This is a genomic window from Aequorivita vladivostokensis (assembly GCF_000952855.1).
Taxonomy (GTDB): Bacteria; Bacteroidota; Bacteroidia; order Flavobacteriales; family Flavobacteriaceae; genus Aequorivita; species Aequorivita vladivostokensis.
In genome coordinates, this window is sequence record NZ_JSVU01000001.1 from 288,357 (window position 1) to 519,042 (window position 230,686).

At 40.2% G+C, this 230,686-nt stretch carries 210 protein-coding genes, 3 tRNA genes, 1 pseudogene and 1 riboswitch (2 of these 215 only partly in view); of the genes and pseudogenes, 145 read left to right on the forward strand and 69 right to left on the reverse strand.

Annotated features, from left to right (window positions below; all coding sequences use genetic code 11):
* Nucleotides 1-515 carry the 5' end (the start) of a glycosyltransferase 87 family protein gene (locus MB09_RS01270; RefSeq protein WP_045079044.1) on the reverse strand. 871 nt of this gene lie to the left of the window's left edge, so only the first 515 of its 1,386 coding nucleotides appear in the window; it begins with the start codon at nt 513-515; its stop codon lies off the left edge, out of view.
* 38 nt (nt 516-553) lie between these two features.
* Nucleotides 554-1,681, reverse strand: a complete 1,128-nt coding sequence (locus tag MB09_RS01275; RefSeq protein WP_045079045.1) for a TolB family protein — start codon at nt 1,679-1,681, stop codon at nt 554-556.
* Between the two features lie 31 nt (nt 1,682-1,712).
* Between MB09_RS01275 and MB09_RS01280 the strand changes: the two genes are divergently transcribed.
* A complete protein-coding gene (locus MB09_RS01280) occupies nt 1,713-2,942 on the forward strand; it encodes a M20/M25/M40 family metallo-hydrolase (RefSeq protein WP_045079046.1) in 1,230 nt (409 codons plus the stop codon).
* 148 nt (nt 2,943-3,090) lie between these two features.
* Here the strand turns inward: MB09_RS01280 and groL are convergent, their stop codons facing one another.
* Nucleotides 3,091-4,728, reverse strand: a complete 1,638-nt coding sequence (gene groL, locus MB09_RS01285; protein WP_045079047.1) for a chaperonin GroEL — start codon at nt 4,726-4,728, stop codon at nt 3,091-3,093.
* A gap of 142 nt (nt 4,729-4,870) precedes the next feature.
* On the reverse strand, nt 4,871-5,146 hold the full coding sequence (locus MB09_RS01290; protein ID WP_045079048.1) for a co-chaperone GroES: 276 nt from the start codon (nt 5,144-5,146) through the stop codon (nt 4,871-4,873).
* Between the two features lie 789 nt (nt 5,147-5,935).
* Between MB09_RS01290 and MB09_RS15370 the strand changes: the two genes are divergently transcribed.
* The 5 genes from MB09_RS15370 to MB09_RS01315 all read left to right on the forward strand — a co-directional run bounded on the left by MB09_RS15370 (nt 5,936) and on the right by MB09_RS01315 (nt 10,194).
* On the forward strand, nt 5,936-6,604 hold the full coding sequence (locus tag MB09_RS15370) for a T9SS type A sorting domain-containing protein (protein WP_084709005.1): 669 nt from the start codon (nt 5,936-5,938) through the stop codon (nt 6,602-6,604).
* Between the two features lie 17 nt (nt 6,605-6,621).
* Nucleotides 6,622-7,218 (forward strand): hypothetical protein, encoded by a 597-nt coding sequence (locus tag MB09_RS01300; protein WP_045079049.1) that lies wholly within the window; start codon nt 6,622-6,624, stop codon nt 7,216-7,218.
* 175 nt (nt 7,219-7,393) lie between these two features.
* Nucleotides 7,394-7,969 carry a hypothetical protein gene (locus tag MB09_RS01305; RefSeq protein WP_045079050.1) on the forward strand — a complete coding sequence of 192 codons (576 nt, stop codon included), beginning with the start codon at nt 7,394-7,396 and terminating at the stop codon, nt 7,967-7,969.
* 4 nt (nt 7,970-7,973) lie between these two features.
* Entirely contained in the window at nt 7,974-8,174 is a 201-nt protein-coding gene (locus tag MB09_RS01310) for a hypothetical protein (RefSeq protein ID WP_045079051.1), read from the forward strand.
* Between the two features lie 4 nt (nt 8,175-8,178).
* Nucleotides 8,179-10,194 (forward strand): T9SS type A sorting domain-containing protein, encoded by a 2,016-nt coding sequence (locus tag MB09_RS01315; protein WP_045079052.1) that lies wholly within the window; start codon nt 8,179-8,181, stop codon nt 10,192-10,194.
* Between the two features lie 58 nt (nt 10,195-10,252).
* Here the strand turns inward: MB09_RS01315 and secG are convergent, their stop codons facing one another.
* The 6 genes from secG to MB09_RS01345 form a co-directional block, all read right to left on the reverse strand.
* Nucleotides 10,253-10,585 carry a preprotein translocase subunit SecG gene (gene secG, locus MB09_RS01320; RefSeq protein WP_045079053.1) on the reverse strand — a complete coding sequence of 111 codons (333 nt, stop codon included), beginning with the start codon at nt 10,583-10,585 and terminating at the stop codon, nt 10,253-10,255.
* Entirely contained in the window at nt 10,582-11,487 is a 906-nt protein-coding gene (locus tag MB09_RS01325; protein ID WP_045079054.1) for a hypothetical protein, read from the reverse strand. Before MB09_RS01325 ends, secG begins: the two co-directional genes overlap by 4 nt.
* Nucleotides 11,488-11,534: 47 nt before the next feature.
* Entirely contained in the window at nt 11,535-12,047 is a 513-nt protein-coding gene (locus tag MB09_RS01330; protein ID WP_045079055.1) for an LptE family protein, read from the reverse strand.
* A gap of 67 nt (nt 12,048-12,114) precedes the next feature.
* The gene (locus MB09_RS01335; RefSeq protein WP_045079056.1) at nt 12,115-13,392 is read right to left on the reverse strand and encodes a sigma-54 interaction domain-containing protein; all 1,278 of its coding nucleotides are present in this window, start codon (nt 13,390-13,392) and stop codon (nt 12,115-12,117) included.
* Nucleotides 13,393-13,433: 41 nt separating this feature from the next.
* A complete protein-coding gene (miaB, locus tag MB09_RS01340; protein ID WP_045079057.1) occupies nt 13,434-14,879 on the reverse strand; it encodes a tRNA (N6-isopentenyl adenosine(37)-C2)-methylthiotransferase MiaB in 1,446 nt (481 codons plus the stop codon).
* Nucleotides 14,880-14,993: 114 nt separating this feature from the next.
* Nucleotides 14,994-15,497 (reverse strand): inorganic diphosphatase, encoded by a 504-nt coding sequence (locus tag MB09_RS01345; protein WP_240484791.1) that lies wholly within the window; start codon nt 15,495-15,497, stop codon nt 14,994-14,996.
* Nucleotides 15,498-15,770: 273 nt separating this feature from the next.
* Here MB09_RS01345 and topA point away from each other — a divergent pair, with 273 nt between their 5' ends.
* From topA to MB09_RS01380, 7 genes are all read left to right on the forward strand, one after another.
* Nucleotides 15,771-18,287, forward strand: a complete 2,517-nt coding sequence (gene topA / locus MB09_RS01350; protein ID WP_045079058.1) for a type I DNA topoisomerase — start codon at nt 15,771-15,773, stop codon at nt 18,285-18,287.
* Nucleotides 18,287-19,450, forward strand: coding sequence for a formimidoylglutamase (locus tag MB09_RS01355; RefSeq protein WP_045079059.1), 1,164 nt, complete (start codon nt 18,287-18,289; stop codon nt 19,448-19,450). The genes topA and MB09_RS01355 overlap by 1 nt, the downstream gene beginning before the upstream one ends.
* Before the next feature lie 113 nt (nt 19,451-19,563).
* Nucleotides 19,564-20,937: a T9SS ring complex lipoprotein PorK/GldK gene (gene porK, locus MB09_RS01360; RefSeq protein ID WP_045079060.1), complete on the forward strand. Its 1,374-nt coding sequence runs from the start codon at nt 19,564-19,566 to the stop codon at nt 20,935-20,937.
* Nucleotides 20,938-21,001: 64 nt separating this feature from the next.
* The gene (gene porL, locus MB09_RS01365; protein ID WP_045079061.1) at nt 21,002-21,652 is read left to right on the forward strand and encodes a type IX secretion system motor protein PorL/GldL; all 651 of its coding nucleotides are present in this window, start codon (nt 21,002-21,004) and stop codon (nt 21,650-21,652) included.
* Between the two features lie 44 nt (nt 21,653-21,696).
* On the forward strand, nt 21,697-23,259 hold the full coding sequence (porM, locus tag MB09_RS01370) for a type IX secretion system motor protein PorM/GldM (protein WP_045079062.1): 1,563 nt from the start codon (nt 21,697-21,699) through the stop codon (nt 23,257-23,259).
* Nucleotides 23,260-23,282: 23 nt separating this feature from the next.
* Entirely contained in the window at nt 23,283-24,182 is a 900-nt protein-coding gene (porN, locus tag MB09_RS01375) for a type IX secretion system ring subunit PorN/GldN (RefSeq protein WP_045079063.1), read from the forward strand.
* A 152-nt stretch (nt 24,183-24,334) separates the two neighbouring features.
* The gene (locus MB09_RS01380) at nt 24,335-25,381 is read left to right on the forward strand and encodes an NAD(P)/FAD-dependent oxidoreductase (protein WP_045079064.1); all 1,047 of its coding nucleotides are present in this window, start codon (nt 24,335-24,337) and stop codon (nt 25,379-25,381) included.
* A gap of 5 nt (nt 25,382-25,386) precedes the next feature.
* On the opposite strand, the gene MB09_RS01385 is transcribed toward MB09_RS01380, so the two are convergent.
* Nucleotides 25,387-25,773 (reverse strand): DUF983 domain-containing protein, encoded by a 387-nt coding sequence (locus MB09_RS01385; RefSeq protein WP_045079333.1) that lies wholly within the window; start codon nt 25,771-25,773, stop codon nt 25,387-25,389.
* Nucleotides 25,774-25,864: 91 nt separating this feature from the next.
* Between MB09_RS01385 and MB09_RS01390 the strand changes: the two genes are divergently transcribed.
* The 4 genes from MB09_RS01390 (at nt 25,865) to MB09_RS01405 (ending at nt 30,211) form a co-directional block, all read left to right on the forward strand.
* Nucleotides 25,865-27,775 carry an ABC-F family ATP-binding cassette domain-containing protein gene (locus MB09_RS01390; RefSeq protein WP_045079065.1) on the forward strand — a complete coding sequence of 637 codons (1,911 nt, stop codon included), beginning with the start codon at nt 25,865-25,867 and terminating at the stop codon, nt 27,773-27,775.
* Between the two features lie 83 nt (nt 27,776-27,858).
* Nucleotides 27,859-29,586, forward strand: coding sequence for a patatin-like phospholipase family protein (locus MB09_RS01395; RefSeq protein WP_045079066.1), 1,728 nt, complete (start codon nt 27,859-27,861; stop codon nt 29,584-29,586).
* Nucleotides 29,587-29,627: 41 nt separating this feature from the next.
* The gene (locus tag MB09_RS01400; protein WP_045079067.1) at nt 29,628-29,810 is read left to right on the forward strand and encodes a CPXCG motif-containing cysteine-rich protein; all 183 of its coding nucleotides are present in this window, start codon (nt 29,628-29,630) and stop codon (nt 29,808-29,810) included.
* A gap of 47 nt (nt 29,811-29,857) precedes the next feature.
* The gene (locus MB09_RS01405; protein WP_045079068.1) at nt 29,858-30,211 is read left to right on the forward strand and encodes a SpoIIAA family protein; all 354 of its coding nucleotides are present in this window, start codon (nt 29,858-29,860) and stop codon (nt 30,209-30,211) included.
* 1 nt (nt 30,212) lies between these two features.
* On the opposite strand, the gene MB09_RS01410 is transcribed toward MB09_RS01405, so the two are convergent.
* Nucleotides 30,213-31,757 carry an AsmA family protein gene (locus MB09_RS01410; protein ID WP_045079069.1) on the reverse strand — a complete coding sequence of 515 codons (1,545 nt, stop codon included), beginning with the start codon at nt 31,755-31,757 and terminating at the stop codon, nt 30,213-30,215.
* 114 nt (nt 31,758-31,871) lie between these two features.
* Between MB09_RS01410 and MB09_RS01415 the strand changes: the two genes are divergently transcribed.
* Nucleotides 31,872-31,944 (forward strand) — tRNA-Met (locus tag MB09_RS01415).
* A 78-nt stretch (nt 31,945-32,022) separates the two neighbouring features.
* Here the strand turns inward: MB09_RS01415 and MB09_RS01420 are convergent.
* The 9 genes from MB09_RS01420 to MB09_RS01460 all read right to left on the reverse strand — a co-directional run bounded on the left by MB09_RS01420 (nt 32,023) and on the right by MB09_RS01460 (nt 41,051).
* A complete protein-coding gene (locus MB09_RS01420) occupies nt 32,023-32,532 on the reverse strand; it encodes a hypothetical protein (RefSeq protein ID WP_045079070.1) in 510 nt (169 codons plus the stop codon).
* Nucleotides 32,522-32,899: a helix-turn-helix domain-containing protein gene (locus tag MB09_RS01425; RefSeq protein WP_045079071.1), complete on the reverse strand. Its 378-nt coding sequence runs from the start codon at nt 32,897-32,899 to the stop codon at nt 32,522-32,524. Before MB09_RS01425 ends, MB09_RS01420 begins: the two co-directional genes overlap by 11 nt.
* A 201-nt stretch (nt 32,900-33,100) precedes the next feature.
* Nucleotides 33,101-33,607 carry a replication protein gene (locus MB09_RS01430; protein WP_045079072.1) on the reverse strand — a complete coding sequence of 169 codons (507 nt, stop codon included), beginning with the start codon at nt 33,605-33,607 and terminating at the stop codon, nt 33,101-33,103.
* 27 nt (nt 33,608-33,634) lie between these two features.
* Nucleotides 33,635-34,561 carry a tyrosine-type recombinase/integrase gene (locus MB09_RS01435; protein ID WP_045079073.1) on the reverse strand — a complete coding sequence of 309 codons (927 nt, stop codon included), beginning with the start codon at nt 34,559-34,561 and terminating at the stop codon, nt 33,635-33,637.
* 372 nt (nt 34,562-34,933) lie between these two features.
* Nucleotides 34,934-35,809 carry a tyrosine-type recombinase/integrase gene (locus MB09_RS01440; RefSeq protein WP_131459791.1) on the reverse strand — a complete coding sequence of 292 codons (876 nt, stop codon included), beginning with the start codon at nt 35,807-35,809 and terminating at the stop codon, nt 34,934-34,936.
* A gap of 529 nt (nt 35,810-36,338) precedes the next feature.
* Nucleotides 36,339-37,001, reverse strand: a complete 663-nt coding sequence (locus MB09_RS01445) for a hypothetical protein (RefSeq protein WP_045079075.1) — start codon at nt 36,999-37,001, stop codon at nt 36,339-36,341.
* 122 nt (nt 37,002-37,123) lie between these two features.
* Nucleotides 37,124-37,768: a hypothetical protein gene (locus MB09_RS01450; RefSeq protein WP_045079076.1), complete on the reverse strand. Its 645-nt coding sequence runs from the start codon at nt 37,766-37,768 to the stop codon at nt 37,124-37,126.
* A 152-nt stretch (nt 37,769-37,920) separates the two neighbouring features.
* Nucleotides 37,921-38,658, reverse strand: coding sequence for a hypothetical protein (locus MB09_RS01455; RefSeq protein ID WP_131459793.1), 738 nt, complete (start codon nt 38,656-38,658; stop codon nt 37,921-37,923).
* 2 nt (nt 38,659-38,660) lie between these two features.
* The gene (locus tag MB09_RS01460; RefSeq protein WP_045079078.1) at nt 38,661-41,051 is read right to left on the reverse strand and encodes an AAA family ATPase; all 2,391 of its coding nucleotides are present in this window, start codon (nt 41,049-41,051) and stop codon (nt 38,661-38,663) included.
* A gap of 176 nt (nt 41,052-41,227) precedes the next feature.
* On the opposite strand from MB09_RS01460, the gene MB09_RS01465 reads away from it, so the two are divergent.
* The 3 genes from MB09_RS01465 (at nt 41,228) to MB09_RS01475 (ending at nt 43,336) form a co-directional block, all read left to right on the forward strand.
* Nucleotides 41,228-42,406 (forward strand): type IV secretory system conjugative DNA transfer family protein, encoded by a 1,179-nt coding sequence (locus MB09_RS01465; protein ID WP_045079079.1) that lies wholly within the window; start codon nt 41,228-41,230, stop codon nt 42,404-42,406.
* Nucleotides 42,407-42,478: 72 nt separating this feature from the next.
* The gene (locus tag MB09_RS01470) at nt 42,479-42,835 is read left to right on the forward strand and encodes a DUF7222 domain-containing protein (RefSeq protein ID WP_045079080.1); all 357 of its coding nucleotides are present in this window, start codon (nt 42,479-42,481) and stop codon (nt 42,833-42,835) included.
* 12 nt (nt 42,836-42,847) lie between these two features.
* Nucleotides 42,848-43,336, forward strand: coding sequence for a JAB domain-containing protein (locus MB09_RS01475; protein ID WP_045079081.1), 489 nt, complete (start codon nt 42,848-42,850; stop codon nt 43,334-43,336).
* An 11-nt stretch (nt 43,337-43,347) separates the two neighbouring features.
* Here the strand turns inward: MB09_RS01475 and MB09_RS01480 are convergent, their stop codons facing one another.
* From MB09_RS01480 to MB09_RS01500, 5 genes are read right to left on the reverse strand one after another with little or no spacing between them, the layout of a single operon-like run.
* Complete coding sequence (locus MB09_RS01480; RefSeq protein WP_045079082.1) at nt 43,348-44,037, reverse strand: M48 family metallopeptidase; 690 nt, start codon at nt 44,035-44,037, stop codon at nt 43,348-43,350.
* Nucleotides 44,024-47,278, reverse strand: a complete 3,255-nt coding sequence (locus MB09_RS01485) for a type I restriction endonuclease subunit R (protein WP_045079083.1) — start codon at nt 47,276-47,278, stop codon at nt 44,024-44,026. The genes MB09_RS01480 and MB09_RS01485 overlap by 14 nt, the downstream gene beginning before the upstream one ends.
* 5 nt (nt 47,279-47,283) lie before the next feature.
* Complete coding sequence (locus MB09_RS01490; protein WP_045079084.1) at nt 47,284-49,134, reverse strand: DUF262 domain-containing protein; 1,851 nt, start codon at nt 49,132-49,134, stop codon at nt 47,284-47,286.
* 4 nt (nt 49,135-49,138) lie between these two features.
* Nucleotides 49,139-50,371 carry a restriction endonuclease subunit S gene (locus tag MB09_RS01495; protein ID WP_045079085.1) on the reverse strand — a complete coding sequence of 411 codons (1,233 nt, stop codon included), beginning with the start codon at nt 50,369-50,371 and terminating at the stop codon, nt 49,139-49,141.
* On the reverse strand, nt 50,364-52,982 hold the full coding sequence (locus MB09_RS01500) for a type I restriction-modification system subunit M (protein ID WP_045079086.1): 2,619 nt from the start codon (nt 52,980-52,982) through the stop codon (nt 50,364-50,366). Before MB09_RS01500 ends, MB09_RS01495 begins: the two co-directional genes overlap by 8 nt.
* Before the next feature lie 254 nt (nt 52,983-53,236).
* On the opposite strand from MB09_RS01500, the gene MB09_RS01505 reads away from it, so the two are divergent.
* The 3 genes from MB09_RS01505 to MB09_RS16080 all read left to right on the forward strand — a co-directional run bounded on the left by MB09_RS01505 (nt 53,237) and on the right by MB09_RS16080 (nt 54,821).
* Nucleotides 53,237-53,443 (forward strand): hypothetical protein, encoded by a 207-nt coding sequence (locus MB09_RS01505; protein ID WP_045079087.1) that lies wholly within the window; start codon nt 53,237-53,239, stop codon nt 53,441-53,443.
* Nucleotides 53,425-54,048: a zeta toxin family protein gene (locus tag MB09_RS01510; protein ID WP_084709006.1), complete on the forward strand. Its 624-nt coding sequence runs from the start codon at nt 53,425-53,427 to the stop codon at nt 54,046-54,048. Before MB09_RS01505 ends, MB09_RS01510 begins: the two co-directional genes overlap by 19 nt.
* Before the next feature lie 596 nt (nt 54,049-54,644).
* The gene (locus MB09_RS16080) at nt 54,645-54,821 is read left to right on the forward strand and encodes a hypothetical protein (RefSeq protein WP_165586663.1); all 177 of its coding nucleotides are present in this window, start codon (nt 54,645-54,647) and stop codon (nt 54,819-54,821) included.
* A gap of 176 nt (nt 54,822-54,997) precedes the next feature.
* On the opposite strand, the gene MB09_RS01520 is transcribed toward MB09_RS16080, so the two are convergent.
* The 6 genes from MB09_RS01520 to MB09_RS01545 all read right to left on the reverse strand — a co-directional run bounded on the left by MB09_RS01520 (nt 54,998) and on the right by MB09_RS01545 (nt 60,238).
* Complete coding sequence (locus MB09_RS01520) at nt 54,998-55,900, reverse strand: relaxase/mobilization nuclease domain-containing protein (RefSeq protein WP_045079090.1); 903 nt, start codon at nt 55,898-55,900, stop codon at nt 54,998-55,000.
* Nucleotides 55,875-56,330 carry a hypothetical protein gene (locus MB09_RS01525; RefSeq protein ID WP_045079091.1) on the reverse strand — a complete coding sequence of 152 codons (456 nt, stop codon included), beginning with the start codon at nt 56,328-56,330 and terminating at the stop codon, nt 55,875-55,877. The genes MB09_RS01520 and MB09_RS01525 overlap by 26 nt, the downstream gene beginning before the upstream one ends.
* Complete coding sequence (locus tag MB09_RS01530; protein WP_045079092.1) at nt 56,305-57,750, reverse strand: type IV secretory system conjugative DNA transfer family protein; 1,446 nt, start codon at nt 57,748-57,750, stop codon at nt 56,305-56,307. The genes MB09_RS01525 and MB09_RS01530 overlap by 26 nt, the downstream gene beginning before the upstream one ends.
* A 138-nt stretch (nt 57,751-57,888) precedes the next feature.
* A complete protein-coding gene (locus tag MB09_RS01535; RefSeq protein WP_045079093.1) occupies nt 57,889-58,605 on the reverse strand; it encodes a hypothetical protein in 717 nt (238 codons plus the stop codon).
* A gap of 15 nt (nt 58,606-58,620) precedes the next feature.
* On the reverse strand, nt 58,621-59,697 hold the full coding sequence (locus tag MB09_RS01540; protein ID WP_045079094.1) for a hypothetical protein: 1,077 nt from the start codon (nt 59,695-59,697) through the stop codon (nt 58,621-58,623).
* Between the two features lie 55 nt (nt 59,698-59,752).
* On the reverse strand, nt 59,753-60,238 hold the full coding sequence (locus MB09_RS01545; protein WP_045079095.1) for a hypothetical protein: 486 nt from the start codon (nt 60,236-60,238) through the stop codon (nt 59,753-59,755).
* Between the two features lie 321 nt (nt 60,239-60,559).
* On the opposite strand from MB09_RS01545, the gene MB09_RS01550 reads away from it, so the two are divergent.
* Complete coding sequence (locus tag MB09_RS01550; protein ID WP_045079096.1) at nt 60,560-62,167, forward strand: hypothetical protein; 1,608 nt, start codon at nt 60,560-60,562, stop codon at nt 62,165-62,167.
* Nucleotides 62,168-62,396: 229 nt separating this feature from the next.
* Here the strand turns inward: MB09_RS01550 and MB09_RS01560 are convergent, their stop codons facing one another.
* Entirely contained in the window at nt 62,397-62,666 is a 270-nt protein-coding gene (locus MB09_RS01560; protein WP_045079098.1) for a helix-turn-helix domain-containing protein, read from the reverse strand.
* Nucleotides 62,667-62,695: 29 nt separating this feature from the next.
* The gene (locus MB09_RS01565; RefSeq protein ID WP_045079099.1) at nt 62,696-63,904 is read right to left on the reverse strand and encodes a site-specific integrase; all 1,209 of its coding nucleotides are present in this window, start codon (nt 63,902-63,904) and stop codon (nt 62,696-62,698) included.
* Between the two features lie 238 nt (nt 63,905-64,142).
* Between MB09_RS01565 and MB09_RS01570 the strand changes: the two genes are divergently transcribed.
* The 3 genes from MB09_RS01570 (at nt 64,143) to MB09_RS01580 (ending at nt 66,867) form a co-directional block, all read left to right on the forward strand.
* Nucleotides 64,143-64,397: a GIY-YIG nuclease family protein gene (locus tag MB09_RS01570; RefSeq protein WP_045079100.1), complete on the forward strand. Its 255-nt coding sequence runs from the start codon at nt 64,143-64,145 to the stop codon at nt 64,395-64,397.
* Between the two features lie 101 nt (nt 64,398-64,498).
* Nucleotides 64,499-64,666: a GIY-YIG nuclease family protein gene (locus tag MB09_RS01575; protein ID WP_240484792.1), complete on the forward strand. Its 168-nt coding sequence runs from the start codon at nt 64,499-64,501 to the stop codon at nt 64,664-64,666.
* A gap of 266 nt (nt 64,667-64,932) precedes the next feature.
* Complete coding sequence (locus MB09_RS01580) at nt 64,933-66,867, forward strand: M1 family metallopeptidase (RefSeq protein ID WP_045079101.1); 1,935 nt, start codon at nt 64,933-64,935, stop codon at nt 66,865-66,867.
* A 76-nt stretch (nt 66,868-66,943) separates the two neighbouring features.
* Here the strand turns inward: MB09_RS01580 and MB09_RS01585 are convergent, their stop codons facing one another.
* Together MB09_RS01585 and MB09_RS01590 are read right to left on the reverse strand one after the other, a co-directional pair.
* On the reverse strand, nt 66,944-68,779 hold the full coding sequence (locus tag MB09_RS01585) for a M56 family metallopeptidase (protein WP_045079102.1): 1,836 nt from the start codon (nt 68,777-68,779) through the stop codon (nt 66,944-66,946).
* 2 nt (nt 68,780-68,781) lie between these two features.
* Nucleotides 68,782-69,147, reverse strand: a complete 366-nt coding sequence (locus MB09_RS01590; protein ID WP_045079334.1) for a BlaI/MecI/CopY family transcriptional regulator — start codon at nt 69,145-69,147, stop codon at nt 68,782-68,784.
* A gap of 193 nt (nt 69,148-69,340) precedes the next feature.
* Between MB09_RS01590 and MB09_RS01595 the strand changes: the two genes are divergently transcribed.
* Entirely contained in the window at nt 69,341-69,916 is a 576-nt protein-coding gene (locus MB09_RS01595; protein WP_045079103.1) for a PhnA domain-containing protein, read from the forward strand.
* A 1-nt stretch (nt 69,917) separates the two neighbouring features.
* Here MB09_RS01595 and MB09_RS01600 read toward each other — a convergent pair whose 3' ends face one another.
* The 3 genes from MB09_RS01600 to MB09_RS01610 all read right to left on the reverse strand — a co-directional run bounded on the left by MB09_RS01600 (nt 69,918) and on the right by MB09_RS01610 (nt 74,968).
* The gene (locus tag MB09_RS01600; RefSeq protein WP_045079104.1) at nt 69,918-71,669 is read right to left on the reverse strand and encodes a tetratricopeptide repeat protein; all 1,752 of its coding nucleotides are present in this window, start codon (nt 71,667-71,669) and stop codon (nt 69,918-69,920) included.
* Nucleotides 71,669-73,447 carry a TPR end-of-group domain-containing protein gene (locus MB09_RS01605; protein ID WP_045079105.1) on the reverse strand — a complete coding sequence of 593 codons (1,779 nt, stop codon included), beginning with the start codon at nt 73,445-73,447 and terminating at the stop codon, nt 71,669-71,671. The genes MB09_RS01600 and MB09_RS01605 overlap by 1 nt, the downstream gene beginning before the upstream one ends.
* Before the next feature lie 132 nt (nt 73,448-73,579).
* Nucleotides 73,580-74,968 (reverse strand): dipeptidase, encoded by a 1,389-nt coding sequence (locus tag MB09_RS01610; protein ID WP_045079106.1) that lies wholly within the window; start codon nt 74,966-74,968, stop codon nt 73,580-73,582.
* A gap of 71 nt (nt 74,969-75,039) precedes the next feature.
* On the opposite strand from MB09_RS01610, the gene MB09_RS01615 reads away from it, so the two are divergent.
* From MB09_RS01615 to MB09_RS01625, 3 genes are all read left to right on the forward strand, one after another.
* Nucleotides 75,040-75,732 carry an aspartyl/asparaginyl beta-hydroxylase domain-containing protein gene (locus tag MB09_RS01615; protein ID WP_045079107.1) on the forward strand — a complete coding sequence of 231 codons (693 nt, stop codon included), beginning with the start codon at nt 75,040-75,042 and terminating at the stop codon, nt 75,730-75,732.
* On the forward strand, nt 75,732-76,226 hold the full coding sequence (locus MB09_RS01620) for a hypothetical protein (RefSeq protein ID WP_045079108.1): 495 nt from the start codon (nt 75,732-75,734) through the stop codon (nt 76,224-76,226). Before MB09_RS01615 ends, MB09_RS01620 begins: the two co-directional genes overlap by 1 nt.
* Nucleotides 76,227-76,331: 105 nt before the next feature.
* Nucleotides 76,332-76,413 (forward strand) — tRNA-Leu (locus MB09_RS01625).
* 35 nt (nt 76,414-76,448) lie between these two features.
* Here the strand turns inward: MB09_RS01625 and MB09_RS01630 are convergent.
* Complete coding sequence (locus MB09_RS01630; protein ID WP_084709007.1) at nt 76,449-77,489, reverse strand: endonuclease/exonuclease/phosphatase family protein; 1,041 nt, start codon at nt 77,487-77,489, stop codon at nt 76,449-76,451.
* 99 nt (nt 77,490-77,588) lie between these two features.
* Here MB09_RS01630 and MB09_RS01635 point away from each other — a divergent pair, with 99 nt between their 5' ends.
* The 6 genes from MB09_RS01635 (at nt 77,589) to MB09_RS01660 (ending at nt 83,077) form a co-directional block, all read left to right on the forward strand.
* The gene (locus tag MB09_RS01635; RefSeq protein WP_045079336.1) at nt 77,589-79,055 is read left to right on the forward strand and encodes a T9SS type A sorting domain-containing protein; all 1,467 of its coding nucleotides are present in this window, start codon (nt 77,589-77,591) and stop codon (nt 79,053-79,055) included.
* 279 nt (nt 79,056-79,334) lie between these two features.
* Nucleotides 79,335-80,729, forward strand: coding sequence for a pyridoxal phosphate-dependent decarboxylase family protein (locus MB09_RS01640; protein WP_045079337.1), 1,395 nt, complete (start codon nt 79,335-79,337; stop codon nt 80,727-80,729).
* On the forward strand, nt 80,726-81,991 hold the full coding sequence (locus tag MB09_RS01645) for a BaiN/RdsA family NAD(P)/FAD-dependent oxidoreductase (RefSeq protein ID WP_045079109.1): 1,266 nt from the start codon (nt 80,726-80,728) through the stop codon (nt 81,989-81,991). The genes MB09_RS01640 and MB09_RS01645 overlap by 4 nt, the downstream gene beginning before the upstream one ends.
* 58 nt (nt 81,992-82,049) lie before the next feature.
* Nucleotides 82,050-82,295, forward strand: coding sequence for a hypothetical protein (locus tag MB09_RS01650; protein ID WP_045079110.1), 246 nt, complete (start codon nt 82,050-82,052; stop codon nt 82,293-82,295).
* Entirely contained in the window at nt 82,285-82,554 is a 270-nt protein-coding gene (locus tag MB09_RS01655) for a type II toxin-antitoxin system RelE/ParE family toxin (protein WP_045079111.1), read from the forward strand. The genes MB09_RS01650 and MB09_RS01655 overlap by 11 nt, the downstream gene beginning before the upstream one ends.
* A gap of 1 nt (nt 82,555) precedes the next feature.
* Nucleotides 82,556-83,077: a DUF1697 domain-containing protein gene (locus MB09_RS01660; RefSeq protein WP_045079112.1), complete on the forward strand. Its 522-nt coding sequence runs from the start codon at nt 82,556-82,558 to the stop codon at nt 83,075-83,077.
* Nucleotides 83,078-83,086: 9 nt separating this feature from the next.
* Here MB09_RS01660 and MB09_RS01665 read toward each other — a convergent pair whose 3' ends face one another.
* Complete coding sequence (locus MB09_RS01665; protein WP_045079113.1) at nt 83,087-83,293, reverse strand: hypervirulence associated TUDOR domain-containing protein; 207 nt, start codon at nt 83,291-83,293, stop codon at nt 83,087-83,089.
* Between the two features lie 388 nt (nt 83,294-83,681).
* On the opposite strand from MB09_RS01665, the gene acnA reads away from it, so the two are divergent.
* From acnA to MB09_RS01690, 5 genes are all read left to right on the forward strand, one after another.
* Nucleotides 83,682-86,462, forward strand: coding sequence for an aconitate hydratase AcnA (gene acnA / locus MB09_RS01670; protein WP_045079114.1), 2,781 nt, complete (start codon nt 83,682-83,684; stop codon nt 86,460-86,462).
* 81 nt (nt 86,463-86,543) lie between these two features.
* On the forward strand, nt 86,544-86,870 hold the full coding sequence (locus MB09_RS01675; protein ID WP_045079338.1) for a hypothetical protein: 327 nt from the start codon (nt 86,544-86,546) through the stop codon (nt 86,868-86,870).
* A 72-nt stretch (nt 86,871-86,942) separates the two neighbouring features.
* Entirely contained in the window at nt 86,943-88,010 is a 1,068-nt protein-coding gene (locus tag MB09_RS01680) for an NADH:flavin oxidoreductase/NADH oxidase (protein ID WP_045079115.1), read from the forward strand.
* Between the two features lie 11 nt (nt 88,011-88,021).
* The gene (locus MB09_RS01685) at nt 88,022-89,023 is read left to right on the forward strand and encodes an LLM class flavin-dependent oxidoreductase (protein WP_045079339.1); all 1,002 of its coding nucleotides are present in this window, start codon (nt 88,022-88,024) and stop codon (nt 89,021-89,023) included.
* 37 nt (nt 89,024-89,060) lie between these two features.
* The gene (locus MB09_RS01690) at nt 89,061-89,705 is read left to right on the forward strand and encodes an HAD family hydrolase (protein WP_045079116.1); all 645 of its coding nucleotides are present in this window, start codon (nt 89,061-89,063) and stop codon (nt 89,703-89,705) included.
* Between the two features lie 222 nt (nt 89,706-89,927).
* Here MB09_RS01690 and MB09_RS01695 read toward each other — a convergent pair whose 3' ends face one another.
* Nucleotides 89,928-90,311: a transposase gene (locus MB09_RS01695; RefSeq protein ID WP_117624760.1), complete on the reverse strand. Its 384-nt coding sequence runs from the start codon at nt 90,309-90,311 to the stop codon at nt 89,928-89,930.
* A gap of 12 nt (nt 90,312-90,323) precedes the next feature.
* Nucleotides 90,324-91,769 (reverse strand): exonuclease domain-containing protein, encoded by a 1,446-nt coding sequence (locus MB09_RS01700; protein WP_045079340.1) that lies wholly within the window; start codon nt 91,767-91,769, stop codon nt 90,324-90,326.
* Between the two features lie 173 nt (nt 91,770-91,942).
* On the opposite strand from MB09_RS01700, the gene MB09_RS01705 reads away from it, so the two are divergent.
* The 11 genes from MB09_RS01705 (at nt 91,943) to MB09_RS01755 (ending at nt 104,508) form a co-directional block, all read left to right on the forward strand.
* Nucleotides 91,943-93,031: a sensor histidine kinase gene (locus MB09_RS01705; protein ID WP_045079117.1), complete on the forward strand. Its 1,089-nt coding sequence runs from the start codon at nt 91,943-91,945 to the stop codon at nt 93,029-93,031.
* 5 nt (nt 93,032-93,036) lie between these two features.
* Entirely contained in the window at nt 93,037-94,368 is a 1,332-nt protein-coding gene (locus MB09_RS01710) for a sigma-54-dependent transcriptional regulator (RefSeq protein WP_045079118.1), read from the forward strand.
* Between the two features lie 614 nt (nt 94,369-94,982).
* A complete protein-coding gene (locus MB09_RS01715; RefSeq protein WP_045079119.1) occupies nt 94,983-96,278 on the forward strand; it encodes a Glu/Leu/Phe/Val family dehydrogenase in 1,296 nt (431 codons plus the stop codon).
* 90 nt (nt 96,279-96,368) lie between these two features.
* Nucleotides 96,369-96,785: a GreA/GreB family elongation factor gene (locus tag MB09_RS01720; RefSeq protein ID WP_045079120.1), complete on the forward strand. Its 417-nt coding sequence runs from the start codon at nt 96,369-96,371 to the stop codon at nt 96,783-96,785.
* A 26-nt stretch (nt 96,786-96,811) separates the two neighbouring features.
* Nucleotides 96,812-97,192, forward strand: a complete 381-nt coding sequence (locus MB09_RS01725) for a hypothetical protein (RefSeq protein WP_045079121.1) — start codon at nt 96,812-96,814, stop codon at nt 97,190-97,192.
* A 30-nt stretch (nt 97,193-97,222) separates the two neighbouring features.
* Nucleotides 97,223-98,356, forward strand: a complete 1,134-nt coding sequence (locus MB09_RS01730) for an NAD(P) transhydrogenase subunit alpha (RefSeq protein WP_045079122.1) — start codon at nt 97,223-97,225, stop codon at nt 98,354-98,356.
* A gap of 3 nt (nt 98,357-98,359) precedes the next feature.
* Nucleotides 98,360-98,656: an NAD(P) transhydrogenase subunit alpha gene (locus MB09_RS01735; protein ID WP_045079123.1), complete on the forward strand. Its 297-nt coding sequence runs from the start codon at nt 98,360-98,362 to the stop codon at nt 98,654-98,656.
* Between the two features lie 131 nt (nt 98,657-98,787).
* The gene (locus tag MB09_RS01740; protein ID WP_045079124.1) at nt 98,788-100,176 is read left to right on the forward strand and encodes an NAD(P)(+) transhydrogenase (Re/Si-specific) subunit beta; all 1,389 of its coding nucleotides are present in this window, start codon (nt 98,788-98,790) and stop codon (nt 100,174-100,176) included.
* Between the two features lie 151 nt (nt 100,177-100,327).
* On the forward strand, nt 100,328-101,104 hold the full coding sequence (ku, locus tag MB09_RS01745) for a non-homologous end joining protein Ku (RefSeq protein ID WP_045079125.1): 777 nt from the start codon (nt 100,328-100,330) through the stop codon (nt 101,102-101,104).
* 2 nt (nt 101,105-101,106) lie between these two features.
* Entirely contained in the window at nt 101,107-103,530 is a 2,424-nt protein-coding gene (gene ligD, locus MB09_RS01750) for a DNA ligase D (RefSeq protein ID WP_045079126.1), read from the forward strand.
* Nucleotides 103,531-103,731: 201 nt separating this feature from the next.
* On the forward strand, nt 103,732-104,508 hold the full coding sequence (locus MB09_RS01755) for a DUF1206 domain-containing protein (protein WP_045079127.1): 777 nt from the start codon (nt 103,732-103,734) through the stop codon (nt 104,506-104,508).
* Nucleotides 104,509-104,596: 88 nt separating this feature from the next.
* Here MB09_RS01755 and MB09_RS01760 read toward each other — a convergent pair whose 3' ends face one another.
* Nucleotides 104,597-104,836 (reverse strand): Kazal-type serine protease inhibitor family protein, encoded by a 240-nt coding sequence (locus tag MB09_RS01760; protein ID WP_045079128.1) that lies wholly within the window; start codon nt 104,834-104,836, stop codon nt 104,597-104,599.
* 126 nt (nt 104,837-104,962) lie between these two features.
* Here MB09_RS01760 and MB09_RS01765 point away from each other — a divergent pair, with 126 nt between their 5' ends.
* The 4 genes from MB09_RS01765 (at nt 104,963) to MB09_RS01780 (ending at nt 110,505) form a co-directional block, all read left to right on the forward strand.
* A complete protein-coding gene (locus tag MB09_RS01765) occupies nt 104,963-105,475 on the forward strand; it encodes an inorganic diphosphatase (RefSeq protein WP_045079341.1) in 513 nt (170 codons plus the stop codon).
* A 187-nt stretch (nt 105,476-105,662) separates the two neighbouring features.
* On the forward strand, nt 105,663-108,155 hold the full coding sequence (locus MB09_RS01770; protein WP_045079129.1) for a sodium-translocating pyrophosphatase: 2,493 nt from the start codon (nt 105,663-105,665) through the stop codon (nt 108,153-108,155).
* A 76-nt stretch (nt 108,156-108,231) separates the two neighbouring features.
* Nucleotides 108,232-109,497 carry an MgtC/SapB family protein gene (locus MB09_RS01775; RefSeq protein WP_045079130.1) on the forward strand — a complete coding sequence of 422 codons (1,266 nt, stop codon included), beginning with the start codon at nt 108,232-108,234 and terminating at the stop codon, nt 109,495-109,497.
* A 6-nt stretch (nt 109,498-109,503) separates the two neighbouring features.
* Entirely contained in the window at nt 109,504-110,505 is a 1,002-nt protein-coding gene (locus MB09_RS01780) for an App1 family protein (protein ID WP_045079131.1), read from the forward strand.
* Here MB09_RS01780 and ppk1 read toward each other — a convergent pair.
* The 3 genes from ppk1 to MB09_RS01795 are packed head-to-tail and all read right to left on the reverse strand — an operon-like array spanning nt 110,495 to nt 114,010.
* On the reverse strand, nt 110,495-112,534 hold the full coding sequence (gene ppk1 / locus MB09_RS01785; protein ID WP_045079132.1) for a polyphosphate kinase 1: 2,040 nt from the start codon (nt 112,532-112,534) through the stop codon (nt 110,495-110,497). The genes MB09_RS01780 and ppk1 overlap by 11 nt on opposite strands.
* 58 nt (nt 112,535-112,592) lie before the next feature.
* Nucleotides 112,593-113,207 carry a deoxynucleoside kinase gene (locus MB09_RS01790; protein WP_045079133.1) on the reverse strand — a complete coding sequence of 205 codons (615 nt, stop codon included), beginning with the start codon at nt 113,205-113,207 and terminating at the stop codon, nt 112,593-112,595.
* A gap of 2 nt (nt 113,208-113,209) precedes the next feature.
* A complete protein-coding gene (locus MB09_RS01795) occupies nt 113,210-114,010 on the reverse strand; it encodes a hypothetical protein (RefSeq protein ID WP_052671266.1) in 801 nt (266 codons plus the stop codon).
* A 256-nt stretch (nt 114,011-114,266) separates the two neighbouring features.
* Here MB09_RS01795 and MB09_RS01800 point away from each other — a divergent pair, with 256 nt between their 5' ends.
* The 3 genes from MB09_RS01800 (at nt 114,267) to MB09_RS01810 (ending at nt 118,898) form a co-directional block, all read left to right on the forward strand.
* Nucleotides 114,267-115,142 (forward strand): GLPGLI family protein, encoded by an 876-nt coding sequence (locus tag MB09_RS01800; RefSeq protein ID WP_045079134.1) that lies wholly within the window; start codon nt 114,267-114,269, stop codon nt 115,140-115,142.
* Between the two features lie 96 nt (nt 115,143-115,238).
* Nucleotides 115,239-117,998, forward strand: a complete 2,760-nt coding sequence (locus tag MB09_RS01805; RefSeq protein ID WP_045079135.1) for a TonB-dependent receptor — start codon at nt 115,239-115,241, stop codon at nt 117,996-117,998.
* A gap of 285 nt (nt 117,999-118,283) precedes the next feature.
* Nucleotides 118,284-118,898 (forward strand): DUF4230 domain-containing protein, encoded by a 615-nt coding sequence (locus tag MB09_RS01810; protein WP_045079136.1) that lies wholly within the window; start codon nt 118,284-118,286, stop codon nt 118,896-118,898.
* Here MB09_RS01810 and MB09_RS01815 read toward each other — a convergent pair.
* The 3 genes from MB09_RS01815 to MB09_RS01825 form a co-directional block, all read right to left on the reverse strand.
* Nucleotides 118,893-119,219, reverse strand: a complete 327-nt coding sequence (locus MB09_RS01815) for a thermonuclease family protein (RefSeq protein ID WP_045079137.1) — start codon at nt 119,217-119,219, stop codon at nt 118,893-118,895. The genes MB09_RS01810 and MB09_RS01815 overlap by 6 nt on opposite strands.
* Nucleotides 119,220-119,324: 105 nt before the next feature.
* The gene (locus MB09_RS01820) at nt 119,325-119,630 is read right to left on the reverse strand and encodes a rhodanese-like domain-containing protein (RefSeq protein ID WP_045079138.1); all 306 of its coding nucleotides are present in this window, start codon (nt 119,628-119,630) and stop codon (nt 119,325-119,327) included.
* Between the two features lie 41 nt (nt 119,631-119,671).
* Nucleotides 119,672-121,441, reverse strand: coding sequence for an aromatic amino acid hydroxylase (locus tag MB09_RS01825; protein ID WP_045079139.1), 1,770 nt, complete (start codon nt 121,439-121,441; stop codon nt 119,672-119,674).
* 410 nt (nt 121,442-121,851) lie between these two features.
* On the opposite strand from MB09_RS01825, the gene MB09_RS01830 reads away from it, so the two are divergent.
* The 20 genes from MB09_RS01830 (at nt 121,852) to MB09_RS01925 (ending at nt 141,223) form a co-directional block, all read left to right on the forward strand.
* A complete protein-coding gene (locus tag MB09_RS01830; protein ID WP_045079140.1) occupies nt 121,852-122,421 on the forward strand; it encodes a TetR/AcrR family transcriptional regulator in 570 nt (189 codons plus the stop codon).
* 127 nt (nt 122,422-122,548) lie between these two features.
* A complete protein-coding gene (locus MB09_RS01835) occupies nt 122,549-123,622 on the forward strand; it encodes a 2Fe-2S iron-sulfur cluster-binding protein (RefSeq protein WP_045079141.1) in 1,074 nt (357 codons plus the stop codon).
* Between the two features lie 54 nt (nt 123,623-123,676).
* A complete protein-coding gene (gene paaA, locus MB09_RS01840; protein ID WP_045079142.1) occupies nt 123,677-124,633 on the forward strand; it encodes a 1,2-phenylacetyl-CoA epoxidase subunit PaaA in 957 nt (318 codons plus the stop codon).
* Nucleotides 124,634-124,710: 77 nt separating this feature from the next.
* A complete protein-coding gene (gene paaB / locus MB09_RS01845) occupies nt 124,711-125,001 on the forward strand; it encodes a 1,2-phenylacetyl-CoA epoxidase subunit PaaB (RefSeq protein ID WP_045079143.1) in 291 nt (96 codons plus the stop codon).
* A gap of 188 nt (nt 125,002-125,189) precedes the next feature.
* Nucleotides 125,190-125,465 carry a GIY-YIG nuclease family protein gene (locus tag MB09_RS01850; protein ID WP_084709009.1) on the forward strand — a complete coding sequence of 92 codons (276 nt, stop codon included), beginning with the start codon at nt 125,190-125,192 and terminating at the stop codon, nt 125,463-125,465.
* 117 nt (nt 125,466-125,582) lie between these two features.
* Nucleotides 125,583-126,353, forward strand: a complete 771-nt coding sequence (gene paaC / locus MB09_RS01855; RefSeq protein WP_045079144.1) for a 1,2-phenylacetyl-CoA epoxidase subunit PaaC — start codon at nt 125,583-125,585, stop codon at nt 126,351-126,353.
* Nucleotides 126,354-126,429: 76 nt separating this feature from the next.
* Nucleotides 126,430-126,933, forward strand: a complete 504-nt coding sequence (paaD, locus tag MB09_RS01860; protein ID WP_205618083.1) for a 1,2-phenylacetyl-CoA epoxidase subunit PaaD — start codon at nt 126,430-126,432, stop codon at nt 126,931-126,933.
* A gap of 2 nt (nt 126,934-126,935) precedes the next feature.
* The gene (locus MB09_RS01865; RefSeq protein WP_045079145.1) at nt 126,936-127,715 is read left to right on the forward strand and encodes an enoyl-CoA hydratase-related protein; all 780 of its coding nucleotides are present in this window, start codon (nt 126,936-126,938) and stop codon (nt 127,713-127,715) included.
* Between the two features lie 64 nt (nt 127,716-127,779).
* Complete coding sequence (locus MB09_RS01870) at nt 127,780-128,961, forward strand: 3-hydroxyacyl-CoA dehydrogenase NAD-binding domain-containing protein (RefSeq protein ID WP_045079146.1); 1,182 nt, start codon at nt 127,780-127,782, stop codon at nt 128,959-128,961.
* A gap of 30 nt (nt 128,962-128,991) precedes the next feature.
* Nucleotides 128,992-129,369 (forward strand): four helix bundle protein, encoded by a 378-nt coding sequence (locus tag MB09_RS01875; protein WP_045079345.1) that lies wholly within the window; start codon nt 128,992-128,994, stop codon nt 129,367-129,369.
* Nucleotides 129,370-129,374: 5 nt separating this feature from the next.
* Nucleotides 129,375-129,797, forward strand: a complete 423-nt coding sequence (locus MB09_RS01880) for a PaaI family thioesterase (protein ID WP_045079147.1) — start codon at nt 129,375-129,377, stop codon at nt 129,795-129,797.
* 38 nt (nt 129,798-129,835) lie between these two features.
* A complete protein-coding gene (gene ypfJ, locus MB09_RS01885; protein WP_045079148.1) occupies nt 129,836-130,693 on the forward strand; it encodes a KPN_02809 family neutral zinc metallopeptidase in 858 nt (285 codons plus the stop codon).
* Nucleotides 130,694-130,706: 13 nt separating this feature from the next.
* On the forward strand, nt 130,707-131,912 hold the full coding sequence (gene pcaF / locus MB09_RS01890; protein WP_045079149.1) for a 3-oxoadipyl-CoA thiolase: 1,206 nt from the start codon (nt 130,707-130,709) through the stop codon (nt 131,910-131,912).
* Between the two features lie 44 nt (nt 131,913-131,956).
* Nucleotides 131,957-134,455: a phenylacetic acid degradation bifunctional protein PaaZ gene (gene paaZ / locus MB09_RS01895; protein WP_045079150.1), complete on the forward strand. Its 2,499-nt coding sequence runs from the start codon at nt 131,957-131,959 to the stop codon at nt 134,453-134,455.
* Between the two features lie 12 nt (nt 134,456-134,467).
* A complete protein-coding gene (locus tag MB09_RS01900; RefSeq protein WP_045079151.1) occupies nt 134,468-135,223 on the forward strand; it encodes an enoyl-CoA hydratase/isomerase family protein in 756 nt (251 codons plus the stop codon).
* Between the two features lie 4 nt (nt 135,224-135,227).
* Nucleotides 135,228-135,569, forward strand: coding sequence for a hypothetical protein (locus MB09_RS01905; protein ID WP_045079152.1), 342 nt, complete (start codon nt 135,228-135,230; stop codon nt 135,567-135,569).
* Nucleotides 135,566-136,171 (forward strand): acyltransferase, encoded by a 606-nt coding sequence (locus MB09_RS01910; RefSeq protein ID WP_045079153.1) that lies wholly within the window; start codon nt 135,566-135,568, stop codon nt 136,169-136,171. The genes MB09_RS01905 and MB09_RS01910 overlap by 4 nt, the downstream gene beginning before the upstream one ends.
* Nucleotides 136,172-136,179: 8 nt before the next feature.
* On the forward strand, nt 136,180-137,466 hold the full coding sequence (locus MB09_RS01915) for a dihydrolipoamide acetyltransferase family protein (RefSeq protein WP_045079154.1): 1,287 nt from the start codon (nt 136,180-136,182) through the stop codon (nt 137,464-137,466).
* 105 nt (nt 137,467-137,571) lie between these two features.
* Entirely contained in the window at nt 137,572-139,572 is a 2,001-nt protein-coding gene (locus MB09_RS01920; protein WP_407637640.1) for an alpha-ketoacid dehydrogenase subunit alpha/beta, read from the forward strand.
* 40 nt (nt 139,573-139,612) lie between these two features.
* Nucleotides 139,613-141,223, forward strand: a complete 1,611-nt coding sequence (locus MB09_RS01925; RefSeq protein WP_084709010.1) for a T9SS type A sorting domain-containing protein — start codon at nt 139,613-139,615, stop codon at nt 141,221-141,223.
* A gap of 54 nt (nt 141,224-141,277) precedes the next feature.
* Here MB09_RS01925 and MB09_RS01930 read toward each other — a convergent pair whose 3' ends face one another.
* The 5 genes from MB09_RS01930 to MB09_RS16085 form a co-directional block, all read right to left on the reverse strand.
* Entirely contained in the window at nt 141,278-141,823 is a 546-nt protein-coding gene (locus MB09_RS01930) for a hypothetical protein (protein ID WP_045079157.1), read from the reverse strand.
* Nucleotides 141,824-141,878: 55 nt separating this feature from the next.
* Complete coding sequence (locus MB09_RS01935) at nt 141,879-142,790, reverse strand: porin family protein (RefSeq protein WP_045079158.1); 912 nt, start codon at nt 142,788-142,790, stop codon at nt 141,879-141,881.
* Between the two features lie 122 nt (nt 142,791-142,912).
* Nucleotides 142,913-143,452, reverse strand: coding sequence for a DUF4136 domain-containing protein (locus tag MB09_RS01940; RefSeq protein WP_045079159.1), 540 nt, complete (start codon nt 143,450-143,452; stop codon nt 142,913-142,915).
* A 97-nt stretch (nt 143,453-143,549) separates the two neighbouring features.
* Complete coding sequence (locus MB09_RS01945; protein WP_045079160.1) at nt 143,550-145,532, reverse strand: urocanate hydratase; 1,983 nt, start codon at nt 145,530-145,532, stop codon at nt 143,550-143,552.
* A 15-nt stretch (nt 145,533-145,547) separates the two neighbouring features.
* Nucleotides 145,548-145,718: a DUF5522 domain-containing protein gene (locus MB09_RS16085; protein WP_157881732.1), complete on the reverse strand. Its 171-nt coding sequence runs from the start codon at nt 145,716-145,718 to the stop codon at nt 145,548-145,550.
* A gap of 100 nt (nt 145,719-145,818) precedes the next feature.
* On the opposite strand from MB09_RS16085, the gene era reads away from it, so the two are divergent.
* A complete protein-coding gene (gene era / locus MB09_RS01950) occupies nt 145,819-146,706 on the forward strand; it encodes a GTPase Era (protein ID WP_045079161.1) in 888 nt (295 codons plus the stop codon).
* A 201-nt stretch (nt 146,707-146,907) separates the two neighbouring features.
* Here era and MB09_RS01955 read toward each other — a convergent pair whose 3' ends face one another.
* The gene (locus tag MB09_RS01955; RefSeq protein WP_045079162.1) at nt 146,908-147,405 is read right to left on the reverse strand and encodes a hypothetical protein; all 498 of its coding nucleotides are present in this window, start codon (nt 147,403-147,405) and stop codon (nt 146,908-146,910) included.
* Between the two features lie 81 nt (nt 147,406-147,486).
* On the opposite strand from MB09_RS01955, the gene der reads away from it, so the two are divergent.
* From der to MB09_RS01970, 3 genes are all read left to right on the forward strand, one after another.
* A complete protein-coding gene (gene der / locus MB09_RS01960; RefSeq protein ID WP_045079346.1) occupies nt 147,487-148,794 on the forward strand; it encodes a ribosome biogenesis GTPase Der in 1,308 nt (435 codons plus the stop codon).
* A gap of 95 nt (nt 148,795-148,889) precedes the next feature.
* A complete protein-coding gene (locus MB09_RS01965) occupies nt 148,890-151,661 on the forward strand; it encodes an outer membrane beta-barrel protein (RefSeq protein ID WP_045079163.1) in 2,772 nt (923 codons plus the stop codon).
* Between the two features lie 194 nt (nt 151,662-151,855).
* A complete protein-coding gene (locus MB09_RS01970; protein ID WP_045079164.1) occupies nt 151,856-152,815 on the forward strand; it encodes a YheT family hydrolase in 960 nt (319 codons plus the stop codon).
* A gap of 11 nt (nt 152,816-152,826) precedes the next feature.
* Here the strand turns inward: MB09_RS01970 and MB09_RS01975 are convergent, their stop codons facing one another.
* The 5 genes from MB09_RS01975 to MB09_RS01995 form a co-directional block, all read right to left on the reverse strand.
* Entirely contained in the window at nt 152,827-153,588 is a 762-nt protein-coding gene (locus tag MB09_RS01975; RefSeq protein ID WP_240484794.1) for a TPM domain-containing protein, read from the reverse strand.
* A gap of 111 nt (nt 153,589-153,699) precedes the next feature.
* Nucleotides 153,700-154,161 carry a TPM domain-containing protein gene (locus MB09_RS01980; protein ID WP_045079166.1) on the reverse strand — a complete coding sequence of 154 codons (462 nt, stop codon included), beginning with the start codon at nt 154,159-154,161 and terminating at the stop codon, nt 153,700-153,702.
* Between the two features lie 118 nt (nt 154,162-154,279).
* On the reverse strand, nt 154,280-154,888 hold the full coding sequence (locus tag MB09_RS01985) for a LemA family protein (RefSeq protein ID WP_045079167.1): 609 nt from the start codon (nt 154,886-154,888) through the stop codon (nt 154,280-154,282).
* 13 nt (nt 154,889-154,901) lie between these two features.
* A complete protein-coding gene (locus MB09_RS01990) occupies nt 154,902-155,231 on the reverse strand; it encodes a MerR family transcriptional regulator (RefSeq protein ID WP_045079168.1) in 330 nt (109 codons plus the stop codon).
* A 165-nt stretch (nt 155,232-155,396) separates the two neighbouring features.
* Nucleotides 155,397-156,374, reverse strand: a complete 978-nt coding sequence (locus MB09_RS01995; protein ID WP_045079169.1) for a M23 family metallopeptidase — start codon at nt 156,372-156,374, stop codon at nt 155,397-155,399.
* Nucleotides 156,375-156,497: 123 nt separating this feature from the next.
* On the opposite strand from MB09_RS01995, the gene alaS reads away from it, so the two are divergent.
* The 8 genes from alaS to MB09_RS02040 all read left to right on the forward strand — a co-directional run bounded on the left by alaS (nt 156,498) and on the right by MB09_RS02040 (nt 167,353).
* On the forward strand, nt 156,498-159,110 hold the full coding sequence (gene alaS, locus MB09_RS02000) for an alanine--tRNA ligase (protein ID WP_045079170.1): 2,613 nt from the start codon (nt 156,498-156,500) through the stop codon (nt 159,108-159,110).
* Between the two features lie 75 nt (nt 159,111-159,185).
* Nucleotides 159,186-160,205 (forward strand): GSCFA domain-containing protein, encoded by a 1,020-nt coding sequence (locus MB09_RS02005; RefSeq protein WP_045079171.1) that lies wholly within the window; start codon nt 159,186-159,188, stop codon nt 160,203-160,205.
* Between the two features lie 135 nt (nt 160,206-160,340).
* The gene (locus MB09_RS02010; RefSeq protein WP_131459795.1) at nt 160,341-160,868 is read left to right on the forward strand and encodes a DUF6252 family protein; all 528 of its coding nucleotides are present in this window, start codon (nt 160,341-160,343) and stop codon (nt 160,866-160,868) included.
* A 170-nt stretch (nt 160,869-161,038) separates the two neighbouring features.
* The gene (locus tag MB09_RS02020; RefSeq protein WP_084709012.1) at nt 161,039-162,535 is read left to right on the forward strand and encodes a T9SS type A sorting domain-containing protein; all 1,497 of its coding nucleotides are present in this window, start codon (nt 161,039-161,041) and stop codon (nt 162,533-162,535) included.
* Nucleotides 162,536-162,842: 307 nt separating this feature from the next.
* The gene (locus MB09_RS02025) at nt 162,843-163,085 is read left to right on the forward strand and encodes a hypothetical protein (RefSeq protein WP_045079175.1); all 243 of its coding nucleotides are present in this window, start codon (nt 162,843-162,845) and stop codon (nt 163,083-163,085) included.
* A 5-nt stretch (nt 163,086-163,090) separates the two neighbouring features.
* Nucleotides 163,091-164,890, forward strand: coding sequence for a tetratricopeptide repeat-containing sensor histidine kinase (locus tag MB09_RS16325; protein ID WP_052671268.1), 1,800 nt, complete (start codon nt 163,091-163,093; stop codon nt 164,888-164,890).
* 81 nt (nt 164,891-164,971) lie between these two features.
* Nucleotides 164,972-165,619 (forward strand): response regulator, encoded by a 648-nt coding sequence (locus MB09_RS02035; RefSeq protein ID WP_045079176.1) that lies wholly within the window; start codon nt 164,972-164,974, stop codon nt 165,617-165,619.
* A gap of 189 nt (nt 165,620-165,808) precedes the next feature.
* A complete protein-coding gene (locus MB09_RS02040) occupies nt 165,809-167,353 on the forward strand; it encodes a M20/M25/M40 family metallo-hydrolase (protein ID WP_045079177.1) in 1,545 nt (514 codons plus the stop codon).
* A 119-nt stretch (nt 167,354-167,472) separates the two neighbouring features.
* Here MB09_RS02040 and metK read toward each other — a convergent pair whose 3' ends face one another.
* On the reverse strand, nt 167,473-168,726 hold the full coding sequence (metK, locus tag MB09_RS02045; RefSeq protein ID WP_045079178.1) for a methionine adenosyltransferase: 1,254 nt from the start codon (nt 168,724-168,726) through the stop codon (nt 167,473-167,475).
* A gap of 3 nt (nt 168,727-168,729) precedes the next feature.
* On the opposite strand from metK, the gene MB09_RS02050 reads away from it, so the two are divergent.
* The 13 genes and pseudogenes from MB09_RS02050 to MB09_RS02110 all read left to right on the forward strand — a co-directional run bounded on the left by MB09_RS02050 (nt 168,730) and on the right by MB09_RS02110 (nt 182,871).
* The gene (locus MB09_RS02050; RefSeq protein WP_045079179.1) at nt 168,730-168,921 is read left to right on the forward strand and encodes a hypothetical protein; all 192 of its coding nucleotides are present in this window, start codon (nt 168,730-168,732) and stop codon (nt 168,919-168,921) included.
* 49 nt (nt 168,922-168,970) lie between these two features.
* A riboswitch (SAM riboswitch) is annotated at nt 168,971-169,110 on the forward strand.
* A 126-nt stretch (nt 169,111-169,236) separates the two neighbouring features.
* Entirely contained in the window at nt 169,237-170,532 is a 1,296-nt protein-coding gene (locus MB09_RS02055; protein WP_045079180.1) for an O-acetylhomoserine aminocarboxypropyltransferase/cysteine synthase family protein, read from the forward strand.
* Between the two features lie 36 nt (nt 170,533-170,568).
* Complete coding sequence (locus MB09_RS16545) at nt 170,569-171,576, forward strand: alpha/beta fold hydrolase (protein ID WP_045079181.1); 1,008 nt, start codon at nt 170,569-170,571, stop codon at nt 171,574-171,576.
* Nucleotides 171,577-171,616: 40 nt separating this feature from the next.
* A pseudogene (locus MB09_RS16550) lies at nt 171,617-172,696 on the forward strand (aspartate kinase); the annotation flags it as partial.
* Nucleotides 172,697-172,832: 136 nt separating this feature from the next.
* Nucleotides 172,833-173,267, forward strand: coding sequence for an OsmC family protein (locus MB09_RS02070; RefSeq protein WP_045079182.1), 435 nt, complete (start codon nt 172,833-172,835; stop codon nt 173,265-173,267).
* Between the two features lie 33 nt (nt 173,268-173,300).
* On the forward strand, nt 173,301-174,314 hold the full coding sequence (locus MB09_RS02075) for a homocysteine S-methyltransferase family protein (protein WP_045079183.1): 1,014 nt from the start codon (nt 173,301-173,303) through the stop codon (nt 174,312-174,314).
* Nucleotides 174,311-175,273: a pyridoxal-phosphate dependent enzyme gene (locus MB09_RS02080; protein WP_045079184.1), complete on the forward strand. Its 963-nt coding sequence runs from the start codon at nt 174,311-174,313 to the stop codon at nt 175,271-175,273. The genes MB09_RS02075 and MB09_RS02080 overlap by 4 nt, the downstream gene beginning before the upstream one ends.
* A 74-nt stretch (nt 175,274-175,347) precedes the next feature.
* Entirely contained in the window at nt 175,348-178,128 is a 2,781-nt protein-coding gene (gene metH / locus MB09_RS02085; RefSeq protein WP_084709013.1) for a methionine synthase, read from the forward strand.
* Nucleotides 178,129-179,085 (forward strand): methylenetetrahydrofolate reductase [NAD(P)H], encoded by a 957-nt coding sequence (gene metF / locus MB09_RS02090; RefSeq protein ID WP_045079185.1) that lies wholly within the window; start codon nt 178,129-178,131, stop codon nt 179,083-179,085.
* 20 nt (nt 179,086-179,105) lie between these two features.
* On the forward strand, nt 179,106-180,200 hold the full coding sequence (locus tag MB09_RS02095; RefSeq protein WP_045079186.1) for an acyloxyacyl hydrolase: 1,095 nt from the start codon (nt 179,106-179,108) through the stop codon (nt 180,198-180,200).
* Nucleotides 180,201-180,203: 3 nt separating this feature from the next.
* Entirely contained in the window at nt 180,204-180,956 is a 753-nt protein-coding gene (locus tag MB09_RS02100; protein WP_045079187.1) for a head GIN domain-containing protein, read from the forward strand.
* Nucleotides 180,957-180,983: 27 nt separating this feature from the next.
* A complete protein-coding gene (locus MB09_RS02105; protein WP_045079188.1) occupies nt 180,984-182,093 on the forward strand; it encodes an acyloxyacyl hydrolase in 1,110 nt (369 codons plus the stop codon).
* 28 nt (nt 182,094-182,121) lie between these two features.
* The gene (locus MB09_RS02110) at nt 182,122-182,871 is read left to right on the forward strand and encodes a head GIN domain-containing protein (RefSeq protein WP_045079189.1); all 750 of its coding nucleotides are present in this window, start codon (nt 182,122-182,124) and stop codon (nt 182,869-182,871) included.
* Here MB09_RS02110 and gldA read toward each other — a convergent pair.
* Complete coding sequence (gldA, locus tag MB09_RS02115) at nt 182,858-183,757, reverse strand: gliding motility-associated ABC transporter ATP-binding subunit GldA (protein WP_045079190.1); 900 nt, start codon at nt 183,755-183,757, stop codon at nt 182,858-182,860. The two genes, MB09_RS02110 and gldA, sit on opposite strands and share 14 nt — an antisense overlap.
* 251 nt (nt 183,758-184,008) lie before the next feature.
* On the opposite strand from gldA, the gene MB09_RS02120 reads away from it, so the two are divergent.
* The 11 genes from MB09_RS02120 to rlmN all read left to right on the forward strand — a co-directional run bounded on the left by MB09_RS02120 (nt 184,009) and on the right by rlmN (nt 196,512).
* Nucleotides 184,009-185,091 (forward strand): bifunctional 3-deoxy-7-phosphoheptulonate synthase/chorismate mutase type II, encoded by a 1,083-nt coding sequence (locus MB09_RS02120; protein ID WP_045079191.1) that lies wholly within the window; start codon nt 184,009-184,011, stop codon nt 185,089-185,091.
* 21 nt (nt 185,092-185,112) lie between these two features.
* Nucleotides 185,113-186,063 carry a ribosome small subunit-dependent GTPase A gene (rsgA, locus tag MB09_RS02125; RefSeq protein ID WP_045079192.1) on the forward strand — a complete coding sequence of 317 codons (951 nt, stop codon included), beginning with the start codon at nt 185,113-185,115 and terminating at the stop codon, nt 186,061-186,063.
* Between the two features lie 56 nt (nt 186,064-186,119).
* A complete protein-coding gene (gene dtd / locus MB09_RS02130; protein ID WP_045079193.1) occupies nt 186,120-186,572 on the forward strand; it encodes a D-aminoacyl-tRNA deacylase in 453 nt (150 codons plus the stop codon).
* 62 nt (nt 186,573-186,634) lie between these two features.
* Nucleotides 186,635-188,536 (forward strand): DUF3857 domain-containing protein, encoded by a 1,902-nt coding sequence (locus tag MB09_RS02135; RefSeq protein ID WP_045079194.1) that lies wholly within the window; start codon nt 186,635-186,637, stop codon nt 188,534-188,536.
* A 15-nt stretch (nt 188,537-188,551) separates the two neighbouring features.
* The gene (locus MB09_RS02140; RefSeq protein WP_045079195.1) at nt 188,552-190,570 is read left to right on the forward strand and encodes a transglutaminase domain-containing protein; all 2,019 of its coding nucleotides are present in this window, start codon (nt 188,552-188,554) and stop codon (nt 190,568-190,570) included.
* Nucleotides 190,570-190,896 (forward strand): nucleotide pyrophosphohydrolase, encoded by a 327-nt coding sequence (locus MB09_RS02145; protein ID WP_045079196.1) that lies wholly within the window; start codon nt 190,570-190,572, stop codon nt 190,894-190,896. Before MB09_RS02140 ends, MB09_RS02145 begins: the two co-directional genes overlap by 1 nt.
* Nucleotides 190,896-191,138 (forward strand): hypothetical protein, encoded by a 243-nt coding sequence (locus MB09_RS02150; protein ID WP_045079197.1) that lies wholly within the window; start codon nt 190,896-190,898, stop codon nt 191,136-191,138. The genes MB09_RS02145 and MB09_RS02150 overlap by 1 nt, the downstream gene beginning before the upstream one ends.
* The gene (locus MB09_RS02155; RefSeq protein WP_045079198.1) at nt 191,135-192,367 is read left to right on the forward strand and encodes a 3-phosphoshikimate 1-carboxyvinyltransferase; all 1,233 of its coding nucleotides are present in this window, start codon (nt 191,135-191,137) and stop codon (nt 192,365-192,367) included. The genes MB09_RS02150 and MB09_RS02155 overlap by 4 nt, the downstream gene beginning before the upstream one ends.
* 186 nt (nt 192,368-192,553) lie before the next feature.
* Complete coding sequence (queA, locus tag MB09_RS02160; protein WP_045079350.1) at nt 192,554-193,603, forward strand: tRNA preQ1(34) S-adenosylmethionine ribosyltransferase-isomerase QueA; 1,050 nt, start codon at nt 192,554-192,556, stop codon at nt 193,601-193,603.
* A gap of 130 nt (nt 193,604-193,733) precedes the next feature.
* A complete protein-coding gene (locus tag MB09_RS02165) occupies nt 193,734-195,392 on the forward strand; it encodes a T9SS type A sorting domain-containing protein (RefSeq protein WP_084709014.1) in 1,659 nt (552 codons plus the stop codon).
* Nucleotides 195,393-195,471: 79 nt separating this feature from the next.
* The gene (gene rlmN, locus MB09_RS02170) at nt 195,472-196,512 is read left to right on the forward strand and encodes a 23S rRNA (adenine(2503)-C(2))-methyltransferase RlmN (RefSeq protein ID WP_045079199.1); all 1,041 of its coding nucleotides are present in this window, start codon (nt 195,472-195,474) and stop codon (nt 196,510-196,512) included.
* Nucleotides 196,513-196,562: 50 nt separating this feature from the next.
* Here the strand turns inward: rlmN and MB09_RS02175 are convergent, their stop codons facing one another.
* Nucleotides 196,563-197,594: a T9SS-dependent choice-of-anchor J family protein gene (locus tag MB09_RS02175; RefSeq protein ID WP_165586664.1), complete on the reverse strand. Its 1,032-nt coding sequence runs from the start codon at nt 197,592-197,594 to the stop codon at nt 196,563-196,565.
* Nucleotides 197,595-197,767: 173 nt separating this feature from the next.
* Here MB09_RS02175 and MB09_RS02180 point away from each other — a divergent pair, with 173 nt between their 5' ends.
* From MB09_RS02180 to dnaG, 5 genes are all read left to right on the forward strand, one after another.
* Complete coding sequence (locus MB09_RS02180; protein WP_045079200.1) at nt 197,768-198,745, forward strand: polyprenyl synthetase family protein; 978 nt, start codon at nt 197,768-197,770, stop codon at nt 198,743-198,745.
* Nucleotides 198,746-198,892: 147 nt separating this feature from the next.
* A complete protein-coding gene (locus tag MB09_RS02185) occupies nt 198,893-199,459 on the forward strand; it encodes an RNA polymerase sigma factor (protein ID WP_045079201.1) in 567 nt (188 codons plus the stop codon).
* Nucleotides 199,446-200,237, forward strand: a complete 792-nt coding sequence (locus MB09_RS02190; protein ID WP_045079202.1) for a hypothetical protein — start codon at nt 199,446-199,448, stop codon at nt 200,235-200,237. The genes MB09_RS02185 and MB09_RS02190 overlap by 14 nt, the downstream gene beginning before the upstream one ends.
* Before the next feature lie 86 nt (nt 200,238-200,323).
* Nucleotides 200,324-201,385 (forward strand): hypothetical protein, encoded by a 1,062-nt coding sequence (locus MB09_RS02195; RefSeq protein WP_045079203.1) that lies wholly within the window; start codon nt 200,324-200,326, stop codon nt 201,383-201,385.
* A 161-nt stretch (nt 201,386-201,546) separates the two neighbouring features.
* Nucleotides 201,547-203,505 carry a DNA primase gene (gene dnaG / locus MB09_RS02200; RefSeq protein WP_045079204.1) on the forward strand — a complete coding sequence of 653 codons (1,959 nt, stop codon included), beginning with the start codon at nt 201,547-201,549 and terminating at the stop codon, nt 203,503-203,505.
* A 2-nt stretch (nt 203,506-203,507) separates the two neighbouring features.
* Here dnaG and MB09_RS02205 read toward each other — a convergent pair whose 3' ends face one another.
* Both MB09_RS02205 and nadE read right to left on the reverse strand, forming a co-directional pair.
* Nucleotides 203,508-204,140 carry a response regulator gene (locus tag MB09_RS02205; protein ID WP_045079205.1) on the reverse strand — a complete coding sequence of 211 codons (633 nt, stop codon included), beginning with the start codon at nt 204,138-204,140 and terminating at the stop codon, nt 203,508-203,510.
* Nucleotides 204,141-204,308: 168 nt separating this feature from the next.
* Nucleotides 204,309-205,097, reverse strand: a complete 789-nt coding sequence (gene nadE / locus MB09_RS02210; protein WP_045079353.1) for an NAD(+) synthase — start codon at nt 205,095-205,097, stop codon at nt 204,309-204,311.
* Nucleotides 205,098-205,315: 218 nt separating this feature from the next.
* On the opposite strand from nadE, the gene gldB reads away from it, so the two are divergent.
* Both gldB and gldC read left to right on the forward strand, forming a co-directional pair.
* Nucleotides 205,316-206,275 (forward strand): gliding motility lipoprotein GldB, encoded by a 960-nt coding sequence (gene gldB / locus MB09_RS02215; RefSeq protein WP_045079206.1) that lies wholly within the window; start codon nt 205,316-205,318, stop codon nt 206,273-206,275.
* Nucleotides 206,275-206,613, forward strand: a complete 339-nt coding sequence (gene gldC / locus MB09_RS02220; RefSeq protein WP_045079207.1) for a gliding motility protein GldC — start codon at nt 206,275-206,277, stop codon at nt 206,611-206,613. The genes gldB and gldC overlap by 1 nt, the downstream gene beginning before the upstream one ends.
* Nucleotides 206,614-206,635: 22 nt before the next feature.
* Here gldC and yihA read toward each other — a convergent pair whose 3' ends face one another.
* Nucleotides 206,636-207,241, reverse strand: a complete 606-nt coding sequence (gene yihA / locus MB09_RS02225; protein ID WP_045079208.1) for a ribosome biogenesis GTP-binding protein YihA/YsxC — start codon at nt 207,239-207,241, stop codon at nt 206,636-206,638.
* Nucleotides 207,242-207,374: 133 nt separating this feature from the next.
* Entirely contained in the window at nt 207,375-208,139 is a 765-nt protein-coding gene (locus tag MB09_RS02230) for an alpha/beta fold hydrolase (RefSeq protein WP_045079209.1), read from the reverse strand.
* Between the two features lie 205 nt (nt 208,140-208,344).
* Between MB09_RS02230 and mraZ the strand changes: the two genes are divergently transcribed.
* From mraZ to MB09_RS02310, 16 genes are all read left to right on the forward strand, one after another.
* A complete protein-coding gene (gene mraZ / locus MB09_RS02235; protein WP_045079354.1) occupies nt 208,345-208,818 on the forward strand; it encodes a division/cell wall cluster transcriptional repressor MraZ in 474 nt (157 codons plus the stop codon).
* Nucleotides 208,805-209,701 (forward strand): 16S rRNA (cytosine(1402)-N(4))-methyltransferase RsmH, encoded by an 897-nt coding sequence (gene rsmH / locus MB09_RS02240; protein WP_045079355.1) that lies wholly within the window; start codon nt 208,805-208,807, stop codon nt 209,699-209,701. Before mraZ ends, rsmH begins: the two co-directional genes overlap by 14 nt.
* 93 nt (nt 209,702-209,794) lie before the next feature.
* Nucleotides 209,795-210,121, forward strand: coding sequence for an FtsL-like putative cell division protein (locus tag MB09_RS02245; RefSeq protein ID WP_045079210.1), 327 nt, complete (start codon nt 209,795-209,797; stop codon nt 210,119-210,121).
* A 52-nt stretch (nt 210,122-210,173) separates the two neighbouring features.
* Entirely contained in the window at nt 210,174-212,174 is a 2,001-nt protein-coding gene (locus MB09_RS02250) for a penicillin-binding protein (protein WP_045079211.1), read from the forward strand.
* Nucleotides 212,171-213,634: a UDP-N-acetylmuramoyl-L-alanyl-D-glutamate--2,6-diaminopimelate ligase gene (locus MB09_RS02255; protein ID WP_045079212.1), complete on the forward strand. Its 1,464-nt coding sequence runs from the start codon at nt 212,171-212,173 to the stop codon at nt 213,632-213,634. The genes MB09_RS02250 and MB09_RS02255 overlap by 4 nt, the downstream gene beginning before the upstream one ends.
* A 3-nt stretch (nt 213,635-213,637) precedes the next feature.
* Complete coding sequence (gene mraY, locus MB09_RS02260; RefSeq protein WP_045079213.1) at nt 213,638-214,879, forward strand: phospho-N-acetylmuramoyl-pentapeptide-transferase; 1,242 nt, start codon at nt 213,638-213,640, stop codon at nt 214,877-214,879.
* A gap of 95 nt (nt 214,880-214,974) precedes the next feature.
* Nucleotides 214,975-216,312, forward strand: coding sequence for a UDP-N-acetylmuramoyl-L-alanine--D-glutamate ligase (gene murD / locus MB09_RS02265; RefSeq protein WP_045079214.1), 1,338 nt, complete (start codon nt 214,975-214,977; stop codon nt 216,310-216,312).
* A 54-nt stretch (nt 216,313-216,366) separates the two neighbouring features.
* On the forward strand, nt 216,367-217,557 hold the full coding sequence (locus MB09_RS02270) for an FtsW/RodA/SpoVE family cell cycle protein (RefSeq protein WP_045079215.1): 1,191 nt from the start codon (nt 216,367-216,369) through the stop codon (nt 217,555-217,557).
* A 58-nt stretch (nt 217,558-217,615) separates the two neighbouring features.
* Nucleotides 217,616-218,710 (forward strand): undecaprenyldiphospho-muramoylpentapeptide beta-N-acetylglucosaminyltransferase, encoded by a 1,095-nt coding sequence (gene murG, locus MB09_RS02275; protein WP_045079216.1) that lies wholly within the window; start codon nt 217,616-217,618, stop codon nt 218,708-218,710.
* A gap of 80 nt (nt 218,711-218,790) precedes the next feature.
* The gene (gene murC / locus MB09_RS02280; protein WP_045079217.1) at nt 218,791-220,146 is read left to right on the forward strand and encodes a UDP-N-acetylmuramate--L-alanine ligase; all 1,356 of its coding nucleotides are present in this window, start codon (nt 218,791-218,793) and stop codon (nt 220,144-220,146) included.
* Nucleotides 220,136-220,852 (forward strand): cell division protein FtsQ/DivIB, encoded by a 717-nt coding sequence (locus MB09_RS02285; protein WP_045079218.1) that lies wholly within the window; start codon nt 220,136-220,138, stop codon nt 220,850-220,852. Before murC ends, MB09_RS02285 begins: the two co-directional genes overlap by 11 nt.
* A 4-nt stretch (nt 220,853-220,856) precedes the next feature.
* A complete protein-coding gene (ftsA, locus tag MB09_RS02290) occupies nt 220,857-222,212 on the forward strand; it encodes a cell division protein FtsA (RefSeq protein WP_045079219.1) in 1,356 nt (451 codons plus the stop codon).
* A gap of 63 nt (nt 222,213-222,275) precedes the next feature.
* Nucleotides 222,276-224,249, forward strand: a complete 1,974-nt coding sequence (ftsZ, locus tag MB09_RS02295) for a cell division protein FtsZ (RefSeq protein WP_045079220.1) — start codon at nt 222,276-222,278, stop codon at nt 224,247-224,249.
* Between the two features lie 148 nt (nt 224,250-224,397).
* Nucleotides 224,398-224,847 (forward strand): GatB/YqeY domain-containing protein, encoded by a 450-nt coding sequence (locus tag MB09_RS02300; RefSeq protein ID WP_045079221.1) that lies wholly within the window; start codon nt 224,398-224,400, stop codon nt 224,845-224,847.
* A 79-nt stretch (nt 224,848-224,926) separates the two neighbouring features.
* A tRNA-Arg gene (locus MB09_RS02305) sits at nt 224,927-225,000 on the forward strand.
* A 310-nt stretch (nt 225,001-225,310) separates the two neighbouring features.
* Complete coding sequence (locus MB09_RS02310; protein ID WP_045079222.1) at nt 225,311-225,670, forward strand: SpoIIAA family protein; 360 nt, start codon at nt 225,311-225,313, stop codon at nt 225,668-225,670.
* Between the two features lie 23 nt (nt 225,671-225,693).
* Here MB09_RS02310 and MB09_RS02315 read toward each other — a convergent pair whose 3' ends face one another.
* Nucleotides 225,694-226,134, reverse strand: a complete 441-nt coding sequence (locus MB09_RS02315) for a DUF1569 domain-containing protein (RefSeq protein ID WP_045079223.1) — start codon at nt 226,132-226,134, stop codon at nt 225,694-225,696.
* A 128-nt stretch (nt 226,135-226,262) separates the two neighbouring features.
* Here MB09_RS02315 and radC point away from each other — a divergent pair, with 128 nt between their 5' ends.
* The 5 genes in view from radC to MB09_RS02340 are tightly spaced (at most 50 nt apart) and all read left to right on the forward strand, a layout consistent with a single transcriptional unit that may run on beyond the window.
* Nucleotides 226,263-226,958: a RadC family protein gene (radC, locus tag MB09_RS02320; protein WP_045079224.1), complete on the forward strand. Its 696-nt coding sequence runs from the start codon at nt 226,263-226,265 to the stop codon at nt 226,956-226,958.
* A 6-nt stretch (nt 226,959-226,964) separates the two neighbouring features.
* Complete coding sequence (locus MB09_RS02325) at nt 226,965-228,260, forward strand: DUF7033 domain-containing protein (RefSeq protein ID WP_045079225.1); 1,296 nt, start codon at nt 226,965-226,967, stop codon at nt 228,258-228,260.
* The gene (locus tag MB09_RS02330) at nt 228,250-228,939 is read left to right on the forward strand and encodes a YjjG family noncanonical pyrimidine nucleotidase (RefSeq protein WP_045079226.1); all 690 of its coding nucleotides are present in this window, start codon (nt 228,250-228,252) and stop codon (nt 228,937-228,939) included. The genes MB09_RS02325 and MB09_RS02330 overlap by 11 nt, the downstream gene beginning before the upstream one ends.
* 50 nt (nt 228,940-228,989) lie before the next feature.
* Nucleotides 228,990-229,535, forward strand: a complete 546-nt coding sequence (locus MB09_RS02335) for a hypothetical protein (protein ID WP_045079227.1) — start codon at nt 228,990-228,992, stop codon at nt 229,533-229,535.
* A 4-nt stretch (nt 229,536-229,539) separates the two neighbouring features.
* Nucleotides 229,540-230,686, forward strand: the 5' portion of a protein-coding gene (locus tag MB09_RS02340; protein ID WP_045079228.1) for a DUF5723 family protein. The gene runs 269 nt beyond the window's last position; the window shows 1,147 of its 1,416 coding nt (coding positions 1-1,147); the start codon lies at nt 229,540-229,542; its stop codon lies beyond the right edge, outside the window.

The window sequence follows — 230,686 nt, forward strand, 5'->3', positions numbered from 1 at the left end:
GCCAAAATAATCAGCACGCGCAGCACAATCACGGAGCCCATAATACTTTTCCCCGCAAACAGTGCGGCAACTGCAAAAAACAATTGGTTAATTGGTGGGTAATTGCTGAAGTGACTTGCATTTAGAGCACCCATTCCGTCAATTAATTGTTGGGATTGTTCAATTGTCACTCCGAGCGCAGGCGAGGAGCTGGGTGTGAACAAGTACGGACTAACCCCCTGAATCAATAACCGCCCATCCCACAGAAACCGATAGAAATCCTGTGAAAGATTCGGAATTGCAGGAATAAGAATTAATCTAAAAACAATTCCTAAACTGGCTAAAAACCAAAAATAGTCCCGAGACTTCGGGATAAATTTTTCAATAAAAAGATAGGTGATGATGAAAAGTGCACCGTAGAGTGAAATGAGTTTTGTAAAATCACTTCGCTCCAAATCATACCCAAAACTGATGTAAAACGCGACTGATAGTATCGCAAATAGAAGCGGGATCTTATATAATTTAATGAAATTCAAGTTTCTAATTTATAAGATTCCTGCCTTCGCAGGAATAATTAATCCTGCCATTCGGCAATAAAAAGATTGGTGTCGCGCCCGCCGCCATTATTTCTATTTGAAGAAAAAGCTAACTTTTTCCCGTCATTCGAAAAAACTGGAAAAGCATCAAAAGTCCTTCCGTGCGTAACGCGTTCCAGGTTTTTTCCATCAATATCAATTAAATACAGATTAAACGGGAATCCTCGTTCCGCTTCAAAATTACTGGAGAACAAAATCTTTTCGCCCGAAGGATGAAAGAACGGTGCCCAATTGGCGTTGCCCAAATGAGTCAATTGGCGAAGCTCGCTGCCATCGGCATTGCAGATAAACAGCTCCATTTCAGTGGGCTGCACCAAACCTTGGGCGAGCAAATCTTTATATTCCTTAATTTCTTTCTCAGTTTCGGGGCGCGATGCACGAAAAATCAATTTTGAACCATCCGGTGAAAAGAAGGCGCCGCCGTCGTAGCCCAATTCGTTAGTAATCTGTTTTACGTTTTTTCCATCGATATCCATAGTGTACAATTCCAAATCGCCACTGCGCATGGAAGTGAAAACAATTTTATCGCCTTTGGGCGAAACGGTTGCTTCGGCATCGTAACCCGGTTCGTTAGTGAGTTGGGCAGTTATATTTCCTTCCAAATCGGCAACAAAAATATCGAAGCTGTCATAAACTGGCCACACGTATTTGCCATCCCTTTTAAGTGGAACTTCTGGGCAATTTTCATCTTTTAAATGTGTGCTTCCGTAAACAATATGTTTTCCGTCCGGCAGAAAATAACTGCAAGTAGTTCGGCCTTTGCCGGTGCTTATCATTGGGGGTTGTTTGTCTTTAAAAGTTTCCTCAGCGTTCATCAAAAACATTTGGTCGCAGTTTACGCCCCAGTTTTTATAGTTGCTTTGGAAGATGAGCTTGCTGTCGTCAAAGCTCCAATACGCTTCGGCATTATCTCCACCAAAAGTAACTTGACGGATACTTTTGAAATGCTTTTCTTCGGGATAAATTAGCGTGTCATTTGTAGCGGGATCCAATACTACGGTCGTGGTTTTTTCAGCTGAACCGGCCGATTCATTTTCTGCTCTTTTCACTTCCTTTTTACAACTCGCAAATACTGAAACGATAAGCAGGGTATAGAATATTTTCATTTTTAATGTACTTTTGAGCAAAAGTAATGATATGCGTGCAATTTTAGTAATATTAATAGCAATAGTAGTTTTTTCCTGTAAAGAAACGCAGGTGAATTCCGTATCTATGAAAGAAGACGTTGCCATCTTGGCCAACGATAGTTTAAACGGAAGAAAAACTGGTTCTGATGGCGAAAGGAAGGCTGCAAATTACATAGCCAAGCGGTTTGAAGATTTAGGATTGCAACCCAAAGGTTCGGAAGGATTTTTTCAAAAATTCACTTATAAGGCCAGTAAAAATCCACATCAGGAAGCTGAATTTACTGCAGAAAATAACGATAGTACCGAGACGGGACAAAACGTGATTGCATATTTAGATAACAAAGCGGAAAATACCGTAGTAATCGGCGCCCATTACGACCATTTGGGAATGGGCGGCGAAGGTTCGTTGTATCGCGAGGGGGAAGCAATACACAACGGTGCGGACGATAACGCGAGTGGTGTTGCGATGATGCTGCATTTGGCAGATTCGCTTCAAAAGAAAGGTTCCCCGAAAAATAACAACTACCTTTTCATTGCTTTTTCTGGGGAAGAAGAGGGGTTATTGGGTTCAAATTATTTCGTTAAAAATCCAACTATTGATACTAAAAAAGTAACTTATATGCTGAATATGGATATGGTGGGAAGGCTTAATTCTGAAAATACTTTAGCAGTTTACGGCGTGGGAACTTCGCCTATTTTTAAACAAGCCGTAAATGCGAATGCCAGGGAATTAAAAATTGCCGAAAACGAAAGCGGTGTAGGTCCGAGCGACCACACTTCGTTTTATTTGGCAGATATTCCCGTGTTGCATTTTTTCACTGGGCAGCACGAAGACTACCATAAACCCAGCGATGACGCTGAAAAGGTGAATTTTGAGGGAATGAAAATAGTTTCAAATTACATTTTCAGCATAATAAAAGATTTGGATAACCAGCCCAAACTTCCTTTCAAAAAAACCAAAAATGAAAGCGAAGTGGTGCCAGAATTTAAAGTGACGTTGGGCGTGGTTCCCGATTATCTTTTCAGCGGAAAAGGGATGCGAATTGATGGTGTAAGTGAAGACAAACCAGCCCAAAAAGCAGGACTTCAAAAAGGCGACATTGTTGTAAAAATGGGCGATTTTGAAGTAACCGATATGATGAGCTATATGAAGAGTCTTTCAAAATTTGAAAAGGGGCAGACAGCAAAAATAACTATCGAAAGGGGTGGGGAATTGAAGGAGATTTCCGTTACATTTTAGGATTTCTTCAAATAAAAAAACCTAACAAGACTCTAAGTTCTGTTAGGTTTAATTTCGTACTGAGTACAGACAAGATCTGCCTTGTCACAGTACGGCCAAGGCATTCCTTAGGGCAGATAAAGCCAAGGCATGCCTTGGCTTATCGATGTTACATCATCCCAGGCATTCCACCGCCCATGCCGCCTGGCATTCCGCCGCCGGCATTTTCTTCTTTAATATCTACCAAAGCACATTCCGTAGTAAGAATCATTCCTGCTACCGAAGCCGCATTTTCTAACGCGATACGGGTTACTTTTTTAGGATCGATGATTCCCGCTTTTAGCATATCAACATAGGTTTCGCTTTTGGCATCGTAACCGAAGTTCTTTTTGCCCTCCAAAACTTTATTGATAACTACTGAACCTTCGCCACCAGCGTTTTCAACAATAGTGCGCAAAGGAGATTCAATTGCTTTAGCTACTATGTTAATTCCAGTTGCTTCGTCAAGCGTATCGGTTGTAAGCTTTTTAAGCACTTCAATAGCGCGAACTAAAGCTACGCCTCCTCCGGCAACAATACCTTCTTCAACAGCCGCACGGGTTGCGTGAAGTGCATCGTCAACACGATCTTTTTTCTCCTTCATCTCTACTTCTGAAGCAGCACCTACGTAAAGAACAGCAACACCACCGGCTAATTTAGCCAAACGCTCCTGCAATTTTTCCTTGTCGTAATCGCTAGTTGTAGATTCTATTTGAGATTTTATTTGGTTTACACGACCTTTAATATCGCTCTTGTTTCCAGCGCCATTTACAATTGTAGTGTTGTCTTTATCAATTGTGATTGTTTCCGCAGAACCCAACATATCGATTGTTGCGTTTTCCAAAGTGAAACCGCGTTCTTCAGCAATTACAGTTCCTCCAGTTAAAACTGCGATGTCTTCCAACATTGCCTTTCTTCTGTCACCAAAACCTGGCGCTTTTACAGCTGCAATTTTCAATGAACCGCGAAGTTTATTTACTACCAAAGTAGCCAAAGCCTCGCCATCAACATCTTCTGCAATAATCAATAAAGATTTTCCTTGTTGTGCCACTGGCTCAAGTATTGGAAGCAAATCTTTCATTGAAGAAATTTTCTTGTCGTAAAGCAAAATCATTGGGTTGTCCAATTCGGTTTGCATTTTTTCGGTATCGGTTACGAAGTAAGGGGAAAGATATCCCCGGTCAAACTGCATTCCTTCAACTACATCTACGTAGGTTTCGGTTCCTTTCGCTTCTTCAACGGTGATAACGCCTTCTTTTCCAACTTTTCCGAATGCTTTGGCAATCAAATCACCAATTACATCGTCGTTGTTTGCTGAAATGGAAGCAACCTGCTTAATCATTTCAGAAGAATTACCAACTTTGGTAGCTTGTTTTTCAAGGTTGCTAACGATGGCTTCCACAGCCTTGTCAATTCCACGTTTCAAATCCATTGGGTTAGCGCCGGCAGCAACGTTTTTCAAACCTTCCTTTACGATTGCCTGTGCAAGTACGGTAGCCGTAGTAGTTCCGTCACCAGCAAGGTCGTTGGTTTTAGAGGCTACTTCCTTAACCATCTGTGCGCCCATATTTTCAAGGGCGTCTTCCAATTCAATTTCTTTTGCAACAGTTACACCATCTTTGGTTACTTGCGGTGCACCAAAGGATTTGCTGATAATTACGTTACGACCCTTTGGGCCCAAGGTTACTTTTACTGCGTTTGCCAATGCGTCAACGCCGCGTTTTATGCTGTCGCGGGCTTCTACATCAAATTTTATATCTTTTGCCATAAATCTTAAATTTTTTCATTCCTGCGGAGGCAGGAATCTTTTGGTTAATACTTATAATTTCTAAATTTTTTGCTTTTGAAGAAATTCCAAAAATAAAATTCCAAATTCCAAAGTTTGGAATTTGGTGCTTGTATTTTGGAATTTAAATTATCGCGAGTATGTCGTCCTCGCGCATGATGAGATAGTCTTTGCCGTCAAATTTCAATTCGCTGCCGGAGTATTTTCCGTAAAGAACGGTATCGCCGACCTTCACGGTCATTTTGTGGTCTTCTTTGCCTTTGCCCACAGCTACTACTTTTCCTTGTTGTGGTTTTTCTTTTGCGGAATCTGGAATGTAAATACCAGATGCGGTTTTAGTTTCAGCCTCTTCTGGCTGAACCAATACGCGGTCTGCGAGTGGTTGAATTTTTAATGCCATTTCAATTTTATTTTTTAGTTGTTAAACTTAAGTTTAAATGTTTGCTTGCTAATTGGCAGAAATTGTGCCACTGCCCATAAACTGACATATTCCAAAATAAAAATGCCAGCTTGTCAGAAGCTGGCATTTTAAATCTAATAAAAATATTAGGGAGAAAATTAATATTAACAAAGAATATAGGCTTTTATTGGGCAATTGAGTTAAAGAAAAATTAACTTTTGATTTGAAAATTTTGGTTATTCGGCGTTTTTTTTTTTAACTTAAACGAAATATTGCGATTGTCACACGCAAATTAAGTATGATTTTATGTGTTGTTTACATCAATAAATGATAAAAACATCTCTTTATATTATTATCAAAAGCTGTGTCTTTCAATCTTAAAACCAAAGAATTAATCTTTCTAGAATTGCACAAAAACTAATTAAAATGAAAAACCTCTATTATACACTCCTTTTTACAATATGCTTTTCCTTTTTAGGGACCATGTAGCTTACGGCACAGATAGTCAACATACCGGATCCAAATTTTAAAGCGGCGCTTCTCGCTGACGGTAATATTAATACCAATGGCGATGGGGAAATACAGGTTAGCGAGGCAGAGGCTGCGGTTGATGTTAGTGTTGTTGGCAACAATATTAATGATTTAACAGGTATCGAAGCATTTATCAACATAACTTTTTTAGAATGTTCCAATAATAATTTAACATTCATTGATATTAGCAACAATCTTGAACTTGAAATTTTTGAATGTTATAATAATCAACTCACAAATATTGATATAAGCCAAAATATGGCACTATATCAATTTGAATGCAGGTTCAACCAACTTACGAGTCTGGATTTGAGCAATAACCCCAATATTGTGCTCTTATCAATGGGCAATAATAATATTTCAGAGTTGGATTTGGTTGATAACAATGCCTTGCTCATTTTGGAATGTGCCGACACACAATTGGAAAGTCTTGATTTGAGCCATAATACTGGTCTCACCTCTTTAATCTGTAATGATAACGATGCCTTGACATATATAAATCTTAAAAATGGTAACAATGAAAATTTGGTTTTTGATGGGCCTTTTCCGAGCAATTTTGAAAACCTACAGAGCTTAGAGACCATTTGTATAAATGATATTAATAATACAGCACTGATAGATGAAATTACTGCGCAAGTAGGCCATCAAGTAGATTTTACGGAAGATTGTACCCTAGGTATGGCAGATGCAGATTTCAATGAAATAAGAATATATCCAGTACCCATTGGAGATAAATTATATATAAGTGCCATAACACCAATCGTACAAATGAATGTTTATAATTTATTGGGGCAAAAGGTGCTTTCAATAGCTCAAAAGAATTCCATTGTGGAAGTAAGTGTTGAAAAGCTGCCTATAGGTGTATATGTAGTAATGCTACAAGACACTAACGGACGTGTTAGTGCCAAGAAAGTAGTAAGAAGATGAATTTAATTTAAGGAATTATGAAAAAAAATGTATTGATACTTTTGGCGGTGGTAACTTTTTTAGGCTGCTCAAAAAAAGATGATGGCCCAAAATTGCCCCCCATTACCCAAACGGGTGCAAATACTTTTGGATGTTATATAGATGGGAATCTCTTGGTGCCCCGTAGTGGAACAGGCACTTTTAACTCTCCTGATTATGGAATGGTATTGGAAGCAGGCCCAGGGCCGGGTGATAACGTTTTGTATCATGAACTTAAAGTATATGATTATAAAAGTGGAAATGGAGCGCGCTTTACCTTGCATATTTTAGGCCTCTTGGACAATGGCGTTGGTACTTACGCTATCAATGAAAGTAACTGTGAAGGAAACATTTTATCTAACCAAAATACTAATCTTTTTTGTCGGTGGTGGAATGAAAATACACAAACTTATAAATGGTATTGCTCCGTTGAGAACGGCGGTACTTTGGAGGTTTTGAGGAATGAAAACGGCATACTGTCTGGCACTTTTAATTCCAGAATGGTCAATCGCGATGATCCCACAGAGTTTATAGAAATAACAGAAGGTCGATTCGATATTAACGGCTATACTTTATTGGATAAATATTTTCCTTAAAAAAATGGGTGCCTTTGGCGAGTCGCCCAATATTGAAAAATAAAACAAAATAAACGCAATTCCATAGAGTAATATGATTCAAATCATAATCTGGGGAGTAATTTTAACCTAACTTAAGCACTATTGCAGATTTCATTTTAAAAATCAATTGAAGAACCCTTAAAGTATTGAAATTATGAAAGCAACAATTATAATTTTGGCCCTTATTTTAATGGCCCCGGCAAGCTGCTCAAAAAAAGGTGATGACGGTTTTAAGCCCACCCTGCCGCCCATTACCCAGACCGGGGAGAACACCTTTGGGTGCTATGCCAACGGAGTATTGATAACTCCACGGGATGGCTCTGGAACTTTTAACTCGCCTGATTATGGGCTGAGATTTGTCGCAGGTCCTTCTCCAGAAAATATTATATATAATGAAATATTAGTCCATGATTTTGCTAGTGAAAAAACAGCGAGCATCACAGTGCACATCATTGATATGGATTCCCTAGGAATTGGAGAATATATTGTAAACGAAAGCAATTGTTATGGAAATGTGGATAGCCCCAATACCAATAACGTATTTTGCAGAATATGGGTCGAGGAAGAAAATCTTTACAAAAGCTATTGCTCCCTCCCAAACTCGGGGGTTATTACCATAACAAGATATGATGATTGCATCATATCCGGAACTTTTAGCTGCAGGGCGGCAGCTTTTGAAGAACCTACCGCATCCCGAACAATCGGACGCAGAACATGTTTCCATCTATGAATTTATGACCTATAAAAATAATTTAGATCAAACCGTTTTTTTAGTCGATTCACTAAGAACAATTGGATACGACGTTGTTATCGTCAACCAACCCACCTATCCAGAAAACCTGGTTCAACAAAACCCACCAATAATAGACGGCGGTGCAGATTATATAGAGCGCAATGCCATGGCACATGTGGCCCTGTACCAAGCTTTGAAATGATACCTTGGCTCAAAACAATAGCACAGAGCAATTAGTTATAGTGGGTCCCAGCATGGGCGGACAGATTTCCCGTTATGCCTTGGCCTATATGAAAAAGCACAACATGCCCCACAACACCCGTCTGTGGGTAAGTGTGGACAGTCCGCATTTAGGCGCCAACATCCCCATGGGCGCACAATCGCTCCTCAATGTGCTGAACGATTTTGCTGACAGCGCAGAAGCACAGGACTTTGTGGAAAACCAATTGGGCTCCGCGGCCGCCAGACAGCAGCTCATCGAGCAACACAAAGTAGATTACATTCCGATACCTATACCACCTTTCTATTTGCCGTTCCATAGTTACATCCTTGACGGAAAGACAGAATCGCAGGGCTTTTCCCAAGACCAAGGCCATCCTTTTTTTATTCAATATTATGATGCCTTGTACAATAATGGTTTACCAAATAGCGAGGGCTATCCACAAAACTTACGGAAGATCGCTATTGTGAACGGTTCCTTGACAAATTCCATAGATTTTCAGAATCCATTTGTTTCTGGAGGCACAGATTTCAACAGCAATGGCCCAACGCCCAGTAGTTACCGATCGCACGGAGCACAGACCTTTAAAATAGAGGGAGATGCCAATGTTATAGGTCATATTGTCACGTTGGAAACATATAATTTGCCGTCTATGGGAAACAACCATAAACTGTCCTATTTTAAAAAAAAGAAATTTGGTGGTTGGACTTATTACGATCAATATATTACCAACAACAATTCCAGGGGCAATATGGACAATGTGCCGGGCGGGTGGTTTCCTACACAACGTGAGTTGGCCAAATCAATCGAGGATTCGACTCCTTGTGATTGGGTAGGTATAGAAGATCCCAATTGGGGCGGTTATATATGTGTTAACGATTGGTATGTTATAAATTTGGCCCACGTAAGTTCCTTTATACCGACTGTCAGTGCTTTGGGTTTTAAAGACCCCGATTTCAACTGGCATCAGGCATTCAAAAGAAACTTGGTCTGTCCCGGAAACAAAGAAATCCCCTTTGACACTTACTTTGGCCCACGCAACAACGAACAGCACACCTCGTTTACCGAAAAAAGCGTCAATTGGTTATTAGAAGAACTTGCAGGCAATCCTCAACCGCCCACAGTCCCTTTAGACCCTGAAGATATGAGCGGCCCGACGGTTATCTGTGGCACCGATACGGTTACTTACAGTTTCGACTTTTGCGAGAGCCTTCCCGTTATAGCATGGGAGGTTTCAAATAACCTAATAAAAACAACTCCTTTAACTAACTATAACCGTAGCATTATTGTACAACCCGTGCATGCATCAACCAATGGTTGGGCATACGTAAAAGCCATTTTCGCAAGCCCAAATGAGCCAGTGCAAAAAAATATTTGGATCGGTCCGCCCAAGGTAAATTTTGTTGAGGATGTGAACATAACGCAAATAAATCATACTATGCCTATTGTTCCTCCAGATAGTTGCGATGAGTTTGGGCTGAAACTGAATATTTCTCCTTCCTTTGGCAATGTGCAGCAAATGGAGTGGGAAAAAGTATCCACAAATTATCAATGGTCCCAAGATCCGCCAGGCTACAATGATCCTTATGTTATTATTGCGCCTTTGTGTGAAGATCCCGTTCAGTTCAAAGTCCGTATGCGTAATGAATGTGGCTGGTCCAATTGGCAACAAATAGAAGATACGAATTCCGAATGCCAGACGAATTGTGGAGGAGGCGGTGGTGGAAGCGGAACGATCACTAGTGATTATTTTATAATTTATCCCGTTCCCGTTGATACTACCCTCCACGTGAATATGATTGGCACAGATCCTACTGACCTTTTAATTGCAGGGGATACGCTTACTATCCAACTCTTTAACAGTTCGGGCACGATGGTTAAGAACATCAATACTATTGCCTGTCATAATTCCATTGATGTATCAACTCTTCCTGCTGGGCTCTATACGTTAAAAATTATTTATAACGGTACTCCCGAGAATCATCAAATTGTAATAAATTAGAATTGAACAAAAATGCCAGCTCGATAAAGCTGGCATTTTTAAATATTTTATAAAGTAATTATTCTGCTGGATCTGTTGTGGCAGGTGCAGGAGTTTCGGTAGTGGGAACCGCGGGAATGGCACTCTCGTCAAACGTTTTTGACTGTACGGTGTTGCCGCCCATGATAAAAACATTTGAAAATAAAATCAACGCCAGCATAATGGTTGCAAGGGTCCAAGTACTTTTATCAAGAAAGTCGCTGGTTTTCTGCACCCCGCCAATCTGTGCGCCGCCGCCACCGCCGAAAGACGATGAAAGTCCGCCCCCTTTTGGATTTTGAACCATTATTACTACGACCAACAAAAAGGCCACTATCATTATTAAAACTAGGAATATTGTAAACGTACTCATGATTGTTCTGAATTAATCAACTTTTCTATTGCCCGAATTTGGTCTGCAAAGAAACCACTTTTTTCGGGATTTTTCAAAATTAAAATTTTATATGCCTGAATTGCTTTTTTATAGTTCTTTTGTTGCAGGTACACTTTTGCCAAAGTCTCCGTCATTAGAGACTCGGGCGTTTGTGTGAATGGTGCGGCAAGGTTTTTTGGTTCCTCTTTTTTCTTGGCGGTTGAGCTTTCTTCTGAAGGAACTATTCTCGGGCGTTCCTGAATAAACTTGTCAATCAATTCAAATTTGCGTTCTTTCTCATCATCTTTTATTGAGCTTTCAGGTTCCTCTTTTGAAATTTCCTCTGAACGTTCAATCGGTTTTGCTTTTGTAAGTTTTAGCCACTCTGAAAAGGAGTGGGTGTCGTTTTTGGTAAATTCCAAAGGTTTATTCGGTTGCAGTATTTCTTCGATTTTTTCCTCTTTCTCTGCAATTAAATTGGAAACGGAAGCCACCTTTCTTTGAAACAGTTCGGGATTCAGAATATCTTCGGCCTTTTGCATTTCGGCTTTTAATTGCCTGTCTATTTCAAGGCTTATCTGTTCTGAAACATCTTCGACCACAACGGTTATTTCTTCCACCGAAGCATCGTGCTGCAAGATGGTTTGTGAAATTTCATTCTGGACAAATTTTTCAGAAGTAATGTATTCAAATAGAATGTCCCGATCTGTGGTGTGGGCTGCGGCGAGTTTTAGCGCATCATTGTATAGAAAACTATCCTGGTTTTTCAATCCCTTTAACTGTAGGGCACGGGCGCTTTGGAAATAAGGGTATTTTTGAATGATAATTTCCAATGAGGAAACGTCCTCAGCGGTTATTTTCTGGGGATTGGCCAATAAATATGTATAATTTTCAATATTCAAAGTGCAATTTTAAACTATAAATTTTTTTAAAATAACCGTAGTCCCGGTTACCAATTAGCAAGCGATTTATTAAAAATATCTTGGGTTATCCGCTCAAAAATAATCTCCACTGCGGCGTCTAGTTTTGCGCCCGTTAGCTGGGTTTGTCCCGGATAATCGTAATAAAAACTGAAAGGTTGCTCAAAATCCTTAAGCGGATCCTTTGTGTTAAAAAACCGTACGTTTACTGTGATCGTCAATCGGTTTTGGGCGGCAGTACTATTTGCCGTGGCGGTAATTGGCGCTATATAATATTGTGTTATTTCACCCTCGTAAACCAAATCGCCATTATTGTTCACTAGATCTAAACTGGTTTGGTTCAAAAGCAACTCTTGTAATTTTTGGGTAAAGTCCCTGGCAATTCCCGGCTCTACAATAGGCGCATTGTTCTGAAAATAATTAACCTGTACCGTTTTTGTAGTGCTGTAATTTATATCTGCTCCCGTAAAGGAATAAGGTCCGCACGCTTGCAATAGGATTGCTGAAATAAGAAGCAGTATTATTGAAAGTATTCTTGGCATTTACGTTGTTTTAATTTCTCTTTTGAAATTTGATGCACGAGATAAATCGTGGGCCGTTGACTTGATTTTACAAGTCGTATTGTTTAATTTTTCTGTAAAGCGTTCTCTCTGAAATTCCAAGTTCATCTGCCGCATCTTTGCGTTTTCCGTTGTATTTTTCGAGTGATTTTTTGATGAGTTCCAACTCCTTTTGCTGAAGGGAAAGATTTTCCTCTTCCTCGATATCCTCGGCATATTCGTACTTGTCCTTTCGTTGCTCTGAAGTGTGTTCGGGAATGCTGAAAACTTCAACGTCCGTTTGTGTGCCATTGGTCTCTTCATCAATTATGGAAGCCAGTTCCTCTTCAGCTTCATTTTCTCCGGAATAAATTTTATTGATGAGCGAGGACTGTTCTTCCTTAACCTTTGCCGCATTCCCGGTTTTCATCAATTCCAAGGTTAGCTTTTTAAGATCGTTTACGTCGCGCTTCATATCAAAAAGCACTTTGTAGAGAATCTCGCGCTCGCTGCTGAAGTCACTTTCAGCCTTTTTCGCATTTACGATCGCGGGCAGATTGCTCCCCATATCGGGTAAATAATGTTTAAGGGTTTCATCGGAAATTTCTCGGTTTTGCTCTAAAACTGAAATTTGTTCCGCAACGTTTCGCAACTGCCGAATGTTTCCGCTCCAGCGATATTTCAGCAATAAATCGGTTGCTTCGTCTGTCAATCTTATGGTAGGCATTTTATATTTCTGGGCAAAATCTGCCGCAAATTTTCTAAAAAGCAAATGGATATCCTCCTTCCGTTCGCGCAGTGGTGGCAGATTGATTTCCACTGTGCTCAATCTGTAGTAAAGATCCTCGCGAAATTTTCCTTTTTCAATGGCATCTACCATTTTTACATTCGTAGCGGCAACGATGCGAACGTCTGTTTTCTGAGCCGCGGAAGAGCCAACTTTTAAAAATTCGCCATTTTCCAAAACCCGCAATAAACGTACCTGGGTGGGAAGCGGTAATTCGCCAACTTCATCGAGGAAAATAGTGCCGCCATCAGCCACTTCAAAATACCCGCTTCGTGTAGCTGTTGCACCGGTAAAAGAACCTTTTTCATGCCCGAAAAGTTCGCTGTCGATGGTGCCCTCGGGAATAGCGCCACAGTTTACAGCAATGTATTTACCGTGTTTTCTGTGCGATAGCGAATGTATAATTTTCGGAATACTTTCCTTACCCACACCACTTTCGCCTGTTACCAATACCGAAATATCTGTAGGCGCAACTTGAATTGCTTTTTCCACAGCGCGGTTCAGTTTTGGGTCGTTGCCTATTATTCCGAAACGTTGTTTTGTTGCTTGTATGCTTTCCATAAGCCTATTTCCGCAAAGGCGGGAATCTCATTAATTTATTGTCAATTATTCTTGCTCAACCCCACTGCTTCGCCAATTAAAGTAGCAGTGGTACAATCGTTTACTTTTACTTTTACGAAATCTCCCAGTTTATAATTCTCCTTCGGAAAAACTGCAACATTATTGTGTTCCGTTCTGCCGCTCCATTCGTCTTTGTTTTTCTTCGACTCTTTTTCAATTAAAACAGTCACGGTTTTTCCTAAAAATTCCGCGGTGCGAATGGCGCTGTGTTTTTGCTGGAGGTCCACAATTTCGGTCAATCGGCGGCTTTTTGTTTCTTCGGGCACGTCGTCTTCCAGCTTTCGGGCGGCCATGGTGCCGGGCCTTTCGGAATATTTGTACATATAGCCAAAATCATATTTCACATATTCCATTAAACTCAAGGTTTCTTTATGGTCTTCCTCAGTTTCCGTGGGGAAACCAACAATCATATCCTGCGAAATGGCGCAGCCGGGAATGATTTCCCAAATTCTGTCAATCAATTTCATGTATTCCTCCCGAGTATGCTGGCGGTTCATGGCTTTCAGAATGCGCGTACTGCCGCTTTGAACGGGAAGGTGGATGTGGTTACAGATATTTTCGTGCTTCGCTACCACGTGCAGCAATTCTTCGTGCATATCCTGTGGATTGCTGGTTGAAAAACGGATGCGCATTTTTGGGTGTGCCATTGCTACCATATCCAATAATTGGGCAAAGTCTGTTGCCGTTGCCTGTTGCATTTCGGAAGCATTTTTGAAATCTTTTTTCAGGCCGCCACCGTACCATAAATAGCTGTCCACGTTTTGACCCAGCAGCGTGATTTCCTTATACCCCTTTTCGGCCAAATCATTCACTTCGCGCAAAATACTGTGTGGATCACGGCTTCGCTCTCGGCCTCTTGTAAATGGTACCACGCAAAAGGTGCACATATTATCGCACCCGCGGGTGATGCTCACAAAAGCGGTAATGCCGTTGCCCCCCAAACGCACGGGCGAAATATCGCCGTAGGTTTCTTCTTTGGAAAGGATTACGTTTACGGCATCGCGTCCTTCCTCAACTTCTTTTAATAAATTTGGAATGTCTTTATATGCATCCGGCCCAACAACCAAATCGACGATTTTTTCCTCTTCAAGAAATTTTTCCTTTAAACGTTCCGCCATACAGCCCAAAACGCCGACTTTCATTTTCGGGTTTATTCGTTTTACGGCGTTGTATTTTTCAAGTCGTTTTCTGACGGTTTGTTCGGCTTTATCACGAATGGAGCAGGTGTTTACTAAAACCAGATCGGCTTCTTCCAGTAAATTTGTTGTATTATATCCTTGGTCGGCAAGTATGGAAGCCACTATTTCGCTATCGCTAAAATTCATAGCACAGCCGTAGCTTTCCAAATATAATTTTTTGGAATTGGTGTCTCGCGCTTCCAGTGTAAGCGTGTTTCCCTGTGTTTTTTCGTCAATAATCTTATCCATAAAAATCTTTGTTCAATGCAAATTCAAAAGGGGTTTCACTGAACTTGCAAAGATACTATTAATTTGTCACGCTGTCAAAGTGGCAGATTTATTTTCGAAATATCACAAAACCACTTAATTTTTTAAAGGAATTGAAAGTTTTTGAATCTCTAATAGGGCTTCTTTCTCGTCGCTCCATCCTATGATTTTTACACGATCTGAAGGATTATAATTTATAAACCACATTTCAATAATTTCAATTGCGCTGGGATATTTTTCTGAAAATTCAGTAAATGTTTCCGCAGAAACTGTTTGCAGTTTTCTATCTGAGGGGATACAGATTACCTTAAAATCTTCTTCTCCATTGTCCAAAAGGCGGAGCATTGCAATGGGTTTTGTTTCTAATATAGTCCCAGTTTTTAAAGATTCGCAAAGCACCAAAACATCCAACGGGTCGCCATCGCCACCCTCATCGCGATTAGAATAAGTGGAAGCAATAAAGCCATAATTTCCGGGATAGGGCAGGTATTCTATTATGCGCTCTTTTCCATTGCGAACATCCACTGCAAATTTCTTTGAGGTTTTGTCCAACTCAATCTTTTTGCTCGTTCCCGCTGGAATTTCTATAATGCAATTCACATTTTTTTCTTTTGAAAAAGTTTCTGTTTTAAAAACTTTATAGGTGGGGTTACAATTTTGAAATAATATTAGGAAGAGAAACAAAACTATGTTTCGCACAAAAACCATTGTTTGTGGTGAATATAAATTCATAAAAATAATTTTTCTTTTTTCAGGCCTTCTAAAAATAGTATAATTTAAAGGTAGTACGATGTTAAGAGTTGACTAAATTTAGGTGTCAAAAATTGCGTATTAAAAAATTCATATACTTTTGTACGCATAACAAATAAGTATATGGCAAAGAATTTAGTGATAGTTGAGTCCCCGGCAAAAGCAAAAACCATTGAAAAATTTCTTGGAAAGGATTTCAAGGTTTCCTCCAGTTTTGGGCACATTGCAGATCTTCCGTCCAAGGAATTGGGCGTGGACGTGGAAGGGGATTTTACACCTAAATATATAGTGAGCAGCGACAAAAAGAAGCTGGTGGCAGAATTGAAGTCGCTGTCCAAAAAAGCTGATATGGTTTGGCTGGCAAGTGATGAAGACCGCGAGGGAGAAGCCATTGCGTGGCATCTTGCCGAGGAATTGAAGCTGGACAAAAACAAGACCAAGCGGATTGTTTTTCACGAAATTACCAAGTCTGCTATTTTAAAAGCGATTGAAAACCCGCGCCAGATTGATTATAATTTGGTAAACGCCCAACAGGCCCGACGTGTGTTGGACCGTTTGGTTGGGTATGAACTTTCACCCGTACTTTGGAAAAAAGTGAAAGGTGGACTTTCCGCAGGACGCGTTCAGTCGGTTGCCGTTCGGTTGATCGTGGAGCGCGAGCGCGAGATTGAAGCCTTTACGCCCGTAGGTTCCTATAGAATCGATGCCGAATTTACAACGCTTGAAGGCAGCAAGTTCAAGGCGAAACTTCCAAAGAATTTTGATACGGAAGAAGAAGCGCGCGAGTTTCTTCGGAAGAATTTGGGAGCTTCCTATAAAATTTCAGATTTAACAAAAAAGCCCGCCAGCAAAAGCCCGGCGGCACCTTTTACCACATCAACCTTACAACAGGAAGCAGCGCGAAAATTGTATTTTTCGGTTGGAAAAACGATGACCATTGCGCAACGCTTATACGAGGCTGGATTGATTACCTATATGCGTACCGACAGCGTAAACCTTAGCAACGACGCAAAAAATGCAGCACAAAAGGAAATTATTGCTTCCTATGGAAAGGAATACAGCAAACCCCGCGATTACAAGGGAAAAAGCAAGGGAGCGCAGGAGGCACACGAGGCCATCCGCCCCACTGATATGACCCAGCACAGTATTTCTGGCGACCACGACCAAGCGCGTTTGTACGATTTAATTTGGAAGCGAACCTTGGCTTCGCAAATGAGCGATGCGCAATTGGAGCGTACCAATGTGAAGATTGACGTGCTTTCCAAAGAAAAAGTTTCAGAAAATTTCACTGCAAATGGTGAAATGATAAAGTTTGACGGTTTTCTAAAAGTATATTTGGAAGGAACCGATTTTGAGGAAGAAGAGCAGGAAGGCATGTTGCCAAATATGAAAAATGGCGACTCACTTGAAAACAACTACATCACCGCTACCGAACGCTTTACGCGTCCGCCGTACCGATACACGGAGGCGTCGTTGGTAAAGCAATTGGAGGAACTCGGCATCGGCCGTCCGTCAACTTACGCACCGACTATTTCAACCATCATCAGCAGAAATTATGTTGAAAAGGGAACCGTGGAAGGCGTGGAGCGAAAGTATCTTCAGTTAACACTTCAAAAGGAAAACATAAAAGATAAAACCTTGACCGAAACTGTTGGATCCGACAAAGGGAAATTGGTTCCCACAGATATCGGGATGATCGTGAACGACTTTTTGGTGGAACATTTCGAAAATATTCTTGACTACAATTTCACCGCAAAAGTAGAACAGGATTTTGACGACATAGCCGAAGGCAAAGAGGAGTGGACCAAGATGATGAAGGATTTCTACGGAAAATTCCATCCACGGGTAGAGCACGTTGAAGAAAATGCAGACCGCGAAAGTGGCGAGCGCATTTTGGGCGAAGACCCCGAAACGGGCAAAACCGTTTTGGTACGCCTCGGAAAATACGGCCCCATGGCACAGATTGGCGCGCCGGAAGACGAGGAGAAAAAATTCGCCAGTCTCCGTCCAGACCAGCAATTGCATTTGGTTACTTTTGAGGAAGTGATGGACCTTTTCAAGCTTCCGAAGACTTTGGGCATTTATGAAAAAGAAGAGGTTGAGGTGAACAACGGTCGGTTCGGCCCGTATGTGCGCTTCGGAAAAACCTTTATTTCGCTTCCGAAGGGAATGGATCCTTTAGACGTGGATATGGCTTTTGCAAAGGAGCTGATTGAAGAAAAGAAAAAAGCCGATGCACCTATATATATGTATGAGGATCTGCCAGTTCAAAAAGGGGTTGGACGTTTTGGCCCTTTTATAAAATGGAACAATATGTTCATCAACGTGAACAAAAAGTATGATTTTGACAATCTCTCGGATGAAGATATAGAAGAATTGATAGAGGACAAAAAGCAGAAAGAAATTGACAAGCTCATCAACGAATGGCCAGATGAAAAAATACGGATTGAAAAAGCGCGATGGGGCCGTTTCAATATTATAAAAGGTAAGACAAAAGTTGAGCTGCCCAAAGGCACTGAGGCCGACAAGATAACTTTGGAAGAGGCCAAGGATTTGCTTGATAAAAAAAGCCCAAAGAAAAAAACCGCGGCCAAAAAGAAAACCGCAACTAAGAAAAAAGCTACAGCCAAGAAAAAATAATGATAGAATTTTTATCGCCAGTTTCAAAAAAAGTTTTGGCACATCGGGAAATCTTGCCTCTGGGAACTTTAGGAAAACAGATAGAAACCCACGCCAAAACAGGGGAACTTCCAGCTCTAAAGAATGTAAAGTTTGCTATTCTGGGCATTAAGGAAAATCGTGCCGACGAGAATTTTATGGGCGGGGACGTTTCTTTTGATTCGTATAGAAAAGCCTTTTACGCCCTATATCCCGGAAATTGGAATTACAATATAATAGACCTGGGAGACATAGAAAAAGGTGAAACGGCCGAAGATACCCGCTTTGCCGCCAGAGAGGTTATAGCAGCGCTTCTTAATAAGAATATTGTGCCATTGATATTGGGCGGCAGCCAGGATTTGGCATTTGCCCAATATCGGGCGTATGATGGGCTGGATGGAATGGTAAACGTAGTAAATATCGATAACCGTTTCGACCTTGGAAATGCCGAACTACCTATTTCCAACAAATCGTATGTAGGAAAGATGGTGGTTGAAAAGCCTTATAATCTTTTTAATTACAGCGTTTTGGGATATCAATCCTTTTTCAATGCCCCACAGGAAATAGCCTTGATGGAAAAATTGTATTTTGATGCCTATAGATTAGGGGAAGTGTGTGCAGACATTACTGTGGTAGAGCCCATTATGCGGGATGCCGATATGGTAACTTTAGATGTGACCGCAATAAAAAGTGCAGAATTAAGTTATAAGAACAATAACAGTCCCAACGGTTTTGATGGCCGTGAAGTTTGTGCCATTTCCCGATATGCCGGTATCAGCAATAAAGTGAAATCCTTTGGCGTTTATGAGTTAAGCGACTCTATTGAAAGTAAGAGCGGCGCAATGCTCGTGGCCCAAATAGTATGGTATTTTATTGAAGGATTTAATTTTCGGGTAGAAGACGGCGACTTCGAAAGCGAAAATCTCTTTACTACCTATAAAGTACCCGTGGATGATGAGATTTTAGAATTCAAAAAAAGCAATAAAACCGAAAGATGGTGGATTGTTTTGCCTTTTATTTCAAATGTTAATAATAAATTAAAAAGGCATACGTTATTACCTTGCACTTATGGCGAATATTTGGGTGCATGCAATCAGGAAATTCCTGAACGGTGGTTAAAAGCCCGCCACAAAAATGAAGTATAATCAAACAACACAAGTAAAAACGGGGATTAAGGGTTTTTCAAAAAAAAATTGTTTTTTTGGAATTTTATAGATAGGTTTACGCCCTTGAATCTCGAAATTTAACCTAAATACCTATGAAGAAGTTTATTGCATTAACTGCGATCGTTGCCTTTTTGTTCAGTTGTAACTCCGGAGACCGGGGAGAACTGGTGGGGGCAAAAGGTAAAAAATGGTATCCTCAAAAACCGTACGGAATGACCCTTGTGCCCGGTGGATCTTTCATCATGGGTAAAAGTGATGATGATTTTGTAGCCGTAAATGATGCGCCTACAAAAACCGTTACCGTGCGTTCCTTTTACATGGACGAAACTGAAATAACCAATGCTGAGTACCGTCAATTTGTAAATTGGGTTCGCGATTCCACGGTAAGATTGCGTCTTGCTATTATGGCCGACGAAGTGGGTGCAACCCCAGGCGACGGCGGTATTGGTGAATTTGCATTTGTTGATCAGGAAAACGAAGAAATGACTCCCTACCAGCAGTATATGTACGACAATTACTTTGGAATGGGTGAAGATTATTACGCAGGTAGAAAGTTGAATGATAGGGTAGATATAATCTGGGATACATCGGAGTATCCGGATGAATACTATTCTGAAGTAATGGATACCATGTACATTCCAACCGAAGAAGCGTATAACGGTCAGCGCACAATTGATGTGAGCAAATTAAATTTCCAATATACCTATATGGATATTGAAGCTGCCGCGCGGGACAAAACCAAACGACGTAAAGATTTCATTAAAAAGGAAGAATTGAATATCTATCCCGATACTACGGTTTGGATCAAAGATTTCAACTATTCCTATAATGAGCCGATGCACAATGATTACTTTTGGCACGAGGCTTATGGCGATTATCCTGTGGTGGGTGTTACCTGGAAACAGGCCAAAGCCTTCTGCGCTTGGAGAACGCTGTATAAGAATTCCTATCAAAAATCTAGAAAGAAGAACTTCGTAAACTCTTTCCGTCTTCCCGGTGAAGCAGAGTGGGAGTACGCTGCTCGCGGTGGTCTGGAGTCGGCAACCTATCCTTGGGGTGGGCCGTATGCTAAAAATGACCGAGGTTGTTTTATGGCAAACTTTAAGCCTTTACGTGGCGATTACGCTGCAGACCAGGCGCTATATACTGTAGAGGCGAAATCTTATGAGCCAAACGATTTCAACCTATACAATATGGCTGGAAACGTATCGGAATGGGTGGCTTCTTCTTATGATCCCGCTTCGTATGACTACACTTCTACTATGAATCCAAATGTTAACGATCCAAACAATATGCGAAAAGTGGTTCGTGGCGGTTCGTGGAAGGATGTGGCATATTTTCTACAAGTAAGTACCCGTGATTATGAATATGCAGATTCTGCGAGAAGCTATATAGGCTTCAGGACTGTACAGGATTACATGGGCACCGATGTCGTGTTAAACCAAAACTTTGGCGACGCTCGCTAATACCCCTTTTTTACTAAACTAAAATAACCTTAATCAAAAACTCTCAACTAAAAATTTAAGTATTATGGCACAATCAAGATCATCAAAAAAATTATTTAATATGGCCTATGGCCTTGGCGCATCTATTGTAATTTTGGGCGCACTTTTTAAAATCCTTCACTGGGAATTGGGTCCCCTAAACGGAGGTCTTCTTTTGGCCATTGGTCTTATTACTGAAGCTATCATTTTCGCCATTTCCGCTTTTGAACCGGTAGATGACGATTTGGATTGGTCTTTGGTTTACCCAGAATTGGCAGGAGGTGCCGCTACTAACAGAAAAGCTATTAAAGAGCCAGAGGATTCACAAGGTCTTCTTTCCAAAAAATTGGATGAAATGCTTAAGGAAGCACGTATCGATTCAGAATTGATGAATAGCCTTAGCACCAGCATCCGTTCTTTTGAAGGAGCTGCCAAAGGTATGGCCCCAACTGCAGAGGCAATGAACTCTACAAAGAAATATAGTGAGGAAATGGCTCTTGCCGCCGCACAAATGGATTCCTTGAACAGTCTTTACAAAGTACAGATTGAGTCAACCAGCCGTCAAGCAGAGGCAAATCAGGCCGTTGCTGAAAACGCGGAACAATTAAAGCAACAGATGCAGCACTTGGCTACCAACCTTTCTTCCTTGAACGGGGTTTATGGAGGTATGCTTTCTGCAATGACTAATAGAAACTAAGATAGGTTTTCACCTTAATTATTAATCTTTAAAAAAGAATAAAAATGGCAGGAGGAAAACTATCCCCAAGGCAGAAGATGATTAACCTGATGTATCTGGTTTTCATCGCGATGCTTGCACTTAATATGTCCAAAGAAGTATTATCTGCTTTTGGACTACTTAACGAACGATTAACAGAATCCAATAACGCTTCCGAAGCAAGAAATACCGCTTTTATGGAAAGCCTTGCTACCAAAGCTTCAGAACAACCTGAGCAATATGGGGCAGTAAAAGAGAAAGCTGACAGAATCAGCGCAATCTCTAACGAGTTTGATGCCTATATTGAAGGTATTAAAAACGATATGATGAGTACCGTTAAACCTGAAGATGCGCAGGATTATGAGGTTCAAGACAAACCGGACCATCTAGATCAAAAGTTTTTCCAAGGCGATAAACTTTCGCCAGCTGGTCAAGAGTTTGTAGCACAGATAGACAAATATCGCGAAGGCGTATTAGGTGTAATTGGCGATGACCCGAGATACCAGAGTATAGCGGCAGATGTTGCCAAAAAATTTGAAACCCAACCGGTAAAACGTCGTGATGGAGTTGAAGTGCCGTGGTTAAACTATCATTTTGAAGGATTTCCACTAGTTGCTTCAAGAACAAAAATGACGCAATTACAAAATGATGTTAAAACTACCGAGAATGAAATTCTTTCAAATATGTTGGCAGGACAGCAAGCAGCTGCTCTATCTTTCACACAGTATAATACATTGTTAGAAACTTCTAAATCGGCATATTATGCAGGTGAAGAGTTCGATGGCGGAATTGTTCTGGGACGTAAGGATCCAAATACAAGACCGAATCGTGTAGAACTTACGTTGGATGGAAGACCTCTATCAGAAGGTCAGTATGCAATTGAGAATGGTAAGGTAATGTTGAAAATAAGTGCCGGTTCTCCTGGCGATCACAAAATTGAAGGAAATCTTATCTTCCTTGAAAATGGTGAAGAAAAGGAAATTCCAGTAAATGTTGGTTTCTCAACTATATCTAAACCAAACTCCGCCGTAATCGCCGCAGATAAAATGAACGTGGTGTATCGTGGGGTGGACAACCCAATGACGGTTTCCATTCCTGGTATTCCTGACAACAAGGTGAATGCATCTGCTCCTGGGCTTTCTAAGGTTTCCGGAAGTAAATATGTTATGCGCCCGGGTGCTGGTAGAACTGTAACTATAACGGCTAGCGGAACCTTGCCCGACGGTACAGGGGTTAGAACTCCAGCTGAATTCCGTATAAAGGATATCCCTGCTCCAGTAGGTGCTATCCGTGGAGAGACTGGAATTGTGAGAATGGAGCGTGGAGGTCTTGAAATTTCCTCCGTATCTGCTGTATTGCCAGATTTTGATTTTGATGTAAATCTTAACGTTACCGGATTTAGCTTCAAAGTGTCTGGACAGCCAACCGTTCGTGTAAATGGAACCAAGTTGGATGCCGCTGCAAAAGGCGCGCTTAGACGAGCTGGAAGAGGCGAGACCGTTCAAATTTTTGATATCAACGCCAGTGTCTCTGGAAGTGGTGTAATGCTTAAGAAAACCTCTCCAGTTATTATTGAATTGACAAACTAATATTGAGTATAAAACCCTATAATATGAATTTGAAAAATGTTGTTTTATGTGTTTTTGGCCTGGGAATGGCTGCCAGTGGGGCTGCACAGGTAAATATTCTAAATGCCAAAACTCCCGAAGATATAGGTAAAAAGACCGAAGCACAAATTGCCTATGACAATGATACCCCATTGCCCTATGGTTATACCGACGAGCGCGATGTGTTGTGGTCCAAAACCACTTGGGAAATAATCGATCTAGATGAAAGAGTCAACTTCCCACTTTATTATCCTATAGATACAAACAACATTGGTTCAGACAGACGTTCCCTTTATGATGTTTTGGTGAAAAACATAAAAAATGGAAATATTGAAAATGTTTACGCTGATTCCTATTTTACTGAAAAGCGTACCTTACAGGATATTGAAGCTTCGTTGGTCTATAGCGATACTACTGATTTGGGTATAGAACAATACAATGCCGAAGGCGTTGTAGATCCTCAATTTGTACGTCGTTTTTCCTTGAATGCAGGTGATATTGAAGAATGGCACATCCGCGGGTATTGGTATTTGGACAAGCGTCAAGGCGAACTCAAATATCGATTGTTAGGTATTTGCCCCGTCGCAAACGAGGCCCGTTCCAAGGCTTTTCCCGAAGATGGAATAGATTCCAAAGTAGAACTGTTCTGGGTTTGGTTTCCGGGAGCGAGAGAAGTATTGCACAATGCCAAAGCATTCAATAGAAAGAATACGTCGCAACCTATATCTTATGACCATTTGCTGAATTCGAGGCGCTTCCACGCGGTGATTTACAAAGAGGACAACGTACAAGGCGATAGGGATGTAAAAGATTACATCAATGACAATGCCCTTATGCAATTGCTGGAATCTGACAGAATCAAGGAGCAAATTCGTAATATAGAAATAGATTTGTGGAATTATTAATGGATTAATGAAACCATAATTTGAAGAAAGCCCTTCAAGTTCCATTTTGGAAACTGAAGGGTTTTTAGTTTTGTAATATTATTCAGCTCATTGCAAACTGCTGCAGAATCGTTATAAACAATAAGACACAGGTTTAAAATTTCAAATTTATTATGAAGCAATTAGATTATATAGTCGTAGGCTTGGGCATTGCTGGAATTAGTATGTGCGAGCAATTTCAAAAGCGGGGAAAGTCCTTTGTTGCGATAGATTGCAATCGGGATGGCGCTACCGCAAAGTCCGGCGGTGTTTTTAATCCAACGGTACTTAAACGTTTTACGGCGGCCTGGAATGCATCTGCTTTTTTTCCTGTGGCGATTGATTTCTATAAGATACTTTCCGATAAATTGGGAAAGGAGTTTTTTATTGAAACCCCAATTTTAAGGGTTTTCAAAAGTGTGGAGGAACAAAACAATTGGTCTGTTGCGAGCGATAAAAGAGAACTGCAGCAATTTCTTTCTTCGGAAGTGATAAAGAATAGCAATCCCGCAGTCCTCGCTCCATTCGGATTTGGAAAAGTATTGGGAACGGCCCAAATCCATACCAATGTTCTACTTTCGAAATACCGAAATATGCTTCAGAAAAAGGATGCACTGCTTCTCGAAGATTTCCAATTTGACCATTTTGAACAAAATGAAAACGGAGTGGTTTACAAGAACATTTCAGCAAAAAAGATAATCTTCTGCGAAGGTGCAAAGGCCATTGAAAATCCGTTTTTTCCAAAACACACGATAATTGGCAACAAGGGCGAATATGTAATTATCCACGCCCCCGAACTTAATCTGTCAACGTTTTTAAAGGGGCCGGTTTACGTTATTCCTTTGGGAAACGACCATTATAAGGTAGGCGCCACCTATAGCCGCGATGATTATAGTTTGAATACAACGGAGGACGCAAAGGAAGAAATACTTTCAAAATTAAAGACCTTCATAACCTGTTCCTTCCAACTGATAGGGCAAACTGCGGGAGTAAGGCCCACGACCAAAGATCATCGACCTTTGATGGGAAATTTAAAAGAAAACCCGAATGTGGTTTTTTTCAATGGTTTGGGCTCCCGGGGATTTTTAATGGCGCCGCTGATGGCCGAGGTGCTTTTTGATTCTCTGGAGCGCAATGTACCGCTTCCAAAGGAAATGGATATTAATAGAATGTTGAAATAAACTGCTTAGGCCTTCGCTTTTTCTTTGTCGTATTTCATAAAAAAATTGATCCAAATATTTCGCGATATTCTTAGAATTATAGGAAACATGATTACCAAAACCCCAATAATTGCAAGAAATGTATAGTGTTTGTCCAAGCCTATAAAAAAGAAAGCGATTATAAATGCCGCAACCGCAAGAGCCACTCCCACCGCATAGCTTACATACATTGCCCCGTAAAAAAAGGATGGCTCCATTTTAAATTTTATATCGCAGTGGCTGCATCTGTCGTGCATTTGTAGGACTTTCGACAGTTTATAAGGGTTGGCGTCCACATACATTTTCCCCTTATGGCAGACGGGGCAGGTGCCGGTAAATACGCTGTAGAGTTTGGTGCCTTTAAGGAATTGCATTGTCGGTTTTTTTAGCACCGCAAAATTAAGCATCTTTGCAGAAATTTCAGCGGAAATTCATAATTCATCAATTCGAATTCATATTTAATAAATGGTAAATATCCACAATCTTTCGGTTTCCTTTCAAGGCGACTATTTGTTCGAAAAAATCACTTTTCAGCTAAAGCCGGGCGACCGGGTAGGTTTAGTGGGTAAGAACGGCGCTGGCAAATCTACGCTGTTAAAAATAATTGCTGGGGAGCAGGAATACGATACCGGCCAAATAGCGACCGACAAGGAAATTTCCATAGGCTTTTTAAAACAGGATATCGATTTTGAGAAAGGGAGAACCGTTCTGGAAGAATCATACGAGGCCTTTACCGAAATAAAAAAACTTGAAAAGCAACTTGCTGAAATAAATAAGCAATTAGCCGAGCGGACCGATTATGAAAGCGATGGCTATCACCAATTGATGGTTGATTTGAACGAAATTCAACATCAATACGAAATTCACGGCGGTTATAATTACCAAGGCGAAACCGAGCGGATCCTCCAAGGTTTGGGTTTCCAAAGGGAAGATTTTACAAAGCTTACCGAGACCTTTTCGGGCGGATGGCGTATGCGAATTGAGCTTGCAAAACTGTTGCTCCAAAATAATGATATTTTGCTACTGGATGAGCCCACAAACCACTTGGATATTGAATCCATTCTTTGGTTGGAGGAATTTTTGAAAGGCTACACCGGCGCTGTGGTTATCGTTTCCCACGATAAAATGTTCTTGGATAACGTGACCAACCGTACCATTGAAATTTCTCTTGGAAAAATTTACGATTTTAACAAACCTTATTCCCAATATTTAGTGCTGCGGAATGAACTTCGGGAACAGCAATTGGCTTCGCAGAAAAACCAGCAAAAGCAGATCGAGCAGACGGAGAAACTCATTGATAAATTCCGCGCAAAGGCGAGCAAGGCTACCATGGCACAGTCCCTCATAAAAAAGCTGGACAAGATTGACCGTATTGAGGTAGATGAAGACGACAATAGCGTGATGACGCTGCGTTTTCCCGTTTCCATCACGCCGGGAAAAGTTGTGATGGAAGCCGAAAATATTTCCAAAAACTATGGCGATAAAGAGGTGCTTAAAAATGTAAATCTTTTGGTGGATCGCGACAGTAAAATAGCTTTTGTGGGTCAAAATGGTCAGGGAAAATCTACCTTGGCCAAAATCATTGTTGGCGAAATAACCTATCAGGGAAAGCTCACTTTGGGCCACAACGTGCAGATAGGCTACTTCGCACAAAACCAGGCAGATTATCTGGACGGAAGCAAGACCGTGCTCGATACCATGATTGATGCGGCCAATGAAAAAAACCGTAGCAAAGTTCGCGATATTTTGGGATCCTTCCTTTTCCGCGGCGACGAAGTGGAAAAATACGTCCGGGTACTGAGCGGGGGCGAGCGAAACCGGTTGGCACTGGCGAAATTATTGTTGCAGCCTTTCAACGTTTTGGTGATGGATGAGCCTACCAACCACCTCGACATTAAGTCTAAAAACGTGTTGAAGGATGCGCTTAAAAGTTTTGAGGGCACCTTGATTTTGGTCTCCCACGATCGTGATTTTCTACAGGGATTGACGAATAAAGTTTATGAATTCAAGGACCGTCATATCAAAGAATATTTGGGCGATATTGATTATTTCCTGGAGCAGCGAAACCTTCAAAATCTTCGCGAAGCCGAAAAACGAACGGTTGTTACCGAGGTAAAGGAAAAACGAAGCGCAGGCGAGGAGTATGAAATTCAGAAAAAACTGAAATCTGCAAAAAATAAATTGAGCAATGTGGAGGCCTCCATTGCTGCCCTGGAAAAAGAGATAGCCAATATTGACACCGAACTGCTTATCAATTACGAGGAAACCATCGCGAAACCCCACTTTTTTGACAAGTACCAAGAAAAGAAAAAGAAGCTCAAAAAGCTGATGGAAGAGTGGGAAGTACTTCAGGAAACAGTGGAATCCCTATCCTAAAAACAGGGAAAATCCTATAAGTTCTTTCGATTATTTGTCTTAACTTGTTCTTTTTAAACAAGTTAAAATTAATCGTGGGGCTTATGGAAAACGAAAATACCTTCAAATTATGCATCACCATGGCGGGCGCCGTTTCCGCGGGGGCTTATACGGCCGGCGTTTTGGACTATTTAATTGAAACGCTCGAACTTTGGGAAAAGGCAAAAGTTATAAACCGAAGTAGAGGCATCAACCATCCCGATTATGACCATTCCATTCCAATGCACCAAGTGGAGATTGACGTTATAAGCGGCTCCTCGGCTGGGGGTATTTCGGGGTCGCTAACTTTTATGGCTTTGGCCGATAAGCATTTCAAAAGTTTCAACAAAGACAATCCGACCGGGACCAATAATATTTTCTACAAAAGTTGGGTAGATATGGGCAATACTCCCCAAAACAGTACGGTGGATAAACTGCTGAACAATAATGATTTAAAGGAATACGGCGAAGTGCGTTCCCTATTGAACACCCAAGCCATCGATGTAATTGCCGATGAGGCACTATCAGTCCGCGAACAGCGCGAAATTCCAAAATATGCCTCCGATAGTTTGGACGTAATTTTGACGACTACCAATCTGCGGGGCATTAATTTTATGGTAAACTTCGACGATAGCGGCCGAGATACTTCCAAAGGAACGGTGATTACCAACCACGGAGGATTTTTCAGATATAAGTTGAAAAACAATAAGTTTCCTGTAGGAATTCCCGAAAAGGAGGACGAATTGTATTATGTGCTCGACCTGTCAAATACCAAACACCTGCAATATTTGAAGGATGCCACTTTGAGCACGGCCGCCTTTCCCATAGGTTTAAGGTCGCGGGAGGTTGCAATTTCAGCCGAATACATAAAAAGGTATCCGAAATATTTATTTAACAAATCGAAGGGTATTGAGCCGCTGTTGCCCGAAGGCAATATTTATAAGTTTAATTCGGTAGATGGCGGGGTTATCAATAACGAGCCCTACGGAATTGGGCTGAAAGTCTTAAAAGAAAAGAACCCCAAAAGTATTGAGGCCTGCAAATATGGCGTTATCATGATAGACCCGTTTCCCAATAAGGACCACGACGTGGCCGAAAGCGGTAGCGGAATCATGAGCATAGCCGGCGGACTTTTTAAGGCACTTCGCAATCAGGTGATGTTCAACCAGGATGGAATCTTGGAAGCATTGGATATGACGGATCGTACCAAATTTTTGATAGAGCCCGTTCGTAAAATTGAAAAAAACGGCAAATGGGTCCGTCCCAAGAATGATTTGGCCGCAGCTCCCATCGGTGGTTTTGCGGGCTTTTTAAGTCGTGATTTTCGGGAGCACGATTTTCAGTTGGGCAGAAAGAATTGTCAGGTTTTTTTACGCTATTATTTTGCGGTAGCTTCCGAAGATATAGAAAAGCGGCTTAGCATAGTTCCAAACAATGCCATTAAGGACAGGTTTCAATTTTCGGTTCCGGCAATGGACCCGAACGGCGATAAGTTTTTTCCTATTATCCCAGATATGCGCGTTCTGCGGAACTTTGATAATCAAGTGGATAAAGAAAAATACGGAAATGATGCTGAAATTCAGGATCTGCCGTACCCAAAATTATCCTTCTCGGAGTTTGAGGATCGCTACAAAGCCAAAATGAAGGATAGGATTGGGTTGATTGTGAAACATTTGCTGAAGAATAAATTTCTTTCTTTTTTGGCCAATTTCTTTTATGCTAAAAATGCAGGATATAAATTTGTAAAAGAAGCGCTGGAAAAGGAACTGGGCGAAAATGATCTCTTGAAATAAACTATAAGAGTATTATTTCTACCGGCTAAAAACTGTCCACTATGTTAGAATGTTTTTTTCAATGCCCGCACTGTTGGGAAGAAATATCGATGTTGCTGGATACTTCCGTTCGGCACCAAAAGTATATCGAGGATTGTGAGGTGTGCTGCAACCCCGTAGAACTTGAAGTAACCTTTCAGGATGGCGAACTTATTGGCTTTTCAGCGAATAGTATTGGGCAATAAGTTTTAATTTTTTAATTTTCGGGAGACAAACCAACCAACAACTCCCTATGCTCTCCTCATTTAGTCTTGCAGACAATATCATTGGATTTATTATTGACGGCCCTTATACCGAAGACTCCATTGATAAGGTTCAAAATGAAATACTTGATAGACTAGAGGTTTTTAGCAGCGTAAGTTTTTATATAGAAGACACGTCCAATGCGGAAATTTCCTTAAAAGCCGTGCTAAAAAGTATTCCCTTTAAGGTAAAAACAGGAAACCGGTTTGATAAAGTAGCGGTGGTTACAGATCGGAAATGGTTACAGCTTTTCAGTTCTATTGAAAGGTTGTTTGTAAACGCCGAGATTCGCTTGTACAGTACCCAGCAAAGATTGGAGGCTATCCAGTGGATAAGCCACTGAGCTAAAGCAGGATTTTCTGTAGCGCGTTTTTCACATTAATCCACAGATAATTAAAAACAGACTTGTTCTTATTGCGAGTTGCCTCAGCAGTGCCTTCTTTATAATATTCATCTTTCTTTTTGCTGTTTTTTGAAATAAAGATATTTGCAATGGCAGAGAGAAAATTATTTTTTTCACCTTCTTTTTGTAGCAGCGTAACCTTGAAGTCAGAATAATTGACTTTCATGGTGATGTTTGAGGTATCGTTATTTCCATCTATAGTAAAATATGTTTGATTGGTACTGCCCTGAAGTTTTACATTTAAATTGGGTTGCGTAAAACTGTTTAATCTGTCCGCTACCAAGTGACCCACGTCGGCACTGAAAAGAAATTGGTCGTTCTTATTTTGAACATCAAAACTCCAGTTCACCGAGATGGGGGTTTTTTCCATAAAGTTGGCATTGATCTTTATCTCCGTCTTCGTTGGGCTCTCGTAGGTATTGCTTACGTGGGCCATGGCAGCGTTTAAGTTTTCAAAATTGATGGAGCCGCCCATGTTTTCTGCATTTTGACGTTCTTCATAAACTATTTTCGCGTCCGATATTTTAAGGGAATCCACAGTGAGCGCGAATGGAAGCTCCCGAAGCATTTTGCTGTACAAAGGCTTTGTCTTGGTCTCATCGGCCACCAGTTTATCCCGAAATAGTTCCAGTGAAGGTTCGGTTAGGGAAACCTTTTTACTTTTTGCATAAAAACGATTTTGCTTAAAACCAAAATCAATTCCTTCTACCGACAGCGATGGTACTGAAAGGTCATAATGATCGCGCTCTTTCGAAATCAGTTTTGACAATTCCTGTTTTGAATACTTTGTTTTTAGCTCTAAATTTTTAAAATTGGCAGTGCGGTTTTGGATGGAAAAATCCTGTACGGTCAGATTCTCAAATGCGCTTACCTTTACGAAAAGCGTATCGCTCTTGGCCTCGTAGTTTTTATAATCAAGCGGTATTTTTCGGGCAATGGTGTTGTTGTCTATTTTAATACCATTAATTTCCACGGAAAGGCCTTTGGTATAGAGTTTTGTGGAATCCTGCCCTTTTTCAAAAATGGCCAGTTTGGTATGGTTTATTTTCAGATTGTCGATTATAATTGGCTTGTAAATTGAAATAAGACCGCCATCCGTGCTGTCTTCGATTTTTTGGACCCGGTCTTGGTAATAAGCTATCGTCGGATTTTCGAGGGTGATGTTTTCTATATGTATTTCACCGTGGATTAAATAATCCCAATAGCTTACATCGAAAATTTTAAGTTTTTCGACGTTTACAAACGTATGTTGCGCCTCATTCTTTTTGTTTTTAATGATAAGTGAGGCATTGGTGATGGAGAGTGAGCCTCCAAAAGTTTCTACGGAAATTTCATCATAGGCTCTGGTCATATTTTGCGGCAATCGGTTCTTTATAAAATCCTCAACCTTATTTTTAACAATTAAATTGGCTGCTATTGTTCCTATCAGGAAAACCGCACACAATGCCAGAATGCCGTAAATAATTTTTCTATAGTTCTTTTTCATCTTTTAAATATAAGTAAAGAAAGGCATCGAAAAATGAAAGGGTTTTTATTTTTGAAAAATTTAGTATTTCTTCCTTGTAAACTCTAAAAAGCTTCGTATCTTTGCCGTCCATATCGCGGGATAGAGCAGTAGGTAGCTCGTCGGGCTCATAACCCGAAGGTCACTGGTTCGAGTCCAGTTCCCGCTACTAGTAAACAAAGGAAAAGCCAAGAATATACTTCTTGGCTTTTTTGCTGGGTACAACATAGGTACAACAAAAGATTGTTTAGGTAGTCTTATAATAATGGGTTATACCTAAAGAAACGGCATCAAATAGTGCTGTCAAATATTTCTGAGAATCTGGATATTTTGGTTTTGGATATAAAAGCATTTCAAAACCTTTAATGTTTTTAGCAATCACTTCCGCAATTTCGTATTTCGTCTTTGCTCTCCAAATTTCAAAAACCAACCGAATATCCTCACGGGCATAGGAATAAACAGAGATACCTTGATGATTAGCACTTAAGGATAAGCTTCTTAGGAGTTGCTTACCTCGTCCACCTTTTCTTGAGAATTTGCAACTCATATCTTCAAGTATGAGTGCCTCTGGGGTATGAGTTTTTAATAGATCAGTAATGTCCTTTAGTATTCTCGTGTTATCGACTGGACTAATACTAACCATTTTCTTTTCTATAACTATAGTGGGGCCTTCCATAAGGACATAGGCGTATCCTTTGGAATTTGGATAGACAGACAATATTTTTTCGAATTCTTCATCAAGTTTTTTATTCGTCATAAACTGATTCGTTTAGATACTTGACAAATCTATTCATATATGCTATTCTATTTTTACTCTTTGGTGGTTGCTCTGTTTCTAATTGGGCAATGAGTTTACGGCTTCGTCCTATTAGTTTTTCTTTGAGCGTGTTAAACTGTTCACCGAATAAATTGATTAAGGGTGCATCAAAGAGGATGTGATACAAAAGAATAATTCTCACATTGGGTTTTCGAATCCCCTTCTCAATTCTTGAGAGATTGCTCGTATCGATGTTCAGTAAATATGCAACATCGTTTAATGATATGTTGGCTCTTGTTCTATGCAAGGCCAGGGAATTAATTTTTTTATTCATATAACTATTGGCGTTGATTGTTACTTCAATCAACGCCTTTAGTATTATAAAAGAATCTTATCAAAATGAGATACTATCGAAAAAAAGTCAATATGGCATATTTCGACACCTTACTGGAAATTTTAAGGGGATTAAAAGTGGATGGTTGTAAATATTTTTTGATAATTCAAGCAAGCTTTAAGCTTGCTTTTTATTTAGTGATGCTGGGATTTATCTAAATTCTAATTTGATTTTCTATTCCCACATTCTTTTTTGTATTATTTCGTCCAACTTTTTCACATTATTTACAGAGCTTTCGTTAAATCTGGCTTCCTGTTGTCTTAGTTTTGTATAAGTTAGTTTTGTAGTGTTACCTTTTGTACTAGGGTCTTGTGTATTTTTGTAATAAGGCTTAGGTAATAATGTAATAAGGCTCCCTGTGAGCCCGTAAAACACCTTTTCCTGCCCTTTTCTATCACTTGGGTATCTAAGCTCTCTTTTGTCTTCAGTTGTAGCAACTATTAGCTGTTTGGAAACAAGCATTTCTATAGCTTGCGAAATGGATTTTCGCGATAGCCCAGTTTTATTTGATAAGAATTTTTGGCTCATCCAATCCCTCTGTTTTCTTTGTCCTTTTGAATCTACCCATCCTAACGTTTGACGTATCACAATTAAAAGCACCTTCAGTTCTTTAACTGAAAGTGTTTTGAGATATATATCGAAGAGTTGATTGGGAACTTGAGTAGATTTTCGATAGTACATAACTGCAACATACTCCTCAAGAAAGGCCTAGCAAAGTATTCTTTCTTTGTCATTTGAAGGATACTCTATATTCATAGGGTGCTTTACTACTTGAGATCTTAAATGTTCAGCGCTTGCGGAGAGATAGATAGTTGTAGTTTTAATATCACTATGCCCCATCATTTTAGATAAAGAGTATATATCGCATCCTCCTTCTAGCATAAGAGTAGCAAAGGTATGTCTAAGTTGATGGATCGTAAAATGTATTCCAATTGCTTTTCTAAGTTTTAAGACTATTTCCTTAAGTCCGGAGTCGCTCAAACCTCTATTTCTATTAGAACAAGCAAAAAATTTTGTACAAGTTTTCTTTTGTTTTTGACGTACTGTAATATAGCGTTTTAATGTTTTGGCCAAAGTAAAGGTCATAGGGATAATCCTATCTTTGTTTCCTTTTCCCTGGCGAACGAAGATAGTAAGGTTATCAACGTCGATATCTGCATATTTAATATTTAGCAGCTCACTCTTGCGCAATCCCGCAAATAGAAATAACGAAAAAATTGCGTGATTTCTATATCTAAGATTCTTTTGGGTGTAAGGGTAATTGTATGCCAGTTCGAGTAATTTCATTGCATCCTGCTTAGTCAGTTTGTTTGGCAAACTCTTTTCTAATTTAGGAAGCTCTATCTCGTCAGCATAATTTTTATCTAGATGCTTATGCTTTACGCACCATCGAAAAAAAACTATGAGAGTCATAAAATAGGTGTGATACGTGTTTGGTTTCCAATGTCTTTCCAAACGCCCTCTCATAAAGAATTCTTGAACTAATTTTTCTGAGATTTCATCCATCTCGGTGATATTGGAGTATTTGAAAAAGAAGGCTATCTTTTCTCTATATCTTTTATTCGTTTGCTCTGAAACACCCTTTATGTACTCTGAATAATGACAAAATTCCTCCAGTAATAATTGATAAGACATATACTTTGAAGTATTGATCTATCGTAATTACAAGAGGAATTTTGTTTTAACCTATCGCCACATCTTTTTCAGATGTGGTAGTAGATTGGACTTTTTTAACCCCTTAATCTTTCTAAAATGAAAAATTATAAGGGGAATTGGTGGACCTGACAGGACTCGAACCTGCCACCTCGTCAGTGCAAGGTTTGTATAGAGGCTTATTTGGCTCTCAAGCCTTATTTTATAAAGGTTTCAACAAATTATGAGGTGTCTTTTAACCTTATTTTTTACTAGCCCGTCAGGAACCACTTTTCTCTTATGATTACGACATTCAATACAGGTTAAATTTGAATAAATGTCGACAACAAAATTATACCTTATTTGATCGGTACATCAAAACGAGATTTTATCAATATACATCCGTGAGTCTTCTGATCGTATCGACCTAAGGTATCTCTCCGTCATTTTGAAAGATGAATGACCCAAAACTCTCATTATACTTGTAATATCAGCATTATTTTTAGCCATACTACAAGCAAAAGTATGACGAAACTGATGAGCGTGAAATTTTATTCCGGAAAGCCGTACATATTTTGACACCCAAAATTTTAAACCGTGAGTAGTTAAATTCTTATCGTCTTTAGTTGATACAACTAAATATTCTGAAGTGAAGTTGAGATTTTTTCTTTCCTTTAAATAATTCTTTAAGCTAGTTAATAAGTCAGAATGTATCGGTATGTATCGGCTCCTTTTTGATTTTGAGGTTACTCCTCTTATAAAAATCAAACGTTTCTCAAAATCAATATCTTTCACCCGAAGAGCTAAAAGTTCACCCTTTCGAATACCTGTGTAGATAAATAAGTTTAAAATAGCCAAATCACGAACACAAAGAAATCTGTTGTTAATGGTGTTAACTAAAATGGTAGAAGTGATTTTGGTTATATCCATCTCACTCAGTGCCTTTTCATCTTCATAGCTTGGATTTAATGGCTTTACAATTTTATTAGATACTGCGTATTTTTCTAGATAATTATTGTTTTCAAGCCATCTAATGAATACTATAAGTTTATTGTAATAAGTGGCAATAGTAGACATACTTACTCCTACTTTTATTTTATCTTTTCCAACTACTCTTTTTCTCGTACTAAGTCTTTTAAAAAATATGCTAAATACTTGAGGAGTAACATCTGTTACAAAAATGACCTCAGGTAAAATCTTTAAAAATGTATTAAAAACTTCATTATAGCTTTTTATAGTCTCCTTACTCAAACTCTTTGAAAATTCACATTCTGAAAGATATATCTTATGGAGAAAGGCTAATTCAGTTTTAACAATAGGTGACACAAATTCACAATAGTAGGTTTAAGATTAAAACAAACTATCAAAATCTAGTCATATATAGGCCCTAGTGCACTAGCTAAATTCCTTCATAGTAGATGCCTCAATCGGCTGGCGGAGTAGGAAGTTAAAAAGAACTTGCCAAAATGACAAGTAGTCTATTGGTTTGAATCCTATTTTAAACAATTCTATATCAGATAGTTAAAATAAATTTCGGAAAAATTGGTTCAGGAGTTCTTTTTCAGTAAGACGCATACCTTCAATATCTAAGTCCATATTATTTTATATTAAATAAGTAATGAAGCTTTAGTGTGATAACAAGAATAGTGTACTTGAAAAAGCTATTGTTAAGTACATAGTGTTTGTAGAAAATACCCTGGGTTTAAAATTCGAAGACATAAGATAAAAAACTATATCGAAAATATAGTTTTTTATTTACTTCTTGTATAAAAAAATAGTTTTAATAAGGTAAGCGGTTAAATTGTGAATCCTGAATTTCAGATTCATAAATTTTTTGTTCTAAAAGATCACACTGATATGAGTTTTCTGGTTTACTGCAATCTAGGGTTCTTCCGTTGGAATAATTTTTTTTATCAGGCCAAATTACTCCAGAGAAAATAAAGACCCAGAAACCAATTACAGCTAACCAAATTAATATATCTTTACTATCAAAAGAAGGTTTTTGTGAATTATTGTTTCTTTTACCGGCATTCTCTTGTTTTTCGAGTTGTTCTATTTTTCTAGCAAGGTCTCTTTCTCCTTCTTTCACTTTATTTATATGTTGTTCAAGTATTTTTCTAGGTAGAATTTTTTTCTCTTCTTTATTTTTTTGTTCCCAATTTTTCTGACAAGTCTCTAGTGATGAATAGAATGACGAAGAAAACGCCCTCATATATTTATATTTATGCTTAAGTCCAATCAAAGAATGTAAAACTATCTTTTCTAGATCTTCATCTTGGGATATTTTAATTTTCATCTCATATTCCGAGTTACTATAATGAAATACAAAATTGTAATGTTTATATTCATCGGGGTTTAAATCAACAGATATATATACATCACTTTTGTATAAAACAGTATTGAAAAGATCCCTTAATTTAATTATTTTTTTTGGTAATTCCATTGCCTAATTTTAACTTAATTTAAATATAAAAGCACTCGGGTTACACAGATACTTTTTTCTGGAATTTCAGAAGATAAAACTATTGAATTATTTTTATCATAAATATTTGTATATTCCTTTTACTATTTTAATCTAAACCAATTAATAATTTTTTTGAACCAGCTTATTTTTTTAGGAAGTACTGTTCCAGTATCCTGACTATCCATCAAAATAGGTTCTGGGATTACAACACTTTCTTGTTTGGTTAGCTGAATTTTATCTTCTTCAAGAATCACAACTTCATTTTTTTGTGTCACTATTTCTCTCATAACTGGTTTAACGTATGCAGATTCAGACTTTTTATTACTTGTTATTTTTTGAGATTCTAATTCATTGACTTTGTTTTCAAGTTCCAAGATTCTTTCATTAAGTTCTTGTTCTTTACGGATTATTTCAGCCTCTTCTTCTTTTGTTAATTCTTCTTCGTGTTCCCTGTCTGCTTTTTGTTCTTCTTCATAATCTACTTTTGCTTCAATTAATTCTTTTAGCCATTTTTTATATTCGTATTCACTAGTTTCAATAGATAAATTCGCCCCAACTTCATTAAAGAATTGTGAATATTGTGATAGAACACTTTTTCTTTGTGTGTGAGTTTTATTTTCTTCACAAGAATAAGCACTATCATAATCTGACACAACTCCACACCCAATAATAAAAGCTGCATTTGCTGAAGATGAAAATAATACACACGCTAGTATCCCTAATATAATTTTTTGAACTTTTTTCATAATTTAATTATATACATATTTAAGAAGATAAAAACCCTATAATGCTATATAGGGTTTTTGGGTCACTCCAATACTTTGGAGTTAATGCGGGCGGAATAGGAAGTTAAAAGAACTTGCCAAACTGACCATTTAAGATGAATTTTTATAGCAAACTATGTTTGTCTACCTTTTAATTTGATTATGAAATCTGAAAGGTGACGTTCGGTTGAATCTAGGTTTTTATAATACAACTTCATATCTGTGTCTATATAATTTATTATTTCGCTTAAATCATATATAAGAGTTGATAAATGAACTATTGATTTCTGAAACTCTTTTTTACCGTTTTTGCTCTGAATCCTAACAATACTTGAGAGTTCTATTTTTTGAATTTCGTTATTTAAATTTTCATCTATAACGTTTGAAAATTTTACATTTTGCATTTGTTTATTTGTAAAAGAGCCAGAATAGATTGAACAAAATATAGCTTTGTCCGATTCGGGGTATCTCTTGAACCAAGATACAGAACCAAAAATTGGGAGGTCTTCTTTGAGAAAAATTTCAGTTATTCGTTCGTCAATATGTTGATATGTGTTTCGAAGCTCTTTTGCTTTATTTATTTCAACAAATAATTTATTCCTAAGATCAATTTCGAAATGCTTTTCCAAAATGTTTCTGAAAATTACAGCATTATTAACAATGGACCACGATTCTAAATAAATTTCAGGAAATGCATATTCTTCAACATTTGGGTTTTCTGTTAAATCTGATAATGCTCTGCATAACCTTATATAAGATATCTCACATATTTCGACACTATATCTGATAGCATTTAAAATCAATACCAATTGAGGATTTATGAATGTCGGTGGATGTTTTAAGTAAGAATCAGATGGAATTATTAATGACATATTTATTCTTCTTCTGTAATTAATTCAACTCCAATGCTTTTTAACAAAGATTCATATTGATCTGTGTCTTTCTTGATTTTTTCTAATATCAGCTTTGCTGCCTTGTGCATTTCGGGAACCTCTACTATAGTTGCTCCTCTCTCAAAAACACCGCTCAGATGTGAATATTCGTTATTTATCCTATCAGTCAAAACTGCAGGGATATCATCATCTCCAAAAAACTTTTTCATCTTAGTACTATCGTCTGAACTATCAGGATATTTATAATACAGGAATATTTCTAAAAACTTTCTTGCGTTATTACCAAAATTGTAAAAGGTGGTGTAATTGTTATCATCAACCCTATCTATGGTAGAACATTTATATATCTGATTAAAAAGATAATTGAATTCAGTGACGTACTCCCAGATATAACTTGGCATTAAAGCAATAGTCGAATGGTCGTCAATACGTTCAAGTGTAAATTGTTCACATTTTGTTTTTGCTCTAGCTCCAGGTAACCTTTTTAAATATTTTAAAAAATTTAGATTATGTGTTGAAATAAACAACTGTTCAAATTCTTCCTCGCCAAAAATCTGGGTATTAATTAATGAATAGATAAAGAAAATATGATTGCTGTCAAGACTTGAAATAGGGTCGTCAATCCAGATAATTGGTTTCTTTGTTTTAGTATCAATATCTTGAAGCTTTGCCATAAAATAACAAAAAGCAATAAGGCTCGTTTCACCTAAACTCAGATGATACGCTTTTTTATTATCCCGATGTACTTCAAATCTATATTGAACATTTCCGGTTTCTTCATCGTCAAATTCAATTGCTTTAAGTGTAAGGAAATCGTGCCCGAAATAATTATTTAAATATTCGTTCACTTTATCGGCCCCCTTGCTTTCATCTTTTAATTCTCTTTGTTTACTAGCAATTTCAATTAAAATATCATCAACTTCTTTTTGTTTTGCGTTTTTCTTGTTTTTCTCTTGATCTAGTGAGACCTTAAGAGTACCAATGTTTGACATCTGCTTATCATATTCAATTAAATCTATAAAGTCATATATTTCTCGCAAACGAAGATTATCTTTTGCCTTCTTTTGCTCAGAACTAAGTTTTTCTGAATATTCATTTGAATCATTACGCAATTGGTTAAATTGACTTCGTAGAGAAATTATTTGCGAAGAACAATCTGTTGCCTCTTCGAATTTTTTCTCATTTAAAATATCTTCTTTTCGTTGGTTAAGTTGACTTTTAAGAGATTTAAGGGAAGATTCATAATCTTTCAAAGCTTTGTCGAATAAGGCTGTTAGGTCATCAACTTCAGAATGAAATTTTGAATAAAAACTGGCACGTTTTATTCCACTCGTTGAAGAAATTAGACTTTCTTCAGTAGCAATTTTTTTTAAATGCGCAATTATTTCAGATTCTAACTTATCTGATTCTTCATCAAAATGCTTGTCTAGTTCTTTCCATCTTTCATCTCCAATTTCATTATCACAAAATGCGCATTTTTCTAACTTATTTTTATGAAGATCCTTACCTTCTTTAACCCATCGGTTTAATACTGCATTTTTAAGAAGATCCTCTATTTTGTTAGATTGTCCTATTTTTCGAGTAATCAGATCTTTACTGGTTTTTGTGATTGTATTAAAACTAAGTACTAATTCTGTTAATCCTGGAATAATATCTTTTGCTTTCTCATTTAATATAGTCTCTAAATTTATTTTTTCATCATCAGAAATAGGTTTAAAATCTTCTTGTTTTACGATTGCAATCTCATCTTTGAGTTTAGTAATTGTATAATTTTGATCTCCAAACTTTTGAGATTGATACTTTATTCCGTTTGGGTTATTAGTTGCCTTATTGCTGAGTTGTCCAGTCAAGCTGTCAATGGCAGTGTTATGAACTTTTACGGCTGTTCCATAAGCATTTTTTATATTTTCTAATTCAAGAAATAAACCAGTTTTATTATCCTCCTCATTTAATCCTAATTTACCATTAAGTAGTTTAATTTCAGCTTCTATTTTTGCATTATCGCTTCCAAGGATTGCGAAAGGTTGAATATTCTCTTCTGGGTCAAAAATGAATTTTAAATTCTCTTTAATAAAATCTTCATTAAACACCCTAATTGTTTTATTGTGGGAATCAAAATTTTCTTGACTAATATCATTACTGCCTGAAATTGAAATACAGCACTCCGGGGTTTCATATTTATCAGAAATATAACCAGTTTCTAATGCCCTAATAATTCTTGATAAAGTTGTTTTTCCAGAATAATTTCTTCCATAAATGATATTTATTTTTTTGAAATCTCTAATATTACCTTCTTTATCTTTTACTTCCGAGTCCCAATTGAAATTTTTAAAAACTGCAATATTTTTAATTGATTTGATTTTTTCAATCATACTTATCTAATTATACATTAGTATAGAAAATATACCGTTTGGTTAAACAAAATATTATTGTGCTAATAATTGATTGTAATAAAAATAACAAACTCAGGGGAGAGCCATAAAGGTAAATTTTCTTTAGGCAATAAAAAAATACTATATCCAATATCTAATTTTTTCATACTACTTGTATGAACCCGGAAATTACCTACTTCGCCAAGACAAACTTCAGAGACCAGAGAGATTTATTCGGCATTAAACAGCCCGATAGAGCCTATCACACCTACATTATTGGAAAGACTGGTGCTGGAAAAACTAACTTATTAAAAACTAAAATTCTTCAAGACATTCATTTTAATCGGGGATTTTGTCTTTTTGATATTCACGGAGACTTAATTGAAGAAATACAACATCGCCTTCCGCAGGGGAGAAAAGGTGATGTTGTATTTCTGAATGTCCCCGACCAAAATCTATCAATTGGATATAATCCTTTAAAACGGGTTTCCTATGAAAAAAGATCCTTGGTAGCCAGCAGTATTCTTGAAACTTTTGAGCGTCTTTCATCGTCAAAATCGTGGGGTGCAAAATTGAGCCATATTCTAAGGTTTATTTTGTTGACGTTGCTTGACCAAAAAAACGCTAATTTCTCAGATATTCTAAGAATTATTCGTGATAAAGAATACCGAAAAGAATGTATAAAACATATTGTAAATGAAGATGTAAAAGAGTTTTGGACTAAAGAGTTCTATCAATACACAAAATTCGATCTCGTTCCAATTTATAACAAGATAGGAGGGTTCTTAGCCCATCCCGCCATACGAAGATTGTTGGTGGAGAATAAAGATTCATTGTCACTTCGGAAGATAATGGATGGAAAGAAAATCTTATTGATAAATTTGAGTAAAGGAGCAATTGGATCAGACAGTGCCTACCTTTTAGGCTCATTAATGCTCTCTTCAATTACATCAGCTTCTTTTAGTAGGATTGATACCTCAGAGAATGAGCGTGTTCCCTTTCATATTTATTTAGATGAGTTTCAAAATTATGTGAATCCTTCCTTGGTAAATATGTTATCAGAGTTGCGTAAGTTCAAAGTTACCCTCACACTTGCTCATCAATATTTGGATCAGCTTGATATAGACATCAAAAATGCTGTTTTAGGAAACGTTGGAACTCTTATTTCTTTCCGTCTTGGTGCGAGGGATGCGCAATATATGATGAAGGAACTTTTCAAAGAATATCAGCCAATTTATTCCATTGGGGATTATGTAAACCTTCCTAATTATGAAATCTATCTCAAACTAATGATTGACGGAAAACCAAGCAAGCCTTTTTCTGCAACCACGATATGTTACGAAGATTATTTTTGACCATCTTTTAATACTATAATCCGCAACTTCCAAAAACTATACTGGCTATGAAACCTTTAAAAATAAATAGCTATGAATACTACAGAAATAAAAAAACGGCTCACCGAAATGGCCAATAGTACGGATGAGAATATCCAAAAACAAGTTGCGGCAGAAGCTCTTGCTTATTCTTCTGATAACATTTGTGACTTCTTTAATGATTTACTGAAATACGGATGTGTAAGCGGAATGATAAGTATGCTCATTTATTACTGCGATACCCACGAATTCTTTATGAAGCATTACGATGAAATTGAAGCACTGCGCTCAGAGTATAAAGATTCTACAGGTTTAGCTTTAAACCCCGAAGGAGATTTAATGAATTGGTATAGTTGGTTTGCTTTTGAAACGGTGGCGCGCAATCTCGCTGAATCTTTTGGAATCTATTAAACGTGAGATGTTATGGAAGCGAAAAAAAGAGATTCGAAAAAAATGTATGAAGTTGGGATTGTGTATAAACGTCCTCTCTTTGATACGATGCCAGTGATAAAAAATTCTTGCGATGCCCATACGGTTTTGTCTGAACTTATAGATTATGATCTTGTTGACTTTAAAGAATATTTTTGGGTTCTATTACTTACCAAGAGTAATCGGGTTTTGGGTTTTTCACAAATAGGTATGGGAGATACGGCTGGTGTCGTAGTAAATGTTAAGGAGATTTTTCAGCTTGCATTAAAAACCAATGCCAGCGGGATTATATTGTGCCATAACCATCCAAGTGGAAATCTTACAAGCTCAAAGCCAGATAGAACGTTAACGGAAAAAATTAAAATTGCCGGAAATATATTCTCCATTCAATTAGTGGACCACATAATAATAACCCGAGAAGGATTTTATTCTCTTGCTGACAATGGGGATATTCTTGTGCCTGATAACACTCTGCCTTTTTAGGCAGAGTGTTTTTATAAATCCATTCCTGCTCCGTGGATGTTAAGCCAAGATTTTCGGTGAAGATAGTCTGGCATAACTTTATCGAGCTCATTCCAAAAAGCTTCAGAATGATTTGGATGGATAAGGTGAGTTAATTCGTGTGCAACTATATAATCTAAAATTGTTAAAGGTGCCATAATGGTTTTCCAATGAAAATTTACATTTCTTTTTTCAGAACAAGAACCCCATCGGTTTTGCAATTCCATTATCTTTATGTCATTTGGTTCAACATTTAATAGCTTCTTCCAATAATCAACTCTTTCATTGATTTTTTTTCTTCCTTTCTCTTTGTAGAAATTTATGAATAATTCTTTTGCGTTAGAGAGGTCTTTCCTTCTCAATAAAAACTGACCATTTTTTAATTTCAGTGCGGACTCTTGCTTTTCAACAATCTCTAACTTATAGGTTCTACCAAGATAGAAGAAACCTTCGCCGCTTACAAATTCACGATATACCCTAGAAGTGTTAGCATCTTCCCATTCAGCTAAATGACTATAGATTCGGAATCTTTTTCTCTCCAAAATATTCTCAATTTCATCTTGTTGTAATTCAGATGGTACGAGCACAGAAATACTACCATCTCGCTCAATGTATATGCTGGATGTTTTTCTCTTACTCTTTTTAAGGGAGTATTCTATGTCTTTGTATTTATGAGTTGTCATTACTTAAAGTTTGATGTCTTTTCTTTGCCAGTGCTAAAATTTCTGAAACAATTTTATCTGTTTTGTTTATAACAGGGGTGAGGTTAAGTTCTCCTGCAAGAACTAAAATGATGTCTTCAATTTGCCCACGCAGTTTTTCAACTTCATCTTTCTTTTTCCAAAAACGATTAATCTTGATTTCTTTTTTTATTAATGGAAGTATTTCAGAAATTAGAGGTTTTAGTTGGTGCATAATCTCCAAAGATGCATCCTTGCCATATGCAATATCAATTATTAGGTCGTAAAAAGGAGCTTCCTCGACAGAAATGCCTTCAATTGAACCTTCTTTTCTTCCTTCTTCTAATTCTTCTCTTAAGCCTTTTAAATTATCTAAAATAGCATCCCAATCTTCCCAATGAGATTGAATTATTGTATCCAACTTTTCGCTCATTGATTTATAAAACACTGGATCATCAGCTAAGTTAATCTTAATGTGTTTTCGGGTGGCGTGCTCCATTTCGCTTGCCTTTGCTTTTACGCTTTTATTCTTTTCAAGTTCTTCTATAAAATTTGAAGAGAATAGTTCAGTTGGTGGAATCTTTGGATTAATTCCCAAGCTAATTAAGTGCTCATTAACCAACCGTTTTACCTTATTTCCTGCACCTGAAATATCGAGGGTAGTATCTTTATATCGCTCTTTAATTTTACTCAGAATATACCCAAATCTTTTTGTTGGGATTTTATAAGGGGTGGCCGCTTCATTAGGAAGTATAACATCCATACTTTCCTGGAAAGTTTTATAAAAAGTTGTAAAATTCGCTCTTATCTTAACATCCGCCATTAAGTCAATGGCGTTTTCTAATACATTGTATTCCTCAACTTTATTTTTAATTTTCTGATTTACAAATTCCTCAATGTGCTTGACGTTATTGTCGCTAAATAATTGAAGCAGTCTTCTATATCTATGCTCAAGAATAGGAACTTCAGATTCTATATCTTTCATTCCCTGCATAACTTCCTCAAAAGCTTCACCGCCATAAATGGAAAGTGCGTCTTTAAGGTTATTGGCAAGCCCAATATAATCTACAATATATCCACGATTTTTATCAGGATATATTCGATTAACCCGTGCTATTGCCTGTAATAAATTATGTTCTTTCAACTTTTTATCCAGATACATAATTTGTTCGATTGGTGCATCAAAACCTGTTAGAAGCATATCGCAAACAACAAGAAAAGCGACTCCAGAATTTGGTTCTTCATAGTTAATTTTCTTTTTAAAATTATCTACGGCGTTCATTGCCTTTGCCTCTTTTCGAGCTTGAGTAATTACTGCATCTTCATTAGTGTCATCACTAGAAACGATAACTGCGGACTTAAGGAATTTAAGCTTCCGTAATAAATTTGGTTCATAATCGTCATCAATTTCTTTTTCTTGAATGACTTTTTCAAGTGCTATATCGATATATTTTTTATAGCGAACTGCGGCAAGTTTTGAAGAGCATACAACTTGAGCTTTAAAGTTATTTGGAAGAATGTTGGTTACATAGTGATGTACCATATCTTCGGCTATTACTTTTATTCGTTCTTCGGCTTCTAGAATATCGCCATAGGTTCCATATTTCTTTTTTATGGCTAATAACTCTTCTTCGGTTCTTTCTTTGAAAAGGTCTTCAAATTTTTTATCAAAAACTGACTTTTCGTTAAGAGCAGTATCTGCCGTCTTTCCTTCGTATAAGATTTGAACTGTAGCACCATCATCAACAGCATCCTGTAATTTGTATTTATCAATGTATTCTCCAAAACGATCTACAGTTTTGGTTTTATGCCTTTCAGTAATTAAGGGTGTTCCAGTAAAGGCTATTTTCGTAGAATGAGGAAATGCAGCGAACATATTATCGCCAAGATCAGAATTAACAGTTCTATGACTTTCATCCTGCAAGATTAAAATTCTATCGGAATTATTTACGACTCCAAACTCTTTGTAGGTTGGAATAGGCTCTGCAACCTTACCTAAAACATAATTTGGCATTTGAGAATTATCACGTTCTTGAAATTTCTGTAACATCACCATCGTGGTGTTTGAATTTTCAGTAGAAAGTTTAGGTTTTAATTCATCAATATTATTAACGTAATCTACCTTTTCATCGGTATATCTTGCGGTATTTCCTAGCTGTTCTTCAAGGTCTGTCCTGTCATTAATGATAATAACCTTATAATCACTAAGTGCTGGAACCGTTCTTATTTTTTTAATAAGAAAGACCATTGTGAGTGATTTCCCTGAACCTTGTGTATGCCAAATTACCCCTGATCGTTCTTTAGGGGTTTTACCTGTAAGCAACCGTTCTTTTATTTTTTGAACAGCTCTAAATTGTTGGTAACGACTTATAATTTTCACCTCTTTACCTTCTCCTACTTCCATAAAAAGAATGAAGTTTTGTATGATGTCCAGTAAATTCTCAGGTGATAGCATTCCTTGAATGAGCCGCTCCTGCATTCGCTCCTTTCCTAATGGCGGAGTATAGTTTTTAAGGGTTTCAGGATATATATCTTTCCAGTTTAGGTAATATTGATCAGTTGATGAGATTGAACCGTAGGTGGCGTTTTCTCCGTAGCTCGCAATACATAACTGATTGAAGTGGAATAACTTTTCCTCGCCTTCTTTTAAACCTGCTTCTTGGGTTTCAATACGTTGATTGCTATATCTTCTAAGTTGCTTATAGGCTTCGGTTAAGGGATTGGCTGTATATTCATTCTGGTCTTTACATTCCACAACAACTAAAGGTAGGCCATTAACAAAAAGAACAAGGTCAGGAATGATAAACCCTTTCGGTGTTCCTGGGGTGTCGATTCTAAATTGATTAATTGCTACAAAGTCATTTTGTGATGGTTGGTCAAAATCAATGAATTTAACTTTTGCGAATTCTTCTCCAGTTATTTCATTTTTATCTACGTTTGTTCCAGTAACAAGTAGTTCGTAAACTTCTTTATTGGCCTCTAAAAGGTCGTTAGATGAATGTTTTGTAATCTCATCAAATAAATCCTCTAGTTGTCGGTTAGTGAGCCACTCTTCCCCATTTTCAGTAACATTGATAGAACGAACACTTTGTAAAAAGAGCTCTTTTAAAACCACCTCTCTGAAAGATGTTCTATGGCTCTTTGAAGGGTCTTTGGGTATTCCAAAGCCTTGATCTATAATTTTCCATCCCAATTGTTGTAATTGGTCTAAAAAAGGTTTTTCTACAAAGTGATATTCAGACATAGTAATTAGTTTTTGATGCTACACAATTCTTCAATTTGTTGATAAAGCAACGTGGTTCGAGCTATCATAAATTCTTCGAATTGATCTTTTTTAAGCATTTCTATCATTTCCTTTGAAATGAACTGCGAGTCCATTATTTCAAGAAATTCATCGTATTTGTTTGCTTCTATATACTGGTTTTCAAAATCAGTTATATAATCGCTCGGTAAGCGTGAACTAATGCGTTTATTGTTTGTCTCATTTGTTATGAGCGCAATGTTTGCTATGTTATTAATAATATCATCATATTTATGCTTCTCATATTTACTTGAAATATTTTTCCCTAATTCTGATTTCTTCGGGAAAATATGATGCTCTTCTAACTTGTTTTCATTTGTTACATCTTTCAATGGTGTAAAGCCATTATAAAAGTCTTTCGCATTTTTTGATTTTAGCAAAAGCAACATTCCTCTATAAATTTGTTGGCTTCTATTAGAATAGTGCGCATCGAATAAGTTAAGATTGTCGATGGAGTTATTTTCCAAATACGTTAAATTTCTAGTATTATCGTTAATCATTCGCTTTAGCTTTTGAGGCAGTGTTGTTCTGTCATCAACTAGCAAATCATAATCTTTTGCAATACGCTCACTTTGTGCACCCGGATATCTGTTTTTAAGCAAGGTGTTCCAAAAATAAGACTTGAGAAATTCATTTTGCTTTACATCAATAGTGTCGAAATGAGAAATAGCTCCAGCTAAAAATTTAAGAATAGGATTGTATCGCCTTAGTTCGGTTACTTCCACATTAAAATTCTGGTCCATATACTGAATTACCTTAGTAAATTTGTCGTGAAGTAATTTAGTATTCTGCATTAACTGTTCAGTGTTCAATTTTAATATTTCACTTCCCTTAAATTTCTTGTTGAGAATAATCATTGAAAGTTGAAGCATATCGCTGTCCTCAACAGGTAGTGTTACCGTATCTAAATCGAGGGCTTCAATATTTACGAAATAATCTTTATCTACACGTCCATTAAATTTAATGATTTTGTAGTAGGAGCGAAGGTCAAAAAAGCCTTGGTCAAATTTCCGATAGGTTTTGGCAACCATAATATCAAAAATAGAAAGCTTGGTGTTTTTCGTATTGATACGTTCAAAAACCTCCAATACTTGTTCCAAACTTCCCTTTTGCTCGATGTCGTAAACCTTTCTTGATAAAACTGTGTTTTCCAGTTCTTTTAGTTTTTGACTGTATTCGTATTGAAACTGAAACATTTTAGCCCTTTCCTCGGCATTATCTTTATTGAACCAATCTTCTACTATCTTGGACTCAAAATGAAAGGCGTGTTTTATTTTTACAAATCTTGTGTTGAATTTTTTGAACAGTTCTTCTTCAGAAAGTTCTTTTAGCATAAATGGTTCTTGAGGATTTTCCTCGTTTTCAATTCTTTCATCATCAAAAACCCATTTTAATTCGGCATCATCACCTGTGTAATGTGAATCCCAATAGAGATTTAATTTCTCTTTCTTTTTACTATTGTTCCCTTTAAAAATTGGTTTTTTGGTAAAAGCCAAGGTTAATGCGGTGGTACGTTGTTGTCCGTCCAAAAGATAAACCACATCTTCAGGGCGATCTTCAGGGATTTTAATATCCTTTACTCTTGCTCCAACTGCGCGCCGTGCAAGTTCGTCACCACCTTTCCAGATAAGAATAGAACTAATGGTGTAGCCACGATAAAGACTATCAATCAACAAACGTACTTGGTTTTTATCCCAAACGAAAGGCCTTTGAAATTCAGGTAGCCAAATTTCTTCTTTTCGGGATAAATCGATAAGCGACTTGATATTTACTTCAGTATTTGTAATATTTGGTTTCATTTTTTTATGCCTTAACTTCTACTTTCCCATTTAATAAATCTTGCATTAGACCCTTTTTGATGTTTTGGTGTTTTTCTAGATTTTTTAGTTCTTGTTCTATTAATTTATTAATTGAAGTAAGTTTATCTGACATTAACTTTTGTTCTTTTAAACTTGGTTTAAATACCTTAAATGACTTTATTTTATCTAAGCCCAAATCTGGAACTCCAATACTTTGGACCTCTATTTTTATTTGTTTTTGTAAATGGTTAGATTTAATATATTCCATTAAAAAAGCTGGTAGTATTTTATCCTCATTCACTCTAATCATACTTGCACTATGAAGAATGCTAAATTCTGGCATCCACGGTTCTACAAGACACACTTTACCCAAACCAGCTCCTATTCTGGTAAAAACTAAATCTCCATTTTTTAAATCTGTTTTTTTTCGGTTCTTTAAATGAGCTTTTAGAGATATATACTTGCACTTTTCAAATCTAATTTTTTCGTTTTTATCAAAATCTTTGGGTGAAATAATTGGTATTCCATCATCATAATAAGTAGGTGTAAAGTGGTCTCTATCTGTTATTTTTAATGTTACATTTTCAAAATTTTCTATCTCCCATTCAACAGGGATCATTCCTAATATGCTTTCCTTATATAGCTCAGGGGCGTCTTTATATTTGGGCCTTAAGAGTCTTGTTTTAATATCAATACCTTTTGAAAATAAGTCTTGTACGATTCCTTTTTTTATAATTTTGTATTTGTTGATGCTTACTTCGGTGATTCTAATAACTTTATCAATTGTATCAAATATTTCTGCAATTTTTTTTTGTATCTCTATATTATTTGGATATTTTATCTTGAAGATTTTGTACAAATCCTTTGGAACGTGTGGAACTCCTGTCCCAGTTCTTTGATTCTGAATCCAAGGAAATTTACTATCAAGATAATGATATAAATACTCGTTGTTTATTTCACCCTTAACTGTTAACTTTGAAAAAGTCGAACCAACCACGCCATTAAACCCTAGTGCTACTAAACCTGACCTTTCGCCATCCCAAAGCATTAATATGTCGTCCTCTTTGCAAGTTATACTCCCAATAGGGTTTGCCCAAGTGAGAGTATTGCCTCCAACTGCTTCAGTATTTATAAGCGGTAAAAAATTATCTTTATTAAAGTCAACCTGCTCTGAAATTTTACCTTTTTTAAAGTCTACTAATTTACCTATCGGCTCTTCTATCCAATTCTTATTCATAGCCCAATTGAATTAGGTATTCGTTTAAATTTCTTGCTTCTGCATCCCTAGAAGTCAAAATTTCTTTTATTGTAATTCTATACTTTGAATATAAGTTTTGTATGGCTTTCACATAATCATTTATAAAAGCTTTTACGTATGCCTTGTATTGATTCTGTAGATCATTTTGCCAACGTTCTAAGATAAGTTGCTTTGCTTCCTTTTCAGAGATTTTAGAACGGGCTGCATCAACGAGCTCATCCTTTTTGGCTTCTACGGCTTTTATATCTGCTTTTAAATCACGAAGTTCCTTGGTAAATTCATTGTGGTTTTTTAATTGTCCATCAATTTCCAGCTTTTTATTTTCAGCATTTTTTAGTTGGTTAGATTCTAGAGTTTCAATTTTTTGTTGCAGGTTTTTTATTTCATTAGCATCAGCATTATCTGATTTCAACAGGATTTTCAATGCAGCTTTAAAATCCTTTATTTCTTTCTTAAACTTTCTGATGTCCGCAGCCTGAGTTTTTAGTTTTGCTTTCAAGTTTTTAACGGTTTCTTTTGACAAGATTCCACTTTCTTCATCCTCTTCATAATCTTCTTGTTCGGCAGCATCAAAAAGCGTTTCCAATTCTGCAATACGGTCTTTGTCGTTTTCAAATTGTTCCAATACTTCAGGAAACTGACTTTGTAAAATATCTTGTTCGGGAATTAATTCTGGTCCCCAACCGCTGGCAGCAACACTCTTAAAATCAGTTTTAAGCGAATCCCAAAAACCTGCAAAAGCTCCACGAATTTCGTGCACATCAAGTGCCTTAAATTTTTCTAAATCAGTTACGATAGTTGGCAATACCTTATTCCGTAATAATGAAGGGTTGTTGGTGCCAGGAAGATTTTCAAAATCTTTTTTATGGGTATTCCACCATTTATCGATATTTGATTCGTATTCGGCATACTTCTTTGCAACCTCCTCACTTTTTTCAATGAAATCTTTAATAGCATCTTTGCTATCTATGTGTTCTGAAAACGCTAAGAATTCCGCATCAGAGAGTTCAAAGATTTTTTTATTGATATCAAAAAGTGTTTTTGATTGGTCATTTAGGATATCAACTTCTTCTTTAGGAATTCCGCCATTAAGGTGAGCTTTTACGTTTTGAGGTTCTTCGTCAGGAGAATTGTCTACATATCTGCGAATGTTTAAGTTATAGTCTTCCTCCTTTATTTCATCAACCGTTACCATTCTGCTGTATTTTGGAATGGTTGCCTTGGTGTCGTAGGTGTTGGTAATTTTTTCAATATCCTCAGGGCGAAGTTTATTCTGGTTTTTACCTTCTTTATATTCAGCATCCGCATTGATGAAGAGAATTTCTTTTCGATCTTTGGTTTCTTTTTTGTTAAAAACCAAAATACAAGCTGGTATTCCTGTTCCGTAAAATAAACCTGAGGGCATACCAATAACTGCTTCTAGAATTCCGCGACTAATAAATTTAGCTCTGCATTCCTTCTCGTCACCACCTCTAAAGAGAACACCGTGTGGCATTACTACTGCCATTTTACCGTTGTTCTTTAAAACACTTACCATATGTTGCACAAACATAAGGTCTGCTTTCTTTCCTGATTCTGGCATAAATGTGTGAAAACGCTCAGGAAATTTCATTTCTTTTTTGGAGTAATTCTGTGAGAACGGCGGATTGGCAATTACCCTGTCAAAGGTCATTAACTTACCGTCTTCAATATGTTCAGGCTTTTTAATAGTATCTTCATTACGAATATCAGCATTCCTAATTCCGTGAAGAATCATATTCATTTTACAGATTGCCCAAGTAGTTCCACTATCTTCTTGTCCAAAAATTGAAAGGTCTCGCGAATTACCACCATTTTCGGCTATATAATCTTTTGCTTGAATTAACATACCCCCCGAACCAACTGCCGGATCATATATACTCATTCCTTGTTTCGGAGCTAATATTCGTGTCATTAATCGTACAACTTCTGAAGGTGTATAGAATTCCCCGCCCTTTTTTCCAGCACTATCCGCAAAATATTTAATAAGGAATTCATAGGCCGCACCCAGGAGGTCGGGAAATTCAAAATCTTCATCCTTAAGAGGGATGTCATTAAATTTTTCAATAAATGAAACCCATTTGGCATCATCAATTGTTTTCTTTCCTACCTTACGATTGTAGTTGATGTTTTTAAGTACATCCTCAAAAACTTCGGGTTTAGCATCTTCAATAGCGTGTAAGGCTTTGTTAAGTCCTGAACCAACATCTTTTTTTAGATGGAGAATACCTTTGAAGTTTTTCTTTTCTTTACTTTTTTCTTGTGAAAGTTTTGCTTTTTCTTCCTCTGTTAATGTCCATCGTGCTATTGGAGGAACGAAAAAGTCGTATTTGGCAGGATTTGAAAGCTGACGTTCAATAAGGTCAGAACGCATATTTTTTGCTTCATACTCTTCTTTAAGTTTTTTGCGCTCTTCAACAAATTTATCGTTTGCCCGTTTTAAAAAGAGCATCCCAAAAATGAACTCCTTATACTCAGAGGCATCCATTTTTCCACGTAGTTCGTCACAAGCTTTAAGTAAGAGAGATTCAAGTTTGGAGAGCGTTAGTTTTTGTTTTTTTTGAAAGGTCATTATGGTTATAAAGGGCTAATTTCTGTTATGAATTTTATTTTACCAAATATAACGGTTTGTGTCAGATACTTCAAAGCAACGACCAGTCATTTAAATTGATTATATTTAACGCTGTTCAAGGAATGTTAATTACTAAATAATACTGTGCGTTGTTTCTATCCATAATTTATTCAAATTAGTGATACTGAAGACTATGATGAATATGATATAATTGATATGAACGTGATTAATATTAATTTAATACCTTTGCACCAATGAAAAAAGATAAGACAGAAATGCAATTTACTGCTGGAATTTCTTACCAAGAACATATTAAGAGGGCTGATAAGGTTTATGAAACTATCGTTAAGCCTCAAGTTATTGCTGAGAAAAAATTAGAAAAGAGCGCAAAAGGAAATTCTCATAAAATAGAACTTACCCCTGCTCAAAAAGCGCTTTCGCATTGTCCAAGCCCTATTTAATAATAGTTGCTGGATGTAATGGTTCTGGGAAATCTACTTTCTCCCAGTCATATGTGGAAAACATAGTCCCCTTTGATTACGATAAGAGATTTATGGAAATTTACAATGCTATGCCTGATAGTGAATTTCGAGAGGAGATAGCTAAAAACAAAACAACAGAAGAATTTAAAAGCTCCATAAATGGAGCTTTTTCTAATAAAGAAAATTTCTGTTATGAAACAAATTTTGACTCGCACCCTCTAGCCTGGGCTGAAAAAGCAAAGGAACTAGGCTACCGCTTAGAGCTTCATTTTTATTGCTTAAACTCTATAGATTTGGCAAAGAAGCGCGTTGCTCAACGGACTCGCTATAAGGGGCATTTTGTAAGCAACAATACAATAGAAATTAAGTGGAAAGAGGGGTATAAAAATCTGAATCTTTATTTTGATTTTTTTGATTTCGTAATGCTTATTGATAATTCTTCTGACGAACATAGACTTCTCAATTTGTTTTCATTAGAGAAACAGAAGAATGGAGAATTTAAAGTTGCCCAAAATAGTGAGTGGATTCCTAAATACGCTAAAAGACGTTATCCTCGTATTTTTGAGATTTTAAAAAAGAGTTAGCAAGCTTTAGCTTTTATATTGTTCCTACTCTTCAATTCAATTTTCCGAATTGAAATTTCAAGTTTTTAAAATGTTAACGTAAAAAAGCATCTTGGAAAAGATGTTTTTTAATGATTGAACTTTGGTAGGTTTCTAATATTAATAGCTTTTAATATTATTCTTGTGAGGAAGAAACCGGCAACATATGCCAAAATTAAAATTGTTTTAAAATAGTCTTCAAGAATTATTTCTGGACCAAAGGTATTAATGATGAGATATATTATACCGAAATAGAAAGTATTATAGAGCAAGCTTCCGAGTGTTCCCCATCGTTGAGTTAGGAGAAATTTTAACATCGCGATATTTAAAAATATTATAATAACAATCGAAATAAACATCCAATTTTCTTTTATAATTGGATTTATAATACTCCATAAAAAGTTGATGGTATTTATTGGGAGGTTTATGAGAAGTTGCACAAATTGTTCTAGGGTTGTCATATTCTATATATACACTTACTTTAAAATTGGTCAAAGTATAATAAAATCAAACAAGGCTAAAGGGCCTGAAAATAAATATATTGAATAATACCTAAAAGGAAGGTAAAATAAATATCTATGGCAGACATTAAATTAATAAGTAAACTTCACGATAGAGAGTATCTGTGGAAAGATGATGGTACTGTCTGGGTTACAGCAGAAAATGGCAAGAAAATAGAGCCATTCAAGATTGATGAAAAGAGTAATCAATTTACTGACGTAAAAATTGAAAACTCAGATGTTATTTGGAAATAAAAACTAACAGTTTTTTGAGAATAAACAGACGCTTTCTTTAATAAGGGGTAGTTTGCAAGATTGCGTTTTATCTGATAAATCTCTAAAACGCAGTCTTGCCAAAGGAGACCTTTGGAATCCCTAAACAAAAAATAGCGACCGTTTGGTCGCTATTTTTTAAAGAAGATAATTCTAGCTTAAATTTCTTGCTCAATATTTTTATCTGAATCCAGTCTTAGATTTTTAAGAGTATCCAATCTGTTTTCTCCCTGCTTGCTTAACTCTTTAATTCTTTCTGAAGAATATCCCAATGTTTTTAATCGATATCTTCTTTTCTCACCTTGAATACCCGCGATTGAACCGCCGCGTTCATATAATTTTAATCCCTCTGATTCAAGTTTTTTAAAGAACTTTTTTGAGGTTTTAGCTGAATTGAACACTTCAGCTATCTTGAGTTGAAGTGTTTGTTTTTCACTTCTTTTACCTTTCAGATTTAACTGATACTCGGCATCTTTAAGTAGTGTTTGGTCTTTTTTTTTAGAATGTTGAACATTGCTAAATTTAAGTCCGAGTTCCTTTTGTTGCCATAGTTCCATTCGTTCCTTAACTTGCTGAAATTCCTTCTTGGATAGTCGTACTGTTTTTCCGGTAGCGAACTCAACTGCCGACAAAATGTTATGTATATGTAAGTGATCTTTATCAGAATGCATTGTGCTTACCACAATAGAATTCGGTGAGCGTTCTTTAGCATATTTTCTAGCAATTTTCAGGAGCGTATCGGTCGGAAGGTCTTTAGTGTCCTTTTTATGAAAGGAAATAATTTCGTGGGATGCTAAATTTGCATTTTTTCTTTTGATCTTTCGTTTCTTATTATTTCCTACAAATTGATCAAATATATTTTCGACACGTTTTTCTAACCATACCATCTGCTGTTCCATATCGTTTTCCGCTTTTTCCAGTAAGGCTTCAAAAGGTCTATCTCCTCTAATAAAACGAGACATAACAAACCCAATGTCTTTCTGTTCTTCTTTTGAGAGTATATATCTAAGCGCATTTTGTAACGCCTTTTTAGATTTAATTGCTTTGCTCTTTATTATCATAATTTTGAATGTTGTGAATTTTTAATTCTAGTTCTTCAATCTTAGCTATAGTTTCGTATGCTAATTCATTTTTATCATCTAAAAGATTTTCTTCGATGTAAGAAATAATGAGCATTAATTGCTGTTGTATCTCAGCTAATAAATCTCGTTGAATAAAGTTTAGAGAGTTGTTGTCTATTGCAGTACAGACTGCTTGGTAAAGAAACTTTGAAGTAGATAGACTTCCCTTTTTGTTTTTAATTTTTGATAACATTTCTGGCTCAAATCCTAACGTAAATTCCTTTCGGGTTTTCCTTCTTTGTTTATGATAATGCCGGAAATAAAGTTTCCAGTATGCCTTTTTAGCTTTCACTATCTCTTCATTACTAGGATTCTTTTTTTCTGAAAAAACTTCATCTAAATATTCATATACGCTCTTGTACTTCATCATCTATAGTTTCAGTGTTGATATCTAAGTACTTGGCAGAGTAGGAGGGTAGGTCTTCTTTGTAGTCTTCAGGAAGCTCTGTTTCGGATAGTTTTACGAGTTGTGGTTGCTTATAGTAGGGCTTAATATTCGCATATATTGGTCGAATACCAGATGGAATTATAAGCACCTTGTTTTTGGGCATTGTCCTTATTTCATCACTGGTCATTAAGCTACGTGTTCGCTTATTTCCCTTCTCATCTTTAAAAGAATACTCGCCTAATATTTTTTGCAGCTGATTACACTCTTCAGTGAGTCCCGTGAAATATACTTTTGTAGCAGCGTTATTAAGTATGGTTTTAGCATTAAATTCTCCATAGTTATTGTGCAACTGCATTTCGCTTTGTAATATCCCCAGAATACTCGTGTGGAATTTCCTCGCATTCGCAAAAATATTTGAGAGATTAGGTAAATGTAAGCTGGACAATTCTTCAAGAATTACAGATATATGAAGATCGTCTTCCTGTGGAAGCTTTGAAAATATATAAGAAAAAAACTGTTCCCAAAAAATACTTAAGATAGTGCTGTAATAAGACATATCTCCTAATGGTAGGCGTAAGTAAATTACCGTTTTTTCTTTTCTCAATTGAGCAAAATCAATGGTATCATTACTCGTTAAATCACTAAGGGTTTGGTCATTACCAATAAAATTTAGACTTGCTAGTGCTGATGAAATTATGGATGCCCTCGTGTTTTCAGAATTACCTATGAGTGATTTATATTTTTGCCAAAGATGCTCAGGAGCATTTTCAGCAAACAGTGCATCAATTTTTTCTGGACTTCCTTGTAATAATTCAAGTAAATTAAAAACTTGAGCCAGATGATGATACTCTTTATCTGTTGTCGATAAAAGGTAGTTAATCATTAAGCCAATTAACTCAACCGATTTATTCGCCCAGAAATCAAATTGGCCGTCTTTTGTAGTAGAACGAACCAACATTTGAGCGACTTTATTTATATCGGCATTATTTTTAATTCTGTGTAAAGGGTTGTAGTAGACAGAACCTTCTTTTTCACCAAAGTTCAAAGTCATAACCTTAAAACCTCTTGTTATAAATTGATTCTTTGTTTTTTCTAGAATTTCTCCACTAGGATCATTTATTATTAATGAGTGGTCTATGTTATAGCAACTAGGTAGTATTATTGTCGTTGTTTTACCTCCCCCACTTGGCGATACTACAATCATTTGTTCTTCACTTTGCTTCACAGATAGGTGTTTTGTGCCAGTCACACAAAACCCCTTATTATTCGCGGAAACTAATTTTGATTCCCTTTCAAAACGAGCTTTGTGTGTATGGTCTTTTTTAGAAAGAGCAATTGAAAGTTGGTCAACTCCCTCTTCAAGCATTTCTAAACAGTAAATAAAAAATTCTTTTAGTTTCATTTTTCAAAGGATTTTTGGAGAACGGAATTAATTGCTTGCAACATCATCTCAGCTCCTTTGGTCACAATAAATAGTGCGACCAAAGCGAGTTTGAGACAGAGTTTAAATAATAGAGCAAGCCATTTCATAGTCTATTGTTTATAGGTTAGCTTTTACGGAATAAGATATTTTTAACTCTTCAAAAATTAAGTCGTAAACTCTAAGTATTTCTCTAAACTGAAGATTGTCATCGCTATTTTTTGCTTGATATACGATAATTACCTCAATATTCGAGTAATCTAAGGATGTGTCAAACTCATTTAATAATTTTGTGGCAATGCTTTTTGGATTATGTTGTAACTGCTTACGATCTATATTCCGATAGAAAGAAAAGCCTCCCACTTCAGCATTATTTTCCAACAAGTCCGAAAATATAAACAGCTGACTATCCGCTCGTGGAAATTGAGATAAATAATTTAGTTCTCTAGAAATTCCAGATACTATAGTCGATTTTTTCTGTTCCTCTAATAGGATGGGATTTTCGACGATATTTGTTATAGAGTCGATAAATTCCTCAATCTGATGTTTTCGAAGAATGTTATTACCTGTAAGTTTATTTTCCCTTGGAAGCATAGCGGAATATCGGAGATTGTAATCAACCTCTGATAAGTAGCCTTGTCGAAAAATGTATTCATCCCAAATATCTATATTAATATCAAGGTATTTAATGAGTTCTTTCGCATTTGGTTGTGCAAAAAAATCTTCTTCTGTGCGGTCAGTAATTACTGATTGTATGTGACTGCGGGTTTTATCTTCTTTGTTCGAAGAACAAGAGAGTATTGTGATAATTATAATTATATTAAAAAAGGTTTTCATAGTATTTAATTTTAGTTATTCACGTTTTTGATAAAATGTTTGAAGGGGCTCTAGACCTTTATTGAAACATACTGGAACTAACTTATCTGGGCGATACTTGATATTCGTTTCTATAAAGAGATTGTGAGCAATCCTTAATTTAGAGAGGAGTTCAAGCTCGGTGTTCTGTGCATATTGTGAAACTTGAAGACTTGTTACGCGGTGTGAGATATTTGTATTCCCTAGATCATTGCGCTCCATTAATACCCGGTCTTTCTCCTTTTCTAAATTTTTAAGCTCTTTTTGCCGAACATTGAGCTCGTCAATTTTAATCTTTTCCTCTTTCGTAGGTTTATTAAAATAGGCATACAATGCCACCGATATGAAAATCAGGTAATTAAACAAAACAAAAGCCATTTCACTTAACCCTTCTGAAAATACATTCGCATAATTACTTAACTGTATTATTCTGAGGTTTGCTAGATAATAAAAGCAGGATATAAGAAATAATGAGAGAGCAACCGAAATTCCAATTTTTTGAAATTTTGTTTTACCAAGTCTTATAAGGGTCGGACTATACTCACTAAATATGAGTAGTGAAAGCCCATATCCTATTGCTAGTATTATTGCTCCATAAAATGGTAATCCAATAATTTCGAATAAACTACTGGCTAATACCGTGTCTGCTCCTAATATTGCATAAAGAAATGGGCGCCGCCGCTTCCATCTTCTATCTTTATTTACAGTTGATTGTTCAAACCGTTGAATTTCGGCCTTCTTCAATCCAATTTTGTGATTAAAATTATTTATTTCATTACTGATTTCTCCTTCACGTAATTCTAACTGTTTCCCTTTTTCAACCGCACCATAATGATTAATTTCAGGTTGATTTTGCTTTTTAGCTTCAACAATAAGGTCTTGATATTTCGCAGGAATAAAATCTAAATAGGTTTTACCTTCTTGAAAATCAACCTCTGGTTTATTACTAGAAGCATATTCTTTTGCTTTGTGTTCAACATCTTTTAGAAACTTTTCGTGTTCTTCATTTATGTGAGTTTCCAATTTTGGATTTCTGTACTGATATACAGTTACTGTGTGTGTATGTTTTTTCATAATATTTAATTTAAGGGTTAAAAAAAGCACCCCCACAATGGAGATGCAACTAAAACTATTTTTCAATTTCAGCTTTCAGCCAAATTAATGAGTTGTTATCACTGTAAATATTTAAAGCTTGCTGCGTGAGATGTTGCGAGTGATTCCGAAATTTTTCTTTAAGTGATTGAGTTGAGTGCCTTTCACTTAATTGGAATTTTGTAAAAGCTCGAACAAATAAGTATTTTGGGCTTTTAACGCGTACGGAATGTTCCCTTGCCGTGTAAACGATATCGTCAAAACAATCGTTAGCTCTCTCAAGAATTTCAATTTCTTTCTCCTCGGAGTTTCTGTATAAAAGACTATAGTGTTTCCCCTTTATATAAAAGAAATACATTTTCAATCCTGGGCTTAATTCTTCTGAATCAATTTGGTTAAGTTGTTCAAATCCACTTTCTCTACCAAGTGGATTTTTGATAAGATCATTAATGTTTTTGAGATGTTGAAAAGTTTCCTTCTCGATTTGTGCAGTGCGCTCAGCGCTTAAATTTGAATTGTGCATATATATGGATTTAAGAGTTACAAAACGGTACTCTCAAAACCACTTGTGGAAGTTGACAAAATAATCTTATGTGATAGATTATTTTCAAGTCTTTAGTTGCGCTAACAACTTTTGACTAGCTATTTCCTCAAGGTGTTTTTGAGGTCAATAGTGGCCCGAAACATTTTCGGGCTTTTTTTTTGCCCGTAGGTAAGCCACTAAATAACACTGCTAATTAAAAATAGATGCCAGTAGAAGAGAAATAAATATTTTATATAAATTAACTTATGTTTGTATATGTGAATACAATTCAGTCCAAAAAGTAGGTTGTAAATCATAAATATGCATTATAATCCAATCGAGCTAGATAAACTTAGAAAAAAAGTGCGAGTCGCTTTTATGTTGAGACATCAGGATGATGATGTTAAAAAAAACTCAATTTATGATGAGGCAAAATCATATAATAATAGTTTTCTACTTGCACTATCTAAGGATTTAAATGATTTATTTGGTGATAAAGCACCTAAAGCCCCTACTTTGTACAATCTTTATTTTGAAGAAAGAACATCTTTCAGAAAAGCAACAATTAATTACTTAAATGCGTATTGTGACTCTCAAAATTCTTCAAAAGATAGCAACACTAAAAATCTCGGTACTTTAAACGAAAACAAAAATAGTCTTAAAAGAATAAGAGGAAATGTATCTGAATTTTTGAGAAGTAATTACCTTAAAATCATAGGTTATTTATTTTTTTACCTACCTTTTATAGTCTTTCCTATTGCATCTATAGGTATATATAAAAACTTCAAATCTGATAAAGATCCGTCCAAAAAAGCTACAGGATATTTTTTATACAGCGGGATGATTTTTTTGTACATATGTGTCAATATTCTTGCAATAATTTTTCTTGCTAAAAGTAATTTAGGAATGTTAATAGATGCAAATCAATCATTTGACTCACGAATATATGGAAATGGAATAGTATCTGTATCTAATCTTACTAAGGATGGTAGGGGTCAAAAACAAATAGTTACACAAAATAGTACAAATGCCAGAGTTGGAGATACTATATTGGTTTCTATATTGGTAGGTAATATTAGTTCAGAGCCAATAGAAAATATTGACATTGAATTGTCGCCTAGGATTTCTGGTAGTAATAAAAAACATACTTTTTCAGGTAGTCTTTCTGGATATAAGACTGACATACTTTTTGATAATGCTTTTGTAAACACTAATAGCAGTACAAATATGCGCTATATTGACAAAAGTTATATGCACTTTGAGAATTTGCAAAGTGATTTATTATGGTTAAATTCAGATGATAGAAATGACCTGTATGCTGGTGGATATAAAATTGATAAGTTATATCCTGGAAAGAAAAATTTTTCGATTATTAGTTCATTATACGTTGTAGAAGAATCGACTCTTAACTCTGGGATTTTTCACAGTGACCCTGCGGGTAAAAATTTGGGATTTTTCACGGTGAACAACTGTCAATTTAAATGTGCTAATAAATTAGAGAGTATTAATGTATCTAGCCTCAAAAAAGACGATACCTTTAATTTTTTCACCTTTGTAGATTTTCAGAATATTGGCACTGTCAATATTACAAATGCTAGGGCGAAATTATTTGTTGATACATCAGAATCTGACAAATACCTTAAAATAAATGCAGAACTTTCTGGAGATAATGTTCTTCCAATTTACGACAGCGTTAAAATATTTTATGACAATAAAGATTTATATTTAGGGGTGATGGAGGCTTACGTAGAAAACCAACACGGTGATACTAACCCTAAAGATTGCGCAGGATATAATTTAATTGAGTCTTTAAAAATAAATGAAATAGAGGATTTAGTTGCAGAAATAGGTACTCTTGATACGTACAAAGGCGGTTTCTGCGATCAAGGATATTTTGTTGTTCATTTTCAAATTTCTAGGAATAATTAGCGTTTCATATCTTTTTTCCCTAGATTCCTACTCCTGAGATTGGCTAATTCGGATATTTTATTTTTTTTAATTTCTAGATGAAACGTTCTACTCCCATCCCTTAAAGCCCCAATGTACTCTATGTTTGACTCTGTTTGAACCAACTGCTCAATGAGTGAAGGATTATACTTGGCGAGAAAGTAACCATTGTTGAAACCTTTAATATATAGATCTGTATATGTTGCTTCCATTAAAAAGTGTTTTTTGAGTGTTGTTTAAGATATTCCATTATAGAATCATAATCATAAAGGATTATTTTCTTCTGGGGCTGAGTGAATACAATTGCTCCAGTATCTCGCAGATTTTGGAGGGTGGTTTTACTTTTGATATTTAAAAGTTCCATTGCTCGTTCTGTAGAAACCCATTTATCTTGAGAGATTTTATGTTTCTCTTTTATGCGTTCAACAACTTCTTCAACCAAAGAATAAAAAGCTTCATCTTCTAAACAGATTACATTCATTTTATAAAGATTTAATTCTAAAAATACATTTAAAATTTTAAAACTACATCCAAGGCCTCATCTTCTTCATTATGGATGAAATTAGATTGATAATTAACAGTGGTGGTTATTGAAGAGTGCCTGTAGAGCTTTTGAAGCATCTGTATTGGTATTTTAGCACCTGAAATATAACCAAAGCTATGCCGGGCAATATGCATTGAAATACTTTTATCAATCTTGGCTAATGTAGCCACTTTACTTAAATGCCGGTTAAACTTTCTTGTGGCTGTTTGAATTTTACGTGTTACATCTTTGGAATCATTAAGTTTTGCCTTCTTTAATTCAGGAAAAATGAAATCATTCTTTTTTATATCAGATGTTTTATAACCATCTAGAATTTGAAGTGCTTTCTCAGGCATTTTAAGGCTTACTAGCTTCTTATTCTTACTCATACGGTAATTGAGTCGTCCATCAGTAATATCCCCCCATTTAAGGCGTAATACGTCGCCTACACGTATGCCCGCGAGATAAAAAGAGAAAAGCCATACGTTCAGTGCGTGTTTCTTTGCTAGGCTTTCGAGGTTTAATGATTCGAGTTTGATAATTTCATCCTTATTGAGACCAACCTTATCGCTCTCAGGAATGCGTATTGTTACTTTCCCTCTTCCAAACGGATAAATATCGCGGTCAATTACTTCGTCACGAATAGCAATATTAAAGGTAGTACGGATAAGAATAAGGTAGTTCACAACAGTTCTTTCTGAAAGCTTTTTATCTCCTAATAGGTAACTTTTAAATCTATATAAAAACGACTCGGTAATATTTTCAAACGGTAAGGTTGTAGTTTTCGAAAATTCTTTAAGAACTTTAATTCGACCTTCTTCAGTCTTTGCTTGATGATGTTGATTTCTTCTTATTAAGGTTTGAATATGTTTTTGAGCCAAATCAAAAAAATTAGTATCACCTCCCTTTTGAATTCGTTGTTTGATATAGGAAACTGAAGTTGATTTAGAATCACTCTCTACTTCAAGGACTGTGTCACTGATTTTAGCCATTTTAGATAACAAGAGATTATTCAATCGTCTAGAGTTAGGATGATTCTTCTTAACAATGCGCTTTTGGTCATCCCATTGGTTCTCGGCGATATTAAATCCAGTATAGATGTAGGATGATTTTCTGTTTTTTGTCACTCTAATAGCTAAGGGAAAAAGTCCCTGGCTATTCTTCTTTTTTCGTAATATTGCAGTAACTGTACTCATAATGAAGATGTTTTACATTCATAAAGGTACAACATAGGTACAACATTTGGTGGTTTTATATGGTTTCATTTGTATTAATTTACACACAATACGTTGACAAACAATAATATAAAGAACACGTAATTACATAAAGATACATAGTACTTAAAACTCATAACCCGAAGGTCACAGGTTCGAGTCCTGTTCCCGCTACAACATAGCCCCAAGGAAACTTGGGGCTTTTTTATTTTTTGCATAGATGGAAGAATACGTGGTTTACATACTGGCTTCGTCTAAAACGGAAAAACTTTATAAGGGCCATACCTCCAACCTGATCGAACGTTTTAAATCGCATAATGCACTTTCGAAAAAAGGTTGGACAATCCGTTATAGGCCCTGGAGCGTGGTCTTCGTACGTTTTTTTAAGACCAAAAAGGAGGCCATGTGTTTTGAAAAATACCTCAAGACGGGCGTCGGGAGGGAATGGATCGCCAAAAACATACATTTTGGATAGCTCGTCAAGCCCATATCCGCCGCGGCGGACACAGGTTCGAGTCCTGTTCCCGCTACAACATAGCCCCAAGGAAACTTGGGGCTTTTTTATTTTTTGCATAGATGGAAGAATACGTGGTTTACATACTGGCTTCGTCTAAAACGGAAAAACTTTATAAGGGCCATACCTCCAACCTGATCGAACGTTTTAAATCGCATAATGCACTTTCGGAAAAAGGTTGGACAATCCGTTATAGGCCCTGGAGCGTGGTCTTAGTACGTTTTTTTTAGACCAAAAAGGAGGCCATGTGTTTTGAAAAATACCTAAAGACGGGCGTCGGAAGGGAATGGATCGCCAAAAACGTACATTTTGAATAGCTCGTCAAGCCCATATCCGCCGCGGCGGACACAGGTTCGAGTCCTGTTCCCGCTACGAAGGAAACCTCCTTTTTTTGGAGGTTTTTTTATGCCCTTTTACCTCCACAGTGACAATTCTTTAACAGCATTTTTACATTGCATTTAGTACATTAGCCGTTTATTTTTAAAACTGAACACTAATGAAGTATTTCACTTGCAGTCTCTTGGTTTCACTGCTCCTCACCACTGTTTCATTTAACTTATTTGCGCAGGAAGTAAAGCCCAACAATCAACCCCTTTTCGACAATTTCTCATATAGACAAGGGAATGTGTATCGTACCGCCTCGGGAAAACCAGGGCCGGAATATTGGCAAAACTCGGCCGATTATAATTTGGAAGCCACGCTTGATGATAAAACGCACACCGTTTCAGGAAATGTAACTATTCATTACACAAATAATAGTCCGGAGACCTTAGATTTTATTTGGTTATATCTTGAACAAAACCGTTTTACTGAAAACTCCCGTGGAACTTTGACCACTCCAGTTCAGGGCAATCGTTACAGTGGCGACGTGAAAGGTGGTTTTGAATTGAAAAATGTTTCGGCAAAAACCAAGACCGGAACTTCTTCAAAACATATAATTACCGATACGCGTATGCAGCTTTGGTTGGATAAACCTTTGGAAGCCAAAGGAGGTAAGGTTGAAATAAAAATGGATTTCAAATTTAAGGTTCCCGTGGAGGGAATGGACCGTATGGGCAGACTGGAAGTAAAGGATGGAACTATTTACGCCATTGCACAATGGTATCCTCGAGTTGCGGTTTTTGATGATGTGGTTGGCTGGAATACTGATCCCTATTTAGGAGCAGGTGAGTTCTATTGCGAATATGGAAATTACGACGTGAAAATTACCGCACCAGCCAATCAAACGGTAGTATGTTCCGGGGTTTTACAAAACCCCAAAGAGGTACTTACAAAAGAACAGCAAACCCGATGGGCACAAGCTGAGAAAAGCAATAAAACCGTTTACATCATAAAGCCGGAAGAAGTTGGCAAGCCTGTTGCTTCTGTGAAGTCAGATGGCATGCTCACCTGGCATTTTAAAATGGAAAACACCCGCGATGTGGCCTGGGCGGCTTCCAAAGCATTTATTTGGGACGCCGCGCGCATGAATCTGGGCGATGGCAAGACAGGATTGGCACAATCAGTTTACCCAAAGGAAAGTGATGGCAATAATGCCTGGTCGCGCTCAACGGAATTCACAAAAGCTTCGGTTGAATTTTATTCAAAAACCTTTTTTCCTTATCCGTACCATAACGCAATTAATGTAGCGGCTAGCGTGGGCGGTATGGAATATCCCGGCGTTAGTTTTTGTCACTACCAAAGTAAGGGCGAGGATCTTTGGGGCGTTACCGACCACGAATTCGGCCACAACTGGTTCCCAATGATCGTGGGCAGCAACGAGCGCCGCTATCCGTGGATGGACGAGGGTTTCAACACTTTTATAAACCATTATAGCACCGTGGCTTTTAACAATGGGGAATTCCCGACAACTACCGATAGCCCGAAAAACTTGGTACGCTATTTAATGTACGAAAACCGTGAGAGCATTGATACCTATCCTGATGTGGCCAATGCAATGAATTTGGCTTATACCGCTTATTACAAACCCGCAGTGGGTCTTTACTTGCTTCGCGAATATATTTTGGGCGGGGAGCGTTTTGACAATGCCTTTAAAAGCTACATTCACACTTGGGCGTATAAACATCCGCAACCGAATGATTTTTTCAACCATATGGAAAACGTGGCGGGCGAAGATCTTTCCTGGTTTTGGAAAGGGTGGTTTTACGGCAATGGCAATATAGATTTGGGTATTTCTGAAGTGAAATCTTACAGCGGAAATTATTTGATTACAGTTGAAAACGATGGGCAAATCCCGATGCCGGTGCAGCTTCAGGTGATTTATGATGACAATTCAAAAGAAGAAATCTCGCTTCCCGTTGAAATCTGGCAGCGCGGCAATAGTTGGACGCACCTTTTAAAAACAACCAAACAAGTACAGCGCGTGGTTTTGGATCCCAATAAAATGCTGCCCGATGTAAATGTTTTGAACGACACTTGGAATAAACTTTAAAAATTCCAACAAAGAAAAATGCTTCCAAACTATAAATTTTGGAAGCATTTTTTTTAAATAATATTTGGTAATTAATTTAGCATCCGCCTAAATGAACTATCGGATATTGGCTTACATCTATAATAACCTCATTTGTGCTTTTTTTCACCATTTCAATCGCTTCGTCTGTGCTGTAATTATGTGGGCCTATGTAAAAAGTAGCTCCCCGTTTCCCCAATTCCTTTACATATTCCACCGGGTCTGCAATTGGCGCTGGCGGAGCCTCGGGAGCCATATATAAGTTTCCGTTTTCTGCGGAAGGCATTCTTTGGTTATCCTTTATTGCAATCTTTTTTTTGTCAAAAGGCTCTTCGTACAAATGAACTGTATTTTCCTCTTTGCTGATATAGATTCCTATATTATTGTTTTTATCAAGTAACTCATTAGCTTTTTCAAAAGTGATTCGCTCTCCTTTATAGTAATAATTCGCTTCACTGAACTTTTTATTGTCTTCTTCTCTAGAATAATTTTGCTTCTGATTGCATTCCGGAAAAGGTTGGGCTTTTGCCCGCTGCGCAAGTGTCATTTTTTTATAAATGATTTCCAAACGTTCCAAATCCTTCTTTCTGATGATTCGTTCTTCAATGTCAACCGCATTGTATTTTTTCGCCAGTTTATTGTACTCGGCTATTTCTGCTTTAGTGGCTTCTGTGACGTCATTACTTGCCAGAGGGGTATTTCCTTTTCCAAGTACTATCTCTTGATTAGGGGTAACCATACGGTAAAAGCCGTATTCTTGCAATGAATCAAATATGAATTTTACTTCTTCACTTGGAATATCAGTGTTGCTTTTTACGTGAATATTCAAAATTTTATTACGAATTGCAGGACTTATATCTTGATGAAAATTCTTTACGGTTTTTACAAATGTTTGTTTGGTAGCAACTAAACCGTTTATGTTATAAGTTCCATTTTCTAAAATTTGAATGTCAAGATTCCGAGTGGTCATTTGTGAACTCTCTGGGAAAACTTCCGCATCTGCTTTTTGGTGGGTTAATTCAGTTGTTGTTTTAGTTTTTTGAACAACTTTATTTGTGCTAAACCCATAAATCAATACGGAAAGCAAGGGCAAAAGCAAAAGGCTTCGAAACCAAACGGCTCTTTTGGAGGTGCGTGTTTTCATAAGTGTAAATCGTTTTTTGATTGATGAATAATTCAGTGAATGCGCCAGTGAAGGCGTAGCTGCATTTGATGAGAATGCAAGTAATATTTTTTGATAGTCAGAAGTTTTGGCACCTGCGTTCAAAACGGCACGGTCCGCCAAAAATTCGTGGTTCAGTTTGATGCTTTTTTTGATGAAATGGAACAACGGGTTGAACCAAAACACGATCTGCAATATTTCAACAAAAATAATGTCCAAACTGTGTTTTTGGCGCGCGTGTGTTTCTTCGTGAAATATGACTTCCTGCGGTATTTCACGATTTTCGAATTGCTGTTTGTTCAGAAATATATAGTTGAAAAAAGTATGTGGAATGACGGTTTCACTTAAAAGTACATTTATAAAAGGGGTGTTTTTATATTTTGGGTTTTTTCGAATTTGTTGGATTAATCCAAAAAGATTTCTGAAAAATTTTATGCTGAAAAACAGCACCCCCAGGCCATAAAACGTCCAAAGTACAAAAGGCCAATAATTGAGGGTTTGCTCAACTTCGGTATAATTCAATTGCGGAGTTACTTCGGAATAAATTGGGACGATGGACGAAACTTCCACATAACTGGTAAAAGTGATAAGCGGAATTAGAAAAGCGGCCAATAAACTCCCGAACAGATAAAAACGCTTAAAAGTGTGCATGGAGGTGTTTTCCAAAACAACTTTATAAAAAGCGAAAAGGACGGCAAGAATGGCGGCGGATTTCAGTAAATATAGTTCCATAACTACTTCTTTTTAATTTCAGAATCTATCAATGTTTTAAGGGCTTCCAATTCTTTTTTGGATAGATTGGTCTCTTCGGTAAAGAAAGAGGCAAATTGCGATGGACTGTTGTTGAAAAAGTTTTTGATCAAACTATTGACGTGTTTGGAGAAATAGTCTTTCTTTTTTACCAGGGGAAAGTATTCCCGCGAACGTCCAACTTGTTCGTAGTCCACAAAATTTTTGTCCTGCATCCGTTTCAAAAGCGTGGCAACGGTTGTGGTTGCGGGTTTTGGCTCGGGGTATGCATCTATTAAATCCTTCATAAAGGCGCGTTCCTGTTTCCACAAAATCTGCATTAATTGTTCTTCTGAATTTGATAAAGCCATCATTGAAATCTATTTGTATTCTACAAACGTAGAACAAATATCTCAATTCTACAAATGTAGAGGCGAAAAATTTTCTAAACAGCAAATCCCAAATTCCAAAAGATCAATCTAAACCTTAATATTAGCGCTCTGTTTCGATTTCTGTTTCGATTTCGATTTCAAAAAGAATATCTTTGAGCCAAATTATTTTAAGATGCGTTTAGAAAAAGAATTGCAGCACCGAAGCGACAACAAATGTGAACTTTGCGGTTCCGAAGAAAATCTTAGTGTTTTTGAAGTGCCAAACTCCCCAACTGATGTTGCCGATACAAGTATTTTAATTTGTGAAACTTGCAAAGATCAAATAGAAGACCCCGAAAAAGTAGATCCCAATCATTGGCGCTGCTTAAACGATAGTATGTGGAGCACCGTGCCAGCCGTGCAGGTTATGGCGTGGCGTATGCTCAATAGGCTTAAAGCCGAAGGCTGGCCACAGGATTTACTGGATATGATGTATGTGGAGGACGAAACCAAGGAGTGGGCAAAAGCCGGTCTTGCTGAAAATACCGGAAAAGCAATAGTGCATCGCGATAGTAACGGCGTTATTTTGGAAGCGGGCGATTCTGTGGTTTTGATTAAAGACTTAAAAGTGAAGGGTAGCAGTATGGTTGCCAAACAGGGAACGGCAGTTCGCAGAATTTCCCTGGATCACGAAAACGAAAAGTACATTGAAGGTAAGGTCGATGGGCAACAAATAGTAATTATCACTGATTTTGTAAAAAAAATATAGATTAATATTTATAGTCCAATTTTTTCATAAACTCCTTGAAACGAGTTTCGTTTCTATAGGCTTCAAACATAGGTTCGTTTGGCAATTCTATTAACCCAAGGTCATTGTACGTCCGGGCTTTTTCCAGCCAATAGTACATTTTTTCTTTATCTTGTAGTACTGCATAGGTTCCTGCAATTTGAAAGCTCCAAGCTTTTTCATATTCATTGATCATTTTAGTCAACGCGGCATTGGATTTTTCCTCATCACCCAATAAATGGTATACTATAGCTTCTATGTGTAACCTGAATCCTTCCAAAGGTTCTTTTTTTATGACTTCTAAGGCTTCTTTATATCTTTTCTGGTTCATTAATATTAGCGCATATAATGAGTATGCAACATCTTGATTGGCATTTAAGTCAATAGATTCCTTTATAGCTATTTCGGCCTCCTTGAATTTTTTCGCCATATAATAGGTGTTGGCTAGACTGTAATAATTGCCAGCATTTATGGGGTCGAGTGTAATTACTTTTTTGTGGATTGCAATGGCCTCTTCTGTATTACCACGCAACAGCGCTACTTCTGACGCCCTGTGGAGGGCTGTTTCATTATTGGGCTCTAAGCGCAAAGCCTTTTCGGCGAGTCTTCCGGCTTTTCCGATATCATTTTCATATTCCAAAGATAACAACGACAGGAAGGCATAAGTTTCTGCATAGGTGCTGTCTGCTTGTATGGCTTTTTCTGCCACTTGATATGTGAGCTTTTTAGCCTCTTCATAATCAATAATTCCAAAATTATTTTTTGAGTGATATATATTGCCCAATGTTATTAAAGCTGGAGCATAAGTGGAATCTATAGCCAAAGATTTATTCAATAATTGTTCAGCTTTGAGCAAAGATGAATCGTCAAAATTATTGTGAAATATATGCCTGCCTTCCAAAAATAGGGTATAGGCATCGGTATTTGGTTCTTCTGTCTTCGGAATTATTTTATCCAATATCCGCAATTGAAGGTTTTCAGCTACTGCTTCGGCAATTTCATTTTGGATTTTAAAAATGTTTTTTAGTTCCTTTTCCCAACTCTGGGACCAAATATTGTTGTCGCCTTTAGTTTCAACAAGGTTTACACTTACCCTTATAACGCTGTCTTGGGAACGCACACTGCCTTCAAGAATATAGGCCACTTGCAGCGTCTTGGCTATTTCTGACAAGTCCATTGCTTTATTTTTAAATGAAAAGGCGGAGGTACGCGAGGTAACCTGCAGTTCGTTTATTTTAACGAGCGAGTTCAGCACCTCTTCTGCCAGGCCATCGGCAAAATAACCTTGCTGTTTGTTCGGTGACATGTCTGAAAAAGGCAAAACGGCTATGGATTTTTCAGGATTCGTTTCCAGAGCTATGGCGGGTTCGTTTTTTTGGGATCGCAACCTAAACCTATCTACAAACAATAAAATTATCGCGAGCGCCAAAAAAGCAATGATGAAAGTATTGAGTTTTTGACCCGTTTTTTGGGTTATGGATTTTTCTTTGGGAACGTTCCTGGTTTTTTTGATGCCATCGGCCGTAATTTCAAAAAACCATGAAATACAGACCCAAACCGGGAGCAGGACGATCAAAATGATTAAAATCATTTTTCCCACCCAAACGGGCGCATTAATAATAGGGGTGAGTATGGCTATGACCTGCAGCAATACCCACGAAAACACCAAATATGAAACGGTGCCTTTAAAGACATTTCTTCTTCTCAGCTCGTTAAAAAAATTATTTAGATTCATTATTTACCGTTTTCAGTTTTAGGAAAGCCCATTTTGTCAATGAATTTTTGCCATCTTTTATCGGAGTGCAGATTCCGAAAGCGGGGTTCGGATAATACTTCGTTCAACCCAACATCGTGTACCTCGTACGCCTTATTCAGCCATTTGAAAGCATTTTCGGTATCATTTCTAAAGGAATAGCTTTCTGCAATTTGATAGGCCATATCATTGGTGTATTTTGCTATGAGTTCCTGCATATAGGCATCAGATTTTTCCATATAGCCCAATTTATAATATATGTCGGCATAAATTTGCAGGCTCCATCCTTCATCTTCTTCTCTTTTAATAGCTTCCAAAGCGGCTTCAGTTCTGTTTTGTTGCAATAAGATTCGCGCGTAATAATAATGCACTGCATAGCGATTGGGCTGTAATTCTATACACTTTTTGGAAGCTGCCACGGCTTTGTCTAACTGGTCCGCACAATAATATGCATTCATCAACTGATAATAGGAGTCGGGATTTAGGGGGTCTAAACTTGCTGAATATTCCTGAAGTCTAACGGCACTATCCACCTTGCCCAAAGCCAGTGCAAGCGTAGATGTAAGGCTTATTATTTCAGGATTTGAGCCGTCCAGTTTTAGGGCTATTGCATTTAATTGTTGGGCTTTGGTAAAATTCCACTCATAGCTTAATTCAATATCTGCCAAATATGCATAGGCCAAGGCATTTTCAGGATCTATCTCCAATACCTTATTTGCCGCTTCCTTGGCTAATGTATATCCTTGCTTAAAACCTAAGGTTCCGTTATTGGCTTGGGTTTCATACACCCTTGAAAGTAGCAGCCAGGCTGGTACATACTTATTGTCTATTTCCAATGCTTTTTTCGCCAGGGATACGGCTTCTACGAGTTTCTGTTCATCGCTGGAAAAATTATATGCGTGCACTGCCTGTAAATAAAGTTTATAGGCTTCGGGATTGGTTTTTTTCGACTTGGGAAGCGGTTTTGAATCCAACAAATTTAGCTCCAGTGCTTTTACCACAGCTTCGGAAACCTCGTCCTGTATTGCAAATATGTTATCCATATTTCTATCATACGTTTCAGACCATAAGTGCTTATCTTCTTTTGCTTCAATAAGCTGTGCGGTAATACGCAGTAAGTTTCCAGATTTGCGTACGCTACCTTCCAAGACATACGTAACGTTTAGTTTTTCTGCAATTTCGGGAATCTGTAAGTCTGAATTTTTAAAAGAAAAGGTTGAGGTGCGGGAAGTAACTTTCAGATTTTTGATCTGCGATAATAAATTCAGAAGTTCTTCCGTAAGTCCATCCGCAAAATATTCGTTGTCGTTTTTTTCAGAAAAATCCTCAAATGGAAGGACCGCAATGGTTTTGGAATTCATTGCTATGGGAAGATTAACGAAAGTATTGTTATTTTTTCTGTCGGTTATAATAAATCTGTCAATAACCAGAACAACAAGAATAAGCGCTAATATTCCAATTATAATTTTATTGAGTTTTTTTCCAGTCTTTTTTCGGATGGAAGCAGATTCGGCTACTTTACTGGTTCGCTTTAAACCAGTTGGTGTAAATTCAAAAATCCAAGTAAGCAATAAATATATAGGAAAACCTATCAAAAGCAGGTAAAATAAGCTTTTGGAAATCCAAAGTGGCATTTCCGTAATATCCTTCAACAGTGCAGCAATGCGAATAAGGAGCCATGACACCACTATATATGAAATGGCTCCCTTTATTACATTGCGCCGCTTTAGTTCATCCCAGAAACTTTTGCCCCTCTTCACAACTCAAAATATTTGGTTAGCTATATTGAATCCTAAAGGTAGCGAATTTATTGATTATCAGTAGTTACACTTAAGGGGATGCAATCAGGGGATTTTAAAATGCCTTTAAATGAAACTTAGCTTATATGAAAATTACTTGCTCAATTCGGTGAAATAATGATAAAACTGCGGAATGGTTTCAATCCCTTTTAAATAGTTCCAAATCCCAAAATGTTCGTTGGGCGAGTGGATGGCATCACTATCCAAACCGAAGCCCATTAAAATGGTTTTGCTTTTCAGTTCTTTTTCAAACAGCGCAACAATTGGAATACTTCCGCCACTTCGCTGCGGAATCGGCGTTTTTCCAAAAGTTTCTTCGTACGCTTTTTCAGCAGCTTTATAGCCCAAACTATCTATTGGCGTAACGTAAGCCTGTCCGCCGTGGTGCGGTTTCACTTTTACGCGAACGCCTTCGGGGGCGATGTTTTCAAAGTGTTTCTTGAAAAGCTCGGTAATCTTTTTCCAGTCTTGGTTAGGTACCAAACGCATGCTTATTTTCGCAAATGCTTTGCTCGCTATCACTGTTTTGGCACCTTCGCCAATGTAACCGCCCCAAATTCCGTTTACGTCCAAAGTTGGGCGGATACTATTGCGTTCGTTGGTAGAATATCCCTTTTCGCCATAAACGGCGTCAATGTCCAAAGCTTTCTTATAATTTTCAAGGCTGAAGGGTGCTTCCGCCATTTTCTCGCGTTCTTTTTTGGAAAGTTTTTCAACATCGTCATAAAACCCCGGAATGGTGATATGATTGTTTTTATCATGAAGCGATGCAATCATTTTTGTCAAAACGTTTATCGGGTTTGCCACTGCGCCTCCGTACAATCCACTGTGCAGATCACGGTTTGGTCCGGTGACTTCCACTTCCACATAACTCAGGCCACGAAGCCCCGTTGTTATTGATGGAACGTCTTTAGCAATCATTCCCGTGTCGCTGATTAAAATAACGTCGTTGGCCAATTTCTTTTTGTTTTTGGTAACGAACCATTCAAGGCTGCTGCTGCCAACTTCCTCTTCACCCTCGATCATAAATTTTACGTTGCAGGGCAGTTGGTCGGTTTTGGTCATATATTCCAAAGCCTTTACGTGCATATACATTTGGCCTTTGTCGTCACAACTTCCACGGGCGAAAATGGCGCCTTCGGGGTGCAATTTTGTTTTTTTTATGACCGGCTCAAACGGCGGACTGTCCCATAAATCCAACGGATCTGGCGGTTGCACGTCGTAATGGCCGTAAACCAAAATGGTCGGCAGTTTTTTATCAATTATCTTTTCGCCGTAAACAATGGGGTAACCGGGCGTTTCGCAGATTTCGACCGAATCGCAGCCTGCTTTTTCGAGTTGCTTTTTTACGGCTTCCGCAGTTTTTAAAACGTCTTTTTTGTAAGCTGAATCGGCGCTGATGGAAGGTATTTTCAACAGTTCGATCAATTCATCCAAAAACCGTTCTTTGTTTTTTTCAATATAAGGTTTAGCACTTTTCATTCTGATATATTATTTTTTCTAAAAGTACTAAAAATGCCGTAATTTGGCAGGTGAACCAACGCTTTCATTTTATGAAAACTGCTTTTTTGAAATTGCCTTTTCACTTTTCGGAAGAAAAACTTTTGGATGATCTAGCGATTTGCAAAAACTATAATTTCACTTCACACTTCAACAAAAATGATTATTCGGGCGATTGGACTTCTATCTCTTTACGCTCCGAAAATGGCGAAATGAACAATATTTTTGCGCTTCCACAGACCGAAAAAAAATATAGGGACACGGAGTTGCTTCAAAAATGCACCTATTTCAGAGCAATTATCGATTCTTTTGAATGCGAAAAGGAATCAATCAGACTTTTAAATTTAAAACCCGGAAGCGTAATCAAAGAACACACAGATTATAATTTGGGCTATGAAGATGGGATTTTCAGAATCCACATTCCAATTACTACTAATAAAAATGTTCATTTTTTTATCAATCATGATGAAGTAAAAATGTTCCCCGAGGAATGTTGGTACGGCAATTTCAACTTACCGCACAGCGTTCGCAACGAAGGAAAAACCGATAGAATCCACTTGGTGATGGACTGTTTGCGCAATGATTGGTCTGATAAATTATTTGCGGAAAGTGGCTATAATTTTGAAGCTGAAAACGTCCAAACTGAATATTCCCGCGAAACAAAACTGCAAATGATTGAACAATTGAAATTGATGGATACCAAAATTTCCAGGGAAATGATACTGCAATTACAAAAGGAGCTTTAATGGAACAGAGGAAAGAACGTGACTCGATTTTGGAACGGATTTTTCAGTTTTTTGATGAAATTTCCATCCGATATAATTTCACCGAAATTGAAACAGAAACCTTTTTGCCGGGCATTCAAATTAAGAATGGAAGCTTGCAAATTGATTTGCAAAAGCTTAAATATCCCGGAGATTTAGTGCACGAGGCGGGACATATTGCGGTAACAAAATCAGAAGAGCGAAATGGTTTAAACGATAACGTAATTGAAAATAATGCAGAAAAAGCCGGTGATGAAATAGCGGTATTGTTATGGTCTTATGCCGCAGCGAAGAAAATAGGTTTGGCTCCCGAAATTGTTTTTCACGAAGACGGTTATAAAGGGGAAGCAATCTGGCTTCGGGAACAGTTTGAGGGTAAAAATTATATAGGTTTGCCGCTATTGCAATGGATGGGGCTAACTGATGTGGAAGGTAAGGATGCCTTCCCCAAAATGAAAGCTTGGCTGCGCGAATAAAAAACCTTCAAAAAATTTTCAAAATAAGTTGGTATTCATTTAGAAGTATTATTTATATTTGCACTCCTTTTACAATATGTCCTAAGTGTTGTAAAGGATTTTGATGCAGGCGTGGTGGAATTGGTAGACACGCTAGACTTAGGATCTAGTGCCGTGAGGTGTGAGAGTTCGAGTCTCTCCGCCTGTACAAAACAAAAGCCCTTCAGAAATGAAGGGTTTTTTTTATTGATTGTCCTTTCCGTTTTCAATCAACTCCTCAATCTCTTCTTTATCATCTCCGTTCAATTTTGGGTTTTTCGGGGTCTGGACTTTTTTTTTATGATGAATTTCATAATACATAGCGAAATGATCACTGCCAAAATTTTTGGAACGGACCATTTTGCCGACGTACAAATCGCGGGTGTGAAAAAGATGGTCCAACGGGAAACGCAAAAAGAAATAATCTGCGTGATAGGTAGAAAAGAAACCCCGGCCCACGCGCGGATCGATCATTCCAGTCATTTTTTTGAAAAGTCGGGTGGTGCGGCTCCAAACCACATCGTTCATATCGCCACAAACCACGGTGGGCTTGTCCAAATCACGAATTCTTTTTCCGGTAAGCATCAGTTCGGCATCGCGCTCTTTTGAAGTTTCGTTTTCGGTTGGGCTTGGCGGCGCGGGATGCAGGCAACAGAAAAAGATAGGAGGATTTCCTTCAAGGGGAAAATCGAAAAAGATTGAAGGCTTGTCATCTTCAATCTGGTATTTCACTTCCACGTTTTTCAATTCCTTTTTTGAATAAAGGTGCATTCCGTAAAAATTTTCCAAAGGCACTTTTACGGTGAACGGATAGTTTTTTTCAATTTCGGAAAGACAATTTTCCCAGTCTTTGTTGCTTTCCATCGTTAAAACCAAATCGGGGTCAAAACGTTTCACTTCATTTAAAAAATCGGGATAGCAGGAATTGGTCTGCAACACGTTTCCCGCTAAAATTGAAACATGCCCATCACTTTCGGCCTGCGATCTTCTTCGAGGGAAAAGAGAACTGTACGGAAATACTTTATAAAGCTGATAAAGCATAGTGGCGCCCAAAGCTACAAGCAATATCCAACTAAAAACAGTAAAATTTTCTTCGAAATACAGAAACAAACACAATAAAATAAGTTGGATAAAGAGCGATTGAAGCCTTACAAAATCTGCCGTACGGAAAAACCAATGTGGGTTTCCCGTGGCCGGAAAGAAGGGGCTGATGATAAAAAAGATTATCAGAATGTATAAAACCATTTTCCAAAGTTAGGTTTTTTCAAAATGCTAAACCGTACAATTCTCTTTTTTGCTAAAACACATATCCCTACTTTTACGCTTTCAAAAAAAACCAAAATCATGAAAAAAATTATCCTCAGTACTTTTTTACTTTTTCTAACTTTTATCGCCTTTGCACAGGATTATACCACTCCAAATACTGGCGTAATCTGGACGCTGGATGACATTGCAGCGGCAAGTCCCACGACCATCACAATTTCCGGCAGCGATTATACCCTTTTGGGAAATCTTACAATTGCGGAAAATGATGCAGTAATCATAGATTCAGACTTGACACTCCTAATTGATGACGCAAAACTCATAACCGTTTTTGGGGCATTTACGGTAAATTCAAATGCGGTAACCATTACGGCTTTGGATGAAAACGCCCCTTACGAAGGTTTCCGTTTTGAAGAGTTTTCAGAAATAGATATTAGAAATGCTGTTATTGATAATGGAGGTGGGCTTCGGGTTCTTACCGAAACTTTTTCGATAGATAATTGCACCCTTACCGATAATGTTTCGGGAGCAACTACAAGTGCGGTTATACAGCTTTCTCGTGGAATGCCACAAATTACAAACAATACCATTTCTTTCAATGAAAATCCCGCAATCGGTTCGGCAGCAAATTCTACCGTTTCGGCATATATTTTCAATAATATGATTGAAGGAAATAACCAAGCCAACAGCAACCGTCCGCAAATAAATTTGGGTCCTACCATGGCCAATGAGTTTACGGAAATTATTCAAAATACAATCATCGGCGACCCTGCTTTGGAACTAGCCGGCGGTATTGCCATTGCCAACTTTGTGGGCGGTAATGTAAACGTGGTTATCGATAATAACATCATTCGCGGCAATCGCTACGGAATTACAATTCTGGGAATAAATGATTCTGCGGAAATCACAAACAACATTATTGAAGACAATAACATTCAGGGCGATCCAAATCTTGGCGGAAGCGGTATCAACCTTAATAGTTCCACCGCGAGTGAAGATGTGATTATTTCGGGCAATGAAATAAGAAGAAACCTTTGGGGAATAACACTTCAAGGTTCGGCATCAGCGAATCTTGGAGACGATGCAAACAATCCCGGTGAGAATATTTTCGCCGAAAACGAAAACGGAGGCCAGGTTTATGCGCTTTACAACAATACCGCAAACCCGATTTCAGCAAAGCATAATTGCTGGATTGAGGGCCAACAAAGCACTGAGCAGCAGGTGGAGGACGTTATTTTCCACAATGTGGACGATCCTGCTTTGGGTCTGGTGACTTTTGATCCATTCCTTTGCGGTATTTTGGGAGTTGCCGATAATGCCGTTGAAAACTTCAGCTTTTATCCAAATCCGGTGAAAAATGAAATCAATTTCAACAATATCTTTTCTTTTTCAACAGTTGAAATCTATGGAGTACAGGGCAATTTGATTTCTTCGGAAATCATTTCTGAAGGGCAAAACAGTTTACCTATAAATCTTCCTTCAGGATTGTATTTTGTGAATTTCAGAAATGATGCGCAAACCGTTACTGAGAAGATGATTGTGGAGTAATCTATAAGTCGAAATATAATTGACCCCAAAGATTTGAAAAAATCGTTGGGGTTTTTTTAAAACTAAATATTTTTCAAAATTTCAGTAGCGCTAAACCTAACAGGTCTCAAAGACCTGTTAGGTTTTTTTTCGTGTTTTATTGTGGTTATTCCGAAAATCCCTTTCTAAAACCGTAATTTTGCAACCGCCTGCCCCTTTTCGGTAGGCCTTCAAAAAAATTCAAAAAACAAACACGTGAAAATTCAGAATAAAGCTACGCTGGAATTGAGTAAAGAGGAAATGAAAACTTATGGTTATGAGGTGGTTGATGCCATTGTGGAACACTTTGCAACCCAGAACGAAAAGCTGCCCGTGGTTTCGGGATCCCGTGAAGAAATGGAAAAATTATTTCTTGAGGATGCGCCCGAAAAACCCAGTGACCCAAGAAAGGTACTAAATTTTGTTTTGGAAGAAGTGATGACCAAAAGTAACATTGTTTCGCATCCAAAATCGTATTCCTTCGTGCCGGGGCCGAGCAATTATATCAGCGCGATGGCCGATAGTTTGGCTTCGGGATTCAATATATTTTCTGGGGGTTGGGCGGCCTCGCCCGCAGCTGCCGAAATGGAAATCGTGGCGATGAACTGGCTGCTGAAAATGTTCGGTTTTCCGCAGAAAAAGGGCGGCGGGATTTTCACCAGCGGTGGCTCTATGGCGAATTTAACCGCATTGGTTACCGCGCGTTCCGTAAAGTGCGGTGATGATTTCAGCAAGGCCGTAATTTATCTTTCTGATCAGGCGCACTCTTCAAACATAAAGGCAATCCGCGTTTTGGGTTTTAGAAAAGAGCAGATTCGGGTAATTCCAACGGATAGCGAATTCAAGTTTTCATTGAATAAATTGAAAAACGCAATCGCAAAGGATCGATTGGAAGGCTTGCAGCCTTTTTGCCTGATTGCAACGGCCGGAACCACCAATACGGGAACGGTTGATCCGCTTGCAGAAATTGCGAAAATCTGTAAAAAGGAAGACATTTGGTTCCACATTGACGGCGCTTACGGCGGATTTGCAATTCTTGCCGAAAACGGAAAACAGCTTTTAAAGGGAATTGAAAAAGCAGATTCACTAACCGTGGACCCGCACAAATGGTTTTTCCAGCCGTACGAAATCGGTTGTTTGTTGATTAAAAATCACAAATGGCTGAAAGGAACTTTCACCGAAAAGCCTGAATATCTACGCGATATTGAAGGCAATACTTCCGAAATAAATTTTTACGACCACGGCATTGAGTTGACGCGCCGTTTCCGGGCATTGAAGTTTTACATGTCAGTAAAAACCTTTGGAATGGGCGAATTCCGAAAAGCGATTTCGTATAACGTGAAATTGGCCGAGGCTACGGAAGCATTTCTTCGAAAAAGCTCCAATTGGGAAGTGATTTCACCCGCAACTTTGGCTGTGATCAACTTTAGATATAACCCGATTGGTAACAAACTTTCAGAGAAAAAACTGGATGAACTGAACCAACGAATTTCCAAAAATGTGGTCGATTCAAAACAGGCTTTGCTTGTAACTACAGTACTTAACGGACAAGTTGTTTTAAGAATGTGTTTGATAAATCCTCGAACAACACTTGATGATGTAAAGGAAACCATCACTCTCTGCGAATCTTTTGCGGAAGAAAAAGTCCTGGCTTGAAACAGGCCGATGTCATAATAATTGGCGGCGGTGCTGCGGGCTTTTTCACGGCAATCAATGCTGCTGAAAATAATCCGAAACTTAAAATTATAATTCTCGAACGCGGAAAGGAAGTGCTCACTAAAGTGAAAGTTTCCGGCGGCGGACGCTGCAATGTCACCCACGCCGAATTTCTCCCAAAAGAATTGACGCAAAACTATCCGCGGGGCGAAAAGGAACTTTTGGGGCCGTTCCACACGTTTATGACTGGCGATACCATTGCCTGGTTTGAAAAAAGGGGAGTGGAGCTAAAAATTGAAGAAGATGGACGTATGTTTCCAGTCTCGGATTCTTCGCAAACGATAATCGATTGTTTTCTTTCCGAAACAAAGCGTTTGGGGGTTGAGATTCTTCTTAATCAATCTGTAAAAGAGATTCAAAAAGAGGCGGATCATTTCACAATAAATACAACTACCGAGACTTTTTCCGTACCAAAAGTTGTGGTTGCAACGGGTAGCAATCCAAAAATCTGGCAATTGCTGGAATGTTTGGGGCATACTATTGTGCCGGCGGTTCCGTCACTTTTCACTTTTAATATTAAGGATGTACGGATTGCTGATCTTGCTGGAATTACCACGAATGCACGAATTAAAATTTTAACGGGTTCCTTCCCCCAATCGGGGGAAGGTGGCTTCCGCCCCCAAAGGGCGGAAGACGGAAGGGGGATTTTGGAAAATGAAGGTCCATTGTTAATTACCCACTGGGGAATGAGCGGCCCCGCAATCTTAAAACTTTCGGCTTGGGGCGCGCGATTGTTGGAGCCTTTAAAATATCATTTCAATATTGAGGTGAATTGGTTAAATAACCTTTCCGAAGAAGAAGTTTTGGATTCTTTAAAGGAAATAAAAAATATCCAAGGAAAGCAAACTATTTTCAAATATGCACAGTTCGACCTCCCGAAACGGCTTTGGCAAAGTCTGGTAAAAGCCTCCGGAATTGCCGAAACCCTTACTTGGGGCGATGCCACGCGGGAAAATCTTCAGAACATCGCAAACCAACTTACCGCTGGAATTTTTGAGGTAAATGGGAAAAGTACTTTTAAAGAAGAGTTTGTAACCGCTGGGGGCGTAGATTTAAAGGAAATAAACTTCAAAACCTTCGAAAGCAGAATTTGCAAAAACCTTTACTTTGCTGGCGAAGTGCTTAATATAGATGCTATTACGGGCGGCTTCAACTTTCAAAATGCTTGGACGGGCGGGTATATCGTTTCGCAAAATCTTTAATTACTTTATTGTTTTGTTATACTGTTTGTATATATTTGATATATATAATCTATATACAATGGGAAAGACAAAAAAATTGATCGAACTGGATGATAAAACGATAGCTATTTTAGAAGACCAAGCCAAAATGAACAAACGTTCTCTTAAAAATTTTATTGAATGGTCTTTAGAAGAAACCGCACTACGTTTGGCAGAGCCAAGTGAGGAATACAAGGCTATGATAGATGTATTAAAGAAACGCGATGCAGAAGGGAAGTTAAAATGGTATAGTTCTGAGGAAATAAAAAAGAACTATGGCAGATAAAATATTCTTTTCGGAGGATGCCAAGCTTGATATTTATAGGGCGAAATGCCAATATGATCTTGCTCAAAAAGGAGATCTGTTCTTAGATGATATCTTTAATACATTAGAAGTTGTAAAGTTGATACCGCAAGCATTTCAGATTAAGTATGATTCTATTCGGGTTGTTGCTTTAGAACATTTCCGTTTTTCTTTGCATTATGAGATCAAGGATAATGAAATAAGAATTTGGAGAGTTTTACACCAACACCAATCCTATTAATATGCAAACCTACATCGCTCTGCTGCGTGGAATAAACGTGGGCAACAAACAGATGAAAATGGCGGACCTAAAACTACTTTTTGAGGAGTTGGGGTTGGCTGATGTTGTTACTTATATACAGAGCGGAAACGTTGTATTTGCATCGGAATCTAAAACCGGTTTAACTGAAAAAATCAGTAAAGGCATACAGAAATCGTTCGGGTTTGAAGTTCCCGTATTGGTAAAAACAGTTTCTGAAATTGAAAGGATTCTTGCCGCCTGTCCATTTTCCGAAGAAAAGAAAAAGGCTTCTTATTTTATCCTGCTCAATGAGCCGCCAGCAAAAAATTTAATGGATAAAGTAAGCCAAGAGGCATACCCCGGCGAAGAATTCAATATTACTGAAAATTGCGTGTATCTTTTTGCTTCCAAAGGATATGGTGTTGCCAAATGCAACAACAACTTTTTTGAGAAAAAACTGGGAGTTGCCGCCACTACCCGAAACTATCGCACCCTCGCGAAACTTATTGAACTTGCAAAATAAGTCTCTTCTTTAAACTTTTGAAAGTGCGGAACCCTTATGTGCCGCAATGTGGTCTGTCTTGTCGCTTTTTATTTCGTACTGTGGGTCGTCCTTGCTGGCATGGTGTGTATAACCTTTGTATTGAAAATCTGAATGGTGTACTTTTATGATTTTCCCAGATACATGGCCAGCTTCTGAGTTCCATTTTACGTGGTCGCCTACCTTATAATTTTTCATGACATTTTTTTTAAATTAATTTTTCTTTTAATCTAAAGATAGGGATTTGTTAGAGTTTTTGGAAATTTTTAGTCTTCGGAAACTTTAAAATAAAATTAAAGATTGGTTTGCGATTTTGCTAAAAAATAGAGATTTTTTGTATTCTGCAAGTTGATTAAGATCTTATTTTGATGACTTTTCAAACGCTTCCCGATATATTGGAAACCTAACCATTGAGGAGTGATTTAGGTTTAAAATGGGAGGAGAAAAGCTTCCGGGATTTTTATGCCCGGGAGCTTTTTGTATTTATCAGGGGCTTGTCCAAATCTGTTAACGCCCTGTTAAACAAATTTCTTTGTGTGCCAAGGTATTTTATATTGACTAAATTTAGTATCTAATTTCTCTAATCATGCAACAAGACATCTACAACCTCAAGAAAACACTGGATACCTCCAAAGAAAAACTTATTTATTACAGCCTTCCCGAACTTGAAAAACAAGGGCATAAGATAAAGCAAATGCCTTTCTCCATTCGGATTCTACTCGAGAATGCCCTGCGAAATTACGACGATTTCTCAGTTACCAAGGAGCATTTGGAAACTGTCCTGAATTGGTCGCCCAAACAAAGTGAAAAAGACGTGGCGTTTAAGCCTGCTCGTGTTTTAATGCAGGACTTTACTGGGGTTCCGGCAGTGGTAGATATTGCCTCACTTCGTGCCGAAATGGCACGCAAGGGTGGGGACGCCTCAAAAATAAATCCATTGATTCCGGTAGATTTGGTGATAGACCACAGTGTGCAGGTAGATTATTTTGCCGCCCAGTACGCTTACCAACGAAATATGGAAGAGGAATACAAGCGCAATAAGGAGCGCTATACTTTTTTAAAATGGGCGCAGAAATCATTTGATAATTTTAGCGTTGTGCCTCCGGGAATGGGAATTTGCCACCAAGTGAATTTGGAGTACTTCTCCAAGGGAGCCATTGCGCGCGATGGCATGGTATTTCCAGATACCTTGGTGGGTACCGATAGCCATACGCCTATGGTAAATGGAATTGGGGTAGTAGCCTGGGGCGTTGGGGGTATTGAGGCTGAGGCCGCCATTCTGGGCCAACCCATCTATTTTATAAGCCCCGAGGTAATCGGTTTGAGACTTACCGGAGACCTTCCTGTGGGTTCCACCGCTACAGATTTAGTGCTCACCATTGCCAACCTGTTACGGAAATACGGGGTTGTGGGCAAATTTGTTGAGGTTTTTGGTCCTGGTTTGGATAATCTTTCGGTTCCGGATAGGGCGACCATCGGGAATATGTCGCCCGAGTTTGGTTGTACCATTACCTATTTCCCCATAGACAATAAAACCTTAGAATACATGCGGGACAGCAACCGCAGCGAGGAACAGATCCAATTGGTAGAGGATTATTGCAAAGCGAATATGCTTTGGAGGCAAGATGAGGAAATGATTAAATACACCGATGTGCTGGAATTGGACATTTCCACTGTTCAGCCAACTGTGGCAGGGCCTAAACGCCCACAGGATAAAATCCTTCTTACTGAGTTGAAGGATAAATTTATTGAACTTGAACACGCTTCCTTCGGAAGAAAATACATAAAACACTCCGAACGCGAAGAGGCCATTACCCGCTGGAAGGAGGAAGGTGGAAGCCAACCGGTAAAACAATCCCACCGTCCGGCGCCCGACGTTGAGATTGAGGCCAAAATAAAGAATGGTTTAAAAACTGTTTGGATTTCGCAGGGCAACGAAAAGTATATGCTTTCAGACGGGGCCGTGGCCATTGCTGCCATTACTTCGTGTACAAACACTTCCAATCCATTTGTAATGATAGGTGCGGGGCTGGTTGCAAGAAAGGCACGAGAACACGGCATCGACGTGAAACCTTGGGTAAAAACGTCCTTGGCACCGGGGTCAAAAGTTGTTACAGACTATCTTGAAAAAGCCGATTTATTAAAAGATTTGGAAGCCTTACAGTTCCATTTGGTGGGCTATGGCTGTACATCCTGTATCGGTAATTCGGGTCCGTTGCCTCCTGAAATTTCTAAGGCCGTGGACGAAAATGACCTAATAGTTACTTCCGTGCTTTCTGGAAACCGAAATTTTGAGGCCCGAATTCACTCGCAGGTAAAAATGAATTTTTTGATGTCGCCTATGCTCGTGGTTGCTTTCGCCATTGCGGGAAGGGTGGATATTGACCTAACCGAGGAACCTTTGAGCTTTGACCGTAATGGCAAGCCGGTTTTTCTGAAGGATATTTGGCCGACGGACGATGAAATTCACGAAGTAATGAAAACGGTACTTACGGCTAAAGATTTCAAAAAGAATTATGACGAAATCTTTGAAGGCAATGAAATTTGGAGAAATCTGGAAGTACCCGATGATAAGTTGTATCAATGGCAGGACGATTCTACCTATATTAAGGAAGTGCCATTTTTCCATAACCTTTCCGACGACCCCAAGCCACTTCAGAATATAGAAGGAGCCCGTGCGCTTTTGGCCCTTGGAGATAGCATTACTACAGACCACATTTCGCCGGCCGGGGCTTTTTCGGAAGATTCCGCAGCCGGTAAATATTTAATCTCAAGAGGTGTGGAGAAGAAAAATTTCAACAGTTATGGTTCCCGCCGTGGAAACGATGAAGTGATGGTCCGCGGTACTTTTGCCAACGTGCGTATCAACAACCAATTGGCAAACAGGGAGGGTGGCTATACCACCCATCTTCCATCGGGAGAGGAAATGACGGTTTATGATGCCGCACAAAAATATATAAAGGATAAAACCCCGCTCATCGTGCTTACCGGCAAGGAATACGGTAGCGGTTCTTCCCGCGACTGGGCTGCCAAGGGAACTTTTCTTTTGGGCGTTAAGGCCGTTCTGGCAGAAAGTTATGAACGCATCCATCGCAGTAATTTGATTATGATGGGGGTGCTGCCTTTGGAATATTTAGAAGGTGAAAGTGCAAAATCGCACGGGTTGACCGGTAAGGAATATTTCAGTATTACGGGCATTGAGAACGATTTGACTCCTTCAAAAAAAGTAACGGTTACTGCCAAAGACGAGGATGGCAAGGAAATTGAATTCAAAGCCATCGCAAGGCTGGATTCTCCAATTGAGGTGGCGTATTACCAAAATGAGGGTATCCTTCAATATGTGTTGCGACAATTTTTGAAGCAATAAATTTGTGATTCGTTAATTCGGGATTGGTTAATTCAAATCCCGAATTAAACAATCCTTAATCCCAAATTGATAAATCCCGAAATGATTCTCCTTGTCCGAGCAAAACTTTTAAGAAAGAATTTCGACGGAATGGCGCTTTGGCCTTTTCTTATTTTAAGACATCACGGCCAGAAAAGGGATGCCGTTTTTTTGAATCACGAAAAAATTCACCTTCGCCAACAAGCAGAATTGCTGTTGGTTTTTTTCTATTTATGGTATGGTATTGAATTTCTTGTCAGGTGGTTCCAATATAAAAACCGGCACCAAGCCTATAGAAATATTTCATTTGAGCGCGAAGCCTATCATCACGAAAGTGATTTCAGTTATTTAAAAAGCAGAAGTATTTTCGGATTTCTGAAATTTATTTAAAAGCCTTGTCCCAAAAAGACATAACGTGGGTGTTTCCACTGGATAATAAACAATAGCAATAAATAATAAAAAATGAGCATCCTCTTTTCCCCCCTAAAAATAAAATCGAAAACCTTTAAAAACCGAATGGTGGTTTCACCTATGTGCATGTACAGCAGTGTTGACGGGTTTGCAAACGATTTTCATCTCGTGCATCTCGGAAGCCGTGCCGTTGGGGGCTCTGCCTTGATAATTCAGGAAGCAACGGCCGTTTCGCCCGAGGGAAGAATTACCCACGGCGATATGGGTCTTTGGAAAGACGCACATATTGAAAAATCGAAACAAATTGTAGATTTCGTCCACTCGCAAGATGCTTTGATGGGAATCCAATTGGCGCACGCGGGCAGAAAAGCGAGCTATCAGTTACCAAAGGATGGTGCTAGAAAAATTGCGCCAGAAGATAAAAACGGTTGGCAAACGGTATCTGCATCCGCTTTGCCTTTTCGCGAAGGAGAGCCAGCCCCGATTGCCTTGGATGCTTTGGGGATTGAAAAAGTAAAAAATGATTACGCCGAAGCAACCCGTCGCGCGGAAAAAGCCGGTTATGATGTAGTCGAAATACACGCCGCCCACGGTTACTTATTTCACCAATTCTATTCACCATTGGCAAACGAACGCACCGATGAATACGGTGGAAGTTTTGAAAACAGAATTCGATTTCTATTGGAAGTTACTGAAGTTGTCCGAAAGGAATGGCCGGAAGAAAAACCATTATTCGTAAGGATTTCCGCGACCGATTGGACCGAAGGCGGTTGGACGGTTGAAGATGCCGTAAAACTTTCAGTTGAACTTAAAAAACTGGGAGTTGATTTGATTGATACTTCTTCCGGCGGAAACGTTCCCAAGGCAACCATTCCCAGCAAACCGGGCTATCAAGTTCCCTTTGCGGCGCAGATTAAAAAAGAGGCAAATATCCTAACGGGTGCCGTGGGCCAAATCACAACCGCCGAGCAGTCTGAGGAAATTTTGAAAACTGGAAAAGCCGACTTGATCCTCTATGCCCGCGAAAGCCTAAGGCAACCGTATTTTCCTTTGCACGCCGCTACTGAGTTGGGGGTAGATGTGGAATGGCCATTGCAATACCAAAGGGCCAAAATATAAACAGGATAAATATGAAAGCTTTGTTACAAAATATCCCTTTATCTGTGTTGGATTTGGTACCCGTTATTCAGGGAAGCAGCCATAAAAAGGCTATGGAAAATAGTTTGGCTTTGGCACAACAGGCAGAGAAATTAGGGTATAAGCGCTTTTGGATTTCGGAACACCACAACGCCGAAAGCCTTGTAAGTTCCGCCACACCGTTGCTGATAGGCTATGTAGCGGAAAACACCAAAACTATCCGCGTAGGTTCGGGCGGGGTTATGCTGCCCAATCACGCCCCGCTTATTGTTGCGGAACAATTTGGGACCCTCGCTACCCTATATCCAGATAGGATTGACCTGGGTTTGGGCCGTGCGCCGGGTACCGATCAAGTTACCGCCAGAGCGCTTAGGCGGGAACGGATAGAAACGGTCAATGACTTTCCAAATGACGTTCAGGAACTTTCAAATTATTTTTCAAAATCCAATTCCCACAGCCCCGTCCGTGCCATTCCGGGGGAAGGCTTGGAAGTGCCGCTATATCTTTTGGGTTCGAGTACGTTTAGTGCCCAACTGGCAGGCGCATTGGGATTGCCCTACGCTTTCGCGAGCCATTTTGCGCCCACCCATCTGCACGATGCACTGCGATTATACCATTCAAACTTTGAGCCTTCAAAACAGTTGCAAAAACCCTATACCATGGCCTGTATTAACGTAGTGGTAGCGGATACCGATGAAGAAGCTGAATATTTGTCCACAAGCATGAAATTATTTATGCTGAACGTAATCCGAAATACCCGGAAACCGTTGCAACCGCCGGTAAGAAGTATGGATGGACTTTGGAATTCCCTTGAAGAGGCGCACATTTCACAAATGATGCAATATTCTTTCGTAGGAAGCACCGAAAGAGTACAAAAAAAATTAAATGCTTTTGTTGCCGAAACAAGGATTGACGAACTGATTACCGTTGCCCATATTTATGACCAACAGGCCAGGTTAAAGTCTTTTGAGTTATTGGCACAACTGAAAAAATAAAAAGTTTGTTTTCTGTACCTTCGCAAAAAAAGCCGATATGCTAAAAGCCGTACTTTTTGATATGGATGGGGTAATTGTGGATACCGAACCTCTGCACCGCAAAGCCTACTTCAGAATGTTTGAGGATATGAAAATTGACGTGGGCCAAGCAATGTATGATTCCTTTACTGGGCAGGCCACCTTGCCTATTTGCAGAACGCTTTGCGGGCATTTCGGCATTTCTGAAAGTCCCGAACATCTGGTTGCAACCAAAAGAAAACACTTTAAATACCTTTTTGAAAACGATAACGACCTTGCGCTTTTGGATGGCGTTCACGATTTAATAAAAGATTATCACAGGAACGGATTGACATTGGTTTTGGCATCTTCGGCTTCCATGCCAAACATCAATCGTATTTTTGAGCGTTTCGACCTCGATAAATATTTTAAGGCAAAAATAAGCGGCGCCGATTTGAAGGCATCCAAGCCACACCCCGAAATTTTTATAAAGGCCGCGGAACTCGCTGGGGAGCAAACGCAAAATTGTATGGTGATTGAAGATTCCACTAACGGCATTGCTGCCGCCAAAGCTGCAAATATTTACTGCGTAGGCTTTAAAAGTCCGCATTCAACCAATCAGGATTATAGTAAAGCGGATAGGGTAATTACCAGTTTTGAGGAGATTGCGTTTGCAAAATTATAAACCTAACAGGTCTTAAATACCTGTTAGGTTTTACATCCTATAAATCCATAATATCTTCCAAGCCAAATACTCTCTAATGGTGCCAATATTCAAAACTATCCTTATCGATTAAATTGAAAATAGTTTGTTTATCAATATTTGAATTTTTATTGGAAACAAAAGCTTTAAATGAAGAATGGGGATATTCTTTGTAATCTTCAGTAAAACCATGCTTAACAGGATTCAAATGTATGTAGCCCAAAATCTGAACCAAACATTTTCATCCATTACCCGCTTCCGTTTCAAATGTTCTTGAAATAAACTGCCACTTCTAGCGTAAGCTTTATTGATTGCTTTCGTATAGGCGTTAAACATATTGGAAAATGCTTGATGGGGTCGGTCTTTATATTTGTGGGAAATAGCATTTCCATCTTTAATTCTCAGTAGAATGTGGAAATGATTTTTCAGAAGACAATATGCGTAAATATCTGCAATTGGAAGAATATACTTTTTCAGTAACTGTAGGAAATAGATATAATTTTTATCTTCAATAAAAATATTCTTTTTATTGTTTCCTCTGTTGAAAATATGATAGGTTGCGCCGAGTTCTATAACATCTTGTTTCATTTTGAGTGATTTTTAACGGAGCTCAAACCTAACAGGTCTCGAAGACCTGTTAGGTTTTGGGGGTCTGGTAGATTTTAAATCAAAATAAACCACATTCCGCTCCCCATGCTTTTTAAGATGACTTCGGATAATTGCGTGCGTATGATAACTGGCTGGCTGCAATTTTAAAAAAGGTTCGTAGTCCTCAATATTGCAAATGGCTTCGCTCCGGTCAAAAAAACCAAAACCTTTGTATTGCCCTTCAGCAACCAATGCAAAAGCTATTTCGCCTTTCGTTCTTCCTTTTCCTTGAATGGCAAAACTGGGTTTGTTTTCCTCTAATGAGCGAATGGCGGCCTGTACTTTTAAATTGTAATCGGCTACTTTCTCAGAACCTTCACAAACGCCTTCGCAATTTTTTATTCGATAGTGGGAGCATTTTTCAGAAGTGCTCTGCAAGGTGCAAAAACGGGGACATAAATTAAAAGTCTCGCAAATTTCTTCCAGTTTTTCCACAGCTTCGGCCCGGTTGTAAAAAGTGCTTACCGAATCTTGGATTGCCTTGGTTTTTCCCAACGCAAGCTGTATAATGCCGCGCTGATTCACATAACTGATAATTTGGTAGGTGGTAGCAGGCCATTTCTGCGCCCGGTTGAATTTTGGGTAATGTTTCCGAATGTGTTCCGATTCAACTAACAAAGCCAATAATTCATTTCCTGTAAGTTCGTAATCTATAAAATGCGTTTCCTGCCCAAGTTGGTATTCCTTTGTCTTTTTATCATAAAAATGGCTCAAAACCCGCTTTTTGATATTCTTTGCCTTTCCGGCATAAATCACTTGGTGTTTTTGGTTTTTGAATAGATAGATGCCAGCTTCCTCGGGCAGTTCGTTAATCTGTTCCGCTGGGATGTGCGGGGGAAGCGTAGCCTGTTTGGAACGCGGATTCAAAAAGGAATTAATAGTGCTGAAATCTTCGTCCAACGAAAGCAAGCGTTGAAAGAGAATTACCGTGGCATCCACATCGCCCTCTGCACGGTGGCGGTTAAAGTGCGGAATATTTATGGTGTTGCAAAGCCTTCCCAAACTATAAGACAAATGTCCGGGAATCAATTTGCGCGAAAGCCGGACGGTGCAAAGTTTTTTTCGATTGTAGTGTTGCCCCAAAAGCCGAAACTCGCCACGGATAACGTTGTAGTCAAAACTTACGTTGTGCGCCACAAACACAGCGTCTTTAGTGAATTCCTCTATCGTTTCAGCAACTTCAAAAAACCGAGGCGCATCGGCAACCATATCATTGTCAATACCAGTTAAGGCGGTAATGTGCTGCGGAATGTCGCGTTCCGGATTTACGAGCGTGGTGTATTTATCCACCACTTCGCCATCCTTTAAAAGTGCGATACAGATTTCGGTAATACGATTGCCGGCTATGCCGCCGCCAGTGGTTTCTACGTCTATAATTGCGAAAAGTTGTGATTGCATTTTTTGTTTGCTGGGAAAACAAATGTAGGGAAAGAAATCTAAATATATGGAATATTTCCTGTTAAATGGAAATAATCCAACCGCACACGCGTTCAATCGCTACAATCCATACGGAAAATCAATAACAATTGTGCTATTATCAATATCTTTGACCAAACATTTATAGCCTCTCCATGACCCTTGAAAAAAACCTGAAAGAACGCATTAAAGAGCTTACCTGCCTGTATGAGGTTTCCTCCATTATCGTAAATAACGACTATAAAGCATTGGACAAAACCTTATATTCCATTGCGTTGAGTCTTCGGAAATCGTTGCAATACAGTAAGAATGCGACGGTTGAGATTGTTTCGGAGCCCTTTCATCTTATTTCTTCGGCCCTTCCCAAAAAGACGGTTTCAATTGAAAGCAACATCTCTATTTTCAACGAGCCCAAGGGTTTTATAAGAATGCATTATCCCGCAGATAAATTCACCAAAAAGGATTTTTTAAAGGAAGAAAAGAAATTGCTGCAAAATGTGGCCATAAATGTTGGCGATTTGTTGGAGCGCGTTGCCATTCGCGAGAACGAGGCAATTATAAAACGAAAAATGGAGCATGCCGACCGGTTGAGTATTTTGGGCGAAATAACTGCGGGAATTGCCCACGAATTGAACACGCCGCTCGCAAATATTTTGGGCTTTGCCGAATTGCTGAAAAGTAAGGAACCTGAAAATACCCAAACCAGCAAAGACCTCGATAAAATAATAAACAGCGCCATTTTTTCCCGCGAGGTGGTTAAGAAACTGATGTTCTTTGCCTGCGAAATGCCACAGAATTTGGGCGAAACCGATATTGTTCCAGTAATAAACGAGGCCATGAACCTGCTGGACCCAACTCTAAAAAAGAACGAGGTAAAATACAAGGTGAACCTTCCCAAAGGCGAGGTTTTGATGAAAGTGGACACCATACAATTGACGCAGGTTATCTTCAATTTAGTGCTGAACGCCATCTACTTTTCACCTAAAAACGGACAGATTACCGTAACTTTGGAAGAGACCAAAAAGAAGATTGTCCTTAAGATTGCAGATGAGGGTCCGGGCATCACTTCAGAACTTATTCCGAAGATATTCCAGCCCTTTTTCACCACAAAAACCGTGGGCGATGGCTCGGGGCTGGGATTGAGCGTGGTGCACGGAATTATAAAGGGCCATCGGGGAACCATAGATTATCAGTCCAATAATCCCACAGGTGCCATTTTTATTATTACTTTTCCCAAACAATAGCTGCCATGCTTCAAAAGGAGAACATATTAATAGTAGATGACGATATCAACATCCTGGAATTGCTCCAGCGGCATCTGCATTCCATGAATTATCATACCTATAAGGCCGTTTCGGTAAAGGAGGCTGTGGCTATCCTTCGCGATTCCGAAATCGATTTGCTGATTACCGACCTCAAAATGCCGGAAGTGGATGGTTTTGAACTTATTCAATTTGCCTCCGAGCACTATCCCAATATGCCAAAACTGGTTGTTACGGGCTATCCTTCGGTGCAGGATGCACTCTCCGCAATAAAATCGGGTGCAGTGGATTATCTGGTGAAACCGTTTACCAAAGAAGAATTGAAACAAAGTGTTTTGAAATCGCTTTCAACGGCGACGAAACGAAAAATTTCATCCGCAACTTCCCGCCAAGGAACTCAGAGCGAATCAAAAAAATACAACGAGATAATCGGCGAAAGCGAGGGCATAAAAAATGTAATTCAGATTATAGACCGCGTAAAGGACAATAAGGCCACCATTTTTATAAGCGGTGAAAGCGGTACGGGAAAAGAGCTGGTTGCGCGTTCCATTCACTACAACGGCAAGTTTTCACGTGCACCATTTATCTCGGTAAATTGCGGCGGAATTCCTGAAAATCTTTTGGAATCAGAACTTTTTGGGTATGTGAAGGGGGCCTTTACCGGTGCCAATGAAAACCGCGACGGCTTTTTTCAAGCGGCAGATGGCGGCACCATTTTTTTGGATGAAATAGGAAATGCTTCTCTCGCAGTCCAATCCAGACTTTTAAGAGTGTTGCAGGAAAAGGAAGTGATGAAGGTGGGCGACCGGAAAACCGAAAAAATTGACGTGCGCGTTATTGCCGCCACCAATAGCAATTTAAAGGAAATGATTGCGAAGGAAACCTTTCGCGAGGACCTCTTTTACCGTTTGACGGTGGTGGAAATAAACGTGCCACCGCTGCGCGACCGGAAAGAGGATATCCCGCTGCTGGCGGATAAGTTTCTCTTTAAATATGGCAATGAATATAAAGACCGCTACGTTACCATAGACCCTGAAGCCCAAGTGCTATTGCAGCGTTACGATTGGCCGGGCAATATCCGCGAGTTGGAAAACGTAATCCAACGTGCGGTGATTATGTGTGATAGGACCATTGGCGTAGAGGATTTGCCGGAGACGCTCAAATATCAAATAGATTTTCCCAAGGAGGAATTGGTTCCCCTGAAGGAAATGGAAAAAAAATATATTGAAAAAGTACTCGCGGCAACCGGCAACAACCAAACCAAGGCGGCCGAAATTCTCAACATAGACCGTAAGACACTGCGTTCCAAAATTGGGTGATTCGTTGATTTGGGATTCGTTGATTCGGGATTCGTTGATGCTTAGTTTTTATTTTTAGCTTGGCTCTTTCCGCTTTTCTATATTTAAAATTGAAATGAAAATTATTTTAAGGAAAATGGTTTCTTCGCTACGTTATTTCATTTTGGAAGAAACGATTCATTCTTTGAGACGAAAGAGTTTGTGTCTATAAAATTCAAATTTCAAATCCCAAAAAGCCTTTGGAATTGGGAATTTCTTCTTTTTCGAAATATAAAATTATTGGGTAATTTCTCCCCACCTCGGAAATAATGCCCCAATCCTAAAAGAATTGAAAATTTCACTAGAAAGATTTAAATAACTAGTAATCAGAGTATTAAATAATATTTTAAAAAATTTTATGTCGATGGCACACACCTTGCCAATAGGTATGGCAAACAAGAAGTACTTATGACTAATAACCCTACAAATCAATGCCTTGAATGTGCGCACGCTGCTTATTGTGTGCTAACGCACAATCATTCAGCGGTGTTTTCCTGTAGTGAGTTTGACGAACTGCAACACCGCGCCCCGGAACCTTTACTGAAAATAACCCAAAGAAAGCCTGAAATGGCGACTATTTAAAAACAACTATTAAAATGATAAACACACAAACAGTGGAAAAACCGCAACCTGTAAAACGAGGAATGTTGGACAACGTGTTGGAGCAATTCAACAGCGCTGCAGACAAGATTGACTTGAATCCAAACGTTCGCAAGATTCTTAGCATCACTAACACTGAGATTATTATTCACTTCCCGGTCCGTATGGACAATGGCAATGTGGAAATATTCACCGGCTATCGCGTGCAGCATAACAACGCACTTGGTCCTTACAAAGGGGGTCTTCGCTACCATCCGACCGTAGATATTGACGCAGCGCGTGCTTTGGCTATGTGGATGACCTGGAAAACCTCGTTGGCTGGTTTGCCTTACGGCGGTGCAAAAGGAGGAATCCAGATTGACCCTTCAAAATATTCAAAAGGAGAATTGGAGCGCATTACGCGAAGATTTACCTATGCGCTGGGCGAGAATATTGGCCCAGAGCACGATATTCCGGCTCCAGACGTAAATACAAACGACCAGACCATGGCGTGGATTGCGGATACGTATATGAGTACCAAGAGTACCAGCGAGCGTTCCAAAAACCAACACGTAGTTACAGGAAAACCTGTAGGAAGTGGCGGTTTGGAAGGTCGTGACCGCGCAACGGGCTACGGCGTATTTTTGACCATTAAATTTTGGGCTGAAAAGAACAATGAGAGCCTAAAAGGTAAAACCTTTATCGTTCAAGGTTTTGGAAACGTAGGCTATTGGGCTTCACATTTCTTGGAAAAAGAAGGTGCAAAAATGGTTGGGGTGCAAGATGCATTCGGTAGTCTTCAAAACAAAGAAGGTATTACCGTTGAGGATCTTTTCAACTATGGCAAGGCCAATAACGGCAGCATTGTAGGTTTCCCAGAAGCAGATGACTTGGACGGCAAGGAATTCTTTGGCTTGGATTGCGACATCTGTATTCCAGCAGCTTTGGGCAACCAAATTACGAAAGAAAACGCACATTCCATAAAAGCTACTTTGATTGCTGAAGGCGCCAATGGCCCGACAGATGTGGAAGGCGAAAAAATATTGTTGGAGCGTGGTATCACCATCATTCCAGATATTATGTGCAACTCCGGTGGCGTGATTGGAAGTTATTTTGAATGGCTTCAAAACCGTAACGGAGAGCTTTGGCAGATGGACGAGATTTTGGAAAAACTGGAGAAAAAACTTCGGTCAACCTTTAAGAAAGTTTCGGCCTATTCCGAAGAGAAAGAAATCGATATGCGAACCGCAGCCTTTGCCATCGCAATTGAACGTATTGAAAAAGCCTATGTGCTAAGAGGGATTTTCCCATAATTAATTTGAATCCATAAAGATGGAACATCGCTCCTCAATTGTCGTAAATGGCAATGATGTTCCATCTTTTATAATACTGAAACAGAAACCATGAAATATGGAAATTTGATATTAGAGAAAAAGGAGTACGTTTTTTTGAAGCGTTTACTCAACGTTACTGGTTATTACAAAGATGAAAATACGAAGGTTTCCCTTAAGAAATTAAGCGGCGAACTTACCAGTGCCATTATTTACGACCATGAGGAAATGCCGGCTGATGTAATTCGCTTCAACAGCGTAGTTACAGTAGAATCCGGAACCTGGAAAACGGAATTTCAATTGGTAATTCCTACCGAACGCGATATTGCGGCAAACAAGATTTCCATTCTGGCGCCCATGGGCTCTGCCGTAATGGGCTATGCCGAGGGCGATTCCGTAATCTGGAATTTTCCAAATGGCACCAAAGAACTTAAAATCACCAGCGTAAAGCAGGCTGAAAGACCAATTGATATTGACGTATTATCATAGTTTTTATCATTTAAAAATTTTACATCATGCAGATTTACAATCACGATACACCCGAAGCAATAGCATTCAAGAATAATTCCATAGAGTTGGACAACTGGATAGAACATCTCAATTATATTGAAAAGGAGATCATCAATCTGTTAAACCTCGGAAATACGGAGCTTTCAAAAGTCTTTGAATCTAAAAATGTTATTGAGAAACTGGCGCGTGAAAAGGAAACCAATACGGCAGCGATTGACGCTTTCCTAAAATACAAAGAAGGTTTGCCAAAGGCCGCCGAATGTGAGGATGTGGATTGCGATATGTTTTATGTAACCGAACATGAAAAGTTTAGAAAAACATACTTGGCGCATCTAAAAAGATACAGGGAAGTGAAAGAGGAATACTTCAGTATGTTAAGCAAATAATAAGAAAAAGGAATATTTCAATATTAATCTATGAACGAACAGCCACAGCCCAAAACTATAGGAATCCTAAAAACCCCAAACGATCCGCGGGTTTGTTTGTTGCCCAAGGAAGTAAAAAGACTTACCGGGGAGTTGAAGCTCAATATCCTTTTTGAGCCTGGGCTGGGCAGTTCGCTACAAATTGACGATGCTGAATATGTACAGGCGGGAGCTATCAGTCAATCTCGCGAGTCAATTTTTAAAAATTCGGATACCATCGTATCCATAAACCATACTTTTAGCGAAGTGGAAATGAAGGGGGGTTGTTGCTTCATTGGTATTTTCAACCCCCTCTTTCATGATTCCAAACTCGCTATATACCAAAAAAATGGCGCCACGGTTTATAGTTTGGATTTGCTTCCAAGAACTACTCTTGCGCAGTCTATGGACGTGCTTTCGTCCATGGCCTCCCTTGCTGGCTATAGGGCTGTCATAAAAGCAGCGGAAGTGTATAACGGAGTTTTCCCAATGTTTACAACCGCCGCGGGAACACTTACCCCGGTCAAGATTTTAGTGCTCGGTGCAGGCGTTGCAGGGCTACAAGCCATTGCTACCGCCCGTCGTTTGGGCGCGGTCGTTGAGGCCTTTGACGTGCGCAAATCTGCCGGAGAGGAAGTACGAAGTCTTGGTGCAATTTTTATTGAAGTTGAAGGCTATACCGAGTCTGCAAATGCAGGCGGGTATGCGGTGGAGCAGAGTGAGGAATATCAAAAAAAGCAGAAAGAATTAATACACAATCACATTCTAACGGCAAATATCGTAATCAGTACTGCCAATATCCCAGGGAGAAAGGCACCCTTGCTCATTGAAACACGATCTGTGGAAGCAATGCAGCCCGGCAGCGTGATCATTGACCTGGCGGCAGAACAGGGCGGAAACTGCGAGCTTTCAAAAAACAAGGAAATTATCAATCACAACGGAGTTACTATTTTGGGCCACTCAAGCCTTTCAACGGAAATACCCGCGGCTGCTTCAAAATTGCTTTCCAATAACTATTTCTCATTTATAAAGTACAAACAAAAGGCAGAAGACCAACCAGATGATCCATTGCTCACCGCTTCCCAAATTATGAAGGAAGGCCAATGGACGCACCCACATTTCACCAAACAACTACAACCAGCATAAATTATGGATTTCATAAATCAACACATCCAGGAAATTTATTTTGTCATTTTTTGTGTCTTTATCGGCATAGAAGTAATCGCCAATGTGCCCGCTATTTTGCATACGCCTCTAATGAGCGGCGCCAATGCCATTAGTGGGGTTATTTTGGTAGGAGCAATTATCGTGATGCTACGGGTGCCGGCGGACGATTACCTCAACCTCACTTTGGGGGGAATCGCGGTTTTTCTCGGCACCCTTAACATTTCTGGCGGATTTTTCGTAACCGGACGTATGCTGAAAATGTTTAGTCCTAAAAAATAATTCCTCAATTATTGACTCAATACTGAAAGACACAAAACATAAGCAACCTCAATTTAAAAAATCGCTTATGTTTTGGTCTTTTTTTTAAGTCGTTCTATTTTCCATTAAAAACAAAATTTCATAATTAAACCATGTACGCAATCATAGAAGTAGGTTATTTAATTGCCACCCTGTCCTTTCTGGGAGGTTTGAAATTTATGAGTTCCCCAAAAAATGCGAAAACGGGAAACCTAATAGCCGCCTTGGGCATGGTCCTCGCCGTGGTCCTCACTTTTATCGCTGCGGTAACGGCAACCGTTCCCTATACCAATTTAATAATTATGCTCTTGGCAATCGCCGTGGGAACGGTTATCGGCAAAAGGCTCTCAGACAAAGTTGAAATGACTGGCATGCCCCAACTGGTCTCGTTATTCAATGCCACGGGTGGCGGCTGTGCTATGCTTCTTGGCTTGGTAGAGGCCAACCAAATTGATCCCTTCACTACCATTCTGGGCAATAAAATCCTACTTATAGCCGGGTTGATAACGGGAGCAGTAGCCTTAACGGGAAGTATTATAGCAGAGCGAAAATTGGCCGGAAAAGTAAAAGACAGACGCAGTAAAACTGTCATCCTTTCCGCAAGGATACTTTTGGGTTTGATGGTATTATTGCCTGTGCTCTATTTTTTCGGAATCATTCCTATCGGGTTTACAGCTTTTATGTATGTACTGGCAGCCATAGCCATGGTTTATGGCGTGCTCTTCGTTCTTCCGATTGGAGGTGCCGATATGCCGGTAGTAATTTCACTTTTAAATAGTATCACGGGTATTGCAACAGCTTTTGCAGGTTTTGTTTACGGCAACAAGGCAATGATTGCGGGCGGTATTTTCGTGGGTGCCGCGGGAATTCTACTTACGCTTTTAATGTGTAAGGCGATGAACCGTTCCTTGATGAAAGTGCTTGCCGGCACCTTCAAAAAGAGCAAAACCGGCGCTGTGGAAGCAGAGCAGGAGATTAAGGAAATAAGCATTTCTGAAACGGCCTTATCGCTTTCGTTTGCGCAAAAAGTAGCCATCGTTCCCGGTTACGGACTTGCGGTTGCACAAGCGCAACACATTTGTGGCCAGTTGCAACAATTATTAGAAAAGCGTCACGTGGGGGTAGATTACATTATCCATCCTGTGGCTGGCCGTATGCCGGGACATATGAACGTGCTGCTTGCCGAGGCCAATGTGGAGTATTCCCACTTAAAGGAAATGGACGAGGGCAACGAAAACATGGCGCAATACGATACCGTATTGGTCATTGGCGCCAACGATGTGGTTAACCCCGCCGCCGAAAACAATCCCGATAGTCCGGTGTACGGTATGCCCATTATCCGGGCGCACGAAAGCAAGCAGGTAATTGTTATGAAACGAAGTATGGGCAAAGGCTATGCAGGCGTTCAAAACGACCTTTTCGCACTGGATAATTGCAGTATTCTTTTTGGCGATGCGAAGTCGTCTTTGCAGGAGATCGTGAATCAATTAAAACTGATTTAAGCTATAGTTATTAGGTATAACTTCCTCAAAATATCCTCTACATTTCATACGGCGTATAATCGCGTTTGTTATTTCTGCCACCGTTAAAATATCGTGAAACCCCGATTGCCTTTCCCGCATTAGCATTATTTTTAATGAAAATGCTATGACTATGAGATCAATTTGGAATGGTTCAATAAGCTTTGGCCTAGTGTCAATCCCCATAAAAATGTACAGCGCATCGGAAGACAGAAAACTCGATCTGGACATGCTCGACGTTCATGACAATGCACGCATCCGCTACAAACGCGTAAATGAGGAAACAGGCAAGGAAGTGGAATGGAAGGATATCGTTAAGGGGTTTAAGAAAGGCGACAGTTATATTGTGCTGGACAAGGAAGATTTTGAAAAGGCCAATATGAAGAAGAGCAAGACCATAGACATAGAAGAGTTTGTGGAGGAAAGTGAGATAAGCGATCTTTTGTATAAAAGCCCTTATTTTTTGGAACCCCAAAAAGAGGGGGGCAAAAGTTATAATCTGCTCCGCGATGCTTTAAAAAAAACAAAAAAATTGGGCGTGGCCACATTCGTAATGCGCCAAAAGGAACATTTGAGTCTTATCGGTGTTTATAAAAATGCGTTGGTGCTGCATGTGATCCGTTTTGCCGATGAAATCCGTGACCCTGGTGAATTGAAACTGCCTTCTACGAAAGTTTCAAAAAAGGAAGTAGATATGGCACTTTCCCTTATTGAGAATTACACCACAGATTTCAAGCTCGATAAGTATAAAGACATTTACAACAAACAGTTGATGAAGATAATCAACAACAAGGCGGCGGGGAAAACGACCCGCACTAAGAAGGTGGACACAACCCCAACGCAGGCGGATGATTTAATGGCGAAACTAAAAGCCAGTCTCGAACGGAAAAAGAAAAGTAAAGCTTCCTAATCGTGGGCTTAGAAGATTATATTCGGAAACGCAAGTTTGACGAAACCCCCGAGCCAGAGGGCGAAATGAGCAGGGAGGATGCCAGGCGTTTTGTAATCCAAAGACATCAAGCCCGCCGTCTTCATTACGACTTACGATTGGAAATGGAAGGCGTGCTCAAAAGTTGGGCAGTCCCCAAAGGTCCGTCCATGAATCCGTCTGATAAACGACTGGCGATTATGACCGAGGACCACCCAGTTAAATACCTCACCTTTCACGGTACTATTCCAAAAGGTAATTATGGTGCTGGCGTTATGGATATTTGGGATGAAGGAACCTATAAAATTTTGGAAAGCGATGACGGTGTAGATCCAATTAAGCAATTGGAAAGGGGAGATCTAAAAATTGAATTCTTCGGAAAAAAAATAAAGGGAAGCTTCGCGTTGGTACATACAAATAGGGGCAGTGAAAAAAACCAATGGCTGCTCATAAAAAAGAAAGATAACTTTGCCACTGATTTGGAATATGACGCTGAGGTTTTTGCCGCTTCCGCCAAGCCAATAAAATCAAGCAAGATAAAAGCGCTCAATCCACAAGAATTTATAAAACCCATGCTGGCCAGCCCGGCCAAAAAGATTTTTAAGGACCCCGATTGGGTTTTTGAACTTAAATGGGATGGTTATCGGGTAATGGCCAATGTTTTTAATGGCCGCGTGGAGCTCTACTCCCGCAACGGTATTTCATATAATACTAAATTTGCAGCTATCACCAAGGAATTGCAAGACCTTCCGCACGATTGCATTTTGGACGGCGAAGTGGTAATCGTGGATTATAACGGAACTCCCGATTTTCAAAAACTGCAAAATTACGATCCCGAAATTACCGAAGGGGCACTTCGTTATTATGTTTTTGATCTTCTTCACCTCAATGGCCACGACACTATATCGCTGCCCCTGTTGGAACGAAAAAGCCTTCTACCCGAGATATTGGAAGATTTTCAGCATATTCTTTATTGCGACCATATAGAAGCTATGGGCCCCACCCTCTACAAACGGGCCACTGAAGCTGGCATGGAAGGGGTGATTGCCAAGAAGGCAGATTCCGCTTATACGCCCGGCTACCGCAGTGAGCAGTGGCTGAAAATAAAAAGTACCAATACCGAAGACGCAATTATCTGTGGCTATACCGACTCAGTAAAAGGAGGAGCCATTTTTGGGTCCCTTATTTTGGGGATGTACCAAGAGGAAAATCTTATTTACGTAGGTAATTGTGGGTCGGGATTTTCTGCTTCGGAACAGCGGCAACTGCTACAGAAACTTCAATCTCTTGAAACGGAAACCAATCCCTTCGGAAAGAAAATTTCGCTTAAGGGAAGAAATCCGCATTGGGTAAAGCCCGAACTGGTCTGCGAAGTGAAATTTTCGGAATGGACAAAGAGCGGCTTAATGCGCCATCCTATTTATAAAGGACTCCGCCGCGACAAGGAATGGACCGAGGCCACGCCACAGCCATCAAAAGATAAGTCTTCCAAGGCAACAAAAAGCAACGATTCGTATTTGGAGGTAAATGGGGTATCTGTACCTGTTTCCAATCTAGATAAAGTCTATTGGCCGGATGCCGGCTATACCAAATACGACTTGATCGATTATTATCTGCATATTTCTGAAATCATCCTGCCATACCTAAAGGATCGGCCCCAAAATCTGCACCGCCATCCCAACGGTATTTTAAAACCTTCCTTCTATCAAAAAGACAACGAAACCTTGCCGGACTGGGTAGAAACTGTAAAAATTTATTCCGAATCTTCCAAAAAGGATATTGATTATCTACTTTGTCAAAATGAGGCCACCTTGCTATATATGGCAAATTTGGGCTGCATCGAAATCAATCCTTGGAATTCTACCGTACAAAATCTTGAACATCCCTCATATACGGTGATAGATATAGATCCTTCCGAGAAAAATAATTTTGAAGAGGTGATTGAGGTGGTGTTGGCCACCAAAGAGGTATTGGATCTTGCCAAAATAAAGGGCTATTGTAAAACTTCCGGTTCTAGTGGGATGCACATATACATTCCATTGGGCAGTAATTACAGCTACAATGAGGCCCGCGATTTTACGAAACTGCTGTGCTATTTTATCCACGAAAAATTGCCAAAGCTCACCAGTATGGAGCGTGCAGTAAAGAATCGGAAAGGCAAGATTTACTTAGATTACTTACAAAACCGCAGGGGCCAAACCTTGGCGGCTCCCTATTGCGCAAGGCCCAAAAAAGGCGCGCCTGTTTCTGCTCCACTATCTTGGAAGGAAGTAAAGCCTGGTCTTGCCATCTTGGATTTTACCATAAAATCCATGCCCCAGCGCCTTACGGAAATGGGCGATTGGTTCGCTCCCGTTTTGGGGAAGGGGATTGATATGGAGCGGGCGATCGATAATTTAGGGAAATAAAAGAGGTTGGTTGGATTCGGTCTCTGTTTAGTATTTTTATCATTTTACACTCAAAGACAACTACTGCCCTCCGTCGCTTTGGAATCTAAAAAGTTTATCTTAGCTTTTATCGCTTGGAATTTTCTCTCGTTTTAACGACAAATATGCATGTTAACAGAGGAGCTAGTACTACCTTTACATAAAAATAATTGCCCAAAGTAATTGAAAGAGTTTTATAAAAATGCCGCTATCATTGGCTTTGTGTCCAAAGGAATTATTTACGTGGTAATAGGGGCACTTTCCCTGTTGGCAGCTTTGAACATGGGAGGCGATAGTTCGGGCACCAATCAGGCGCTATTGTTCCTGAAAAAGCAACCTTTTGGGCAGGTATTATTGCTGCTCCTTGGCGTAGGTCTTCTTTGCTATTCTTTCTGGATGTTTCTTCAAGCTTTTAAAGATCCTGAAAATATTGGTTCGGATTACAAGGCGAAATTACGCCGCTTTGGTCTTTTTACCACGGGCTTAGTCTATGTAGTTGTGGCTCTTCTGTGTTTTTATCATCTTTTTACCTATCCCATGGAGGAAAGCTCTAACTCGCGCTATCTGGATTTTTTGGGACCTACAACCTTAAGCTACGTTTTTATCGGCATTGGTATTGTTTTGACCATGCAGGGGGTTGTACTTACCGTAGGAGTTATTAAGGGCGGGTTGTTGGATCAGTTTAATTTGGAAGGAAGGAAAGGCGCGGCCATTATAAGAACAGTAGGGCAGTTCGGGTTTTACGCCCGTGCCTTTGTAGTGGCCATTATTGCCTATTTCTTTTTCCGCGCGGGAATTTATACGGGCAACCACGAAATTAAGGGCATACAGGATGCTTTTAAATTCTTGGATCAATCCACCTTTGGAAGAATATTGATGGCTATTACCGCTGTTGGATTTATTTCATATGGAGCATTTTTTGTGTTGCTAACGCGATATCGGAGTTTTGAAAAGGAATGATCTGATTTTTAATAAAACTTAGAATGTTCCAATTTTCAAAAATAGAGTGTGCATGACCCAAATTACTTATAAAATTGCAGCAGAATTCCTACTCACATTTTCCTTGTGTCCAGGAAGTAATCCCAGCACGGTCCGCTGCGCAAGGATTGCTGTAGGTTGTGCCATCGCAGCCGCAAACAGGATTGTATTCCATGGTGCAGGGGCCATCGCTGATTTTTGATTCGTCTATACAAGTAACCTCCTTGGATGTACCGCAGGAGGCGAAAGCCAGCAATGTTACAGTGAGAAATGCTATGCTTGTAAAAAAGTAAGGAATGGAAATCTTCATCGCTTCTATATAAAATTTATATCCTAAAAGTAGTAATAATTTTAATTTCGAGGGTTTTTTATCTCAATCTTGCAATATATAAACATTCAAAAAGCCCTATTTTTGCATTCCTTAAAATTCAACAATATGAAAAAGACGTTCGACGTACTGATAGAAATCCCAAAAGGAAGCCGCAACAAATACGAATATGATTTTGAGCTGAAGAAAATCCGCTTCGACAGGATGCTTTTCAGCAGTATGATGTATCCGGCCGATTACGGTTTTATCCCGGAAACATTGGCCTTGGACGGCGACCCGCTGGACGTTTTGGTGTTGGGGGGTGAACCTACTTTCCCGATGTGCGTGATGGAGGTGAAGCCCATAGGCGTTTTCCACATGGCCGATGAGAAAGGGCCCGATGAAAAAGTAATCTGCGTACCCATTTCCGATCCTATCTGGAGCAGCCTCAACGACCTTTCTGATATGAACCCTCACTTGGTACGGGAGATTGAACATTTCTTTCAGGTATATAAAGATCTCGAAAAGAAGAAAGTTGATGTAGGGGGTTGGGGTGACGCCGGGGAGGCTGTTGAAATTTACAATCAATGCGTAAAGCGCTACAAAGAAACGCCTGAGGTGCAGGGACATTTCAGTATATAATTAGCATGACAGAAGACGGTATAACATAAGACGTAGGACTGATTTATTATATTTTTTTTAGTCTTACGTCCTAAGTCTTATCGTCTTACGTCTATTCACAAACTACGTCATTTTGGTGTTTCGTATCCCAAACCATTTCCCTATTTTTGCAGTCGCAAATTTGAAACCAATCTAAATTAATTAAATAATGGAACAGAACATTATCTTTATTCCTATTGCTCTTGCCGTATTGGGCCTTTTGTTTATGCTCGTTAAAATGAGCTGGGTAAAAAAGCAGCCCGCAGGTAGCGATCGCATGCAGTTTATTTCAAAAAGTATCAAAGAAGGCGCCTTGGCGTTCCTAAATGCAGAATACCGTTTGTTGGTAGTTTTTGCCGTTATTGCCGCAGTACTTTTGTTTGTGGTTTCACAAATGGTTCCGTCCACCAGTTGGATGATTGTGCCCGCCTTTATCTGTGGGGCAATCTTTTCGGCATTGGCCGGAAATATCGGGATGCGTATTGCCACCGATGCCAATGCCCGTACTGCCGAAGCTGCCAAAACCAGTCTTCCGCAGGCACTTAAAGTTTCCTTTGGCGGTGGTACCGTTATGGGGCTTGGCGTTGCCGGACTTGCAGTATTGGGATTGAGCTTGTTTTTCCTTTTCTTTCTTGGCCAATTTATTGGCACCGATCCTTTAAATTTTTATGATGAAATGACCATCGTGCTCGAAGCCCTTGCAGGCTTCTCTTTGGGTGCGGAAAGTATTGCGCTTTTTGCCCGTGTGGGTGGTGGTATCTATACAAAAGCTGCCGACGTAGGTGCTGACCTTGTAGGTAAGGTGGAAGCGGGTATTCCTGAGGATGATCCGCGAAACCCTGCAACCATAGCCGATAACGTGGGTGATAACGTAGGCGACGTAGCGGGAATGGGTGCTGACCTTTTCGGAAGTTATGTGGCCACCGTACTTGCCGCAATGGTATTGGGTAATTACGTAATCCGCGATATGTCCCTTGATATTCCATTTACCGATAATTTTAACAATATGGGGCCTATCCTCTTGCCTGTGGTAATTGCAGGTGTGGGTATTCTTGCCTCTATTATTGGAACCTTCTTCGTAAAAATCAAGAATAATGACGCAAAAGAAGCCCAAGTTCAAAAGGCTTTGGATACCGGAAACTGGGCAGCGATCATCCTAACGCTTATCGCCAGTTGGTTCTTGATAGACTGGATGCTTCCGGACACTATGAATATGAAATTTTTCGGCGAAGGCTATAAAACCATCCCTTCAATAAACGTTTTCTGGGCGGCCTGTATCGGTCTTGCCGTAGGGGCGCTTATTTCCTTCGTAACCGCTTATTATACAAGTCTTGGTAAAAAGCCGGTTCTTGATATTGTGAAAAATTCTTCCACCGGCGCCGCTACCAATATTATTGCAGGTCTTGCCGTAGGTATGAAATCTACCTTTGCTTCCGTGATTCTTTTTGCGGCTGCTATTTACGGATCGTACGAACTTGCTGGTTTTTACGGAGTTGCTTTGGCCGCTTCAGCAATGATGGCTACTACAGCTATGCAGCTTGCTATTGATGCTTTCGGTCCTATTGCCGATAATGCAGGTGGTGTTGCTGAAATGAGCGAACTGGATCCACAGGTGCGTGAGCGTACCGATGTTTTGGATTCCGTTGGAAACACTACGGCTGCCGTTGGGAAAGGTTTCGCAATCGCTTCTGCTGCCTTGACAGCTTTGGCTCTGTTTGCAGCTTATGTAACCTTTACAGGTATTGACGGTATCAATATTTTCCGTGCTGATGTGCTTGCAATGTTGTTCGTGGGTGGGATGATTCCGGTGGTATTCTCTGCAATGGCAATGAAATCTGTTGGAAAGGCCGCTATGGAAATGGTACAGGAGGTACGTCGCCAGTTCCGTGAAATTCCTGGTATAATGGAAGGTACCGGAACTCCGGAATACGCAAAATGTGTGGATATTTCTACCAAAGCTGCCTTGAAGGAAATGTTGCTTCCAGGTTTGCTTACTATTATTACGCCAATAATCATCGGACTCGTATTCGGCGCCGAGCCACTTGGTGGCTATATGGCCGGGGTTTGTGTGAGCGGTGTTATGTGGGCTATTTTCCAAAACAACGCCGGTGGAGCTTGGGATAATGCCAAGAAATCTTTTGAAGCTGGTGTAATGATCAATGGCGAAATGACCTATAAAGGAAGCGACGCGCACAAAGCAGCCGTAACGGGTGATACCGTGGGCGATCCGTTTAAGGATACTTCGGGTCCATCTATGAACATTCTTATTAAGCTTACCTGTTTGGTGGGTCTGGTTATCGCGCCAATCCTCGGAAACCACGGCGATGTGGTTATGGCCTCTGAAACCTCTTCGGAAGAAGTTTACTTTATTGATGCCGAAGGAAACAAGACCATTCTTACCGAAAAGCAAGTGGAATATCTTGAAAATGGGGAAACTAGCACTATTGAAGGAGGGGAAAACCTAAAAAACAAAACTGAAACTGTTGTTGAAATGTTGAAAAACGAAAACAATGATCAAGTAACTGCAAACGTAACTATCATAAGAACCGTTGAAGGTGTTGAAACTACCGAAACCAAAACCTTTACAGGCACCGAAGAAGAAGTTCGCGCTCAGTTGAAGGATGTGGACGGGGTAAAAATAAAAATAAAGGATAAGGAATAATTTCTTTTCTTAAAAATGAAAACCCTGCCAATCGGCAGGGTTTTTTATTTATAAAATTTACTATCTTGGTGCTGCTATGGATTATAACGACATTGTTACATTGGCTATTGCCTTTGGTTTGGGAATGCTGGTAGGCCTCCAAAGGCAGAAAAGCGACCACGAAATGGCTGGTGTACGCACCTTTACCCTCATTTCGATTATGGGGGTTGTTTCTGCATTTTTGGCCCGCGATTTTGACAATCCCTTTATTCTTCCTGTTTTGGGCCTATGTATAACCGCACTTTTGGTAACCGCCAATGTGATAAAACTCAAAAAATTAAATGATACCGATATTGGCCAGACCACGGAAGTTGCCGCCCTGCTTATGTTTGCGGTAGGAGCTTATTTGGTTATGGGCGATAGGATGGTAGCCGTGATTGTAGGAAGTTCTATGGCCATTCTGCTTTATGTTAAAGAACATCTACATAATTTTATCGAAAATCTAAAGGAAAAGGATCTTGCCGCCATCATGACTTTTGTGGGAATTTCCTTGGTAATCCTTCCGCTGTTGCCCGATAAAACCTATGGTCCGCTGGATGTGCTAAACCCACGCAATATTTGGCTTATGGTAACGCTGATTGTTGGTATAAGTGTGGTAGGTTATTTCATCTATAAATTTGTGGGCAAGAAAGTGGGGATTATCTCCAACGGAATCTTAGGTGGCTTAATCAGCAGTACGGCAACCACCGTTAGCTATGCGCGAAAAACTAAGGATGCCGAATCAATTAATAAAATGGCGGCATTTGTAATTACCGCTGCATCGGCCATAGCGTTAGTAAGAGTCTTGGTAGAGGTGGGCGTGGTAATTCCCGAAAAATTGCCGGAAATAGTACTGCCACTTTTAACGGTCTTTATTCTTATGGCGCTGCTTTGCGTTGGTTTGTTTTACATTATCAGTAAAAATGGCGGGGATGAAGAAATGCCCGAGCCCAAAAACCCGGCGCAATTTAAAAGCGCGTTGATATTCGGCTTGCTTTATGGCGGAATTTTATTGGCAGTAGCCTTCACCAAACAGGAATTTGGAAACGAGGCGCTTTATATAGTTGCAATTATAAGCGGTCTCACAGATGTGGATGCCATCACCCTATCCCTTTCACAATTAATGAAAGGTGATGGCCTAAATACTTCCACGGGGTGGCGACTTATTTTGTTGGCATCGCTGTCCAACCTGCTTTTTAAGGGAATTATGGCAGCTGTTTTGGGCACGAAACAATTGGCTAAATGGGTAGGTGTTTCCTTCGGAATAACTATCGCTTTTGGATTATTGGTAATGTGGCTTTGGCCCGAAGGCTGGCATCTATAATTGCGTATGTTCAAAAAAGACCCCATCCAGATTATTACCTTTCGCAGTTACGGCACAGCGAACCATTTATATGTAAAAGGCAGGGCAATACAGGACGAAGGTATCGATTTATCCAAAACGGGATTTTTCAATTTAATTTGGAACAGTTGGAAACGTTTTGAGACGGACAAAGTAAAAAATACCCACTTAATCCTCACCCTTCCCGATGGAAGAAAACTGGAAACCAGTACCGATAACCAAGGCTATTTTTTAATCGATATTACAATAGAAAACCTGCTTTCCCTGACGGATGCCGAAGGTTGGCTTGAATACTCCATTTCTTTCGCAACAGAAATTAAGGGAAGGGAAATTCAACAGAATAATAATTTTAAAGGCGAAATATTAATCCCTTCGGAAGAAGCAAAGTTTGGCGTAGTCAGTGATATTGACGACACCATTCTCCACACGGGACTTACGTCTTTTTTTAAATGGGCAGTAATTAAAAACACCTTTTTTAAAAGAGCTGAAAAGCGTATTCCCTTGGAAGGTGCAGCAGGTTTTTATCATCAATTGCACGATGGGAAGTCAGGCAGCGACTGCAATCCAGTTTTTTACGTAAGCCACAGCCCTTGGAATCTGTACCGTTATTTGGAAGTATTCCTTCAAAAGAATAACTTTCCGAAAGGCTCCATTCTGCTTCGCGATTTCATAAATCCTTTCGGCAAAAAACCGCCAAGGGGCGAAAAACCGCAAAAACAGAAAGAGATTTTGAATATTATGAAAACCTATCCAAAGTTGCCATTTATCTTAATTGGCGACAGCGGGGAGCACGACCCCGATATTTACATCGAAATTGCCGAGGCGCATCCCGAACGTATTCTGGCCCTCTATTTGCGAAACGTAAATCACAAAAGGAAAATGATACGGGTAAAGGGACTCTTTAAGGATTATGAGACCGTGCCCGTACTTTTGGTTGAAAACAGTAAAGCCGCAGTAGTACACGCCCGAGAGATGGGCTTTATTCGGTAAGATTTTTGAAATATTCATAAATCGCAAGTTGCGACTGTACTTTCTTTGCTGAATTTTTTACGTATTCATTCTTTTGTTCGGCATCGATAATTCGGGCTTTTACGTTATCGTTCAGCTCTATATTGATAATATCGCGAATGGTTTTTTTATGGTCTTCATCCAAAATGGGCGTTACCACTTCAATGCGGTGGGTCAAGTTGCGAGTCATCCAATCTGCCGAGCCTATAAAAAGTTGCTCGTCGCCATCATTTCCGAAAATATAAATTCTTCCGTGCTCCAAAAAGCGGTCCACTATACTGGTAATGGAAATATTTTCACTCTGACCTTCTATTCCGGGAACAAGGGAGCACATTCCGCGAATCAATAACCGTACTTCAACCCCTGCATTGCTGGCTTTGTAAAGTTCCTTTATCATTCCCTCGTCCTGCAGACTGTTCATTTTTAGAATAATCAAACCCTTTTTGCCTTCGTTGGCAAGGGCGATTTCCCGTTCCACCAAGGCCGTAAAACGTTCGCGGGTGGTAAATGGCGACACCAATAATTGCTTTGTCTTTGGCACAATCATATCGCGCTCCAAGACCATAAATACTTTCTTAAGGTCCTTGGTTATTTTTTTGTGGGCCGTCATCAATCCAAAATCTGTGTAAAGGGTGGCCGTATTTTCGTTGAAATTGCCAGTGGCAATGTAGGCATAGCGCTTGATTTTTTCTTCAACTTCCCTTTCAATATAAAGTATTTTGGAATGCACCTTAATATCGGGATAACTGTAAATGACCCGCGCTCCATTTTTTCTGAAAATGGCGCCCCATTTTAAATTGTTTTGTTCGTCAAAACGGGCCTTCACCTCAATAAAAACCGATACGTCCTTTCCGTTTTTGGCGGCTAAGGCAATGGCATCGTTCAAATCAGATTCGTCTGCCGCGCGGTAAATTGTGATTTTTATGGTTTTGACCTGTGGGTCATTTGCCGCTTCCTGCATCAGTCTGATTACAGGTTTAAAACTTTGGTAGGGATAGTGCAGCAATTGGCCTTTTTTGTCGATAGCCTCGAAAATCGAATTACAATTTTCCAATACCGGATGGGGAAGTGGCGGCAGCTTTTCATTGGACAGCTTTATCTGCGTGGGGTTGGGGAACTGCATAAAATCCTTAAAATTATGATAGCGCCCGCCCAGGACCACATCGGTATGGGTTACGTCCAGTGCCTTTTTCAGAATTTCCCTGAAATCCTCTGGCATTTCGGGGTCTATTAAAACCCGCGTGGCCTGGCCCGTATCGCGATTGGGAAGGGCGGCTTTTATCTTTTCCATTAAATTACCGGAGAATTCATCCTCGATATACAATTCGGCATCGCGCGAAATTTTAAGGGAATGAAAGGCCGTATCCCTTTTTTCTGAAAATTCCTTCTGAAGGTTGTATTTTAAAATATCGTCAATAAAAGTAATGTGAAATGTTTTGTCGTCCGCCGAAGGGAAAACAAAAAACCGTGGCTCCGTCTCGGGAATTTCCACCATTAAAAATTCATCGTCGGCAGTTTGGGCGGCCAAGTAAAGCCTTTCGTTTTTTACGAATACCGAATGTTGCTCGGTGCAGGGATTGCAGCTTATTTCGGTAATCTGCTTTAGGCTTTCCTCATAATATTTGGTTGCGATTTCCCGCTGTTCTTCCGAAAAATTCTCGTGGCGTATCAAATGTATTCCTTCCGAAGCCAACTGCGGAATTATTTCTTCATTGAAAATTTTTCCGAATTCATTTTGCTGGATATCGACCTGTTTTTTGATTTCCTTTAAAACCTTGTTGGGTTTGGTAATCAGCTTTTTCCGAAGCGGTTTTTCAATGGTTTTTATCTGTCGGATATCGGAAACCCGAACGCGAAAAAATTCATCGAGATTTGATGAAAAAATTGCCAAAAACTTGATGCGCTCATAGAGCGGATTGCGCACGTCTGCCGCTTCCTGCAGAACGCGATGGTTAAAGCGGAGCCAGGAAAGGTCTCGATGGTAAAATTTAGTATTGTAGAGTGATGCCATAGTATAATGGCAAAATAATGGTTTTACGGATAGAATACTGTAAGGGAAACGTTAAGGTTTAAAATAGCCCGTGAAGCTCCGCGTCTATCTTATTGATTACTTGGCCCAAATGCTCGGGATCGTCCACAAAATTTATGTTGTCCACGTCAAAAATAATGAGGTTGCCCTTATCATACCCGTGGATCCACGCTTCGTACCTTTCGTTCAAACGGCTTAGGTAGTCAATGCTGATGGAATTTTCATAATCGCGGCCGCGCTTGTGTATCTGGTTCACCAAATTTGGAATGCTGCTGCGCAAATAGATAAGTAGATCGGGACCTTCGGTAACGCTTTCCATTAAATCGAAAAGCGAGCGGTAGTTTTCAAAATCGCGGTTGGTCATCAAGCCCATGGCGTGCAGATTTGGCGCAAAAATGTAGGCATCTTCGTAAATGGTCCTATCCTGGATTACGTTCTTTCCCTTTTCGCGAATTTCGAGAATCTGGCGAAAGCGGCTGTTCAAAAAGTAGATTTGAAGGTTAAAGGACCAACGCTCCATCTGGTTGTAGAAATCGTCCAAATAGGGGTTGTCCTCCACATCTTCATAATGGGCCTGCCATTTGTAATGTTTTGCCAATAAACGGGTAAGGGTGGTTTTTCCGGAACCTATGTTTCCTGCAATTGCAACGTGCATAGCTATTCTTTCTTTGGGGTGGTTAGTTTAAATTTGCGCAAAATTTCGCCGTCATAAATATACAGGAAATCATTTGTAAGCTGCAAGTCTTTAATGGTTATTTCGGGCAACTTCAGCTGCACGGTGGTATGATCCATTTCCGTATTTCTTCTTGCAAAATCCGGAAGGTAATAAAGCGAGTTTTCTTTTAAGGCGACCAAGTTTTCGTTCTGCTGAATTATTTTTTCGTAGCCTTCCGAAGGTGCCTCATTCAGAATACTTCCGTAAATATTAAAGGCGCGCAATTTTTTTTCGGTCAAAGTGAAGCAATAATTGAAATTACTGGCCTGCGAGAGCAATTTTCCTGGGAAGGGCTGCGAAACCACGGTCTGCAATTTTGAGCCGTAATTATACATTTCCAACTGTTGCGTGTCCACATTAAAGAGCCACAAGCTGTTGCCGCCGGCGTTGGTGGCGGTACTTACGTTCAAAAATTGCGGCAGGTTGTTAAAGTTGATGCGTTCAATCTCATTCAGTTTGTTGTCCAGCATCACCACCGTATTCGTATCCTGAAAAAATACGACCACTTTCAGCGGGTTGATGATATCTACGGAAGTGATCCGCCCCAATTGCAGATCGTTAAAGAGAAAATTACCATCGGGGCCCTGTTTGTGGATTACACTGTCTTTTATGAAATAACTGTTTTTGTAATTATCAAAACCTATAAATCTATCGGCAACAAAAGGAACTTTACTTTCAAGCGTGACGCTTTGGGCAATGCCAAGGTGGCAAACAAGCAATAAAAAGAGGAAAAGCTGTTTCATCTGTGTACGATATTTGAGAAATAGGAAGAAGGAATGCCGCGACATAGATATTCATTTCGTTTACAATTTGTTAATCGGCATTTCATAAAGTTGCAAGTTACAAAATGAAGGTTTTATTTAAACGAAAAATAATGTAACAGATTATAAACTGGGACGTCTTAGTGTTAAGAACGCTATTTGTTCAAACAAATTAAACTATTTTTAAACATTTTGGTCAAAGTGTTTTACTTTTACATTTACCATCAAAATATTATTTATGATACGATATACCCTAATATTCCTATTACTTTTATCATTTAGCATAAACGCCCAAAACATCAGCGGCCAAGCCTTTTACGAATCCAAGACCACGGTAGATATGGACGCTCTTGGCGGCGGCCGTGAAATGAGCGAGGAGATGAAAAAAACCGTCGCCCAAATGATGAAGAGTGCCTTGGAGAAAACCTACATTCTTACTTTCAACAAAGACGAATCCATTTATAAGGAACAGGAAAAGCTGGATGCCGCCCCGATGAATCCCGGTTTTAAGATGATGATGAGCAGCTACACGCCCGGCGCACAGTACAAAAACCTAAAAACGGGACGGATAATTGAGGAAAATGAATTCTTTGGAAAGCAGTTTTTGGTAACAGATTCCATCAAAAGCTTGGATTGGCAAATCACCAAGGAATCCAAGCCCATTGGGCAATACATCGCTTTCAAGGCCACGGCAATCAAAAAGGTGGACCCGAACGATTACAGCATGGCGCGCCCAAAAAAGAAGGACGAAAAAGAAAACGCCGAAATTAAAAAGGATACCGCCCAACCCCAAGACCCGATGGACATGATTGAAATTCCAGAGGAAATTGAGGTAACGGCTTGGTTTACGCCACAAATTCCGGTGAGCAATGGGCCCGGGGAGTACGCAGGTTTACCCGGACTTATTTTGGAATTGAATGTTTACAGAACCACGCTTTTATGTTCCAAAATAGTGATGAATCCAAAAGATTCCGAAAAAATTGAGCCGCCAACGAAGGGCAAAAAGGTAACCCGCGAGGAATACGTAAAAATAGTAAAGGAAAAAACTGAAGAGCTTCGGGAGAATTTTCAGAATAGGGGCGGCAATGGCCGTCGCGGTGGATTTGGGGGGTAATATTAAAACTTCTTCGCGTCCTCTGCGCCTCTGCGGTGTAAATTTTACCGCAAAGACGCAGAGGGCGCAGAGTTTGAAAATAGTTTAAAACATTAAATGAATAGAACACTAATCATCATCTTCTGCATTTTTGGATGTTCCTTGTCCGCCCAAAGCATAAAGGTAAAAGGTACCATCAAGGACAGCATCGGTAATCCGCTGGAATTTGCCAATGTAATCGCATCCGTAAAATCCTCCGGCGCCACGGAATCCTACGGAATTACCAATCATCAAGGCCGGTATCAATTAGACCTTCCCAAAGGAAATACCTACATTTTGCGAGCAAGCTTTCTGGGTTACGAAACCAAGGAGCAAACGGTAAATGTGCCCGCCGACGCCGAAAATATCGACTTAGATTTCATTTTAAATCCGCAAGAAAACCAATTGGACGATGTGGAAATTGTGTATGAAATGCCCGTAACCGTAAAAGGCGATACCATAGTTTACAACGCAGACAGTTTCACAAATGGCGACGAAAGAAAGCTGGGCGACGTGATGAAAAAGCTTCCCGGCGTTGAGGTAAACGACGAAGGCGAAATACAAGTGGAGGGAAAGACCGTTTCAAAAGTAATGGTGGAAGGCAAGGATTTCTTTGACGGCGACAGCAAATTAGCAACCAAAAACATTCCCGCAGATGCCGTGGATAAAGTAGAAGTGCTTCGAAATTATAACGAAGTGGACCAAATGCGCGGCCTCGGAAACGACCGCGACAACGTGGCCATTAACATAAAACTTAAGGAAGGAAAGAAGAATTTCTGGTTTGGGGAAGTTACGGCAGGTGCGGGAATTGCGGATGAATACGGCGAAGAAAACGGCAGGTATTTGGTACACCCAAAACTTTTCTATTACAGTCCGAAGTACAGTATAAACGTGATAACAGATTTCAACAATATTGGCGAAGTGCCTTTTACATTTCGCGATTATTTCAACTTTACGGGCGGGTTTAAAAATTTCAACAAGGGCGGAGGCACCAGTTTTAGGATTAGCGATAGCGACCTTGGCTTTGCGGTTTCACAGAACGACCGCGCAAAAAGTATTGACGCAAAATTTATAGCCGGAAATTTCAGTTATGCTGTGAATGACAAACTCGATATAAGTGGTTTTGGAATTTTGAGCGATAATGAAATGAACATCGTAAACAATTCCATTCGGCAGTTTATTGAAGAGGGAATTACTGAAAACACCAGTACGAATAACGACCAGCGCAACCAATTGGCAATGCTGAAATTGAGCAGTACCTATAAACCGAATGTAAATTTTCAGCTGGATTACGACGCGCTTATCAAAACTTCAAAGCAAACGGAGGACGACGCCACCATTTCAATAGTGGGAGGCAATCAAAACGACATTTCCGAAGTGAAGGAAAACAAGCCTTTTTCCATCAATCAAACGGCGAACGCTTACTATACTTTAAACGACAAAAATATTTTTGCTGCGGAAGTCCAGCATTTATATCAGAACGAAGATCCGTTTTACCAAGCGGTGCAGGACGATGTTCCTTTTCGCGGCGTTTTCACGGAAATAGACGAAATGAATCCCTTCAATAGCGATGCCGATACGTTTGACCCTTTGGAGAAATCGGACCGATATAACATCAACCAAAATAAAACCGTGAAAAGTAACAAGTTGGATGCAAAGGTTGATTATTACTATGTTCTCAACAATGTGAGCAATTTGAATTTTACGCTTGGAACTACCTACAGTAACCAAAATTTCAATTCCGGAATATTTCAGATTTTGGACAACGGCAGCCAAAATGATTTCACCGAGGACGATTTCAACAATGATGTAACCTACACATTTACCGATGCTTTTTTAGGGCTTCACTATAAACTGAAAAGTGGGAAATTCATCTTTAATCCGGGCGTTACGCTTCACAATTACTATCTGAAAAACGAGCAATTGGGCGCCGCTTCCACTCAAAACGATTGGAGAGTTCTGCCCGACGTAAACGTGGTTTTGGAATTGAAGAAAAGTGAAAATCTGCGTTTCAATTATGCAATCACTTCAGAATACAGCGATGTGAACAATTATGCCGAAGCCTATGTTTTCAATAATTACAACCGTCTTTTCCGCGGAAATCGGGAGCTGGAAAATTCGCTTTCGCACAGTTATAATTTAACCTATTTCAGTTTTAATCTTTTCAACTACACCAACATTGGCGGAAATTTAAGTTATACCCGACGCATCGATGCCATCAAGACCGATACGGATTTGGTGGGCATTAGCCAGGTGAGCAGAGCTGTTAATTTTGACAGCAATTTTCCCGACGAAACGTTTTCGGCCTTGGGACGGTTCAGCAAAACAATCAAAAAGGTACAGTTCAAGCTGGATGCGGCCGTTTTCCTGAGCAAGACCAACAATATCATTAACGGGGAAATCCGCGCGAGTAAAAGTTTTACGCAGAATTACAACGCCAGTGTTTTAAGCAATTTCAAAAGCTTTCCAAATTTTGAGGTGGGCTATCGCTTTATGAAAAACGATTACGACAACGGCGGTTCTACCCAGATATTTTTTACAAATCGCCCGTATGCCAACGTGAATATTCGGTTTTTGAAAAACTTCAATCTTTTTGCCGAGTGGGATTATTACAATTATACCAACGAGGCCAAAACGATAGGGAACAGCTACTCTTTCTTTAACGCAAATCTCTATTACCAAAACGGGGATAGTCCTTGGGAATTTTCGGTGCGGGCCACAAATATCCTCGATACCGAATCTATCAACAACGATAGTTTTACGGACCAATTCAACACCACTTCGCAGTATTTCGTGATGCCCCGTATTGTGATGTTTGTTATAAAATATGATTTGTAGTTGAAAACAATTCGCACCTATTTTCAGTAAAATTATATTTAGAAGAAACGGCTGTAATATCAGTAATAATGGTAAGAAAATGTAATATTGCAATATTACTTTTTACCTTCCCATCAAAATAATTTTTAGATCAAATCCGTACGCCACCAATTAAAACATAACCCATATGTCTTTTTGAAAATCCTCCAATCATTGTAAAAGAATCTTTATTTTTGATACGAATTTCCGCAAAGCAAGGCATTTTATGTCTTAAGTCTTATAGCGCAGCGGTCTTAAATCTTTTTTATGCGAAACATCCTTCTCGGAATTGTAATTGCCTTTGTAATCGTCTTCGGCCTGCGGTATTGTGAAAACAAAAAGGAAAACCGTGAAATACTTGAAGCGAATACAGCCCTCATTCAAAAAGAATTGAAAAACGTGGGCAAATTGATTGTTACCGAAGGTGGTTATGCACAGGTTTTTACATATAACGACAGCAAAGATTTAATGTACGGATTATTCGATGCGCGAAAGAAAGCCTTGATTGTTATCAATGCAAAGGCAACAATCGCCTATGATCTAAGTGAAGTGAAAACTGATATTGATGAGACTACAAAGACGGTAACCATTACAAATATTCCCGAGCCGGAGCTTTCCATAAACCCAAACATACAGTATTATGATGTTACCCAAGATTATCTCAACCAGTTCACCGCATCAGATTACAACAAAATAAAAAGCCGGGTTGAAAAATCACTCAAAAAGAAAATTGAAGCTTCAGAATTGCGCACGAATGCTGAAAACAGACTGATTTCCGAACTTCAGAAAATTTATATTCTCACCAACTCGATGGGGTGGACGCTGAAATACAATTCTACCGTAGTTGAAAATGAAGCGGAACTGCAAAAGCTGAAACTATAGCATGTATTCTTTCGCGTGGCCATTCTGTACCAGCCATTGGTTCAAATCTACATCGCCAATGATAATGTTTGCAAGGTAGCGACCGTATTTTTCCTGTTTGTCCTTGTACGAATTGATGGTAACTTCCTTATCCAGAATCATCGCCCGCACAATATCGCGAACCACCAATCCTTTTTCCCGTTCCTCTCCACGAATTTCCGGAGTGTCTATTCCGTAAAGACGAAATTTCATTTGCTGAAAATGGTAAAACCCCAAATCTACCATTGCGGTAATGGTATCTCCGTCATAAACCTCTATAACTTTTGCTTTGTATTGATACATAATTTCAAATTTTTGTTAGTCATTATAAAGCTACAAAAAACTGAAATTCAACACTTTAAAAAATATAGAAATTTTATCCCTCCCTTCGGGAGGTTCAGGGTGGGCTTATAATTTCTTGCTCAAACTAAACCAGCCACCGCCATTCATCGCCTCTATACCGTTGCTTTTTAAAATTCCTGCCGCGCTGGCACTGCGCATGCCGCTTGCACAACAGGCAATTACGGGTTTATTCCATTTTTTTATTTCGCCTATTTTTGAAGAAATATTCTGGAGCGGAATATTTTTCGATCCCGGAATAGCCCCACTTTCATATTCGCCTTTGCTGCGAACATCCACGATTATGGCGCCGCGGCTTTTAAAATCCTGTATTTTCTTAGTCTTATTTCCGAATAAAAAATCAAATAGTCCCATATAATATTTTTTGCCACCCTGAGCGCAGTCGAAGGGTCTTTTTATTTAATAATTTCTTTTGTTTTTGTTTCTAAAAGTTCCAATCCTCCTTCAATCAAATGTGACACTTTTGGTCGCTGTTGCTTCAAATTTAAAAGATGCTTTAAAACTTGTTCAGAAAAATCTGAATCAAATTGTGCAACCAATTCATAAATTTCCAGTGGCAGCAGCCAATCGGTTGGATGATTTTCTTCTAAAATTTTAAAGATTTGCTGAAGTTTTGTCGTATCAATTTCTTCAGAATTACGAATTTCCCGAACCTCTTTGTAAAGAGAATTTAATTCCTTTTCTTTTTCAGATAATTGGGGTCGGATGGTTTCGCGGGTAGCAGTGTGCGTTACCAAATCAAACGAATGATAATCGGCCGCTCCCGCAAAGGCTGAAACAATTTCCTTACCCACGGCCATATCAAAATCGCCCATTTCGGGGGAAAACAACACTTCATTTTTATATTTTACGGTACAGTCTGTAAACTGAATCAGCATCAATTCCCCGCGAAGGTTTCGTATTCCGGTGACGTTCAGGCCTGCAACGGTTATTCCGCTTTCAAATTCAAACGAAATCGGTTTTCCGTCGTAAAAATTATAAGCCTGCAAATCGCGCGGCCCCATATTTTCTATAGCGAGATTGATTCCTTTCAATTTCCCCAAAGGCGAACGGAACCCATTTTTATGGCGGCTCACCCCGTGGCCAATTACTTCTTTTTCACGGTAGGAAAGTGCAGTTTCACCTTCAGTTTCAAAATACACCACCTCATTATCCTCATTTTTTATCATTCTCGAGAAATGGCCGCTAATTTGAAGTCCCGTGCTTATTTCAATAGTCCCGAGCTGTTTGGATTTTATGAGTTTTTTTAAACCTCGCCAACCGCCTTTCCGAACGGCCATGGTGTTTGCAAATTCTTCCAAAACTTCTTGTAAATACGCAAAATCTGGTGTTACATAAAGTTGCGGCTGTGGTTTCGTAATGTCGAAATCTTGATAAGCCGCTTCAATGGAGTAGGGGATTTTCTTCACTTCCTCTTTCATACACCAAACACTTTCGCCAATGGAGGAAAGCAGTCCGGCCCCGTAAATCTTCGGATTTTCAACCGTACCAACCATTCCGTATTCCACGGTCCACCAATGCAGATTTCGAATCAGGGAAATTTCCGAAGGTTTCACTTTTTTATTTTGAAGTTCCTCTACACGGGCTTCGGCGGCGTTTATCAATTCCTTCGAAATCCCTTCGGCTTCCTTTAAAATAGAAAGCTCGCGAACGGCTTCATACATATCAATATCGCGTGCGCTGGAAATTGCTTTGGCGCCCACTTCCCCAAAACGACGCAGATATTCCGCGTAATCGGGACTTGCAATAATGGGAGCGTGGCCTGCGCCTTCGTGAATAATATCGGGCGCTGGCGTGTATTCTATATTTTCAAGTTGGCGGATGTCGCTCGCAATAACCAGCACTTTGTACGCTTGAAATTCCATAAAAGCATTCGGCGGAATAAATCCGTCAACGGCAACGGCAGCCCAGCCAATTTCCTTTAAAATACGGTTCATCCCGTACATGGAAGGAATTTCATCTATGGAAATACCAGTTTTTTTGAGCCCCCCCAAATAACTTTCATGGGCAACCTTTGCCAGATAATCTACATTTTTTCGCATTACATAGCGCCACACCGCTTGGTTTATGGGCGTGTACTGCTCATAGTTTTGCGATTTTATATACTGTTTCAAATGCGGCGGCAACCGGTCCAGCAATTCGTTGGTTTCAATCTTGCTTTCCATAGTTCAAAAGTATAGAATATTAGATTTTTTTCACTATAATAGTGAAATTGATGTAATTTTTTTACATTTGTCATTGACAAAAAACCCACCTGCTCCTGCAGATGGGTCTAATTAAAATACTAACCGTTCAGTTCACGAAGGATTAGATAAATTAGAAACAAAATTAAATACAACGTATCCATAGAGTCTAATTTTATGAAGCGTTAATATTAGAGAGCCGAGATACTGCAATATCTCGGTTTCTTTTTTCATAACGGATAACTTCATTACCGTTCGATACAAATTTACTTCGTTTAAAATGAACGTTAAAACAAACTTGTCAACATTAAAAACCTATTTAAGCACCTGAATATCAATTAATTGTTTCTTTTGTCGAAAATAGAGATGTTTATAATCCCTATATTACATCAATGAAAACACTTTCCAGAAAAGACGAAATAATATCGGTAGCAGCACATCTTTTTAACGAAAAAGGATATAAAGCCGTTTCCATGCGTGATATTGCGACGGCATTGGACATAAAGGCTGCGAGTCTTTATAACCACATTAGCGGAAAGCAGGAAATACTTTCTGAAATCATTTTGAAAGTTGCGGAGGAATTTACGGTTGGAATGGAAAAAGTGGTTGATGAAAATAGTTCAGCAATAAAAAAGGTTGAAAAGGTAATTGAACTTCACATAGATATTACGGTAAATCATTCCGAAGCACTTGCAGCGTTGAACAATGATTGGATGCATTTGGAAGATGAAGATTTAAAAGCTTTTGTGAAAATGCGGGAAGACTATGAAGAAAATTTCCGAAGCATAATAAAACAAGGGATCGACGCTGGAGAAATAAAGCGATATCACCCCGAAGTAATACTTTTTTCAATACTTTCCACATTGCGAACATTGTATTTATGGAATCAAAAAAGGGGAAAATTGGACGTGAATATTTTAAAAAAAGATATGGTTTCGGTTTTGATAAAAGGTATTGTATAAACTTTTCATTTCCAGCGCAGTCCAGAACAATTTTTGGACGTCTCGACAGCGCTCGACGTGACAAAGTTAATAATTTGCAATTCTAACTAACAAACGTTAGTTTTGTTAACTTAATTCGATAAAAAAAGTGGCGAAATTTCATAAAATAAAAGTAAGGGACGTTTACAAAGAAACAGACGACTGTTCGGTGATTACCTTTGATGTTCCCGAGAATTTGGCTGAAGAATTCCACTTCCGTCAAGGCCAGCATTTAACTTTAAAAGCCGATATTGAAGGCGAAGACACACGCCGTTCCTACAGCTTGTGCTCCAGCCCTATTGATAAGCAATGGCAAGTGGCGGTAAAAACCATTCCGGGCGGCAAGTTTTCAACCTTTGTAAATTCAAGGTTACAGGCTGGCGATACGCTGGAGATTATGGAACCCAGCGGGATGTTTGGCGTGGAAATTCAACCTAAAAAAGCCAAAAACTATCTGTTTTTTGCAGCTGGAAGCGGTATTACGCCCGTGCTTTCAATGATCAAAACACATTTAGCGTTGGAGCCAAAGGCAACTTGCAAGCTGTTTTATGTGAATAGAACGGCGAAATCCATTATCTTTAAGGAAGCTTTGGAACAGTTGCGGAACCAGTATTTTGGCAGATTGGAAATTTATTATATCCTTACGAAAGAACGCCGCGATATAGAACTTTTCAACGGACGTTTTGACGATGAAAAGATGCGGGTTTTGACCAAAACCTTTATCGACATTCCAGATACCAGTGAAGTGTTCCTGTGTGGGCCCGAAGAAATGGTGAGCTACGTGAGCAATTATTTGGTGGAAGCAGGTTTGCCGAAAGAATTGATTCATTTTGAACTGTTCGTAACCGGATTGACCGAAGAAGATAAAAAACGTGCCGAACGCTTGGCGCAACAAAATGTGGAAGGTGTTGAGGTGACCATTGTGGATGCAGGAAAGGAATTCCAATTTACAATGACAAAAGATTTTGATAATATCCTCGATGCTGCTTTGGCCGCGGGTGCCGATTTGCCCTTTGCTTGCAAAGGCGGGGTTTGCAGCACTTGCAAATGCCAAATTTTGGAAGGCAGTGTGGAGATGAAAATAAATTACGCTTTGGAAGAAAAAGAAGTTGCGCAAAACTTTGTATTGAGTTGCCAAGCAGTTCCAACTTCCGAAAAAGTTAAAGTAGATTTTGATGTTTAATTCCCCCTTTGAAGGGGGCTAGGGGGATGTTCTCTTAGTCTTAAAATATATTTTATGAGTGAAAAAGAAGTGAAAAACCTAGAAGAAATTTTCGAAGCCCGCATTGCGCGCGACGAAAAGATAGAGCCGAAAGACTGGATGCCGGAGAAATACCGTCAGACCCATATTCGGCAGATAAGTCAGCACGCCCATTCGGAAATTATTGGGATGCTTCCCGAAGGCAACTGGATTACCCGTGCACCTTCATTACGAAGAAAAGCAGCATTACTTGCAAAAGTGCAGGATGAAGCTGGACACGGATTGTATCTGTATTCAGCTTGTGAAACCCTTGGTATTTCGCGGGATGAATTATACGAACAATTGCATTCCGGAAAGGCGAAATATTCTTCCATTTTCAACTACCCAACAATCACTTGGGCCGATATGGGCGCCATTGGCTGGTTGGTTGACGGTGCAGCGATCATCAATCAGGTACCGCTTTGCAATACGTCTTTTGGACCGTATGCAAGAGCGATGGTGCGTGTTTGCAAGGAAGAAAGTTTTCACCAGCGTCAAGGTTTTGAAATTATGCTAACGCTTTGCCGCGGTACGGAAGAACAAAAACCCATGGCGCAAGATGCGCTAAACCGATGGTGGTGGCCAAGTTTGATGATGTTGGGGCCAACAGATGCGGAGTCGGTTCACACCGAGCAATCCATGAAATGGAAATTGAAACGTAAGAGTAACGACGAGCTTCGTCAGCAATTTATAGACCAGACTGTACCGCAGGCAGATTTGCTGGGACTTACAATTCCGGATCCAGATTTGAAATTTAATGAAGAAACCGGACATTATGATTTCGGCGAAATTGATTGGGATGAATTTTGGCAAGTAGTAAAAGGCCACGGTCCGTGCAACAAAGAACGAATGAGCGCCCGGGTGAACGCATGGAACAATGGCGAATGGGTTCGCGATGCAGCAATGGCTTATGCGGAAAAGAACGCAAATAGAAAAGTAGCGAAAGCAAGTTAAATAGACGTGAGACGTGAGATATGAGACGTGAGAAAGGCGTCTAAATCTCACATCTCACATCTCAAATACAATATCTCATGTCTGAAAAGAAAAACTGGCCCCTTTGGGAAATATTTGTCCGCAGTAAAAATGGCTTGGAGCACCGTCATTTTGGTAGCCTCCACGCCGCCGATGCAGAAATGGCATTGGAAAATGCCCGCGATGTTTACACGCGCCGAAACGAAGGCGTGAGCATTTGGGTGGTGGAAAGCAAACATATTACAGCCTCCAATCCCGCTGATAATGGCGAACTTTTTGAGCCTGCGCAGGACAAAGTATATCGCCACCCCACTTTTTATGATTTGCCGGATGAGGTGAAGCATATGTAAAATTCCCGCGAAGGCGGGAATCTCATCATTTGAAAGCAGAAATTCGGTTTTATGTAAAAGAAAAAATGGTATAATAGATATCCAGCTAATTTGATTCGGAAAATATAAAATATGAACGCAACATCAAAAGATTTCCGCGAAGGCGGGAATCTCATCAATATGAAACCGAAATCCGATTCTCTAAATAAATGAAAAATTGGTATGTCTATATTATGTCCAACAAACCGAAAGGTGTCATTTACATTGGCATTACAGATAATATTGATGCTCGGGTTGAAGAACATAAAAACAAGGTTTTTCGAAATTCCTTCACAGCAAAATACAATTGCGATAAACTGGTTTATTATGAAGAATTCAAAGAGGGGTTTAAAGCTTCCCAACGGGAAAAACAGTTTGATTTAAGTGTAAACTGGAACAATGAAAATTTAATTTATAAAACAAACCGTTTTCCCATTCGGGAGTAATTCCCGCGCAGACGGAATCCCATCAATTAAAAACAGAAACTTGATTTTCACGATAACAAATAGTCGGTATCTAAATGTCAGAAACCATTTAAATATGATTCGGAAATAAATTAAAATATGAACGCAACATCAAAAGATTCCCGCCTTCGCGGGAATTACATCCTAACAATAGCAGACAACTCCCTAATCCTAGCCCAGCGCTTGGGCGAGCTCTGCGGCCACGGCCCAACTTTGGAAACGGATATTGCCCTAACCAATATTGCTCTGGATTTGCTGGGCCAGACCCGAAGCTATTACCAATATGCCGCAAAGATTTCCGAAGAAGATAAAACTGAAGATGATATTGCCTTCTTAAGAATTGAAAGGGAATACAAAAACTGTCTCTTGGTTGAACAGCCAAACACACATTTCGGCTATGTTATCGGGCGTCAGTTTCTCTTCGATGTTTACCATTTTATGTTGATGGAGAAGCTACAAAATAGTCCCGATGAAACTTTGGCCGCAATCGCCAAAAAAGGAATTAAGGAAGTGAGTTACCACAAACGATTTTCTTCCGATTGGGTGAAACGTTTAGGCGACGGCACCGAGGAAAGTAAAGCTAAAATGCAAGAAGCAATTGACGATCTGTGGCGATTTACGGATGAACTTTTCTTTATGACCGAAGCTGAAAAAGAAATGGCAAAAGAAGGAATTGGCATTGATGTTTCAACTTTCAAAGAAAAATATTACGAAGAGGTTTCCGAAGTTTTAAAACAAGCCACGCTTACTGTTCCGGAAAATAAATATTTCACAAAAGGCGGAAAAGAGGGGATTCACACAGAGCATATGGGTTATATTTTGGCAGATTTGCAATATATGCAACGCACATATCCTAATATGCAATGGTAAAAAAGTTAGCGATTTCTGATTTAGAAGTAATAAAACTTCAAAATCTGCAATCAAAAATCGATGATCTTCAATAATGATGATACTTACAGAAAAACCAAACATACAAGATCATTTAATTCCAGTTCTGAAAAATATTTCAGACCCGGAGATTCCTGTGCTTTCTGTTTTGGATTTGGGTGTAATTCGTGAAGCGGTTGAAAAGGATGGAATTGTTCAAATTAAACTTACACCCACATATTCCGGTTGCCCGGCAATGGATGTGATTGCAGATGATTTAAAAAAAGCCTTTTCAGAAATAGGAAAAAATGTAGAAGTTGAATTGGTTCTTTCCCCAGCCTGGTCAACGGATTGGATTTCAGAAGAAGGACTCCAAAAAATGGAGGAATACGGCATTGCCCGTCCGCTTTCGGAATCGCATGACAAAGACGTTTTGCTCGGTGAAAAAAAGATGGTCAAATGTCCGCAGTGTGGAAGCACAAATACCCATCTTGTTAGTCAATTTGGTTCCACGGCCTGTAAAGCTTTGTTTAAATGTGATGATTGCCAGGAACCGTTTGATTACTTTAAATGTTTAAAATAAAAATGAAAAGCATAACCACCCAAATAGAAAACAAAGTAGCAACCCTAACCCTAAACCGTCCCGAGGTTTTCAATAGTTTCAATCGCGAAATGGCGCTATTGCTTCAAAACGAATTGGATGCCTGCGAAAAAAATCCAAAAGTTCGCGCAATCGTACTCACCGGAAGCGGAAAGGCTTTCTGTGCCGGTCAGGATTTAAAGGAAGTCACTTCGCCGGAATTGAACCCCGGTTTCAAAAAAATTCTTGAGGAACACTACAATCCTATTATATCCCGAATTCGAAATATTGAAAAGCCAATCATCGGCGCAATCAATGGAGTTGCCGCAGGTGCAGGCGCCAATATTGCCTTGGCCTGCGATGTGGTCGTCGCTTCGGAAAATGCCAGTTTTATTCAGTCTTTCAGTAAAATCGGGTTGGTGCCCGATAGCGCCGGGACTTTCTTCTTACCGCGGTTGATTGGGTTCCAAAAAGCTTCGGCTTTAATGATGTTGGGCGATAAAGTTTCTGCAATGGAAGCCGAAAAACTGGGAATGGTTTATAAAACCGTTCCTTCAGAAAATTTTATGGAAGAGGTGAATAATATAGCCTCCATTTTGGCAAACATGCCAACCAAAGCATTGGGACTTACAAAGCGATTGTTGAACAAATCGATGCAGAATTCGTTGGAAGAACAACTCAATCTGGAAAGCAAACTTCAAATAGAATCGGCCCAAAGCGAAGATTATGCAGAAGGTGTTGATGCGTTTGTAAACAAACGGAAACCGAATTTTAAAGGAAAGTAAATTGTCACCCTGAGCGCTCCCGATAGTTATCAGGACGAGGGGTTTTATATATGAAATAAATAAAATGATCAAAAAAGTTGGAATAATTGGCGGAGGAACGATGGGAAGCGGCATAGCACAAGTAGCCGCCACGGCAGGTTGCTCAGTAAAATTGTACGATACCAAAACGGAAGCTTTGGAAAAAGCCAAAGCCGATCTCGAAAAAATAATGGACCATTTGGTTGAAAAGGGCAAAATCAATTCCGAAGAAAAACAGCGCATCCAAAACAATATAAAATATGTCAATTCTCTAAAAGAACTGAAAGATTCAGATTTGACCATTGAAGCGATAGTTGAAAATCTCGACATTAAAAAGAATGTGTTTTCGACCCTCGAAAAATTTGTGAGCGACGATTGCATCATTGCCTCAAATACTTCTTCTTTATCGATAGCATCAATCGCTTCATCCCTTCAGAAACCAGAGCGCTGCATCGGTATTCACTTTTTCAATCCAGCACCTTTAATGAAATTGGTTGAGGTTATCCCAGCCGTCCAAACTTCCGAAGAAACCTTAAAAATTTCAGTAAAGACAATTACCGATTGGGGAAAAATTGTTGCCGTTGCAAAAGATACTCCCGGCTTTATTGTGAACCGCGTAGCCCGTCCATTTTACGGCGAAGCACTTCGCATTTATGAGGAGGGAATTGCATCATTTGCTGAAATTGACACCGCAATGAAGGAAATCGGCGGTTTCAGAATGGGCCCTTTCGAGCTTATGGATTTTATTGGAAACGACGTAAATTATACCGTCACCGAAACGGTTTTTGAAGCCTTCTATTACGATCCGCGCTACAAACCTTCTTTCACCCAAAAGCGTTTTGCCGAAGCTGGTTATTTGGGAAGAAAGAGCGGAAAGGGGTATTATAATTATTCAGACGATGGAAAAATGTCAGTTCGGGCGCAGTCGAGAACGCATTCTGAGGGAACAGTTTCTTCAACAGAAATATTTGAAAGAATATTAATAATGCTAATAAACGAAGCCGCAGACGCCCTGTTTTGGAACATCGCTTCCGCAGAAGATATCAACAACGCAATGACCAAAGGTGTGAACTATCCGAAAGGCTTATTAGCTTGGGCCGATGAAAAGGGAATGGATTGGTGTGTAAAAAAAATGGACGAACTTTACGATGAATATCACGAGGACAGGTATCGTTGTTCGCCGTTGTTAAGACGGATGAACAAAGGAGGTTTGAGGTTTGGGGTATGAGGTATGAGGCTCCAAAAAAGAATTAGATTTATGAAATCGGAATATCATTTTAGATTTGAGGAATTACAGGTTTACCAAAAAGCGATTGCTTTTGGGGAAATTGTAAATTCCTTGGTCAAGAAATTTCCAAGGGATGAACGATTTGAATTAACATCCCAATTCAAAAGAGCTTCAGATTCTATTGCACTGAATATTGCGGAAGGGTCATCAGGTACGGATAGACAGTTTTATAATTATTTGGGAAATTCTTGGCACAGTGCGGAAGAATGCGTGGCCTGCAGTGCAAAAGCAAGATTGCGTAATTATATTAATTTTGAAGAAGATGAAGAAGTGCGAAAAAATATTACCGAGCTTTCCAAAATGATTACAAGTCTAAGGAATACAATTTCAAAAAGAATAAAAAAATAGTCGCTATGCCCTCCTCACACCTCATACCACAACACCTCATACCTGCAAAGATGCTCTCCCTGGATGCTTTCAGCCAATGGCTCGGCATCGAAATATTGGAAGTTGAAAAAGGTAGATGCAAGGTGGCGATGACAGTACGAAAGGAAATGCTAAACAGTATGAACAAAGCCCACGGCGGGATAAGTTATAGTTTGGCCGATACCGCATTCGGATTTGCAGCGAATACCCACGGAAAATATGCGGTTTCTATTGAAACTTCAATTAATCACATTGAGGCGTTGAACGAGGGCGATTATTTAACAGCAGAATCTGTGATTGAAAAAGTAGGGAATAAATTGGGGTTCAATATTGTTGAAGTAAAGCGTGGCGATGAGCTAGTAGCTCTTTTCAAAGGCGTAGTGTATCGAACCAGTAAAGACTGGGAATAATTTCAACTTCAAAATCAATTAACTAACACATAGAAATTATGAAATGGCAAGGTAGAAGAAAAAGCGGTAATCTGGACGACCGACGGGGAATGAGCAAAGGCAAACTGGCCGCAGGTGGCGGAATTGTAGTAACAATAATCGTCCTTGCTCTAAATTTTTTCGGTGGCGAAACCGGGCAACAACTTGCCCCTATCGTTGAACAATTAGGAAACAGCCAGACTGTCCAGCAAACGGAACAAAGAGAGCTAACCGCCCAGGAAAAAGAAATGGGCAACTTTATGGCTACCGTTTTGGCCGATACAGAAGATGTTTGGAACCAGATTTTTACCCAAAATAATATTGGCGATTATAAAGAACCCACAATGGTTTTATTTACAGATGCTGTAAGTACTGCCTGTGGAAATGCAAGCTCAGCTTCAGGCCCGTTTTACTGCCCTGCCGATCAAAAAGTATATATGGACTTGGCATTTTTTGACGAATTGAAAACCCGTTTTGGCGCTAAGGGCGGAGATTTCGCCATAGCCTACGTTACCGCCCACGAGATAGGGCATCACGTGCAGACGTTGCTGGGAACATCGCAAAAAGTAACCCAATTGCAACGCCAAAACAGAAGTGAAGCCAACAGATTATCGGTCGCTTTGGAACTGCAGGCCGATTTTTACGCGGGGCTTTGGGCACATTACAACCAAGAATATTTGGAAGAAGGTGATATTGAGGAGGCTTTGAGCGCAGCCAACGCGGTGGGTGATGACGCTATTCAAAAGAGAACCCAAGGCGATGTGGTGCCCGATAGTTTTACTCACGGAAGCTCAGAACAACGTATGAAATGGTTTATGAAAGGCTATAAAACTGGTGATATAAAGCAAGGCGATACCTTTTCGGAAATTTTAAATTAGAATAAAACTTAGAATGAAAGACGCATATATAATTGACGGAATACGAACACCAATTGGCAGCTACCAAGGCACGTTAAGCACTATAAGAACTGATGATTTGGCGGCATTGGTAATTGCTGAAATAGTAAAAAGAAACATAAACATCCCCAAAGAAGCGTACGATGATGTAATCTTGGGCTGCGCAAATCAAGCTGGGGAAGACAATCGGAATGTGGCACGAATGGCATCTCTTTTAGCGGGATTGCCAGTTACGGTGCCAGGGGAAACCGTAAACCGACTTTGCAGCAGCGGACTTTCAGCAATCATCCATGCAAACCGGGCGATAAAAGCGGGCGACGGCGATTTATTTATTTCCGGCGGAGTAGAAAATATGACGCGTGGCCCATACGTAATTGCAAAACCATCCTCTGCTTTTGGGACAGATGCCAAAATGTACGATTCCAGTTTTGGTTGGCGTTTCGTAAACCCCAAAATGGCTGAAATGTACGGCACTGATGGGATGGGAAACACTGCCGAAAATTTAGTTGAAAAACATAAAATTAATCGTGAAGACCAAGATGCTTTTGCATATAACTCTCAAATGAAAGCTGCAAAAGCCCAACAAAATGGAAGGCTTTCAAAAGAAATCGTTCCGGTTGAAATTCCGCAGCGCAAAAAAGATCCAATAATTTTTAAAGAAGATGAATTTATTCGCCCCGAAACTACAAAAGAAGTTTTGGCAAAACTACGTCCCGCCTTTAAAAAAGATGGTAGCGTAACTGCCGGAAATTCTTCAGGATTGAATGATGGTGCTGCGGCAACTATTATCGCTTCGGAAGATGCCGTGAAAAAATACAATTTAAAACCAATTGCCAGAATAGTAAGTTCAGCAGTAGTTGGAGTAGAGCCACGAATTATGGGTATCGGTCCCGTTGCGGCTTCAAATAAAGCTTTGGAAAAAGCATGTTTGAAAATGGAAGATATGGACGTGATTGAATTAAACGAAGCTTTTGCCTCGCAAGCATTGGCGTGCATCCGTGAATGGGGATTGAAAGATGACGACCCACGCATCAATCCAAACGGCGGTTCTATTGCCATTGGTCATCCGCTCGGGGTTACCGGGACGCGAATTGCTTATTCCGCAGCTTTGGAACTTCAACTTCAAAATAAAAAATACGCTTTAATCACCATGTGTGTGGGCGTTGGCCAAGGATATGCGGCTGTCATTGAGCGAGTTTAAAAAATTGTTTTCCGCTTCATTGCGGATTGCTAAAAAATTTAAAAATGAAAAAATTACATAATTACGTCACGGGACAATGGCTTGAAGGAAATGGCGAAGGCGTGCCAATGCACGACGCCATTACTGGTGAAATCATTGCCCTTTCAGATACAGAAGGACTAGATTTTGCTGAAATCCTGCAATACGGAAGAACCAAAGGAGGCGAAGTACTTAGAAAGATGACCTTTCAGGAACGCGGAAATATGTTAAAATCGCTGGCCCTGCATTTGGTTAAAAAGAAAGCCGATTTTTATGAAATCAGCTACCGAACGGGCGCAACAAAAGTGGATAGCTGGATTGATATTGAAGGTGGTTTCGGAAATCTTTTTGCCAATGCTTCCCTCAGAAAATTATTCCCAAACCAATCCTATCACGTTGAAGGCGAACCCATCGATTTGTCGCGCGGTGGCCGTTTTATGGCACATCACATTATGGTGCCGAAGCGCGGGGTGGCAATTCATATAAACGCTTTCAATTTCCCGGTTTGGGGTATGCTTGAAAAATGTGCTGTCAATTGGATGGCTGGTGTTCCTGCCGTTGTTAAACCAGCCACAAACACTTCTTTTTTAACTGAAGCCGTAGTTCGTGAAATTATCGCTTCAAAAATATTACCTGAAGGGGCTTTACAGCTTATTACAGGTTCGGCACGAACTATTCTCGATAGCGTGGAATCGCAGGATGTGGTTACATTCACCGGGTCTGCAACTACAGGAAGAATGCTGAAAGCGCATAAAAGAATTATAGAGGAAGCGGTGCCATTTACGATGGAAGCAGATAGTTTGAACGCCTCTGTTTTGGGAGAAGATGCCGCTCCGGGAACGCCTGAATTCGATCTTTTTATCAAAGAAGTGCGAAATGAAATGACAGTGAAGTGCGGACAAAAATGTACTGCCATCCGTCGGGTGATTGTTCCAGAAAATTTAGTTGAAGATGTGCAAATTGCACTTGGAAATGCCCTTTCAAAAGTAACCATTGGCGATCCGCGTTTAAAGGAAGTCCGAATGGGCTCTTTGGTGAGTTTGGATCAAGTACAGGAGGTGCGGGAACGCGTTCAAGAATTATCGAAAACCGCAAGTATTGTTTACGGTAATTTGGATAAAATAGACGTGATTGGCGCTGATGCTAAAAAAGGTGCTTTCTTGGCTCCAATTTTACTTCGCGAAGACAATCCGTTTAAAAATTTATCCGTTCACGAAACCGAAGCTTTCGGTCCAGTGAGTACAATCATGCCTTATAAAAATTTAGACGAAGCTATCACGTTGGTACAAATGGGGAAAGGTTCCTTGGTTTCTTCAATCGCGACAAACGATGATAAAATTGCCAAAGAATACGTAATAAATGCAGCTTCCCACCACGGAAGGATTTTAGTTCTAAACCGTGAAAGCGCCAAAGAAAGTACAGGTCACGGTTCACCTTTACCAAGTTTGGTCCATGGAGGTCCGGGCCGCGCCGGCGGAGGCGAGGAAATGGGCGGTGTGCGTGGTATTAAACATTATATGCAGCGAACAGCCATTCAAGGTTCACCGACAACTTTAACGGAAATCACAGGAATTTATCAAGCGAATGCAAAATATAAAGAGGCGGAACAACATCCTTTTAAGTATCATTGGGAAGACATAGAACCCGGAATGTCTCTAAAAACAAATAACCGTACGCTTACAGATACAGATATTATCAACTTTGCCAATCTTACCTGGGATCATTTTTACGCGCATACCGATATTACTTCGCTCGACGGAAGTATTTTCGAAAAGCGTACCGCCCACGGCTACTTTATAATTTCCGCAGCGGCCGGGCTTTTCGTTTATCCAAATAAAGGTCCAGTAGCTGCAAATTACGGTTTGGAGGATTGTCGTTTTCTACGTCCATTATATCATAATGACACCATTTACGTACGATTAACCTGCAAACAAAAGGTAGATAGAGATGTCGCTTCCGCAGAACATCCTAGCGGAATTGTAAAATGGTTTGTCGAGGTTTTTGATACCGAAGATGAATTGGTAGCCGTTGCAACAATTCTCACCATGGTTCAAAAGAAACAGGAAACTTTTGTTGAAATGACCGATGAAAAAATCGAGGAATGCTTGAACAAACTAACCGAAGATACCAAGCCAAAATGGGGCATCATGACACCCCAACATATGTTGGAACATTTGGAGTACACCTATAAGATAGCTTCGGGAAAAGTTCAGGATTTTGAGGTTGCCACACCCGAAAAGATTTTGGAAAAAGTCCATGCGAGCCTTTATAACTATGACAAATTTCCTCGAAATACAAATTTCCCACAATTGGAAAAAGATACTTTGGATACATTGAAACATTCCGATTTAGCAACGGCTAAGGAGAAATTTTTAGAGGAAAGGGAAGCATATAAAAAATATTTCAAAGAAAATCCTGAAGCCAAATTGAACAATTTGGTTTTTGGTGAAATGAATCGGTACGAATGGTATTTGTTGGAGCGGAAGCATTTAAACCACCATTTCGAGCAATTCGGACTAATTTAAATTTAAAATATTTTGGAAAAACCATACGTAAACATAACAACCGAAAAAGGAATTGCAACAATAGAGTTCTTCCATCCGGCACACAATAGCCTTCCGGGAGATTTGTTGGCAAAACTTGCAAATACAATCACCGAAGCTGGAAATAACGATGAGGTGAAAGTAATTATTCTGAAAAGCGGCGGCGATAGAACATTCTGTGCGGGTGCGAGTTTTAACGAATTGATAAACATAAACGACCCAGAAACGGGAAAGGTTTTTTTCAGCGGATTTGCAAACGTTATCAACGCGATGCGGAAATGCCCAAAGTTTATAATTGGTAGAATCCAAGGGAAAACCGTTGGTGGTGGTGTGGGCGTTGCTTCGGCTACCGATTTTTGTATGGCTACAAAATTTGCAGCAATTAAGTTAAGTGAATTAAATGTGGGAATCGGCCCCTTTGTAGTGGGTCCCGCAGTTGAGAGAAAATTAGGTTTAAGCGCAATGAGCCAAATAGCCATTGATGCAAATTCATTCTACGAAGCCGCATGGGCGCGTCAAAAAGGTTTGTACAATCAGGTTTTTGATACTTTGGAAGAATTGGATGAAGCCGTTCAAAAATTCGCAGAAAATCTTTGCAATTACAATCCCGAAGCCATGAAAGAAATGAAAAAAGTATTTTGGAGCGGCACGGAGGATTGGGATGAACTTTTGGCCGAAAGAGCAGTGATTTCAGGGAGATTGGTGCTAAGTGATTTTACGAAGGAAACATTAAAACGATTTAATAATTAAGGAAATGACATTAAATCAGAAACATTCCGAAGAACTCCCAAAAGAATTTAGACTTTCGAAGTCACGAATAATGTATATAGAAAATAAATCTGAAGGACTTGAAGGTGATGCTAGAATTGGTAGGGTTTATTTTTCTAAAACTGGAAGAACTCTATATTATAAGGGAAGAAAATTCCAAAGCTTAAAGGGAAATGGGTTTAAGTCCAATTATTTTGATGTTGAAAGTGGCGATGAGTTTTGGATTTCAGGGCCTAGAAAAGATAAAAGTGATAGGTTATACGGTGGAAATCTAAATGTTGAAATTGATTCTGATGTTTTAGGAGAATATAAAGAATATATTAAATGATTTATTCCTTTAAAGGCCATATCCCAGTAATCCACGAATCCAGTTTCGTCCACCCTTTGGCGGCCGTTACTGGCAATGTGATTATTGGAAAAAACTGCTACATCGGTCCAGGTGCGGCAATTCGCGGCGATTGGGGCGAGATTATTTTGGAAGATGGCGTGAATGTTCAGGAAAACTGCACGGTGCATATGTTTCCGGGGAAAAGTATTGTTTTGAAAGAAAGTGCGCATGTGGGCCACGGAGCAATAATCCACGGTGCAAATTTGGGCCGAAATTGCTTGATAGGAATGAACAGCGTAATTATGGACGATGCCGAAATTGGCGATGAATGTATTGTTGGCGCAATGAGTTTTGTAAAAGCCGAGGAAAAATTCCCGAAGCGTAAATTGATTGTCGGCAATCCCGCCAAAGCAATAAAAGATATTTCAGATGAAATTATTGCGTGGAAAACCGCCGGAACCCGATTGTACCAGCAATTACCAACAGATTGCCACGAAAGTTTAAGAGAAGTGGAGCCACTTCGAGAAATTCCGGCAAATCGTCCAAAACAAGAAGATTTTTATAAAACGTTGGAAGATTTCAGAAAAGAGAAAAAAGAATAAAGACAACTATGTCGAAAACAGAATTTAAAATGCCCAAAATGGGCGAGAGCATATCCGAAGGAACGATTATCAATTGGTTGGTAAACGAAGGCGACTCGTTTGAGGAAGGGGATATTTTGCTGGAAGTTGCAACCGATAAAGTGGATAACGAAGTTCCCGCACCAGCTTCGGGAAAAATGCTTGAGCATAAATTTAAGGCAAAAGATGTTGTTCCCGTGGGGGAAGTAATCGCAATTTTGGAGTTTTCTGAAGAGAAAGGAGCTCCAAAATCCACGAGTAAAACTTCAGAAAAAACGGTTTCTAAAACCGAAATTTCGGAAAAACCGAAAGCACAAAAACAAATTTCAAAATCAGCTTCCTTTAAAGTAAACGAAAACGTTTTCATTTCGCCATTGGTTGATAGTATTGCTCGCAAAAATCATATCAGTTACGATGAATTGGCTAGAATTTCCGGAACTGGAAAAGAGGGTCGGCTGCGTAAAAGCGATGTTACGAATTATCTTGAAAATGGGCGTCCGTTCCAGTTTGCGCAAGCCATTCCAGAAGTTTCGGGATTTCAGGTTCCCGATTTGAAATTCGATAAAGGAAAAGGCAAGATCGTGGAAATGGACCGTATGCGCCAAATGATAGCCGACCATATGGTTTTCAGCAAGCACACTTCGCCACATGTAACGGCTTATGTAGAGGCAGATTTGACCGAAATGGTAAATTGGCGCAATGATATTAAAGTTGCTTTTCAGAAAAAATACAACGAAAAACTCACATTTACTCCGCTATTTATTGAATGTGTTGCGAAAGCGATTACAGATTTTCCAATGATAAATTCTACGCTTGATGGAAAAAATATTATTGTAAAAGATGAAATAAATATCGGGATGGCGACCGCGCTTCCGTCGGGAAACTTGATTGTTCCCGTGGTGAAAAATGCCGATAAAAAGAACTTAAAAGAATTGGCCGAAACCACAAACGAGCTCGTCGGAAAAGCGCGCGACAACAAATTAAAAGCGGACGAAACAAAGGGCAGTACTTTTACAATAAGCAATGTGGGTACTTTTGGAAGTTTGATGGGAACGCCAATAATCAACCAACCCGAAGCCGCAATTCTCGCAACCGGAATCATTAAAAAACGAGCTGAAGTGATGGAGCGAGAAGAAGGTGATATAATTGAAATACGGCAAATGATGTATTTGTCACTTTCCTTTGACCATAGAATTGTAGATGGCTATTTGGCGGGATCTTTCCTTAGAAGAATTGCCGATTATATGGAACAGTTTGATACTAACAGAAAAATTTAATAATGTCAGGTCGAGCGCAGTCGAGACCTCGTTAAGAATAAAAAAGTGAATATTTCAAAAGATATATTAAAGAAGGCCTTCAAAAACCTCGTCACTGCAAAGGCGATGACCGAGATATATGAGGAAAACTTCAAGATTGTTTCAAAATACGTACACGCAACTTCGCGTGGGCATGAAGTAATACAAACCGCTGTGGGAATGCAGCTTTTACCGCAGGATTATGCTTTTCCGTATTATCGTGACGACTCAATGTTGCTGGCAATCGGGATGAATCCGTATGAACTGATGCTACAGGTTTTAGCGAAAAAAGACGATCCATTTTCTGGGGGAAGAACCTATTATTCACACCCTAGTTTAAAGGATGATGACAAACCGAAAATTCCACACCAAAGTTCCGCAACGGGAATGCAGGCTATTCCCGCAACGGGAGTGGCAATGGGGTTTTGGTATAAAGAATCGTTTAAGGCAGAATTTAAAAATGAAACTTCTGAATCTCCAATTGTAGTTTGCAGTTTAGGAGATGCTTCCGTAACCGAGGGCGAAGTAGCCGAAGCCTTTCAAATGGCGGCTTTAAAGCAATTGCCAATTCTATATTTGGTGCAGGATAATGGTTGGGATATTTCAGCAAATGCGGCGGAAACCCGTGCGCAGAATGCTTTTGAATACGCTGCAGGTTTTCACGGTTTGGAAGCGGTTTCAATAGACGGAACCGATTTTGAGGAAAGTTACAATACAATTCAAGATGTAATTTCAAAAATTAGGGAAGAACGCAGACCGTTTTTGGTGCACGCCAAAGTACCGCTTTTGAACCATCATACTTCTGGAGTCAGAATGGAGTTTTATCGCGATGATCTTGATGAAGCCAGAAGTCGCGATCCCTATCCAAAGTTGAAAAAACTGCTTTTGAAGAATGGTTTTTCTGAAAAGGAGCTTCAAGAAATCGAAATCGAAATCAAAACCGAAATCGAAAAATCACTTGAAAAAGCTTTGAAAGCCGAAGACCCAAAACCGGGAGATTTATTTACCCACGATTTTGCCCCTACAACAATTACCGAGGAAGTAGGCGAACGTTCCCCAAAAGGTGGCGAAAAAGTTGTGATGGTAGATTGCGCGCTTTTCGCAATTGAGGAGTTGATGGCTAAACATCCCGAATGTTTATTGTACGGGCAAGACGTTGGCGGCCGTTTGGGTGGTGTTTTTCGCGAAGCGGCGACGCTAGCTCAGAAGTTTGGCGACAACCGTGTTTTTAATACGCCCATTCAAGAAGCATTTATCGTCGGTTCCACAGTTGGAATGAGCGCCGTGGGATTGAAACCAATTGTTGAGGTTCAGTTTGCAGATTATATTTGGCCGGGACTCAATCAACTTTTTACAGAAGTGTCCCGAAGCTGCTATCTTTCAAATGGAAAATGGCCCGTTTCAATGATTCTTCGAGTCCCCATTGGCGCTTACGGCAGCGGCGGTCCGTACCATTCCTCTTCCGTCGAAAGTGTCGTTACAAATATTCGCGGGTTGAAAATAGCATACCCCAGCAACGGAGCCGATTTAAAAGGTTTGATGAAAGCTGCATATTACGACCCAAATCCAGTTGTAATTTTTGAACACAAAGGTTTGTACTGGAGCAAAGTGAAGGGAACCAAAGGCGCAACTTCGCTGATGCCCGATGCAGATTATATTTTGCCTTTCGGGAAAGCTTGGGTCTTACAGGAAATATGGAAGCAGGAAGAGGAAGAAACACTTTCCATAATCACTTACGGAATGGGCGTACACTGGGCGATGAACGCTTCGGAAGAACTTGGAATGCAGGATAAAATTGAAGTAGTTGACCTTCGAACACTGCATCCTTTGGATTATGACACGGTTTTCAAAAGTGTAAAAAAATGCGGAAAATGTCTTGTTGTAACCGAGGAACCTTCTGAAAACGGTTTCAGCAGAGGGCTTCAAGGAAAAATTCAAGAGGAATGTTTTCAGCAGTTGGATGCACCCGTAATGCTGATCGGTTCAGAAAATATGCCCGCAATTCCACTTAATTCAACTTTAGAGGAAACAATGATTCCATCAACCGAAAAAGTAAAGCAGAAGATTTTAGAGGTTTTGAGCTATTGATTTTTCTTAATCTTGCTATAAATATTTTTAAATCCACATTATGAAAACAATTATTACAATTTCTTGCTTTTTATCAATGTTTGTTGCCTCTGCACAGTGGACAACAGATACAGATACAAATACACTTGTGGCTGAATCTGGCGAACTTGATGTACAAGCCAAAGGAACTACGGACGGACAAACCTACGTGGTTTATTGGAAAAACGTTGGAGCGTCTACCAACATTGAGCTGCGAATGCAAGTTATGGATGCCGAAGGAAACCGAACGTTAGGGAATGATGGAATGCTGGTGAGCGACCAAATACCGATGAGCAGTTTTACTGTAATTATGAATACAGTAGTTGATATGGATGATCATCTTTATATAGGCGTGACTGGAACCGGTGGGGGAGACCCTGCCTATGTTTTCAAAATGGATACTGCTGGCAACCATTTATGGGGTGCCAATGGTGTAAATGTGGGCAGTGGAAACATAGTTACTGTTTTGCCACTTTCTGCTGGTGGTGCTATTGTTAGCTGGTTAGGATCTTCTGGCGCTGTAATGCAAAAATATGACGGAAGTGGGAATGCGGTTTGGCCAACTACCCAACCGCTAACTGCAGGTTCAGGCTTTGCTGCTCCAGGCAATTTTTTTGAAATTTCTGGGGGAGAATATATTGCCGTTTTTCATAAACTGTTAAGCGGTATAAATTCAAATTTATATGCCCAAAGATATGATTCGGACGGAAATCCAGTATGGTCAAATACCGTGCAAATTGCGGATAGAGCTACCGCCTTTAACCGTTCCTATACAGGTTTGCAGGATGGTGATGTAGTCTATATGGGTTATTCTGCTTCCGCTGGAACTCGATTTGACTCCTATTTACAACGAATTAATCCTGACGGAACATTGCCTTGGGGTATCAATGGATCCGATTTTGACACCAATGAAACAGATTATGAAATGGATACTGAAATTGCATTCCAATCAGGATCGCAATACGTTTGGGCCATTGCGACCTATACTGATACAAATCAAAACGAACGAGGTGAATATGTTCAAAAATTTAATAAAGAATCTGGCGCACGTCAATTTACAGATAACGCGAAGGTTGTTTTCGCCATTGGAGATGATATATCCCATGCTGGACCACTTCGTTTAAGAAATGGCAATCCGCTTTTTTTGATGGAAGAAGGAGAGAACAATGGAGTTTCACCCACCACTTTAAATGCCGTCTATCTTGACGAAAACGGTGACTTTGCTTGGCCGGAAGAAACCCGTCCAGTAGCGACCTTTGCAGCAGCAAAAATCAGAGTGAATTTTACAGAGGAAGCAAATATGCAGAATGTGGCAGTTTTTGCTGAGGATAAAGGTAGTGGTCTAAAAATTTATGCTCAGAATATTGAGGATGAAACTGCAGGAATTGAAGAATTTTCAAATGTTTCCATATTCTTTACAAATCCTGTGAAAGATGAAATGATTTTAAAGAGCAATTCACCTATCGAATCAATTTCAATTTATAATGTTTTGGGCCAACAATTGTTTTCCGCCAAATATAGTGGCGAAACCGAGGCAAATATTAATGCCCAAAACTGGAAATCTGGAATTTATTTTATGAATGTTTCTACAAATGAAATCGTTAATAAGGGAATAAAACTGATAAAACAGTAAACTTGTTTAATCCCAATTTTAAAAAAGTCTTCCCGTTTTGCGGAAAGGCTTTTTTTATTCATTAGTTACATCATTATCGTCTTCTTTAAAAACAAGCGGATGATCCTCTTCGCCAAGTCCCACAATTTTGATCATATTTATAACAGTATTGTAAAGCATCAAAATTACAGAAACCATCCCGCCGCTCAACAATGAAGAAAGAAACAGGGTGGCCCAATATATGTTTGAATACCAAGTAGTGGGCAATTCTTCCGATTCGGTAATGGGAATATTGAATATTTGAAAAAGAATAATGGCTATTACAAAAAGGACTGTATCCAACTTTGCAATAGCCATAACTTGCGTATAATGCTCGCGCTTTAACTTTGACTTGGAGCCCGAACTTATTCCCAAAAGGGTTAGCAAAAGCGCCAAAATAGTTGCCGAAGCAAGGACAATAGTGTTGCAGAGCATATTTATCCCTGGCAGGGAAGAGGTGATTAGTTTTTTTGCTTCGTATCCGGAAATATTTCCCAAAAGGAAAACTCCAGCGCCAGTAATAATTGCTGCAATCAGTCCTCCATATAGAGAGCGCTGATTATATTTTGAAAGTTTTAGCATCAATACCTTTTAAAGAAAATATACAATACGGAATTTTGTACCGTAAAAAATTCATTTAAAAGTAAAGATACAAACTAGCATTTATAAAATGGGTGTCAATAATTAAAGGAATTATGTCGCCATCGCCAATAAAAGTAAGATCATTCTCATATTCGGGAATATAGCTTACAATCACCCCTAAGGATTTTTTGTCATCCAGTGAAAATAAAACCCCTGCTTTTGGAATTAAAAAGGCGCTGCCTTCTGTTTGCTTTATTTTATAGCCATCATACTTGCCGTCGTAATGATCGCGAACCAGACCTGCACCTATTCCAATAAGTGGCTGGATTGAACCCTTTTTGTTGAAATGATACTCTGCCCCCAAACTTGCTCTGTAAGAATTCTTTTTGAAATTTGTGGTAAATGGCGAATTGCTAAAATCTTTATCGCCCGAAAATGCAGCACTTGCTTCCAAAGTGAAGTAAAGGCTTCCTTGTAACGAACCAATAAATCCTGGAGTTGCGGCAACGCCAAAACTAAGTTGGCCCTGTGTTAAATTTTCATAATCATCAAAGTTGAAGAAACTAATCCGGTTCAAGGAACCACCAATACTTGCAAAGAGTTTATATTCGTCACCCTGAAAATTTGCAGCCTGCTCAATTTCTTTTTCAGTAGGTTCAAAAGTGGTGTAATTACATTTATTATACCTCTCCACGGCCTGTATAAGTTGCCCCTCTGTAACAATTCGTGATTCAAAAACCGATTGTCTCAATTCCTCACAATCCTTAAACAGAACGGCAAGTGTTCCTTGCACGTGTTTATCTTCATTGGGCCGAATGTTAATTTTTTTTATAGTGCCATCTGTTTTTTTGATTTCATAGATGCCTTCTGCAGTGCGGATTAAAGTAGCTTTTCCCGTAACCAGTTCCTGTGCCTGTATTCCAAAACTGACAAAAAATACTAGCAGTAATAATTTAATAGATTTCATACCTTTTCTTTTTTTAAATTTTTAAATCGGATGAGGTCGATTTTTTTACGATAGCTTTAAGTAATAATCTCTTAAAACTATTTTTTCAGAACAAGGCTTTGTTAATTGAAGGTTTTCTAAAGTTATTTCTTCATCGCTCCGGGCGGATATTCCGCTAAAATTTTGGCTACAATTTCACGGATGCGCTCTTCTTTTCGTTCCATATCACTGGTAACCAAATCAGCGCTACCCATTCCCTGCCAAACCAGATTGTTGGTTTTGGCATCAATTAGGTCAATGTAAAGCGTCCCTTCTGTGGAACGGGCCACGTGGCTGCCGCCGTAATAGCTGCCATAATACCAAGGATTCCAGCCCCAGCCGTAACCGAAATTGTTGTTATAAACATCAACACGTTCACGTTCTTTGGTAAAAATACTGACCAGCAAATCAGGACTTTCTGATTTGGACATTCCTTTCGCTGAAAGTTCCGCCTCAATCGCGCGCAAAATTCGTTTTTTGTCGAGGTCGCTGATTTCAGCCTTGTCTATTCCCGGCTTAAAAAAAGCAAAGGAATTGTACTGGTTAAAATTTGCTTTTTTGTCATAATCGGTGACCACGCGAACGGTGGAGCATGAAGCGAAAACAAAAAGCAAGAGCAGGGGTAAAAATTTAAGTGCTTTCATCTGTATAAAATATTTGAGAAATAGGAAGATGGAATGCCCCAAAAACACCTTCTATTAATTAATAATCTGTTAGTGGGCATTTCATAGTTGCAATTTTTTATTTGAATAATTTATCATCAACGAAATTGGGAAGCGTAACCTTTAATTGCGGATTGTTTTGCATCGCACGTTTTATTGCGAAAACAGCTTCGTCATTCCGTGCCCAACTGCGTCTGGCTATTCCGTTGTTCACATCCCAGAAAAGCATATTTTCAAGTCGCCGTTGCGCGTCTGTACTACCATCAAGAACCATTCCGAAACCGCCGTTTATCACTTCGCCCCAACCTACGCCACCACCGTTGTGGATGCTCACCCAAGTTGCCCCGCGAAAGCTATCGCCGATTACGTTTTGGATGGCCATATCGGCCGTAAACCTGCTTCCATCGTATATATTTGAAGTTTCGCGATAGGGCGAATCGGTTCCCGAAACATCGTGATGGTCACGCCCCAAAACTACCGGGCCAATTTTTCCTTCGGAAATTGCTTTGTTGAAAGCCGAAGCAATCTGCACACGCCCGTCTGAATCTGCATAAAGTATGCGTGCCTGCGAACCAACAACCAATTTGTTTTCCTGTGCGCCTTTAATCCAAGTGATGTTATCCTGCATTTGTTGCTGGATTTCCTTTGGCGAATTTTTCATCAATTCCTCCAAAACAATACAAGCTATTTCATCGGTCTTTTGAAGATCTTCGGGTTTTCCCGAAGCGCATACCCAACGGAACGGCCCAAATCCGTAATCAAAACACATGGGGCCCATAATATCCTGCACGTAAGATGGATATTTGAATTCCTTATTTTTTTCTTCGGAAAGCACATCGGCACCTGCGCGTGAGGCTTCCAAAAGAAATGCATTTCCATAGTCGAAGAAATAGGTGCCTTTTGCAGTGTGCTTATTGATGGCTTCCACTTGGCGGCGCAGACTTTTTTGCACTTCCTTTTTGAATTCCTCGGGATTGTTTGCCATCATTTCGTTCGCCTCTTCATACGTCAATCCAACGGGATAATAACCGCCCGCCCACGGATTGTGAAGCGAGGTTTGATCACTTCCCAAATCAATTTTAATGTTTTCTTTATGAAACTTTTCCCAAACTTCCACCACGTTTCCGTCGTAGGCAATCGAAACGGTTTCCTTATTCGCCAATGCTTCTTTTACGCGTTTTGAAAGTTTTTCCAAATCTGAAATTACTTCATCCACCCACCCTTGACTGTGTCTGGTTTCAGTTGCTTTTTTATTCACTTCGGCGCAGACCGTAACGCAGCCTGCAATATTCCCGGCTTTGGGTTGCGCGCCGCTCATTCCGCCGAGACCGGAGGTAACAAACAAACCGCCTTTGGGTTCTTTTTCAATTTTTCTGAAACCGTTCAAAACCGTGATCGTGGTTCCGTGAACAATTCCCTGCGGCCCGATGTACATATAGCTGCCCGCGGTCATTTGTCCGTATTGCGTAACGCCAAGCGCATTGAATTTTTCCCAATCGTCGGATTTTGAATAATTCGGGATCATCATACCGTTGGTAACCACCACCCGCGGCGCGTCTTTATGGGAAGGAAACAGCCCCAATGGATGTCCTGAATACATAACCAAAGTCTGCTCATCGGTCATTTCAGAAAGGTATTTCATCACCAAAAGATACTGTGCCCAGTTCTGGAAAACCGCGCCATTTCCGCCATAGGTAATCAATTCGTGCGGGTGTTGCGCCACGGCATAATCCAAGTTGTTTTGAATCATTAGCATAATGGCTTTTGCCTGCTCGCATTTTCCGGGATATTCGGCAATGGGCCGGGCGTACATTTTATAATCTGGACGAAATCGATACATATAAATGCGCCCGTATTTTTCCAGCTCCTCGCGAAATTCGGGTAGGAGCGTAGCGTGGTTTTTCGGCTCGAAATAGCGAAGGGCGTTGTGCAGCGCGAGTTCCTTTTCTTCTTTTGAAAGGATTTCCTTTCGCTTTGGCGCGTGGTTTATGGATTGGTCGTAAGGTTTCTTTTCAGGTAAAACTGATGGAATGCCTTGTTGAATTTGTTCTTTAAAAGTCATTTTCTAAAAATATTTTTATTGATGCTTCCCAGTTTTTTTGTCAAAACCGTAAGGACAATGACGGCAACCGCTTTCACAGCAATATCCGCGTTTTAAGTGGTATTGTTCCGTAAAACATTTGTAGCCTTCGGGCGTAAGGTAATAATCGCCTTCTTCTAGCTCTATTTTTTTCTTTGGAAAAAGCATTTCACAAAAGTAAGGATTTCAAGGCTGAAAGTTTTAAAATTGAACCAAATCCATTGTTTCGGGATTTAAGCCTTAAATTTGCAATATCAATTCCAAAGAAATGACAAAACACAAGGCTGGATTCGTAAATATTATTGGAAACCCAAACGTGGGCAAAAGCACGTTGATGAACGCTTTTGTGGGTGAACGGCTTTCCATCATCACTTCCAAAGCGCAGACCACGCGCCATCGCATTTTGGGAATTGTGAACGGCGATGACTTTCAAGTGCTTTTGAGCGATACGCCCGGAATCATAAAACCTGCGTACCAATTGCAGGAAAGTATGATGGATTTTGTGAAATCTGCCTTTGAGGATGCCGATATTCTTTTGTATTTGGTGGAATTGGGCGAAAAGGAATTGAAGGATGAAGCGTTTTTCAACAAAATAACCAATTCAAAAATTCCAGTTTTATTGCTGATAAATAAAATTGACAAAGGCAACGAGGAGCTGCTTTCCGAAGCCTTAAAGCTTTGGCAGGAAAAAGTTCCGAATGCTGAAATTTTTGCGATTTCTGCACTACAAAATTTTGGGGTTCACGAAGTTTTTAATCGAATTATTGAATTGTTGCCCGAATCGCCGCCCTTTTATCCAAAAGACCAACTCACCGATAAGCCCGAGCGATTTTTCGTAAACGAAGCCATTCGCGAAAAAATACTGATGCACTATAAAAAGGAAATTCCCTATTCCGTTGAAATTGATACCGAGGAATTTTTTGAGGACGAAAACATCATCCGCATCCGTAGTATAATTATGGTGGAGCGCGAAACGCAAAAGGGGATTATCATTGGCCACAAAGGTTCAGCTTTAAAGCGCGTGGGCACTGAAGCCCGAAAGGATTTGGAGAAATTCTTTGGAAAGCAAATTCATTTGGAACTTTATGTGAAGGTGAATAAAGATTGGAGAAGTAACGAAAAGCAGCTACGGCGATTTGGGTACAACCAGAAATAAATTTCAAATCACAAATTCCAAATTCCAAGCTCGCCTGTCGATGGGCCGATACCGAACTCAACTCCTTTGAATATGGAATTTGAAAAAGTCCTACCCCAACCCTTCCAAAGAGAAGCAGTAATTCCCCCTTTGAAGGGGGCTAGGGGGATGTATTGATTTTGGAATTTATTCGGAATTTAAGACTTATTTGGAATTTGGTGCTTAAAATTTGGAATTTATAATCTCATTCATAAAATCATAAAGCTCGCGCATTCCGGGTTTTCCTTTTTTCTTTCCCATGGCTCCGGCGAAATACAGTAAAATCCAAGCCAATACCAAAACAACTGCAATAATGATTTGAATGGTTATCGGGTTTCCCAAATTGTAATTGGAGTACAACCAAGTCAAATCTACCATAAATAGAATTCCAACCGCAACATGCAGAAACATAAACATGGTCCACACAGTTGGATTTGGCCCGAAAAAACCGTGGAGGGAACAGGAGTTTTCATCTTTTTCAGTTATTTCCAAATGCAGTTGCGGCGACCAAAAATGCTGTTCCTTATTTGGAAGTTTTATAAAAATGTGATCGTCCACGCAGGAAATTATAAATCTATTTTGCGATTTTTTTACTTCCGAAAATTTCATAACCAATTGTGAACAGGGTTCTTCAAGTTCCATTTGGAAACGTGGGCGCAATACAATTTCATTGGAAAGCATTCTTTAATTATTTATTTTTAAAGCCGTTAAAATAGTATTTTTTCTGCCAACTAAAAGCTATTTTTGCACCCTAAAATTAAGATTATGAGCATTGTTGCCGTCGTAGGAAGACCAAATGTGGGAAAATCCACTTTTTTCAATAGATTGATTCAGCGCAGGGAAGCCATTGTGGATGCGGTGAGCGGCGTTACGCGCGACCGCCATTACGGAAAAAGTGACTGGAACGGAAAGGAATTTTCGTTGATTGACACAGGCGGTTATGTGAAGGGAAGCGACGATATTTTTGAAGCTGAAATTGACAAGCAAGTGGAACTAGCCATTGATGAAGCAGATGCCATAATCTTTATGGTTGACGTGGAAAGTGGCGTTACGGGAATGGACCAAGAGGTTGCAAAATTGCTTCGCCGTTCAAAAAAACCAATCTTTTTGGCAATCAACAAAGTGGATGCTGCTTCTCGGGTGAATGATGCTTTGGAATTTTATTCGCTTGGGTTTGAAAACCAATACAATATTTCCAGCATTAATGGTAGTGGCACTGGTGAATTGCTCGATGATTTGGTGAAGGCATTGCCGAATAGGGAAGAACCGGATGACAGCGAGCTTCCACGTTTTGCAGTTGTGGGTCGTCCGAATGCAGGAAAATCTTCGTTCATCAATGCGTTGATTGGCAAAGACAGATACATTGTTACCGACATCGCGGGAACTACGCGCGATAGTATTGATACAAAATACGACCGTTTCGGGTTTGAATTCAATTTGGTTGATACTGCCGGAATCCGCAAAAAGAGCAAGGTAAAGGAAGACTTGGAATTTTATTCCGTAATGCGAAGCGTCCGCGCTATAGAGCACTGCGATGTTATCATCCTTATTTTTGACGCTACCCGCGGTTTTGACGGGCAAGTGGAGAACATTTTCTGGCTTGCACAGCGAAACAATAAAGGAATCGTGATACTTGCCAACAAGTGGGATTTAGTGGAAGACAAAGAAAGCAGCAGTGTGAAAGATTACGAAAAATACATCCGTCAGCAAATTGAGCCTTTTGTGGACGTGCCTATTGTTTTTGTTTCCGTACTTACAAAGCAACGTATTTATAAAGCCATTGAAACAGCAGTAGAAGTTTACCAAAACCGAAGCAAAAAAGTTAAGACCAGTGAGCTTAACGAAGTGATGCTTCCTATTATCCAAGCGTATCCGCCGCCAGCATACAAAGCGAAATATGTAAAAATAAAATTCTGTACGCAGTTGCCAACTCCGTATCCAAGTTTTGCATTTTTCTGTAATCTTCCGCAGTATGTAAAAGACCCGTACAAACGTTTTATTGAGAATAAACTTCGGGAGAACTTTGATTTTACCGGGGTTCCGATTACGGTTTATTTTAGGAAGAAGTAGATTCATTAAGTGTTAAGCGTTGTGGAAATTTCTTTTATGGCTTCAACTTTAAACGCTATCTTCGATTTCAAAATAAACTTGCTTCATTTATAAATATGAGGAATTACTTTTTAGTGGTCTTCTTCCTAATTGCTTCCCTTGGCTTTTCACAGAATTTTCAAGTCTCTGGCACATTGACGGACAAAGAATCCAGCAACCCTCTTGAGGCCGCAACTGTTTTTATGGAAACTGTAAAAGACAGTACCTTGATTACTTATACCATTACAGATAGAAACGGCAAGTTTGTCTTAGAAGGGAAAACTTCGGAAAAAAATGTGCGTGTGAACATCAGTTTTGTGGGGTACGAAAATTTTCAAAAAGAATTGAATTTGGATAAACCTATCCAGGATTTGGGGATAATTCCTATTTCGGTTTCGGTAGCAAATCTCGATGAAGTAATCGTGAAATCGCGTGCGCCCGTAACTATTAAGAAGGATACCTTGGAATTTAACGTGGCTTCCTTCAAAACAAAAAAAGACGCCAATATCGAGGATTTGCTTAAGGAACTTCCCGGTGTGGAGGTAAGCCCCGACGGAAAGATAAAAGTGAACGGCAAGGAAGTGAGTAATATTATGGTAAACGGAAAACCATTTTTTGGCAACGACCCTACCATTGCCTCCCGAAACCTGACAAAGGATATTGTTGAAAAAGTACAGATTGTTGATACCAAGGGTAAGTCTGAAGCATTTACTGGCGAAAAAGGGAGTCAAGAGAGTAAGACCATCAATCTTACCATAAAGGAAGAGAACAATAAGGGTGTTTTTGGAAGGGTTGCGGCCGGAGGTGGCACTGACGAACGTTTTGAATATGCGGGCATTTTTAATTATTTTGCCAACGACCGGCGTTTGAGCGTGCTCGGCGGAGGGAACAATATCAACTCGCCCGGTTTTAGTTTTGGCGAGATTGAAAAAATGTTCGGAAGCCCGCGAAATATGTCCATGAGCAGCTCTGGCAGTTTTACCATCGACGGTCGCAGTTTTGGCTATGGCGATGGGATTGTAAATAGTAGAATCTTAGGCAGCAGTTATGCCGATGTCATCGAAAAAAAGACCGATATTTCGGCAGATTATTTTTATTCCAGCAGCAACTCCTATAGCGATTCCAAAACACAGCGGGAGAATATTTTGCCAGATCGCAGTTATTTCACCGAAAGCAATAGTTCCACCAATAGCGATACAGATAGTCATAACGTAAATCTGGGTTTTGATATAAAGGTAGATTCCACATTTCTCATAAATATCAAGCCGAATATTTCCTATTCCAAACTTTCTGGACACAGAGAGACCGATGCTGCCTCTCTCGATGAAGATGGATTGGTGACCAACAGTTCGTCGCTTTTCAATTCAAATGAAATAAGTACCCGACAATTCAAAAACCAGTTGGATTTAACAAAGAAGTATGGTGCTGGCGGTGGTTTCTTTAAAGTCAATTTTACCAATGAATGGAACGCGACCACGGGAGAAGATTATCTTTTAAGCACGAAGCAGATTTTTGGGGATAACCCTTCCGAAGAGAACAGAAATCAGTTTACCAATGTTGAAAAAAAGTACAGCAATTACTACACGCGGCTTACCTATAGGTTGCCGTTGTTGCCCAAAAAACTGCTTTGGGAGCTGAGTTATACCTATGGTCTCAAACAAACGATGAATGCTGAATCGGTGTTTGATTTTAATGAAGTTTCACAAAATTATACACTGTTCAATTCCCTACTAAGCACCGACTATACGTTTAAGGATATTCGCAGTACGCCGCTGACATCGGTAATTTATAGATTTGAAAAAGGTTGGGCAGATATGGGTGCAGGTTATGTTTTCCGAAAATTGCAGGGAGAGGATACATTGCGGCCCGAACTGAAAGTTGATAATAATTTTGAGGCTTGGGAGCTTTATATGCGTGGAAATTTTAAATTTTCTTCAAAAGCGCAAATATATACCGGTTATGTTTTGCGGAATGAAGCACCGGCAATTGAGCAGTTGCTCCCCAATACCAATGTAGCCGACCCATTGAACATAATCACCGGAAATCCAAATTTAAAACCCACAAACAACCATTCTTTTTATTTGAATTACAATAATTATGATTTTCAAAAGGGTAGTGGCTTTTATGCTTATGTAAATGTCGATGCATCAGAAAATGCCGTCGTAGCGACAACAAATGTTGATGCAAACAATATAAGAAACACAACCTACGCCAATGTTAACGGCAAATACAGTATTAGGGGAAGTGCCTCAACCAACCGAAAGCACAGCTTGGACAGTTTACGGAGCATTAAAACCGGAATAGGCGTATATGGCAATTTTTCGCAGGACGTAAATTTCAACAATGGACTTGAGTATAAAAGCCACAATTTTACACTTACGCCCAATGCCAATCTTTCGTTTTCTTGGCAAGAACTTTTTGATATCCGGGTGTATTACTCGCTCGGGATTTCAAAAAATAGTTTTGAAAGCAACATTTTTGAAGACCGCAATTATTTGAACCATTCGGTTAAACTTTCAACAAGTCTCTATGTTCCGAAGAATTTTGAATGGAAGAACGAAATTGATTTTGATTATAACCCCGATATTGCTCCCGGTTTTCAGAAAAGTGCTTGGTTCTGGAACAGTACCTTGGCATATTCGCTGCTAAAGGAACAGGGCACGTTAACGTTGAAAGTTTATGACCTGCTGAACCAAAACACGAATGCACGCCGCACATTTTCTGAAAATTTTATACAGGATAACCAAAGCACCGTGCTTCGGCAGTATTTTATTTTGAGCTTCAGCTATAAGTTCAATACCCTGGGAAGCAAGGGCGAGACGGGAAGGGGTTCTATTTATTTCGACTAATTAATGTTTAGTTTTTAGCTTTTACTTGTACAAACTTTTAATTTCTAATGAATCTCGTAAACGGAAACTAAGAAATAAGATTGATCTTTTTTTTGAATAAGTTTTTACGTATTTCCGCTGCAAATAAATTTTAGAATCCGAAAATGTAATCCTATCTTTAAGGAGAAAGGAAATTTCTGACAATGTAGCAAACCATGCCTTATCTGGAAAAATCCACATACCGGCCAGACCCCATTTTTCATAATGGGCATATTTCCACCATCTATTCGGGGGTCATCCGGAAATTTGGACCGCCAGATTATGACCGAAAAAAGCTGATATTGCCCGATGCCGATTATCTGCTGCTGGATTATAAGTTGCAGGATTCACAAAAGGCAGTGATTCTTTGCCACGGACTTGAGGGGAATTCCAGAAAAAATTACAATAACGTATGCGCCAATTATTTTCTTGAAAAAGGCTATTCGGTTTTCGCGTGGAATAACCGCAGTTGTGGCGGCCAGATGAATTTATTGCCCCAATTGTACCACCACGCCTCCATAGAAGATTTGGAATATGTAGTAAAACATGTGGCGCAAAACGGTTTTACCAAAATTTTCTTAGTTGGTTTTTCTTTGGGAGGTGACCAGATTATGAATTATTTGGGGAAGCGTGAAATTCCAGTGGAAGTAAAGGCCGCGGTAGCCATTTCGGCTCCTTTCCAGTTACGGTCGAGTGCCGAAAAATTGCAATCGGGATTCAGTAAAATTTATCAGCGACGGTTTATAGGAAAGGTAAAATCGAAGATAGCCGCAAAAACCATCCAGTTTCCCGATGCCGTTCCTGCGGATGCTGCCAAATACATCAAAAATTTTGATGATGTTGTGACCCGGTTCATCATTCCCGTGCACGGTGGCTACAGCAATTTAGACGATTATTATCTGAATGCTTCCCCGGGAAATTCAGTTGCAGGAATAAAATTGCCGTTGTTAGTGATAAATGCTTGGGACGACCCCATTCTGGGGACAAAAGACCATCCTGTGGAAATGGCCAAGGCCCACGATTATCTGTTTTTGGAAACCCCTGCCCACGGAGGACATTGCGCCTTTCCGCCTAAATATTCACATCAACCGTATTCGGTAGTACGGGCTTTTGAATTTGTTGAGGAAATGGGTTAAATAAGTTGAATTTACCACCCACCACTAGCACCGCCCCCGCCGAAGCCTCCTCCGCCGAAACCTCCGCCAAAGCCTCCGCCGCCACCAAAACTTCCGCCACCGCCGAAGCTACCCCCGCCTCCGCCAAAACCTCCGCGGCCAAGGCTGCTTAGCACAATAATGTCCAGCAAGCTTCCGCCGCCTCCACCTTTACCGCCGCGTCCTCCTTTTCGCATAAGCGCAATGATGATAATGATAAAGATGAAAATAATGAAAAAGGGGATGGGCGTTCCGTCCTTTTTTCCGAAATCGCGGTCTTCTTTGAATTCACCTTTCAATGCTGCAAAAATAGCATCACTTCCTTGATCCAAACCTGCATAGTAATTTCCCTCTTTAAATTGGGGAATCATTATTCGGTTGATGATGCGTTCCGACATTAAATCGGTAATACGGTATTCAATGCCGTAACCTGTGTTTATATCTACTTTTCGGTCGTCCTTGGCGAGGGTAATTACAATTCCGTTGTCTTCTCCTTTTTGCCCGATTCCCCATTTTTGGCCCCATTCCGCACCGAGCATAGAAATGTCCTCGCCGTTTGTGGAACCGATAATAATACAAACAATCTGAGTGGAGGTAGAATCCGCATAGCGAACCAGCTTACTTTCCAACGCACTTTTTTGGGACGGTGTGAGCAGGTCGATATAATCGTAAAGAGAGGTCTGCTTTTCAGGTTTCGGCGGAATTTCATACTGGGCCGAAACATTTTCGGAGAAAAAACCGATTGCTACAAACAACAGTAAAAAGTAATATTTAAATAAAAAGTTTATGGGTTTATGGGTTTAAAAGTTTAAAAATGGCAATTCTACGAAACCTTTGTTCCCCTTTAGGGGTTAGGGGCTATGGCTTTACCCAATAGAAATATCATCCGGCAATTCGTTTTTATCGTCTTTTTTAAATGGAAAATGTTTCTTCAACTGTTCGCCAGCTTTTAGGATTCCTTCCACCAAACCTTGTTTCATATCACCATTTTTAAAATGGTTAATGATGATGTCTTTGGTACTTTCCCAAAAATTCTGGCCCACAATATCGTTGATGCCCTTGTCGCCCATAATTACGAGCGTTCGGTCATCTATGGCAACATAAATTAGCACGCCGTTGCGTTCTGCGGTGTTGTGCATATTCAGCGTATCAAACACTTCCGCAGCACGGTCAAAGGCATCTATATGTTCGTTAGGTTCTTCGGCCGAGATGGAACTGGGTTCCAAATGCACGCGTATTTCGCCCGAGGTGTTTTTTTCGGCAATACGAATGGCTTCAATAATGGCAGCTTCTTCTTCCGAAGTTAGAAAATCTTCAACTTTAGACATTTTTTTAGATGTTAGATGTTAGATGTTAGACTTGAGACTTGAGACCCAGATCTTTGAGATTTATATAAAGAAACTCTTTTTCGTCGCTTGTCCCAAATCTCAAATCTTTTTGGGTTTTTTAATCATCTTTTCCCAGGTCATCAAAATTTACTTCAGGGGCTTTTTCGCTACCGGAATCGGCTTTGAAATATGCTTTTTCGTGGAAGCCCAATAGCCCGGCAAACATCTTTGTTGGGAATTTATGTATTTCGGTATTGAACAGTCGCGCTTCTTCGTTAAACCTGTTACGCTCCACGTTGATGCGGTTTTCGGTGCGTTCCAGTTCGTTAATCAATTCCTTGAAATTTTCATTTGCCTTTAAATCGGGGTATCTTTCAAAAACGGCCAACAATCGTGAAAGAGCAGAGCTTACGCCTGCCTGCGCTTGTTGATATTGCGCCAGTTGCTCTGGAGTTATGTTTGAGGGGTCGATATTTATGGAAGTGGCTTTGCTTCTGGCCTCGGTAACGGCAACCAAAGTTTCCTGCTCAAACTCGGCATAGCCCTTTGCAGTGCTCACAATGTTTGGAATAAGGTCTGCCCGGCGCTGGTACGAGCTTTCCACGTTGGCCCACTGGGCGGTGGCCTTTTGGTCCAATTCCACGAGTTTGTTGTTAAGGCTGGCCAAATAACCTCCAATAATTAAAATTAGGCCGAGGATAATAATGATGGGTAACCATTTTTTCATGATGCGATTGGTTTTAGAGTTGTTCTTTGATTTTTAAAAGTTCTGCTTTTACCGACTCCAGTTTGCGGATAATCTCAAACCGGTCCAGTGTTTTTTGTTTATTTTCCTTTAAATGGATTTTTGCGCCTTCCAGCGTAAACCCGCGCTCTTTCACCAAATGGTAGATGAGTTCCAGATTTTTGATGTCCTGCGGGGTAAACTTTCGGTTGCCTTTGGCGTTTTTTTTTGGCTTCAATACATCAAATTCCTTTTCCCAAAAACGTATCAGCGAGGTATTCACGCCGAAAGCTTCGGCTACTTCGCCAATGCCATAATATAGTTTTTCGGGTAGGTCTATGTGCATTTGTTTTGTTAAGGGTTAAGGGTTAAGGGTTAAGGGTTAAGGGTTAAGGGTTAAGGGTTAAGGGTTAAGGGTTAAGGGTTAAGGGTTAAGGGTTAAGGGTTAAGGGTTAAGGGTTATCAGTGATTAATTTCAATTTTTTGGAATTTGGTTTTTATTTTTTGGAATTTAATCTAAAGATTGGTTTTCTTCCTGTGATTTTCTCAAGATTTCTGCAAATTCTTCCGCAGTTAAACTTCCGTAGTAAAAATTAATCGGATTAATGCGTTCGCCATCCTTGAAAACTTCGTAATGGCAGTGCGGAGCCTCGCTTCTTCCGGTGCTTCCCACAAAACCTATAATGTCGCCGCGCTGCACTTTTTGCCCTGGGCGCACATTGTATTTGTACAAATGTCCATACAGACTTTCATAGCCATAGCCGTGATCAATCACCACGTGGTTTCCGTAGCCCGTGGCCGTATTGTCGGCGCGGGTTACTTTGCCATCGCCCGTTGCATAAACCGGGGTTCCGCGTGGGGCGGTAAAATCCATTCCGTAATGGAACTTGCGGGCCTTCGTGAAAGGATCTGTTCTATATCCAAAACCCGAAGCCATTCGCGTTAAATCCTCATTCTTTACCGGTTGGATTGCAGGAATAGCGGCCAAAAGCTTTTCTTTTTCCTCGGCAAGTTTGGCTATCTCATCCAATGATTTCGACTGCACCACAATCTGCTTGGTTAAAATATCCAGATTGCGGGTGGTATTTATTATCAATTTTGAATTGTCAAAACCCTCCAGATCCTTATAGCGGTTAATACCTCCAAAACCAGCTCTCCGCTGCTCTTCGGGAATGGGGTTGGTCTCGAAATATACACGGTAAAGATTGTTGTCCCGCTCCTCAACCTCGGCAAGCACGGCCTGTGCCTGCTCCATTTTTTTGTTCAAAAGCTCAAACTGAAGCTGCATTTGGTTCAGCTCGCGCTGCAGTGCCAACTCCTTTGGGGTTTGAACCGAAGGCAGATTTATATAAACCAAAAGTAGCAAAAAGCCGCTCAAAAACATTCCCAAAAGACTTAGGGCGAAAATCTTCAGTTTTCGGCCTTTTTTCTTTTCTATTTTTCGGTACGAAAGCGTTTCGCTATCGTAGTAATATTTAACCTTAGACATGCATTAAAAAATTGCTATTTTTGCGCGTTGTTTGTTCGCGCGAAGTAAAGGTAACGTTTTTACAAATATAGAAATTGTTTGCCACTGCGCCCAACCCTTAATTTTAGCATAACTTTATAAGAAATGAACTCGAAGGAAACCCGTTCCAGATTTTTAGAATTTTTCAAGTCGAAGCAACACGCCATTGTGCCCTCAGCGCCGATGGTGGTGAAGAACGACCCAACCCTAATGTTCATCAATAGTGGGATGGCGCCTTTTAAGGAATATTTCCTCGGAAATGGAAAGCCAAAAAGCAACCGGATTGCAGACACACAGAAATGCCTGCGCGTAAGCGGAAAGCACAACGATCTTGAAGAAGTGGGAATGGACACCTACCACCACACTATGTTTGAAATGCTCGGCAATTGGAGTTTTGGCGATTATTTCAAAAAAGGAGCCATCGAGTGGGCGTGGGAGCTTTTGACCGAAGTGTATAAAATTGATAAGGAAATTCTCTACGTAACCATCTTTGAAGGCGATGAAAGTGAAGGCTTGGAGCGCGATACCGAAGCTTATGAACTTTGGAAACAATTCGTGCCCGAAGACCGCATTTTAAACGGAAACAAAAAGGACAATTTTTGGGAAATGGGCGACCAAGGTCCGTGCGGGCCGTGCAGCGAAATACACGTAGATATCCGTTCGGCGGAAGAGAAGGCTAAAATTCCGGGGAAGGATTTGGTGAATAACGACCACCCGCAAGTAGTGGAAATCTGGAACTTGGTTTTTATGCAATTCAACCGAAAAGCCAACGGCAGCCTTGAAAAATTACCTGCACAGCACGTTGATACCGGGATGGGTTTTGAACGTTTGTGTATGGTTTTGCAAAACAAACAGAGCAATTACGATACCGATGTTTTTACACCGCTCATTCGGGAGATTGAAGCAATTACGAATTCAAAATACGGAAAGGACGAGAAAAAGGACATTGCGACACGTGTAATTGCAGACCACGTTCGCGCCGTGGCATTTTCAATCTCGGATGGACAGCTTCCGAGCAATACTGGCGCCGGTTATGTAATACGAAGGATTTTGAGAAGGGCCATCCGTTACGGGTTTACGTTTTTGGACAAAAAAGAGCCTTTCATTTATAAATTGGTAGAAACGCTCAGCGCGCAAATGGGCGACGCTTTTCCGGAGTTAATTACTGAAAAGAACTTAATCACCAATGTTATTCGCGAAGAGGAACAATCGTTTTTGCGAACGCTGGACCAAGGTTTGGTGTTGCTTGAAAACGTTATTGAAACCGCAGATTCAAAGGAAATTTCCGGTAAAAAAGCGTTTGAATTGTACGATACCTTCGGCTTCCCGATAGATTTAACGGCATTGATTCTTCGTGAACGCGGCTATTCTTTGAACGAAAAGGAATTTGACGCTGAACTTCAGCAACAGAAAGACCGCTCCCGCGCCGCAACAAAAGTGGAAACGGGTGACTGGATTGTTCTGGAGAAAGATGATGTGGAGGAATTTGTGGGCTACGATACCTTGGAGACCCAAGTGCGCATTACAAAATACCGCAAGGTGGAAAGCAAAAAGGAGGGCGAAATGTACCAACTAGTTTTCAACCTAACTCCGTTCTATCCCGAAGGCGGCGGGCAGGTGGGCGATAAAGGCTATTTAAAAGCTGCCGATGGCGGCATTACTTATATTGTTGACACCAAAAAGGAGAACAATCTAATAATCCATTTTACAAAAACGCTTCCGCGAAATTTGGAGGGTACGTTTGTGGCCGTAGTGGACGAAAAACAGCGAAATCGTACCGCGGCCAACCATACCGCAACCCACTTGTTGCACCAAGGCCTGCGCAACATTTTGGGCGAACACGTTACCCAAAAAGGAAGTATGGTCCACAGCCGGAATTTGCGTTTTGACTTTTCGCATTTCGCAAAAGTGACCGACGAGGAACTGAAACAGGTGGAGGATTTTGTAAACGCCCGAATCCGTGAGGGAATCGCTTTGGAAGAAAGGCGAAATATTCCCTACCAGCAAGCCATAGACGAAGGTGCCATTGCGCTTTTCGGCGAAAAATACGGCGATAGCGTGCGCGCGATAAAATTTGGAAAATCGATGGAACTTTGTGGCGGAACGCACGTGCCGAATACAAATGATATTTGGCATTTCTTCATTACTTCCGAAGGTGCGGTTGCCTCGGGAATTAGAAGAATTGAAGCGATTACCGGCGATGCTGCCAAACAATATTTTATTGATAGAAGTGAAGCATTTGCCGCACTCCAAAAAGCATTGAACAATGCACAGGACCCCGTGAAAGCCGTGGAAAGTCTGCAGGAAGAAAACAGTGCCTTGCAAAAACAGATTCAGCAATTGTTGAAGGATAAAGCCAAGAATCTAAAAGGCGAATTAAAAGCTGAAATTGAAGCAATAAACGGAATCAATTTCCTTGCAAAAGAAATAGACCTCGATGCTGGCGGAATGAAGGATTTGGCGTTTGAAATGGGCGGCGAAACCGAGAATCTATTTTTAGTTTTTGGCGCCGAACACGATGGAAAAGCGTTGCTTGCCTGTTATATTTCAAAAGAATTGGCTGCCGATAAAAATCTGGATGCCGGAAAAATCGTCCGCGAACTTGGAAAATACATCCAGGGCGGCGGCGGCGGACAAGCTTTCTTTGCCACTGCGGGAGGGAAGAATCCTGCGGGAATTGAAGAGGCTTTGGAAAAAGCAAAAACCTTTTTGATTTGACTCTGTGACCTCTGTGTCTCTGTGGTAAATTATAAACCACAAAGGCACAGGGAACACAGAGATTTTATATAACAGATGAAGCTCCAAACCGAAATACCGCTAAACCCCGAAGAAAATCAAATAGATTATTCCTCCAAAATCCTTTTGATGGGAAGCTGTTTTTCGGAAAACATTGGAAGAAAGTTTGATTATTTCAAGTTTCAGAATCTGCAGAATACGTTTGGGGTAATTTTCAATCCTGTATCGATTGAAAAACTGATTGTTCGTGCAATTGACGACGTTTCCTTTTCCGAAAAAGATATTTTTCAGCACAACGAAGTTTGGAAATGTTTTGAAGCACATTCTGAGCTTTCGGCTTTAGATAAAAATGAATTTTTAGGTAATCTAAATTCGGCTTTGCAAAACCTTCGCGAAGCTCTCTTTTCTGCAACGCATATTATTTTTACTTTTGGAACATCGTGGGTTTACAGAACTGTCGACGCTTCGGCTCCGCTCAGCGACCGTGCTTCGGCTCCGCTCAGCACAGGCGAAATTGTAGCCAACTGCCATAAACTTCCGCAGCAAAATTTTCAAAAGGAATTGCTTTCCATCGAAGAAATTTCAAAAAGCCTTCAAACTATTTTCGATAAAATTTCAACAATAAACCCAGCCGCGACAATTATAAACACAGTTTCGCCAGTGCGGCATATTAAAGATGGTTTCGCGGAAAATTCACTCAGCAAAGCGCATCTCATTTCCGCAATCCACCACTTCTTAAATCTAAAATCGGCTCCCGATAGCTTTCGAGACCTAAATCGTAAATCCTTTTACTTTCCTGCCTTCGAAATCATGATGGACGAACTGCGCGATTACCGTTTTTATGCCGAGGATCTGCTTCATCCAAACAAGACCGCCATCGAGCTTATTTGGCAGAAATTTTCACGAGTGTGGATTGCTTCGGAAACCGAAACCCTTCAAAAAGAAATTACGGCTGTTCAAAGTGGTTTAAACCACAGGCCCTTCAACCCAAATAGTGCTGAACACCTTCAGTTTTCGGAAAAACTTCAATTAAAAATTAGGGAGATTCAAAAACGGTTTCCGCACATTCAGTTTTAGAAAACTACAATCTAAAATCGTAATTCGTATATCAGAATACGTCAATTGCCCTATTGTAAAAACTTTCGGTTTGGGTCAATTTTGCTTCAACATTAATCACGTATTCGCCTATAGCGGAATATTAAACCAAACATTATGAAAACATTTAAAAAATCTATTTTAGTATTAATGGCAGTAGTTGCCGTAAGTTTAACTTCTTGTAAAAAAGATGATGATGGAGGCGATGACCCACAAGGCAGCACTGGAACATTTACTGCAAAAGTTGATGGAAACAACTTTTCAGGAATGCAAGGAACAGTAGTGGCTAGGGTGACCAATTCTGGTGTAGGACAAGCGATTGCCATTAGTGGTGGAACAGAACAGTCTGAAAACCTACAAATTATTCTCACGAGTTTTGATGGCGAAGGTAGCTATGATTTGAATTTTGTTAATATTGGCACATATAGTTTTTTACCAGATCCAAGTAACCCAGATCCTAATACAGTAGTTGTTTATTCAACTGTTGGAACCGGACAAGGAAACAATGGTACGCTAAACATTTCTAGTTACGACGGAAATACAATTAAGGGTACGTTTAATTTTACTGGTTATAATTTGAATAACACTAGTGAGAGTGTTTCAGTAACCGACGGCCAGTTCAATATTGAAGTGACCAATCAGTAATAAATATTTAAAGAAAATCTCTATGTTGAGGTTTTTACGTGGGCCGGGGGCGAAACGTGAGTTTTTCCTCCGGTTTTACTTTTCGTGTAATTAAGGCAATTGCCTTATTGTTTGAATCTCTTGCGATTTTAAACTTTGTAAAACTATTTAATTTATAAAACCAAGCTATTATGAAAATAAACTTACTTAAACCAACATTGTACTTGTTATGGTCAATAATGCTTACTGCCACTGTAAACGGCCAGTGGCAACAAAAAGGTGCTGATTTTTTTGGGTCTGAATTTGATTCAACGGGCAGCTCCATTTCTGTTAGCGCCGATGGAAACACGCTGGCCGTAGGAGCATACCAGGCCGATCCCAACGGGTCGTCATCGGGAAATATGCGCGTATTTTCGTGGAACGGGAATCAATGGGCGCAGCGAGGCCAAACCCTTGAGGGAGAGGCTGCCAACTATAAATTTGGATACAGCGCGTCCTTGACGCCCGATGGAAACAGGTTGGCCGTCGGGGCCACGGGTGCTATGGCCGGTGGAAGAGCTTCTGCCGGACACGTAAAGGTTTTTGAGTGGAACGGCACCTCCTGGCAACAACTCGGACCTACCATTGGCGGAGTTCTCAACGATATAAATTCAGGTTGGTCTGTGTCGTTAGACGAAAATGGCAATACCGTGGCCATTAGTGCCCCACTTGCCGGACCTTCGGGAACACAAATTGGGGAAGTGCGGGTCTATACCTTTGATGGTACCGACTGGAACCAAATGGGCAGTGCCATTGAAGGTGAGAATCAATATGATTATATGGGCCATTGCATAAAACTTTCCGCAGATGGAACAAGAGTGGCCATCGGCACGCATATGAACGACGATTTCGCGACGGATGCGGGCAGTGTTGATATCTACGAATGGAACGGCACCCAATGGAACCAGATGGGCAATAGGCTTACCGGTACTGAAGAAACCGATTGGTTTGGAAAATCGTTGGATTTTTCGGCTGATGGCAATCGGCTGGCAATAGGAGCTTGGCACCACGGAGCCGACCGCGGGCAGGTACGCGCATTTGAATGGGACGGAACGCAATGGCAACAGCTGGGCCAAGCCATAGATGGAGAAAATGACAACTATAATTTTGGTCATTCCGTAGCCCTATCGGCAGACGGCACCACCCTTGTCGCTGGGGCAGTACAGCATCCGGGCGGAGGAGATTTGCGTGGCCAAACCCGCGTATATAGGTTGGTTGGCAATACTTGGTACCAAGTAGATAGCGGGATCAACGGTCTGGTTGACGGCGACTTTGGGGGCTACAATACTGCCATTTCTGCCAGCGGCGAAACCGTGGTTATTGGCATGCCCCTTTCTTCTTCCCACGGAACATTCACGGGTGCCGTGCGTGTTTATGAGGGTGGAGTCTTGGGAACTCAGGACCTCCTTGCCGACAAGAAAATACTGGCTTTCCCGAACCCAACCCATGATCGGTTAATGTTGAAACTGCCAAAAACTTCTGAAACTATAATGGTTGCGCAATACAGCTTGCTGGGGCAGGTAGTGGCAAGTAATAGGTATAATGACATGGCTGAAATTTCATTTGAAATGCAGGGTACGCCCGGCTTGTATTTGGTTTACGTTACGACCCGCTTTGGGGTACAATCATTTCAGATACTGAAAAATTAAACCAACGGTAAAGTAAGGCAATTGCCGTATTGAAACATAGATTTTAAAATGGCAATTTTGTTTTTAAATGTATGATCCAACGAAAAGGAAGGCGGCCACAAAACTTTGTGGGGATAGGGTGTAGGGGCCGTCTGAATTTTCAGGAATTAAGTAGCTAACTAACCTAAAAAACCGCTGATGAAGTGAGGAGCATTGGCAGTTTTTAAAAACCCTTGGGCTACCCCGGGGTTTATTTTTTTTACGGCAGTTACCCTATAAATTTATAAGGAAAGAAAATGTATCTTTAGTTTTTTAAAAGTCTCGGACTATGGGTTTAACAATTATATTCAGCAGCTTGCTCGTTTTTGGTGTCCTCGGGCTCTTGGGGTGGCATTATAAAAGGAAACAGGAGGCCACTGCACAGTTCCGAGGTCGGATGATCCAATTGGAAAATACTTTTAAGTTACACGGAACACAACTTCTTTTTCGGGAACAAGCGCTTTTGAAATATAATTTTCTGAAGTACAACTTATCGGCTGCGCTGCTTGAGCAACCCGAAATCCAATTATAAGTTTTATGCAGAACAATCTCCTCCAGCTTTTGCTGCTTCTGTTGGTTTGGAATCTTCATTCACAGGATATTCAACACCAGAAGGCCAAAATCGATTCCATAAATAAAATCTATGTGCAGGGGCTCAACCTCCCGCAGGATTCCATAGTTGCCATTTTTAAAAAAAACCTAAACGACGCCCGTAAAATAGAATATAAACTGGGCCAGGCTGATGCCCATTCCCAGTTGAGTTTGGTGTATGGATATCAAGGTAATTACGAAGAAAGCACCAAGCAAGCAATTAATGGGATCAAGATTTATGAGAAACTCGGCAAAATGGAGCGTGTGGCAGATTATTATGCGGAATTGGGTTATAGTATGAAATATCGCGATTTGCCCAAGGCCCTTAGCTATATGCAAAAAGGGAAAAATATTGCAGAAGCCAATAATTTTGAGAATGAACTCAAGGATATTTATAATAATTACGGGGTTTTAAAGGAAATAAATAAGGAGCTGGACAGTGCCCTGTTCTATTTTGAAAAGGGCTTGGAGATAAAGCTGAAACGTAACGATACTATTGGCATTCCCTACAGTTGGAGCAATATGGCCGGGACATATGGTTTACAGGGAAATTTTTCTAAATCGAGGGAATATTTCAACAAATCGCTTCAGCAACGTTTACAGTGGGCAGATTCGTTGGGGATTGCCGAAAACTATACCCAATTGGGAGAAGTTTTTATTGCTGAGGAAAAATGGAGCAATGCAATTCCGCTAGTCCATAAGTCGTTGCCTATTTCAAAAAAGAAACAATATCAAAACCTCACCCAGTATAACTACAAGCTGCTTTCTGATATCTATAAGAAATTAAAAAATACAGATTCGGCACTATTTTATTTTGAACAATATGCGGCAGTAAAGGACAGCGTTCACGGATTAAAGGTACAGGAAAGAATTGCGGCCTTGAACGTGGAATTTGATACCGAAAAAAAACAAAACGAAATCCTACAACAACGCGCCCAGCTGGCAGAAAAAGATTTGGAGGTGCGCCGAAAAAACACTTTTATTTTTGGCAGTCTTGGGCTGGCTTTGGTTCTCGGGCTGCTGGGCTATTTACTCTATAACCAGCAGAAGCTCAAAAACCGCCAACTTCAAAAAGAAGGCGAGTTAAAAACGGCTTTGGCAAAAATTGAAACCCAAAATAAACTGCAGGAACAGCGTTTGCGAATTTCTCGCGATTTGCACGACAATATTGGGGCGCAGCTCACTTTTATAATTTCCAGCATTGACAACCTGAAATTCGGCTTTACGGACATTGGTGAAAAACTTGGCAACAAACTTAGCGGAATCAGTGCCTTTACCTCGCAGACCATTTATGAACTGCGCGACACTATTTGGGCGATGAACAAGGAAAACATAACTTTTGAGGACCTGCAGGCCCGAATCGCCAATTTTATTGAGCACGCCAAAAACGCTTCGGAAAAAACCGAATTCTCCTTTAATATTGAAGAGAGTGTTGATGAATCGCATGTCTTCTCATCTGTAGAGGGAATGAATATTTACAGAATCATTCAAGAGGCGGTAAACAATTCATTGAAATATGCCGACGCCGACGAAATCGAGGTGAATATTTCAAAAGGAGATGGGCGGTACCTAATTGAGATTACCGATAACGGAAAAGGATTCGAACCGGAAACGATCGTTATGGGCAACGGGCTAAACAATATGAAAAAACGCGCTCGGGAGATAGGTGGTACACTTCAACTTAAATCCTCTAAAAAAGGAACTTCTATATTGTTGAGATTGGCGAAACCATTTATGGAGAAATAAACTAATACGGCAAATGCCCTATTTTCCGGTTGTCTTTTTTAAGCTAATTTCAGTATCTTTAAACGACTAACCAAACAGAAAATGTTGAAACTCGCCATTGTTGACGATAATTCCTTCCTTATCCACGCCGTAAAGGAGAAACTTTCTTTTTTTGAAGATGTTTCGGTCAAGCATACCTCGTTGAACGGTAGTGAGCTGCTTACAAAATTGGAGGAAAACCACAACCTAGATTTAATATTGATGGATATTGAAATGCCCGTTCTCAACGGCATCGAAACCACGCAAATCGTTAAGCAGAAATATCCACACATCAAAATAATCATGCTTACGGCTTTTGACAATGACGAACATATTTTCAACGCCATAAAAGCGGGTGCGGACGGGTATTTGCTGAAGGAAATAAACCCAAAAGATTTATACGACGGAATTTTGGAAACCTTAAATGGCGGCGCGGCGATGAACCCTTCCATTGCGATGAAAACCTTGAAACTATTGCGAAACCCCATAGATATTCAAAACCTGAAAGACAAGGAGGAAATCTCCCTTTCCACCCGCGAGGTTGAGGTTTTGGAGCAGCTCAGCAAAGGTTTAAGTTATACGGTAATTGCAGATCATCTTTTTCTTTCGCCCAGCACGGTCCGAAAACACATTGAAAATATCTACAAAAAACTACAAGTGCACAGCAAGATTGAAGCGGTGCAAAAGGCGAAAAATCATAATATAATTTAAAGTACCAAAAAATTTAAAATCCAAATTCCAAAAGTCTAGATTTCTCGAAGCTAGGATAAGATTTCAATGGTTTTGACAAGTCTGGATGTTTTTTTTGCTTACGGTTTCCATAAGCTTTTAGTACTCCCAAATATATCGTAGTTTTAGATTTCATTTTTGAAAAAATCTTTGAAACCTAAAATACTTATTATGCAGAAGTTATCCCTTTACATCTTTCTCCTTTTATTACCATTACTGGGCTTTTCGCAGGAAAAGAACACCGTAATTGAAAACATCCAAAAAGAGGCTTACGAAAATTCACAATTAGAAATACTTGGGCACGAATTAATGGACGATATCGGTCCGCGTTTAGTTGGCACGCCCCAAATGCAGCAAGCCCACGATTGGGCCGTTGCCAAATATAAAAGTTGGGGTATTTCCGCAGAAAACCAACAATGGGGCGAATGGAAAGGCTGGGAGCGCGGCATAACCCATATCGATATGGTTTCGCCACGTGTTCAAACCTTAAGCGGGACACAATTAGCGTGGAATCCAGGTACCTCCTCAAAAGGCGTAACTGCTGAATTGATTGTGCTTCCCGAAATAAAGGATTCAATTTCATTCAGAAAATGGTTGCCGAATGTGAAGGGAAAATTCGTGATGGTTGCGATGAGACAGCCCACGGGAAGACCGGACGATAATTGGAAAGAATGGGCCACACCCGAATCTTTTGAAAAAATGAAGACGGAAAGAGAAGAAATGACCAAAGCCTGGAACGAAAACATAAAACGCAGCGGCTACGACCGGAGAAGCATTATTCCAGCCTTGGAAGAAGCCGGTGCAGTTGGCATTGTTGATTCGTACTGGTCCAAAGCTTTTGGCGCGAATAAAATCTTCGGGGCGCGCACCAAAAAAATTCCTACCGTAGATATTCAGTTGGAAGATTACGGTATGCTTTACCGGATGGTAGAACACGGCGACAAACCGAAAATACACGTGGTTGCAGAATCTAAGGATTTGGGGGTAATGCCTGCTTTTAACACCATCGCAGAAATTAAAGGCACTGAAAAACCTGAAGAATACGTAATCCTTTCAGCACATTTTGATTCGTGGGACGGCGGAACGGGCGCAACAGATAACGGCACTGGAACTTTAGTGATGATGGAAGCCATGCGAATTCTAAAAAAAGTATATCCCAATCCAAAACGCACAATTTTAGTGGGCCATTGGGGAAGTGAAGAGCAAGGTTTAAACGGATCTTCTTCCTTCGTTGCAGACCATCCCGAAATTGTAAATAACATTCAAGCGGTTTTCAATCAGGACAATGGAACCGGAAGAGTAAAGAGTATTAATGGCGCTGGATTTTTACAGTCTTATGATTATATTTCACGATGGTTGCGTGCTGTGCCAGATACAATTCGCAAAAATATTGAAACCACTTTTCCCGGCTGGCCAGCAAGCGGTGGCTCAGACAATGCCAGTTTTGTGGCGGCCGGTGCACCCGCTTTCAGCTTGAGTTCTTTAAGTTGGGATTATTGGAATTACACTTGGCATACAAACCTTGATACCTATGATAAAATTGTTTTTGACGATGTGCAAAGCAACGTAATTTTAACTGCAATTTTGGCTTATATGGCTTCGGAAGACGATTCAAAAACTTCGCGCGAGCAAATTATTCTGCCAATTGATGATAAAACAGGAGAACGCCAAACTTGGCCAACACCGAGGGTTCCCCAAAGAAAAGGAGGAATGTAATTTTTTAAATCACAAAAAAATAAATCCCAAATTCCAAAGAGTACACTTGGAATTTGGGATTTGTGTTTTGGAATTTATTTGGAACTTGGTATTTGTCCCGATAGCTATCGGGATGGATTTTACAAGTTGAATGCTTCCTTCACTTTATCAACATAATCCAACTTCTCCCAAGTGAAAAGCTCCACTTCTTTTGTAATTTGTCCATTGTACGGGCTTTCAAAAGTTTTGGTAATCACTTCAGGATTTCTTCCCATATGTCCATAAGAAGCCGTTTCGGAATAGATAGGGTTTCTCAATTTCAACCTTTTTTCAATTGCGGCAGGACGCATGTTGAATATTTCTGAAACCTTTTTAGCGATTTCGCCGTCAGAAAGTTTTATCTTTTTAGAGTTGTAAGTGTTCACCAAAATTGAAGTTGGTTCTACTACACCAATTGCGTAACTAACCTGAACTAAAATTTCGTCTGCAACACCTGCAGCAACTAAGTTTTTTGCAATATGTCGCGCTGCATAAGCCGCACTTCTATCAACTTTACTCGGGTCTTTTCCGCTAAAAGCACCGCCACCGTGCGCGCCTTTTCCGCCGTACGTATCAACGATGATTTTTCTTCCAGTTAAGCCCGTATCTCCGTGTGGGCCACCAATTACGAATTTCCCCGTTGGATTTATGTGGTAGGTAATATCGTCATTAAACAATTTCTGAACGTAATCCGGAAGTTGTTTTTTAACGCGTGGAATCAAAATTTCCGTGATATCCTTTTTGATTTTCGAAAGCATTTTTTCGTCTTCATCAAAGTCATCGTGCTGTGTGGAAACAACAATTGCAACAATTTTCTGCGGAATATTATCGTCGCTGTATTCAATGGTTACCTGGCTTTTCGCATCGGGGCGCAGATATTTTATTGCCGAATCCTCACGGCGCAACGCAGCCAATTCAATCAAGATTTTATGCGAAATATCCAAAGCCAACGGCATATAGTTCTCGGTTTCCTTGGTAGCATAACCAAACATCATCCCTTGATCGCCAGCGCCTTGTTCTTCTTTATTCGCGCGGTCCACACCTTGGTTAATATCCTGTGATTGTTCGTGAATCAATGAAATAACTCCGCAGCTATCGCCACTAAATTTGTATTCGCCTTTTGTGTAACCAATCTTGTTAATTACGTCACGTGCAATATTTTGCACATCAAGGTAGGTATTGCTTTTCACCTCGCCTGCCAAAACAACTTGTCCGGTGGTGACCAACGTTTCGCAAGCTACCTTACTTTCAGGGTCGAAAGCCAAAAAATTATCTAAAAGCGCATCGCTAATTTGATCCGCAACTTTGTCTGGGTGTCCTTCAGAAACGCTTTCCGAAGTAAATAAATAGGCCATAAAATGGTTTTAAAATTTATAGTTTTCAGAAGATTTGACGAAAGCGCCGAAGGGAAGTTTTCACTGCCTTTAGCATTTTTTATTGAGGTTGCAATCAGTCAAATCTTTCCTCTTAATTTGTCTTGGGCAAAAGTAAAAAAATTAAATGAACCGCAATTTTATTTAAAGTTTTTTGGCGAAATATTTGGTTATTAAATTTTTCCGAACATATATTTGCACTCACAAAGTTCAAATCTTTACTGAAATGTTATCAAGAAAGGCCGAGGGAATAGACCCTATGACGCCTTAGCAACCCTTAAATTCCCGCGCAGGTGGGAATCTCATTTAAGAAGGTGCTACATTCTACAACAATCCTGAAAATTCAGAATTGATGATAGATAACGACAAGACAATTTCTTATCTGAAATTGCTTTTCAATTATTCTTTTTAACATTTTTCTATTAAAGTACGTCGCAAGGCGCATTTTGGCTTTTGTTTTAATTTTTTTATTAACTCAAAAAAACTAGAAAAATGAGTACACAAAACAATTTCGCAACAAACTTGTTGCACGCAGGACACGATGTAACCGCCAACGGAGGAACCAGAGCGGTGCCAATTTACCAAACTTCCAGTTACGTTTTTAAAAATAGCGACCACGCTGCAAACCTGTTCAATCTTTCCGAACCCGGATTTATTTATTCGCGCCTTAACAATCCAACTTGCGATATTTTGGAAAAACGTTTGGCGGCTTTGGAAGATGGTATCGGCGCGGTTACCACTGCATCGGGCGCATCTGCCATTTCCACAACATTGCTGACACTGCTTCGCGCGGGCGACCATATTGTGGCGTCCAGCAGTTTGTACGGTGGAACTTTCAATTTGTTAAACGTTACTTTACCGCGTTTGGGAATTACAACCTCGTTTATCGATGGTTCAAATCCTGAAAACTTTGGAAAAGCCGTAAAAGAAAATACTCGCGCAATTTTCATCGAATCCCTCGGAAATCCGAAGTTGGATGTTTTGGATATCGAAGCGATTGCCGCTGAAGCAAAGGCGAATAAAATTCCACTAATTGTGGATAATACGGTCGCTTCTCCGGCTTTGTTGAACCCTATTGCGCACGGTGCAAATATTGTAATCCATTCCCTCACAAAATACATCAACGGAAACGGGACAACACTGGGTGGTGCAATTATTGACGCAGGAAATTTTGATTGGGCCAACGGAAAATTCCCTGAATTTACCGAACCCTCTGCAGGTTATCACGGTTTAGTTTATTCCGAGGTTTTAAAGGAAGCCGCTTTTATCGCAAAAGTACGCCTTGAGGGGCTTCGCGATTTCGGCGCGGCTTTGAGCCCGTTTAGCGCTTTTCAGATTATTCAAGGTTTGGAAACTCTGGAAATTAGAATTAAAAAACACAGCGAAAATGCGCTGAATATCGCCAAATGGCTTCAAAGTAGAGAAGAAGTAGCTTGGGTGAATTACCCCGGTTTGGCGGATAATCCGTATTTCAACCTCGCCCAAAAATACCTTCCCGAAGGACAAAGTGGCTTGGTTACTTTTGGCGTAAAAGGAGGCTTCGAAGCTGCGAAAAAAGTAGTTGATAATGTGAAGTTATTTTCACTTTTAGCAAATATAGGCGATACGAAATCCTTGATAATTCACCCTGCTAGCACAACGCACCAACAGTTAAACGAAGCAGATCAAACGGCCTCGGGGGTAAGTCAAGATTTAATCAGACTTTCCGTTGGCTTGGAAAATATCGACGATTTAAAGACAGATTTGGAACAAGCTTTCAAGAGCGTTTTTAAAGAACAATTGGTTTAGAAAATCTCAAATCTCACGTCTCAAGTCTCAAATCTAATGTCTCACATCTCAATTCTAACAATAGCAGATTACACCACAAAAAGTGGAGTTAGCCTCAAAAATCTTCCCTTAAGCTACCAAGTTTTTGGGAAGCAATTGGGCACGGCTCCCGTGGTTTTGGTAACGCACGCGCTTACCGGAAACAGCAATGTTTGCGGTGAAAAAGGCTGGTGGAAAGATTTAATTGGCCCTGAGAAATGTATCAATAGTGAAGAATATACAATTCTATCATTCAACATTCCAGGCAATGGATACGACGGATTTTTAATTGAAAATTATGAATACATAACCATTTACGATGTTGCCAAATGGTTTTTAACAGGATTGCAACTACTTAAAATATCGAAAGTTTTTGCAGGAATCGGAGGTTCTTTGGGCGGAAGTATTCTTTGGCAAATGGCAGTTTTAAAGCCTGCATTATTTCAAAATATAATTCTAATTGCTACGGATTGGAAAGCGACGGATTGGTTAATTGCGCAATGCAGAGTTCAGAAGCAGATTTTATATAATTCTGAAAATCCTGTGCACGATGCGCGAGTACATGCGATGACTTTCTATAGAACCCCGCAGTCTTTTAAACAGAAATTCAATAGAAGTTTAAACGAAGCGAAGCATATTTTCAATGTTGAAAGTTGGTTGCTTCACCACGGTGAAACCTTACAAAAACGCTTTCAATTACAAGCCTATAAATTGATGAACCACTTGTTGGTTACCTCAGATTTTAAAACAGAGGAAGCGTTTTTGAGTATGGCATCTAAAATTGAAGGAAACATCTATTTGGTGGGCATTGACAGCGACGGATTTTATTTAAACGAAGAGATAAAAGAGACGTATTCCGCATTAAAACCTTTAAAAGACAACGTGCATTTTGCCGAAATAAATTCCATTCACGGGCACGATGCATTTTTAATTGAATACGAACAATTAACGGGAATTCTGAACCCCATTTTTAATTCAGAATTAGTTACAAAAACAAAAAATTATGAGCACGCAAGTATTGGATAATCCGGTTTTGCACCGAATTGACCTAAACAGTATAAAAAAGAAAAAAATAAACATAGCCATTTTTGGACACGGAAATGTGGGTGGCAAATTGGTAGATCAAATAATCTCCTCGAAGGAAGAAATCTCCCGAAGACGCGATTTGGAACTGAATATTTTCGCAATCGCAAATTCAAAAACGGTTTTGCTTCAGCAACAAGGTTTGAACAAAAATTGGTTGGAAGAAAAGCTGGAAACTGGACAGTCTTATAATGTGGAAGAAGTAATTTCCTTTGCAAAATCCAACAACCTTCAAAACCTGATTTTAGTTGATAACACAGCAGATTCTGGCTTCGTTCAAAATTATTCAGCTTTTGTAGAAAACGGTTTCCATTTGGTTTCTTCAAACAAAATCGCCAATACGTTGGATTTGAATTTTTACAAAAAACTTCGTGAAAAGTTGACTTCAAAAAAGCGGCAGTATTTATATGAAACCAACGTAGGCGCTGGACTTCCGTTGATAGATACCCTTAAACTTTTGCATCTTTCGGGTGAGAATATAACGCGAATCCGCGGGGTGTTTTCTGGTTCGTTGAGTTATATTTTCAATACTTTTTCCGAAGAAGATAGAACGTTCAGCTCGGTTTTAAAATCGGCAATCGACAAAGGATTTACAGAACCCGACCCGCGCGAAGACCTTTGTGGCAATGACGTTGGACGGAAATTGCTTATCTTGGCGCGTGAATTGGATCTGCACAACGAGTTTGCGGATATTTCAATTCAAAACTTAATTCCGAAGGATCTGCGGAACGTTTCAAAAGAAGAATTTTTAAAGCGATTAAAAGAATTGGATGTACCGTTTCAAATTAAAAAGAAGAATCAGGCGAAGGATTCGGTTTTTCGTTACGTTGCAGATTTGCACGGCGATTTATCAAAGGAAACCGGTGCCTTTTTGGATGTAAGTTTAGCTTCTGTTCCCAAAAATAGTATGTTGGGAGCATTGAAAGGCAGCGATTCCATTTTTGAAATTTACACCGAAAGTTATGGCGACAATCCAATAGTTATCCAAGGTGCGGGCGCTGGCGCAGCGGTGACGGCCCGTGGCGTTTTTGGCGATATTTTGCGAATAAGCGATAAAGATTAAAAAAGACGTAAGACATAAGACCGCTTCGCTAAAAGACAAAAGACTTTTGACAAAAAAAATCCTGTATAATTTAGTCCTACCTCCTACGTGTTACCGTCCTATGTCATTTCTAATTAAACGATAAACAAAATAAAATATGAAAGTTACCTTAAACAGAATAAACGACAACTATCTTTTTGAAGCAAAAGGCGCTTCCGGAGTTCCAGTTCTAATCGACAACAAAACCGACGAACCTTCCAAAGGCGCAAGCCCAATGGAGCTTTTACTAATGGGTGTTGGCGGTTGTAGTGCGATAGATGTTGTTTCAATTTTGAAAAAACAACGGCAGGAAATCACTTCCTATAAAATGGAGGTGGAAGGCCAGCGAAAAGAAGTACGCGAGGCAAAACCGTTTGAAGCAATACATGTAACGCTACATTTGGAAGGCAAGATTGACGAGGCCAAGGCTGTCCGTGCCGCTAAGTTGAGCTTTGAAAAATATTGCTCGGTTTCAATTACGATGGAAGCCTCGGTAAAAATCACGTATAGTATTGAGCTAAACGGAAAATCGTTGGATGTAATAGGAGTTTAAAAACTTTCTGCAAGGTTTCTAAAACGAAAAGCAATGAATAAAATACAAAAGGAATTACAAAACCGAATCCTAATCCTCGACGGCGCCATGGGCACGATGCTGCAGCGCTATAAATTTTCGGAAGAAGATTTCCGCGGCGAGCGGTTTAAGGATTTTCATAAATCGGTACAAGGGAATAACGATTTACTTTCTATAACCCAGCCACAAGCCATTGCTGAAATCCATTCCAAATATTTCGCAGCAGGAGCCGATATTGTTGAAACCAACACATTTTCCAGCACTACTATTGCAATGGCAGATTACGATATGCAGGATTTGGTTTATGAATTGAATTTCGAATCTGCAAAAATTGCAAAAAAAGTTGCAGATGAATTCACTTCGAAAGAACCCAACAAACCACGTTTTGTAGCCGGAGCAATGGGGCCGACAAACAAAACCGCCAGCATGAGCCCCGATGTAAATGATCCAGGTTTTCGCGCTATTTCATTTGAAGAACTCCGCGTTGCCTACAAACAACAGGCCGAGGCCTTGATTGATGGCGGCGTGGATTTGCTTTTGGTTGAAACCATTTTCGACACTTTGAACGCAAAAGCAGCCCTTTTCGCAATTGATGAAATTAAGGAAGAGCGAAATCTCGACATTCCAATTATGATAAGTGGAACCATAACCGATGCTTCCGGAAGAACACTTTCGGGGCAGACGGCGGAAGCATTTCTGATTTCAATTTCGCATATTCCACTTTTGAGCGTAGGTTTCAATTGTGCTTTGGGCGCCAAACAACTCACGCCCCATTTGGAAGTGATTGCAAACCGCACCAATCTTGCCGTAAGCGCCTATCCAAATGCGGGTCTGCCAAACGCCTTTGGGGAATATGACGAAAGTCCTGAGCAAATGGCTTCGCAGGTAAAGGAATATTTAGACAAACAATTGGTGAACATCATCGGCGGTTGTTGTGGCACCACGCCCGAGCACATTAAAGCCATTGCTGAAATTGCTTCAAAATATAAACCGCGACCTGTTTTTAATTCTGAAAATGCTGCCGTATGATTCCCACTAAACAAGAAGTTGAGGCGGCTTGCGAACGTGTAAAACCATACGTTCACAATACCCCTGTGCTAAAATCTTCTTTTTTGAATGAACTCTCGGGTGCCGAAATTTTCTTCAAATGTGAGAATTTCCAAAAGATGGGCGCTTTTAAAATGCGGGGCGCAACCAATGCCATTTTACAAGCCTGCCTGCCGAATGGGCAGGTTTCTGACGAACAGAAGAAGAATGGCGTGGTAACCCATTCTTCTGGGAATTTTGCGCAAGCCCTTTCTTTGGCTGCGAAAAATCTTGGCGTAAAAGCATACATCGTAATGCCAGAAAATGCGCCACAAGTGAAAAAGGAAGCTGTAAAAGGTTACGGTGGAATTATCACAGAATCAGAATCAACCCCGATTGCGAGAGAAACCGAAGCCGAACGAATTCAAAAAGAAACCGGAGCAACATTTATCCATCCTTCAAACGACAGAAATGTTATTCTCGGCAATGCAACTTCAGCAGCGGAATTACTTCAAACTCATCCCGATCTCGATTATGTTTTCACACCAGTTGGCGGCGGCGGATTGATTGCGGGGACTGCACTTTCGGTAAAATATTTCGGCACTGATTGCAAAACCATCGGCGGCGAACCGTTTGAAGTTGACGATGCTTTTCGATGTCTAGAAAGCGGGAAAATAGAATTCAACGAAACCACGAATACAATTGCCGATGGATTGAAAACATTCCTCGGCGATGTCAATTTCCCGATTATAAAAGAATTGGTTTCAGAAATAATCAGGGTTGAAGAAACCGAAATTATTTCAGCAATGAAACTTATTTGGGAGCGGATGAAAATAATCGTGGAGCCCAGCAGCGCAGTTGCTTTTGCGGCTTTACTTCGCGAAAAAGAACGGTTTAAAAATAAAAAAGTTGGAATATTAATTTCCGGCGGAAATGTGGATTTAATGAATTTGCCATTTTAAACTCTGTGCTCTCTGTGCCTCTGTGGTGAAAAAATAAACCACAAAGACACAGAGGACACAAAGGATAATAAAAAATGAAAACAGAAAATAAAAAATATCTAAAACTGAGTGGGCTCGAACCCCTTATAATCACCCCCGAAAGCAATTTCATAAATGTGGGAGAACGCACCAATGTGGCAGGTTCAAAGAAATTTCTTCGACTAATAAAAGAACGGAACTTTGAAGAAGCACTTTCCGTAGCCCGCGAGCAAGTGGAAAACGGCGCACAGATCATCGACGTGAATATGGACGATGGACTGATTGACGGGAAAGAGGCGATGGTGAAATTCTTGAACCTTGTGGTCGCCGAGCCGGATATTTCCCGCGTTCCAATAATGATAGACAGCAGCAAGTGGGAAATCATTGAGGCCGGATTGCAAGTGGTTCAGGGAAAATGTGTGGTAAATTCAATTAGTTTAAAGGAGGGCGAAGCAGAATTTATCAACCACGCAAAACTCATAAAACGCTATGGCGCCGCGGTAATCGTAATGGCTTTTGACGAAACGGGCCAAGCCGATAATTACGAGCGAAGAACTGAAATAGCAAAACGCTCCTATGATATTTTGGTGAACCAAGTGAGATTTGCACCCGAAGACATTATTTTCGATTTAAACATTTTCCCGGTTGCAACGGGAATGGATGAACATCGAAGAAACGCCATCGATTTTATCGAGGCCACTCGTTGGGTTCGGGAAAATCTGCCGCACGTGAGCGTGAGCGGCGGCGTGAGCAATGTGTCCTTTAGTTTCCGTGGAAATGATCCCGTTCGCGAGGCGATGCACTCGGTATTTTTGTACCACGCCATTCAAGCGGGAATGAATATGGGGATTGTTAACCCTGCGATGTTGGAGGTTTACGACGATATTCCAAAAGATCTTTTGGAACGCGTTGAAGACGTAATGCTCGACCGTCGCGAAGATGCTACGGAGCGATTACTGGATTTTGCCGAAAACGTGGTCGGAAAATCAAAAGAGAGCAAAATAGATCTTTCCTGGCGGGAAGAACCGCTGCAAAACCGTATTACCAGAGCTTTGGTAAAAGGAATTGACGAATTTATTTTAGAGGATATTGAGGAAGCGAGGCAAAGTGTTTCCAAACCAATTGAAGTGATTGAAGGGCATTTAATGACGGGGATGAACGTGGTTGGAGACCTCTTCGGAAGTGGAAAAATGTTTTTGCCGCAAGTGGTTAAATCTGCTCGTGTAATGAAAAAAGCAGTTGCTTATTTGCTTCCGTATATTGAAAAAGCAAAAAAAGATTTGACTGAAAAGTCCCCCCAGCCCCCAAAGGGGGAGAAGGCCGAACTTGTTCCCCCTTTGGGGGCCAGGGGGACGGATTCGGCTGGTCGAATATTAATGGCAACCGTAAAAGGCGACGTTCACGACATTGGAAAAAACATTGTAGGCGTGGTTTTGGCGTGCAATAATTATGAAATAATAGATTTGGGCGTAATGGTGCCACCCGAAAAAATAATCGCAACCGCGAAAGAACAAAACGTGGATGCCATTGGTTTGAGCGGTTTGATTACGCCTTCATTGGACGAAATGGTTTTTTTGGCGAAGGAAATGCAGCGTCAAAATTTTACGGTGCCGCTGCTCATTGGCGGCGCAACTACGAGTCGGGCGCATACCGCGGTAAAAATTGATCCTGAGTACGAATGTGCCGTGGTGCATATAAATGATGCTTCGCGAGCGGTTACGGTGGTTGGCGATTTGCTAAAAAAGGAAACTTCGGAAGCCTATAAAGAAAACATTAAAAAGGAATATGAAACCTTCCGAAAGGATTTTCTGAAACGTCAAAAGGTAAAAACCTATTTGCCCATTTCCGAAGCGCGGAAAAACAAGTTTCAAATTGATTGGAATTCTTCAGAAATAGTGAAACCCAACAAACTGGGAGTTCACGTTTTAAAGGATTTCGATTTAAATATATTGCTGGATTATTTAGATTGGACGCCCTTTTTCAGAAGTTGGGAACTGCACGGCAGGTATCCAAATATTTTGACGGATGAAATTGTGGGCGAACAAGCTTCGGAATTATTTGAGGATGCGAAAAAAATGCTTCATAAAATAAATTCAGAAAAATTGTTGGAAGCGAGGGCTGTCTTTGGAATTTTTGAGGCGAATACTGTTAATGATGATGACATTGAAGTAGTCCCCCTAACCCCCAAAGGGGGAACTATTTTAGGGGCCCCCCCTTCGGGGGACGGGGGGACTTTCCGAACCCTTCGCCAACAATCCCAAAAGGCAAAAGGAAAACCCAACCTTGCCTTGGCAGATTTTATCGCGCCAAAGGAAAGCGGAATTCGGGATTATATCGGCTGTTTCTGCGTAAGTGCCGGTTTTGGAACTGCGGAATTGGCCGCAAAATATGTTGCAGAGCACGATGATTATAATGCGATTATGGTAAAAGCTTTGGCAGACCGCTTGGCAGAGGCTTTTGCGGAATATCTTCACAAAGAAGTGCGAACAAACTATTGGGGCTACGCTTCCGAAGAAAATCTTTCAAACGAAGACTTGATTTCAGAAAAATACAAAGGTATTCGCCCAGCGCCCGGTTATCCCGCCTGTCCCGACCATTTGGAAAAAAGGACTATTTGGGAGCTTTTAAAAGTGAAAGAGAATATCGGCGTAGAACTCACGGAACATATGGCCATGTGGCCAGCGGCTTCGGTTTCGGGATATTATTTTGCCAATCCCGAAGCCCGCTATTTCGGTCTTGGAAAAATTAAGGAAGATCAAGTGGAAGATTTCGCAAAGCGAAAAAATATGAATTTAGAAGAAGCCACGAATTGGCTGAAAACAAACCTTGCAGATTAGATGAAAGTAACCGAGCACATAAAAAACGGCAACGGAAAAACACAGTTTTCGTTTGAGATTTTACCGCCTTTGAAAGGGGAAAATATACATTCCATTTTTGAGAATATTGATCCGTTGATGGAGTTTCAGCCGCCCTACATAAACGTTACCTATCATCGGGAGGAATATGTTTTTAAGGAATTGAAGAACGGTTTGATTGAAAAGAAAATCGTTCGCAAACGTCCGGGAACGGTGGGGATTTGCGCGGCAATCCAAAACAAATACGAAGTTGATGCCGTGCCGCACATTCTTTGCGGCGGGTTTACGAAGGAAGAAACCGAGAATTTTTTGATAGATCTCCAGTTTTTGGGAATTGATAACGTAATGGCCCTGCGCGGCGATGCGGTTAAAAGTGAGACCTATTTCACGCCCGAGAAAAACGGCCATAAGTACGCTTGCGACCTTGTTTCACAAATAAATGCTTTGAATAAAGGCACTTATTTGGATGACGAGCTTCAACATACTTTCCCGACGAATTTTTGTGTGGGCGTGGCCGGATATCCCGAAAAACATATGGAAGCCCCGAGCAGCGAGAGCGATATCCATTTCCTAAAAAAGAAGATAAAAAACGGCGCGGAATACATCGTTACCCAAATGTTTTTCGACAATGAAAAATATTTCAAATTTGTTGAAAAATGCAGGGCAGAAGGAATTACCGTGCCCATTATTCCGGGTTTGAAACCCATTGCGGTAAAATCGCATCTCAATTTAATTCCGCACAGATTTAAAGTAGATTTGCCTGATTCGCTGGTGATGGAAGTGGTAAATGCCAAGGACAATAAAGCGGTTCGGCAGATTGGGATTGATTGGTGCGTAAAGCAGAGCAAAGAACTTGTAAAAGCCGGCGTGCCTTTTCTTCACTACTATTCTATGGGAAAAAGCAGCAATATTAAGGAAATCGCTTCGCAGGTATTTTAAGATTGCTTTATTTTGCGGCGATGTCCCGAATTGCGTTTTTGGTGTTTTTTCTCACAACTTCTTTTGTTTTTTCACAGGAAAAAAACAAGGATTTTTTCGTGGACGCCAATTATTTCTACGGAACCATTCTTCGGCACAATAAAGATATTTCACATTTGGTGAAAGCGCATCCCGACGGTTTCATCGTTGGTTTTAACCGAAAAACCTACGGAGCTGAACGGTGGCAACAGGAATACAATTACCCCGATTGGGGATTTTCCTTTGTGCACCAAAATGCACATTACGATGTTTTGGGTGAAAATTATGGGCTTTATGGGCATTTCAATTTTTACTTTTTAAAACGAAATCTTTTCTTCCGAATTGGGCAGGGTATTGCCTATAACACCAATCCGTTCGATTTGGAGACCAATTTCAAAAACAACGCTTACGGCACACGTTTGTTGAGTTCAACCTATTTGATGCTGAATTACAACAAACAAAATCTCTTCAAAAACTTCGGGGTTCAAGCGGGAATTGCTTTGGTGCATTATTCCAACGGAAATTTTAAGGCGCCAAATTCGAGTACGAATGCTTTCACTTTAAATGTGGGCGTGCAATATTCACTTGGTGATGAAAGGAATTCTGAATACATTACCGATTCCATTCCCAAGAAAATTTCGGAACCTATAAAATACAACTTTGTGCTCCGCGGCGGGTTGAACGAAAGCGATTATTTAAATCTTGGGCAGCATCCGTTTTTTTTGATTTCGGCCTTTGCGGACAAGCGGTTGAGCTATAAAAGTACGCTTCAGTTGGGTGCGGATTTTTTCTATTTGCCATTTCTGAAAAAGGAAATAGAATACCTTTCCATTGCTTTTCCAAATATGGGCATTAAAGGCGATGAGGATTTTAAACGCGTCGGGATTTTTGCAGGGCACGAACTTACCATCAATAAATTGGCAGTAGTTTCACAGGTTGGCTATTATGTATATTATCCCTACGATTTTGAGGGAAGAACATATTTTCGGGCAGGTCTGAAATATTATTTTACCAAAAAACTTTTCAGCGCAATCACGCTAAAATCGCACGGTGCGAAAGTGGAAGGCGTGGAATTTGGCGTGGGAATTAGAATATAGATTATGAAGAAGTTATTTTTTGTCAGCTTGGTTTTTTTGCTGTTTTCGTGCGATTCCGAAAACGGTTGGGACTGTGTGCAAGCGGCAGGAGATTCAATTTCCAAAGAATATATTGTTTCCGAATTTTCAAAAATTAGAATTGAAGATGAGGTCACTTTATATTTGAAACAAGGAGATATGCAGCAGGTAAAACTTGAGACCGGGGAAAACCTTTTAAGCGATATTTCCGTAGGTGTTGAAGGAAATACTTTGGTGGTGAAAGATAATAATGATTGCAATTTGGTCCGCGATTACGGCATTACGAAAGTATTTGTAACCGTGCCAAACATTACTGAAATCAGGAATAGCTCGGCTTACGACGTAATTGGCGAGGGAATATTGAATTTTCCGCAACTCACTTTGGTTAGCAACAGTTCGGCTGGCCCAGAAACAATCAGAAAGAGCGGCGATTTTTATTTGAACCTTATTTGTGAAGATTTCCGCGTAAGCGCAAACGGCCAAAGTGTTTTTTATATTACGGGCACCGCTGGCAAAGCCAATCTTAGTTTTGCTGACGAAATGCCCCGGTTTGAGGGAGAAAATTTTATAATTGATGAACTCACTGTTTTTCAAAGAAGTGCGAACAAAATGATAGTAAATCCGCAGCAAAGTATCGTCGGAAAAATCGTGGCCACGGGCGATATTATCAGCCACAACCGCCCTCCGCTGGTAGATGTAAAAGAATTATTCACGGGCAGGCTATTATTTGAAGATTAGTTTATCTTTACGGGCGTTGAAAAAAATATGAAGCACTTTCTTTCCGTAATTTCAGTCCTATTTATAAGTCTTTCGCTTTTTTCCCAAGAAGAAGAATTGAAACCAATTTCACTGGAGGCAGATTTTTTCTACGGAAGTATTCTGGAGCACAATCCAGATATTGAGCACTTAATTACCGGACATCCCACAGGTTTTATTCTTTCCTTTAATCGAAAAACCTATGGGTTTAACGAATGGGAACGCCGTTATAATTATCCCGATTGGGGTTTTACACTCGCATATCAAAATATGCACAACGAGTATTTGGGAAATGTAATTGGGGCCTATGGTCATATGAACTGGTATTTTTTAAAAAGGCACCTTATGCTGAGCGTTGGGCAGGGAATTGCATATTCTGCAATCCCTTATGATCAGGAAACAAATTACATCAACAATGCTTATGGCACACATTTATTGAGTACAACTATTTTAAAAGGAAATTTTGTGCGTGAAAACATTTGGAAGGGGCTGGGCCTTCACGCAGGTTTTACGGTTATCCACTATAGCAATGCCAATTTTAAAGCTCCGAACAACAGTACTAATTCATTTTTGTTAAATGCAGGGGTAAGTTATCAATTGGATTATAAGGAATTTCCAGAATACATTCATAAAGAAGATTCGCTCAGCAAAACCCACGCAGAAAGGTTTAAATACAACCTTGCTTTTAGAACAGGTATAAATGAAAGTGATGTAGTAGGTTTAGGGCAAGAGCCTTTTTATGTAATTTCAGCTTTTGTGGACAAACGCATTAACTATAAAAGCACATTTACAGCTGGGGTAGATGTTTTCTTTTCTACTTTTTTGAAAGAATTGATCAACTATCGCTCAATTGCCTATCCAGAGGACGGACTTTCGGGTGATGAAGATTATAAACGCGTTGGGGTATTTGTGGGCCACGAATGGCGTTTTAATAAAGTTGCGTTTATTTCGCAGTTGGGTTATTATGTATATTGGCCTTATGAATTTGAAAACCGTATTTATAACCGTTTAGGGCTTAAACGATATTTTTTCAACGATAAAATTTTTGCCGCCATAAGCGTTCATGCACATTGGGCAAAAGCGGAAGCAGTTGAGTTTGGTGTAGGTTACAGATTGTAAAAAATTCTGAAAATTTCAGAAAAAGATTATGAAAAACATATTTTACTGCATTTTGGTTTTGATTTTTACGGGCTGTAATTCAGAGTCGAGTTGGGATTGTATTCAGAATGCTGGAACTATCGTACAAAACGAAGTTACAGTGCCGCCCTTTACTAAAATATTGGTTTGGGAGCGTACCAAGGTATTTATTCAACAGGGTGAAGAGCAAAAAGTGGTTATTGAAACAGGAGAAAGCCTTATGAATGATGTAGAAGTTACCGTAACCGATGGTAGACTTGAAATTCACAATAACAACAGTTGCAATTTGGTTCGTGATTACGAAATAACCAAGGTGTATATCACTTCGCCAAACATAACCGAAATCCGCAGTAGCACTGGTTACCTTATTGAAAGTATCGGCGTGCTTCGGTATCCGTCGTTAACACTTTTGTCGGAAGATCAGCAAAACGAGGATCAGTATCACATTGACGGCGATTTTAAATTGAATTTGGATGTTCAGAGTTTAAGCGTCGTGGCCAATGGACTGTCCAAGTTTTATATAAAGGGAAGTGCTGCCAATACCAATTTTGGGCTCTACGCAGGCGATTGCAGGATTTTTGCTGAAAATTTAACCGTACAGAACCTCTATGTTTATCACCGAAGTACAGGCGAAATGGTAGTGAATCCACAATTGGCCATTCGTGGAAAAATTGTGAGTTTGGGCAATGTTATTTCCAAAAACAGACCTGCAATTGTTGAGGTCGAGGAACTGTATCGAGGGAAACTTATTTTTGAATAGTCAATTCAGAAAACAATTTTTCGAGCGTTGTATTTTTTTGGTGGAGCTGAAGTATTTTCAAGCCATTATCGTGTGCAAAATCGAAGACCTTTCCGCGCATATCCTGCTCGGTTTCAAAGTAAAGCTGATACACAAAACCGATGGAATTTTCAACTTTTTGAATCTTCGGAAGCTGTTGTAAAGCCACTTCTTCCACCCGATAATCAAATTCCACTTCAATAATCTGTTGCTGATTATTTTTTAAATCTGAAAGTTTTTTATCGAGCACTATTTCGCCTTTGTTTATAATTATTACGCGATCGCAAATGGCTTCCACTTCCTGCATAATGTGGGTGGAAAGCAAAACTGTTTTTTCCTTGCCCACGTTTTTTATGAGTTGACGGATTTCAATCAATTGATTTGGATCCAAACCGGTAGTTGGTTCATCCAAAATCAAGACTTCGGGGTCGTGCAACAGCGCATTTGCAAGCCCAACCCGTTGGCGATACCCTTTTGAAAGTTGGCCTATTTTTTTGTTCGCTTCGGGCGTTAAACCGGTTTTTTCAATAACGCTTTCAACCTCCGCTTTGGGAATATTATAAATTCCCGCATTAAAAAGAAGGTATTCTCGAACATACATATCCAAATAAAGCGGATTGTGTTCGGGCAGATAGCCAACGCTTTTTTTTACGGAAATATCATCCTTCGTTACTTCAAAACCGTTCACGATCGCCACGCCTTCCGAAGCGGGAAGAAAGGTGGTCAAAATTTTCATCATTGTAGATTTTCCGGCGCCGTTCGGGCCCAGAAATCCTACGATTTCCCCTTTTTCTATGGTGAAGGAAACCTTGTTCAGCGCTTTTTGTTCGCCGTATGTTTTGGTTATATTTTCTACTTTTATCGACATATTTTCAGAATAGCAAAACTACATAAATTTTCTTCTGAAGTGTTTGCACTTCGCGATTTAAAATTTTTCATAAAACGTTTTCCGCCTCACAATTATTGGCTACTTTAGCGGCTATGATTATGAAACCTATTTACAATTTTTCCAAGGCTTGGTGGCATATGTTCCAAAACATTCGCTAATTGGGATTATTGTATTTTAAAATATACTTTTGAAAAGTCCCATATTGGGGCTTTTTTTATGAAATTGATTTTATGGAAAACAAAAAAGAACTGCGCAGTTGGTTAGATGCCTTTGGGTTAAACCATCCACTTGTAATTGCGGGGCCTTGCAGTGCCGAAACTGAGGAGCAACTGCTGAAGATAGCACATCAATTGAAGGATACAGACACCTCGGTGCTACGGGCCGGAATCTGGAAACCACGAACCCGTCCGGGCAATTTTGAGGGCGTTGGCGCCTTGGGCTTAAAATGGCTTCAAAGGGCAAAAGAAGAAACCGGATTGCTCACAACCACTGAAGTTGCGAACGCAAACCACGTAGATTTGGCACTAAAACACGATGTGGATATTCTGTGGATTGGCGCACGCACTACGGTTTCGCCTTTTATTGTACAGGAAATTGCAGAGGCGGTTAAGGGAACCGATAAAATAATTTTGGTAAAGAATCCAGTGAACCCAGATTTGGCTCTGTGGTTGGGTGCTGTGGAACGATTTTATACCGCCGGAATAACCAAGCTCGGAGTAATCCACCGCGGTTTTTCTACTTATGAAAAAACGCGTTATCGCAACAATCCCGAATGGCAGATTCCTATAGACCTTCAAAACACATTTCCAGATTTACCGCTTATTTTGGATCCCTCACACATTGCGGGCAAACGCGATATTATTTTTGACCTTTGCCAAACCGCGCTCGACCTAAATTATGATGGGTTGATGATAGAAACGCACTTTGACCCCGACAATGCTTGGAGCGATGCGAAACAGCAAATAACGCCCCGGGCGTTGGACAAAATGACGGTTGATCTGAAAATCCGAAAGGTTGAAGGGGACGAAGCCGAATTCAATAATCAATTAAATACCATGCGCACGCAGATTGATTTAATTGACGATCAAATCATGGACATGTTGGGCAAACGGATGAAGATAGTTGACGGAATTGGCGCTTTGAAAAAGAAGAATAATGTTGCCATTTTACAGGTAAAACGATGGAATGAAGTTTTGGGACGTATGATTCTTGAGGGCGAACAGAACAAACTCAGGGAAGAATTTGTATTGAAAATTTACAAAGCCATTCACCAAGAATCCATTAACCATCAGAAAAAGGTTATTAATGAGTAAAAAGTTTTGCAACTTTGCGAGATGAAAGGCATCGTCTATAAATCTACCGGCAGCTGGTATTCCGTGAAAGCGGAAAATGGTACTTTTTACGATTGCCGTATAAAGGGTAAATTCCGAATTGGCGGTATTAAAAGCACAAATCCCGTTGCCGTGGGCGACCACGTAGATTTTGATATTGAAAAAAAAGGCGATGAAACCGTTGGGGTGATAAAACATATTGACGAACGTGAAAATTACATCATCCGTAAATCTGTAAACCTTTCCAAACAAACTCACATCATTGCCGCGAATATTGACGTTGCTTTTCTGCTTATAACGTTGAACAACCCGCCCACATTCACCACTTTTATCGATCGTTTTTTGGTAACTGCGGAGGCGTATCACATTAAAGCTGTGCTCCTTTTCAACAAAATTGACACCTACAACGAAGACGAATTATTAGAGATAAAATTCCTTGCAGCGCTTTACCGAAAGATAGGGTACGAGTGCATCGGAATTTCGGCAGTAACAGGGAAAAATATTGACAAGGTAAAAGCCATAATGAAAGAGAAGGTGACGATGTTTTCGGGCCACAGCGGCGTGGGGAAATCTACTTTAATCAACGCAATTGAACCCGACCTGGATTTAAGAACCTCAAAAATTTCTGAACAACATTTGCAGGGGCAGCACACAACCACATTTGCAGAAATGTTCGATCTTTCCTTTGGCGGACAGATAATAGACACTCCCGGAATTAAGGGTTTTGGCGTGGTGGAAATGGACAAGGAAGAATTGGGCGATTATTTTCCAGAGTTTTTTGAACGGAAGGAAAATTGCAAATTTAACAATTGCCTTCATTTGGAAGAACCCCAATGTGCGGTAAAGGAGGCGTTGGAAAATGAGGAAATAGCGTGGTCCCGCTATAAAAGCTATTTACAGATTTTGGAAGGGGAAGAGGATCACTTCAGAAAAGATATATATAACGAAAAATAAAAATTCCAAATCCCAAATTCCACTCAATAACCCTTAACTCTTAACAAATAACAGAGATGCGCGCACTGATCCAAAGAGTAAAAAAAGCATCCGTGACTATTGAAGGAAAAATTTTTTCTGAAATAGAGCAGGGACTTCTCGTTCTATTGGGAATCGAAGCTGCGGACGCCCAAGAGGACATTGACTGGTTAGCAGGAAAAATTGCTCGTTTGCGGATTTTTTCAGATGAAAACGAAACGATGAATCTGTCGGTGCAGGATATAAATGGCGACTGTTTGGTGGTTAGCCAATTCACGTTACACGCAAATACCAAAAAAGGAAATCGTCCTTCCTTTATAAATGCCGCCAAACCTGAAACAGCCATCCCGCTCTACGAAAAATTTGTGCTTCAACTTGAAAATGAAACCAATACAAAAGTAAGGACGGGACGTTTCGGGGCTATGATGGAGGTTGCCCTAATCAATGACGGGCCGGTAACAATCTGGATAGATTCAAAAAAAAGAGAATAATCTCTTTAACTTTTTTTTAACCTTTCGGAAATTTTATATATTGCCAAGTGAAAAATTACTTTATGAAAAAGATTTTTTGCTTGGCATTCCTACTTTGCTCAGCTCATATATTTTCCCAAAAGGGGTATTCCATTGCTTCTATCCCAGAAGAATTGACCGAATATTCAAACAGTGTATTGCTTGATGAATTGGTAGAAATAGATGTGACCAACATCAATAAACTGAAAGAAAAAAAATATCGGGTCATTGCAGTACTGAACAAACTTGGCGATAGAGATCCGCGACTGCATGAGTACTACGATTCAAATTCGCGTGTAAAGGATATTGAGGTTAGAATCTATAACGCCTTTGGAAAGGAAGTGGAACATTTCAAAAAAAAGGATTTTAGAGATGTGAGCAGGACGGGCTATAATATGTACACAGACTCACGAATGCTATATCTGAATTATACCCCTACTTCATACCCGTATATCGCAGTTTTTGAGAGTGAAACGGAATCCGGTGATACAGCATTTTTGAGTCCGTGGATTCCATTAAAAGGCTATGCCGAAAGTGCGCAGAAAAGTGTACTGAAAATAAAATATGATCCTGCAAATAAGCCAAAATATAAGCCCCAAAATGTAGAGGGACTTGATATCGCCATTTCCGATACACCGGAGGAATTGATTTTCTCGGCGGCAAACCTAAAAGCTGTTCGGTACGAGGAGCACGGGCCTTTGATGAACAAAATATTCCCGAGTGTTTATGTTGCGCTCAACAACTTTAATTTAAAAGAAACCGTGGGTTCGGGTACAGACTGGCGAGAGTTTGGAATCTGGATGAACAAGAGCTTACTTTCTGATGTAGGCGATGTACCAGAGGGCTCGTTGGCACGCGTAAAAAGTCTTGTAGCAAATGAAACTACCACGGAAGGAAAGGCCCGAAAAATATATCAATTTGTCCAGGATAAAGTGCGTTATATCAGCATCCAGATTGGGATAGGAGGCTGGAAGCCTATGCCTGCCTCAGATGTGGATAAGCTCAGTTACGGGGATTGTAAGGCGTTGACGAATTACACAAAAGCCCTACTGGACGCTGTAGGCGTACCTTCTTACTATACCGTGGTATATGGCGATAAGATAAAATGGGATATCATGGAAGATTTTTCCTCATTGCAGGGTAATCACGTAATTCTCGGAATACCCAATAATGATGAAATAACCTGGTTAGAATGTACCAGTCAGGATACGCCCTATGGATATATTGGGAAATTTACCAATGATAGAGATGTGCTGATGATAACGCCCGAAGGCGGTAAAATTGCACATACCAAAGTGTACGAAACAGAAGAAAACACACAAGAAAACAGCGCCAATGTTAGAATTGATGCCAATGGTAATCTAACCGCAACCCTGAAAAGTGTATCCAAGGGCCTTCAATATGACGATGACTACATGCTGCCAAAAGAAAAACAGGAAGAATTGGATGAGCACTACAAAAAGAAGTGGAATTACATCAATGGCTTTTCAATTACAGATATAAACCTCGATAATAACAGGGAAGAAGTGATATTTACGGAAGACTTATCCCTCAACATCCCAAATTATGCAAATCCCGTAGGAAGCGATTATCTTTTTTGCGCCAATATTTTCAATCAAAACCAATACATTCCTCCGCGAATAGATAGCCGAAAACAAAATCTTTATATAGCCAATGGCGCAATCGATATTGATACGATAACCGTGGAAATACCTGATAATTTAACGATTGAGGGCCTACCAGAGGCAACCGTTCTGGAAACCAAATTCGGAAAATATCAAATCGATTTTAATATATCATCAGATAACAAACTGACCTATACTCGTGAATTAATAATAAACAAAGGGGAATATCCATCTTCGGAATACGAAAACTTTAGGGATTTCCTCCGTTCTATTGCCAGATTGGACAAAACTAAAGTACTACTAAAACAGAATATTCAATAAACACCCTAAAATAAAATGAAATCAAGCTTACTTGCCCTCATCGCCATCGTGTGTTTTTCTGGCACCTCCATTGCCCAAAATTATAAATTTGGAAAAGTTTCCAAGGAAGAGTTGCTCCAAAAGGAACACCCCACCGATCCTACTGCCAATGCCGCAATTCTTTACCGAGAAACCAAGACCGATTTTCAATATACTCAAGACTCGGGTTGGTATATGGTAACAGATTACTTTGTGCGTATTAAAATTTATAACAAAGAAGGTTTTGATTGGGCAAATACCACTATCGATCTGTACAAGGGAGATGGTGAAGATAAATTGTTAGGATTGAAGGGCTATACTTATTATTTGGATGGCGACGGCAAAATAGAAGAGGTAAAGTTACGGAATGATGGAATCTTTGAAGAGGAAACCACCAAGTTTCTTACCCAGACCAAAATTACCATGCCAGACGTGCGCGAAGGTTGTGTTATTGAATATAAATATACTATCAACTCGCCTTTTATTTTCCAGATTGACGAATTTAAGTTTCAGGAAACGATTCCTGTGGATAAGGTGAGCGTTACCTTCACCTCCCCCGAATATTTTGTCTATAAAACTCACCAAAGAGGCTGGGTGCCCTATAATGTTGATGTAAAATCAAGGGAAAGAACAATGAGCTATCGACAAACAACCCAAGATATTAAAGCTTTTTCGGGCTCCGGAATTCCAGAAACCTCTACCCGGGAAGTAAAATTTAAGGAAGATATTTATACCCTGGAGCTCGAAAACGTTCCCGCCTTAAAGGAAGAGGCGTATGTGGGTAATTTAAATTATTACACAACCGCCTTACAGTTCGAAATGAGTTACATTGATTTTCCAGGCTCTCCCATTAGGACGTTTTCAACCACCTGGGAGGATGTATCAAAGCGAATTTTTGAGGTAGATTCCTTCGGTAATGAACTATCCAAGGACAATTATTTTGAAAATGATCTAAACAATCTTTTAAGTGGTGTAAGCAATCCTGAGGAAAAGGTTGTAAAGATCTTTTCATTCGTGCTGAATAAAATGACCTGGAACAATTATCTGGGTTATTACACAAATGAAGGTGTAAAGGAAGCCTATAAAAAAGGCTCCGGAAATGTAGCCGATATCAATCTAATGCTTATCGCTATGTTGCGGAAGGCCAATCTAAATGCCAATCCGGTTTTAGTTAGTACTAAGGATAATGGCATGCCTCTCTTCCCTACGCGCAATGGTTTCAATTATGTGATTGCCGCCGTGGAGCTTCCACAGGGCATTGTGTTGCTGGATGCTACAAATAAAGATGCCGATATTGGGGTTTTGAGAACCAGTATTATGAATTGGAAAGGTCGCGTCATCACCAAAGAGGGATTCTCTGATTGGATATCGCTCAGCCCTCAGATTCCCGCCGTAAAAAGTGCAATGGTCAATGCCGAAATAAAACCCGACTTTACCGTCGTTGGGAAAGCCCAGAACAGATTTACCGGCAATTACGCCTTTCAGTATAGGCAGGAATACAAAAGCATGAATGAAGATGCCAAAAGAAAAGCAATAGCAAAGGAAACCGACCAAGCAGAACTTTCCAATGTAACTTTTGAGAATTTGGAGAGCCTGGGAAAACCTGTTTCTTTGGAATATGATTTTGAAGTGGCGGATGCCGTGGAAGACATAGCCGGAAAACTATATTTTTCACCTTTGGTATTCATGGCTGCCAAAGAAAGTCCTTTCAAGCCTGACACCCGCTTATATCCTATAGATTTCGGTTATCCTATGAAAGATCGATACATTGTAAATATTGATTTACCCGAAGGGTATCAAGTAGAATCCTTACCCGAAAACACCGTTTTTAATTTGGGTGAGAATATAGGTAGTTTCCGCTATTTGATATCGCAAATTGGCAACAAGCTGCAACTTTCGGTTGAATTTTCTATCAAAAAATCTTTTATTGCTGCCGAAGAATACGGAAATTTGAAGAAATTCTATGAACTCTTAATCGCGAAGGAAAACGAAAAGGTTGTACTTTCAAAAGCATAATGGACATCAAAAACGCACAAAAGGCAGTAGATGAGTGGATAAAGGAGCACGGCGTGCGCTATTTTAATGAGCTCACCAATATGGCCCAGCTTACCGAGGAAGTAGGCGAGGTAGCACGTATCATAGCCCGTCGCTACGGCGAGCAGAGCGAAAAGGAAAGCGATAAAACCAAAGATTTGGGCGAAGAACTTGCCGATGTTATTTTTGTTGTGCTCTGCCTGGCCAATCAAACGGGTGTCGATCTCGAAAAGGCGTTCCAAAAAAAGCTGGACTTAAAAACCAAACGCGACCACGATAGGCACCACAACAACCAAAAACTAAAATAATGTTCAAAAGGGTTATAAATACAAAGGGATTTTGGAAGTCGGTGCTTTCGCTTGCCATAGCCTTTGCGCTGCTGTTTGCGTTGATAAAATGGGCAATCGAGGGTTTCGAAATAGCCTATTTTACGGAGAGGGATCCTGTAATGTTTATGCTTACGCTGCTTTTGGCGGGATTTGTATATGGGTTTTTCGTAACCTTCGGAAAGTTTAGGGCGAAACTCAAAGAAAAAGAGAAAGGGCAATGAAGGCCAATTTTAAACGTGGAGAACTCCCTTCAGAAAATATAAAAATCAACATTTGCGGTTCCAAAAGTGAATCGAACAGATTGTTAATCCTTCAGGCACAATTCCCAAATATTTCCATCGAAAACCTTTCAGACAGTGATGACACCGCTGTTTTACAAAAAGGATTGAAAATTTCAAAAGGTACGGTAGATGTGCATCACGCCGGTACAGCCATGCGTTTTTTGACAGCCTATTTTGCCGCAACGGAAGGAACCGAGGTGCTGCTCACCGGCAGCCCGCGTATGCAGCAACGTCCCATCGGTATTCTGGTGGACGCTCTTAAAAGTTTGGGCGCCGATATTGAATACGCCCAAAACGAAGGCTTCCCACCTTTAAGAATAATAGGTAAAAAACTTCTCAAAAATGAAGTCAGGATCAAAGCCGACGTCAGCAGTCAATATATTTCCGCTTTAATGCTCATTGCGCCCGCGCTTCCCAAAGGTTTGAAAATTTTCCTGCAAGGCAAGACCACTTCGGTGCCCTATATAGAAATGACCCTCCAACTCTTGAGAAATATTGGAATTTCAGGAGATTTCGAAAAAAATGTAATATCAATTTCTTCTGCGAAAACCATCCATGACAATCTTATGATCGTGGAATCTGATTGGAGCTCGGCTTCCTATTTTTACAGTTTGGTAGCCCTTTCCGACGACCTCCAGATTGCCCTAGGCAGTTTTTCTGAAGAAAGTTTGCAGGGCGATGCCGCTTTGGCCCAGATTTACGAAGCTTTGGGCGTACAGACCTATTTTAATATTTCCGAAAAGACCATTTCGCTTTCAAAAAAAAATTCCCAACTGCCAGACTCGCTATTGCTCGATCTTGCCAACACACCAGATTTGGCACAGACAATTGCGGTAAGTTGTTTCGGACTGGGGATAGGCTGCAGGCTTACGGGGCTCCACACTTTAAAGATTAAGGAAACGGATCGCCTTTCGGCTTTAAAAATTGAATTGGAAAAACTGGGCGCGTCTGTTCAGATTGACGAAAGCTCGCTAAACCTTGAGAAATCTTTTCACCTAAATCCGGAAGTTAGGATAGAAACCTATCAGGACCACCGTATGGCGATGGCATTTGCGCCACTGGCCTTAAAAACTGAACTCACCATCAACAACGCCGAAGTGGTTTCAAAATCATACCCCAACTTTTGGAGTGATTTAAAAATTGCGGGAGTTGAATGTGAAATGTCCTAAAACCCAATGCTGAAAATTTCAGCAAAATAGGTCTTTGCGGATGTAATTATCCCGCTCTGGAAGTTAATTGGTTAAATAAACCATCATTTACTTGACAACGCCTGTTCTGAGGTTGTATATTTGCGCCCTTGTAAACCAAAGCCTTGAAGGGGCATTTTAAATTCAAAAGAACTACGCATTATGGGAATGAAACTTTCAAACTTCAACTTTAACCTTCCGGAAGAATTATTGGCAGAATATCCTGCACCAAACCGTGACGAATCGCGCTTGATGGTATTGGACAGAAAAAACAAGACCATTGAGCATAAAATGTTCAAGGATCTGATTGATTATTTTGAGGAAGATGATGTTTTGGTAACCAACAATACAAAAGTTTTTCCTGCACGTCTCTTCGGAAATAAGGAAAAAACCGGTGCCCGTATTGAAGTTTTTCTTTTAAGGGAATTAAACCCCGAAACCCGTCTTTGGGATGTTTTGGTAGATCCGGCCCGAAAAATAAGGATTGGAAACAAACTGTATTTTGGCGATGATGAAACCCTCGTGGCAGAGGTTATTGACAATACCACTTCGCGCGGCAGAACCCTGCGTTTTCTTTTTGATGGTTCTTATGAAGAGTTCCGGAATAAATTGACGGAATTGGGCGAAACTCCTCTTCCGAAATATATTAAAAGGGAAGTAGAACCCGAAGATGCAGAGCGCTATCAAACTATTTTTGCTAAAAATGAAGGCGCCGTTGCCGCACCCACTGCAGGTCTCCACTTTTCAAAACACCTTTTAAAACGTCTTGAAATTAAAGGAGTAAACGTTGCCGAAGTTACGCTTCACGTTGGGTTGGGAACGTTCAGCTCTGTTGAGGTGGAGGATCTTTCAAAACATAAGATGGATTCGGAAGAGATGGAGATTGACCAAAAAGCCGTAAGTATCATCAATGCCGGTATTCAAAAGAAAAAACGTGTGTGCGCCGTGGGAACTACCGCAATGCGTGCCTTGGAAAGTTCGGTTTCTTCAAACCACACGTTAAATCCTTATAAGGGATGGACCAACAAATTTATTTTTCCGCCGTATGATTTCAGTATAGCCAATGCGATGGTGACGAATTTCCACACCCCGAAATCTACATTGTTGATGATGGTTTCGGCATTTGCGGGACACGATTTTATAAAGGAAGCCTACGCTGAGGCCATTAAGGAAAAATACAGATTTTATACCTATGGCGATGCTATGTTGATTATCTAATAGAGATTTCATATAAATTTTAAGAATCCCGATGCGCATCGGGATTTTTTATTTTATAAGCGTTTGGTTTTCAAATGTCAGATTAATAATATACCTTAGTCTTTCTTATGAAAACTAACCGGGTAACTGCATGAAAAAAACTATACTTTGCTTCATTTTTTGCACGGTTTATTTAGTTGCCCTTCCTCAGGGTATGGGCTGGGATTTGCCTGAGAGCTGGAACTTAAATTTGGCCGAACACCCGGAAATTTTTCATCTCCCTCCTTTAGATACCCAATTGATATTGCAACAGGATAGCATCAACGATTTGGATAAAAGTATGCCCTGGCGTTATGGTATTGAAATGCAACTTGACTTGAATATGTGGCGCGATGGTCTATGGACCACACTGCCCAATGGAGCCAAGATTTGGCGAGCCACCATTCATTCAGCGGATGCAATGAACCTAAGCGTTAATTTTAGTGATTTTTATTTACCGCCTGGCTCAAAACTTCAATTATATAATCAAGAGAGAACAGATGTTACCCAGACCTTCGACCATGACCAAAATAGGATAAACGGCCAATTGGGTACCTGGTTCGTAGAAGGCGATATTATCTGGATTGAATATTACCAACCACCAGGCACACCCAATACGGCAAGGCTGCAAATAAATAGCGTAATCCACGGGTATAGAATGGGCAGGGTAAACGCAATTATTGGGGAGGGCAAAGGATTTAATGATGCGGGAGCCTGTAATTATGATGTGAATTGTCCGGTAGGGTCCGATTTCGACGGTAAAAAAGATTTGGTAAAAAAAGCAGTAGCCCTTTTGAATCTGGGAAATGGCTATCTATGCTCCGCAGCCTTGGTTAACAATACTAAAAATGATAAAACTCCTTTTCTTTTAACAGCCAATCATTGTCTTCAGAATAGCAATCCGGCTCTTTGGGTTATTAGGTTTAACTGGGTAAGCCCTGTCCCGGTTTGTGGCACAGGGGAGGAAAGTGGCAATCTGCAAACCAATTTCACCATTAGTGGAGCCGAACTCCGCGCAAATAATGCCAAAAGTGATTTTGCGCTTGTAGAACTTTTAGATAGAATACCAGAATCGTGGGATGTCGCTTTTGCAGGTTGGGACAATTCCGATACCGCTCCAATTTTTGAAGTAGGTATTCACCATCCAAAAGGCGATATTATGAAAATTTGCCGCGATGATTCCGGTGCCCAGAAAGTGGACGCCAACGGGACCCAAGTTTGGCTGGTGGGTGGCGGAACGCATGGCAGCGGTAATGGTTGGGAAATAGGAACTACCGAAAGTGGCTCCTCTGGCTCTCCTTTATTTGATGAAAATGGAAGGATTATCGGGCAACTTTATGCTGGGCAGTCAGCCTGTAATGGCTTGGAAAATAATAACGATTATGATATTTACGGCAGATTTGGGGTTTCGTGGAATACCGGCACTACTTCCCAAACCCGCCTTTTGGAATGGTTGGATCCTATCAATTTTGGGAGTGCTACCGTAGAAACCCTCCAAAACCTATTGAACACTCCGGATTTTGAAATTACGGGAGATCTTAAAATCTATCCAAACCCTGCAAAAACAACCATCACGGTTATGAATAATAGATATCCGCATCTATCCTTTCAGTTTTTTAATGTGGTGGGGCAGCGGATCCACTCGGGTTCATTGTCCAATACAATGAATACCATTAATGTAACCAATCTTGCAGAGGGGGTTTATTTTCTTCATTTAATGGATGAAGACAGCAACGACTCGATGACCAAAAAAATCATAATCAATAAATAACAATTTCATTTCAAATTAAGCTAAGTCTCTATTCTGAAAAGAAAGGGGCTTTTTGTTTTAAATACCGTAATTTTGCACGATGGTTTCAGAAAAAAGAGATATACGGGCACTTTCAAAAGAAGAACTACGAAGTTTCTTTGAAAGCATTGGTGACAAGGCTTTTAGAGGGACACAGGTTTATGATTGGCTATGGAGCAAGGGGATTCACAGCTTTGATGATATGACCAATATTTCAAAGGAAACCCGAAAGCATTTGGATGAAAATTTCGTCATTAACCATATTAAAGTTGACCACCTTCAAAAGAGCAACGACGGAACCATAAAAAACGCCGTGAAACTTCACGATGACCTGGTGGTCGAATCGGTCTTGATTCCCACAAAAAAGAGGACGACCGCCTGCGTTTCCAGTCAGGTGGGCTGTAGTTTGGATTGTACTTTTTGCGCTACGGCAAGGCTGAAACGAATGCGCAATCTAAACCCAGACGAAATCTACGATCAAGTAGTGGCCATCGATAAGGAAAGCCGTCTATATCACAATAAGCCCCTTTCCAACATTGTTTTTATGGGAATGGGCGAGCCGCTCATGAATTATAAAAATGTGTTGGAATCTATCGAGAAAATTACCTCTGAGGACGGTTTAGGAATGTCTCCAAAACGCATTACCGTATCTACCTCTGGCGTTCCAAAAATGATAAAGAAGCTTGCGGATGATGAAGTAAAATTCAATCTCGCGGTATCATTGCATTCCGCCATTCAGGAAAAGCGGGAGCAGATTATGCCTTTTGCGAAAAGTTTTACGCTACCCGACCTGCGCGAATCCTTGGAGTATTGGTACAGCAAAACCAAACGTAAGATTACGTATGAATACATTGTTTGGAAGGATATAAACGATAGGTGGGAAGATATTGAGGCGCTCGTTACGTTCTGCAAATACGTGCCGTGCAAGGTAAATATTATTGAATACAATCCTATTGAAGATGGCCATTTTCAACAGGCTTCATCCACAGTGATTGATGATTATATACAAGCCTTGGAACACGACAGAATTCCCGTAACCGTCCGCCGAAGCCGCGGTAAGGACATTGACGCCGCCTGCGGGCAATTGGCAAACAAACAATAAAAAGAGCGGCTTTTGGCCGCTCTTTTTTATTTAATATTGCTGGAAACAAATTAGTTTTTTACAATACGGAAAGTCTTGCTTGCGCCCTCAATAGAAACAGTCACGATGTAAACACCAGACTGAAGTCCAGAAATATTTACAGTTTCGTTGTTGCTATTCAATTTTTGAGATACCACTTGTTGTCCTAACATATTGTAAAGAGCAACTTTTTCCATAGATGTATTTGCGGAAAGGTTTAACTGGCCGTTTGCAACGAAGTGTTTGAAACCGTTGAAAACTAAATCATTAACGCCCAATACATCGGCTGAAACTTTAAAGTCGTCAACTTGAAAACCAAATTGATCCGAAGCCACATGGTTAATAGCAATATAAACATCTTGTCCGGCATAAGCATCTAAGTCAAAAGTAAATTCTTCCCAATCGATTGCTTGAGGAACTAAACCTGAGTCCAATGAAGAGAAACTACTTGGATCCGTATCAACCGTAGATATCAATACATTAAAAGTTTCTTGTGCATAGGTAGCGTCAGCTGCTTTTGCCCAAAAAGAAAGTAAATTTCCAGAGGTTCCAAGTGTAATTTGTGGGGAAATTAGCCAATCGTTGTTTGCATTAGTTGTGCCGTCTGGTACAGCGGCAAAAGATGTCATTGCCTTCACTCCACTGTATGCAGTCCAGTCAGAATCAGCTGATGGATCTAACGGAGGATTTGTTGCAGTAGAATTGAAAACAATAAAAGCGCCAGTGTATCCAGAATTGTCAAAAGTAATACCTTGGAAACCGTAAGTAGGTAAAAGGTCAAGATCAACTAAAGTCCAATCTCCCACATTTTCAATAATGAAATCATCATAAGATTCAAAATCATCTTCAAAAATAGTAGTCTGAGCATTCATAGCAAAGCCAGCAAACAATGCGGCCAATAGTGTAATTTTTTTCATTTTAATAATAATTAAGGAGTTAAAATTAATTTTCCCAAAAATAAGGCTTGTTCCTTTGTTTACGTCTGTTTCGGAATGTTTTAACGCCTTTTTAAAAATTCGCATTTTAAAAGCACTGTTGAGTGTCTGTTTCGTATTTATTAACAAGGTTTTTCAATTTTTAAAAATTAAATGATAGTTTTACTGAGATTTTGGTTTTTACAGGTAAGAATGATTTCAAAATATTTTGTTAAATTCCCGTTCCTGTTTTTTAAATCCATCACCTTTACTTGTGTTCTCGTTTAAAACCATCGTCCATTTTTAACTATCTTTGAGCCTTTATGAAGATAGTTTCACGAATCAAACTTCCCATTGAAACCGAGATGGAGCTTTTTGAAAAAAAGTTCTCTGCCTCCATGTCTTCCAAAGTTTCCCTTCTCAACAGAATTACCCACTACGTAGTAAACCGAAAAGGAAAGCAGATGCGCCCCATGTTCGTTTTCCTCATTGCGAAAATGACGGGCAATGGGCAGGTGAACGAGCGCACCTATCGCGGCGCTTCCGTTATCGAGCTTATCCACACCGCAACGCTAGTGCACGATGACGTGGTAGATGATAGCAACCGCAGGCGTGGCTTCTTCTCCATAAATGCACTTTGGAAAAACAAGATTGCCGTGCTCGTAGGTGATTATCTGCTTTCAAAAGGCTTGTTGCTTTCCATTGACAACGACGATTTCGATTTATTGAAGATAATTTCAGTAGCCGTACGCGAAATGAGCGAGGGGGAACTGCTTCAAATAGAAAAAGCCCGAAGGCTCGACATTACCGAGGAAATCTATTTTGAAATCATCCGCCAAAAAACCGCCACCTTAATTGCCGCTTGCTGTGCCATGGGTGCCCGGTCCGTAATGGCGCCCGACGAAGAGGTGGAAAAAATGCGCAAGTTTGGCGAGCTCATTGGCACCGCCTTTCAGATAAAGGACGACCTTTTCGATTACGGGACTGAACATATCGGCAAGCCCACAGGCATTGATATTAAGGAGCAAAAAATGACGCTACCTTTAATATATGCTCTAAACCATTCTTCTTCCCAAGAAAAAAAGTGGCTCATCAATTCGGTGAAAAACCACAATAAGGACAAGCAGCGCGTGAAGGAAGTCATCACTTTTGTGAAAGACAACGGCGGGCTTGACTATGCCGTTACAAAAATGAAGGAGTACCAACAACAAGCCCTGCAACTCCTGGAGTCTTATCCCACTTCGCCCTATAAGGAATCATTGGAATTGATGGTGAATTACGTTATCGACCGGAAAAAATAGCAGGTTTCAGTCTCAGTATTCAGTCTAAGTATTCAGAGGCTAACTGAATACTGCGACTGAAAACTGAAAACTTTTCCCCCCATTAGACAACCATTTTTCAAAAACCTGCGTCTATTAAAATAGAAGCCTTTAACAGCAAAGCGTATTTTGAAAATTATACCCTTACATAAAAACTATTCACAGTTGATAGCGAAAGCGTCCAAAGGCGACCGCCGCGCGCAGCATCAATTGTTTGAAATGTTTTCGCCTAAAATGCTGGGCGTGTGCAGGCAATATTTGAAAGATAACGATTTGGCGGAGGAAGTTATGCTTTCGGGCTTTTTCAAAATGTTCACCCATTTAAACGATTTTAAAAATGAGGGCAGTTTTGAAGGTTGGATACGAAGGATTATGGTGAACGAAAGCATCTCCCAACTTCGGAAAGACAAAAAGCTGCATTTCATTTCGGAAACGGAAATAGAAAACACCAGTGAGCACGCCACCTTTATTGAAACCGAACTGGAAGCGAATGAAATCCAAAAAATGATAGACACTCTGCCCGACGGCTACAAAACGGTTTTTGTACTCTACGCGGTGGAAGGCTATAAGCACGGCGAAATTGCCGAATTGTTGCAGATAAGTGAAAACACTTCAAAAACACAACTGTTCAAGGCCCGCAAAATGCTTCAAAATATGGTAAAACAACAAAATAATCTGAGCTATGGCACCCTATAAACTGGAAGATAACATCCGCGAAAAGCTGGAAGCGAGAGAAATGAAACCTTCCGCCAATGCCTGGAAAAAATTGGAGGCAAAACTGGATGCGGAGCAGCCTAAAAAGAAAACCGTGCTGTGGTATTATGTCGCCGCAAGTTTTGTGGGTCTCTTGATTTTGGCCTCTGTTTTATTCAACCGAAATACTTCGGAAGTGAAAAACCAAGTGGTGAATGAAAACTCTGAAACACCCGCCACGGAAACGGAGTTGGAAATTATTCCGAATAATTCCAACAATGAAACAATTGCTTCGGAAGAAAATAGTTCTGAAAAAATGGAAAACAAAGCGTCAAAAAAGAAAGCCTCGGAAACGCAGAAACCAAATGTTGAGCCGAAACCATTTCAGCAAAAGAAATCCGCAATCGATAAAAGGATTGAAAAGCGCGATGCTATTGCCGTACAAAATTCAGATGTAGAACAAACCGTAAACACCGAAAAAACTGTGCTTTCCAAGGAAGACCAAATTTTTAATACGAAAGTAGATGAAGTTGTTGCATCCGTAAAAAAACTCCAGCAAGACAACGCTGAAGTTACCGCAACTGAAGTGGAAGCCCTACTTGCCAATGCCCGCCGCGAGATACAAACACAGCGCATCCTAAACAGTGAAAAAGTGGATGCCACCGCACTTTTGCAGGATGTGGAATGGGAGCTGGAAAAAAGTTTCCGCGACAAGGTTTTTGACGCCCTGGGCGAAGGTTTTCAAAAAGTGCGGACAGCTGTTTCAGAAAGAAACGATTAGCAATTTTCAATAAACAATAAACAATAAACAATAAACAATAAACAATAAACATTCATCATCATCATTAATCAAAAAATCGAACACTTATGAAACTAATTACATTTACCACCGCGCTCGCCCTGTGGCTACTTGCAGGGATTTATGCCCAGGCGCAGGAAACAGACAGCGCATCTCAAACAGCAGTTGAGGAGCTTATTTCTTTAAAGGAAGAAATTATTAAAGAAGAAAAAGACGCTCTGAAAGCGGAAGTTGAGAATATTATTAAACGTTTGGAAAGTGGAAACATTTCTGAATCTCAAGCCGAAACCCTGAAACAGGAAGCTGCAGAAAAGCATGCCTTAAATATCCAAAACCGACTGGCGATAATTGACAATAAAGTCGCTCTATTAAAGCGCAATGGTTCCATTGAAAATAATGAAGACCGAATTACTATTCGTATTATTACTTCGGGAAAAGATGAAGACAATATTATTTTTATAGGTCCAAAGAGTAAACAGCGAAAATACGACCGTCGCACCACCTCTGACTTCGTCTTGGCTTTCGGACTCAACAACGCAATTACCGAAGGCGAATCCTTGCAGGATTCAGACTTTAAGGTTGCCGGCAGCCGTTTTGCGGAGCTCGGTTGGGCGTGGAAGACCCGTGTGTTCAAAAATACCAATTGGCTTCGTATTAAATATGGACTGTCGTTTCAATTTAATGGTCTAAAGCCTACCGATAACCGCTATTATGTAGATACGGGCGAACGGACTGAACTTCAAAACTATCCTTTAAAGCTGGACAAATCCAAATTTAGAATGGACAATCTGGTGGTGCCAATCCACTTTGAATTTGGCCCCTCAAAAAAGATAGAGCACGATGATTATTTTCGCTACTCAACCCATAACCAATTGACGGTTGGGCTGGGAGGCTATGCAGGAATAAACTTGAGCGCGCGCCAGAAATTGAAGTTTGAGGATAATGGCGAAGATCAAAAACTAAAGTTAAAGGCAGACTACAATACAAACAACTTTATTTATGGCCTCAGCGGTTATATTGGTTGGCAGGGTGTGGCGCTATATGCCAAATACGACCTTAATACCATTTTCAAAAACAATCCGATAGACCAGCGCAACGTTTCCCTCGGGCTGCGGTTTGATGTGGATTAGCCACACATCGTTTCATTATTCGTTTGTTAATTAACCTGCAAGGTTTCCAAAACCTTGTGGGTTTTTCATTCTTAATATTCCTATTTTTACAAATCGAAATCCTAATAACCCTTAACACTTAACGCTTAACGCTTAACCCTTCACACTCAACGCCAATAAACTTGATAAGCCGAACTACCATAGACAATGTTTTTGAGACCGCCCGCGTAGAGGAGGTAATCGGCGATTTTGTGCAGTTGAAGAAATCCGGCAGCAACTATAAAGGGCTCAGCCCCTTTACCGATGAGCGCTCGCCGAGTTTTATGGTTTCGCCCGTTAAGCAAATTTGGAAGGATTTCAGTAGCGGAAAAGGGGGGAATGTGGTTTCGTTTTTAATGGAACACGAACATTTCACCTATCCCGAGGCCATCAAATTTTTGGCAAAAAAATACGGAATCGAAATAGAGGAAACGGAGCAGACCAGCGAAGAAAAGGAGCAGGCCAACGAGCGCGAAAGCCTTTATCTGGTAAGCGAATTTGCAAAGGATTATTTTCACAACACCTTGCTCAAAACCGAAGAGGGCAAGGCAATCGGCCTTTCCTATTTTAAGGAAAGAGGTTTTACCGATGAAACCATCAAAAAATTTGAACTCGGTTATTCTCCAGATTCTTGGGATGCCTTTACCAGTCACGCCATCAAAAAAGGCTATAAACTTGAATTCCTCGAAAAAACGGGGCTTTCCATCGTAAAGGAAGAAAAACAATTCGACCGCTTTAAGGGTAGGGTAATGTTCCCCATCTTAAGTATGAGCGGTCGCACGCTTGGTTTTGGTGGGCGGATTTTAACTTCGGATAAGAAAGCGGCAAAGTATTTAAACTCTCCCGAAAGCGACATTTACCACAAGAGCAAGGTGCTTTACGGAATTTTTCACGCCAAGCAAAGCATTGCCAAAGAGGACAATTGCTATTTGGTTGAAGGCTATACCGATGTTATCCAGTTTCATCAAACGGGTATTCACAATGTGGTGTCCTCTTCGGGAACAGCCTTAACGCCAGAGCAAATCCGGTTGATTAATAGGCTTACCAAAAACATAACCGTGCTTTTTGACGGCGACGCGGCAGGCCTTCGCGCTTCGTTACGCGGTATCGACTTGATTTTGGAACAGGGGATGAACGTGAAAATCTGCACCTTTCCCGAAGGCGAGGATCCCGATAGTTTTTCGCGAAAAAATTCGTTGGAAGAGCTTACGCTTTATCTGGAAGAAAACGCCAAGGATTTCATCACTTTTAAAGCTTCTTTGCTTGCAAATGAAGCAAAGAACGACCCGATAAGGAAGAGCGAGACCATACACGATATGGTAAACAGCATCGCCAAAATCCCCGACGTGATAAAGCGCGAAGTGTATATAAAGGAATGTTCCCGGATTATGGATATTTCGGAACAAGTACTGTTTAATACACTGGCGCAGATTTTCCAAAAGGAACGCAAGGATTCCGCAAAGAAGGCCGAGGTTCCACAAGGGGCTTTTGAAATAATCCCCGCGGAAAGAAAAATTGAGAAAGTTGATGTCCAGCTTCAGTTGGAAAAGAAAATAATCGAGTTGCTTTTGCTTTACGGAAATGTGGAGGAGAATTTTGAGGATTTAATACTGGAAGCCGACGAAAAAGGCGAAATTTCATTTAGGCCTGAAATCCATAAGTCGCGGGTTTTTGAAAAAATTTATCTGGATTTGCAGGAAGATGAAATTGAATTTACAAATCCGGAATTCAAGGATTTATATTATGAGGTGGTAAACCGCTATAACCAAAATCCAGAGGCAAAGGCGGAGACCTTCATTAATGAATTAGAGCCGGAAATGGCTTCTGCCGTGACCCATATTTTGATGGAAGAAGAACGCTACGTGCTTCATAATTGGGAACGAAAGGAAATTTATGTGAAGGAAAAAGAACAGACCATAGCCCAAATGGTAAGTGAGACTATCCTGAACTTGCGCCGTCATCTGGTTGCACAAAAAATAAACGAGCTTTCTGAAACTATGAAACAGGAAGACAATTCTGAAAAGGAAGCCGGCCTACAGGAAATTGTAGATTATTTAAGCTTAAAAAAAGTACTTTCCAATAAACTAAATCGCGTATTGTAAAATTAATTGAATTGAAACATTCGCGCCTGGTTTATCAATTCGGCCAAGCTTGTAACGTTCAATTTTTTTAAAAGCCGCGTTTTATAGGTGCTTACGGTTTTTTCGTTAATCTCCAACAGCGAGGCGATGTCTTTATTACGCTTGCCGTTTGATAAAAGATTTAGTACTTCCACTTCTCTCGCAGAAAGTTTTTTGTAACGGCCCACAAGCGTATTGTCGCTCACTGAACGACTGTTGAAGACCGCCGCCAATTCGTCGTTCAAATAAATTCCGCCGAGCGCAATCCGTTTAATGGCCTGCAAAAATGCTTCTGAAGAAGTGGTCTTCGGAATATAGCCGGCGGCACCGGACTTTACGGAGCGCAGGGCATAAATTTCCTCGGGATGTGAGGAGAAAATGGCAATTCGGGTTTTTGGAAATTCCTCACGAATACTACGAAGCGCGTGAAAGCCATTTATTTCAGGAATGCTTAACTCCAAAATTAAAATATCGGGTCGTTCTTTTTCAAGGCACTTTAACAATTCAGATCCTCGGGCTACTTTCCCAACAATGGTATATTCATTGGTGCTATCAAGTAAAATGGAAACACCTTTTCTGGTTACAGGATGATGATCGGCAATTACAACGGTTTTCATTTTTTAGTTTTTATAGATTCAAAAAAAATGTATAAAACCTTTAGGCTTTGGGGAATTTTTTAGTTTTAGACACGTAATATTAATACTACATTTTGAATATATAAAATCTCACGTTAAAGAAAATCGAACCTTTCGTTTAATGGTTAAATTATTCGATAAATAACAATATTACTTCAATTCTTTGGGGATTTCACAAACGGGGATTGGCTCCATTTTGTGTTGGTTGGCTCTATTTAATCTTTTGTAGATGTCAAAAACCACTTTTTCCCTTCCCGAGAAATCGGAGCTGGTTTTTCCCGCTTCCACCATTTTCATGGCCCATTCCAGTTCGTCATAGCTTGCGCCAAGCTGTTCTTCGTCTGAGCGGCTATCGCCGAACAATCCATCGGTAGGTGCAGCTTTCATAATGGAATTGGGAATATTTAACGCCTCTCCCAGTTTATAGACTTCGCTTTTCATCAAATCTGCAATGGGACTCAAATCTACGCCGCCATCGCCGTATTTTGTGTAAAAACCTACGCCGAAATCCTCAACCTTATTGCCGGTGCCCGCAACCAAATAACGGTGCAGCCCCGCAAAATAATAAAGCGTAGTCATCCGCAGCCGTGCGCGTGTGTTGGCTAGCGACAGGTCTAGGAAACTGTCTCGCTTGGTTTGGGGAACGGCCGTTTTAAACTCTTCAAAAACAGAAGTTAGGTTTACCTCTGTATTGCTCACATTCGCATAATGCTTCTTCAAAAACTGAATGTGCTCCCGGCCGCGGTCCACTTGGCTTGGCGCTTGGTGTATGGGCATCTCCACGCAAAGTGTGCGCAATCCCGTTTTTGCGCAGAGCGCTGAGGTTACGGCAGAATCAATACCACCGCTTATGCCTAATACAAATCCGTCCATTTTTGCGTTTGTGGCGTAACTTTTCAGCCAATCCACAATATAATCTATAACTTTTTCGGTCTGCATATTTTTCATTATTTATTTTTATACCTATTCTATAAAACCCCGGCCCTAAAGGGTGCATTTTGTTCTCTCCTTATAAAGGTTGAAGGCGAAAACTTCTAAACTTTTAAACCCTTAAACTGTTAAACTCTTTCAACAATAAAGTACCTTTGCACCGCAAAAGTGGTTAAAGATAAAATTAATAATAGGGAATGGCGTTAACCAACAATAACAATTTTTCTATGGTGAAATATTTCGCACTCGCTCTTTTAGGCGTTTTCCTTTTTTCGTGCAATGACGAAAGCAAGGTTGAAAAGGAGATTGAAAAAATTCCTATAAACGTTGAAATCATCCGTTTCGACAAGGAATTTGCTGAAGCCACTCCCGAAACGCTGCCGAAGTTAAAGGCTGAATTTCCGGCTTTTTTCCCAGAACAATACAGCGACAGTATTTGGGTTGAAAAACTGACCGATACACTTCAAAAGCAACTTGAAAGTGAAGTGTTGAAAGCATTTCCGAATGATGAAGCTTTGGAGGAAGTTCTCGTGCCGTTATTTCAACATATAAAATATTACTTCCCGAAATTTACCACGCCGGTGGTGGTTACCACAACTTCAGACGTGGATTATCGCAATAAGGTAATCCTTGCGGATAGTATGCTGGTGATTGGCCTGGACAATTATTTGGGTGCGGAACATCGTTTTTATGAAGGAATTGACAATTATATTTCCAAAGAAATGAAACCCTCGCAAATAGGCCCGGACATTGCCGAAGCTTATGCCCGGCAGTATATAAAACCGCCCAATAAAGCTAGCTTTTTGGGGCAGATTATTTACTTCGGAAAAGAGCTTTATTTAAAGGATTTATGGCTTCCGAATGCTTCAGATGCTGAAAAAATAGGCTATACCGAAGCGGAATACCAATGGGCAGAGGAGAATGAGGAATATATGTGGCGCTATTTTATTGAGAAGGAATTGCTCTACAGCACCGACCCGAAACTGGGCGCACGGTTTATAAATCCCGCGCCTTTTTCAAAATTTTACTTGGAAATAGACAACGAATCTCCCGGAATGTTGGGGCGCTATTTGGGCTGGAAAATTGTTCGTGCCTATATGGAAAAAAACGATACGGATGTGCAGCGGCTCATGATAACCGACGCAGACGAAATATTTACGAATTCAAAATACAAACCAAAGAAATAATGGCAATTAAACACACTTCAGAAATAAGGCTAAAAGTGGGTCTTGACGAAAATAAAATACCTGAAAATATCCATTGGACAGCCGAGGACGGCGGCGTGTCAAACGAGGAAACAAAGGCGGTGATGCTATCGGTTTGGGACAGTAAAAGCAAGGAATCGCTCCGGATAGACCTTTGGACAAAGGAAATGCCCGTGGACGAGATGAAAATTTTCTTCCACCAAACCTTAAGTGCGATGGCCGATACATTTCAGCGTGCCACCAATGACGAAAAGATGAGCGCCACGATGCGCGATTTCTGTGATTATTTTGCTGAAAAATTGGAGTTGAAGCGGGGATAAGGCCGATTAAACCTAACAGGTCTCAAAGACCTGTTAGGTTTTTATTTAATTCGTCAATATAATTCAACACTTCATCCCTTCCCGTGGAATCACTGGCTGAGGTAACAAAATACGGCGGCATTTCTTCCCAGGTTTCGAGCATTTTTTCGGTGTAAGCAGCCATATTTCTTTCCAATGCTTTTGGCTTCAGCTTATCTGCTTTTGTAAAAATGATGTTGAAGGGGATTCCACTTTCGCCCATCCATTGCATAAACTCCAAATCGATGGGTTGCGGTTCGTGGCGGCAATCTACCAATACAAAGGCGAGTACCATTTGCTCCCGCTTTTCAAAATAATTGGTGATGAATTTCTGAAAAGTCTTTTTACTGCTTTTTGAAACACGTGCATACCCATAGCCCGGTAAATCCACCAAATACCAATTCTTATTTACGAGAAAATGGTTTATAAGCTGAGTCTTTCCAGGTCTTCCCGAAGTCTTTGCCAAACTCTTGCGCTGCATCAACATATTGATAAGCGAAGATTTCCCAACGTTACTGCGTCCAATAAAAGCGTATTCCGGCAAACGGTCCTTTGGGCATTTGGCAACATCGCTGTTGCTCATTACAAATTCTGCCGATTTTATGTGCATTGCTTTAGGGTTAGGAGTTAAGAGTTAAGAGTTAAGAGTTAAGAGTTAAAAGTTAAGGGTTAGGAGTTAAGGGTTATGCGGGAGAATATGTTTTTTTAGAAACTTGAAACCTGAAACCTGAAACTTGAAACTACTAAAACCCTCGTTTCTGTAACCAAGAGTAAAGAAGTTCATTAAACTCATCGGGATGCTCCATCATTGCGGCGTGGCCACATTTATCAATCCAGAATAATTCAGAATCTGGTAGTAGTTCATCAAACTCAATGGCTACTTCCGGAGGGGTTACGTTGTCATTTTTCCCCCAGATAATACAGGTTGGGGTGTACATTTTGGGCAAATCCTTTGCCATATTGTGCCTGATGGCACTTTTTGCAATGGCCAGTGTCCGTATTAATTTGTTTCGGTCGTTTACGGTTTCATAAACGTCGTCCACAATTTCTTTGGTAGCCACAGCAGGGTCGTAAAAAACGTTTTCGGCTTTTTTCTTTATGTAATCATAATCGCCGCGTTTTGGGTAGCTTTCGCCCATGGCGCTCTCGTAAAGACCAGAACTTCCGGTGATTACCAAAGCTTTTACTTTTTCGGGATACATTTTTGTGCAGAGTAGGCCAATGTGCCCACCCAGCGAATTTCCCAAAAGAATCACTTCCTCATAACCCAAATGGTCGATAAACTGCCCCACGTATTTCGCGAAATTTTTCACGTTGGTACGCAAGAGGGTCATTTTGTAAATGGGCAATTCGGGTATAAGGATTTTATATCCCTTTGGCGGAAAGAAATCTGCAACTCCGTCAAAATTGCTTAACCCGCCCATTAGTCCGTGAAGAATGATTATTGGTGTGCCTTCACCTATTTCTAAATATGAAAATTTTCCTTCTTTCTTTAAGTTTTCCGACATGCTGTGGTTGGTGCAATTTAGAAAGACAAAAGTAAACAAAAATATTTCATACGGTCTATTTAATGTTAGGCTTTGTTCATTGCCAGTTCCATTTTAGGTTATCTACAATGTGGTAAAACTTATCAACAAAGTGGTAGAATGTGGTAAAAAGTGGGAAAAGTTATATATATTTGAAACTATAAATTACAAATCGGGAATTTCCACAATGCTCAATCTAATAGGCACATACGAATGTAAAGCAGACGTAAAGGGACGGGTCATGGTACCTGCGCCGCTGAAAAAGCAGTTGGCGACCGTGGCTCCCGAGGGCTTCGTCATCAAGCGCGCCGTCTTCCAGCCCTGCCTGGAAATTTACCCGATGAAGGAATGGGACGCCCTCATGCTAAAAATGGGCGAGCTGAACCGATTCAACAGAAAAAATAACGATTTCATAAGAAGGTTTACGGCGGGCGTAAAGACTGTAGAGCTTGATGCTACGGGCCGATTGCTCATTCCAAAGGACTTGCTCTCTTTTGCCGGCATCAACAAGGAAATTGTGTTCTCTTCCGCGATAAACATTGTGGAGGTTTGGGATAAGGATAAATACGAACAGGCTATTGACGATGCCGCAAGCGATTTTGCCGATTTGGCCGAAGAAGTAATGGGAAACAAAAGCAATGATGGTGATGGAATATCATAATCCGGTTTTGCTGAAAGAAACTGTTGATGGGCTTAACATAAAGCCAGATGGGATTTATGTTGATGTCACTTTCGGCGGTGGCGGTCACTCCCGCGAAATCCTGAAGCGGTTGGGTCCCACTGGAAAACTCATCGCCTTCGACCAAGACAAGGACGCTTTGCAAAACGCTATCGACGATACGCGTTTTTTGCTTATAAACCAAAATTTTCGGTTTCTGAAGCAATTTTTGAGATTCCACGGTTTTAGGACTGTGGACGGAATTTTGGGCGACTTCGGGGTTTCCTCGCATCAGTTTGATGTGGCCGAGAGAGGTTTTTCTACCCGTTTTGAAGCCGATTTGGATATGCGTATGAATCGCGATACAAATTTTTCGGCATATACGGTGGTCAACAAATATGAAGAGGCCCAATTGCGAAATGTGCTTTCAAATTACGGTGAATTGCGAAGCGCCGCAGGAATGGCCCGCGTAATTGTGGAAGCGCGCCAGACCGAAAAGATAAAAACGAGCGAACAATTAAAGAAAGTGCTCAGCAGGTTTCTGCCAGCGCATAAAGAAAACAAGATTTTGGCCCAGATTTATCAGGCCATTCGCATCGAGGTAAATCAGGAACTGGAGGCGTTGAAAGATTTTTTGCTTCAAACGAACGAAGTTTTAAAACCGGGTGGGCGCCTTAGTTTAATAAGCTATCATTCTTTGGAAGATAGGTTGGTGAAAAGATATATCCGCAACGGATTGTTTGAAGGGGAACCGGAGAAGGATGCTTTTGGGCATTTTGAAGTGCCATTCAAGGCGGTGGGGAAATTTATAATCCCTTCCGATGAAGAAATAAAACAAAACAACCGTGCCCGAAGTGCCAAGCTTCGCATAGCGGAAAAAATATAACGTAGGCGCCCGATTCATCGCGCGCCAAATTAACGAATCAACGAATCCCGAATTAACGAATCAACGAATCCCGAATTAACGAATTAACAAATTTTGAAAGAAGGTTTTTACAACATAATAAAAGGAAAATTTTTGGTGAGCGACGATGCGCTGAAAAACTGGCGCTTTATCATTTTCCTCTCCGTATTGGCTTTGATTATGATTGGCAGTTCGCACAGCGCAGACAAAAAAGTCCATAAAATTTCAAAATTGAACGCACAGGTGAAAGAACTGAAAAGTGAATATGTTGACGTGCGAATGTTGTTGATGCAGGCACGGATGGAGAGTAAAATTATTGCCGCAATGGAAAGTCATGGGTTGCAACCATCCACAACGCCTCCGAAAAGAATTCGAATAATTGAACCAGAAAATAAAAAATAGCTAATGCTAAAAGTGTAACCATTAATCAATAACTGACAACCGATACCTGATCATGGCTTTTGAAGAAAAAAACATATTAAACCGTCTATACGTCGTTGCCGGATGCATGTTTCTTTTTGCGCTTGCCATTAGTGTGAAGTTGATGAACATTCAGTTTGTGGATGGTGAAAAATATCGCGAATTGGCAAAGGAGAATACCACGAAAAACTTTGTGATTCCTGCGAATCGCGGTAATGTATATGCCGATGATGGCAGTCTTTTGGCTACTTCGGTTCCAAAATATGACATCCGCTTTGACGCCGTAACGGTTTCTTCGGAAGATTTCAAGGAAAATTTAAAGCCGCTATCCGAAGGGTTGAGCAAAATGTTTGGGAAGCCCGTTTCGCATTATCAAAATATGTTCAGAAAAGCGCGTGCCGATAAAAACAGGTATTTGCTTATCGTAAAAAATCTGGGCTATTCAGATTATATAAAGGTGAAAAACCTGCCGCTTTTCCGCAAAGGTCCCTACAAAGGTGGAATTATTGTGGAACAGCGCACCGTCCGCGAGCATCCCATTGGTAAGATAGCGCAACGCACCGTGGGCGATGAGGCTTATGACCGTCCGGGATACTACGCCGTTGGTTTGGAGGGAGCATTCAACGATTTGCTCACGGGCAAGGAAGGCCATAGGCTAAAGCAAAAAATAGCCAAGGGCCAGTGGAAGCCAATTTCCGACGACAATGAGATTGAACCGCAGGATGGCTATGATATCGTTTCAACCATAAATGTGAATATTCAAGACATCGCTCACCACGCCTTGCTAAAACAATTGGAATATTACGAAGCCGAGCACGGAACCGTAATTGTGATGGAAGTAGCAACGGGCGAAATAAAAGCCGTCTCAAATTTGGGCCGCACCTCCAACGGAACCTATTATGAAAAATTGAACTACGCCATCGGCGAATCGCACGAGCCGGGCTCTACCTTTAAGGTAATGGCAATGATGGCCGCTTTGGAAGATAAGGTAATAGACACCAGTACCGTGGTTGATACAGGCAACGGCGTAAAGGTTTTCTACGGAAGAAAAATTTACGATTCGCACCGAGGCGGCTACGGAAAAATTTCGGCTGCAAAAGCTTTGGAAGTTTCCTCAAACATTGGGTTGGCTACAATTATAAATGATAACTATTCCAAAAATCCCAACAAATTCATCAACCGTTTAAAAAGCTGGCATCTTACCGAAAAAACAGGCGTTGCCATTAAGGGTGAAGGCGTACCAATGATTCCACAGCCTGGCGATAAAAAGTGGAGCAAGAATGCACTTCCTTCTATGGCCTATGGGTATAACCTACGTCTCACTCCACTTCAAACTTTAAATTTTTACAATGCCATTGCCAATAACGGCGTAATGGTAAAACCTCGTTTTATAAAGGAAGTCCGCGCTTGGAATGAAAAAGTAACTACCTACGACACCAAAGTAATAAACCCTAAAATTTGTTCTGATGAAACCTTGGCCAAAATCAAGGAAATTATGAAGAACACTGTAATACGTGGTACGGGTAAATCGCTTTATTCTCCAGATTTTTCAATGGCCGGTAAAACCGGAACTGCCCAAACCGAATATTGGATGCCGGATTGGAAAAGCAACCGCCGTTACATTTCTTCTTTTGCAGGCTTTTTTCCTGCGGAAAACCCAAAGTATTCCTGTATCGTGATTATTCACAAACCGAGTACGAAAAAAGGGTTTTACGGCGCCGATGTTTCGGGACCTGTTTTTAAAAGAATTGCCCAGAAAATTTTTACTGAATCCCGAAATATCGACAAGGTTGAGGGCATAGAACAGCCCGACCCAACCATTGAGAAAGATTTTGAAAGATATTATGCCAAGTTGCAACAACCCGCCAAAACAATCCCGAATGTAACCGGAATGGCAGGAATGGACGCCGTTTCCTTACTTGAAAATCTTGGGCTACGGGTACAAGTTGTGGGCAACGGCACCGTTGCCAGCCAATCCATAAAGTCTGGCGAAACTTTAAAAAAGGGACAAACCATAACCTTGAATTTATCGTGATATTGTTAAAGGACATATTGTACAAAGTTACCATCGAAAGCGTCGTTGGCAGTACTTCCGTGGCTATAAACAATCTGGAATTTGATTCCCGAAATGTTTCTTTAAACGACGTTTTTATTGCGATAAAGGGAACGGTTTCAGATGGGCATCAATTCATAAAAAAAGCTGCCGACCAAGGTGCCTTGGCTATTATTTGCGAAACCTTGCCAGAAAACATCATCAACGGAATTACCTATGTGCAGGTTGCGGATTCGCATAAGGCATTGGCGATAATGGCTGCCAATTACTACGGCAATCCTTCCGAAGAATTAAAGCTTGTCGGTATAACCGGAACCAACGGGAAAACAACGGTTTCTTCTCTTTTATATCAACTTTTTAAAAAAGCGGGCTTGGAAGCTGGCTTGCTTTCCACCGTAAAAATAATGGTTGGCGATACCGAATTTAAAGCCACGCACACTACGCCGGATTCGTTGACCATCAACAAATATTTGCGCGAAATGTTGGACGCTGGCGTGGAATATTGCTTTATGGAAGTGAGTTCGCACGGAATCCATCAAAAACGAACTGAGGCGCTTCATTTCACCGGAGGCGTTTTCACCAATCTTTCGCACGACCATTTGGATTATCACAAAGATTTTGCGGAATACCGCGATGTGAAAAAGTCCTTTTTTGATGCTTTGCCGAAATCTGCTTTCGCACTGGTAAATGTGGATGACAAAAACGGCTTGGTAATGCTTCAGAATACGAAAGCGAGAAAATATACCTACGCCCTAAAAACCTACGCCGACTATAAAGCCCAAATTCTGGAAAGCCAGTTCACAGGGCAACTTCTGAAAATAAACAATCAGGAATTGTGGGTGAAATTGATTGGCGGATTTAACGCTTATAATCTACTGGCAATTTTCGGTACCGCACATCTTTTGGGATTGAGGGAACTTGAAATTCTTCAAATAATGAGCACGTTGGACAGTGTGGGCGGCAGGTTTCAATATTTAATTTCAGAAAAGAAAATCACTGCCATTGTGGATTATGCACATACGCCCGATGCCCTGAAAAATGTTTTGGAAACCATAAATGAAATCCGCACGGGCAACGAAGAAGTTATAACCGTGGTAGGCTGTGGCGGTGACCGCGATGCCCAGAAGCGCCCGGTTATGGGAAACATTGCCGCTTCGTTGAGCACCAAAGTGGTTTTTACCAGCGACAATCCGCGCACCGAAAATCCCGAAAAAATTATCGAACAGATTGAAAAAGGCGTGCCTGCCGAGCATTATAAAAAGACGATTTCAATAACAAATAGAAAGGAAGCCATAAAAGCGGCTTGCCAAATGGCGCAGGAAAACGATATCATTTTGATTGCCGGAAAAGGCCACGAAACCTATCAGGAAATAAACGGAGAGCGCTTCGATTTTGATGATTTTAAAATAGTAAACCAACTTTTAACCGCCCTAAACAAATAGCCAATGCTTTACTATCTTTTTGAATATTTGGATAAAACATACGACGTGCCGGGTGCGGGGCTGTTCAATTTTATTACGTTCCGGGCGATTTTGGCGGTTATCCTTTCGCTTTTTATCGCTACGGTTTACGGTAAAAAAATAATCAATTATCTGCAGAAAAAGCAAGTAGGCGAATCTATCCGCGATTTGGGTTTGGAAGGTCAAAACGAAAAAGCGGGAACGCCGACTATGGGCGGAATCATTATCATTCTCGCCACATTGGTTCCTGTTTTACTCTTTGCGAAACTCGAAAACATTTACGTAATCCTTTTGATTGTTACAACCGTTTGGATGGGAACCATCGGTTTTATTGACGATTACATTAAAAAATTTAAAAATGATAAGCAGGGATTACCGGGAAAATTTAAGGTAATAGGCCAAATAGGTTTGGGCCTTTTTGTGGGCGTAACTATGTATTTGCACCCAGACATCATTGTGCAGCGAACCATTGAAAATCCTGAAACTGAAACACAAATAACGGAAGTCATTGCCAAGGAATCCACCAATACTTTTTATGTGAAGGATAAGGCAATGCTTACCACCATTCCCTTTGTGAAGGAAAACGAATTCAACTATGCTGAACTTATAAGCTGGGCGGGCGAAAATTATAAGAGCTATGTCTGGCTCATTTTCATTCCCATCGTGATTTTTATAATCACGGCGGTTTCAAACGGAGCCAATCTCACCGATGGAATTGACGGCCTCGCCGCGGGTACTTCGGCCATAATTGGGCTTACGCTTGCGCTTTTTGCGTGGGTGTCGGGCAACGTAATCTTTGCGGACTATCTCAACATTATGTACATCCCAAACACCGGAGAGATGACGATTTTCATTACCGCGTTCGTAGGGGCGCTTATCGGGTTTTTATGGTACAACACCTATCCCGCCCAAGTATTTATGGGCGATACGGGCAGTTTGACCATTGGTGGAATCATCGCCGTAATTGCAATCGCCGTTCGAAAGGAATTATTGATTCCCATTCTCTGCGGAATCTTTTTGGTCGAAAACCTTTCCGTGGTTTTACAGGTAAGCTGGTTTAAATACACAAAGAAGAAATTTGGTGAAGGCAGGCGCATTTTTAGAATGTCGCCCTTACATCACCACTATCAAATAAAGGGTTTCCACGAAAGTAAAATTGTTACGCGGTTTTGGATTGTGGGAATTTTTTTGGCAATCATTACGATTGTTACGTTGAAAATTAGATAAAAAGTCGATGAGTCGATGAGTTTAGAAGTTTAGAATAATATGAAAACACTTTGCGCCTTTGCGGCTTTGCGAGGGAATAATAATTTGACTGAACTATGAAGCAGAAAATCGTAATTCTCGGAGGAGGTGAAAGTGGAGTAGGCACAGCCATTTTAGGATTGAAAAAGGGGTTTGAAGTATTTGTTTCAGACTTCGGAAAAATAAAGGAAAAGTACAAACAAGTTCTTATAAATAATGGAATTGAATGGGAAGAGGAAGGCCATTCCGAAGCCAAAATCTTTTCGGCAGACATAGTGATGAAAAGTCCGGGAATTCCCGATAACGCACCAATCGTTAAAAAGTTGCGCGAAAAGGGAGTGAAGGTTATTTCTGAAATTGAATTTGCTTCAAAATATACAAAGGCAAAAATTGTAGGAATAACAGGAAGCAACGGAAAAACAACCACCGCAAGTTTGACCTATAAATTGCTGAAAGACGGCGGACTTAATGTGGCGTTGGGCGGAAACATCGGGAAGAGTTTCGCAGAGCAGGTTTCCGAAGAGAAGTACGAAAACTTCGTACTCGAACTCAGCAGTTTTCAGCTTGACGGCATTGAAACCTTTGCACCGCACATCGCAGTTTTGACCAACTTGAGTCCGGACCATTTGGACCGATATGATTATAAATATGAAAATTATATCGCTTCAAAATTTCGGATAACGATGAACCAAACCTCACAGGATTACTTCATTTATGACGCAGACGATGTGGAAATAATAAAGTGGCTTTCGCAAAATTCCATAAAATCACAACCGCTGCCTTTTTCGGTAAAAAAAGAACTGAACCAGGGAGCTTTTAAAAGAAACAACGAAATAATAATAAAAATAAATAACACAGAATTTACTATGCCAATCGCAACAATCGGAATACAAGGGGAACACAATGTAAAGAACGCAATGGCTGCATCAACGGTAGCCACATTATTGAGAATCAGAAAACAGACAATCCGTGAAAGTCTGGAAGGATTTCAAGGCGTGGAACACAGATTGGAAAAAGTTTTAAAAATCAACAATGTAATGTACATCAACGATTCCAAAGCCACCAATGTAAATGCTACATTTTTTGCGCTGGACAGTATGGAAAACCCAACCGTGTGGATTGTTGGCGGGGTGGACAAAGGCAACGATTACAGCGAACTATTGCCGTTGGTAAACGAAAAGGTGAAGGCGATTATCTGTTTGGGAGTTGATAACGAAAAAATAATCAATGCCTTCGGAAATGTTGTGGATACAATAATTGAAACCGATTCAATGGCGATGGCGGTGCAGGTTGCTTACAAATTGGCTGAAAGAAATAACACGGTTTTGCTTTCCCCGGCCTGTGCAAGTTTTGATCTTTTTGAAAACTATGAAGACCGCGGAAAACAATTTAAAGATGCAGTTAGAAATTTGTAAAAAACGAAATACGAAAACGGAAATACGAAATTTTAGAAACCAGAAACATTTCAAGTGAAAAACATTTTCCATTACATACAGGGTGATAAAGCAATCTGGGGAATTGTAGGTCTTTTGGCACTATTTTCCTTTTTGCCGGTATATAGCTCCAGTAGTAATCTGGCGTATTTGTACGGAGATGGAAGCACGCTGCCTTATTTGCTCCGTCATTTTTCACACCTTGTATTGGGCTTTGGAATTTTGTATGGCGTTCATAAAATACCTTATCACTATTTCCGGGGGCTTTCCGTTATCGCCATGCCCGTTATTATCCTGCTGTTGATTATCACAATGGCGGAAGGCACCACGATTGACGGCGCAAACGCAAGTAGGTGGATACGCTTGCCGTTTGTGGGTATAACATTTCAGACTTCAACACTGGCTGGCGTGGTTTTGATGACTTATGTGGCGCGTTATCTTTCGCGCATAAAAGACAAAACCGTTACCTTCAAGGAAACCATTTTACCGCTCTGGGTACCTGTATTTATAGTGCTCGCATTAATACTTCCTGCTAACTTTTCTACCACTGCAATCTTTTTTTCAATGATTGTAATGCTCGTTTTCGTAGGCGGGTATCCATTGAAGTACTTAGGGATAATCCTAGGAGCCGGATTGATTTTCCTCACGCTCTTCGTGCTTACCGCAAAAGCATTTCCGGGCGTTTTCCCAAATCGTGTGGATACTTGGATAAGTCGTGTTGAAAATTTCAGTGATGATAAAGATACCGAAGCCGATTACCAAATCGAAAAAGCAAAAATAGCAATTGCTTCAGGCGGTGTGGCAGGTTTGGGACCAGGCAAAAGTGTTCAAAAGAACTTTTTGCCACAGTCCTCCTCCGATTTTATTTATGCAATTATTGTTGAGGAATTTGGCCTTTTGGGCGGCATGTTTTTGATGGTTTTGTATTTGTTTCTGCTTTTTAGGATTGTGGTGGTCGCGCATAAATCAACCTCCGTTTTTGGAAAGTTGTTGGTTATTGGCGTAGGCCTGCCCATTGTTTTTAGGGCGATGATAAATATGGCGGTGGCTGTGGAACTGTTTCCGGTAACCGGACAAAATTTACCATTGATAAGCAGTGGGGGAACGTCAATTTGGATGACGTGTTTAGCGCTTGGAATGATTTTAAGCGTGAGCGCAAAACGGGAGGTGGTTGCAAAAGAAGAAAAAGAAGAAAATCCATTAGATATATTAAGCGAAACGATATAACAGTAGAGACGCGCGGCCGTGCGTCTCCCGAGAACAAAGAACAAAGAGAAAAGAAACAGTGAAACCAAAATTCATCATATCAGGCGGCGGCACCGGAGGTCATATTTACCCGGCGGTTGCCATTGCGAACGAGTTAAAAACCCGTTTTCCCGATGCTGAATTTTTGTTCGTTGGCGCAAAAGATAGAATGGAAATGGAAAAGGTGCCACAGGCAGGCTATAAAATAAAAGGCCTGTGGATTTCTGGGTTGCAACGGAGTTTATCATTGCAGAATCTGGCCTTTCCATTAAAACTTGTTTCCAGTCTTGGAAAATCGCTTAAAATTCTTAAAAACTTCAAACCCGATGTTGCAATCGGTACGGGCGGTTATGCCAGTGCTCCCTTGTTGCGAATGGCGGCTTTAAAAGGGATTCCTTGCTTAATTCAAGAGCAGAACAGCCACGCGGGCATCACCAACAAATGGTTGAGCGGTAAAGTCCGAAAAATTTGTGTGGCGTATGAAGGAATGGAAAAATTCTTTCCTTCCGAAAAAATAAAACTTACCGGCAATCCCGTACGACAGGATTTGCTGGATATTTCTTTAAAAAGGGAAGAAGCGGTAGCTTTCTTCAACTTGAAAAAAGAAAGGAAAACATTGTTGGTTTTGGGCGGAAGTCTTGGCGCGCGCCGTATCAACCAGTTGATTGAAAAATCATTGCCGTTTTTTGAAAAAAGCAATTTGCACGTAATCTGGCAATGCGGTAAATTTTACGAAGAAACCTATAAAAACAAAGGTTCCCAAATGGTCCAAATCCATCCCTTTTTAAACCGAATGGATTTAGCATATGCGGCGGCAGATTTCATCATTTCGCGCGCCGGTGCTCTTTCGGTTTCGGAACTGTGTTTGGTAGGAAAGCCCGTGATTTTCATTCCATCACCAAACGTTGCCGAAGACCACCAAACCAAAAACGCACTGGCAATTTCAGAAAAAAATGCCGCGTTATTGATTAAGGAAAGTGAATTGGATGCCAATTTCGAAAACGAGTTTTCATCATTGCTCGCTTCCGAAGAAAAGCAGAAAACACTTTCTGAAAACATAAAAAAACTGGCAAAACCAAACGCCACAAAAGATATAGTTGAAGAGATTGAGAAATTATTAGAAAAAAGTCGATGAGTTGAGAAGTCGATGAGTTTAGTGGCTAAACTTCTAAACTCATCAACCCATCGACTAAATTAAACCTGAAACATTGAATTTTGAATGACCTAAAAAACATACAAACCTTCTACTTCGTCGGCATCGGCGGCATTGGGATGAGTGCGCTTGCGCGCTATTTCAAAATGCAGGGGAAGGCTGTTTTTGGGTACGACAGAACTTCAACCGATTTAACGGAGGAATTGATTTCGGAAGGCATCCCGGTTACTTTTATTGATGAAATTTCTGAAATTCAAAAAGAAGTTCTTTCAAAAGAGAATGTTTTGGTGGTTTACACGCCCGCCATTCCAAAGGGCAACAAGATTTTAAATTATTTCTTTTCCGAAGAATTTCAAATCTTAAAACGTGCCCAGCTTTTGGGCGAGGTTTCTAAAAATACACTTTGTCTCGCCGTTGCCGGAACGCATGGTAAGACCACAACTTCGGCAATATTGGGGCATTTATTGGCGGAATGCGATATGCCCGTAACCGCATTTTTGGGCGGGATTGCGGAAAACTACAATTCAAATTTCATTTATAAAGGAAGCGAAATAACCGTTGTTGAGGCAGACGAATTTGACCGTTCCTTTCTTCAGCTGCGTCCGGATATTGCCTGCGTAACCTCAATGGATGCGGACCATTTGGACATATACGGCGATGCTTCAGAAATAGAGAATGCCTTTAGGGCTTTCGCGCGATTGGTTAAAAAAGAAGAAAATATTTTTATAAAAAAGAACCTTCCACTGGACGGGATGACCGTTGGCGTTGAAGAAGCCGCCGATTATTCGGCACAAAATGTAAAAATAAAGGATGGTGCCTATCTTTTCGATTTAAAAACCCCAAACGGAACTTTGGAAAATTTGACCTTCCATCTTCCCGGGCACCACAATCTTACAAATGCCATCATGGCTTTGGGTATGGCGATTTTAGCAGGCTCCCCAACCGATCGTCTGCCCAAAGCATTGGCATCATTTAAAGGGGTGAAGCGCCGCTTTTCCTATAAAATAAAAACCGATGAATTGGTTTTGATAGACGATTATGCGCACCATCCCACAGAAATTGATGCGCTATTTCAGGCCGTGGACGAAATGTACCCCAACGATCACAAGCAGATTGTATTTCAGCCACATCTTTTCAGCAGAACGCGCGATTTTGCAGAAGGTTTCGCCAAAAGTCTGTCACAATTTGACGAGGTAGTGCTACTGGATATTTATCCCGCAAGGGAAGAGCCCATTGAAGGAATTACTTCCAAATGGCTGTTGGACCAAGTGATTGCAAAAAACAAGCGGTTGGTTTTTAAATCTGCCCTGCCCGAAGTTCTGCTGAAGTCAAAATGCAGAATAAAATTGCTCGTAGGGGCAGGAGATATAGGCGCTGAAGTGAATAAGTTAACCAAAAAATTGAAAAATGAAACGTAGTATTGAAATCATCAAATTTATCATTTTGCTGGGTATTATGGCGTTTCTTTTCAGCTTTACAAAAAAGCGAAATGACGCCCGTAAAATCAAGAAGGTGGACGTAGAATTTGTGGATGAAAACAGTCCTTTTATCACCTACAACACAGTTAATAAATTGTTGATACAAAATCAAGACAAGGTTACGAGCATAGGCAAAGAAACTTTAGTTTTGAAGAAGATGGAGCAGCGGCTGCAGGAAAACCCTATGGTTCGTGATGCTCAGGTGTATGTATCGGTGAACGGTACGTTGGGGGCAAAAATTGAGCAGCGCAAACCAATAGGCAGAGTATCCGCTTCGCCTGATTATTATCTGGATGCCGATGGAAAAAAGATGCCACTCTCTGATGTGTACTCGGCAAGAGTGCCAATAATTACGGGAACTTCAAAGAATAATTTTAATGAAGTTACCCAATTGCTGCTAAAAATCAATGACGACGAATTTATGAAACAAAGCGTGGTGGGGTTAAACAGAAAAATGAACGGCGAGATAGAATTGGAGCTGCGAAAAATGAATTTTAAAGTGCTTTTTGGGAAGCCGGATAACATTGAGAAAAAGTTTCAAAACTTTAAAGCATTTTACAAAAAAACTAAACAGGACAGTACGCTGTATGGGTACAATATGGTAAATCTGAAATTTGAAAGTCAGGTAATAGCCACAAAAAAGTAAGGTCATGGAAAACGAGAACATTGCTGTAGGATTGGATATTGGAACTACCAAGATAGTTGCCATGATTGGGAGAAAGAACGATTATGGCAAAATGGAGGTATTGGGGATTGGCAAAGCCAAAAGCCTCGGGGTGCACCGCGGCGTGGTAAACAATATTACGCAGACCATTCAGTCCATTCAGCAGGCGGTGCAGGATGCCGAGACTTCTTCCGGAATGAAGATTAAGGAAGTTGTGGTGGGCATTGCCGGCCAGCATATAAGAAGCCTTCAGCATAGCGACTACATTACCCGTCCCAATGGCGAGGATGTAATAAAAGAAGAAGATATAGACCGTCTTTGCAACCAAGTACACAAACTGGTTATGCTTCCGGGGGAAGAAATCTTGCACGTACTTCCGCAGGATTTTAAGGTTGATGGGCAGGCCGAAATAAAAGAACCTATCGGCATGTACGGCGCACGATTGGAAGCCAACTTTCACGTGGTGGTAGGGCAGGTTTCCTCCATTAGAAATGTGGGCAGATGTATTAAAAGCGCTGGGCTGGAGCTTTCCGCAATCACTTTGGAGCCTTTGGCTTCGGCTAAAGCGGTACTGAGCCAAGAGGAAAAAGAAGCAGGTGTAGCCTTAATTGATATAGGTGGCGGCACTACAGATTTGGCGATTTTTAAGGATGGCATTATTCGCCATACGGCCGTAATTCCTTTTGGCGGAAATGTAATTACCGAAGACATAAAGGAAGGCTGTTCCATTATTGAAAAACAGGCCGAACTTCTGAAAATAAAATTTGGCTCCGCTTGGCCCGGGGAAAACAAAGACAACGAAATAGTCTCAATTCCTGGCCTGAGAGGGAGAGAGCCCAAGGAAATCAGCTTAAAAAACCTTTCAAAAATAATCCACGCCCGCGTTATCGAAATTATCGAGCAGGTATATATGGAAATAAAAAACTACGGGCACGAGGACCAAAAAAAGAAACTTATCGCGGGAATCGTACTTACGGGTGGCGGCGCACAGCTGCAGCATATAAAGCAATTGGTGGAATACATCACGGGGATGGACACCCGCATAGGTTATCCCAACGAGCACTTGGCTGGTGACAGCGATGCCGAAACTACTAGCCCAATGTATGCGACCGCAGTGGGCTTGGTGCTTAACAGTTTGGAAAGTAAGGAGAAATCGTCGTTGATGAAGCGTTTTTCACATGAAATCGCTACCGAAGAAACAGTGGAAAAGGCTGAAGAGACCGAAGTTGAAGAAGAAGAAAAAAAGAAAGAAAAGAATAAAGAAAAAGAACAAAAAACCTCCAAGCGGTTTTTTGATAAATGGGCAGAAAAGTTCAAGGAATTTTTGGACAATGCCGAATAAAATGTTCAGTAGCGGTAGAAAGTAAAAATAGGCAATAAAAAATTGTAATAAAAAATAAAAGACATGAGCAGCAAAACAGAATTTGACAACATTTCCTTCGATCTGCCAAAGAACCAATCCAATGTGATTAAGGTTATTGGCGTGGGTGGCGGAGGAAGTAACGCCATTAACCATATGTTCAGCCAGGGCATAAAGGGAGTTGACTTTGTAATATGCAACACAGATGCACAGGCTTTGGAGAACAGTCCGGTGCCAATCAAAATCCAATTGGGGGTTTCCCTCACCGAAGGCCTGGGAGCTGGTGCCAACCCTAAAGTAGGGGAGCAGTCTGCCGTGGAAAGTATGGAAGAAATCCGCAATATGCTTACCACCAATACAAAAATGATCTTTATCACGGCCGGAATGGGCGGTGGCACAGGTACCGGTGCTGCGCCAATTATTGCCAAAATGGCCAAGGACATGGATATTTTAACGGTTGGCATTGTAACCATTCCATTCCAATTTGAAGGAAAAACCAGAAACGACCAAGCACAGATTGGTGTTGAAAAACTGCGCCAAAATGTGGATTCGTTAGTGGTTATAAACAACAATAAATTGCGCGAAGTCTATGGAAACCTCGGTTTTAAGGCAGGCTTCTCAAAAGCCGATGAGGTTTTGGCCACCGCTGCTCGTGGTATTGCCGAAGTAATCACGCACCACTACACCCAAAACATTGACCTTCGCGATGCAAAGACCGTACTTGCCAATAGCGGGACTGCCATTATGGGAAGCGCTACCGCTTCTGGCGCCAACAGGGCCAAGGAAGCCATCGGCAAGGCATTGGATTCACCTTTGCTAAACGACAATAAAATAAAAGGTGCCAAAAACGTATTGCTGCTTATCGTTTCTGGAACAGATGAAATTACCATTGATGAAATCGGTGAAATAAGTGACCATATTCAGAACGAAGCCGGGCATAGCGCCAACATCATTATGGGTGTGGGCGAAGAAGAAAGCCTTGAAGGTTCCATCGCTATTACCGTGATTGCCACAGGTTTTAATGTGGAGCAACAAAATGAAATAGTAAATACCGAAACCAAAAAGATAATCCACACCCTGGAAGACGAACAAAAGGCCGAGCACGACTTAACCCCAAAGGCTACTGCAAGTGCGGTAAAATTGCCGGAAAAGCCCTTGGACCAGCAACCGAAAGCGCAGGCTCCGGTTGTAAAGCATACACTTTTTGACGATGCCGAAATAGAAGAAAAACTTCCTTTTGACGGCTATATCAAAACTTCGGAATTATTGAAAAACCTAAACGTTTCCTATGAAGAAGTCAAAGTTGGAAATATAGAGGAATTCAACCAAGTCGAGGTAAATAAAATGAACGTGAACGAATTCGTAATTGTTGAGGCGCCCAAAAAGGAAGCCGAAAAAGATTCGAATATCGCCAACCCAACTTCCGAAGAGAACGATGACCAAATATTGATGTTTGATCTCCCTATCAATTCGGCCCCCAAAAAACCCGAAAAGAACGACAAGGATGAAACGGTTTTCTTTGATCTGGGCGAGATCGAGGTACAGGATCATATAGAAGTTATTCCCATTACAGAAGTTTCGGGTGAAGGAATAAAACGCTACAGTCTGGACGATTATCAAGAAGTTGAGAATCGGCTGAATAGCGCCAAACCCTCAAAGTTGGTTGCGGAGGAAATAGAAGACGAAGAAATTGTTTTTGAAAAAAGAACAGTTGCAGAGCCCAATGCGAAGGAGGTAGAAACCCAAATAGAGGAGGATCCTATGAATTTGCCCATCTCCAAAATATTGAGCGAGCGTACCGAGGAGCGTAAACGGAAAATGAAGGAGTTCAATTATAAATTTAAAAACAGTCCTTCGCGAATCGATGAGATTGAAAAACAACCTGCCTACAAGCGTATGGGAATTGATCTTAACGAAACAAAAAACGAACCCAACATCTCCAGAACCTCGGTAAATACTGAAGATGATGAGATTGAATTGCGCAAGAACAATTCGTTTTTGCACGACAATGTTGACTAAGTGATATTTTTTTCACTTAAAGCAGAAGCCCGAATTTCTTAATTGAGTTTGGGCTTTTTTTATGTGTTTTTTCATCTTATAAAACTTGCAATAGTTTTTCGCATTTCGGCTGAATTAAGTATCTTCGTACGCTATTAAAAACAAAGGAATGAGCTTACAGGAAAAGATAATGGATGCAATGAAAACCGCGATGAAATCGAAGGATACCCAGTCTTTGGAGGCATTGCGTTCCGTGAAATCTGCCCTGCTTCTGGCACAGACCGAAACGGGTTCAAAGGCAGATTTGACCGAGGAGGAAGAGATAAAATTGTTGCAAAAGCAGGTAAAGCAACGTAAGGACAGTGCCGCTATTTATAAGGAACAGGGGCGCGAGGATCTTGCCGAACCGGAATTGGCCCAGGCAAAGATAATAGAGCAGTTTTTGCCAAAACAGTTAAGCGAGGATGAGGTGGGCAAGATTGTGGATGAAATCATTGCTGAAACGGGAGCTTCCTCTATGGCCGATATGGGAAAGGTAATGGGATTGGCCACCGCAAAAGTAGCGGGAAAAGCCGACGGCAAAACCATTTCCACCGCAGTGAAGAAGAAACTTTCCTAATTTCCAGTTATTGGTTAATAAGTTATTGGGTTATTAGGTTAATTTGATTCGAAACTAAATATTTTTGAACATTGAACACGGCCGCGTGGCGCAACTGAATAGCGCATCAGATTTCGGCTCTGAGGGTTGGGGGTTTGAATCCCTCCGCGGTCACGAATAAATGAAAGGAAGAAAAAAGTTTTGAGCTTGCTCAAAACTTTTTTCTTCCTTTTCATTTTCAATCCCCATAGCTATCGGGAGGAGCTTTTAGGGATGCACGTAGAGAATCCCATTCGTCAATTCGTGGTTAATTTCTAAGCTCGTCCAAAAAAACTTTCTCTCTCTCTTCCTATACCGTTTACGAAGAATCTCCAGCAAATTTTCCCACATTAAAAATGTGTTAATTAATACATCTTTAATATCGATAGCCCTCAATAATTTTTAACTTCAAATCTCAAGAAAAGTTAAACTTAAAATATACATTATGTTTACCATCGTGAACGGCCTTCCGGCAGATATTCTTGGAATCATAATCTCCGGAAAAACCACTGAAACGGATTACGACCAACTGAATCCATTAATGGAAAAACACAAAATGGAGCACGGCGAAATAAAGCTTTTTGCCGAAATTGACGAGTTAAATTATACCGTCAAGGCCATGTGGGAAGATTTGAAAACAGACCTACATTACTGGAAGGACATTAAAGCCGTTGCCATCGTGACCGATAAGGAATGGCTCGAAAAATCTATGGAAGCCTTTGGCGCTATTATCCCAGGGATGAAAGTCAAAGGTTTTGAGCTTTCCGAAAGACAGGAGGCAATAAATTGGCTAAAGGAACAATAAAGAGCCTATTGTTGGGCTTGATTCTATACGCCAAATTGCTGTAAATGGTGGTCCAAATGCTTGTATTGCATCTTGCCCCACTGCTCGGCAGAAAATTTCCCGAAAATAGGGTGGGGCTCCCATAGCGTTTGGTTTTTCTTGGTATGAAATTCAGCAATCAATTTTTTGAGCACTACTTTTTCCGTTGCAAAATCCTTGTCTTCCAAAACTCTAAATGAGCTTGCCGTCGGCAGGTTTCGCTTCCAGGGTTTGTCATTATATAATGATTTCTTGAATAAAAAGGCAAGCGGAAAAAACTGCTTTTTTATCTTCCCTTTTCCCAAGGCAACCTTTAGCGGTTCCTGACAATGACTTAACATTTGGCCCACGCTCATCTTGCCCCAAAGTTTCTCCGAGTTTGCGGAAAGGTTATCTATCCTGTCATTAATTTCGGAAAATGCGGCTTCTTCAAAAAGTGATTTCATATATAAAAATTTGCTTGGTTCCGAATATAAATTTATTCAATAAATATGAAATCTTCATTTAAGAATATTGTTTTCAATTTTTTATGCGGTTTGGGCATTCATTATTATCTTTAGTGAAAAGCTAAAGTATGGAAGAAAACAACTCCTTTTCCATAAAAAACTGGAACGAAGACGACCGGCCACGCGAAAAATTGCTGCTGAAAGGCCGAACGGCATTGAGCGATGCCGAACTGATTGCCATCCTGATTGGTTCCGGTAGCCGGAACGAAAGTGCAGTATCGCTAAGCCAACGTATTTTAGCTTCGGTCAGCAACAATTTAAGTGAATTGGGAAGGCTTTCCATCCCGGAACTGATGGAGTTCAAGGGCATTGGCGAGGCCAAGGCAATTTGCATAGCTGCCGCAATGGAACTGGGCCGAAGAAGAAGAACGGGCGAAGCATTGGAACGAAAAAAAATTACTTCCAGCAATTCCGTTTTTGAATATGTGCAGCCTATAATTGGCGAACTTCCGCACGAGGAGTTTTGGATACTTTATCTAAACAATTCAAATAAAATCATTAAAAGCGCACAGCTTAGCAAAGGTGGGATTACGGGGACGGTAGTAGATGTACGCCTCGCTTTTAAGGATGCGCTGCAGTTGGGCGCCGTGGGTATAATTTTGGCACACAACCATCCCTCGGGCACTTTGAAGCCCAGCCAGGCAGACATCCAGCTTACCAAAAAGCTAAAAACGGCGGGCGATAGTCTGGACATAAAAGTGCTGGACCACCTTATAATTACTGAAAAAGCGTACTTTAGCTTCGCCGATGAAAATATGATGTAACCCGCTATGTTGTTAATTTACGCCCAAAAGTCCACTCCCCGTATTTCCTATATTTTTAAGCATATTTGTCTGCGAATCTTGGGGATTGAGGTTGCGTTTACTTCTGAAATAGAAGAATTCATTGCTCACGTTGGCCCCAAAATTTCATACGGCAAGAAACCGTTGGGCAACGAACTTTTCTTTCAAAGTTATGGGCTTTTGGAGCAGCAAGGGCTTGAAGCGATTGACGTGTCGGTGAAAAAATGGGGCGACACCTTTGGCTTCTTTTCAGTCTCCAACAATAGTGCGCTTCCTTTTGACATTTTTGCCTCCAGCTTTTTTATGATTACGCGTTATGAGGAGTATCTGCCCCACGTAAAGGATGAGGTTGGGCGTTTTATGGCTTCGGAGAGCTTGGCGTTCAAGCACGGGTTTTTGCAGCAGCCCATTGTTGATATTTGGGCGCATTTGTTTAAGGCAAAACTTTTGGAAACCTTTCCCGAGATAGAATTTCCCGAAAAGAAAATCACCATCCATCCCGTAATTGTTGCCTCGCAACCGTATGCGTATAAGCAGAAGGGAGTATTCCGTTCCGTTATTGGGTATTTGGATAGTTTTTTCCACGGAAAATTTCGCAATATATTAAATAGGACCCAAGTTATTTTGGGCTTGAAGCGCGACCCGCTGGATACTTTTAAATGGCTCATAAACAAGGCCACGAGGAGAAATTTTAATTTGACGGTATTCTTTCTATTGGGCAATGCCCTGTCCTTTAACGAGAGTATGAACACGCACCGCCAAAAGTTTAAGATGCTCATCAAATTTGTGGCGGATTATAAAGAAGTAGGGCTTATTTTTTCGTTTGGGGCGTTGAGCAATTATGAAATTTTAAAAACCGAAAAGCGCCGAATGGAGGAAATAACAAACCGTGTGCTAAGCAGCTCCATGAATTCGGAATTTTTGGTAAACTTGCCCGATATTTATCGGCATTTGGTAGAGTTGGAGGTAAAGCGGGATTTTACGATGGTATTCCGGGACACTGTGGGCTTTCGCGCCGGAACCTGCACCCCGTTTCTTTTTTATGATTTGGATTACGAGATAAAAACGCCCCTGGTCGTACACCCCATAGCAATGACAACTTTGGCATTTCAGAAGAAATATGCATCAGATATTGAAAAAACTGTGAATAATACCATTGCTGCGGTAGAAAAAGTAAATGGAACTTTTACTATGATTTTTTCAAACAGCGACTTTTCTTCCGAGGAAAACAACAAAGTTTGGCGCAAGATTTTAGCTGAAAAATTACAGGAATATGCAGAATAATGGAATAACGGATGTCTTTTTCGATTTGGACCACACCCTTTGGGATTTTGATAAAAACTCAGGTTTGGCGTTTGAAAGGGTTTTCAGAAAACATAAAATTGAATTGCCCTTAGCCGAATTTTTAAAGGTATATGAACCCATAAACCTCGATTATTGGAAAAAATATCGCGAGGACCGCGTAAGTAAGGAACAGCTTCGCCGGGGTCGATTGACGGAAACCTTCGATTGTTTCAAATTGAAATTTCCATTGGAAACCATCGATTCGCTCGCCCATTGCTATATTGAAGAATTGCCCATCGACAACCATCTATTTACCGGGGCCGTTGACATTCTCGATTATCTTTCGGCCAATTATAGACTTCATATCATCACCAATGGGTTTGAGGAAGTACAGCATCTTAAACTTCACAACAGTGGTATAAAAAAATATTTCAGTACGGTAACCACTTCGGAAGAGGTAGGGTTAAAGAAGCCCCATCCTGTTATATTTGAAACTGCCCTAATGAAAGCTTCGGTTGCATCAACACAGAGTGTTATGATTGGCGACAGCTTGGAAGCAGATATTATTGGGGCCCAAAAAGCGGGAATGCATACTTTGTTTTTTAATTATCGCAATGAAATGGTTACGGCACCACAGTTTGCCATTAGCGAACTTTCTGAAATTAAAAAGCATTTGTAGTAATAATCCTGCATAAAAGTGCGTTAACAACAGGTAAATTATCCCCACATATGAATAAAACCCTATCCCGTTCCATAATTATGGTCTGTGCTTGCCTATTTTTAACGGCCTGCATAAAGGATACTGATTTTGACCAAGCCGAAGATATTGCCCTTACCCCAGTGGTTGAATTGGACTTAATATATTTCAATTTAGACGCCAGACAGTTTTATGACACTATAAATTCAAACCCCGTACTTACCGTTACAGACACTACCGAAATTAAATTCCTGGATGATAGTACCCTTCAGGAAAGCTTAAAGCGTGCGGAGTTCTATTTTAAGTTCACGAACGGTATTCCCAGAAATTTCCAAGTAGATTTTCAGTTTTTAAATGAAGCAAACGATACAACCTATGTGGCGGGAACCTCTGTTTCTGAAGGCTTGCCCACGGCTCCCGTGATTACCGAATATATTGAAAACGTTGAGGGGGATGATATTCTTCGCCTTACTCAGGCCAATAAGGTTGTGGTTTCCGTAACCATAGCCTCTTCCGAAGAAAATTTGGAAGGCATTTTAAATCTAAAATCCAAAACAACCTACTTTTTGGAATACTAATACCATGCGAAATTTATTTACCTATATATTTTCCCTCGTGGGATTATTTGCTTTTTCCCAAAATAAGCAAATACTCTACGGTTTTGACGACATTCCCCAATCGCTGATGTTGAATCCCGGCAGCGAGGTTACCCAAAAGAAACATTACGGAATTCCTTTTTTATCACAAATCCATTTCAATGGCGGGTCGTCGGGCGTTTCGGCTTATGATATTTTTAAGGATGGCAATGACAATATCAACGACCGTATTACGCGGCAGTTATTTAAAATGAAACATACCGATTTCTTTACCGCTACCCAGCAATTGGAACTTATCAATTTCGGTTGGCGAGCAAAGAACGAGATTTATTTTTCCGGAGGTATTTATCAGGAGTTTGACTTTATCGTCTATTTTCCGAAAGATTTGGCCGTACTCGCCTGGGAAGGAAACCGGGATTATCTGGATTATCCTTTCGATTTGGGGGAAATATGCACCACAGGCGATTTTATGACAGTATATCATTTTGGGTTGAATAAACAGATTAGCGATAAACTAACCGTGGGTGGGCGATTGAAGCTGTATTCGAGTATGTTCAGCTACCGCAGTGTAAACAATACCGGAAGTTTCGTGACCCGATTGGGAGATAACGATTCAGAAAATATTTACGAGCACATTGTTCAGGATGCTGATGTTAGTGTTCAAACTTCGGGCTACGCGTCCTTGAGGGATTTAGATGGTGCATCACAAGTAACCAGTGAAATCTTGGGCCGTGCCTTTTTTGGAGGAAATATTGGAGTAGGGGTGGACCTGGGTTTTACTTATGATATCAACGAGGCATTAACACTTTCAGCCAGTGCGCTTGATGTGGGTGCAATTTTTCATTCAAAGGATGTGGAAAGTTACCGAGCGCATGGAACTTATACCTTGGACGGTATTAATTTAATTTTCCCGCCATTGAGCGAAGGAGATTCCACACTTCCATATTATGACGACTTGGAGGATGAAATAGAACGCGAAATTCCTATTGATACGCTTTACAATTCATACACACAGTTCCGCCCGGTAAAAATTAACGCGGGGCTTAGTTACGGTTTTGGAAGGTTCAATAGCTCAGGGGCCTGTGATTGCCTGAATATGGATGGAGGCACACTTCATAAACAAAACGTGGGAC

Excerpts from the sequence above, each read along its gene's own strand:
- MB09_RS02330 (WP_045079226.1), top strand. The coding sequence starts at position 228,250 with ATGCAGAATAATGGAATAACGGATGTCTTTTTCGATTTGGACCACACC.
- MB09_RS01795 (WP_052671266.1), bottom strand. The coding sequence starts at position 114,010 with ATGAAACAGCTTTTCCTCTTTTTATTGCTTGTTTGCCACCTTGGCATT.
- MB09_RS01455 (WP_131459793.1), bottom strand. The coding sequence starts at position 38,658 with ATGTCATTAATAATTCCATCTGATTCTTACTTAAAACATCCACCGACA.
- MB09_RS02025 (WP_045079175.1), top strand. The coding sequence starts at position 162,843 with ATGGGTTTAACAATTATATTCAGCAGCTTGCTCGTTTTTGGTGTCCTC.
- MB09_RS01720 (WP_045079120.1), top strand. The coding sequence starts at position 96,369 with ATGAAATATGGAAATTTGATATTAGAGAAAAAGGAGTACGTTTTTTTG.
- MB09_RS02205 (WP_045079205.1), bottom strand. The coding sequence starts at position 204,140 with ATGAAAACCGTTGTAATTGCCGATCATCATCCTGTAACCAGAAAAGGT.
- miaB (WP_045079057.1), bottom strand. The coding sequence starts at position 14,879 with ATGGATAAGATTATTGACGAAAAAACACAGGGAAACACGCTTACACTG.
- MB09_RS02325 (WP_045079225.1), top strand. The coding sequence starts at position 226,965 with ATGTTGTTAATTTACGCCCAAAAGTCCACTCCCCGTATTTCCTATATT.
- MB09_RS01915 (WP_045079154.1), top strand. The coding sequence starts at position 136,180 with ATGTCGAAAACAGAATTTAAAATGCCCAAAATGGGCGAGAGCATATCC.
- MB09_RS02285 (WP_045079218.1), top strand. The coding sequence starts at position 220,136 with ATGAAACGTAGTATTGAAATCATCAAATTTATCATTTTGCTGGGTATT.
- MB09_RS01475 (WP_045079081.1), top strand. The coding sequence starts at position 42,848 with ATGGAAGCGAAAAAAAGAGATTCGAAAAAAATGTATGAAGTTGGGATT.
- MB09_RS01800 (WP_045079134.1), top strand. The coding sequence starts at position 114,267 with ATGATACGATATACCCTAATATTCCTATTACTTTTATCATTTAGCATA.
- MB09_RS01640 (WP_045079337.1), top strand. The coding sequence starts at position 79,335 with ATGAAAACTTATGGTTATGAGGTGGTTGATGCCATTGTGGAACACTTT.
- MB09_RS02105 (WP_045079188.1), top strand. The coding sequence starts at position 180,984 with ATGAAGCACTTTCTTTCCGTAATTTCAGTCCTATTTATAAGTCTTTCG.
- MB09_RS01505 (WP_045079087.1), top strand. The coding sequence starts at position 53,237 with ATGAAAAAAGATAAGACAGAAATGCAATTTACTGCTGGAATTTCTTAC.
- MB09_RS02055 (WP_045079180.1), top strand. The coding sequence starts at position 169,237 with ATGAGTACACAAAACAATTTCGCAACAAACTTGTTGCACGCAGGACAC.
- MB09_RS01910 (WP_045079153.1), top strand. The coding sequence starts at position 135,566 with ATGATTTATTCCTTTAAAGGCCATATCCCAGTAATCCACGAATCCAGT.
- paaB (WP_045079143.1), top strand. The coding sequence starts at position 124,711 with ATGTCTGAAAAGAAAAACTGGCCCCTTTGGGAAATATTTGTCCGCAGT.
- MB09_RS01395 (WP_045079066.1), top strand. The coding sequence starts at position 27,859 with ATGGAAAACGAAAATACCTTCAAATTATGCATCACCATGGCGGGCGCC.
- MB09_RS01920 (WP_407637640.1), top strand. The coding sequence starts at position 137,572 with ATGACCGAGATATATGAGGAAAACTTCAAGATTGTTTCAAAATACGTA.
- MB09_RS01675 (WP_045079338.1), top strand. The coding sequence starts at position 86,544 with ATGATTCTCCTTGTCCGAGCAAAACTTTTAAGAAAGAATTTCGACGGA.
- MB09_RS01435 (WP_045079073.1), bottom strand. The coding sequence starts at position 34,561 with ATGTCTTATCAATTATTACTGGAGGAATTTTGTCATTATTCAGAGTAC.
- metK (WP_045079178.1), bottom strand. The coding sequence starts at position 168,726 with ATGGCCTATTTATTTACTTCGGAAAGCGTTTCTGAAGGACACCCAGAC.
- MB09_RS02110 (WP_045079189.1), top strand. The coding sequence starts at position 182,122 with ATGAAAAACATATTTTACTGCATTTTGGTTTTGATTTTTACGGGCTGT.
- MB09_RS02155 (WP_045079198.1), top strand. The coding sequence starts at position 191,135 with ATGAAGGCCAATTTTAAACGTGGAGAACTCCCTTCAGAAAATATAAAA.
- queA (WP_045079350.1), top strand. The coding sequence starts at position 192,554 with ATGAAACTTTCAAACTTCAACTTTAACCTTCCGGAAGAATTATTGGCA.
- MB09_RS01460 (WP_045079078.1), bottom strand. The coding sequence starts at position 41,051 with ATGATTGAAAAAATCAAATCAATTAAAAATATTGCAGTTTTTAAAAAT.
- MB09_RS02010 (WP_131459795.1), top strand. The coding sequence starts at position 160,341 with ATGAAAACATTTAAAAAATCTATTTTAGTATTAATGGCAGTAGTTGCC.
- MB09_RS01850 (WP_084709009.1), top strand. The coding sequence starts at position 125,190 with ATGAAAAATTGGTATGTCTATATTATGTCCAACAAACCGAAAGGTGTC.
- ku (WP_045079125.1), top strand. The coding sequence starts at position 100,328 with ATGAGATCAATTTGGAATGGTTCAATAAGCTTTGGCCTAGTGTCAATC.
- MB09_RS01815 (WP_045079137.1), bottom strand. The coding sequence starts at position 119,219 with ATGTATCAATACAAAGCAAAAGTTATAGAGGTTTATGACGGAGATACC.
- MB09_RS02145 (WP_045079196.1), top strand. The coding sequence starts at position 190,570 with ATGGACATCAAAAACGCACAAAAGGCAGTAGATGAGTGGATAAAGGAG.
- MB09_RS01650 (WP_045079110.1), top strand. The coding sequence starts at position 82,050 with ATGGGAAAGACAAAAAAATTGATCGAACTGGATGATAAAACGATAGCT.
- nadE (WP_045079353.1), bottom strand. The coding sequence starts at position 205,097 with ATGCAGACCGAAAAAGTTATAGATTATATTGTGGATTGGCTGAAAAGT.
- ppk1 (WP_045079132.1), bottom strand. The coding sequence starts at position 112,534 with ATGGCATCACTCTACAATACTAAATTTTACCATCGAGACCTTTCCTGG.
- MB09_RS02190 (WP_045079202.1), top strand. The coding sequence starts at position 199,446 with ATGGCACCCTATAAACTGGAAGATAACATCCGCGAAAAGCTGGAAGCG.
- MB09_RS01700 (WP_045079340.1), bottom strand. The coding sequence starts at position 91,769 with ATGCAATCACAACTTTTCGCAATTATAGACGTAGAAACCACTGGCGGC.
- MB09_RS01875 (WP_045079345.1), top strand. The coding sequence starts at position 128,992 with ATGAAATCGGAATATCATTTTAGATTTGAGGAATTACAGGTTTACCAA.
- MB09_RS01485 (WP_045079083.1), bottom strand. The coding sequence starts at position 47,278 with ATGTCTGAATATCACTTTGTAGAAAAACCTTTTTTAGACCAATTACAA.
- MB09_RS01825 (WP_045079139.1), bottom strand. The coding sequence starts at position 121,441 with ATGGAAAGCAAGATTGAAACCAACGAATTGCTGGACCGGTTGCCGCCG.
- MB09_RS01300 (WP_045079049.1), top strand. The coding sequence starts at position 6,622 with ATGAAAAAAAATGTATTGATACTTTTGGCGGTGGTAACTTTTTTAGGC.
- MB09_RS01620 (WP_045079108.1), top strand. The coding sequence starts at position 75,732 with ATGGAACAGAGGAAAGAACGTGACTCGATTTTGGAACGGATTTTTCAG.
- MB09_RS01525 (WP_045079091.1), bottom strand. The coding sequence starts at position 56,330 with ATGATGAAGTACAAGAGCGTATATGAATATTTAGATGAAGTTTTTTCA.
- MB09_RS01735 (WP_045079123.1), top strand. The coding sequence starts at position 98,360 with ATGGATTTCATAAATCAACACATCCAGGAAATTTATTTTGTCATTTTT.
- MB09_RS01400 (WP_045079067.1), top strand. The coding sequence starts at position 29,628 with ATGTTAGAATGTTTTTTTCAATGCCCGCACTGTTGGGAAGAAATATCG.
- MB09_RS01595 (WP_045079103.1), top strand. The coding sequence starts at position 69,341 with ATGCGTTTAGAAAAAGAATTGCAGCACCGAAGCGACAACAAATGTGAA.
- MB09_RS01970 (WP_045079164.1), top strand. The coding sequence starts at position 151,856 with ATGCCTTATCTGGAAAAATCCACATACCGGCCAGACCCCATTTTTCAT.
- porL (WP_045079061.1), top strand. The coding sequence starts at position 21,002 with ATGGCACAATCAAGATCATCAAAAAAATTATTTAATATGGCCTATGGC.
- MB09_RS02195 (WP_045079203.1), top strand. The coding sequence starts at position 200,324 with ATGAAACTAATTACATTTACCACCGCGCTCGCCCTGTGGCTACTTGCA.
- gldB (WP_045079206.1), top strand. The coding sequence starts at position 205,316 with ATGGTGAAATATTTCGCACTCGCTCTTTTAGGCGTTTTCCTTTTTTCG.
- MB09_RS01905 (WP_045079152.1), top strand. The coding sequence starts at position 135,228 with ATGACATTAAATCAGAAACATTCCGAAGAACTCCCAAAAGAATTTAGA.
- MB09_RS02140 (WP_045079195.1), top strand. The coding sequence starts at position 188,552 with ATGAAATCAAGCTTACTTGCCCTCATCGCCATCGTGTGTTTTTCTGGC.
- MB09_RS01660 (WP_045079112.1), top strand. The coding sequence starts at position 82,556 with ATGCAAACCTACATCGCTCTGCTGCGTGGAATAAACGTGGGCAACAAA.
- MB09_RS01665 (WP_045079113.1), bottom strand. The coding sequence starts at position 83,293 with ATGAAAAATTATAAGGTAGGCGACCACGTAAAATGGAACTCAGAAGCT.
- MB09_RS01310 (WP_045079051.1), top strand. The coding sequence starts at position 7,974 with ATGACCTATAAAAATAATTTAGATCAAACCGTTTTTTTAGTCGATTCA.
- MB09_RS01490 (WP_045079084.1), bottom strand. The coding sequence starts at position 49,134 with ATGAAACCAAATATTACAAATACTGAAGTAAATATCAAGTCGCTTATC.
- MB09_RS01935 (WP_045079158.1), bottom strand. The coding sequence starts at position 142,790 with ATGAAATCTATTAAATTATTACTGCTAGTATTTTTTGTCAGTTTTGGA.
- MB09_RS02095 (WP_045079186.1), top strand. The coding sequence starts at position 179,106 with ATGTCCCGAATTGCGTTTTTGGTGTTTTTTCTCACAACTTCTTTTGTT.
- MB09_RS01355 (WP_045079059.1), top strand. The coding sequence starts at position 18,287 with ATGATAGAATTTTTATCGCCAGTTTCAAAAAAAGTTTTGGCACATCGG.
- paaC (WP_045079144.1), top strand. The coding sequence starts at position 125,583 with ATGAACGCAACATCAAAAGATTCCCGCCTTCGCGGGAATTACATCCTA.
- MB09_RS01930 (WP_045079157.1), bottom strand. The coding sequence starts at position 141,823 with ATGCTAAAACTTTCAAAATATAATCAGCGCTCTCTATATGGAGGACTG.
- MB09_RS01405 (WP_045079068.1), top strand. The coding sequence starts at position 29,858 with ATGCTCTCCTCATTTAGTCTTGCAGACAATATCATTGGATTTATTATT.
- MB09_RS02035 (WP_045079176.1), top strand. The coding sequence starts at position 164,972 with ATGTTGAAACTCGCCATTGTTGACGATAATTCCTTCCTTATCCACGCC.
- pcaF (WP_045079149.1), top strand. The coding sequence starts at position 130,707 with ATGAAAGACGCATATATAATTGACGGAATACGAACACCAATTGGCAGC.
- MB09_RS01790 (WP_045079133.1), bottom strand. The coding sequence starts at position 113,207 with ATGCACGTTGCAATTGCAGGAAACATAGGTTCCGGAAAAACCACCCTT.
- paaZ (WP_045079150.1), top strand. The coding sequence starts at position 131,957 with ATGAAAAAATTACATAATTACGTCACGGGACAATGGCTTGAAGGAAAT.
- MB09_RS01500 (WP_045079086.1), bottom strand. The coding sequence starts at position 52,982 with ATGACCTTTCAAAAAAAACAAAAACTAACGCTCTCCAAACTTGAATCT.
- MB09_RS01535 (WP_045079093.1), bottom strand. The coding sequence starts at position 58,605 with ATGAAAACCTTTTTTAATATAATTATAATTATCACAATACTCTCTTGT.
- MB09_RS01925 (WP_084709010.1), top strand. The coding sequence starts at position 139,613 with ATGAAAACAATTATTACAATTTCTTGCTTTTTATCAATGTTTGTTGCC.
- MB09_RS01985 (WP_045079167.1), bottom strand. The coding sequence starts at position 154,888 with ATGAAAAAATGGTTACCCATCATTATTATCCTCGGCCTAATTTTAATT.
- MB09_RS02150 (WP_045079197.1), top strand. The coding sequence starts at position 190,896 with ATGTTCAAAAGGGTTATAAATACAAAGGGATTTTGGAAGTCGGTGCTT.
- MB09_RS02250 (WP_045079211.1), top strand. The coding sequence starts at position 210,174 with ATGGCTTTTGAAGAAAAAAACATATTAAACCGTCTATACGTCGTTGCC.
- porK (WP_045079060.1), top strand. The coding sequence starts at position 19,564 with ATGAAGAAGTTTATTGCATTAACTGCGATCGTTGCCTTTTTGTTCAGT.
- paaA (WP_045079142.1), top strand. The coding sequence starts at position 123,677 with ATGAGTGAAAAAGAAGTGAAAAACCTAGAAGAAATTTTCGAAGCCCGC.
- MB09_RS02075 (WP_045079183.1), top strand. The coding sequence starts at position 173,301 with ATGAATAAAATACAAAAGGAATTACAAAACCGAATCCTAATCCTCGAC.
- MB09_RS01705 (WP_045079117.1), top strand. The coding sequence starts at position 91,943 with ATGACCCTTGAAAAAAACCTGAAAGAACGCATTAAAGAGCTTACCTGC.
- MB09_RS01545 (WP_045079095.1), bottom strand. The coding sequence starts at position 60,238 with ATGCACAATTCAAATTTAAGCGCTGAGCGCACTGCACAAATCGAGAAG.
- MB09_RS01990 (WP_045079168.1), bottom strand. The coding sequence starts at position 155,231 with ATGCACATAGACCTACCCGAAAAACTATATTATGGCATTGGCGAAGTA.
- era (WP_045079161.1), top strand. The coding sequence starts at position 145,819 with ATGACAAAACACAAGGCTGGATTCGTAAATATTATTGGAAACCCAAAC.
- MB09_RS02100 (WP_045079187.1), top strand. The coding sequence starts at position 180,204 with ATGAAGAAGTTATTTTTTGTCAGCTTGGTTTTTTTGCTGTTTTCGTGC.
- MB09_RS01715 (WP_045079119.1), top strand. The coding sequence starts at position 94,983 with ATGATAAACACACAAACAGTGGAAAAACCGCAACCTGTAAAACGAGGA.
- MB09_RS01810 (WP_045079136.1), top strand. The coding sequence starts at position 118,284 with ATGCGAAACATCCTTCTCGGAATTGTAATTGCCTTTGTAATCGTCTTC.
- murD (WP_045079214.1), top strand. The coding sequence starts at position 214,975 with ATGAAGCAGAAAATCGTAATTCTCGGAGGAGGTGAAAGTGGAGTAGGC.
- MB09_RS01780 (WP_045079131.1), top strand. The coding sequence starts at position 109,504 with ATGTTCAAAAAAGACCCCATCCAGATTATTACCTTTCGCAGTTACGGC.
- ftsZ (WP_045079220.1), top strand. The coding sequence starts at position 222,276 with ATGAGCAGCAAAACAGAATTTGACAACATTTCCTTCGATCTGCCAAAG.
- MB09_RS01585 (WP_045079102.1), bottom strand. The coding sequence starts at position 68,779 with ATGGAACTATATTTACTGAAATCCGCCGCCATTCTTGCCGTCCTTTTC.
- MB09_RS01560 (WP_045079098.1), bottom strand. The coding sequence starts at position 62,666 with ATGAATGTAATCTGTTTAGAAGATGAAGCTTTTTATTCTTTGGTTGAA.
- MB09_RS02310 (WP_045079222.1), top strand. The coding sequence starts at position 225,311 with ATGTTTACCATCGTGAACGGCCTTCCGGCAGATATTCTTGGAATCATA.
- MB09_RS01540 (WP_045079094.1), bottom strand. The coding sequence starts at position 59,697 with ATGAAAAAACATACACACACAGTAACTGTATATCAGTACAGAAATCCA.
- rsgA (WP_045079192.1), top strand. The coding sequence starts at position 185,113 with ATGAAAGGCATCGTCTATAAATCTACCGGCAGCTGGTATTCCGTGAAA.
- MB09_RS01470 (WP_045079080.1), top strand. The coding sequence starts at position 42,479 with ATGAATACTACAGAAATAAAAAAACGGCTCACCGAAATGGCCAATAGT.
- gldA (WP_045079190.1), bottom strand. The coding sequence starts at position 183,757 with ATGTCGATAAAAGTAGAAAATATAACCAAAACATACGGCGAACAAAAA.
- MB09_RS01275 (WP_045079045.1), bottom strand. The coding sequence starts at position 1,681 with ATGAAAATATTCTATACCCTGCTTATCGTTTCAGTATTTGCGAGTTGT.
- secG (WP_045079053.1), bottom strand. The coding sequence starts at position 10,585 with ATGAGTACGTTTACAATATTCCTAGTTTTAATAATGATAGTGGCCTTT.
- MB09_RS01685 (WP_045079339.1), top strand. The coding sequence starts at position 88,022 with ATGAAAGCTTTGTTACAAAATATCCCTTTATCTGTGTTGGATTTGGTA.
- MB09_RS01940 (WP_045079159.1), bottom strand. The coding sequence starts at position 143,452 with ATGAAAGCACTTAAATTTTTACCCCTGCTCTTGCTTTTTGTTTTCGCT.
- MB09_RS01520 (WP_045079090.1), bottom strand. The coding sequence starts at position 55,900 with ATGATAATAAAGAGCAAAGCAATTAAATCTAAAAAGGCGTTACAAAAT.
- MB09_RS01450 (WP_045079076.1), bottom strand. The coding sequence starts at position 37,768 with ATGAAAAAAGTTCAAAAAATTATATTAGGGATACTAGCGTGTGTATTA.
- MB09_RS02040 (WP_045079177.1), top strand. The coding sequence starts at position 165,809 with ATGCAGAAGTTATCCCTTTACATCTTTCTCCTTTTATTACCATTACTG.
- MB09_RS01580 (WP_045079101.1), top strand. The coding sequence starts at position 64,933 with ATGAAGTATTTCACTTGCAGTCTCTTGGTTTCACTGCTCCTCACCACT.
- porN (WP_045079063.1), top strand. The coding sequence starts at position 23,283 with ATGAATTTGAAAAATGTTGTTTTATGTGTTTTTGGCCTGGGAATGGCT.
- MB09_RS01730 (WP_045079122.1), top strand. The coding sequence starts at position 97,223 with ATGAACGAACAGCCACAGCCCAAAACTATAGGAATCCTAAAAACCCCA.
- MB09_RS01305 (WP_045079050.1), top strand. The coding sequence starts at position 7,394 with ATGAAAGCAACAATTATAATTTTGGCCCTTATTTTAATGGCCCCGGCA.
- rsmH (WP_045079355.1), top strand. The coding sequence starts at position 208,805 with ATGGAATATCATAATCCGGTTTTGCTGAAAGAAACTGTTGATGGGCTT.
- MB09_RS02335 (WP_045079227.1), top strand. The coding sequence starts at position 228,990 with ATGAATAAAACCCTATCCCGTTCCATAATTATGGTCTGTGCTTGCCTA.
- MB09_RS01445 (WP_045079075.1), bottom strand. The coding sequence starts at position 37,001 with ATGGAATTACCAAAAAAAATAATTAAATTAAGGGATCTTTTCAATACT.
- MB09_RS01330 (WP_045079055.1), bottom strand. The coding sequence starts at position 12,047 with ATGCCAAGAATACTTTCAATAATACTGCTTCTTATTTCAGCAATCCTA.
- porM (WP_045079062.1), top strand. The coding sequence starts at position 21,697 with ATGGCAGGAGGAAAACTATCCCCAAGGCAGAAGATGATTAACCTGATG.
- MB09_RS01530 (WP_045079092.1), bottom strand. The coding sequence starts at position 57,750 with ATGAAACTAAAAGAATTTTTTATTTACTGTTTAGAAATGCTTGAAGAG.
- MB09_RS01380 (WP_045079064.1), top strand. The coding sequence starts at position 24,335 with ATGAAGCAATTAGATTATATAGTCGTAGGCTTGGGCATTGCTGGAATT.
- MB09_RS01420 (WP_045079070.1), bottom strand. The coding sequence starts at position 32,532 with ATGACGAATAAAAAACTTGATGAAGAATTCGAAAAAATATTGTCTGTC.
- MB09_RS01610 (WP_045079106.1), bottom strand. The coding sequence starts at position 74,968 with ATGAAAAGTGCTAAACCTTATATTGAAAAAAACAAAGAACGGTTTTTG.
- mraZ (WP_045079354.1), top strand. The coding sequence starts at position 208,345 with ATGCTCAATCTAATAGGCACATACGAATGTAAAGCAGACGTAAAGGGA.
- mraY (WP_045079213.1), top strand. The coding sequence starts at position 213,638 with ATGCTTTACTATCTTTTTGAATATTTGGATAAAACATACGACGTGCCG.
- MB09_RS01480 (WP_045079082.1), bottom strand. The coding sequence starts at position 44,037 with ATGACAACTCATAAATACAAAGACATAGAATACTCCCTTAAAAAGAGT.
- paaD (WP_205618083.1), top strand. The coding sequence starts at position 126,430 with ATGATACTTACAGAAAAACCAAACATACAAGATCATTTAATTCCAGTT.
- MB09_RS02080 (WP_045079184.1), top strand. The coding sequence starts at position 174,311 with ATGATTCCCACTAAACAAGAAGTTGAGGCGGCTTGCGAACGTGTAAAA.
- MB09_RS15370 (WP_084709005.1), top strand. The coding sequence starts at position 5,936 with ATGGCACTATATCAATTTGAATGCAGGTTCAACCAACTTACGAGTCTG.
- MB09_RS02165 (WP_084709014.1), top strand. The coding sequence starts at position 193,734 with ATGAAAAAAACTATACTTTGCTTCATTTTTTGCACGGTTTATTTAGTT.
- radC (WP_045079224.1), top strand. The coding sequence starts at position 226,263 with ATGGAAGAAAACAACTCCTTTTCCATAAAAAACTGGAACGAAGACGAC.
- MB09_RS01695 (WP_117624760.1), bottom strand. The coding sequence starts at position 90,311 with ATGAAACAAGATGTTATAGAACTCGGCGCAACCTATCATATTTTCAAC.
- yihA (WP_045079208.1), bottom strand. The coding sequence starts at position 207,241 with ATGCACATAAAATCGGCAGAATTTGTAATGAGCAACAGCGATGTTGCC.
- alaS (WP_045079170.1), top strand. The coding sequence starts at position 156,498 with ATGAACTCGAAGGAAACCCGTTCCAGATTTTTAGAATTTTTCAAGTCG.
- MB09_RS02230 (WP_045079209.1), bottom strand. The coding sequence starts at position 208,139 with ATGTCGGAAAACTTAAAGAAAGAAGGAAAATTTTCATATTTAGAAATA.
- groL (WP_045079047.1), bottom strand. The coding sequence starts at position 4,728 with ATGGCAAAAGATATAAAATTTGATGTAGAAGCCCGCGACAGCATAAAA.
- MB09_RS16085 (WP_157881732.1), bottom strand. The coding sequence starts at position 145,718 with ATGCTTTTTCCAAAGAAAAAAATAGAGCTAGAAGAAGGCGATTATTAC.
- MB09_RS01765 (WP_045079341.1), top strand. The coding sequence starts at position 104,963 with ATGAAAAAGACGTTCGACGTACTGATAGAAATCCCAAAAGGAAGCCGC.
- MB09_RS01430 (WP_045079072.1), bottom strand. The coding sequence starts at position 33,607 with ATGTACTATCGAAAATCTACTCAAGTTCCCAATCAACTCTTCGATATA.
- MB09_RS16545 (WP_045079181.1), top strand. The coding sequence starts at position 170,569 with ATGTCTCACATCTCAATTCTAACAATAGCAGATTACACCACAAAAAGT.
- MB09_RS02120 (WP_045079191.1), top strand. The coding sequence starts at position 184,009 with ATGGAAAACAAAAAAGAACTGCGCAGTTGGTTAGATGCCTTTGGGTTA.
- MB09_RS01955 (WP_045079162.1), bottom strand. The coding sequence starts at position 147,405 with ATGCTTTCCAATGAAATTGTATTGCGCCCACGTTTCCAAATGGAACTT.
- MB09_RS01590 (WP_045079334.1), bottom strand. The coding sequence starts at position 69,147 with ATGGCTTTATCAAATTCAGAAGAACAATTAATGCAGATTTTGTGGAAA.
- gldC (WP_045079207.1), top strand. The coding sequence starts at position 206,275 with ATGGCAATTAAACACACTTCAGAAATAAGGCTAAAAGTGGGTCTTGAC.
- MB09_RS01410 (WP_045079069.1), bottom strand. The coding sequence starts at position 31,757 with ATGAAAAAGAACTATAGAAAAATTATTTACGGCATTCTGGCATTGTGT.
- MB09_RS02005 (WP_045079171.1), top strand. The coding sequence starts at position 159,186 with ATGAAGCTCCAAACCGAAATACCGCTAAACCCCGAAGAAAATCAAATA.
- topA (WP_045079058.1), top strand. The coding sequence starts at position 15,771 with ATGGCAAAGAATTTAGTGATAGTTGAGTCCCCGGCAAAAGCAAAAACC.
- MB09_RS01870 (WP_045079146.1), top strand. The coding sequence starts at position 127,780 with ATGATCAAAAAAGTTGGAATAATTGGCGGAGGAACGATGGGAAGCGGC.
- MB09_RS01770 (WP_045079129.1), top strand. The coding sequence starts at position 105,663 with ATGGAACAGAACATTATCTTTATTCCTATTGCTCTTGCCGTATTGGGC.
- MB09_RS01725 (WP_045079121.1), top strand. The coding sequence starts at position 96,812 with ATGCAGATTTACAATCACGATACACCCGAAGCAATAGCATTCAAGAAT.
- MB09_RS01565 (WP_045079099.1), bottom strand. The coding sequence starts at position 63,904 with ATGAGTACAGTTACTGCAATATTACGAAAAAAGAAGAATAGCCAGGGA.
- MB09_RS01280 (WP_045079046.1), top strand. The coding sequence starts at position 1,713 with ATGCGTGCAATTTTAGTAATATTAATAGCAATAGTAGTTTTTTCCTGT.
- MB09_RS01615 (WP_045079107.1), top strand. The coding sequence starts at position 75,040 with ATGAAAACTGCTTTTTTGAAATTGCCTTTTCACTTTTCGGAAGAAAAA.
- MB09_RS01630 (WP_084709007.1), bottom strand. The coding sequence starts at position 77,489 with ATGGTTTTATACATTCTGATAATCTTTTTTATCATCAGCCCCTTCTTT.
- ypfJ (WP_045079148.1), top strand. The coding sequence starts at position 129,836 with ATGAAATGGCAAGGTAGAAGAAAAAGCGGTAATCTGGACGACCGACGG.
- MB09_RS01865 (WP_045079145.1), top strand. The coding sequence starts at position 126,936 with ATGAAAAGCATAACCACCCAAATAGAAAACAAAGTAGCAACCCTAACC.
- MB09_RS02020 (WP_084709012.1), top strand. The coding sequence starts at position 161,039 with ATGAAAATAAACTTACTTAAACCAACATTGTACTTGTTATGGTCAATA.
- MB09_RS02050 (WP_045079179.1), top strand. The coding sequence starts at position 168,730 with ATGGTTTTAAAATTTATAGTTTTCAGAAGATTTGACGAAAGCGCCGAA.
- MB09_RS01655 (WP_045079111.1), top strand. The coding sequence starts at position 82,285 with ATGGCAGATAAAATATTCTTTTCGGAGGATGCCAAGCTTGATATTTAT.
- MB09_RS01635 (WP_045079336.1), top strand. The coding sequence starts at position 77,589 with ATGAAAAAAATTATCCTCAGTACTTTTTTACTTTTTCTAACTTTTATC.
- rlmN (WP_045079199.1), top strand. The coding sequence starts at position 195,472 with ATGGTTTCAGAAAAAAGAGATATACGGGCACTTTCAAAAGAAGAACTA.
- MB09_RS01550 (WP_045079096.1), top strand. The coding sequence starts at position 60,560 with ATGCATTATAATCCAATCGAGCTAGATAAACTTAGAAAAAAAGTGCGA.
- MB09_RS01680 (WP_045079115.1), top strand. The coding sequence starts at position 86,943 with ATGAGCATCCTCTTTTCCCCCCTAAAAATAAAATCGAAAACCTTTAAA.
- MB09_RS02070 (WP_045079182.1), top strand. The coding sequence starts at position 172,833 with ATGAAAGTTACCTTAAACAGAATAAACGACAACTATCTTTTTGAAGCA.
- metF (WP_045079185.1), top strand. The coding sequence starts at position 178,129 with ATGAAAGTAACCGAGCACATAAAAAACGGCAACGGAAAAACACAGTTT.
- MB09_RS01290 (WP_045079048.1), bottom strand. The coding sequence starts at position 5,146 with ATGGCATTAAAAATTCAACCACTCGCAGACCGCGTATTGGTTCAGCCA.
- MB09_RS01805 (WP_045079135.1), top strand. The coding sequence starts at position 115,239 with ATGAATAGAACACTAATCATCATCTTCTGCATTTTTGGATGTTCCTTG.
- MB09_RS02135 (WP_045079194.1), top strand. The coding sequence starts at position 186,635 with ATGAAAAAGATTTTTTGCTTGGCATTCCTACTTTGCTCAGCTCATATA.
- MB09_RS16325 (WP_052671268.1), top strand. The coding sequence starts at position 163,091 with ATGCAGAACAATCTCCTCCAGCTTTTGCTGCTTCTGTTGGTTTGGAAT.
- MB09_RS01600 (WP_045079104.1), bottom strand. The coding sequence starts at position 71,669 with ATGAATCTAAATAATTTTTTTAACGAGCTGAGAAGAAGAAATGTCTTT.
- MB09_RS02315 (WP_045079223.1), bottom strand. The coding sequence starts at position 226,134 with ATGAAATCACTTTTTGAAGAAGCCGCATTTTCCGAAATTAATGACAGG.
- MB09_RS01965 (WP_045079163.1), top strand. The coding sequence starts at position 148,890 with ATGAGGAATTACTTTTTAGTGGTCTTCTTCCTAATTGCTTCCCTTGGC.
- MB09_RS01335 (WP_045079056.1), bottom strand. The coding sequence starts at position 13,392 with ATGGAAAGCATACAAGCAACAAAACAACGTTTCGGAATAATAGGCAAC.
- MB09_RS02300 (WP_045079221.1), top strand. The coding sequence starts at position 224,398 with ATGAGCTTACAGGAAAAGATAATGGATGCAATGAAAACCGCGATGAAA.
- MB09_RS01760 (WP_045079128.1), bottom strand. The coding sequence starts at position 104,836 with ATGAAGATTTCCATTCCTTACTTTTTTACAAGCATAGCATTTCTCACT.
- acnA (WP_045079114.1), top strand. The coding sequence starts at position 83,682 with ATGCAACAAGACATCTACAACCTCAAGAAAACACTGGATACCTCCAAA.
- MB09_RS01945 (WP_045079160.1), bottom strand. The coding sequence starts at position 145,532 with ATGACTTTTAAAGAACAAATTCAACAAGGCATTCCATCAGTTTTACCT.
- metH (WP_084709013.1), top strand. The coding sequence starts at position 175,348 with ATGAAAACAGAAAATAAAAAATATCTAAAACTGAGTGGGCTCGAACCC.
- dtd (WP_045079193.1), top strand. The coding sequence starts at position 186,120 with ATGCGCGCACTGATCCAAAGAGTAAAAAAAGCATCCGTGACTATTGAA.
- MB09_RS01570 (WP_045079100.1), top strand. The coding sequence starts at position 64,143 with ATGGAAGAATACGTGGTTTACATACTGGCTTCGTCTAAAACGGAAAAA.
- MB09_RS01575 (WP_240484792.1), top strand. The coding sequence starts at position 64,499 with ATGGAAGAATACGTGGTTTACATACTGGCTTCGTCTAAAACGGAAAAA.
- MB09_RS01830 (WP_045079140.1), top strand. The coding sequence starts at position 121,852 with ATGAAAACACTTTCCAGAAAAGACGAAATAATATCGGTAGCAGCACAT.
- MB09_RS01710 (WP_045079118.1), top strand. The coding sequence starts at position 93,037 with ATGCTTCAAAAGGAGAACATATTAATAGTAGATGACGATATCAACATC.
- MB09_RS01880 (WP_045079147.1), top strand. The coding sequence starts at position 129,375 with ATGCCCTCCTCACACCTCATACCACAACACCTCATACCTGCAAAGATG.
- MB09_RS01980 (WP_045079166.1), bottom strand. The coding sequence starts at position 154,161 with ATGTCTAAAGTTGAAGATTTTCTAACTTCGGAAGAAGAAGCTGCCATT.
- MB09_RS01690 (WP_045079116.1), top strand. The coding sequence starts at position 89,061 with ATGCTAAAAGCCGTACTTTTTGATATGGATGGGGTAATTGTGGATACC.
- MB09_RS01820 (WP_045079138.1), bottom strand. The coding sequence starts at position 119,630 with ATGGGACTATTTGATTTTTTATTCGGAAATAAGACTAAGAAAATACAG.
- MB09_RS01995 (WP_045079169.1), bottom strand. The coding sequence starts at position 156,374 with ATGTCTAAGGTTAAATATTACTACGATAGCGAAACGCTTTCGTACCGA.
- MB09_RS02180 (WP_045079200.1), top strand. The coding sequence starts at position 197,768 with ATGAAGATAGTTTCACGAATCAAACTTCCCATTGAAACCGAGATGGAG.
- MB09_RS01385 (WP_045079333.1), bottom strand. The coding sequence starts at position 25,773 with ATGCAATTCCTTAAAGGCACCAAACTCTACAGCGTATTTACCGGCACC.
- MB09_RS01465 (WP_045079079.1), top strand. The coding sequence starts at position 41,228 with ATGAACCCGGAAATTACCTACTTCGCCAAGACAAACTTCAGAGACCAG.
- MB09_RS01740 (WP_045079124.1), top strand. The coding sequence starts at position 98,788 with ATGTACGCAATCATAGAAGTAGGTTATTTAATTGCCACCCTGTCCTTT.
- MB09_RS16080 (WP_165586663.1), top strand. The coding sequence starts at position 54,645 with ATGGCAGACATTAAATTAATAAGTAAACTTCACGATAGAGAGTATCTG.
- MB09_RS01775 (WP_045079130.1), top strand. The coding sequence starts at position 108,232 with ATGGATTATAACGACATTGTTACATTGGCTATTGCCTTTGGTTTGGGA.
- MB09_RS01495 (WP_045079085.1), bottom strand. The coding sequence starts at position 50,371 with ATGAATAAGAATTGGATAGAAGAGCCGATAGGTAAATTAGTAGACTTT.
- MB09_RS01390 (WP_045079065.1), top strand. The coding sequence starts at position 25,865 with ATGGTAAATATCCACAATCTTTCGGTTTCCTTTCAAGGCGACTATTTG.
- ftsA (WP_045079219.1), top strand. The coding sequence starts at position 220,857 with ATGGAAAACGAGAACATTGCTGTAGGATTGGATATTGGAACTACCAAG.